Origin of the sequence: Tunturiibacter lichenicola, assembly GCF_051013355.1 — a bacterium.
GTDB classification, from domain to species: Bacteria; Acidobacteriota; Terriglobia; order Terriglobales; family Acidobacteriaceae; genus Edaphobacter; species Edaphobacter lichenicola_F.
This window is the reverse complement of sequence record NZ_CP132945.1, coordinates 576,715-756,284: the sequence shown is the minus strand read 5'-3', so window position 1 is coordinate 756,284 and position 179,570 is coordinate 576,715. Positions and strand designations below refer to the sequence as shown.

The following is a 179,570-nucleotide window of genomic DNA, read 5'->3' as shown; positions in this document are numbered from 1 at the left end:
AAGAGGTTGCGCTTGGAAGACTTAATAGCACTTGACCACTTCTACAAGGATCATCGGTGACCGCAATCACATACGACCGTCTGCAGGTGCCTCATCCTTATTACTGAGGTTCTCGATGACACCCGTAGGAATTGCGATGGGAACGGGAACAGATGTGGCGATGGAAACCGGCGGAATCACACTGGTCAAGGGCGACCTGCGCGGAATCGTCAAAGCACGTCGGTTGAGCCCGCGCACCATGAGCAACATTCGCCAGAATCTGTTTTTTGCCTGCATCTACAACGCACTTGGTGTGCCGCTAGCTGCCGGGGTCTTATATCCGGTATTCCACTTACTGCTGAACCCTATGATCGCGGCAGCGGCAATGAGCTTCAGCTCAGTTTCCGTCATTGCTAATGCTCTTAGACTACGAAGCATCAAACTGTGATCAACCCGAAGCGACTTACTCACTCCTTCATTCTTGAAGTGTGGATCGACCCCGATGGGTTCGACAGATTTGTTGATAACAGGTTTTTTGTAGCGTATGCACGATTTTTGAGCTCGCCAATACAAAAGCCAGCGGTCGCGTGGACCGCTGGCTTCCGTATTTTACGGCTCAAGCTTGAATTGCGGAGTGATCCCGAAACAAGTGAGTCAAATTGCTACTATTGTGTTTCGCTTCCCGCGTCCATTTCCTGTCCCTCATCGATCGGCCCCAGAGTTCCATTCACCATTTTGGGGCTTGAATCCTTGGTTCTTAGATCGACGTCGTTAGGATGGTCAGCGAAAGCCAGACCGACAGGCTGAGTAGTCCGAATAAAAGAATCATGGTCGCAGTCATGGCCGTATTGATGGTTGGTGGAGAGCACTCCACCGAAGATGATTCGACACAGGATCCGCTCGGGCTCCGGTCTCTAAACCCTGTCTCCGAGTGTTGCTTAAGCAACGGGCAGGATAATTTTGTCCTTGACACCATCCTCGCCCTTATTGACGAATACATTTGCGCAGACTTGTCTTCTCGACCAAACTTCCCCCTTGCAGTCGCGCGGCGGACCATACGTTGTAGGAAGTAATGCCCTCCGCGAAACCTATGAAACAACTCTGAAACTGTCGATGAGTGCATTGCGATTTGTCGCTCATTGAGACTGCGAACCGTAGGCTTCTGTATAAGAGAGGACAAGCACGTATTTCGTCCTGATCTAAAGGCATAGCTTCTGGATGGCTCGTGGTACGATCGGAATCCAGACGCGTTTAGAGCTCTTACTGCCTAAATCCAGTGCTGCTCGAAACCCAGCAGCTTCAGTCGCAGAAGCCATAGCTTAGACTCGACCTACATGCTCAACCGGGGATATGCCTACACGACAATCATTTGCAGCAGAGATCATGGACGAACCCTGCTCTCCTATCTGGCGAGTCTCTACCCACACTCAACCCCACAAGGCTGGCAACAAAACCTGGACGACCGCCAAGTCACCATCGACGACGTCACCGCCATCGGAATCGAATCGCTCATTTCAGGCCAAACTCTTGTCTGGAACCGGCCGCCGTGGATCGAGCCATACTCTCCTCAGCACTTCGAAGTCCTGTTTGATGACGCCCATCTGTTGGCCGTCAACAAACCTTGCGGTTTGCCCACCCTCCCCGGCGGCGGCTTCATGGAAAACACCCTCCTGCGCATGGTGCAAAAGCAAGACCCCAACGCAAACCCTGTCCACCGGCTGGGCCGAGCCACTACCGGCATCGTCCTCTTCGCCAAAACACCGCAGGCGGCCTCTAAACTATCCGCAGACTGGAACACACCACGAGTTCAAAAGATCTACCGCGCGCTGGCTCAAGGCATTGCACAGTGCAACGCCTACGAAATTCTCACACCCATCGGCCTTGTGCCGCACCCGCTCATCGGTTCCGTGTGGGCCGCCAGCCCAGGTGGCAAACCGTCAAAGTCCTTGGCGAAGGTGATCTCACGCACGACAAGCACCACAACATTCGAGGTAAGCCTACGTTCGGGTCGCCCTCATCAAATCAGAATCCATCTGGCATCCATCGGCTATCCCCTGGTAGGCGATCCGCTGTACGGCCCAACCGGCAAGCCTCTTGAAAGTCTCCCCGGCCTCCCGGGCGATGGAGGATATCTCCTGCACGCCCAGTTTTTGAAGTTCCACCACCCCATCACCGGAGAACAAATCAATCTTGAAGCAGCTGTGCCGTCCGGATTTTCATCGCATTTGTAAATTCACGACGGGAATCAAATCAGGGTGGCCGTTAAAACCTGCGCGCGAGCGGCGTTCGCTACCTCTTGCACTCAGGGCCGGTCGGGCCACTGGTGCCGGGGATAGCGCCGCATCAATTCCTTGCGTACCTGCGGATAAAGGCGCTCCCAGAAACCTGCGAGGTCGGTCGTGGTCTGGACCGCACGGTGATTCGGCGCGAGCAGGTGAGCGACCAGAGACGTTTTGTTCGGGCCGATCTTCGGGCTCTCTGTCATTCCGAAGAAATCCTGCAGGCGCGATGAGATCCACGGTGGCCTCTCCTGTTCGTAGTGAATCTTCGTCTGGCGGCCGCTCGCAAGGCGCACGCTGAGTGGGGCGAGATCGTTCAGCAGTTTCCCATTCACCTGCTGTTCGAGCAGAGCGATGAAGCCTTCCGCAGCGTTTTTCAGTTCGCCGAAGCTATGCAGCCCAAGGCACAACTCGCGCAGTGTCTGCGGAATATCGGGGGCGTCGAAGCCTGCGAACGCCAGTCGAGCCAGGTGTTGGTCGAGGAGTTCCTTCTCCACAAACTGATCGATGCCCACCTCGAGCGCTCTGCAGGCAAGCAGGTCTGCCGCAGACCCATCCGGTGCGGGGCCGCGCGACTCGTCGATCACGAGCTTGTCGTAGAGAAGCGCATTCACCTGCTCTACGCGCTCGTTGGTGCGGTTCCATACTACGGTCGAGCTCTCCTTCACGCGCTCGGGGAAGAGATCGAGCAGCCACGCCGGCTCGATGCGCGCGGTCATGCGGACCAGCGGCATCGGCTTCTCCTTGCGGTCCTCCACGTCGATGGCCATCATGAACTCGTAGCCGTGCGCCGCACCGGCAACCTCTGCAGTGACGCCGTTCGACAGCATGATCTGACTGCCGGATCTTCTGCACGCGACGCGGTCCGGAAAGCCCGCAAGAACGGAGAGCAATAGAGCGTCGTCATCATGGCGAGGCTTTCCCGATAGGCGCGCCGCTCGCAGCAGTTGCTCTGCGTGCTGTCGCTCGCGAGGACTTGGCGCGCGATCCAGCGCTTCGAGCAGGTCACTCTTCTCGTTTCGCTCGCCAAGGCTGAGTATCGCGGCGACGCGGCATCCATCTTCGCCGACTCCTCGATCGATTGCCGCAACGAGGATGCGTGAGAGTCGCGGTGAAAGAGGGTAGCGGCTCATGCGCTCGGCCATCTCGCCCTTCGCTCCAATCTGATCGAGCAGCGACTCCGCGAGCTCGACAGCCTCGGCAGGCGGAGCGTCGAGCCAGGCAACTTCATTGAAGTGCCCGGCCTTCATCACCCGCAACGTCAACAGAAGCTGTGAAAGATCGCTGCGCGCAATCTCCGGACTGTCCTGCTGTGGCCGCAGCAGGTAGTCCTCTTCCGGATAAAGCCGAAGCACCTCGCCAAGAGCAGTACGTCCCGCACGGCCCGCACGCTGCGTGGCGGAGGCCTTGCTGACCCGGCCTACCTGCAATGTCGGAAGACCTGTCCACGGAGAGTACGTTGCGATTCGCGCAAGGCCGCTGTCGATGACGGCGGTCACGCCTTCGACCGTGACCGAACTCTCAGCCACGTTCGTCGCCAGGATCAGCTTTCGTGTCAGACTCGACATCACTGCCTGGTCCTGTTCGGCGGGCGTGAGATCGCCGTGGAGCGGCAGCAGAAGCAGCCCTGCACTTCGCGCGGCGGACTCGCACTCACGCATGGTCTGCCGTATCTCCGCGATGCCAGGCAGAAACGCGAGCATATGGCCAGAGTGCTTCTCTCTCAACAGAAGTTCGACTGCCTTCCGCACCTGCACCTGCAGCGATTCCGGAGAGTAAGGCATGTGGCGGATCGACAGCGGAAACATGCGGCCTTCAGAACGGAGCACCGGACAATCGCCAAGGAAGCGGGCGATCGGCGCAGCGTCGAGCGTCGCCGACATCACGATGATGCTTAGCGCGGGCCGCGTCTGTTGAAGTCGTTTCAGCAGGGCGAGCGCAAGATCGCTGTCGAGATGGCGCTCGTGAAACTCGTCGAGGATGACCGCGTCCACGCCCTTCAGCGTTGGGTCGCTCATAAGCCGCCGCGTCAGGATGCCTTCGGTGACGAAGCGCAGTCGTGTGCGCGGCCCGGTCTTCTCCTCGAAGCGAACCTGGTAGCCGACAGTCTCACCGGCCTCTTCGCCAAGCTCCCACGCGACCCGGCGCGCGGAGAGGCGCGCTGCGATGCGACGCGGCTCTAAGACGATGACGTTGCCCTGCACCACATCGAGCACCGCAGGCGGAACGCGCGTCGTCTTGCCCGCGCCGGGCGGAGCTTCGATGACGAGATTCGGCGTCTGCCGCAGAGATTCGATCATCTCCGGCAGAATCGCATCCACCGGAAGTGCGGATTTGCGGCTCACTGTCTTGATCGAATCACGCTGGCTTCGGTGCCGTCAATCTGTACAAGCCGATGCGGCTCCCGTGTAGGCTATGGCTAACCATCCCTCAAGGAGTCACCACGCTTGCGTACAAGTCTGCAATCTGCACTTCTTCTCGCGCTCTTCGCAACTACTGTCTGCGGCTGCGGACAAACGGCGAAGTTGCCTGTCTCCGCCGATACCGATCTCCTCGAAGCCACCATCCCGCAGATCGAGGCGTTCTATCAGTCGCATCGCTACACCGTCACGCAGGTCACGCGCTGGTATCTTGCGCGCATTCATCGCTACAACGGTATCTATCGCGATATCGAAACCCTCGATGAACAGGGGGCACTTGCTGCGGCGGCACGGCTTGATCGCGAAGGGCCTGGCGCGCATCCCACGCCACTGTGGGGCATTCCGATGGTCATCAAAGCAAACACATCTATCGAAGGCCTCGTGACGACCGATGGATGGAAGGGTTACACCATCCCCGGCCATGAACTGATCGCTCCAAAGGATGCTCCCATCGTCGCCAGACTTCGCGCAGCGGGCGCGGTGCTCCTCGGCCATACCAACATGCCGGACTTCGCCGCCTCCGACACCAATCGCAGCTCTTCTTTCGGTCGAACGGGCAACGCTTACGATGTGCGCTTCTCGCCGGGAGGCTCATCGGGCGGAACGGTCACGGCCGTTACTTCGAACGAAGCTGTCCTCGGCAATGGAACCGATACGGGGAACTCGATCCGCATGCCCGCCGCGACCAGCTCTGTGGTGGGCGTCTTCCCAACGCGCGGCCTTGTCCCCATTGCGGGCATCGCTCCGCTCGATTGGCTGCTCGACAACACTGGGCCCATCGCCCGCAATGTGACCGACGCGGCAATCGCTCTCGGTGTGATGGCTGGGCCTGATCCCGCCGACCCGCGAACGACAGAGGCAGCCACCAAGGCCATGCCTGGGCCCTACACGCAATACCTGAAGAAGGACGCTCTGAAAGGCAAGCGCTTCGGCGTGCCGGCGTTCATCCTTGCGGGGGCGGGAATCCCGTTTCAGGGCGTCTGCCCCGAGTCCCCCGAGAAGTTTGCTGAAGACCGCCAGAATGCCGTTGTCCCTCTCGAGCCCGAGACCCGAGCCGCATTCCTCAAGTCGCTTGATGGTCTGCGCGCCGCCGGGGCCGAGATCGTCTTCTCTGACGACATCCTGCCGGACTCGTTCGCCGAGATCGCCGCACACACCTGCACTCTGCCCTACATCCAGCAAGGGACAGAGACGTTCCTAGCCAGCTACGGCCCCGCCGAGTATCACTCCTCCGAACAGTACGCCAAGGCCGTTGGTTCGTCACTGCCGGGCACGATCATCAACGGCATGAACGATGGCTCACGCAAAGACCGTACTCCCATCATCGAGACCACCCTCGAGACCGATCCCAACGCCGAGGCCACCTACTTCAGGCCACGCCGCGATGCCCTCTTTGCCTATAACGACGCCCTAACCCGATTTCATCTGGACGGCTTTGTTTATCCCGCGACCCAGATGCCTCCTCCGGATGAGACCATGCCGCAAAAGGGCGAGGCCGGCAATATCAGCGGAGGCCCGCACTCCGACACGTCGTGGGTCAACATCCTCGGCGTTCCCGCCATCGTAGTGCCTGGCGGCTTTTATCCCAGCGGCCTGCCTTTTGGATTGGAGATCTCCGCGCAGTCCTGGCATGACGGCGACCTGCTTGGCTACGCCTATGCGTACGAACAGCAGATCCACCATCGCAGGCCTCCGGTTCTGGTCGAGAAGGGACTTCTGACGGCGAGATGAAGAGCTTTCTGATTAGCCTTGCGCTTTCTTTGTGAGCGGCGGGTACTCAACTGTCGCCAACAGGGCAATGCGGTCACTGACAGGGTTCTGGGTGGTTGGTCGGCAAACAGCACACTACTCTCCAGCGCCTGACTCCGACCACGTCCTGTGGACTCGGAAACGCCTCACTCAGAGCGGGCGTCCCAATTGGACGTACTGATTCAGTAACCAGAAAATCAATGGCTAAGCCTTTCTGCGTCTCGACTGGTAAAAGCCCCAACCGATCATGCCAATGCAGAACAAAAGTCAGGCGTTCTCTAGCTACTCACATTTCACGCGATTATCGTGCGAGGCGATGATCTGCCATGTACCGCCGCGCTTCAGCCACGTGTCAGTCCAAATTTGGCACACCTTTATGTTTGGCTGGGACTTGTCTTTGCCGACAGCATGTTCGCTGCCGTATACAACGGCAAGACTGTCTCCGAAGAAACGCACTTTAGCCTCATCAAGGCCGCACTCACGAGCGGTGCGTGGACCTTTCTCGTCCTTCAGTTCATCTGCTTTTTTGAAGCGCGCACCTTTCGTTGAAGTGCCTTGGAAGTCGTCGGCAAGCAGACCAGCGACGACACCGTTATCAACACATACACCCTCAGCCCACTTGCGCTCCATCTCGATGATGTATTTCGCGGTTTTATCATCCGCCGAAGACCAGTGACTCTGCTGTGCGTACGCCGGAACAAGCAACAACGTCGCCGCGATTGCCACCGCGAAGACTCGTAAATGCATTTCTAGCATGGCGGAATCCTACACTACGCTCCGATGGTGACGCGCTATAACTGCGCGTTCGGTTATTTCGGTTGGTTTGTTTGAATGATAAGTCATCGAGGAGCACGTGGTGTTGCATCGGCTGAACTCAGCGGTGAAGCTGATTCAGAGAACGACCACGGAGACTCCTCGATGACGACTATGAACTATATCGGATTGGACGTTCACAAGAAGACGATCAGCTACTGCGTGAAGGACGTGAGTGGCCGGATACGGCAGGAAGGCAAGGTCGGGTCAACCCGACGCGAGCTGGATTGTTGGATGAAGACTGTGCCCAGCCGTGGACCGTTGCGATGGAGGCGACGATCTTTAGTGGCTGGATCTACGATCACCTGCTGCCGCATGCCACCCAGATCAAGGTGGCACATCCATTGATGCTGCGCGCGATCGCTGCAGCCAAGAAGAAGAACGACCAGATGGCAAAGACCAGCCACAATCTCAATTCAAGCCCTCAACTCCGCAAGGGATCTGTAACGGATGTCCCCGGTCCAATTTGTAACGGACGTCCCGGTACACGCAGGATCGACAGGGCAGGGAACAAAGTGAAGATGCGCTAGATAGCAATCGGCAATCTTCTTCAGCTAAACAAAAAGCATCAATCTTGAATAAATCCCGTGCTATATTGGTGCCCTCCCCAGACAGTTCAGTCCATCGAATGCGCGTTCCGCATTCTAGAGGTGTCTATTGCTATGTTGAAACTTTCCAGGTTCGCCGCCTTACTCGCTCTCCTCGCCTTCACCCTCACAACTGTCGTCTTTGGCTACCGCACCGTAGCCCAGACAACAAGTGCTCGCCCTCACCAGAGATCTGGTCAAAAGAGTGCCTCTATTTCACCTCACCTCACCGGAACCGACGGCTCCCAAACCGGTGTCGCGAAGTTTCAAGGCAACTCCACCGTCATCACCGCTCCCTCCGGCCAGGTGCTCGCGCTCCTGCGACAGACAAACTGCTCCCTCCTCTTTCTCACCGGCACCTATAACAACGGATCGAGCTTCACTTACACCTCAACCGGGATGACGCCAAACTATGAGCGCACCCTCCACACCGAAGCGGGCCTTACCACCACCGCCGACTCTGTCCCCGCAGGCTGTGTCGACCCAACCCGCGGCATTGGCTCCCGTCCGGCCGTCTACGTCGGCAAAACATCATCTGGGGTCAACGTCTACGCCGGCGTCTTCTACAACGTCATAACGCAGGCTGAATCCCTCTACGTTCTCACCGGCACTACCAGCTTCAACGTCAGCGTCCTCAGCTTCTCCCGCGCCGGCCTCCTCGCCACCGCAGATCTCAACGGCGACGGCAACGGCGACCTCATCGTCGTCAACGGCAACAATATCGCCGGCACTGCCCAGGTCTACGTCATGCTCGGCAACGCAGACGGCACCTTCGGCACCGCGACCCCATACACCGTCCCCGGCGGCAACTCTCTCACCGCTGTGGTCGACGACTTTAACGGCGACGGCAAGCTCGACATCGTCACTACCTCCGACAACGGCCAGGTCTCTCTCCTCACCGGCAATGGCGACGGCACCTTCAATACCGCCCAGTCCTTCACCGCGCCAACCCCCGTCTATCCTGGATCCACCGCAACCCCCAGCGCTACCATCTTGAATCTCGTCAGTGCCGATCTCCGCGGCACCGGTCATAAAGACCTCCTCGCATCAAACGGCCTCGTCCTCCTCAACGACGGCGCCGGTAACTTTACCGCTGCCTCCAGCGCCGCATTTCCTCCTGTCACCTCGCCTCCCCAGGGCGGCCCGTACCTCGCTACCGGCGACATCAACCGCGACGGCAAACTCGACCTCGTCGTCAGCACTGGCAGCGGCCTCCTCACCTACACCGGCAAAGGCGATGGCACCTTCTCCCCCGGCCTAGGCTACGTCACCATCAACTCCGATGGCTTCATCACCGTCACCGATCTCGACGGCGACGGCAATCCCGACATCTACGTCGGCGACGCCAACGGTGGCCTCTTCCGAGGCGACAGCGCCGACACCAACATCGCCTACGCCCTTATGGGCAACGGCGACGGCACCTTCTCAGGCGCGCCCGAAATCGCCGGCAACTACACCGGCAACAATCTCGGCGACGTCAACAACGACGGCCAGCAGGACATCATCGTCCCCGTCGGCAGCAGTTACATCGTGCAGCTTGGCACACCCAAAGGCACCTTCAACACCGCCTCCATCATCCCCCCGCCACCTGCGACCATCACAGCACCCAATCCCGTCGGCGGCTCCCCCGTCACTATCGTCACCAGCCCCGCAACTACCGGTAGCACCTTCGCTGTCGGCGACCTCAATGGCGATGGCAAAGCCGATCTCGTCTATCTCGTTTACAACCTCAACGAGATCAATCCCATCACCAACAATCAGCAGGGCTACACCGGCATCTTCTATTTTGTCTCACTCAGCAATGGCGACGGCACCTTCCAGGCCCCAGTCCCGTACGTCCTCCCCCAGATCGCAGCAACGAACGGCTACGACATCACCCTCACCGCAGACAGCATCCACATCGGTGACTTCAACCACGACGGCAAAGCCGATCTCATCTTCAACTTCACCGATCTCACAGGCCCCAACAGTACTTACCTTCAGGGATTCATCGTCCTGCCCGGAAACGGCGACGGCACCTTCGGGGCTCCCATCATCACCTACACCTACAACAGCACAGCCGCTCCCTCTGCCGCTACCGGCAGCATCCCCAACATCGCCAATGTCGTAGATCTCAACGGCGACGGCAACCTCGACCTCATCGCCTTTAATGGCAGCTTCGCCGTCACCAATGGCGTTGGCGTTACCACCGCAAATCTCCAGATCTATCTCGGCAAAGGCGACGGCACCTTCGCCACCACTCCCATTACACCAATCACCTCCGCCAAACTCGCCTCTGCGACGACCGCCGACTTCAACGGGGATGGCAAACTCGATCTCGCCTGTCTCGGCGAGGACGCCAATACGCAAGGTCAACTCTTCATCGCGCTGGGCAAAGGCGACGGCACCTTCGCTGCACCCACGACCCTTCTTCTCAACGGCGGCGACGTCGTACCCGAATCCGGGCTCGCCGCAGCAGACTTTGATGGCGACGGAAAAATCGACCTCGCCTATCTCGACTCCGAATCCTTCTCCGGCATCTTCTACGGCAAAGGCGACGGCACCTTCACCTCCGTTCCCATCGACAACGGCCAAGTCTCACCGAAAGATCTCGTCAACCTCTTCATCGGAAGCTCCGTTGGAACTATCGCCCTTGACCTCAACAAGGATGGCCATCCCGACATCATCAACGGCAACGCAATCTTGCTCAGCCTCTACGGCAGCGCCACCACAACTCCGCCGCCGTCCACGCTCACTGCCACCACCACCGCACTCACCTCATCCGCCAGCTCCATCGTCGCCGGCGGCAGCCTTACATTAACCGCGACCATTACCGGCGCTTCAGGCAGCACAGGAACACCAACCGGCACCGTCAACTTCGTCGACGGCACCACCTCACTCGGCAGTCCAACTCTCACCGCCGGCACCGCCTCCGTCACCACTACCGCGCTAGCCGCCGGTAGCCACAGCATCACCGCCGTCTACTCCGGAGACTCCGCCTTCGGTACCTCAACCTCCAGCGGTCTAACTATCTCCGTCACCGCACCGCCTGTAACTCCTGCCTTCTCCATCACTCTAACGAATGCCACCGCGACCGTAGCTCGCGGCTCCAACGTCACTGACACCGTCACCATCACCCCAACCGGAGGCTTCAATCAGGCAGTCACTCTCACCTGCACCGGCGCGCCCACTAACTCCACCTGCACACTTTCGCCAACATCGGTTACACCCAACGGCACCGCCGCCATTACTTCCACCCTTACCCTCACCGCCGACACACCAATCGCCTCACTCTCCCCCACGCGTCACGACTTCGAAGTAGCCGTCATACTTCCGTTGGGACTTCTCAGCACTGCCGCTATCTTCACCCTCGGACGTCGCCGCAAGATCAGCTGGCCCTTACAACTCCTCGCCCTTGCCACCCTCTCCACGCTGTTAGCCGCGGCCGGATGCGGAGGCCACCACACCACAACAACCACAACGCCCCCCGCAACGACCAACACCCCAACCCCCGGCACCTATCCCTTAACCGTCACCGCCACCAGTGGAACCACAAACCACTCCGCTACCTACACCGTCACGATCCAATAACCGCCGCGTCCTTACTGCCGTTGCAAACCTGCAACGGCAATGGCAACACGCCAATATCGCACAAATTTTATTCAGACTCCGGGTGCTGAGACCGCGAAAGCGCATTTCCGTCCGAACTGCGAGATCCAGAGACCAGACAGGTCAGTGGGCCTTTACACGCTCCGCATTGTTCGATTACCTCAGCGCCAAGGTTTCGACCGTGACCGCCCCTGAAGATGTCTCACTAATGTTACGTCGAAATAAACGAAGGGCTTCGATTGAATCGAACCAATGTATATTGGGCAGGTTCCCTCTTGGAGCGTGGTCTTCACAAGCAGCAGTAAGACGCCCCTGATTGCCACCGGGGGGCGCTCGGCTCGTCGTTGCATCGACCGGTTGAGCCTGCCTGACTTTGCGGGAACTACAGGGTTACTTCCGGTTTGCCCGTAATCCGCCCAGAACTCAGAAATCTGCAAGTCTTGTGTCCGCACGGTTCGGTGAGTGAGTTGGCGATTATGCGCTCACGGAGAACTCCGGCGATTCGGCAGTTTGAAAATGGCTGGCGCAATCGGGATTATTGGTACCGATCGGCTTGGTGAGGTTTTCAGATTGCTCTTCTTGTTCGTCCCGTGCGAGGGCGGCTAATGCTTCAAGCTCCGTGAATTTGACCGCGGTCGCCACTATTGAACGAATAAGCACTCCTCGACAACGAAAGCCTTAGGCGTTTTCATTCCGTCATACATGCAAAGCTGGTGGCATCGTCCGTACTGCCCGTCCCTTTGTACTTTGCGATCAGCGGATAAGCGCATAGTGGACGAGTCCTGTCCGGTCCATGTGGTCCGGACGGCCCATCCGGCCAATGAGCAGCAATGGTCAATTCTGGTGGCTTACCATACTCCACCCAATCCGACAGCGCAGTTGTCAAATCAAAGTGGGATGGTCCCGCGCCCCCGGCGCAGTGATCCATGCCTGGTGCCATGAACAGGCGAACCGAACTCTTCGCTCCCGGTCCGTTCGAACGAATCACACTCTTGTAGTATTCGATCGTATTGCGAGGAGCAATCAGTGGATCGGTCCATCCGTGATACAGAATCAGCTTTCCACCGTGAGAAAAAAAATCCTTAAGATTTGGATCGGTTGCTGTGAGCAGACCATCATCCAGCTTGTCAGCCAGAGTGATGTCACTATCGAAGTTCAGCTTGCCTGCGCTCCATGATGCATCTTTGAAGACAAGGTACCGGAAGTGCGACGCCACGATCGGCGGGTCCTCTCCACTGCCGTACATCCACCACCCCAGTTCGCTCCCCGGCTCGAGCCCGGGAAATATCTGCTCTCCGGTCCGAGGGTTCTTCGGTCCTGCATAGATCTTTTTCGCAGTCTCTATCTCCGGCCCAGTCAGACAACTCGAGGTTGCTACGCCTTTACACCGCAAAGTATCCGGGTCGAACCGGCACTTCTGCGGATTCTCAATCACTCCATCGCTCACTCCATCTCGCGAATCGCACACATCGAGTGCAGCCTTATGCAAGACCTGCATCTTCTCCTTGGAGAGCACCTGGGTGTCTCCGTTGTGGTTGGCCTGCCATATCCACATTCCGCTCGCCACCAGGTGCACCCAGGAACTCGCCGGAGCCCCAGCGATGATACCGTCATAGTCGCTGGGAAACCGTTGCGCCTCTTTCAACCCTTGCTTGCCGCCGGAAGAACATCCCTGCCAGTACGAAAACTTCGGTGCGTCTCCGTAGAAGGCAGCTGTGATAGCCTTCGCCTTCACGGTCATCTCATGAACTGCGCGATATGCGAAGTCCACCACCTTTTCCGGATGTCCCAAGGCAAAGCTGGCATCTTTGAAAGAGCCTTCGTGCCCCGTATCTGTAGATGCAGTCGCGTAATTGTCTCGCAGTGCTGCTCCCATAAAGGGATACCAGATCTCCCCCGACCAGCCCCCATTGCCCACGCCCATAAACTTGCCGTTCCATCCGCTCGCAGGCATCCAGACTTCGAATCTGATTCGCGAATCCGGTGTCGGTCTTATCTCCGCGGCCACACGACAGAAAGGTGGCAGATTTGTCAACGGAGGGCCTGGTGCCTCGATCACTCCGGGCTTGTACGTCTCTGCCGTTTCGGATTTGGCAAGGGTAATCGTGGTGTCTGGAAGAACAAGATGGCTGAGACTCTCGCACGTCGCTGCGTGGGCCACGGGCGCCGCTAAGATGATCGAGGACAACACAACAGCAAGGAATCGTAGCGATATCCTTCGAACGAGAAGCACGGAACCGGGCAGGTTTAACTGCATGGTCTTCACCTCCGAGGTTTCAGATTAGTCAAAACATTTGAATTAAGTGGCCAGGGGGAGGAGGGGGAGGAGCGGCGGCCCCAGCATCTCCATCCCATACTTGGTCATGATCTGTTCCATCTGTGCGAGGCTGACTTTGTCCATCATGCCCTTCACAAATGCGTCGAAGAAGTTTTCAAAGCCACCTGGCTGACACATAAGAATTACCCTGCCCTCGGTTGTACTCGTGTTCGCCCAGACGTGCGGAATATCCCGTGGTGCCCAAATACTCCCCCCAACGGGCAACGCATATTTCACATCGCCCACTTCAAACAGGAACTCACCTGCCAGAACGTAATACCATTCGTCCTCACGGTGGTGGATATGTCTCGGAGGTCCCGTCTGAGGGCGGGCAACCAACTCAAACAAAGAACACGTACCGGCGCTGTCCTCGTTGGTAACCTTGCAGGCCGCGCCGCTTCGTAATTCGGGAACAGTATAGGCGAAACGGTTCTCGCCCGGCTTTGTGACAACAACTTTGCGGTGTGTCACCGGCTGTGCCGGCAGAAAGGTTGTGATCGAAGCGATACCAAAGGCCTGGAGCGCAGTACGACGGTTCAGAATCGGCATTTTAGTCACCTTCAAGAAGTGCTCTGAAGTACATTCACGGAGGGACTCTTTGCGAATCAGTCTATGATTCGTCGCTGCGGCCCTGGGGCTAACATGGTTACCTCGGTCCGCGCGCGCCTTTATGAGTTCCTCTTTTCTCTCGTTTCTGTACCCAATATCGACCCAACCGAAAGAACTCGCCTAGTACAAACGCGACACGCTGCATAATGGAGTCGAGACAGAATTTGCGAATTGGACTCCCAAGACCACGACTTGACGACTCATGGCAGGAAAAAGGATGGGTGGAGCATGCGCACGATTCAGACGGCAACGCCCCGGCCTGAACTCAAAGAGTTCGTGCTCTCCTACGCTCAACGGGAGATAGAGTGTGACGGCGCTGGCTTCGAGCAACCCAATATAGCGTCGCTCGAGCATATCCTATCATTTGATTTTTGCGATCAAACGCTCATGAACTTTTCAAATGGTCAAAGTGTTTTTCTGCCTCGAATCAACGTCGTCGGGTTGCAGACTTTACCATCTGGCTGTGCCCGTTTCAGCGGTCGGTTCTTTGCTTTCGGAATCTTCCTCAAACCTCTCGCTTCATGGCAACTCTTCCGCATTCCACCCGGGCATCTCGCGAATAAAAACATTGATGGCGCGGATTTCCTCGGAAAAGGAATGCAATCTCTATGGTTGGCGCTCGCAGAGAGTAAAGCTTTCGCAGAACGGGTGCGGGTGGCCGAAGAGTATCTTCTGCCTTTCGCAATCAACTCAATCGCTCGTACTTCGATCATGAAGAGCGCTCAGCACCTGTTACATCTCAAAGGCACGATCAGTATCGACGAACTGGCAAATCACACAGCCCTGAGCGTCCGACAGTATGAACGTCGATTCATAGACGAAATGGGCCTGTCTCCCAAACTCTTCGCTCGAATCACGCGATTTCAAATGGCGCTTGATGCAAAGCGCATTTCACCGGGCCGCACGTGGTTGAGTGTCGCCCATGAATTTGGTTACTTCGACCAGATGCACATGATCCGAGACTTCAAGAATCTCGGCGGCGGCGCTCCAAGTCAGTTATCCGAGCAGATCGGGGATCTCAGGCCGTGGTCCCTTGCATCGCCCATGGCTCTCTGCGATCTCTCGGAGCTTCCCCAATGGGTGCGTGTTCGCAAATGACCTTCGATGATTAAAACTAGATAGTCCCAATAGCAGAGACAAGCTGCTCGTACTCCGTCATTCGTACTGATAGATCGGCTAACTGCCGCCGATGTCTTCTCCGCAGAACCAGACTGATGTCAATTGTTGAGAACAAGGCGATGCGCTCATTGAGCCGGAATCTTGGGGGTTCTCTCTGTCCTGGGTGGTTGGTCGGCAACCATTCCGTTACGCGCCCGAACGGACAACGACGGGGTAAGGTGCGGGTTGCCCGTCAACCGTCCAGAACGCCGGGTTCTTCAGAGACTCAATGAGTGCATTGGCGACTTTCCAATCACCGAGACGCACTATTGACCTCCGAGTTGCCGACAGACCGCATGGAACCGACCGTTTCGCTCCTCGAGAGCGCCACCAACCGCACACCAACCGCACAAGCAATTCCGTACAGCCGACGAGGGGCAGATTCCAGAGTGAGCAGGTTCCCTACGTCTCCACTAATTCAAAGTTGTCGACGAGCATCATCTCTGCCGCGCGCCCTGTAGATATTAGTCCCTTGGGGAGCGCTTCGAAGCAGAGCTCGACGTAGTACGTCGTACTAGGATATCCGCATGTTTGCATAAACCAAGAGCTGCGACATTCTCTATAAGTGCGGCGTCCTCACCGGACATTGAACCGGAGTATCTGCCCGACCGGCGCATCTGCCGCACCCCAGTTCGAAATATAAAGTGCTCCGTCTGGACTAAAGGTCATTCCGGTCGGCACGGACAGGCCCGTGATCACATCCTCGGCCATGCCGTGGCCACGCACGCGCACGACCTTGCCGGCACCCGGCGTGGGAAGTCCCGGCGCCGCCGATAGCTCGAGCACATACAAGGCGCCATCCGGCCCCCAGGCCATGCTTACAACAGTGGTGAGTCCGGGCGACGATGTGCCTGTAACATTCATCGGCTCCGGTAGCCACGGATCGATCGACCCCAATAGCCAATCAATGAACCTGGGCTTCAGGGTCATGAGGATGGACGAGTCGGGCGTGATCGGAAAGTTCCCGAGGTTCCCCACAATAAAGCCGTCCTCGCTCTCGACCGCCGCGGTAGGAACGATATGCCCTTCGGCTTTCGAGATATCAGTGACCATTTCCACCTGGCCGGTCGGTGTCACGGACCAGATCTGTCCGTGGTTTGACTCCACCGTATAAAGCTTTCCATGGTCGGCGAGCATGCTGTAAAAGACACCATCCGCCTCAAAGTCCGGAGCCATAACCGCGGAGGGATGTGCCGCGACCGCCTCGCTCAAGTTCGCAAGCATCGTCCAGTGGCCCGTCTTCGCGTCCACTTTCGCCACCATGTTAGGCAGCGTCGATCCGTGCGAACACCCTCCGCCCGCCGTGACGGCATATAGCTCGCCGTCCAGAAAGGCTATGTCCGCTAGGCCGTTCACATCGGGCCTCTTGCTCAGCCCCGAGGGAAATCCCGTCGCCACAGTTGTCATATTTCCGCGCTTGTCCACCTTCACGATGCTCGCCGTGTTGCCATTCGTATACGGTCCTCCAACGGCTACCGCAACCTGCAGTTGTGGGCATATCTCTACCGTGCTGTTCGTTCCGCCCGGCCCCGAGAGAGCAACATACAGGTCTCCGTCCGGCCCGAACTTTATTCCCCGCGGTCCGAACAACCCCTGCGCAACTGCTGTCGCACCTGCCGGCACCGGCGGGAGTTGCGCATTCACGTCACAAACACCGCCTACGCACATACCGAACACTGCGCAGAACATTCCAAAGATTCGATTCCTGCTCATCGTCTTTCCTCCCGTTTTGCTACATTCTGTTAGTGCTCCGCCGTCGTAACGGAACCCTTACGAAACTGCGTTTTCAATCACTGATGAATCTCCAGCAAACCAGTGGACCCGTAGCCAAATGAGCAGACCTTAGTGGGCCCGTTAGCGCAAGGAAGCCGAGGTAAAGACGAGGTGAATTTTTTCTGAACCGCTAACTTCCGTAACTTGAATGCTATTGCTCCAATAGTTGCCTTCGGCGGTATACTTCGCAGCGAAGAGGTCTCCGCTAATATGGCTGCCGGTACCTTCGAGTTCGGCGAGTTCGAGCTGAACTGCGAGCGCTACGAGCTGCGCCGCAAAGGCATTCCTTTGCGACTCGAGCGCCAACCCATGGAGCTTCTCATCCTCCTCGCATCATCCGACGGCCACCTTGTCACCCGCGACGAGATCGCCCAACTCCTCTGGCCTTCCGAAGTCTTCGTTGACACCGGACATGGCATCAACACTGCCATCCGCAAGATTCGCCACGCTCTCCGCGAAGACCCCGAGAGCCCGCGCTTCCTCCAGACCATCACAGGCAAGGGCTACCGTTTCATTGGCGTCACGCCCAAACCCGAACCAATACCCTTGCCCGGAGAAACCGCCCAGCCTGAGCCTCTCATTCCCCAACCGGTCGTACCCACTCACGCCCCGGCATGGCTACACCGTCTCTGGGTTTGGGTCTCTGTTTCGGCCGTTATCCTCATCCTCATCAGGATTGCCACCTTCGGAGCCCGTAGCGTTCGTGGACACACCAAGCCGCAGCCCATCACCTCCATTGCCGTTCTCCCCCTCGCCAATCTCTCCGGCGATCCTAATGAGGAGTACTTCGCCGACGGCATGACCGACGAACTGACGACTATGCTCGCCAAGGATTCCACCCTCCGGATCGTTTCCCGCACCTCCGCCATGCAATTCAAAGATGCGCACCGTTCGCTGCCGGAAATCGCCCGTGCCCTCGACGTTGATGCGATCCTGGAAGGCTCAATCTCGCGCTCCAGCGGAAAGGTGCATATGACCCTGCAACTTGTCAGCGGTGAAACGGATAATCATCTATGGGCCGAAAGCTACGACCGCGACACTAACGATGTCGCTGTGCTGCCCGACAATGCTGCAAGAGCCATCGCCGTTCGCTTGAACAGTTCAACGCCGCCGCACGCCAACGCAAACTACATCAACCCGGAAGCTCACGAAGCCTACTTGCGTGGCCACTATTCTTGGGTCGTCGGACGAAATGAAGATGCCGGCAGGTATTACCGGCAGGCAGTCCAGATTCAGCCCGACTACGCCCTTGGTTGGACCGGGCTTGCCGATTATTACGCAATGAAGGCTATCAGCGGTGAAGTAGAGCCCCTCCAGGCATTGCAGCAGGCGGAAGCCGCGGCTCGGAAAGCAGTCGAACTCGATGACAGTGTCGCACGAGCCCATACAGCGCTTGGGGGCATGATCTTTTTCAACCATGGTGATGACGTACAGGCACTCAATGAGCTTACCCGGGCCACAGAATTGGATTCTCATGATGGCGAGGCATTCCACCTGCACGCGAGGATTCTCTGCGCACTGGGCCGCTACGACGAAGCTATCGCCGTGCAGAAACAGTCCACAGCGATCAATCCCTTCGAGCATCCCGGGGCGATGGCGGAGATATACGCGTGCACCCGCCAGTTTGATGCTGCGATCAGCGATGGCGAGATGCGCCTGAAAGATTTTCCTGCGGCTCCCGATATCCTCCTCTTCCTCGCCGACAGTTATCACTGGAAAGGTAGGGACAAAGAGGCCGTTGAAATGCTCGCCCGCCAGATTTCAGCTGAAGGAGATGTCCCCCAGTCGGCCGCTGTTCGTCGTGCATTCGAGACCGGCGGATACCCTGCTGTGGTTCGCTGCCAGTTGGCTGCAGTTGAAAAGAGGGCGCGAACCGGGAGAGTTTCTACTTTCGCGCTTGCAGACCTGCACGGGAAGCTCGGCGAGCACGATGAGACGCTTGCCTTGCTTCAGCAAGGTGTAAATGAACGCGATCCACGACTGCTGCTCCTGACTCAATCGGATCCCGCCTTCGACTTTCTTCATGCCGACCTGCGCTATCGCTCCCTAATCCAGAAGATAGGCTTGCCACCGATGTACTTAGACAGCAATTAACTTGGACGCGCTGTCCTTGCCAGCCTCATCTCGAGCAAGTAGCTTACGTAGCTGCCGTAAAACGGTGCCAGCTCAACCGGTCGATGCAACACCGGCCTGGAGTTTACTTGCAGGAGTTTCAAAGCCCAATGTTTTCGCGGGCGTTGATTAAGCGCAGCACTACTTGTCGAGATCGGATTGAGAATAGCCGGACAAGTCGGTTTTTTAGGCAGGTACCGTCGCAGCAGCGCGTTCGTGTTTTAGTTGGTCGCCGCGCTGCCAAGGGCTCTGCGGATCACCGCAGTAGACTTTCACATTCGTGACCAACGTGAAGCTCTTGTGTTTGGCCGTCTCCAGCCCTCGGTCCCGCGTCAACGAGCGCCGCAGGGACACGGGAGCTTACGACGTGCCGGCTCAGCGCTATGCGATTGGAAATATTTTTCTTGACGTTAGGGCGGCTTGCCCTTATGATCCGGCAGTCATCGAAACATAACTTTGTTGCCTTACAGAGTGCGTGCCCTGGCAGTCTGATTTGTAGTCAGCATTTCTCCTCGTGTGCGATGCGCTGAGCATATTTCTTGCAGTGTTAAGGGTAAGCATGTTTTGGTCTTGTTCGCGGCCCGCAAAGGACTGGGGAATCAAGAAAAGCATGTGACTCGAGGTAGCCTGCTCGGTGGGTCCAACCGTCCTCTTTGTGTGCCAAAAGAAAAAGCTAATCAGGAGGCATCATGAAATTTCAGGGATTCCTGAGTCGCACGTCTCGCTTTGTCCTGTGCCTAACCGCATCGTATGCTCTCCCCCTCTACGCAGCTCACCACGGCGACACCGCTTCGGTAACGCGCGCGGCCCTGAACCCGTCGCTGGTCAACGACCGTGGGGCGAACACTAACTTTGTTGAGCAGGAGGCTGAGAATGCCGTGACCAACGGCACGATCATTGGCCCCGACCGAACCGCATACACGCTTCCCGCCGAAGCGTCGGGTCGCGCGGCGGTCAAGCTGCTCCCCGGACAATATGTCGAGTTCACCCTGCCCGAAGCGGCCAATGCCATTACGGTGCGTTATAGCATCCCGGATTCGCCAACCGGTGGAGGTATTACGGCACCGCTCGCGGTCTCAGTGAACGGCCGTTTCCTTGACACCATGACGCTGACCTCTCAGTACTCATGGCTCTATAACCAGTATCCGTTCTCCAATGATCCGAACGCCGGCCTGTTGTTTCCCGATCAATACATTACTGAGTGTGCCTGCGTACCGTCGCAGACCACGCCGCCGCCGGTCATCCCCATACCGTTCCGACCGAACCACTTCTACGACGAACAGCGTTTGTTGCTGGGTCACAGATATCAAGCGGGCGAGAAGATCCGCCTCACCGCTCCGGCCGGGAGCAATGCCGCCTGGACAGTCATTGACTTGCTTGACTCCGAGCTGGTTGGCCCCCCGCAGCACCGCGACGAGCCTGCCGTGAACGTCGAACGTTTCGGTGCCGATCCGACCGGGCGGCGCGATTCGGCGGACGCGTTTGACGCAGCGATCGCATTCGCGAAGGCGTGGCACCTCGGGGTCTACTTGCCGCCCGGAACCTTCCAGGTGAACCGCCATATTCTCGTTGACAACGTCACGATCGAAGGTGCCGGCAGCTGGTACACGATCGTCAAGGGACACCAGGTGACCCTGAGTAGTCCTTTGCCTGATGGTTCGGTGCATACAGGCGTCGGTTTTTACGGCAAGTACGTTGCTGACGGTGGCAGCTCGAACGTCCATCTCTCGGGCTTTGCCATCGAGGGTGATGTCCGCGAGCGCATTGATAGCGACCAGGTAAATGGCATAGGCGGAGCGTTGAGCCATTCGACGATCGAAGGGCTTTACATCCATCACACGAAGGTGGGCATGTGGCTCGATGGCCCAATGTCGAACCTAAAAATCCGCAACAATATCATCGCGGACCAGATCGCCGATGGGATCAACTTCCACACTGGCGTCACCAACTCGGTGGTGGCGAATAACTTTATTCGCAACACCGGGGACGACGCCCTGGCGATGTGGTCGGATAAGGTTGCGGATGCCAACAACACCTTCGATCACAATACGGTGCAGACACCGGTGTTGGCCAACGGCATCGCCCTGTACGGTGGCACGGACAACACCATTTCGAATAACCTGGTGGCCGATCCGATCCGTGAAGGCAGCGGATTACAGGTTGGTTCCCGGTTTGGGGCTCAGCCGTTCACCGGAAGCTTATGGATCACGAACAACACTACGGTTCGGTCTGGCCCGTATGAACTGAACTGGAACATCGGGTTGGGTGCCATCTGGATCTACGCGTTAGAGGGAAGTATTAACGCGGACATTGAGGTGGTTGGCAACAGCTTTCTGGACAACACCTACAACGCGATCATGCTGGTCAGCGATTTCTCTGTAAAAGACCTGTACACGATCACGAACGTGCATTTTAAGGATGACCGGGTTGACGGGACAGGCACGTCGGTGGTGAGCGCGCGGGTGGCCGGTTCGGCGTCCTTCGAGAACGTGGATGCCCGCAATGTTGGCGCCGTTGGCGTCAATAACTGCGGTTCGTTCCACTTCACTCCGGCCGGGTCGGAGTTCACGCTGATCGATCTCGGCAGCAACGATGGCGGCGGTACTACCGGACCCTGGCTGGCCCCGTGGGAACTGCCCAATACGATTACTTGCGACGACCGTCCACCGGTTGTTCCACCACCTCCACCTTCTCCCTGGGTTACGCCCATGTAGTAGGGGGTCCGAGTAGCAATTGGACGGAAAACCGGGGTAAGCCACGGCGATAATTACGACAATCCACGGATTCAGTCTCATTGTAGTGAGGATCGAGCGACCCATAGCCGAATCAGGAAAAGTGATCCTACAGAGAGCCACAAGGTCGGGCTACTCCGGCGAATCGGTGTGAAGAATGCCGAGCTTCTGTGCCTCATTCTGGCTAATTTCTAGGGACGACGCATGGCCGTTATGGACTTCGTCCAAAGCTTCTCTCGACCGGTCAATTTTTACGCCGGCAGCCTCGAAAGCGGTTGCCATTGCTCCTTCGCTGGCAAAGCTACGTGTCAGTCCGCTAAAGCCCTCCAGGTTGGCTTGAACGGGGCATGAAGCGATCCATGGACCGTCTGGAGATTCGTGACGCAAATGGAGAGAGAATGTATGCATAAATCCTCCTGATTACTGTCATTATGATGCGTCGGAACCGAGAGGAGAATACGCAACGATCAGTAATCTCAAATTGGTGTAGGCGTGGCTGCGATGCGACCCTTTGGCTACCAATGCTTAGTCTTTTTGGTGAACCCAAAGCTGTGTCGATCAAGGAGAGCCGTCCGCCGACTGTATCGGAATCCGCTTCGTCGGGACACGCAGCAACGCCGAAAAGCCTCCGCATCTCATCTGGGCCTGACGATATAATCCACGTCCACAGATTATGGCCTTGACCTCGGGCACCAAACTCGGCCCGTACGAAATCCTCGCACCGGTCGGTGCTGGTGGAATGGGAGAGGTCTATCGCGCTCGGGACACGCGCCTTGGACGGGACGTCGCCGTCAAAATTCTTTCAACTCACCTCTCTTCCGATCCTGATCTGAAACAACGCTTTGAGCGCGAAGCGCGAGCCGTCTCTTTGCTCACACATCCCAATATTTGTTGCCTGTACGACATCGGCTCTCAGGACGGGACCGATTTCATCGTCATGGAGTATTTGGAGGGTGAAACCCTCGCTGTTCGATTGAGTGCTGGCCCTCTCCCCTTGCCGCTGTCCCTGAAGATAGGCGCGGAGATCGCCGATGCTCTCGACAAAGCTCACCGCGAGGGCATCATCCATCGTGATTTGAAGCCTGGCAACATCATGCTCACCAAATCTGGCGCAAAGCTGATGGACTTCGGTCTGGCCAAGACTTTCACCTCAACGTTACGTGGCGTCACTCCAGCCCCGATCGCCTCACAGGATACCCCGACGATGAGCGCGGCCACTCTAACCTTGCCCTACGCCCCCTCCACTGAGCACGGCGCAATCGTGGGAACGCTCCTTTATATGGCTCCGGAGTCGCTTCAAGGCCGACCAGCAGACTTCCGAAGTGACATCTTCAGCTTTGGCTGCGTACTGTACGAGATGATATCGGGCAGGCGAGCATTTACGGGCGAATCAAGACTCAGTATCGTGGCTGCCATTCTGGAAAAAGACCCGCAGCCCATGGCCAGTTTGCAGCCTCTCACTCCGCCAGCGCTCGAACATGTGGTGCTTCGTTGTCTGATGAAAGACCCTGAGGAGCGCTGGCAGAGCGCGCGAGATTTATCGAGAGAGCTGAAGTGGATCTCCGCAGGAGTGGGCCTCACAAGAGCGCCTGAATCCACGCCGCGTCATCGGGGAAGATTGGGGGAGCGACTTGCGTGGGCGGTGGCGGCTCTGTGTATCGCCCTGTTGACCTGGTTAGGCTTCATGCATTGGCGCGGCACACAATCGGCGGAGAGTCGGCATCTTCACCTTTCCTTACTTCCGCCGCCCTCCACTTCGTTCGTTCCCTACAACTTCGCTATCTCGCCTGACGGCCGGCGACTTGCTTTCGTGGCTGCGGCACAGGATGGCGGCACCGCTTTGTGGATCCGCTCTCTGGCCGCTGGAGCTGCGCAGCAATTGACCGGCACGGAAGGCGCCTTGTTTCCTTTCTGGTCACCGGATAGTCGTCAAGTGGGCTTCTTCCAGGGTCCAAACTGAAGAGTGTTGATCCGAGCGCTGGCGCCGTCCAGATCCTATGCGACGCACCCGGTGGGGCCGGCGGGGCATGGAACAATCGGGGCACGATCATCTTCGCTGGATTTCAGGGGGGCAACACGCCGAGTTCCTCCACCGTCGGCCTTTTTAAGGTATCGGCCTTGGGTGGCGAACCGCAGCGAGTCACCATGGGTAACGCGCCGAGCGCTGCGATATTTTGGCCCTCCGTTCTTCCGGACGGAGACCACTTTATCTATTTCATTTTCGGGAGCTCTAACTCCCCACAGAAGCAGGGAATCTACGTCGGTTCTCTAAGTACGCAGGAAGCAAACTGATCTCTTCCGAGATGGTCGGCAATACTCAGTTCGCATCTTCGCGCCTCTTCTACGTCCGTGACCGCAGCCTCATGGCGCAGCCGTTCGATCTCAAACGGCTGCAGACAACGGGTCCGCCGGAAGCTGTCTCGCGACAGGAACTGCAACAGTCACCGGCCTTTTCCCGCGCGGGATTCTCCATTTCGGACGACGGAGTGGTGGTCTTCCAATCAGCGACCGAAAGCGATTCCAGTCTGTCCTGGTTTGACCGTTCCGGTAAAGAGCTGGAAGAACTATCCAGAACCGGCTATCGCGATCCTGCTCTCTCCCGCGATGGCGCTCTGCTCGCAGTCTCCTCCGACGAGGATCACAACGGCAAGCACTACATCCATATTTACGATTTCGCCAGGGGCACGAGCACCCGCGTCTCAGATGGAGGGACAGAAGTATTTCCGGTTCTCTCGCCTGACGGCAAAAGGGTGGCATATGTAGGAAATAATGCCAAGACTTCTCAATACATCGACGTTGCGGCTACCGATGGTTCGGGCAAACCGGAGCGACTCGTGGCGTCCGATTATCTGATTCCCAACGACTGGTCAGCGGACGGGCGTTTTCTCGTCTACATGAATTTTCGGGGTAGTGCGCCGGAACTGGACGTTCTTGACCTCCTTAACCATTCGCAGACAGCCTACGCACCGGGTTCGGAAGCCCAATTTTCTCCCAATGGGAAATGGATTGCCTTCACCGGATTTGGGTCGTCCGCCGGAGAGGATCCTGATGTGTATGTAGGCCGTTTCCCTGGCCCAGGTAGACGCATCCAGATATCCAATCATGGCGGCGCACAACCGCGCTGGCGTGCGGATGGAAAAGAACTTTTCTATATTGCCATAGACAAAAAGCTTATGGCGGTATCGATCGACACCTCGCATGACGAGCCGGTGGCAGGCGTTCCCCACGTCCTTTTCCAGACGCGAATCATCGCACCGCGTATCGTACTGTTCCAATATGCCGTCTCCCCCGATGGCAAGCGCTTCCTGATCAACTCGATGCCATCGGTCGGAGCCGCTCCCTTGACGGTACTGGTGAAGTGACTTCGAATCCCTGTCCATCGCTTTCGCTTTTGAACGGCCACGGTTGGCGATTTCGCGAGCTTCGAATCTGGCCTTGTACAGCCTCGGCTCCCTGTTCTCGCCAATTGACACAGTTTCCGGATTGCCCGTGATTCGCCAGGAACCATGTGTTGGACCCAAAAAACCTTCCTACATGCCGACTTGCGAGGACGCCGCGTGCCCTAAAACTTCCCCTCGCTAACCTGCGTAAACACCTTCGACGCCCTGACGTGCTGAATGCTCCGGTTCTACGAATCTTTCTTTCCCGTGGTCTGAAGGTACCTTTCTGGCGAGAGCTCCAAAGGCTGTTCTCGCAGCCTACTTGTCGCCTGAAGGACTTGTTGCTTTCTTGGCTTGTCTACCTTCGACAAGTAACTGGATGCAGACGACCACGCTTGACGGTAGAGTATCGGGGATTTTGTGCTCTAACTCAGAGCAGGTCGATTCGCCGGAGGAGCTCTTGAAAACGATGGTCGGAGCGATAGCGATCAAAGATCGGATCGACTGCGAGGTATTCCATCCAGACAGCGTGATCGCGATACGCGGCTTGCAGCCATTTGAATGTGTCTTCATCGCTTTTCAACGCTGCGTAGATCTGAGCCAACCCGTAGGGCGAAACGTAACGCTTCTTCGAGATTGTCTCCAGTTCGTGTGCGATTCCCAGTGCTTCACGCCTCCGTCCTGCCGCTGCAAGGGCAACCGCGACCTGGGCCGTGTAAAGTGGGCTACTCCCTGACAGACTCGCAGCCCGCTCCAGCTCACTAATTCCCTCGCTGCTCAAGCCTCCCTGAACATAGCTCTCGCCCAGCAGAAGGTGTGCAGCTGCGAAGTTCGAATCCTGCTCAACAGAGTTTCTACCTTGTGCGGTTGCACGGGAATAGTCACGCGCCTGATAGTACCGCAGTGCCACCCATGTGCTGATCATGAGATTAAGTGGATCGAGTTCCAGTGCACGGCTGGCTTCGGCAAGCGCCTCGTCATGGCGGCTCTTAATGGAAAGATAGTCTCCGTACCAGTGGTGCGCATTTGCATATTGAGGATCCAACTGCAGAGCATGCCTGAACTCGGCCTCGGCTTCGGCCCAATTCCAACCATGGCTGAACACAAGGCCCAGGGAGGCGTGGGCCTCAGCCGATTGTGGGTCGATCTCCACCGCCTTGCGAGCGGCCGCGTAAGCTTTCGGAAGCGCGTCGGCCGGGGATTTGAACCCGTGCCACGCAAGTCCGCTGTTGCAGTCGGCCAGCCCGGAATATGCCGCGGCGTAGGTTGGATCGCTGTCAATGGCCTGCTGAAAATAATGCTCCGCCTTTTTCATGCCGTCGGCTGTTCGCTTGTTCCAGTGGTAGCGACCTTTCAAATACGCCTCGTATGCTTCAGGTCTTGTTTGCCGCGAATTTGCTAAACCTGTTTTCTGTTCTTCCGTGAGAGCGATGTGTATTTGGCTCGCGATGCTTTGCACGACGGAGTCCTGCACAGCTAGCAGATCTTTGAGTTCGCGGTCGTAACTCTCGGTCCAGAGGTCTGTCTGATTTTGAGCCTCGACGAGTTGGACGGTGATGCGTACACGGTCCGACGAGCGGCGAACGGTGCCCTGGAGAAGATAGTCCGCGTTCAGTTCTCTACCGATCTCTTTCGCGGCCAGATTGGTGCCTTTGTACTTTGCAACCGAACTGCGTGCTACCACGGTGAGTCGATCCCGATTCAGCTTTCCGGTCTGAGCGATCATTTCTTCAGTCAGACCATCATTGAAGAACTCCTGATCTGGATCGCGACTCAAGTTTTCGAATGGCAGAACAGCAAGGACTATCCTGCCCTGGGAATGTGTAGGCGCGTTCGATGCTCGTCGCCAGCCCCGAACTACCAGGAATGACAGAAGGCACGCGACTGAGAGCAAAGCGGCTGCTCCAACGAAAAGCCACTTGTAGGACTTGCGATTCGCCTGTCCGGTCCCGGCATCCGTCGTCTTCTCCGCCGTGCGATCCTGATCTGGCTCGACTAAACGCAGTCTTCGGGCTTGTAACCAGCTATCGAGTTCCGACACGAAATCCCGGTCGCTCGTGGGAACACCCGCTGCCTCTGGTTCGGAAGCCGCGCTTGGTTCTTTGGGAGTAATAACCAGCGCGACGAAGCGATACCCCTGCCCGGTCACGGTCTGTATGAACCGTGGAGTCTCGGCGTCATCGTTCAGCGCCTGCCGAAGCTTCCGGATCGCGCCCCTGATGCTGTTGTCGGTATCCAGGAAGACACCTTGGCCCCAAACCCTGGAAACGATTTGCTCCCGGGTAACGATCTCGTCCCGGTGTTCAAGCAGCAGGAGAAGGATCTCGAACGGGATACGCTCAAGCTTCAGTACATGACTGCCACGGCGGAGCCTCCGAGGACGCAGATCAACCTCGTAGCCCTCGCCGAACCGGATTGGTTGCTCCACTCCAGCTAGCTCGGAAGCCATGGCACACCCCATGGAAGCTGAGCGATTTTACACCCCATCGGTAGAGGCTGACGCAAGTGCAACCCACTCTTGTCTTTAGAGCGACACAAAGCATAACGCCGCGACACACGTTCCGATATGGACAACAGCCTCCGTTGCCGCGAATATGCCGATCACCACTACCGAAAAGCCAGTGAAGAATCAGGAGAAAGCACAATGAAAATGATGCATGTTGGCGCAACGAAGAGAACTTTTGGCGTATGCATATTGATGGCGACTTTACTGTTCGGGCCCGTGGTCGCCAAGGCCGATGCGGTTCTGGACTGGAACCTGATTGCGGTAAACACAAGCATCGCGAATGGCCAGAACCCGTTCGCCCAGGCCCGAAACGCAGCGATTGTCCAACTCGCTGTGTTTGAAGCGGTCAACGCCATCACCGGGGACTATCGACCATATCTTGGGAGCATCGTCGCCCCCCATGGCGCTTCAGCCGACGCAGCAGCCATCGAGGCTGCCTATCGGGTGCTCAGTACTTATTTCCCGGCCAGCGCGTCCACCCTCGGGACCGCTCGCGCAAACTCGCTGGCTATGATACCCGACGGTCAAGCCAAGAATGACGGCATAGCGACGGGCGACGCCGCAGCTTTGGCCATGATCGCTCTTCGGGCTAACGACGGCTCGTCGCCGGCGCAATTCAAGATACCCGGGCCGGCCGTTCCTGGCGACTATCAGGCTACGCCAAGTTGTCCAATCGTGAATGGAATCGCGGTCGGAACCCTCTTTCAATGGCAGAGCGTAACCCCGTTCGGCATCCTGGGTGTCAGTGAGTTTCTCCTCGATCCGCCGCCGGCGCTTTGGAGCCACGAATACGCGAAAGCGTACAACGAGGTGAAGACTGTAGGGAGCGCAAGCGCCAATAGCATAGAACGGCCACAAGATCGGGCTAATGTCGTGCTCTACTACGCGGCCTCCACGCCAACCCAGGTGTTCAATCAAGCCGCAAGGGAGGTCGTCGCGCAAGAAGGGCGGCGTTCGCTGTCCGAGAACGCACGGGCTTTTGCCCTGATCAACATGGCGCTCAGCGACGGCGCGGTCACTACATTCTTCAACAAGTACCGCTACAACTTTTGGCGTCCCGAAACCGCGATCCACGGAGGTGACACGGACGACAACCGAAAAACCGACGCCGATCCGAACTGGGTTCCATTCATTCCGGCCCCATGTTTCCCGAGCTATCCTTCAGCCCACGGCACCTTATCCGGTGCGGGAGCCGAGGTCATGAGACGTCTTTACGGCGAAGCTGGACATGCGATCACTTTGTCAAACCCGGCAGTACCCACCATCGTCTTGCACTACGGATCATTCAAGCAGATTACCGACGACATCTCCGACGCTCGCGTCTACGGCGGAATACATTTTCGAACCGACCAGGACTCAGGAGCTCGTCTGGGCCGGGCTGTCGGGACACAAGTCTACAAAAACAACCTGCGTGCCAAGCACGGTATTGACCGCGATGATGACTGAATGATCAGGTCGAGAACGATTCGCTAATCGTGTCACGTGGGTCCGGCGATTGTGCGGTCAAGTCTTGCCCAAAGGCGAGACCGCACAAGTCTCTCCGGTAGGTGTGACCTCCTGAATGGCGTTAAGCCCTAATCCACGGCCTTGACAGGGGCCAAGCTTCCAGATACTAGGTGAGCGACAAGTTGTCTCGAAGTTTGCTCTCGGGTGCCGATAATAAGGGTTAGCACTCATTGAAGCCCGATATTGGTTGCTTCTTCTGGGTTCGGGGTGTGTGGTCGGCAAACAAGAAGTTATCCAGCGCGAACCTCTACATGCCCGATTGCCGTCACTCGGGAGTGACCGTAACAATTCATTTAGGTCGGGTTATAGCTTTTGAAGCCTGCATTGGTCATTCCGCGTTGCGCCTCGGGGTTCTTCATGAAGGTCTCCCAGACGAATGCAGTCCGCGCATTTTCGGCCATGAGCATGGTGATGCCGGTATCGATGCCGACGATGTCAGTGTCATACCATTTCTTCAATGGATTGAAGGCATCGACGAAGCCGTAGCGGCTCCACGCCTGAGGGTAATGGGCTCGGATGTTTTTGAGGACACGTAGGGTGGCCTCGGGCAGAAACGGAAGCGAGCCTCCGGGGGCCGCGGGAACCACAGTTCCATCGATTGGGCCCATGGCCGGTGGGCCTCCCCAGATGACATAGCCTTTGTCGGAGTCGGAGGCGCTGATGCCCCAGAGGTCGTCGCTGTAGTCGGGAAAGCTTTTGCTTAATTCGACGCAGAAGCGTCGGTGAACTTCGGTGGCGGTGGTCGAGTTCTGAAAATAATCTGCGTACTTGTCACGCTTACCCCGGAAGTCGAACCAGGCCTGCGAGTACTGATGCACGAAGAGCGGGGCGAAGGAGCCGATGTAGCGCAGGCCGTCATATTCGAAGGCGGTTCGTTTCCAAGCCAACCACGCCTCGGGCCGCAATGGGTGAGAGGAAGAGCCCATTCCGAGCAGATAGATCATCATTAGTTCGCTGTAGTAGTCCCACTTGTACGGGATGAAGCCGAGTTCTGGCGTCCAGCCGTGGGGCAGAAGCGTGGTGTCTTCTGAGAGCCAGGTCCAGTCCACGCGGTCGAAGATTGCGTGTGCCAGGTCGACGATGTCGCGATCCTGAAAGTGCTGGCGGCAGGTAAGGATGCCGCAGAGTAATAATGCCGTGTCGACCGACGAGACTTCGGAGTCCCAAATTCTTTCGCCGGTATTGATGTTGGCGAAGTGATAGAAGAATCCGCGATGCGTCGGCAGCTTCCTCCAAAGAAATACGAGTGTCGCGATGACGCGAAGGCGCGCGTCCTGGTGTGAGATGTAGCCGCGTTTCTCTGCAATGCAGATTGCGCTTAGGCCGAAACCCGTAGATGCGATGCTTGCAACGATGCCGGTGTCGTTTATGTGGACGTTGCAGCGGTCCTTGATCAATCCGGTCTGTGGATTGGCTTGCTCCCAGAAGAAGAGAAAGCTGCTGCGTTCAAGATCGTCCAGAAACTTATCATCCTCAGGCGAAAGGGCGGTTGGGGGAGGGAGAGATGCTGGTTCCTTACCCCGTCTGTCAGCTCGTTGCGCGGTTGCTTGTGCCCAAACAGGAAGCGTCTTCCATTGAGCGAACGGCAGAGCGAGTGAGATACCAGCCATCTGGCGCAGCAGGCGGCGCCGGGAAGTGAGACTCTCGATGTCATCTGAACTTTTATCCGCGCTCATTCAAGCCATCCGTATTCGTTCAGGAAACTGATTCAGACGACACATGTATTGAATAATAGATGCACTAATGCTCTGTAAGAGCAGTTCCCCCGGGCAGCATGTGCTCCGGGTTACGCGTCCAAGTATTATCGGTGCTGAATGACGGCAAAGAGAGTGGTGTGGACGATCATCGCAGTAGCGGCGGCCGTGGTGCTTGGGTTGTTCCTGCGCTCGAACCGGCTGAGATTGATCAAAGTGCGGCAATCGATGCCGATTGAAGGAGCAGTGATCCAGCGCGATGCCGACACGAAGAAGCAGGTGCCGATCGCGGATGTTGTGATCACAGCATCGGATGGTGTGACGAGCGCCACGACCCGGTCCGAAGCCTCGGGATATTTCAAGCTGGTCCTGCAAAAAGGAGTGTTGTCCGGGAGGCCTATTACCGTCAGCTTCCGGCATCCGTCTTATGAGCCACTTGATTTGGAGGTGCAAACAGGAAGATTAGAGACTCGGAACGCGCTCTATGTCGCGGCAATGATTCCGATCCCTCCGAAGGGCGTAGTTGGACCCAGCCATCCAGAGGTGGTGGTGACCAATATCCGGGTCAGATATACGCTCAATTCCCGGACTGAAACCAATGTGGGTAGTGCAGTCAAGATCTTTCAGGTAGTGAATACCGGAAACGTGCCCTGCAATCATGAGGCTCCGTGTTCACCAGATGGGAAGTGGAAGGCTGCTTCTGCTTCTGAATCGCTGGATGCTGGAGCGGACAACGCGTTCAGCAATGTAAGAGCCTCCTGCATCGCGGGGCCTTGTCCGTTTACACGGATCGATTCAAGCGGGTTTATTCATGGCGGACGCAACATCACTGTTTCGGTTCTGGACTGGTCCGATCCGACTACCTTCCTGATGGAGGCTGAGGTCTATCACTCGGCAATCAACTCCAATGTCCGGCAGTTGTACCCGGTGATTTTTGGCCGAACGCTGAACTTTACGCTGCCCCCCACTCAGGAGGGCGTCAGTCTTGAGGCCGAGATCGACGGCTCTCCCATGGTATTCCCGCTGGGCCCCGCCCTCAATTTGAGCTGGGCCATCTGTACTGTCCGAACTGATACGGAAAAAGAGAAGACAACAGTCTATGGCTGTGAACTTAAGCCGGGATATCGGTTCTGATGCACGACAGGCGTGAGTGCCACTCGAAATCGTGGATCTGCGAGCTGGATTTTTGAGGAGCATGGTTGCCATACACAGACGACCACGACCTAGTATGAACTAGAACAGCGTGCATCGATCCACCTGAAGGTAGATTCTATTCTGATCAACAATTCACTCAGTGTCGGTGGATTGCAGGCGTCCGGAATGATGGTGCGATCCAGCTAAGCGCGCATGTGTTGGTGGCATCCCCGATGCAATATTATCCTGCCACGGTCGATGAAATCCTGCCGCCCGTTGCAATCCGATCCTGCCATTTAATTCGAAGCGGTCTCGATTGCCAAATCCAGCTGTCCGAGACAGCATGGCGACTCCGGTCAGAGCAACAGGCAGTAAGGTGCGGATTGCCCGTCATCCGGGAGGAACAACGCGAAGTTGGGTTGTCGGTCCTGTTGAGGAGGACACGACGCTTATTGGTTGTTTAATGCGTTCTTCGCAGCGTCGTGGATCACCGCTGTGACCTTTGCTGGCTCTTCGAGGATGGACATGTGGCATGTTGAGAGAATCGTCGTTACCGCGCCCATTTTCTTCGCGGCCGATTCTTCCATTGCTGGAGGGAGCATTTGATCCTTCGTGGAAATGACAGCCCACGTGGGCTTGGACTTCCAGGCGGCAACCGTCAGCTTTTCGTCGAACATCGGACCGTAGCTCTGGCCCTGCACCGCAAGCGCAAGTTCCCGCTCTTTAATGGGGAGTCCTTCTGCAATGTATTCCAGCATGCCTTCGGCAGTAACTGTTGCGAACTTTTCTCCGTCTACACGAATCTGCTTCTGTCCTTCTGTCCATCCGAACGGGCTGCTTGCATCGTTTGCGGATTGCCCCACTTCAGGCGCATAGGCCGTTACATACACAAGAGCTGCGACCTTGGAGTCGTCGCCCGCCTGGGTAATCACAGCACCGCCCCAGGAGTGGCCTACGAGAATCACAGGACCATCCTGTAGCGCGATGATTCTTTTCGTGAAAGCCACTTCGTCAGCCATCGAAGTCATTGGGTTCTGTACTGCGACTGCTTTGTAGCCCAGTTCTTGCAACAACGGAATGACCTTCGACCAACTAGAGCCATCCGCGAACGCGCCGTGAACAAGAACGATGTTTTTTACGACCGAAGACATAGCAATCTCCCTGTGGTTCCGATTTGCTTGACCTGACAAGAAACGCTACACGTCTTGGTAGCGCTTCAATAGCTTCTGTGCGATTATCATCGACCAGCCCAAGACCTTCGCTAGTCCTTGCAGATGCAGGGCGCAACTGACCAATACCGGGCCGTTGGTCTTGCTGTTATGCCGACAAGGTCTAATGTCGGCTAGGTACTCGGCGAACCAAAGGAATAGATGCCTCTGACTCGCCGAGCAACTTGCGCTTATGACTTTATGAATTCGAGAAGATCAGCATTGATCTGGTCTGCATGCGTGGTCGGCATCCCATGCGGCAGGCCCTGGTAGACCTTCAGTGTGCCGTTCTTCAAGAGCTTGGCAGCCAGCGGACCTGCGTCGGCGAACGGCACGATCTGGTCGTCCTCGCTATGCATCACCAGCACCGGAACGGTGATCTTTTTGAGGTCTTCGGTGAGGTCGGTTTCCGACAGGGCCTTGATGCAGTCATATTGAGCCTTGGTCCCACCCATCATTCCCTGGCGCCACCAGTTATCGATCACTCCTTGCGAAACCTTCGCGCCGGGACGGTTGAAGCCGTAGAAGGGGCCTTCGGGGACATCGCGGTAGAACTGCGCGCGGTTGGCCATGCCAGCGCGAAAGCCGTCGAAGAACTCGATTGGCAGGCCGCCCGGATTCGATTCCGACTTGATCATCACCGGAGTGATGGAGCTGATGAGCACCGCCTTGGCGACGCGGCCGTTGCCTCCGTACTGGGCGACATAGCGGGCCACTTCGCCGCCGCCGGTCGAATGGCCGATGTGAATGGCGTTTTTGAGGTCGAGATGCTCCACCAGTGCGGCGCTATCGGCTGCATAGGTGTCCATGTCGTTGCCGAGATCGGTCTGGGTCGACCGTCCATGGCCGCGGCGGTCATGCGCGATAACTCGGTATCCGCGCAGCAGGAAGAACAGCATCTGGTTGTCCCAATCGTCTGCGCTCAGCGGCCAGCCGTGGTGGAACACGATCGGCTGACCTGTTCCCCAATCCTTGTAGTAGATCTCTGTACCGTCCTTCACTGTGATGCTGCTCATGAGTCGTTCTCCTGTCGGGTTGTGTGCTCTTGTCAGTTAACAGCCGGATCGATGACTCTTTACCGCCGCTATGGTGAACGCCGGGTGAGTTGACGATAACAGGGGTTCATGAAACCTGGGTTAGGATCCAATCTTCGGTTCAGTCCTCGGAAACGCGCTTCTCGTCACTTGACTCCAGGATTGTTTGGATGGATAAGTCAGCGGTAGGAGGAGCACTTGGTGTACAAGTGCTGAACTCGGCGGTTACCCGCTGATTCAGAGACATCCAAGGAGGCTCCTCATGACCAGTATGAACTTCATCGGTTTAGACATCCACAAGAAGACGATCAGTTATTGCGTGAAGGACGCTGCCGGTGCGGTGCTGGCAGAGGGTACGATTCCATCCACCCGGCAGAGCCTGGATGACTGGATACGAACGCTGCATCAACCGTGGACGGTGGCCATGGAAGCAACCATGTTCACGGGCTGGATCTATGATCATTTGCTCCCTCATGCAGCCGCGGTGAAGGTTGCACACCCGCTCATGCTGCGAGCGATCGCCGCATCTAAGAAGAAGACCGATCGCATCGATGCGAGCAAGATTGCCGATTGCCTGCGGTGCAACTTCCTCCCGGAGTGTTACATGGCTTCGACGGAGATTCGCGAACGACGCAGGACGCTTCGCTACCGCAAGCTTCTGGTACGGCAGAACGTGCAGTTGCGGAACAAGATCTCGCATATGCTGATGGAGTCCGGCGTGGTCTACAACAAGCAGAAGCTCCACAAGGTGGGCTACTTCAAGGAGTTGATGACGACGAACCCGGACATCCGTGAGGGCCTGCGACCGCTGCTGACGATCTGCCGTGAGACCATCGTGCGGCTCGGCAAGACCGAAGGCGCACTGGTACGCTCACTGGCCCGCGATCCGCTGCTGTCCGACCGCGTCGAACGTCTCATGACGATCCCTGCCGTCGGCCCCATCACGGCGCTGACCTGGGTTCTCGAGATCGATGATGTGGCTCGCTTCGGTTCGGTGAAGCAGGCCATCAGCTACTGCGGTCTTTGCGCCGCGGAACGAAGTTCAGCCGAGGTGGTCAAGCGCATGCCGATCTCTAAGCAGAGGAACAAGCACCTGCAATCGGTGCTCGTCGAAGCGGCCAAGCTTGGACCGCGGCTGAGCCCCGACCTGGCTCTGGTCTATGAGGCGGAAAAGCAGAAGGGCCATGCCAACCGTGCCACCCTCGCGGTGGCACGGAAGCTTGTAGCCTATCTGCTTGCGGTCGACCGCAGCGGTCGAGAGTTCGTAGTGGCAGGAGAACCAAGAGCAGCGGCCTAACGCCGCTACGAAGCAGCAGATCATCACGCGCGACCTGCCAGGTCCCGCAGTTGCCGACTGGGCGACGGAGTTCAACCTCCCGAGGCCTCACACGGATTGTTTCGGGACTGGCAGGAAACACTTACTCAATCTTCTGTGAAGGTCCAAGGACCCGATACAGTGAATGGATGTCTGGTTCTGCGCCACGCAGGAACCCCGCCGAGAGGCCCAATCGCGAGCTGATGATGCTGCAAGATAAAAGCACGCGCTCCCCAAAGCGCGAACGGACATCTTTGCCCCACTTGACAAAGACTTATCATGGAGGTCGGCAACCCTTCCGTTACGCGCCCGAACGGCCAACGACGGGTAAGGTGCGGGTTGCCCGTTAACCGCCCAGAACTCCGAAATCCTGGAATTTCTTGGCTCGCAGTGTTCTCTGAATGCGTTGGAGATTTTGCGCCACGTGATTCGAAAATAGGATGAGGGCACGGGACGAATTCCCTGGTAGCCCATCAAAGTCAAGAGCAGCCGAAGGATACGGAGAACGCTTGGCCTTCGCACGTTTCCGCGTCTTAGGACGAATATCGCGATATGTTGCTGACTTGCCTCGCGTGAAGACGCCTGGCAGCTCTCCTGTTCGCCATCACAGCTGTTTGCCTCTTGGAGCAAAAGAAAAACGAATTACCGACGGAAGGTCGTTCCCGACTGCTCTAAGTCTCCTGCCGTTACAAATCGTTGTGATCGCAGGAAGTGCCGGTGCGAGGTAATCCAGCTTGAGCAACCGCTTTTGGTTTCGCTAGGAGATAGGTGTCCATTATCCAACCATTATTCTGTCTCTGTTCATTCCGAACTTCTACAATCCTGCTTGCCACTTCAGCGATTTTTCCCGACAGGAGAACCTCTTGCTCCATTCCCAGATAGGCACCCCAGAAAATATCAAGCTCTTCGTCGAGCAAAGTGTTGAAGGAGCATTGCCCATCCAGCATCACGATTGTTCTCTCCGCAGTGCCACCCAGGCCGGCAGCGAGTTGGCGGCCTGTCGTAATGACGATTGATTCACCTATCCCATTTAGAGAGATCTTGTGGCGGGCGGCCAACGCCTGAAGACTGGTGATGCCTGGGATGATTTCGAACTCAAAACAAAGTCTTCCGCGGGCCATGATGTGTTCGATCACTCTAAGGGTGCTGTCGTAGAGTGATGGGTCACCCCAGACGAGGAAAGCGCCGCACTGATCCTCTTCCAGTTGCCGTGCGATCATCTCTTCATAGATCAAGGCTCTTTGTCGATGCCAGAGTTCAACGCGAGTCGTGTAATCCGATATGGTCGGGTCACGAACAGGATCATCTGCTTCGACCACACGATATGACCTGTTCTCGATATATCGTTCACATATCTGTTTTCTGAGGTTGACGAGGTCCTGCTTCGTTTCGCCCTTGTCCATGAAAAAGAATACGTCTACGAGGTTTAGTGCTTTGATCGCCTGCACCGTGATGTATTCGTGATTGCCGGCACCAATGCCGATTAGATAGAGCTTTCTCATAGTAACCATTACTCCGCGGGAGACAACATCGCAGTCGGGACATTCACAGTAGTTGTGCAAGTTTTTGAAGCACGTCATCCGATTGCGGTACAGTCGGGACGTTGTGTTTCCGTGGGCGATCGATCATGACGACTGGAATCTGGAGGGCTCTCGCCGCCTCGATCTTTGAATAGGTTGCTGTGCCACCGCTATTTTTGGACACGATAAGGCTGATGAACTCAGAGCGAAGCATCTGCAGTTCATCGTTGAGATGAAACGGGCCACGCTTCAGAATCAGTTTTGAGTTGGCGGGCAACGTTTCGCTGGGGGCATCGATGGCGCGCACCAGAAACCATGCGTCTTCGCAGTTGGAAAATGCGCCAAGCTCCTGCCGTCCAATGGAGAGAAATACACGGTTGCGCTGATGATTGACCATTGACGCAGCGGCTTGTGCATCGGGTACCGTGCACCAGCAATCGTGCTCGTTTGGCTCCCACGGTGGGCGTTCCAACGCGATAAGCGGAAGGCTTAAGGTATTGCAGGCCAACTCGGCGTTGCCACTTATCTTCGAGGCGAAGGGATGGGTCGCATCGATGACCACTCCGATATTTTCACCGACCAAATAAGACATCAATCCGGCAACCCCGCCGAAGCCTCCAACTCTAACAATCCCGGCGGGTAGCTTGGGCTGGCTCACTCGGCCGGCGAGGGATGAGATCACGGTCACATCGGATCTGGCAGCCAAGTGCGTGGCAAGCTCCGATGCCTCGCTTGTTCCACCCAGAATGAGAACTCGTGGCACGTGAGTTCGAGTTGGGGTTGTAACGGATTGCATCTCGATGACCTTGTCTGCGTCCATAGCGCTATTGCTCGGAAGTATCCGTGCGATCCCTTGCCGTGGAGTAGAGGTAGCTTTCGCCGAAGGGCGACTGGTCGAGAGACCGCCCAACCAGAATGAGGGCATTGCGATTGATACCGGATGCCTTGACAATCCCTTGAATGGTCGACAGAGTGCCGCGCAAGATGCGCTGGTCGGGCCAACTGGCCCTGAAGACGACGATGACGGGACAGTCTTCGCCGTAGAGGGGTAACAACTGGGACGATACCTGGTCGAGGTTCATGATGGAGAGGTGAATGGCGAGCGTCGCACCGGTGTGGCCCAGGGTTGCGAGGTCTTCTCCTGCTGGCATCGGTGTGGATCTTGTCGAGGTGCGAGTGAGGATTAGGGTCTGAGCTACGTTCGGCAGCGTGAGCTCCTGGTTGAGAGCGGCGGCGGCGGCGGAAAATGCAGGAACACCCGGAGTGACATCGTAAGGAATACCAAGCACGTTTAGGCGACGAATCTGTTCTGCCATGGTGCTCCAGATCGAGAGATCGCCGGAGTGGATGCGAGCAACGTCGAGGCTTTTGGCGTGCGCATCGGCAATCTCCGCAATGATCTCATCAAGATTCATCTCGGCCGTATTGACGATGCGAGCGCCGAGTGGTGCATGGGCAAGTATTTCCTTGGGCACAAGCGATCCGGCATAGAGGCAAACCGGTGAGTTGTGGATGTGATCCCGGCCCCGCAGAGTAAGGAGATCGGCGGCGCCTGGACCGGCGCCAATGAAGTGGACGATCATGGACGCACCGTTATGGGAAGCGCCGCGATGGCACAGGTGCAAAAGCGCCCTTTCGTTTGCGGTACTATGAGGCGCGCAGAAGGGCCAAGCGAGGCCAGCGCGGATGCTTCCGCAACATTGGCGGTTCGTGTTTTAGAGAGAGCCAATGGCGAGTGTGTGGTGACTTCCGCGACGCTTGCAAGGATGCTTGCCGGGATGAGCACAAGACGAAGCCCCAGTAGCGAGGCTACGATCTCGCCTATTGAAGCGCGACGGTCGAGCGTCGCGAGCATGGTGCCGGAAGGTATCTGATCGACGGATACTTCGATCAATCGGATGACATCGTCGCTGCAGGCGCGGGAGGAGCTGCCGAATCCGATGGACAGACGCTCATGCTGGATCATATCGGTCACGGCTTGATCACCGTCCACTGAGTAATCGGCATCATCTGTCGCCATCCATATAAGCTGCCGATCAGGTCGGCTCGGGAAACCGTCATCCGCATCAGATCGCCTCCATACAGTGTATGTCGTGCGACAAGGCTCGCTTCGCTCTGCAGCGTGACTGCGTTTGCAACTAGACGACCAGCGGGTGAAAGCTTTGCCCAGCAAGCGTCGAAGAGGTCGTCGTTGGCGACGCCTCCTCCGATGAAGATCGCATCCGGCGGCCGCAGGCCTGCAAAGGCGTCGGGCGCAGTCCCTTGAATGACCCTCAACGTTGGTACCCCGAGCCGCGCGGCATTCTCCCGGATTCGAACTGCCCGCTCCTCTCGCGCTTCGAAAGCGATGCAGGAGCACGAGGGATGAACACGCATCCACTCGATACCGATCGATCCGGTGCCGGCTCCGACATCCCAGAGGGTTTGGTTTGGTAGCGGGGCGAGCCGAGACAGCGTCACCGCACGAACCTCACGCTTGGTCAACTGCCCATCTGTATCAAAGGTATCGTCCGGTAAACCCGGAGCCAGAGACAACGGCCTGGCCGCCGTGTCGGGAACGCATAGGACCGCCATTAGATTCAGCTTGCCGCACTGCTTGTTCAGCCAGCATGCCGCTAGATCCCTGATGTTGCGCTCTGAGGAACCACCCAGATTTTCGAAGACATCAATCTTGCTTGATCCGTATCCAGACTCCGTCAGGAGCCGCGCAACGGTCGCCGGCGTGCTGCCGTCTTCGGAGAAGATGACAAGCCGTTGATCAGGACAGAGATGACGGAGCAACTGCTCTATCGGTCGGTTGACCAGCGTAATCAGGGGCGTCTCTGCCATCGGCCAGCCAAGCCGCGCACAGGCAAGAGAGAAAGCGGAGACCTGCGGAATAACGCGAAACTCGGTTGCAACAAGGTCGCGGGTAAGAGGTACTCCCACACCGTGGAGCATCGGATCGCCACTGGCGAGCACGGTCACTCTCTTCTTTCCGCGATACTCCGTGAGGATTTGCTGCACGGCCGGGGTCATCGGAGAAGGCCAAGGGATACGGGTTGCAGACGAACCGGCAGTTGGTAGGAGGGCAAGGTGGCGGGCTCCTCCGTAGACCAACTCAGCGAACTCGACTGCTCGTTTGGCCTCACTGTTCAGTCCATCCCAACCATCTTCGCCGATGCCTACGATCGACAACCAACGTTCAGCGGCACTCATGCGCCAGAACTCCTGTCACCGTAGATCCGAGAAGTGTAGATGAGCTTCCTGGCGTTCGACAATGCAATCGCCCGGGTTGTTGAGGAACCAATGAGAACGATTGTTTGCATATCGGCGAGCGAAGGATCGAAGTGTTCGAGATCGGTGATAGTAATTCGTTCGTCTGACCTGCCGACGCTGCGTGCAAGGACAACAGGTGTCTCAGGGCCTCTGTGTTTGGCGATGATCGTCCGCGCCTCGGCGAGTTGCCATAGCCGTTGCGATGAGATCGGGTTGTAGATTGCGATCGCGAAGTCGGCGGCACCTGCCGCTTCCAGCCTCTTCGCCACGATCTCCCAGGGTTTGAGTCGGTCGGAGAGCGAGATGACACAGAAGTCGTGCCCTAGAGGAGCGCCCACTCTTGAAGCTGCTGCCTGCATCGCCGACAATCCGGGAAGGATGCGAATATCAAGCGAGCGCCAGACTGGCGGCCCCTGGTCCACGCATTCCAGAACAGCGGAAGCCATGGCAAAGATGCCCGGATCGCCCGAGGAGACGACGCAAACGCGACGGCCTGTTTCAGCAAGCGAAAGAGCGTGCCGTGCGCGGTCCGCCTCAACCTTGTTGTCGGAGCCGAAGCGGCGCTGACCGGATCTCACAGGGACTCGATCGAGATACGTGTGATAACCGACGAGGTCTGTCGCCTCCGTAAGCGCCTGCTGAGCTTCGGGCGTGATCCAGCCAACAGCACCCGGGCCTAGGCCAACGACGGAGATCCAACCGGCACTCCGAATGGTTTCGTCCCGCTTGGCCTGACTTGCATCGGGAATCAGGATGAGCGAGAAGTAGGGGACATGGAGCGGATCGACCTCGCGGAGCGGGATGATGCGTTCGGCAGCCATCGTCGCTCGTTCGATGAAGAGTGCTTTGTCCGCGAGGCCGGCGGTATCGATGGCCCGCTTTACCTTGGCGAAGTTTCGGCCGAGCTTCATGATGGCAAAGGCATTCTGCTGGCTTAGCTTTGCGATCAATATGTCTTCCGAGAGAGTTCCGGGCAGCACCGTGAACTCGGCGTCCCTGCGGACGAGCGGCGTCCCAAGCTGTGCAGCTGCGCCCATAATCGAGGCAACTCCAGGAATTACCTGCGTCGAAAAGCGATGAGCGAGACGGTCATGAAGGTACATATACGACCCATAAAAGAACGGGTCGCCCTCGCACAGGATGGCCACATCTCGCCCGTTTGCAAGGTGGCCCGCGATCTGTTCGGCCATCTCGTCATAGAACTGCGACAGCGCCACCTCGTATCCTCCGGGATGGTCAGTCTGCTCTGTCGTAACTGGGTACATCATCGGAAGCTCGGTCTGGCCATGAATCAGTTCTGAGCAAACGATCGAACGAGCGTTGCTCTGTCCATGTCTGGCGCACGGATAGGCAATGACCTGCGCCTGCCTGAGCACACGCTGCGCTTTGACCGTAATCAATTCCGGATCGCCGGGACCGACACCGACTCCGAAGAGACGTCCGCTTCGTGCGTCTGCGCTCATTCCTTCTCACTCGCGAGCGCATTGACGGCTGCCGCCGCAATGGCGCTGCCGCCGCGCCGTCCTCGAACGGTGAGGAAGGGAATTCCAAACGGATTGGCGGCAAGTGCTGCTTTGGATTCGGCCGCTCCTACGAATCCGACAGGTATGCCAACGATCAGTGCTGGCCGCGGCGCTCCATCGTCGAGTATGTCGAGTAGATGGAAGAGCGCGGTGGGAGCGTTGCCGATGACAACGACGGAGCCGGCGAGTTTCTCTCGCCATAATTCGACAGCGGCGGCACTTCGGGTGGTTTGTAGGTTCGCCGCAAGTTCAGTAGTTCGCGCATCGCTCAACGTGCAGATGACCTCGTTATTCCGTGGGAGCCTGGAACGCGTAATTCCATTTGCCACCATCGTCGCATCGCAAAACAGTGGCGCACCCGCGAGTAACGCATTGACGCCCGTCGAGGCTGCATCCGGTGACGCCTGGACATCCTGCGGCAGGTCCGTCATGCCGCACGCATGGATCATGCGGACGACGACGCGAGCGAGATCGGTCTGAAAAGCAGATAGATCGGCCTCTCTTCTGATGATGGAAAAAGACTCGTGATAAATAGCCGCGCCATCCTTGACGTAGTTCATCGGGCAGCAACCTCGGACAACAAATTTTCGTGCAGTGCGGCGACCGCATCGAGCGCGAATTCACGCGAACAGTCGGACGCCACACGACGTCCCTTGACACTGAGGGTGTAGCCCAACGGGCCGGCGACAAGTTCGGCGGTCGCGCCGTGCCGACGTGCGCATTGCTTGTCGCATCCGGATAGGTTCACCGTCCATCCGGAAGGCACACCGTGGCCTAAAAGGCGCTGCGCGAGCGAAGCTGCGTCGTCCCGCACATCGGCCAGCGACGCATCGCACCCAGTGATTCCGGCGCAAGCTGCAATTCCTTGAAATCCGTCTCGTCCTTCACAGGACAATCCTATGGCGCGAAGCTGGGCAACGATATTGTCTGCCGCGCTCTTCGGAATAGAACCAAGGACAACACCGCGCCACGGAGCAAGTCGAAGATCACCCGCCCACTCGTTCGACGCGTCGGCAAAATAGCGTGCCTGTTCCGGGTTGAGCCGACCGAGTGGGACGGATGGGATGATGCTCACTCGGCCATCTTGAGTCGTGGTATAGATGCCCATAAGGGGTTCGTTGACTGTGCTAGCGGGCAGTGAAAGAGGCGACGGCTGCAACATGTGCGAGAGGACATCGAGGACACGGTCCATCGCTCCGGGGATCGACATGACCGCTTTCACGCGAACGGGCAGGCTCGACTCCTTCGCCAGTTCGATACACATCCTTGTTGTTGACAACATGCAGTCGACGGCGTCACCTGGCTTCACTACGAAGCTCGGAGAGACTCCACCGAGGGAAATGCGAAGATAGGGTGCGGCACCAAGATTCACTGCATCGAGAGAGACATCGTCGATATCGCGGCTGAACCGTTTGGGTCCGCCGTGAATCGCGAAGCTGAACTTGGGGTGGAGGTTTACAAAGGCTGTGTCGGCCTGCAAACGCTGATCGAACTGACGGATGAGCGGTCGCGGATCGATGAGTTCCCCGGGGTCGATCCCGGCGATGGGACTGGTGACGATATTGCGGACGCGATCATGATGCTGAGAGGGCAGGAGCCCGGCAGAAGAAATGCCGTCAACGATCTGGCCGAGGTCTTCGGTCCGAATTCCGCGCAGCTGAAGGTTTGCCCGCGAGGTAATTTCAATGGTGCCGTCGGCAAAGCCACTGGACAGATCAGCGATTGTCCTCAGTTGATTTGCTTCGATCAAACCTCCCGGCACCCTGATTCGAATGAGCAGACCGTCCTTTGCCTGGACTGCATGAAGGACGCCTGGACAGAAGTGTGGTCCTACTCTCATGGAGCGCCTGCTCTTCGAGCGATAGCGGGGGAGATCGACATCGGGCTGAACAAGTGCACCTCACCAACAGCGGGAAAAGAGGCGCAAAGCTCAAAGACCTTTGAGCGATTGCTTCCCGTTTCCACGCGGAGAAGAATCAAGCTATATCTGAGGTAGGTCTCCTGATTGACAGGCTGAGCGCTTATTCTCAACGCTCTAGAATCTTCGCCTTCCTCGGTATGATCGAGTGGCTTACGAAGAGTCCGTCTCCTGAACACAGTGGCGGGACCATGCCGGATTCACACCGGCTTCCCTGTTACGCCCTTGCGGGCACCCCAGAATCTTTAACTAATCTACCAGACTCGTTTCGTCAGGCTCTAGCTACATGCCCGAAAAGCGGGAAGCCGCTATTCAGCAAGCTCCAGAATCTGCCGTTCCATCGAAGATCCGTGATCGACATTGAGGCCATCGAAAAAATGATCGCCTCGGAGCCGCTACAGACCAACTTTTGGCGCTCCGCACCGTACAGGAGCTATACCGGCGCCTGGCCGACGATTTCCGAGTCGCCATCTCCCTCTTCGAGTAGCACTAAGGTCAATTTCTGGGGACGGACCGTGCTTCAGGGAGTGCGAAATCGCTTTTTGCACCGACTGAGCGCCCTAGAAGTCCTCGTTTGGGAAATGTCTCAGAAAAGCTCTCATGGCGCTTGTTTAGGCTCGGTGACCGAGATAGAACCGGAAGCGAATAATTGGAATGCCTCGACGACTAGCTTGGGCACCTCCTCGTGATTCCGCTTCGTCACGAGTTCGTGCCCTGCGCCAGGAACTGGAAGCAGTACGGTCCTTGCCCGAATGAGCTTCAGCACCGCCACCACCTCATCGATAGAGCCGAACCCATCCCGCGTGCCGTGGACGAACATCGCCGGAGTTCGGAGGCGTGGGAAGTGCTCCGTTCGTAACTCATTCGGTCGTTGTGGTGGGTGAAGCGGATATGAGAGCAATAGAAGTCCGTCGACGAGACCGGGTTCGGTCGCGCAGAGCATCGACGCTTGCCTCCCTCCGTACGAATGACCGCCGAGGAACATTCGGCCCGAAGTTTCTCGGCGCAGGGATCCAACTGCCGCTCGAAGTCCTTGTTGATCGCGCTCAGCACTGCCGCGCGGTGGCGGCCCATGTGGTCGCATCTGGCGGAAGGGAAGATCGCAACGAAGGACTGTTAGCCCCGAGTTGCAAAACGCAACCGCCAGTGCTACGAGAAGCTGAAATCCGCAGTTCGCTCCCGCACCGTGCGTTAGTACAAGGCAGTCGCCGCCCGAACCGGTCGGCCGGTGCACGAACCCTCGAACGGGCGCTTCATTCGGTGTAGCGTCCAAGAATTCCCGGCTGTTGTTCATGGCGTCCTGGAGTGGAGAAACGATCGCAGCATCGGCTGAAACAGACCTTGGTTACAGTATCTCGTGAAAGCACAAGGTCAGTTTGCGAAAACTCCGGTTATTCCCAGATGAAAGCGGAGATTGTTGCTGCGTCATATGTAACGCGATATGCTGATGCCACGTTGCGGCAAATTAGATTCGCTGACGGCTGAGGTTGCCCCGTTATTCAGCAACTTGGCGACAGGGGTCATCAATTTCGAGGCTCCGCTAGGCTGCCTGCATAATCGCCCGGGAAAAGCGCCGGCGCGAAAGTCATTCCTTCAACAAAACAAAGGTAGTCTGCCGATTAGACCGCTTGTCCCCGCGGCTACGTGCCGTTATTGTTCTACTTCTTCGAGACCCTGTGAATCACACTCGTCGCCGGCCGGGGCCGTAGCGACGCTGGAGATACTTTCTCAGTCCGGAGCAATAAAGATATCAAAGGACGGTCCATTGGGCACCGATATCGTGCCGGTACAGTTCGAGTTCACAACGCAGCTGGCGAGGAGTAATCGCTGGTTGTAGAGAACGGGATCGAACGATCCCGTTCTAAGTTTTGAACGCTTTCGACATCGCCAGCTCCCATTTACGAGTCACTTCGGCCAACGGACATTCAGCGCATAGACTTCCTGGGTCCCGATGTTCCGGGTGAATATCGGCGATCCATCCGGTGCAATGTCGATGCTGCCGACCCATCCCAGATCTCGCGCCCGGCTGGGCTCCTTCAGGCTGGTGATCATCTCGATCTGGCGATCGGCGAGCCGTAGCCTCCAGGCCTTTGGATCTTCGCCTCCGGTCTCGTAGTAGACATACTTGCCGTCCGGCGAGACCTCCCAGATACCGTTCGTGGCCACTGTGGCTAGATCCGCCCATTTCAGTGTCCTGAGGTCAAAGGTCAGAAACTTCGCATTATCTTCTTCCCGGAGGCCCAGGATACTGTTCTGGTCGATCCAATAGCCGAGTGTATCTTTGGACGCGGGAACAACTGACGCCTTTCCCGTCCGCATGTTGTAAATCGCTAACTCCCCCTTGATATAGATCAGCAAAAGATTTCCATCCGGGGACCAGTTTCTCGCTTGCGCCCAATTATCGTCATCCCCTTTCGCGACCGTTTTAGGCGGAAGCAGCCCATTCATGTCGACCACCATGAGCTCGTTTGGGGCTGCAGACGTGAACGCTACTTTGGTTCCATCCGGAGAGATGATCGGGTTATCGACTACCATCGGAGGGTAGGTCAGCCGCATCTTTTCGCTCCCGTCGCTGCGGCTGCGCCACAGACTTCTGTCGGGGTAGGAATCGTAAGCCACCCATCGCCCATCCCGGGAGAAGGTCGGGAATATCGCAGAAATCCCGTAGAGAAATGGCAGGAACTGATGAGATTTCATTTCGTAGCAAACCAACTCGCCGCGATCCATCGTTCCGATCGCGAAGATCTGCTTCCCATCCCGACTCACAGACACCCCTGAATAGGAGAGCGGCCCCGCCGTGAGCTGGATTGGCCTGATTGATCGGCGAAAGAGGGTCTTTTCCATCGGGATCGCCCAAATATCGCGTCTGTGGTCGCCGCTGACATCCTGATTGAGGAGGTACTTGCCGTCGGCGGACCAAACCCCGCGACCCGCAACAGGAGTATTGTCGACAATGCGCATCCTCTTGCCATCTGACCCAACTTCGACCAGGGAACGACTAGCGGACAAGTATTCCGTGAAGACTATTCGCCGCCCGTCGGGTGAAACACTTGGGGAAAAAGCAGCATTTCCCACGGAAGCAAGCTTGCGCGGATTCGCGCCATCTGCGTCGGCGACAAATAAATCCCAATTCTGACCGAAAACCAGTTGGCCGTCAGGAAAATATCCCACGCCTCCAGTCTCCTCAAGAGCCCCCAGCCGGCGCGGCTCTCCCGCCGGAAGCGGAATCAACCATGGGAGGCCAGTTGGGGGAATATAAGGCCGAAACCTGCCGGTCGCGACGAGGGCTGCTGAACCATTGGGCGACACACCGAGGATAGCGACATCGTGGAGCGAGCTGTCAATCGAGGCGGTCGGACCTCCGGTGACCGAAACCTGTACTATCTTCCAACTACCCTCCAAACCCTCATTAAAATAAACCCGCGACCCATCCGTGAAAGTTGCTCCCGTACCCGGCTTCGGTTGACCATCATCGGTGAGCGGCGTGACCGACTCCACCACCGGAACCGCAGGCGGTGTTCGCCACCAAATGACGACCTGTCCGGCAAGCGCAACCACCGCGCCGGATGCGACAGCCGACCATGCCCAGGTCCGTCTGGAGCGCCGGCCTCGTCCTATCGCAGGAACCTTTGCGCCGCTCGATTCCGACAACGCCTCCAGTGCAAAGGCCAAATCAGAAGCCGACTGAAAACGCTGCTCCGGGTCCTTCTCGAGGCAACGTTGGATCACCCGGGCTAGAGCCGGAGGTGCGCTTGGCGCAAGCTCAGAGATAGGAGGAGGTTCTTCGTTCAGGATGGCGGCCATCGTCTCCGCCGCGGTCGGCCTTTCAAAAGCCCGCTGTCCCGCAAGCATCTCGTGCAGGATCGCGCCAAAAGCGAAGATGTCCGTCCGTCCATCGACGGCCCGCCCGCGCACCTGCTCCGGGGACATATAGCCGACCGTGCCCATCACCATCCCGGGCTCCGTCCCGTCGGCCATTCCCGTCTCGTCAGAACCCGGCTCGCGCCCCGTAAGCTTCGCCAGCCCGAAGTCCAGCACCTTGATCCGGCGCGGTTTTATCACGAAGATATTCGCCGGCTTGATGTCGCGATGCACGATGCCCTTGGAGTGCGCCGCATTGATCGCCCCTGCGATCTGCGCTCCTAAGTCGATCACCGTCTCAAGCGGCAGCGGCTTGCTCGCGATCCTCTTCTTGAGCGTCTGGCCTTCGAGCAGTTCCATCGCAATGAAGACTTTGCCATCAACCTCATCGACCTCATAGATCGTGCAGATATTCGGATGGTTTAGCGCCGAAGCCGCTTGCGCCTCCATTCGAAAACGCTGAAGCGCCTTCGGATGCCCGGCGACTTCCTCGGGAAGAAATTTTAGCGCCACCTGCCGACGCAGGTTTAAGTCTTCGGCTCTATAGACCACTCCCATACCACCGCTACCGATCTTCTCCAGAATGCGATAGTGGCCAATAACACCCTCGGCCACTCCGCAGACGGGACTCGGTGCAGACGAAGGGGCAGATCGCCGCGCGGTACCGCCTGTAGCGGCAAATGCAGGCGTCTCGATAAAATCAGCCGCCTTGTCGTGCTCGGCGAGCAGGGACTCGACTTCCAGTCGTAATGCTTTATCGCCGGCGCAGGCCAAGGCCAGTACCTCATCGCGCTTGCCGTTGCCGGCCTCTCGCGCCACGTGAAAAACGCTCTCGACTTTGCGCCAGCGATCAGGATTCATTGGTCTTGCCACCCATCTCGCGCAGCAACCAGGCTTTCGCGAACAGCCAGTCGCGGGCGACTGTCTTCGTCGAGACCTGCAAGACCTCTGCAGATTCTTCCAGGCTCAAGCCGCCAAAGAAACGCAGCTCGACCGTCCGGCTCTTGCGTTCATCGATCAGCGCGAGCGCCTTGAGCGCGTCGTCGACGGCGAGCACGTCTGCATGCGATGAGGAAGAGATCTCCGGGACCTCATCGAGCGTGAGGACATAACCGCCGCCTCCGCGCTTCTCCGCCCGCCGACTGCGTGCAAGGTCGGTAAGAATCCGCCGCATCTGCCGGGCGCACAGCGCGAAAAAGTGGGCTCGACTCTGCCAATCCACCTCTTTCAGGTCGGAGAGCCGTAGGTAGAGTTCATTGATCAACGCGGTGGCCTGCAGGGAATGGCCGTCGCGCTCACGGCACATGCAACGCCGGGCAGCCTGGTGCAGTTCGCGGTAGATCTGTGGCGTCAACTTTTCCAACGCCTGCTCGTCGCCGCCGCGCCACGCCTGCAGAAGCTCGGTGATTTCGTGTCCGGTGCCTTCGGTCATCGGCGACCTCTGCGGAATGGGCAGTCTGCTCTTAGCCTGAAATGCTACCACCGCGCGGCCACTTCTCCCGTTCTTCGAGGCTGCGACGAATATTTTTCGCTTGAGTGTCCATTTTTGTTCGTGCGTCTCGCTAAAGGGAGTGAAAGACAAGCAGCCGTGTGGAAAGGACATGTGAAATCGCATGAACGCACAAACCTCAATCTCCCAAGGAAATAGAGAAAGAATGGGGGCTCACAGCTCTATTTCAGTCGACCCTATCTATCGAAAAGCAGGATGGGCAGCGATCGCTAGCGGGATTATCGGTGTCACTGCGTTCGGCCTGCTTACTGCCGCCGTGACAACACGTACGTCGTGGGTTCCATCCGACCGGATTTATATGCTGTTTGATGCTCACGACATCGGAGTTGCTTTTCAATTTCTCTTGTTGATCCCGGCTGTATTTGGCCTGCGGGCGCTCTGCCATCAAACTCCGCCAGGGCTTGGCAACGCCGCATTCGCGACAGGCAAGTGGGCCGTTATCTTTGTCGTTCTCCTGATAGTGCTCGGCGTCGGTGGCAAGATTGTGTCAAACGGCCATTACATGCTTCCGCAAGGGATATTTGGAATATGGCTCATCGTAGTCAATTGGCGCTTGTCCCGATCACTTCCAGTGTGGCTCAGATGGTTTGGCATGGTTGTTGGGTTGGGTCTAGCGCTTGTTGGGGCTTGCTTTGTTGGAGTCTGTTTTGTCTATCCGAGCATGCTTTATGTACCCCAACCGCCCATGGAGAGTATCAAGGAGGTAAACTCCGTTGCCAACACCTTTATCCATCAGCTTCTCCCTTACGCTTCCTATATGGGTGTCGCCACACTACCCATCTGGACCATCCTGACTGGTTTCCAACTATTGAAGAAAAGGCCCGTTGCCATTGCGTAGTTCTCTTTCCACGCTGCCTCCTTTTACGCTTCAGAGATAAATCCGGATGCAAGTCACTTGGCCGTGCGACGAATATTTCTGCTGCGTGTCCATTTTCGTCCGTGCGTTTCGCTAAAGGAAGCGAACGACAAACAGTCGCGTGGAAAAGGATGAGTGAGATCGCATGTGGGTGTTGAAAAACTCGAAATCTCAGAAAACCAGTACAAATTTGGGGATAGAAAATGTCTAGGCAACCTCAACAAATCGTTTGTAGGGCATCCTAACGCGATCTTTTTTCTGAGGATTTTTGCAAAGTGAGTTTTCAACACCTACAGTCCAATGCACTCACCGAGCGCTGGTGTGTCAAAGCGCGGATTATTAGTCCTCACAAACGCCCATGTCGTCACTTGGACGAAGTGTTTGGATGGATAAGTCGCGGAGTTGAGGAGCACTTGGTGTACAAGGGCTGAACTCAGCGATTACTTGCTGATTCAGAGACATCCAAGGAGGCTCCTCGTGACCAGTATGCACTTCATCGGGTTAGACATCCACAAGAAGACGATCAGCTATTGCGTGAAGGACGTGAGCGGTACGGTCCTTTCTGAAGGCACCATTGCTGCGACCAGAGCACAGCTCAGCGAGTGGATGAAGAGCTGGTAGTTGGCCCCCACTACCGAGGGATCAGAGCCGTACTGTTCCTTCCAGATGCGGTAGCTCATAACAGCCACCCGTGCTGCGCCCTCCTGATCATCAGCTTCGGTCAGAAGCCGGCCCACCCAAGGTTGTACACCGAAGGTTCAAAAGAAGTTTCCGGAGACGTATTCTCCGTTTCGTGTATCCGCCTGCGCCTCTGACCCCGCTCTGCGAACGCCAAGCGGTGCGTTGCCAGCTTGCAGTGCGCCCAGGTCCGTGAACTCGTCAGTGTGTCGCGAAACATCTTGTACGCTTCCCATGGTTCCCGGAAACAAATTTGCGCTCATTAAGCTGGAAACTGAGGAGTTTTCTGTGTTTCGGGAGGTTTGTCGGCTAAACGCGCTTTCCTGAGCTTGAACTATTTCTTCTTGCCAAAAAGTTTAGAGATTTTTTTCTTTATTGTTGCGGCGTTGCCTTTCATCACGCCGTTCACATCAGCGGTGATGACGGGCTCTTCTGCTGTGCCTGTAATGGTGATGGGGACGCCACTGGCATTCGAAGGCTTGGCTGCGTCAGATGTGCTGTTCAGCTTTGTGAGGAGATTTACTCCAACCTTATTTAGACCTTTCGTGCTCGTGACTTTAGAGATCAAGTGGAAATTGAGCTGTCCGGAGGGTGACACCGTGCCGCTGCCGGTAGAGACACCAAGTGCAGGCAGGACTGAATAGATCTTCGTGCTTTCACTGCCTGCTTTGGTGATGCGCACGTCGGCCCGGGAGACATCTATGACGGCCGTATCACCAGTTTTGATGCCACCCATAGCGGCGATACCAGCGATCTTGGAGGCGATGTCGTAGCCTACCAACGTTGTATTTTTGATTTCGTAGGAGCCGACGATGACGTTGTCTATCGGCGAGCCCTTGATGGTAAAGTTAGCCGACAACGTTCCGCCTTTGAGTGTCGCACCGTTCGGGAGCTTTACGCCGACGGCTGACATAAGCGCCTGCAGGTCGTTGAGGGGGACACTTTGGGCCAGTAGCTTGAGGTCGAAGATTGGAGCGTTTGCAGCGAATTGATAGTTGCCCTTGATGTGAATCGCGATAGCGCCGGTCTGAAAGGCGAGATCGGAGACTTGGCCACTGTTGCTGTTGAGTGAGTGGACAACCTGGTAGCTGACATCAAGAGGGTACGGGGCGGCCTTGCCTCCTTTGAGGAGGATGAGTTGCTCGGCGTGTACTTTGCCGTCGCCGGTTACATTCATGCCGTCTGAGACAATGTGCGCATCGAGGTCGGCGATCATGGAGATTCCGGCCGCTGGGTCAACATATCCGGCGACGACAGGGTTGAGGTGCTGAATTTTGACCTGTGTGTTGAAGGTGGTTAAGGCGGCATCTTGCGGATTGATAGGCCCGACGGTCCCGGAGACTTCGACCTTGCCATCGCCGGGCAGCGAGGCACTCACCGTAAAAGGAAAAGCCTGGGCTAAGGAAAAGTGCTCCAACCTGACGTTGAGATGGTCATAGACCTGGGGATTTTTCGGCAAGGGCAATGTTTCTATCTTAGCGTTGCCATCTTTGATGATGATCCGGTCGACCGGGAGATCAGGTAACGAGGTCGGTCGCTTGGTGTTCAGAGAGTCTGTGCCGTGACCCACGGTGGAGAAGTTCCAGGTTCCATCCTCGGCGCGGACCAGATGGATTTGGGGAGCATCGACCTCGAAGCTTCGAATGAGGAGTTCGCGGTGGAAGATCAGAGGCTTCATCTGAACGCCGATGTGTAGGCGTTTCGCGGTAAAGAAGGGCATTTGGCCGAACTTAGGATCTTCGGCTATGGCGAGATCGTTCGCCTCCAGTCTTCCTTTCGTGAGGGAGAGGCTTAGATCTCCGAGGGTGACCTTGCGGGAGAGGGCTGTGCTGAGTCGACTCTCGATCGTAGGACGAAACGTGTTGGCGTTTACGAAGAAGGGAATGGCTGCCGCTACGACTATTGGTAGTACTACGACTGCACTCAGACCGACCTTAACCGACTTCTTCATGAATCCTCCGTTGTGGCAAAGCCGCACCCCATCGTGACCGACTTTCCTTATCTGAAGGCTTCAATGGGCAGAAAGGATAAAGACTGTCCCGCGCTTGTCAGAAAGTCGCTCGATCTAAATCGCTGCGGCACCATGATGTTTCTCGTCAATGCCTTGTGAGACCAAAGGTTGAGTGCCGTACCTTGCCATAATTGTGGACGGTCGCACGTGATAACGGAAGAAATGCTCAAAGGATTACGTCCTGCTTCGACGCTAAATAGTCGACGATCTTTTGAGTTAGATAGATGCAATCGCTGGCTTGAAAGAAGGATCAAGAGGGAGAAGATCCGAAGACGCCCATAGGATTCTCCTTAGTAAATTACCGACACCGATCCAAAGCAGATTATTCCGGATCACGGGCGGTCCTGAAATAAACCCCGAGGTTCCTTCAAAGCCGGGATTTCCGAAGGTTCGATTCGGGTCAAGCCAATTTCCGAAATCCCGTATTGTGGGAACTGACCATCAGCACGGCTGTCGATCACTTCCGCTTAGTCGACTTCTCAATGATCAGTTGTCGGTGAAAGAGCATCAAGAGCCAGACGCGCATCTTTTCAAAAGCGCAGACCATAATTTCACCTCGCGTCTTTCAGACTTCTTCAATGGCCAGATTTACTGCTCGGGGTTGGATGCTCCCCAGTCACCGAAAGCTGGACCGAGATCAACAGGATGGTCGCTAGAGGGTTCGATAGCCGGGTCTGGGCTTGCGCCCCACGATTCTTTTCTGGTCTTCCGCGATATCAGCACCCAGGAAATCTATACACTTGAAACGAAATGGCCATCGGATACTTAAGTGAAACAGAAGCAGTATCAGATGGTACGAGGCAAACGAAGCCCGCAGGGTCTCACAGAGTCCCTCCGGGCTTGCAGTTGGAATTGTGAGCAAGCATTTTAGTTCTCCGAAGCGATCAGCACGACTTCGTCTTTCGATCGGTTCTTTGCCAACTCCTTTTGCCGCGGGTTGATTTTGATCTGGCTGCCTGAAAAGCTGTTCCGGTTCCACACTTCGGCAAGGAAATACTCGTGGCCGTAGTGATAGAAAACCAGCTTGGCGTGGGCCGTAGGTTTCTGCGACCTGCATGAACTCGAAAGAACGACTGATCCGGCGTTCGAATTCAGGTTGTGGACTGAAAGTGCCGGTCCCCCCCAGGGTCCCATAGCTTCAACTTCATACTTGCCGGCCGGAAGTTGGACATTTCCGGCGGCGAATTCGAAGGGCACGGTTACTTTAATGTGGGTGGTTTGCGCTTGGGCGGCCGCGCTCATCAGCAGCGCGAGGGACATCGCGAGTGACAACAGATTCTTTTTCACGGTAGGTCTCCTTTTCTTGTGATGGCCGAGCCCTTTCGAACTTGGTCTCACTATGGAAAGCGGGAAAACCGCCGACTCCCCGCCACATCTTTCAAAGAAATATTCCCTGACTAAAGGGGACGAACCGTTACACGGCCCGCAACTCGATGGAACTTGTGCCTATAATTGCGCATCTGGAAGAGGGCACGACATGGGACCCGATCCGGGCGAGATCACGCAGCTGCTGCAGCAATGGCGAAGCGGCGACCGGCAGGTGGAGGACAGGTTGTTCGAACTCCTGACACCGGAGATGCACCAGATTGCCGAACGTTGTTTCCGCCGCGAGCGGCCCGGCAATTCCCTCCAGCCAACCGCGCTGGTGAACGAAGCCTTCCTTCGCCTGGCGAAGTCAAAGGACCTGGATTGGCACGATCGAGGTCATTTCCTCGCGATATCGGCCAGAGTGATGCGCCGTTATCTGATCGACCACGCGCGGGCGCGGCCCGACATTCTGTTTCTGCCCATCGAAGGACTTCCGGATCGCTTCCTCGGCACCCGCACCCCGTCGGAACTGGTGATTGAGGTTGACGAGTTGCTCGACGATCTGGGGCGAGAATCGCCCTCGAGACGGGCCCTGGTCGAACTCAAGTTCTTTCTCGGGTCAACCGATCAGGAGACCGCCGATGCGCTGGATATCACCCTGCACACCATGCAGCGGGAGTGGTACCGGGCTCGCCGCTGGCTTTTCGAACGACTGACTGGGAAGACATAACTAGGAGTCCTACAAGGAACCATGACTGACAGCCGAGAAGAAGACGAACGGGTCATGAAGATACTGGCGGCTGTCCGCCGGAAGCCGGCGGAGGAACGCGAAGCCTATCTGCGGTCCGCCTGCGGAGGCGACGAAGACCTACGCCGCGAAGTAGCGGACGCCCTTTCTTGGGAAGACCGCATGGGCGGATTCCTGCTGCAGCCGGTGGCCGTGATCGCAGGCGAAAATCCTCAGCCCGACTTTGAAGTAACGGCGGTGCAATTTCCTGCCGGGCTGGTGATCGGACAATACCGCATCGAATCGAAGCTGGGGGAGGGCGGGATGAGCACCGTTTGGCTTGCCCTCGATACCAAACTTGGGCGCCATGTTGCGATCAAGTTTCTCTCCGACGATCTCGCCAATGCGGAGGCGCGCCGCCGCTTTCAGCGCGAGGCGCAGATGGCGTCTTCGCTGAACCATCCGCACATCGTGACCGTGTATGACATTGGTGAATTCGAGGGGCGGCAGTACTTGGTCACCGAATATGTCGACGGCGGGACGCTGAAAGACTGGATCAAGGACAAGCCGAGGACGCCGAAGGAGGTCGTCGAGTTGTTGACCGGCGTGGCCGATGGCCTGGCTGCCGCGCATCAAGCGGGAATCCTGCACCGGGATATTAAGCCGCTCAACATTCTGGTGGCCAGAAACGGCTACGCCAAGCTTGCCGACTTCGGCGTGGCGAAGCTTGCCGAAAGCTCTACCATCGAACTCGCGGCAAACTCGCAGGAAGGGCCAACGCGTCTAGGCCTGATCCTCGGCACGATCGCCTATATGTCACCTGAGCAGGCCTCAGGCCAGCCTCTCGATTCGCGCAGCGATATTTTTTCCTTCGGCGTGATGCTCTACGAGATGCTCTCCGGAAAGCGCCCCTTTGGCGGCCGGACGGATTTGGAGGTCCTGAAGACCGTCATCCACGGCGAATTGCCGCCGCTGAGCGAAGAGGTTCCCGAGGCCTACCGAAACGTCGTCGAAAAGGCACTCGAGAAGAGTCCGGCGGAGAGATACCAGTCCATGCGGGAGATGGTTGTCGACCTAAGGCGAGGCCAGCGCTCGCAGCGTTCGCGCGCTCCCGGTGTGGAAGAAGCGATTGCGCCTATCGGACTGAGACGCGGGCCAACCTCTCCTAAAGTCTGGTTGAAGATTGGAGTCGGAATACTCGCTATTGCGGCCGTCGTCCTCGGAGCCATTGGTATCTTTCGCCGGCTTTGGCCCCGAGTCCAGCCTACGCAGGAGCAGGCTAACCTGACTTCTGTTCCCTTGACGGCCTTGGCGGGACAGGCGACGTCTCCGGCTTTCTCCCCAGATGGATCCAGAATCGCTTTCGCGTGGAACGGTGATCCAAAAGACGGTACCAAGGACTTCGATCTGTACGTGAAGGCCGTCGGAAGCGAAACTCTTCTTCGCCTAACGCAGCAAGGCTCGGCATCGATCAGTCCGGCGTGGTCTCCCGACGGCACGCAGATCGCTTTTTACCGCATGGCCGGCTCTGACACTGGAATCTATGTTGTGCCCGCGCTTGGCGGCTCTGAGAGAAAATTACGCTCCACCCGAATGCCTTCGACTAACTACTCTTTCATAGGCGGGGCGAATGTCGCTCTCGTCAACTGGTCGCCAGACGGCAAGTGGATCGCCTTCGCGGATGTGCCGCCAGGAGAGGAACATTCGAGAGTATATCTCCTCTCGATGGAAACACTGGAGGCCACGCAAATTCCAATCAGTCCGATGTGTGTTGGAGAAGGCCTGCCAGCGTTCTCCCACAAGGGTGACTATCTCGCATATTGGTGCTTTCTTAGCGGGCCGGCGTGGGCCGTTCTATATTCCTTGCCACTTCCAGGTGGCCAGCCGAAGATGATTGCGACTGTTGAAGCTTATCCAAATGGGTTAGCGTGGTCGGCTAACGACGAGAAACTAGTCTATTCTTCGTATTCCGTTGGAAACGAGAGCTCACTATCTGAACTCGGTGAAGTTACTGTGGCCAACGGGGCAACAAAGAAACTCGACTTCGCCGGAAGCGCAATGACGCCGACACTCTCCGCGAGGGGCGACAAACTTGCCTATGCCTCTGTCTTCACCAAGTTAAACATTCGACGTCGAGACCTTCTTCACACGGAATCTCCTGGCGTAGATCTCATCCCTTCCTCGCGGATGCAGTTCTATGCTCGATACTCTCCGGACGGGAAGCGCATTGTCTTTAACTCCTTTCGGTCTGGCGTGCAGGGAGTCTGGATCAGCGATGACGATGGCAGTAACCTGGTGCAAATCTCAAACCCCCATGATGCGAGTGGCAGTCCGCAATGGTCGCCGGACGGAAACAAAATAGTGTTTGACTCGCATCCTCGAGAGCGCTGGGAAATATATGTGGCCGACGTAGCCGAAAGGAAGCCTAGAAAACTGGTCACAAACATCTCCGACCTGATTCGGCCTTACTGGTCCCGCGATGGAAAGTGGATCTATTTCAGGTCAGAACAATCGGGTAAGGCAGGAGTCTATCGTTGTCTCGCCTCGGGTGGAGACGCTGTTTTGCTCTCCAAAGACATCGACGGATACGACCCGCAGGAGTCATTCGATGGGAAGACGGTATACTTTGCAAGCCGCCCGGACAAATCGATTCTGAAGAGAGTCCCTCTGCCGGAGCAGCCCGATACGCAGTTGAAATTTGACGGATTCCCCCGCCTGAGAAACTACACCCTCTGGACCCTCTCTCGCACCGGTATCTATTTTGTTTCCGATGAGGCGCCTCGGTCTCTCCGCTATTTTGACTTCGCCACCAAAAACATACGGACAATCTTTGAAGTGGACACGGACTTCGGTCCCGGCCTATCGGTATCTCCGGATGGCCGCTGGATACTTTACACACAAGCTAGCGACGCAACCGGCGACATCATGCTTGTCGATCACTTTCACTAACAACGCGGGGACTATCGGCGATGGTACGAATGGTGGCGGAGAATCCGTCGAGGTTCTAATCAAAAAGCAGGGGATTGCTAACCTTCGCTCTTGGCACCGAGCGCAGCTTTCAGATCATCGACTTCTCCGGCATCTCGCTTACAATATTCACTCGCACACCGGAGCTTAAGTGAAGGCTTTTGATCATGCGCTCAAGTGGGCAATTCCGTGGCATAGCATTTCGGGACGAGTCTCAAACTCGTTTTTCGTCACTCTAAGCTCTTGTGTAGTCGGCAATCCAGACTTTAGTAATCTCAATTGGTGACAAATCGCCGAGTCACGCAATATAAAAGGCGCCCACTTTGCTGTAGGTTGTGGTTATTCGTATCACCACCTACCGAAAGGAGCGCCGTTATGAGCCAAGAGAAATATATCGGCATGGACGTCCACCAAGCAACGATCTCGGTTGCAGTCACGGATTCCCGGGGCAAGTTGATCATGGAAAGTATTCTGGAGACGAAAGCGGCCACGATCCTTGAGTTCCTCCAGGGGCTGCACGGAAGTTTATCGGTGACCTTCGAAGAAGGGACCTCTGCGGCCTGGTTACATGACCTGCTGAAACCTCACGTCACCCGTCTCGTGGTCTGCGATCCGCGCAAGAACGCCCTGTTGAAAGACGGCAGCAAGAGTGACCGAATCGATGCGCGAAAGCTGGCAGAGCTGCTGCGTGGCAACCAACTCACGCCGGTTTACCACGGCGAGCACGGGATGCGCACCTTAAAGGAACTAGGTCGCAGCTACGTGACCATTACGCAGGATCTTGTCCGGGTCATGAGTCGAATCAAAGCACTCTACCGAAGCTGGGCCATTGCCTGCAGCGGTACCAGCGTCTATGCACCGCGGCATCGCGCAGAATGGTTAGGCAAGATCCCGGAACCCGGAGTTCGTCTCCGGGCCGAACGGCTCTATCAGCAACTGGATCTGCTGCAGCCGGTGCGTCAGCAAGCGCGACGCGACTTGCTGACCGAGAGCCGCAAGCATCATGCCGTGAAATTGCTTCGCCAGATTCCTTCGATCGGTCCGATTCGTGCAGCCTTGCTGGTTGCGCAGCTGCAGACGCCACACCGTTTCCGTACCAAGCGTCAGCTGTGGGCTTACAGTGGTTTCGCGCTGAAAACCCACGACAGCGGTGAGTACCGCTATGTCAGAGGGAAACTGCAACGAAACCAGGAGCGCATGACCGTGCGCGGCCTAAATAACAACCACAATCCCGAGGTGAAGAATCTCTTCAAAGGGGCTGCGATCTCCGCTAGCACTCACCCTGGCCCTCTGTACGATTTCTATATTGCTCTTCTTGAGAAAGGGATACGACCGACGATGGCGCGTCTCACCCTGGCACGAAAGATTGCCAGCATCACTCTGACGATTTGGAAGAAAGGAGCCGATTTCGACGCCACACAATTGCATCGGCAAGAAGCTTGAGCGTCTCTGATGAAGAGGCCTTTCCATCTCCGGCGATTCTCTCTGGTGGTGGTCAGTCGGGTTCTCGAGACGCTCGGTTCGAGGTGAGTATCAGTCAATGAGTTTGGCCCTGTGTGCTTCGGCACCGAGTCACTGAGTCACGCTATGCCTCCTCGGATAACCAGAAATAGCGATAGGCCACGAGCCTCTAATAGAACCATGGTTGACACCCAAATACCAAGGCCCGCTTGCGAAGTCTAAGACTCGATCGGCGTCGTCACCACTGGAAGATGAAAGCCACGGATATGCAAACAAGCCACAAAGGAACCTCTCGAGCGAATCGAGGGGCACACTCACAGGCAGTGGGCTGGATCTCGAGACAAAAATCTTCTCGCTGTCCGGTCGAGGGGAAAACTTTTTTCTTGACATCCCTTTTTATAGAACTCATTGAGCATGAACCTGAAAGGGAGATCAGCATAGCCTCTTCAATGGCCTGGCCCAGGTGATTCAGCAGAGTGGATTGGACGGACAAGGAAAATTAACTTTGCGTGCAATCAGCGAAGGGCTCACGGCGGGCGAAGTATTGATGTAACTCCCGCCATAGCACGCCCGGCTGTGCCTGAGATTTTAAATCCGCCTTTGGTCATCCAGGAAGAGATCGCCGGCGATCGAAAAGCGCTCCCGCAGCCCGATCAGCAAGCTCTCGAGACGGACATGAATAGTTGGAGCGATGTTCATCTTGGCAGGTGGTTGGTCCCGTTCCGTGACGGACGTTTTGCAGTTTATCGTGCACGCTTCACACCCGGGCAGGGGCTCAAACATCTGGTGGTCAGATCCTGCTGCGAGTTGTTGCCGGTAAGGCTGAGCTGTGGATCGATGGGAAACTCGTCGGAGAAAGGACGAGCGTCGAGAGAAAAGACATGACGGTCACTTGCCCGCTGGTGAAGGCGAAAGAACCGTTAGCGTGCTAATCAAGGCTGCAGGGCCAGACGCACCAGCGGGACTCGGCGGAATCGTAACGGTGGAATAGACTGGTCGCGGAATGCCGCTCAGTGAAATAGGCCATGCAGTTCGATTCTGATTTAGAAATGGAAGCCTATGATTCGCAGAACTCGTTATTTTGCGCCACCTGTTTTACCGCTTGTCCATGCCGCCGCTTCTTGTACGCTTGTGTTGTTAGGGAGCTTTGCCGGTGGCTTGCTTGCCGCAAGTGCTGAGTCTCCGAAGTCGAAAGGTGGCAATCAACCTCTGTTTCGTCTTGAGGTGCAAGATGGGCACGGAGTTGTTGTCGCAGATTCGGGTAAGGATCTCCGACACTCTGATGGAGCGTCAGCTGTGCTGGCCTTCGATCACGAGTACGCAGCGGGGGACCGCATTGTCGTAACTGGTCCTTCACGAATTGCGGTACGGGTAGACGACTGGATGCCTGAATGCTTGGTTTATCTTGCAAACTCTCCACAAACAACTTTCTCTTTCGACATTCCCTACGGACAGGGAGAGCCACAGACGCGAAGCCCGTTTTCACGGGATAGTTTCACCGGTAAGTGGCATCGGGTGACAGCACGCTCATTGACGACTCAAGAGCTTTCCGGCTATCGCAATCTGGCGATGAATGCGTGCGATCAGGAGGTTCACCCGCCAGGGGTAGAAGGGACTGCGACTCAACAGCAGGCATCTGTCTTCCCACATGCCTCCACGAACAGCGTGTCCAGGAGCCTGCCTGACTTTCGGGCGCGAAATGCAATTGACGGTATGACGCAAAACGGCCATCACGGCATATGGCCCTACCAGTCGTGGGGGCCGGAGCTTCGCAATGACCTCTGGTGGAAGATCGATTTTGGCAGGCCTGTTGAAGTGGATAAGATCCGCCTAATGGTTCGCGCGGATTTTCCTCATGACAGCTACTGGCAAAGCGCCGTCATCGAGTTTTCCGATGGTGAACAGTTGCCTATCCAGATCAGCCAATCTGCCGAGTTTCAAGAGTTTACTTTTCCCAAGCGAAGCGTCTCATGGGTGCGGCTGAACAAACTAGTGCCTGCCGATCCCGCGAGGTGGTGCAGCTTTATCGAAGTAGAGGCGTGGGGACGGGACCAGAAATAGCTCTTCCGGCAGCTTACTTGCTCAGTCTTGAACTTGAACCGGTTGGCAGGAATACTAAATCGCGACAGCATTATCGAAATGGCGGATCATATGAAGCACATCCTGGTAACCGGAGCGACCGGCAAAGTGGGCTCTCATTTTGTCCGGCACCTTTTACAATCCGAGAATCACCGTAACGTAACAATTCGTGCGCTCTGTCACACCCGCCTGCCTGAACCGCACGAAAGGCTAGAGGTTGTGAAGGGAAGTATCTCTGATCGGGATGTAGTACACACCGCGATGAAGGGGATTACTCATGTCGTCCATTGCGCGACCTGCAAGGAAACTCCCGATAGCGTAATGGACGTTGCTGTCAAAGGATTGTTCTGGCTTCTGGAGGATTGCCGTCTCAGCGAATCGTTCAAGCAGATCGTTCTGATTGGAGGCGATGCTGCCTTGGGACATTTCTTTTATCCGCATGCGCTGCCCGTGACGGAACAAAAGAGGCACAGTGCTTACCCTGGATGCTATGCACTTTCTAAGGTTCTGGAAGAGGTGATGCTCGAGCAGTATTTCGTTCAATACAACCTCTCTGGGTGCTGTCTAAGGGCGCCTTGGATTATGGAGAAGGACGATTTTAAGTATTCACTCTCTTTTGGCGAAGATGTATTCGGTGGCCCAAGGTGGCGAGACATCGTCGGGACGCAACGCGCCGAAGAATATATAAAGACTAACTCCGTTCCCCTTATGCTCGATCAGGAGGGCAATGCGATTAAACGCAATTTTGTCCACGTCAATGATTTGGTGGAGAGCATGGTTCTGGCTCTGGATCACCCGAAGGCGCGACAGCAGACGTTCAACATTTGTATGGATGAGCCGATTGATTACCAGCATGTCGCAGATTATTTGCACCTGACACGAGCAATGCCTTCAATCGAGATCAAGACTCCGTTTTGGTCGACTTGGCTAGACAATAGTAAGGCAAAATTTTTGCTCGGATGGAGACCGCGCTACGACCTCAAACGGCTGATAGAAGAAGCTTGGTCTTACCAGCGAAGCGAAGCCGATCCGCGGCATGTGTGGTATCCGGGCTGAGCATCTTTCTTAACATTTTTATCGGTGATCTGCTTGGCTGGCTGGAACCAATCCGATGACTCTCAGTCGAAAAGAACAGGGTAAAGCACTCAGTGACCGTGATCGGCCTGAAATGGCGGTTCTGCGTGGATGGCGAATCTTCCGTTATGGAATGGTAATGTCTGAATGGGCGGTGCCTCCGCGCGGTAGGGTCCGTGTGTAGCACGACACCCCATTTGACCGTGTTAGTTTCTGGAGTACGCGAACTCAGGAGGAAACTGGAGCGATGGCTGGGTTTCGGGGTGTGGGAATTCACGTTGTGGCGATTGCCGCTACCGGCTCCGGCATGCTGCAGCAGCCATGCTTGCCGGAACGCAGGAGACGGCGGAGAAGCCGGCGTGGTGCAAGCAGCGTCAAGTAAAGGTGAAAAGAAAAAGCGCTCAAGCAGGATCAGAAGGCCCACGCGGCACAAGCGAAGGCAGATAAGCTTCAAAGGCATGCCCTGGACAATGGCAAAACAAAAAAGGCTGAGAAGGCACAAGATAATGCGGATCGCGAGGCAGAGAAGCTTGCGTCCACCAGAGATGATCAAACTTAGGGTGTCGCAGTCCACTGAACTGCGACGATGGTATTCACCCCACACTTGAGCTCTTCGGTGGCCATTTCATTTCAACCCGGTGCGGATGCGAAGAACTTTCGCTTATAGGACTTCCTACTCGGCACCTTAAGTTTCCGTCTGCTTCTAAGCTCGACGGATCAAGACAAGCCGCAGCAGAACGCGGGCATCAGAAGTTTCAACCGCCGACCCCTTCTTCAACCGGTTTTTTGCATCATACGAGTCGAAGGGCGCTCTAAAGGGGGCATATGGCGGCAGAGGAACGGCTCGAAGCTCACAGTACGTTGAGTATGGTAATTTCGTACGCCACCGTGACTTCCGGCTTTGTAGCGGCCTACCTGATGTACCGGCGTCGCGAATCCATGTTCTACATAGCAAGGAAGACTGTCACTAACCCAGTTGGGTCGCTGGTTTCGGAAGTCAAGCACGTTGTTTAGTCTTGACCGATGGGAGGAACAGGATGATAAATCGTCAAGAGAAGCTCCTTAACTACGGCCTAGTCGGGAAGGTATTGATCCTCCTTGCCGCATGTTTTGCAACCGTAGGAGTATCTGGATGCTTGGTGGCGGGGTACTCAAGCGGCGGTGGCTGGTTCGTTTGGCCTGGAAGTTTAGGGCTCATCGTGATCGTCCTCCTAGTAGTTTTCTTAGTACGGCGTCGGTAGCGGTCCGGAGCGCATTTCGAACCATTCAAGAAGCTAATCCAAATTTAGTAGTCGGGCATAGTTGCGAATGACTCGAATTGTCTGGCAATTGTGCGCGCTTTCGTTGCGGGCAGTCAGCGCAGCGGCACAAGACATGAACCTCAACCCTACGAGGCCCACGATCGCCAACAGTGCCGCCATTCAAAGCAGGGGAGTCCTTCAAGTAGAGACGGGCTATGACGCCTATCCTCGGAATCCACCCGGCAATCAGCAGACGTTGGATACATTGTTTACTTACACTCCCCTGGCTCGACTCAGACTGGATTTCGATTGGTCGGCGTTCAATCATCAGCAGAACGAAGGGGTCCTGACAGATGGCGTCGGTACAATTCAAATCGGCGGAAAGGTCAAGGCAAAGAAGGAACAGTACCATCGGTTCGCACCGGGAGTTGCAAGCCGGAAGTAATTCTCAGTTGGCGAGAACAAGGGCTTCTCACTCATTGTGCGGAGTCGGTACTAAGCCAACCGATTGGGTAGCGGACAAAGGGAGGTTCCGTTTGCAATCTGCCCATCTTCAATCGGTTTTGAATGGCGATATGCCTTTCTGCGATTTGACAGCCGGGGCTCTGCGGGTTTGCTGCCTCTTTCGATCTGGCCAGAATGTAGAGCCGAGGGCCGATTGGTGGAGGGTGTCATATTTATTAGGGAGGGAACTGTACCTGCGATGAATAACGGCGTGCATGAATCTCCCGTTTATGTCCGTTGTTTTCAAGAGACTCACCTATCCAATCGCGGATCCGAGTTGGATCTTTTCAGACACCTCGCACGGTATGGAAATCGTTCAGCGTACTCGGATCACGTTAGAAGCGACACGATGAAGTGCCAAGCTTATTAGGACGTCACGATTTATGACGTCACGATGATTATTTTGTGCTTCATCGTTCTGGCCGATAAGACACATGATCACATTGGGGTATGCTAGTGGCCTGTCTCAATGAAAGCGGTAATATCGATCGAAGATGTATCTCGCGCTCTCGATCAGAATGCAAGGCACCATCACGGTATTGCTGGCCTACGTTGGTAACGAACTCTCTGCGACAGGCCGCTAGTGAAGCGGCGAGGGTGGCACTGCCTCCCGGCCAAACTCGACATAGAGATACTCGTCCTTCTCCTGCGGCGGCGTACTGCTGTCATTCACCACTGCATATCCGAAGGCGCTGAAGAAGCGAGTATCGGGATGCGCCAGCCGCACATGCAGATAGTCTCCGAATCGAGTGGGACTGAGACGCGCGCTGGTGCGGGCGCTGGCTTCGCCGAACCAGACCACAAAGTCACCGAGAATGCCCACCGCGTGGCTGCCGTAACTCTTGCCCCCACCCCATGCCAGCGAGATGCCGACCTCGAAATTTGAATTGGTCGTCAGGCTCGGATAAGCGAACGCAATATCGGGGTTCCACACCTGGCTCTGCTCAATAAACTTGTAGTCCTGCGAGACGTCGAACTTGGCGATCTGGATGTGGGCCTGCGGAAAGTTGAAACCGCCCGCGCCTCCATTGCCAGGGGCCGCGGTCCAAGCGAACCAAAGAACATTGCCGACTTTGGTGGCGCCGATAATGCGATGGTCTTCACTGACCCAGTCGCCCGAGTCGGGCGCAGCGCTGATGATGTCGCGATTTTTTTTCGCGTCGAGCGGTGCCAGCGGCCAATTGGCCTGCAGGTTTCTTTCTCGCCAGTAGTAATTCGCATCGCTGCCCTTTGATGAGTAGATTCGAATTGCCGAGTTGTTGATGTGTGCGGCCCAATAATTTTCATCACCAATGTTTTGTGTTGGTGAACCATAGGTTAGCGACTCGGTGCACGCGCCGTAATAGAAGCTGAAGCCCGATCCTGCCTGCATTTCTTTCAGTGGCAACTCGAAGAACAGCTTGCCTTGGAAAGCGTCAGACGAGTTGCCCTTCGAATCGTAAGTGCGGGTGAAGGTGTTCGTGTTGATGTATAGGAATGCATCCCCGTAGCTGATGTCGGGAAAATCGAGCCAGGCGTTCATTCCAAAGGTGTCGGAGGTGAAATCCCATTGACGCAACCACGCCGCCTTTCCTCCTTTGAACTTCTTGAGGTCTGCCGGGCTTGCCAGCGCCACCTTGACAACGCTCTTGCTGGCATTCGCGGAGCCCTGAGCGCCCAATTTGGACTGTACGTAGAGCACGAAGCAGTCGATCTGCGGCGCATAGTGGATGACCTGATCGCCGGACCAACCACCGTAGGTATTGTCGGCGGCGAATATCTTAGTGAAATCCAGGTCAGTAAAAGTTTTTCCTCCGTCGACAGAAACCTTGAGCCAGAGATTGCCTGACATTAGGACTACGTCATCCCCTTTAGCCCCGCTCATGTCGGGCGGCCAGACACCGGTGGTGACACCACTCTCCGTGAATGTGCGGAAGGTAACCGGCGCCTGCCCGCCAGGTGTCGGGCCGCCTCCACTACGAAAGTCAAGCACGTGCGGAGTGGACGCCACCGGCAGCATTTGACCTACGATGGGGCCTTGCTCCACCTGCGGCAAGTCTTCATTGTCGTTCAGCGTGCCGGCGGGTAGAGTCCAGGGGTCGTGCGGGTGCTCGCTCACCTGCACGGGATTGACGAAACCTCGGGATTTCGCGGAGTAGCCGTCGCCGCGACGAATCCCATCGTGGGGTTGACATGGTACGTAGTCACAGATGTCGTCCGGCTTCTGCTCGGGTGGGCAGCACTTGTTCATCTCCGCACGAAGCCGCTCGAATTTCTCGACCTGTAACGCAGCTTCGGGGTGAACAGCCTTGTACATCTCCAGCAGGGAAGTGATTGCTTCGCCGATCGCCGTGATCTGTCGCGCCTGTTTGTGGGTCTCATTCGCAATCAGGCACAGTATGCGCGCGATCTTATCGAGCAAGCAGGAGTCAAGCGTGGCGCCTGCCTCCATGCCGGACAGGTATTTCGTCTGCCTATCCAGCAGTTCGAATAACTCCTGACGAAAGTGGTAATCGGATAGTTCTTGGTGATTGTCGCGATCGTGGCTGTCCATCGAATAAGCCCTCCCTGCATGAATCGAAAGATGTTCGGGATTACGCCAAACGGTTGAGTAATTGAATCAACGAGAAATAATCTGCAAGGCCTAAGGTGGCGGGAGTGCCACGATCATTGCGAACTCGGTAACACCTGAATTGTTGCCGAGGATACTTTCAAGAAGGGTCGTTGCATCCACCCCGTGGGAAACTATACAATGCCACCTTCGATAGGTACAACGCTTATGTAACAGGGATGGGTATCGCGTCAGGTTGTGTGGCCGGTTGCCGCCGCGACTACTCGTCAACAGAGTCCAAACAGGGTGCCAGTGTTTCATGCATGAAAGGCAGGGGAATCTTGTGGGACCTTTCAGTTCGTAGAGTGTCTATGGACGAGCATCCGATCAACCGTGCGCTTCCGATACGATAGCTTGCAGTCCGGCGATAGACTTGCGGTGTCATCCGCTCTGATAGACATTTGGGCTCTCGGGTGAATGCTGCCGGATGCAGCATGTAGACGATCGCGAGTTTACCGAGCGGCAGTGATTCGGATCCCAAGTGGTCGTAAACCGGGTGATCACATGGAAGGGCATCCGTGGTGACAAGGTTCGCGATGACGCCGAAGCGTGGTGGAGTCTCCCGACATGAGTCCGTTTCACGAGACGCCCACAACACCGGCCACGCTGGGGAGTAGCAACCGGGTGCAGCCCTCAGATAGATGCTACGGGCGGAATCGGCTTCGTCATCCTTGTAGCAACGTCCGCGGATGCCTGGCCTCCGCACTGGGTTCAGAAAGAAACCCTCACTCCAAGCTGAGCGGCGAAGGGAATACCCACAGTCGTCCCCGGTCCGAAGAAGTCTCCCAACCCTCCGGCGGGGACACCTAGCTGTTTCAGGCTATGGACTGGCTGGGTTGCCGTGCAGTCGGAGTCTGTACATACCTCGGTGATATTGCCGGCCTGCGCCTGGTCCTGAGGAACCGGCAGCGAGGCAACGTTGGTCACGTAATTGGCACCTGGATTGTTGCGATTGAAGAGATTGAAGAACTCCACGAACGGCATAATCGTCCAGTTGTCGCCGACCTTGATTGGACGGCTGACGCGTAGATCGGTCTGCACGTATGGCGTGGCGCGAAATTCATCCAGCGAAGTGGGCACTCCGTTGACCGCAATACGAGCACTATTGTCGGCGGTGGTGATGGTGAAGGGGCGAGCGCTCTCCGCCTGAGCCAAGCCGCTCACTTGAAAGCCGGCCGGTGCCTGCCAAGCGCCCGCGATGACTAAGCGTTGGCGAACATCCTCGCCCGACGGGCCGTAGTCGCCTGGGCTGAAGGCATTGAGGGGGTCGCAGACGCCGTTCACGTAATCGAAGAGCTCCCCAAGGACACAGCCCCAGGTCTCGGCTTTCGAATAGGTGTAGTTCGCGATCAGATTGACACGTCGGGTGACGTTGCCTTGCAAATGCACCAGCAGTCCGTTGTAACTCGACCGGTTGTCGGAATGAAAGGCATTGACGTCGGGGACATAAGTCGCCTGATCCGGATCGTCGGCCGGCAACTGTGGGGTTAACAGATTTGTGCCGCCGGTGTAACTATAGGCGCGGTAACCATGGTTGCCCTGCTCGTGGATATAGTCGGCGCTCAGAGACCAATTTGCGCTAAAAGCATGTTGCACACCGCCGGAGATGTGAATCGCATACGGCGTCTTGTAGTCCGGCGCGATAATGTTGATTGTTCCTCCCTCGGCACTGCCGGGAACGCAACCAGCGTTTTCGGGCCCGTCCGGATTTTGGATCGGGTCGATACAGGGGCCACGCGCGGCGTTCACGGCCTGCAGTGCCGTTGCCCAACCGGTCTGCGCCAGGTCATTAAAGTACAATCCGAATCCTCCACGAATGACCGTCTTCCCGTTTGCACCAAGCGAATAGGCGAAGCCCAACCGCGGTGCGAACTGCTTTCGGTCGTCATGCGGAGCGGAGAGGATAAGTGGAATATCCAACGCCGCAAGGGTGATATACCCCGGATTTTCGACCTGGCTTCGCCCCGACCCTTTGAACAATCCAAAGGTCGTCGAATAGCGCAGGCCGTAATTAAAAGTCAGATTAGGCGAGACACGCCACGAATCTTGTGCATAGAACGCCAACCGCTGCACATTCTGCGAAAACCCTCCGCCAAGATTCGAGGTCGATGCCCCATTAACGAAGTCCGAAGAAAATTGCGCAGAATTGTTCAGATAGTAAACGGGATTCTCTGGAAGTTGATAGAGCGTCTCCGTATTAGCTGGGAAATCGCCGCCGAGCACCGGCTCATGAATGAAGTCAACTCCGAACTTCACGTTGTGGTGACCATGCGCCCAGCTTAAGTCGTACCGGAATTGATATTTCTCCTGGTTGCGCTCTGAAGGGAAGAACGTAATGGGCGTCGCGAACTGATTGTCTCCAAAAGTCTCAAATCCGGAGATAGTAAGTGCGGTCGAGCTGAAGGGAAAAGCGAGAGCAAACCCGAGATTCGAGTTTCGCGATTGAGTAAGGTGCAAGCCGCTAACATTGAATACGAATTTGCCCAGCAGATTCCGAGCGAAAGTATATTGGTTGCCAAGCACCAAGCTGAAGTAGTTGTTATGCGTCAGCAGCCCAGTCGAGGGAAGTGTACCTTGCTGTACCAGGTTATTGTGAGTGGTGTAGCTATCGGTCGAGGACCGCAGGAACCACCGCGATTTTTCCGACCGTGCAAAGTCAAACCTTACCGAGCCAAAATAGTCGCGAAACGGAATCGGGACATTCGACGGTACGTCGATAGAAGTGACTCCGGGAACCAGCCCTTCGGCGGCAAGGATGGCGAGCGCGTCGAGCTGTGTCGCGCTGGGGGGGCTGTAAGCAATACTCGCGTTCTCTTGCACGCTCTCAAATGCCGCAAAAAACCAGAGCTTGTCTTTGTGTACCGGGCCGCCAAGCGTCCCGACATAGTTCTGCCGTGAGAAAGGCTGTTTGGGGTTCGGCGCCGGATTTTCAATCGGGTACCGGGCATTCAGCGCTGCCGCCCTCTCGTAGAAGGCCGCGTCGCCATGCCAGTTGTTGCTGCCGCTTTTTGTAGTGATCACGATCGAGCCTGCGGTCGTTCCACCGGTGTCGGCGTCCTCCTGTGCCGTGCGGATGGCAAACTCCTGGATTGAGTCCGGCGAAAAGTTTTGCAAAAACCCGCCGATGAAGTCGTCGGAGTTATCCCCGCCATCAACGGATAGCTCATTGTTCAGCCCCGAGCTGCCACCAGTAGAAACGGCGGTGATACGCGCTTTCGTCGGGTCGGATGGTTCGACCGGTTCAGTGCCCGGAGCAAGATAGGCAATATTGGCGAAGCTCCTCGCGGGAAGCGGCAATCCCTCAAGGTCCTGGCTCGTCGCGATCGCTTGATGCACGTTGCTGGATAAGTCGATCGGCTGCGCGGTGATCGAGGAGCCAACCGCGATGACACCTGTCGTCTGCTTCACTTCGGCTGGGATCATTGTCACCACGACGTCGCGGATCGTGCTCACTGTTATTGACACGTCCGCCCCGGCAGTCGCAAAGCCGGTGGCATCGACGGTTACATGCCAGGATCCGGGGGTAAGGTCTGCGAGACTGAACTCACCACGCGAATCGGAACTAACGCGCCGCACCTGGGCCGTTCCGATGAAGTGTGCCTCGACTGTCGCTGCGACAATTCTCGCTCTGGAAGCATCTTGCACCTCTCCACGCAGACTCCCGCTGGTGTCCTGGCCAAATAACGCGACGGTAAAAGATAGAAATAGCAGCGTGTCGAAGATACAAGTTCGCAGAATGCACCCCCTGGTGTATCAATGGGATTCCTCGATTTCGGGGCATGGTCAATAGCGGCTCTGGGAGTTCCTCTACTTCCGCAATCATTTCGATCCGCGTCGTTCTCTTGGCCGCTCGAATCCGGCTCAACACGTTTCGAGCTCGTCATTGTCGTCGCAGCATGGGTATCCCTGCGAGCAGCGCTCGGGATGCTCCTTCTGTCAGCTTCGATTGCGGCAGGCGTCGCAGCACTTTCGCAGCCGCATTCGTTCAGACCGTGTAGGCACCTGGTAACTAGGCGGAGCCAAGAAGCCGAATATGGTTCCTCCACGTTCTCCCGGCAAGTCCAAACATCACGACAGAAATTGCGGCAAACGATAGGGCAAGCTGCCACTCTGCAGATCCGTCTCCGGCATCAGGCGCTGACCCGAACAGGAGCTCAATCCAGTGAGGCATTAGAAGGGTGAGCGCGAGCAACGCGGCGCTTATCAGGCCCAAAGCAGTTTCCACCCAAATCCTTCTTGCCAATCGTTTCTGCATGGACGTTCCTGATTGATGAGATGTTAGTGTCTGCCGCGATACTTTCATGATGACTCCTTTTATCTCGACATTCGATGCAAGTAGCATCCCTAGGCCAACAAAGGGACGCGCAAATCATACACCCACCGAACTCTGTCTAGATGGTGTTGCGACGAACCGTTCGTAGGTTTCGGCATGTCTGACATCCTGGAGCAAGTTCAGACCGATATTGTGCCGTCGCTGCGGAATCGGTAGAGCATAATCGGAAAGCCAGATTTCTTCGTAAGCGTTGGGGCCTGTCAGTTGATGTATGGCGGTGGCTGTCTGACAGGCACGCATCCGAATTGTGACTCCCGGGCGAACAAATCCAGATTTGGCATTGCTCTTCGGATTAGTTTCGGGCGTGGGCGAATGTGCCGGTTGCTCTAAAGTGAGATTGATTGAGCTAGATATCCGATGCATTTTTGAAAATGGCAGTCACCTTTTCGTGTAAGTTCGCAATCAATAATCGAGCGCGGCGAACTCCATCAGATCGAAGACCGGCGGCGGCTGGAACGGAGGCAGCTCCGGTAGCCCCCCGATGCGCAGCACACTGCGCCCCTCGCACTCAACATATACTGCCCGGTCCGTCAGGTCCGAAATCGGATCAAAGAATCCCGATTCCGGCCGGCCCGGCAGCGCAATCGAATTTAGAACCGGAAACCATGAGATCCCGAAGTCCATGGTGCATGAGACACCAGCCGTTCCGAAGACGAACCGCGTCTGACGCTCTCCCCTCGAGAACTGCATATCCTGTAGAAGCGACGCCGAAATCGTCAGCATTCCGCCCGCCGTGAGTATGTTCGTCAACAATGCGTCGACGACCCAGCTCGAACCTCCATCCACCGATACCTTCACCCCATTCGAATCGAGCACATAAATCCCATTCGGATCATACGGATCCACAAACCATCTCAAGGCAGAGCCGACTGGTGTCAGGGCAGTAAGATTGGGAACGATCTGCTGCCATGTGTTGGAACTGGAATCCAGCTTCCACACACTGCCCGTACCATCTCCGATTTTGCCGGTACCGTCTCCGACATAAAACACCGTCGCAAAATGTCCGCCGCTCGTCTGCACAAGATCCACGCCCATCGGCAACGCCGGACCCACCGCCGCAGCCTTCGTCGTGTCGAACCAATCGCTCATCTGCTTAATGGAACGGATCGAATTCGTCCGCATCAGCGTCAGTACCCGTGTATTCAAATCCTGGTTGATGAATACATAGTCTCCGTCCGTCAGCGCCGCCTCCGTCGCCAGCGTCTTCACAACCGGCCGATAGCCCCGCAGCACCCGCCCTGAAGACGCATACGGCACTAACTTCGGCGGCGGACCCACCGCAACGAGCTGCGTCGATGGAGGAAACGTCTTGCTACCGGTATCGCTCGCATCGGGATACTGCGACGAATCCCCGCTCACAATAACCCCGATGCATCCCACCACGCTCGGATCATCCGGCTGGCGCTTCGGCAAAAACTGAATCACTCGATCCGCCGTCGCCGTGTCGCTGAACCACGTATCGCAATCTCCACACCCTGACCCCGGATCGCCCCAATTCACCCCGCCATTGCGACTGAAAAAATCTTCATTGTCGCCACAGCCAAAATAAAGCGCTGGAGTATTCCCAATGCCGAACAACCCCGCAATATTCACCGGATCGAGCGTCTCTAAACCCAGCGGCCAATTCCAGCTGTTCGCATTCTTTCCCCCGTCCGCGCACCAGTGCACCCCTCCGTCATTGGCCATCCATATCGTCCCGCCGATGTATTGGTCGAGAACGCTGCACTGGTTGTACGGAAAATCCACCCCCGTCGCCGGCGTAATGGTGATCTCAAAGTCAGACGTGAAAGCGATTCCGTGTGGGTCCGGATGCACGAACACAACGTTGCCGTGATGGGGATTCGCCTGTCTTGCTACCGAAGCATCTTCGCCGTCCAGCCGATGCCACGAAGTCACCGTCGTCGGAGTTCCCGCCGACGCATGCACATGGCTGCAATCCGAAAAGAACAATAGAAACCCGCTGCTGGTCTCCTTGGTCCGAACGATAGCTACGCCGCTCGGAGAAGTCGTCCCGGAATACACTGGTGGTCCCTGAAGCTGAACCCACTGCGCCATCGGATTCGTTGCGCTGAACTGGCTGAAGTCTCCAACCCACAGGCTTGCCTCTCCCGCCAGTCGTTCGCAGACCGTGTTGCAAATCGTTCCATCGGCTACCTTCGCATAAAAGCTCGGACCATTGGCCGCTCCCTCCGCCGCCATATACACTCTGGTCGGATTCCCCGGTTCAATCGCCAGAACCCTCCCACCCGCTCCGGCCGCAAACGAGATATCCGTCGAGCCGCCGAATCCTCCAAGCCCCCCGTCAGTCGGATCGCAGAACTTGCGAAAAGTACTCAAGGCATTCCGCACAAGATTGATTGTCGAAACTCCCGCATCTTGCGTCCACGTCGTTCCACCATCAGTGGAATACGAGATGATGTTGTCTCCAACCGTGTAGATACGTCTCGTCCCATTCGCCTCCAGCGGCGCAATCGCGACATGCCACGCGTGCACGGCCTTTACTGACCACGAAGTCCCCCCGGTGGAACTCAAACCGATCCCATCGAACCCCATTGCGGCATAAGCGAGCGACCCGTCATCGGGAGCAAACGCGACATTGGAAGGGAAGGAAGTCTTGTGAACAAGCGTCCACGTCACCCCTCCATCTGTGCTCAGGTAGATCCCATCTCTCCCATCCGCGAACTGACTGTCCAGCGCAGACACCAGCACCACGTTCGGGTCCGCAGGTGATATCGCCAGGTCGAATACATGCGGAGCAAACAAAGCCCCCGGGATCTCGCCCTGCACCGTCCCGAACGGCGGCTGTGGCCACGTCATCTGAGACCAGTTCTGTCCGCCGTCGTCCGACCGCCACACCCCGGCAAAACTTCCCGCATACAAGCGGCTGCCATCTGCAGACGCGTCGAGACACGTCATCCGGCCACTCGCAGAGTGGCCCGTCGAGTATCCAAACGTATTGCGCGTCGGTCCTACGTCTCTGATCGTGATCATGGATTTGCCGTCCTCATCGCCGCATAACTACGGCAGATCCACCTGTATTCCATCCACCAGGCCGGAGTCGCTCTCGGCAAAGACGTGCACCGTCAACTTCCGAAACGCCGCCTCCCTGGCCAGTGCCAGACGTTGACTCTGAGTCACGCGATGCACTGGAGTGTCGTCGTCACGCGCATTCCACAGGTAGAACAACCAGCTGTGGTTCGTGGTCGTTTCAAGCACAGTCAGCTTGCAGACGTCAAAAGCATTAACCGCGCCGGGCAAATAACTGTGCACATGGATATTGGTGATCGTTCCAATCGTCTCTGCCATCTCTGGACTCCTTGTCAGCAAGGCGATACATACGTGGCCCTGGGGTCGGTCAGATGTTTTGTGATGTTTTTCGCCATCTCAAAATCGCCACCCACTCTCAGTTTTCCAGCGAAGAGAGCATCGTAAGGCGCAAGTAGCCCTTGTGCGATTTGGGTCCACGTCTCCGGGCGCATCACAAGAATCACGTCGGGTTTCTTTGATTCCTTCCGCTGCACCTTTGCATCCTTGGAACCGGCTTTTATCTCCCAGTGCTCCACACGTTCTCCTTCGTTGCCCGTAACCAGACGGACGTGTAGCAGCATCGGCTTTCCAAAACCTGTGAGTGCTTGTGCCAGCTTGTTTAAACCCTTCTCAGGGTCATCCTGATCTGCAGCCAGCGGTTTCAATCGTGCGAAGGGCGATATGGGCCCGACTTCTCGCCCCCTCTTTCCACCTTGCCATGTCATAGTGGGCGCTCCGCGTTTTGAATTGCTTCAAACTCTATACCGGTCTCTGGGTGGGGTCAAAAGCGGCGAATCCCTCAGTTGCTCTTTTCCGCCCACTCTTCTAGGAAATCATCTCGTGACTTCGAATCTGCGGGCTACTGCTTGTCGTAAACCAGCTTCAATGTCATGGGGTTTCCATTGGCGTCAACGCCGGACGCTGTGGCGGTCATGGTTTTGCCACCGCCGGAAATCACTATGCGCCCGCTGGCGCGATATTTGGTTTTTGAGTTCTTGGCTTCGTAAGTGAAGGTGCTGTCATCTACCTGCTTGACCGAAATGCTGTCATAGGGCGACCCTTCGCCTGTCACCTCAGACGAAGAGCCATCGTACTTGGCGGTATAGCTTGCATTGATCGCCGAGCCATCCGTACGCATGCCTTTGTTGGTCACGTTGACACCGCCGGGTGCCGCTTCCCGCGTGACCGTGAGGTTTTTCACCGGCCATGGCGCCGGCGTGTACTTGCACTTCGCAACGTCAGCCTTCCAAGTCCCGAGAGAGTTGTCTGCGCCCCTTGCGGACACAGTGGTAGTGACTGCCAAAACAAACAACGCCAGGCTGAATATCTTTCGCATATCTATTCTCCTTGTCACATTGAAGACTAGGTTCTGTACATGCTGTCTTTGGTCACGAACTCGGGATTGTCAGGTTAAGAGGCCCTGGAAATGCACCATAGCTGTGAGGGGCGTCAACCAGCCGTGGGAAATGAGCTTATCACACGGCGAAAAGGTCAAGTCTGTTGGCGATGTTGCAGCGTTCTCCCCACTCAAGTGGCGAGAGCAGGCACCGGACTCTACTCATGCCTCTGTAGCGGTGATGGCGGACTGCGACGGTATCAATAGTACTCAAAAGAACGGAGTTCACCCCGCACTTTAAACTGCTCTTCGGCGGTGTCGACACTGCTACCTAGCTCTTCGGGCTAGCTTCAACCTCGGGCGGGGGAGAAGGTCGCTTGATGGAGAAGTACGGAGTCGGATGCGACAACCTGCTATCGGCGCAAGTGGTGACCGCGGACGGGAGACAGGTCGAAGGCAGCCCGAAGTCCGATCCAGATCTCTTTTAGACCATTCGTGGGTAAGGCGGCAACTTGGTGTGGTCACGGCGCTGGAGTACCAACTCCATTCGGTCGACCAGGTTCTGTCGGGAGCCCTCACCTATCCGTTCGGACGAGTTCCAGATCTACTGCAGGCTTTAGTAAAGTTCCTTGCTGGGTTCCCGGATGAAATGGACGCGCGTTTGCCCAGCTGTTGCCATCCGAACACGGCCGAAGACTCAAAGTCGATGTGTGCTATTGCGGCGACCCGCGAATGGGAAATGACTTGCTCCGACCGTTACGCGCTTGCAAGCGCAGGATGACGGCGTCAAGATCATGTCCTACTTGGAAGCTCAGGGGGCCGGAGGATTCTTCCAGCGTCGGTTGCGCACTTCCAAACGAATCTTCTTCTTCGAGAACTCAGTGAATCTGCCATTGCGGCAATTACAACGGCGATCGACGATGCGCCAGCCGCATGCAAACTGTGGCGTTGAGTGGGCTGTTAGCCGTGTAAGTACGACCGATACCGCATTTGCTCTCCGGGAGCCGGGTTATGAAATAGACATGGCAAGCGTTTCGATCACTCCCGCAGTGAAGGCGGAAGTGGTGCGATGGGTCCAGGCTACGCGCGATAATTTACAACCCTTTGCGCATGGAGTGTGCGTGAACCAGTTGGGCGATACGAGTGACCAACTGGTCGGCCCATAGGGAACGGCTCGGCAGCATACGCGAAGTTTCTATCCTGACGACACCGCTTCACAGCTTTGAAGCCTAATCGCTAGGCAGCACCAAAGAGAATTCCTACTCGAACTTCAAGTTGGAGTATGCCCGCGCTCAATTTGAATTCGCTGGGTTGTGAATTTGTGGAAGGAGTCTCCCAAAGCATAGAATGCTTCAAAATTTGCGCAAGGAGACCTCTATGGCTGCTCTTTCAGGACAAGCTGATGCACGCAATTCGTTTGGGGTGGTGGGAACGGCAACTACCGACCTGCCCCAGAACAGCGCCGGCATTACCGGAATAGCCGGGGACCCCGATTCCGTACAGTCATGGAGTGATCGCGTCGACGCGTTTGGACAACTCGTTGGGGGAGTGGCGGTATCGGGCATCGTGCCCCTGTTGCAGGGAAGCACGATTTTTCATACCAGCTTTGGATTTCTCGCCGGAAGCGATCCAGTATTCAACCAGCATGCGGGAGTGTACGGCGAGAGCGATCAACTGGGAGTCATTGGAATGGCGACGGCTGCCGGAACGACCGGAGTCTTCGGCGGCAACAAGACGGGCAGCGGCTTTGGTGTACGTGGCGAAACCACCTCGGGCGTGGGAGTCCAGGGCCAAAGTTTTGGATCAGGTGCCGCCGCACGATTCATCGGCAATGTCGATTGTGAAGGCAACCTGGCGGTGAACAATCAGGCGCCCATCGGTATGAACGTGAACGTGACCGGTTCGGGCTTAGTGGGCATTCAGGGGATGGGACCGCAGACTGGGGTTCGTGCTCAAGCTACCGGAGCCAGTGGCATTGGACTGGAAGGCGCAGGAATCAGCGCAGGCGTGAAAGGCCAGGCAGCTGGAGAAGGTCCGGGGCATGTTGGAGTGCTCGGCCGAGCAATCATTGTTCCCAATCCCGCTGACCCAGTCGTGACGGGTGCCCTGACCAGTGAAGTCAATGCTTTGGCGAGCGGCGGCAGGGGCGTACTTGGAGTCGGCTCCAATGTGGGCGTACAGGGCATCGCTACAACTGGGAATGGGCTCGATGGATTGAGCATGACGGGTGTTGGTGTGAGCGGAGGCACCAGCGGAACAGGACCGAACGCCGCCGGCATCGTGGGTGTGTCGAGGGCAGGAGGAGGGTCCTTTGCCGGCAAGTTCACCGGAAATGTCGACGTCGCGGGCAACCTCTCGAAGAGCGGTGGCGGTTTCAAGATCGATCATCCTCTGTCGCCCGCCGAAATGTATTTGAACCACTCGTTTGTGGAATCGCCCGACCGGAAGAACGTCTACGACGGAGTTGCCGTCCTGAACCCACACGGCGAGGCTACAGTTGAATTGCCGGAATGGTTCGAAGCGCTGAACACGAGCTTTCGGTATCAACTCACCTGTATAGGTGAATTCGCTCCGGTTCACATCGGGCGGAAGCTACGCGGGAACCGTTTCATCATCGCCGGCGGCCGCGATGGAATGGAGGTAAGTTGGCAAGTCACAGGAGTTCGTTCCGACGCATGGGCCAAAGCGAACCCACTTGCGGTTGAGGAGATCAAGCACGAAACCGAACGCGGAACCTATCGCCATCCAGAGTCATGTGAGCATGGGCGCGCAACCATCGAGGAAACGGATCTAGCAGTTGCATGATCGCGGCACCATTCCAGATCAAACACTTCTGACCTCGGCAAACCGTCTTTTGGGTCGGACCACGATTCATGAGGGGTTGGTGTTGGAAAGGCTGTTCACTCCCGAAATGGTGCCGGACGAAGTCATACGTGCGGCGCTCGCGGCGTTGGTGATGGACCCTACAAAGAACCAGTACGGCCGCCTGATGTCTCAGGGGGTAATTTCGCGAGGTCGTGGCCGATTGGTTGCAATGGGTCGGTTTCCATCCCTTCACGTTGAACCCGCCGGTGATTCAGCTGGCATATGTCTGACTTCCACGCCGATCTCCTTGCTTACCGTCGCCTCTCCTTTCGAGAAATCATGGATAGAATTCAGATGTGACGCTGATCCGCATTGAGCTGCTGGGCAAATTCCGGTTTACCTTCGGGCAGCAACTGATCACTTCGGTAAATACAAACCGGATGCGATCTCTGCTTGCGTTTCTCGTGCTTCATGGGGAAGCGACGCAGTCCCGCGAACAACTGGCGTTTCTGCTGTGGCCTGAGTCGGGCGAAGCACAGGCGCGAACCAACCTTCGCCAGTTGCTGCATAACCTGCGGCGGGCTCTTCCAGTGGAGTGCTCGCTGCTGGTGAGCGACAACCAGACGGTTCGCTGGCTTCCGGATTGTTCCTGCACGATCGACGTGGTTGAATTCGAGGCGGCGATTCGCGCCGTGGAGACGGTCCGCGACACCAATGCCAGCGGCACGCGCGAAATGCTGGAAAAAGCGGCGCAATTGTATCAAGATGACCTGTTGCCCGATTTATACGACGATTGGCTGCAAATCAGGCGCGAGCAATTGCGCAATTTGTTCGCGGAGGTTTTGAGCCGCCTGTCGGCGCTGCTTGAGGCAGCGGGGGACATTGTGGGTGCGATCCGCCATGTGGAGCGGCTGGTCGCTTTGGATCCGCTTCGCGAAGCGTATTATCAGTCCCTGATCCGCCTGCACGTACTTAACGAGGACAGGTCAAGCGCGTTGCGGGTCTATCACCAATGCAAGCGCAACCTGCAGCGGGAATTGGGAGTAAGTCCAAGCAAGGGGACGCAGGATGTTTTCATGCAGGCGCTGAAATCGGAGGGTCCATCAAGCGCCCAGGCAGAGTTGCCGCGAATCGCGGCACCGAGGCCGCAACCCATGGTGGGCCGCAAGTTGGAGTGGGAGCGGCTGCTGAGGTGCTGGCGACGTGCGACCGAGAGTGGGCCGTACGAGCCGCATTTGGCACTCATCATTGGAGAGCCTGGTGTGGGCAAATCCCGGCTGGCCGAAGAGATGTTTGAAACATGCTCGCGCAATCCGAATTGGGCGGCGGCTCGGGCGCGGTGCTACTTCGCGCAAGGGCAACTGGCCTATGGTCCGGTGGCGGAGTGGATGCGGGAGGAGCCGCTGCGGCGTGCGCGCGTGAAGTTACCGAAGCCGCAGCTGGCGGAGCTCGCGCGGGTGCTGCCGGAGTTGCTGGTGGACAATCCGGAGTTGGTGCCGCCTCAACCGCTGACGGAAAGCTGGCAACGGCTGCATCTCTATGAGGCATTGAATGCCGCATTCCGCAATGCGCCAAAGCCCTTGTTGCTGCTGATCGACGACTTGCAGTGGTGCGACCAGGATTCATTTGAATGGCTGCATTCGCTGTTTCGATCGGGGGCGGCGGACCGATTCCTGGTGCTCGGCACGGTGCGCATAGAAGAGACAGGGCGCGATCACTTGCTGGCCAACCTGATGCGTGAGCTGGGCAAGTCGGGTCAATTGTCGGAGATCCCGCTGGGGCCGTTCAGCGTGGAGGAGACTGCCGCACTTGCTGCCCAAGTGGCCGCGCGCAGTTGCGACCCGGCATTCGTGAGTGGACTCTATCAAACCACCAAGGGCAACGCCTTGTTCGTGGTTGAGAGCGTGCGTGCGGCACTTGAAGATAACGGCTCAAAGGATGCGGTGCCGCCGCGGGTGCAGGCCGTCATCTCGTCCCGGCTTGCGCAGCTTTCGCCTGCCGCGTATGAATTGGCCGGACTCGCGGCTGCCATCGGGAGGCCGTTCTCCTTTGAACTGCTAGTGAAGGGAACGGACTGGGATGAAGACAGCATCTCCCGCGGCTTGGAAGAGTTGTGGCAGAGGCGCATTATTGATGGAGAGGGCGGAGACGCTTACCACTTTACTCACGACCTGTTGCGCGACGTGGCTTATGCCGAACTAAGCCCTATTCGCAGGAGGTTGCTGCACCGCCGCATTGCGCGCTCGCTGGAGGAACTGAATGCGAATGATCCGGAGGGGGTAAGCGGGTGGCTGGCGGCGCACTACGACTCGGCGGGGATGGCGGAGGAGGCGATCCGCAACTGCAAATTTGCCGCCTCGGTTGCGAAGCGGCGGTTTGCAGACGCCGAAGCCGCAGACCTGATCCGGCGCGCGCTTCGACTTTGCCGCGATCTCCCAGAGAGCGCGAAGCGCGACCAACAGGAACTCGACCTCCTGGTTACACTAGGGGCGTTGGTAACAACGCATGGCTACACCATGCCGGAGGTGGGCGATACGTATGCGCGCGGATTGGAGCTTTCGAAACGGGCCGGCGATCGGAAACATCTGTTCCCACTGTTGAGCGGTGCATGGCTCTTCCATATCGTGCGCGGTGAGCTGGAAGAGTCAAGGCGGGTGGCACAGGATTCGGTGGATGCCGCCCAGCTTGAGAACGCGTTCGCACAGCAAATGGCCAGTCAGTTCCTGCTGGGGACAAGCCTGTTTCACCTAGGGCAATTTGAGGCCTCGTGGCAGCAAATTGAGCAGGCGTCGCCGGCTGCCGATGGCCCTATGCATCCAGCTTTAGCCTTGTTCGCTGGACCCGATGTGGGCGTATTTCGGCGGGCCTATCTTTCCCACATACGTTGCCTGTTTGGCCAGGCGGCGGAGGCTGAGGAGATGAGTGTTGAATCCATTGTGAAGGCTCGCGCAGTGTCGCATCCCTTCACGCTCGGGATCGCGCTGGATTATGCCGCTATGCTCCACGTTTACCGGGGTGACGGGAAACGCGCGCTGGCTCTAGCCGAAGAAGCATCCGACGTCTGCGGGAAACATGAGTTTGTCTATTACCAGGGGCTGGCCGATATTTTTGCGGGCTGGGCCACCGGCGTGGAAGGCAACACGGCGGGGGGATTGGCCAGACTGCGCAAGGGACTTGATACGGTGAAGGGCTTGCGAGCCGAGCTTCGCATGCCTTTCTACCACGGGTTGCTGGCGGAGGTTTGCGGTTTGGCGGGCCAAGCAGGCGAAGCACTGGCAAACATTGCCACCGGGCTTGCATTCCTCAACAAGAACGGCGAAACGTGGTCGGCGCCTGAATTGCACCGGATTCATGGGGACCTGCTGCTGCACAGCGGAGACAGAGCCCAGGCCCAGGCCAGCTACCGGCACGCGATCGATTTGGCGCGGCGGGCCGGCGCCCGCCTGTTTGAACAGCGAGCCGAGGCTGGCCTAAGCGGGCTGTTGGCGCTGCGAAACGGCCAGGCAAAAGCTGCCGAACGCTGATGGAACTCCCATAGAACGCTTTCCGAACGCTTCGCCCTGCAGAGTTGTACATGAATCCGTGAACTTCCCGGACAAGGAGGAAACCATGCAGCAGGAAGACGTGAATCAATTCAGAACTCAGTTACGTGGCCAACTGATTGAACCCACCGACCCAGGCTACGAAGAGGCGCGCAAAGTGTATAACGCGATGATCAGCAAGAAGCCACGCTTGATTGCTTTTTGTGCTGATGTGGCCGACGTAATGGCAGCGGTTCAGTTCGGCAAGCAACAGGATCTGAAGGTGTCGATTCGAAGCGGAGGCCACAATGCGGGAGGGTTGGGAATCTGCGACGACGGACTGGTCATCGATCTATCGCGAATCAAGTTCGTTCATGTGGACCCAGCGGCAAGAACCGTGCGTGTGGGCGGAGGCTGCACATGGGGCGATATCGACCACGCCACGCATGCTTTCGGGCTGGCCGTTCCTTCAGGGATCATATCGACGACCGGCGTGGGAGGGCTGACCCTGGGCGGCGGCATCGGACACCTGACGCGGCAGTACGGTCTGACGATTGACAACCTTCTGGCGGCCGACGTGGTGCTGGCTGATGGGAAATTTGTTGTTGCCAGCGCGGACGATAACAGCGATCTGTTCTGGGCCATTCGCGGAGGCGGCGGAAACTTCGGCGTGGTGACTTCGTTCCTTTTTCAGGCGCACCCCGTTTCCATTGTCTGCGCCGGCCCGATGTTGTGGGAGATGGATCAAGCGGCAGACATCATGAAGTGGTATCGAGAATTTATCGCGCAGGCGCCGGAAGAGATCAACGGCTTCTTTGCCTTTATCACTGTGCCGCCCGGGCCGCCTTTCCCGGAGCATTTGCACTTTAAGAAGATGTGCGGGATTGTGTGGTGCTACGACGGACCGATGGAGCAGGCGAACGAGATTCTGGGGCCACTGCGGAACTTCCGGCATCCAGCCTTCGAGTTCTTTGTGCCGATGCCGTTTCCCATGCTGCAGGGCATGTTTGACGGGCTGTATGCGCCGGGGTTGCAGTGGTATTGGAAGGCGGACTTTGTCAATGAGCTGGGGGACGAAGCCGTCGCGCTCCACATCAAGCACGGATCGGAGTTGCCTACGCTTCACTCCACGATGCACCTTTACCCGATCAACGGGGCGGCTCACAGGGCAGGCAACAAAGATACGCCGTGGAGTTATCGCGGGGCTATGTGGAGCGAGGTGATTGTCGGCGTGGACCCAGATCCGGCCAATAAGGATCGCATTATTGAATGGGCGCGAAGCTACTGGGAGGCGCTGCATCCCTACGGAGCCGGCGGCGCGTATGTGAACTTCATGATGGAGAACGAGGGGCAAGACCGCATACGCGCGTCCTACCAAAACAACTACAACAAGCTTGTGGAACTGAAGACGAAGTACGATCCAAATAACTTCTTCCGGGTGAATCAGAACATCGTCCCGGTCGCCAAAGGTGCTGCGTGATTAACGTCCTTCGCAGCCCTAATGCGAGTCGGGAACTGATGCGCGAGGTTCCGAGTGACGCTGGATCCCACGAGAATCGAGTGACATTATGAATGTCCAGAGACCCAGCAACGTCATGCACTCACACTTGCTTAAGATGACGATGCTGTCGCAGAGAGCCGTCGACTACTCCATCAAGTCCTATGAATGGAAGAGCCTAGAATTCTGCAAAGCCGTCCTCGATGCCGAGGCGGAATGGGGGGAGGTTCAACGCGGCGTAGGCGATCTAGGCCGCACGTTTCGCGCCGTGGGAAGGCCTATTGACTTTGACTCGCCTTTTGCATGTTGTGCATTGCGAATCTTCGGCGCACTTCGCGTCACATACGCCGCAGCTACAAAAATCGTGAATGATACTATGCTGATGCTCGAAGGCGGGCGCCTCGCGTCATCTTCGGAGATAAGAGAAATGGGAGATCACGTCAACAGCCTGGTGCGCCTGTACACCGTAGCCTTGTTCAAGAAGGACGTAGAACACGCTGCAACGATTCTTCAGAACGCCAAAGTTCGAGACTACTTCTATCCGCGCATCTATCCTGCACAAAACGACGTTTGCCATGGGAACGTCGCAGCTGGTCAATTTGAATTTGAGATTGCCAGGAGTCTGGTTGAAATCGCAGAACAAGCATTTGAAATAGGCGACGCAATCGTGGGGTGGCTCGAGGCCAAGGACTGCCGCCGCGTAAACGCTCCGGACAACTCAAGCGCATCCATGTGCACGACTTGACGCCAGTGGGACACAAGCGGGAGGAAGAATGCCAAGGGCACATGAAGCCTGAATGCATATCGCTCGGCCCATCGCAATCCCAGAAGGTGAACTGTCCGGTCAGTTCCCGGTGGAGCGACCTGAACGCGTCGGTGTAGCAGAGCTTCAGCAGTCGATGTCCTCTGGAATCACGTTGAAGTCGCCGCCGATAAGAGTTGGTATCTCTTTGCTGCGCCAGAGGCTCATTTGTTTGTAGAGCCGATTCATCCACGCAAGTTTATAAGCGAAGTTCTCGCCATCCACTGGATTGCCGTTCGGCAGATAGATGTTGACGATGCGGATTCCCTGGGTCATTACCTCGAGATACCATGAGTGACTGTCCGCCTCGTCGCCTGTAAGAGTTTTGCTGACTGTCTCAATCGGTGCATACTGGTCACGAGGAGCCTCCTTGGATGTCTCTGAATCAGCAAATAATCGCTGAGTTCAGCCCTTGTACACCAAAGTGCTCCTCAACTCCGCGACGTATCCATCCAAACATTACGGACAAGTGATAGTGAGAGTCTGATCGATCGTACAAGTCTTGATTCCTGTCTTACCTATTTCAGTCGGAGTGGACTGTGCCTTGAAGGCTGTACGTGATGAAGAAAGGATCGAGAAATTGTGCCCGTCCGCCTGACCGCTTGCGATACTTGCAGGTAAGCCTGACAGAGTACTTAAAGAATCGGTGTATGTGCCACTCGTAGCGTGATACGTAATTTCTGCTTTGCCGATCAGAGTGAGGTCGGCCGCCGCTGCAGCATCTCGCGCCGCCTCCCGCGCTTTTTGGACTGCCGGAAGCAAAAGCGCAATCAGCACAGCGATGATCGCGATCACTACAAGCAGTTCAATCAAAGTAAATCCCGAGCTCATGTTTCGACGAGTGATTCTTGCGGTATCCATTCTGCTCTCCTTTCGCGTGAAACGGTCGATCGGTAGCGCATCCGGGGCCATCTTCATAGTTGCATTGGTAATTCACTACATTACTTCATTCGATAATAGCCAAGTGGACGTAAAACCGGCTTGTCGTATCGGCTCCGATGAAAAGCAGCAGAGCGCCAATCAGGGGAAGAAGCGCTTTTATCCATCTGCTGATTGCGCCCACAAACTCAATGCTTTTCGTGAACGGCCAGGGATGGCTAGTACTGGCATAGGCCTTGAACTCAGCTTCCCATCGGTCAACTCTTGCTCCTCCCATCTCGCCATCAGCTATCATCCAGACAACATCCGGAGAAAGAACGTGCGCAAACTAGTCTCTACCCTCGTCCTCTGCCTAAGCCTCGCAATTACCGCCCTCGCCGCCCCCAACGCCAAAGTCTACAACTACACCCTCAAATCCATCGACGGCAACCCCACTAGCCTCTCCCAGTTCCACGGTAAGGTCCTCTTCTTGGTCAATGTCGCCAGTAGCTGCGGGTACACCCCGCAATACAAGGCCCTCGAAGCCGTCTACGAAAAATATAAGGACCGCGGCCTGGTCATCGTCGGCATCCCCGCCAACAACTTCGCCAACCAGGAGTCCGGCACCGACGCCGAGATCAAGACCTTCTGCTCGAAGAAGTACAACGTCACCTTCCCGATGATGTCCAAAGTCTCCGTCAAGGGCGCCGACCAGACTCCGCTCTATAAGTACCTCACCGACAAGACCGTCAACCCAACCATCGGCGGCGACATCAAGTGGAACTTTACCAAATTCATCTTCGACCGCAACGGCAAGCCCGTAGCCCGCTTCGAACCCGCCACCACCCCCGACTCACCCGAAGTCATCGAAGCCATAGAATCTGCCCTCAAGCAGTAAAGACAACGACCGTCGTCGGAGGGCTTCCTACTTCCTGCTGGGATGACAAATTGGAGTAGCAGAAAGGAGCAATCCGCATGAGAATCGCGCTAGAGTGCCCCTGGCTCTCCGCGCTTCTGATATGTCTTGCTTCAGGCTCAGCGTGCTCCGCTCAAATCTGGTGACGGTCGGTTATATCGTCGAACAGCCAGTGCAAATAGGCACGTCTCTTCCTTGGTCAATGAGTGCATCGGCGACTTATCACGTGACCGACAGCCCTCAAGCTGGGAGGAGATGCTTCTCGGTCGTCGTGCACGGGGAATGCAAAACCGCAAGGGCCTCACCAACGATGGAAAGATCGCCATCAACGAGATGATGAAACGCGGCATGCTGATCGATATCGATCACATGTCCGATGCCTCAAAGATGGATACATTCGGCCTCAATGTGTCAGGTGGATATCCGCTCAACAGCGGCCACAGCGGGCTGCGCGGTTTCTTCCCCGCCGGATACCCCCGAGACGAGGCCGCCGTCAACGAACGCCTGACGACCGCAGGCCAATATGCCACCATCTCGAAGCTGCACGGCATGGCCGGCGTTGGGGGCGTCTTCGATGCCTTTCAGTGGTCCGAGGCGAATCAGCAGGTGATAACAGCGATGACCACGGCATCGACCCCAAGCCCCGCTGCCGGCTTCGGAACGGATACCGACGGCATGCCGCCGCGCTGCACCCCGCGCATCGACCCCGCCAATCCGGTGCCGATCTGCGATCCGTCAGTGCCGGTGCCTCCGAGCAATCAGCCTGGGATGCCCTCATCGCCCACGTTCCAATACGACCCCGATAGTTGCACCGGTCCCAACTGTTTCAAGATCAGCCGCCTCGGCACGCGAAGTTGAGATTATAGAACATTCGGAGTTGCTCACTACGGGATGCTCGCCGACTTCCTGAAAGACGTTGTGGCAGAACCAGTGGCGGGCTCGAATACGTTCAAAACCGTCCAAAACGGAGCAGAGTACTTTCACCAGACATGGCTCCTCTGCGAACAACGCAAATCATCCGTTCCCCCCAACTTCCCGTGGGAAAAATACTCTTTCTCGGGCCAATTCGGTGCCTCTGCTGTCGCAGCACGAGCAAGACCAAAACATGCCACTTCGATGAGAAATCCCGTAGGTGCTCTTCCATTAACTGCCGCCGGGAGCCAGACAGGAGACTTCCGGTTAGCTCGCTCCACTGCTAGCGCGCCTCACGCAACTTGGCGAACTCTCCGATTGATCGTGATTCTGTACCGTCTCGCTCACTCGCTTTCCATGGGGAGCATAGCTTCGCAAGTTGCATTTTGGTTTGTGTCTGTGCGCAATGTCCGGATAGATCATCAGTAAATAGATCAGTTCTGGAATGCGATTTGGCGCATTCAGTTAGATGTGGCAACCCACTTGTCTGTATAGGCGGCATCTCGGACACTTGGCATGATCCCAAAGCCTTCTCAAAAATGAGAAGCTCTGGTTACGCAGTATTAAGAGAGCCAATTGACCTTTTCCTTGGGCATCGCTATTCGTTTTTGTGGGGTGAGGAATAAGCCGAGCGCAATCGAGCAAATGATCGCGATGATTGCCCAGGTGTCGCTGATCTTATTGAAGTAGGTTGCCAAAGCGAGCAAGAAGTAGAAAACAATCCACCACATAGGCCACCTCGCCGATTCAGCGTATCGTACGATGCGGTTCTTTGCCATCACCCGAAGGGGGCACGGGCAGCGAGCCAAAGTCGAAATCTAAAATCGCTGGCTAGGGTTAGATCAGCCGGAACCTTATCCTCGCTAGGTTTGGCCACATTAGCCAAATACATCGATTCTTCAGGGTAAGCATTTGTGGATCAGCTGATTAGATAGTGTTGCATCGACCGTTCAGCTGGCAGGACTTTCAGGCAGTTGCGAACTGCGATGTTCGAACTGATTCTTTCAAATCAATCAAACAGCGTGAACAAAGACTGCTAAAAGGCGATGTGGAATTATTCAGGTTGCCGAGACTGCACGATAAGAGCGTCGGAAAGGCGAACAGACCCTCGCTTGCCGGAGGAGATCGTGACCGAGACGCCCTTGGGGAGATATTGCGCGAGTACTTCAGGTCTTCCCCATTCCAGCTCCCACCCGTTTTCGATGGCCACGGCTGTGTATTTGCCGGGAATCACCTTGGGCAGGAGAAAGCTTCCATCAAGATCGCTCTGGTCCCTTCGGAATAACTCGACGTTGTCATTCACATCGGATGGAATCAGCACGATCATGACTCCTGCCGCTGGCTTTCCGTCCTTTATCGCGAATCCCTCTACAGCGACCGAGCCCGCCACAATCGTGACAGTGACCGACACGGCTGTCCCTGGAGCCACTCGTACAGCGTTGCCTGAAGTTTTTCCCCCCACAAACGTAATTCTTGCCACGTGGTATTGCCGATCAGCGCCGGACAGGAAGAACTGGTAGTCTCCTGGCTTCAATCCTGCGAACTCTGCAACCCCTTTTTCGTTTGTGGGTTGACTAGCCACTATCCCTGCCTCCTTGCTTCGCAGGCCAACCAGCATCGCGGGCGGCAAATTTACGCCGTTCTCACCTTCCAGTTTCATCTTGATGCCTCCCGAGTCTTCACCCGATGTCGCATCTGCATCGACGGTTCTTCTGGTCAGGTCGATCATCGTGGACTTGGCGATTTCCCCATTGCTCTGATTCACCTGACTGAGTACATAATGTCCAGGCGGAACTCCCACTATGGAGACGTCAGAATCAACGAACTGCACCTGCCCGTAGACCGTTTCGGACTGATCGAATACCGATTCCTGCAACTGCGGAACACGCACACCTTGCTGTCCCGGCGCAGCATGGAGTGTAAGTGTCACCGCAGGCAATGGACGCAGATGCAGATCAATGTTGACTTGTTCGCCGCCCCGCACGGGAATCGATGTTGCTTCGTCTGCACCTAGCGCATCGGCATAAAACGTTGTCGGGTAAGCCACGTCGAGAGAGGGATCAACCGAGCTAATCAGTTCGACTGGACTTGCCGGGTTTCTCGGCTGCGGATGCATAGCGTACCACGGGATTCCCTTCGCAGAGAGGAAGTAGGTTCCGGGCGGCAAAGAGGCGATCTCATACTCTCCAAGATCGTCTGTTGGCGCGTTCCGGAATTGCGTGATGCGACTCCTGCCTTCATCGCGGTTCTCACGATAGAGCGTTACGGTTGCACCCCGTACCGGATCTCCTGCCTCATCAATGACCCGTCCACGAAGGATGGCGGCAGGAGCCATTCGCAGCACGAGAGAATCTGTATTCAGGCCGGCGCCCGTCACAATCGCAGTTGAGAAGATCTCGTGCTGATCGTAAGCGGATGGCAGATAGCCTGTCTTCACTGCTTGGAGCGCATACTTGTCCGCCCGGAGATCCGTAAACGCAAAGCCACCGTCTTCGCCGGCCAACGTCGAAGCGACCTGTTGCTGCGTTTTCGTATTCACGATCAGAACCGTGGCTCCCTGGAGCGGATGTCCATCTGCAGCACTCACAGTCCGCCCGGCGATGCGGTAGGAAGCCGCTGTGGAGGCAACCTCGAGAGGTGTGGTTTGCGCCCGTGTTGCGTTTTGTCCGAAAGACAGCCACGTGCCCAAGGAGAACACAATTATCGGGGTTGTCTTACGCGCTCTTGCTCTCATCTTTAAAGGAGGCATTAGCAAATTATTCCTCGTCCTCCGTAAGCACAGCCACCTTGACCTCCGCTTTTTGCCCAGGTTGAAGCGTCACGATGGTGCCTTTCGACTCGTACTGCCGCAAGACTTCCTCATTGCGGTACTCCAGATTCTGGTACGGACTGGGGAACGCTAGCACCAGGTATCGTCCTGGGGGTATATTCTGCATGGAAAACTTCCCATCAGCGCCGGCAAACCCTTGCAGCAGCCGACCAACCTCGCTCTCGATTGGATAACAAAACACGAACACTCCTGCCCCAGACGGATTCCGCTCACCCCCGGTTGTTGGGATTGGAGAAACCGTACCATCGAGCGTGGCGGTATCATCTCGCAATGTAATCTCGATTGGGGCACTGGCGCCGCCCGCTCCAACGACCAACGCCTTATGAAGCAGGTCTACCCCGCCCGAGGTCGCCGATGCGACATAACCACGGTTCGGCATCACCCATACGCGATATTTGCCCTCCCGCACATTCTCCACAACGAGATCCTCGTTCCCCTTCCCAGTGGGGTTCCGCAGGCCTGCAGTTGGCCCGTTCGTTCCGTCCCGTCGCAGCATGAGCTGCAATGATCGTTGGCGCCCATTTCCGATGCGTGAGAACACCGGTCCCTCACGCGTTCCAGTACCGGAATCAGCCGTGTACTCTTCCCGCACGACTACGGGAATCACACCACTGGACACCAACGAGATTGGTGCTCCTTGGAATGGACCTCCCGCAATTTCAATCTTGCTTGCACCTGCGCTTTGTACCTCTCCAAAAGACATAGCCCGCACGTCGTATGTCCCATTCGGCAGCATCCCTTCGATCTTCTGAGTTTGCGGATTGAACCCCAGTGAGAATCCCGACGACCCATCCTCTTCCCCCACAGTCACATTCAAACCAGTTCCATGGGGAACGTTCATCACAGGAATGTTTACCTGGTAGTAAGGCTGGGCACGTAGATTGAGGTCTACCTGTGCCGTCTCCCCGGCGGCGATGTGGATCGGCGCTGCGGTTGCAAGATCGAGTTCATTTGGGTAATAGACGGGCGGATATCCTGTCATTAGTCCGGGCGAAGCGGGTACGATCGATTCGTTCTCTACCCACTCACGGGTCATCACCTTATAATCACCAGCGGGCAGGTCGGCAAAGCGGTATTCGCCCCGGCTGTTCGTTTGCGCTGCGCCAACTAGTCCCCAGTCCGCCAGCCCCTCCTGCACTTGTTTGCGAAAAATCTGAACCTGGACGCCGATTGGGGGGTTCACCGCTGCGGACGTCGCGAGGCGACCTCTCAAAATGGTTTCGGGCATTATCTTGATCGTCAGCTCGGGCACATCAGGACTCTTGTCGTGCAGCAGCAGCATGGTCGGTCGCTGCATGGTCAGATATCCCGGACGTCGCGCTATCAACGCCATCGGAAATCCGCCTCCTCCACCGGGCACGCCTAACCTCGACCGGAGGGCAGCTCCATCAGCTGAGTTGCCCATTGACAACCGTACATCGAACGCAAATCGTCCGTCGCTGTCGGTCAATGCGGCTATTTCCATCAACGTAACAAGCGCCCGGCCCACGGGTTTGTTGGTCAGCGCATTCAAAACAACACCATGAATGTGAAACACGCTTCCGCTGGAAGAACCAACATCCTGTCCAAGCAATTTAGCTGGGGGTGCCGAACACAGCAGCAGGATTGCCGAAAGAAGTCCAACGCGACGAGCGAAGCTGTCACAACGCGAACGAAAGATTCCCCTCTGCATTACAACCCCTCTACTGGCAAATGGGATACATAGGACTTCGCCTTGCCTTGCTTCCAGGAACCGCGGATGCAGTGTTGGCGATGCAATGGAACACTCTAATCGATTATTTGACGAGTGGGGTTACAATTTGTCCTCGCTCCCAAACTGAACCGATTATCACCAACCTGCGAGATGAATTTCATCTAAACAGACACCACAGCGGACCGATTAGTTCCGATCGGATCGAAGTTTTCGGAAACTACGATTTGAACTTGCCGCAAACGCAGGGCGGTCTCAACGGGTCGATGCAACACTATCTGATTTGGAGGTGGTGTTGATGAGACAAGGGAGACGGTATGGTCTTTCTGCGGAGCAGAAGGCCAACATCTGGCAGCGTTGGAAGGTGGGCGAGTCGTTGCATGAGATTGGACGGGCCTTCGGCAAGGATCACGGCTCGATTCAGTTCCTGTTAGCGCATCACGGCGGGATCGCTCCGGCAGTCCGTTGCCGTTCCCAGCGAACGCTCACATTAGCTGAACGGGAAGAGATCTCACGAGGGATAGTTTCCGGTTCGTCGATTCGGGAGATCGCCGGAGGGCTCGGTCGAGCTGCGTCGACGGTAAGTCGAGAGGTCGCACGTCACGGCGGCCGGCCAGTGTATCGAGCCAGTGAAGCCGATCAGCGGGCATGGAAGTTGGCTCTGCGACCTAAGGCCTGCCGGCTTGCAAGGCACAGGAAGCTGCGTTTGATCGTGGCCAGTAAACTGATCCAGAACTGGTCGCCGCAACAGATTTCCGGTTGGCTGAAGCGACGCTATCCCAGCAACGAGAGCATGCGCGTGTCCCACGAGACCCTCTACCGCAGTTTATTCATCCAGGCTCGCGGAGTGCTGAAAAAGGAGCTGATTCAGCATCTTCGGTCGAAGCGATTCATCCGTCGCTCGGTACATGCTCGAGCTACAGGGCACTCCCAGGGTCAGATCGTCGATGCCATCTCTATCCGCGAGCGGCCGGCGGAGATTGAGGACCGCGCCATCCCCGGTCACTGGGAGGGCGATCTGCTCGCAGGCAGCAAGAACAGTCACATCGCAACCCTGGTGGAACGACATTCGCGTTTCGTCATCCTCGTCAAGGTGCCAAGCAAGGACACGGCGACCGTCGTCGCCGCGCTGAGCCGGCAAGTACGTAAACTCCCCGCATCGCTGCGGCGGTCGTTAACCTGGGATCGAGGACTAGAGTTGGCCAGTCACAAGAACTTCACGGTCGCCACCAAGGTCGACGTCTACTTCTGCGATCCGCAGAGCCCCTGGCAGCGCGGCTCGAACGAAAATACCAACGGTTTGCTGCGACAGTACTTCCCGAAGAAAACCGACTTATCCGGCTACTCTCAAGCCGACCTCGACAAGGTGGCTCGGCAACTCAACCAACGCCCCAGGAAAACTTTGGACTTTGATACGCCCGCTAGTAAACTCCATGCCAGTGTTGCATCGACCGGTTGAGACCGCCCAGACTTTGTGGGCACCATGGGATCATCGGAACAAAGTGCGACTTGAAATGATGAAGGCCCAGCGAATGCTCAACGTGTCGGAAGCTTCAAGGAGTCGCAGGCATCGGCGTGGGTGGGGGTTGTACTTTGTAAGCCTTGCTGAAGCGAACGCGGAAGAGCCAATAGATCATCAAGGGGAAGGGAAGGACAGCGAGGACGGTCAGGAAGATAGAGCCGCGCAGGAAAGCGGGAAAGACCTGTTGCTGGCCGAGGAAGAAAGAGCCTGTGGCGATAAAAAGTCCAAAGCACATGCGCCAGAGGTGACGCGTGATGCGCTGTCGGCCGGCGATTCCGCCTCGAGTGAGCATACGGATGTCTCCCGAGGCGGCAAGCAGGAGGACTACGCCGAAGAAGAAGCACATGCCAGCAGGTGCGTTTTTGTCAGGATGGTGGAGCGTCTGGACACCAAGGGTGATCACGGCGGCTGCTCCACCGAGGCCCACGAGTAGCGCCGCCCAATCATACCGGTCTAACTTCCTTCGTCGGCCCGCGAGCCATGCAGTCGTGATCATGTAAAAGGTGACGATGCTGCCGATGATGTTTCCGTGCTGAGACTTGAGGATCGCGAGACACAGACCACTGGAGGCTAACGTCAGCATCGCAATCGTGAAGACGTTTCCCGAGGCGCGATGCAGGCGGCCGCCTTTGCGAACCGCAATGGCGAAGGTGCCTCCCAGCAGTGCAATTGTGCCACCGAGGATGTGCAGAACCAAGAGCGGGAATCGCATACTTCCACCGCGTTTCAGCACGTGCGATCGCGAAATCGCCTGTCAAGAGAGTCTACGCGCTTTTTGTGGGAGAGACGTTCGTAGTTTGTGAAGAGCCTAAGTACAAAAGCGCCAAGTTCATCATGCGTCAGTCCTAAAGATGCTGGGTAACCAGATCTGCGCGATGGTTACGGAACTTACTCCGTTCAAGCTTTTCTTTGCCGACACGCAGAACAACTTGAACGGGCTGCACGACAACATCATGTCTGAGCTTACAAAAGCGGTGGGGTTCATCGCTGTGATACACCCCCGAGGGAAGGTTTTCGTTCTTGGCCAGTCGTAACCGTTGATAACGAGGGCGTCGGTCTGGATAGAGCAAGAGATCGCCATAACAGCCCACATTGATCGCCTTCGACCTCAGAGGCTTCTCACCGCCGTCTACCAGCACAGATCTGTAGGGCGCGAAGGGATGAGAGAGCTTCTACATTTGAACCCGATGGGCTTCGATTCCCGTGAGAGCTTATTGCGAGACCTACGATCCCGCATAGCTGACTGGCGGCTTAGTCTTGGGTCGGTCCTTGTTGCCTGTTGCTCTATTCGTAGACGTTTTCCACATGATCGCCGCACTCCGTTGCGGTGGATCATGAGGTTAATGTCTTAGGCTGTGCCCAATCAAATGGCCGTCAAGCCGGTTAGTCAGCAACTTGGCGCCGGTAGATCAAACCAGCAGCTCAAAGTGAATTGTCCGCCCTAGAGTTAAGTGTGGGAAGACTCATCGCAACTCGACGTCCTATTGAAAGAGTCGAAATGCGCGATCATGGATGACACCTACACGGAGGCGGGGCTGACCGCATACTTGAAGATCCTACGCCGCCGCAACATGAGCATTGCTAAGCGAAACGTAGAGGCCTATTATCGGCTAACCGTGGGTAGGATAAATCTTTCAGGGACTCGCAGCCCAATCACCAGTGATCTAATCGGTCTGCCGGGCTGATAACCAGACCCACAGAACAGGAGACACACCTGTTTGCCGCGAGCACCCACTTGCGCAATTTATTTCTTCCTATCTTTGGTGCTGTCCGTTTCATCACATGGGTTGATCCTTCAACATCTGGCCCTTGAACCGACAGTTCTGCTAACGGGTGAAGTTACAGATGTTTCTGGTGCATCAATCACGTCCGCCGCTATCGAATTAGATGACACCCACTCCCAGGCAATCGTCCGTACGATCACAGATTCCAGGGGCCGCTATCAACTGATTGTCCACATTGCAGGAGTCTATCGACTGACAGTCTCACGCCCTGGATTCAGGACGGCGATCGTCGAAAACACGGCGCTTTCGGCGAGCACGAATGTAAGAGACATAACCCTTCAGGTCGGCTTGGCCAAGGATTCAATTTACGTAAGCGATCGAGCTGAACTTGCGGGCGATCAAATTGCTACAGAAGGGCCGGTTGGCATTCTCGGCGATCTTCCGATTCAAGAGACACCGTTCAGCGTTAAATCTTACACAAGCACATTTCTTGAGAACCGTCAGGCGCTGACGTTGACAGACGCGCTCGACAGTGACGCTTCGATCCTTTCAGTATCGGCCTCCAGTCGTGGGTCACCTAATGGTGACGTGTTCCTGAGCCGTGGTTTCAGGGGTGTGGCCGTCGCGGTGAATGGCCTTTTTGGTCTTTCCGACGATTTGACGAACATGTATTTTGTCGATCGGGTGGATGTCTTCAGCGGCCCCAGTGCATTTGTGATGGGTGCGCCCGAGTCAGTTGGAGGCGTTTTCAACCTCCAGCTCAAACGCGCGGCTGATCGCCCTTACCTTCTATTGGCACCCGACTTCGTCAGCAAAAGTGTCTATGGGGGACGAGTCGATGCTTCACGCAGATTTGGACCGCATAATGCCTTTGGAGCGCGCGCAAACGGCTTGTACCGAGAAGGGGAAGGGGAGATCAGGGATTCGCGATTGCTGATCGAAGGAGCGTCGCTGGGCCTCGACTTGCGCTCGAGGGTCGTGTTGCTATCGCTGGATGCCGACTATCTTCGCAACAACAATAAGGCATTTCAATATGTGCTTATTCCTGTTGCAGATGTAGTCAGCTTACCGCCTCCCATGCCAACAAACCTGTCTACGCAGCCGGTGTGGATGGATGCCTCCACCTCGGAGAAAGCAATCCTGGGACGAGCAGACGTCAACATATCGCCAAAATGGGTAATAACCGCGGGTTCCGGCTTTTCTCCTTCATCCACTAGCATCCCAGGATATTGCCCAGTGCTGTTGCTCGACTACTCTGGAACGGTTGTTTGCGAACAACGCAATCAGCTTACGGATCAGAATAACTACAGCACTGACTTTGGCGTTCGCGGCAAGATCCATATCGGCGCCGTTGCGCACTCAATCACAACGGGATGGAATCGGGTGCATGATAAAGAGAGTTTTGGCGACTTTAATGACTATGGGCCTTCGCAACCCTACAATTTGTACGCTTCCTACCGTCCAACGTCACCGAACTATTCTTTTCCTGCTGTATCTGCAGACTATGTTATCGACGATGAGATCACAAAAGGCTGGTATCTGGGCGATACGGCCGGTCTGTTGCACGGCAGACTGCTCCTGACTGGGGGATTTCGGAGAACAACCATGAGCGGCAAGGAGACGTACCGTGGCACCTCGCCTAGCCGATATCACCAGAGTGCGTACACGCCATCAGCCGCGGCGCTTTTTAAGGCGACCTCCCATCTCTCGCTCTATGGCAACTTCATTCAGGCCCTAGAGCCGGGTTTAGTTGCTCCGCCGGACACAAGGAACGCAGGAGAGATCTTTCCTCCCATCGTCAGCAACCAAGTTGAGGTTGGGGCCAAACTGGAGGGTCGTGCCTGGATTTCGACAATCGCTCTCTACAGGATCAGCGAGGCAAATGGAGTCGTGAGCACTGCCACGAACCCACCAACTTTCTCTCAAGATGGCCGCCAGGTGAACACCGGGCTTGAAATCAATTTCGCGGGGGACTTGATTCATGGCCTGCATGCGATTCTCTCGGCCAGTTTCATCGAATCCCGGCAGCGATCCACGGGCGATCCGACCACCGAAGGGAAACGCACGGCAAATGTCCCCGCAGCAACGGAACGTGTGAATTTGAATTGGGATATTCCCCGGACGAAAGTTCTTGCGCTCGATTGCAACCTGATGTTCACGGGAGCAGCGGCGTTCGACGCGACCAATAGCTATGACGTTCCTGCTTGGATAAGCGCGGATTTAGGCGTTCGATACTCCTTCCCTAAGGAGAGGCCGTTCACAATCAGAGCGCAAGTAGCAAACGTGGCCAATACGCCTTACTGGGTTTCCGTGTTTTCCGGAGGGCTGGTTCCTTCTGGTCCGCGTGTCGTGACTGTCTCGATTTCCAAGTCGTTTTGAAGGCACGTTCTCCAGGAGGCAGCTACCAACTGTCCACGGTCGCGTACTGGCCCTTAGCACTGATAAACACTCTTTGAAAGGCCATCGTTGGAAGGACGCCATCTTCCCGGGGTGTCGGACCTTTCCCGAATGAGTTCAGCGGGACTGCGAAGGAGACCTTGGCAATGACGTGCGGGCTGATGCGAAGATCTATCGCCGGGAGTATCTGGAATCCCTGTTTACCTCCGAATGTTACTCGAGTGAGAACCGGATCAGCGCGCTCGAGTCGCTCGCTGAAGGGGAGTGCAGCCGCTGCGGTGTAGAGCACAGGCGCGTTACTCCCCGAGTCGAGCCTCAGGAGCATTGGAGGACTCTTCGAGCCGGGTGCTGGAACGGCAATGATTAAGGGCCGCGTGAACGGCAAGTCGCCCACTCCACCACGAGGAACGGCAAGACCGATGTGGGTACTTTTGATCGACGCCGCCAGTGAATCACTATCATCGAGGCATAGTAGCTTGCGGCGGTTGTCGATCAGGAAATCAAAGTGTTCGAGGAAGTCGTCGCCTAGAATGCCCCGAATTCGCGGATCTGCGGCGCGCAGGTCGGAGATGTCACCGATGACCGCCAGAGAGTCAGTAACCGAACGACCTCCAGCCTGAAGAAGTCCGAGGTGAACAAATTCGCTTCTGGAAAATGTCTCGACGCCTGCGGAGCCGGTCGTTCCTTCTACCTTCAGATGCAGTTCTGCCGCAAGGGAAGTTTCTACGGTGCTGATTTGTCCGCCGGTGTCGACAACGAAGTCATACGGCCCAGAGGAGTTAATCTGAACCGACACGACTATCAGAGAGCTTTGAATAAGTCGAAGCGGTAGACTGGTCACGTTCGCTGGGCACCGCGGCTCCGCTCCGATCGCTGAAAGAACCGAGACAGCTAAGACGACTGAGCCGAAGCACCTGGAGAATGACATCTGCGCACCTCACGGCCGAATTGGCCAGGTGCGAATGTCGCTTGTTTTTTCGACATAGTCGTGACGGGGTTCTCACCATATTCTGAAAGTGAGTGACGGATTTGTGACGGCACATAAGTCTCCTGTTTTCAGATTCGAAGACATTGAAGTTCGCCACGGCGAATTCCTTTTGATCAAGGGAACTGAAGCTGTGCCGGTCGAACCCAAGGCATTTCACGTACTGATATACCTCCTGCAAAATCCTGGGAGGGTTGTCACCAAGGAAGAGATCCTGGAATCGGTCTGGAACGATTGCGCAGTTTCGGATAATTCGCTTACCAGAAGCATTGCGACTCTGAGACGGTTGCTGCGCGACGACACGCACGAGCCGCGTTACATCGCCACGGTACCCACGGTGGGCTACCGGTTCCTGTGCGCCGTGAAGGTGACCGACGAGGCGAGTGTTCAGGAAATGGTCGATAAATTTTCCGATATTGCCGACTGTGTCAATCGGAAAACCAGTGCGCTCGAGCCGCCTGGACAACTTGAGGCGGCTCGAGCTGAGACCGTGGAGATTACAAACCAGAATCGTTCGAAACGAAGAGTATCCATGCGTGCGACCGGCGTCGCCGCGGTGATTGCCGTGGCGCTGGCAGCCTTTGTCTTCGTCCTGGTTGTGCATCGACAGAGAAGCCCGCTCCCAACATATGGCCCGGAGTCGCGATTGACGGCAAGTTCTAAGGAGGCTCCGGTTACCAGCTCTTCCATCTCGCCGGATGCCAAGTATCTCGCCTATACAGACAGAACGGGTCTCTTCGTACGTCAATTGGAAGGCGGGGAGACTAGTCATCTCTCCCTATCGCAATCTATGGGCGCGGTTCGGGTAGAAAGCTGGTTTCCTGACAGCGGACACCTGCTGGTCTCGTCCTGGGATGGAGGACCACACGATCCGCAAAGCCTCTGGAAGGTATCACTCACCGGTGCAACAGCTGCGCGGAAACTGGTAGAGGACGGCGAAAACGCGAGGGTATCGCCGGACGGTGCCTTCATCGCGTTTTCGAGGCTTGTAGACGGCCGCACTGAAGTATGGACGATCCGCCTGGACACCGCCGAAGCACATGAAGTTCTAGCGAGCTCTGCGACCGAAGAAGAATACCTGAGCGCGGCGGCGTGGGCGCCGGATAGTCAACGTTTTGCCTATGTCAGGGCGACCGTTCACCAAGACGGAAGTGGGGAGCGGAAGATCGAGACGATTGACATCGCCAGCCGTAAGGTCGAGCTTGTCCTCTCTGACCCGAACGTTAGACAGTGGTTGGTCTGAACTGAGACGAATTCGCTCGTCTATTCACGTTTTGACGATGCCGCAAACCAGAAGGACATGAACCTGTGGCAGGCACAACTAGACCCTCAGAAGAATAAGAAACGGGCAGAGATCCAAATCACCAGTGGTCACGGGTTCCTCGTCGACTTGAGCGCCTCGAACGGAGGGAAAATTCTGGCCTTTAGAAGGGTCGAACCTCAGGGTGATGTCTATATAGCGGACTTGCGGAGTGGCAAGCTCCAAACCACGCCGACGCGGCTCACCAGAGAAAATTGGGAGGACCACGCGCCCTCATGGACTCGAGGCGGCGAAGCCGTTTTGTTTACCTCCGATCGCGACGGGCGCCAGCACATTTACAGGCAGGCTATCGATCAGTTGGAACCCGTCCTTTTGGTGGGCGGACAGCATGACCTGGGACTTCCGCGGCTCAGCCCACAAGGAAGCGACATGCTCTATCTCCAGTATCCCGGGCAGGCTCAATCATCTCGAGACGTGCAGATCAGAACAATACCATTGTTAGGCGGCACATCACGGCTACTTCTCCAGGCGCCGGGAATTTGGAATCACGAGTGTGCCCGACTCCCTTCGTCGGTATGTATCTATAGTTCCGGTTCTCAGAAAGACCTCCGCTTGTACTCCTTTGATTCGAAGACAGGCGCCAGTACAGAGCTTTCTTCGAGCAAATTTAAGAATACTTCGTGGGATAACTGGGGCTTATCTCCCGATGGGAAGTATCTCGCTGGATTCAAGCCGGTCCCGCGACAAGATGTTGTGATTCGTATCATTTCACTCCAGGACGAGTCTGAGAAAAGCATATCCCTACCGGGATGGATTGGGCTGAACGGTATGGATTGGGCCGCTGACGGCATGAGCTTTTGGGTGAGCGCATGTACTCAACACAGCTCGCTTTGGGGAGAACCTAATACATGCACGCTAGTGAACGCGGGCCTCAACGGGAGAATCACACCGCTGATCGACGGTAGGGATATCCACTTCTTCGCAGCCATACCGTCTCCCAATGGAGACCGGTTAGCACTTGACGGCGAGACCGCCGACAATTCGAATGTCTGGATTGTGAGAGCGGGTCGATAAGCAATTTGGAGCGGCGCAGACTCGAAACGGGCCTTTCGGCTATCCATACGAACAAAATCGAGTTTGTTGATCTGCCCGATGTTTCTGATAAGGGGCCCGGCAAGTGGACGAATAGTCGGCTGACCGAACTCATCTATTTGGACGTAGTGTTTGGATGCGTTGATTGTCTTGAATCGATACTGCTGCGCCAGTTTAAGCACGAACTTTCCCACGCTGGATGCAGCCGCCGTCTGCAGAAGCCAGTCGCCCTCCTTAAGGTTGTGAGTTGATATGGTCAATGCCCATGCCGTCAAAGGATTGATGTAGGAAGCGGCGGCGGCCGAATCGTCCACGCCGTCAGGAACGGGCACGAGTTTGTCCGCTGGGCACACGATCTGCTCGCGCCATGTGTTCCACGCGTCAATGAAAACTACCCGAGTTCCAACGGTCGGAGCTTCGACGCCCGAACCTAGGGCCTCCACAATCCCCACGCCTTCAATGCCCGGGCTGGCCGGCAACTCAGGCTGACGGCCATAGCGGCCGCGCACCATGTGCAGATCGGATGCGTTGATCGGGCTGAGGAGCAGGCGGACGAGCGCTTCTCCGGGAGCCAAAGGTGGAGTAGGGATTTCTTCGAGTTTCAATACGCTCTTCGGTTCACCGGTCCCGCGAAAGATCAATGCTTTCATCTAGGACCTCCTCGGTCTGCAGGTGATGGCTGATTCCGGGCCGGATGATCGATTCGTCATGAAGTCCAGGTGTCCCGCTCACGCCGCGCTCGGTAGCGCCAATACGCCATTCCTCGCTTCAATCGCCTTTATGCTGTTTGCGAATGCCTTCACCAGAACGCTCCTGCCAATGGTTTCGAGGATGAGACCGAGCAGGTGTCCTTTGAGGTTTTTACCCTCGCGTGTGACAACAACGTCAATGTCGGTAGTACCGTTGGAATGGCGGATAAAAGTGTAGTCGTGGCCAGAGGCGCCGCCCCATATGTTGGAGTCTGTGGTGGTGAGGACGACATGGTTCGGATTAGACCAGTCGTAATGCAGACGCTCCCACACGCCTCCGGAGCCTTCGGTGACGTCCGCGTCGGCACGGCCAAGCAGATGCACTTTGAGATATTCGTCGGCGCTGTTTCCGAACACTGCCGATCGGCCGGAGCCAAAATCGGTAAGGCCGGCGATGTACTGCGCGGGGGTAAGAGATGTGGTCTGGTGAAGATGGATGGTAGCCATGTTTTCCTCCCTGTTCCCATCTATGATGGGCGTCATACATTTTGATATGATGGCGATCATAGATAGGGGATTCAGAAAAGATGCGTTACCCAGCCAAGGAAACCGCCGCCAAGCATGAACTCATTGTGAAAGAGGCCTCGCGCTTGTTCCGCGAACGGGGATTCGAAAACGTCACTGTGGGCGAGGTGATGAAGGCCGCAGGTCTAACGCATGGCGCGTTTTACGCGCACTTCGCCTCCAAGCAAGAGCTTCAGGAGGCTGCAGTTGCGCACGGCCAGGGGGTCTCGAGAGACCTCGCTCAGAGCTACGGCGCAACAAAAAAGGGTAGGCGTGCATACGCTGAACGTTACCTGACACTCCGACATCGTGATAATCCCGGTAGTGGCTGCGCGATGGCTGCACTGGGGCCTGAAGTAGCTCGCTCCACGCCTGAACTCAGGGCAGCGTTCGAAAGGGGACTCGAGGAGATTCTCTCCGCAAAAGCCGGAGATCGTGAAGAAGCTATCTTTCAGACAGCCGCGTTATTAGGCGGGGTCGTGCTTGCACGCGCGGTAAAAGATCCGCGACTCTCGGATGAGATTCTGGAGAGCGTTCGGCAGAAGCTCAAATGACGATAAGTTCCCGTTGAATCGCGAAACGAGAAAGCGTTCTTCCGTTTATTAAAATTGTTCGAAACAAATTAGGTGGGTATCAACATGTCAATTCAGCATTCCGTGAGGCTCTTTCAGTGGCCCCTGCAAAGGATAATGCTGCGGGGCTATTCGGTTCGTCTCGTTCCCGTCGACTACTCCCATCTCGATCAGCTTTCTCGTTGGTCAGTGGAGGAGGATATCTGGCGGTATATGACTTTTGCATACCTCGCATCGAGGGACGAATTACAGACTTGGATTGGCAGTGCCATGAACGCCAATGAACGCGGCACGGAGTTGAACTTTGCCATCATCGACGAAGCTAGTCAATTAGCGGTGGGTACAACAAGTTTTTACCGGGTCGTGCCTGAACACAAGAGGCTCGAATTGGGAAAGACCTGGCTCGGAGCACCCTATCGGAGGACACGGATCAATACTGCAGCAAAGTATTTGATGTTCAATCACGCTTTCGAAATGATCTTAGCTAACAGAGTTGAGTTGAATACTGATGCAAGGAATGTCCGTTCGCAACGCGCCATAGAGCGACTCGGCGCTGTGCGCGACGGAGTTTTACGCTGTCACACAATCATGCGGGATGGTTTTGTTCGCGACACTGTGAATTACTCCTTCACGATAAAGGACTGGCCCGCCACAAAAATCTTGCTCGAAAGGCTCCTGGAAGAACATACTTCGGGCGTTTCTCAAAAAGCGCCTCCTAGACTTGCGGATGACCATGATAGATGAGTGCTCAGGGAATTCAGTCGGGTGGCGCGGCGATAGAAGTCCAGATTCGCCACCGGATCGCTGAACGCTCTTGTCGCTACTAACGCCTTTTTAGGTTCAGTCATTGCTAAATCGCCAAGTCACTCTCGTTTACGGCGCACATTTCACATGTACGTGTAGTCGGCTTCTCGGACAAGTGCCCGCGTTGCAAAGCCTCCTGTCTACGTCGGTCAGAGCTCACTCGGCTCACTGTAAGCACCCCGGCGATTTGCAGCACTCGAGGCCGAGAGTCGCAAACTCAGAGTGCTGAAGGCGCCGGGAGAGATAACCGGCTTCAAGTATCTGATGATCTGGCATCCGTGAGTCAATACCGATGCTGCACATGCATGGCTCCGGGTCGAGATCAGGAGAATTGGAAAGAAACTAAGTTCGTGATCTTCGGGCGGATGTATCGGATGTGCGATTTGGCGCATCACTAGCTGCGAGCCAGTAGTAATCCCGGTCGCGGCAACGCAATCAGTCTGGAATTGTTTTGCGAGAGTGCGAGGCATGAACCGTCGTAGATAGGAACTCAAGAAACGCTCGGGTCTTCGGTGCGAGGTATTGGCGCGAGGGATAGTAGGCATACAGGGGGAAACGTTCCTCCTCCCAATCCGGAAAGAGGTTCACTAGTCGTCCACTCGAGAGATGGGCGTCCACGCCGAGTTCGAGAACTTGAGCGATCCCATATCCTGCCAAGCACACAGCATGCATGGTTGCGACGTCACTCAACATGAGTTGGTTTTGCGTCGCAACTTTGATCTCCTTTCGACCTTTACGGAATGCCCACTCGAAGGGACGGCCCGTCTCCGGGTCGCGAAAATCAATCAAGAAATGTCGGTCTGCGACCAGTTGCTGCGGGTCGGCAGGGTGGCCGTGTTTCTTCAAGTAGCCGGGCGAGGCTACGGTAAAAACTCTCGTGTCCAGCAATCTTCGGCCGACAAGAGTGGATGGGCGCGGCTCGCCGAAGCGAATTCCGAGATCGTATCCATCCGAGATCAGATCTCCGAGGCCCTCCCGCGTGACCAGGTCCACCTTAAGCTCCGGATATGCTTTGAGAAATCCACTGAGTTGCGGTCCGAGAATGAGCTGCGAGAAGTAAGCGTCCATGTTGACGCGGAGTCTCCCTCGGACGGTCACTTTACCTTCGGCCAGAGCGGAGGTGGCGTCTTCGAGAGCCGACACAATGGGGCCAATGGTCTCGTAAAATCGCCTGCCTTCGTCCGTGAGGGAGACGGAGCGTGTCGTCCGCTCCAGGAGTCGGATTCCAACCTGCGCCTCGAGCCGGGCAACTGCACGGCTAACGCCTGGTTGGGAGACGTTCAAGGATCTCGCCGCAGCCGCGAAGCCGCCAGATCTCACCACGGCTGCAAGGGCGCTCACGCCATTCAGTAGACGGTCGTCAAAACTCATGCACTTATGCTAATTGGTTATAGGTGAAATGCGGCGAAGCTTAGTTCTGAATCAATCCCCGTGAGTCAGATAGTTGGAAGCATTGAAAGGGATCGGTGAAGAAGATGGCGATTCGTGGAACATGGGCGGTGCTACTCGCTGCAGCAATATTCAGCATGAACAGTGATGCGCAGGTGCCGGCCCCGGGATTTACCTTCAACGGCGACGGCGCGTTGCGTAACCACCAGATTCATTGGCCCAAGGGGTTCGAGCCTGAGCAAGCGGATCTCTTTGCACACAATGAGATCGAGATCCAGGCCGGATGCGAGACCGCCTTCTCGAATCTTATCGATGCAGAGGCTTGGCCCTCCTGGTACTCGAACTCGAAGGACGTCAAAGTTCTGAATACTCCGGATCATCGGCTCCGGAAGAGCGCACGCATCTCGTGGGAGACCTTCGGATTCCACATCGAAAGCCGCGTGTGGGAGTTTAAATCGAATAGCCGCCTCGGATGGTTCGGAGATGGTGAGGACGTCCATGCTTATCACACGTTCCTTCTTACCAAGACCCCTGAGGGGTGCCACGTTGTCACAGAAGAGGTTGTGAAGGGCCCTGGCGCCATTCAGTTCCGTGAGCAGCAACCGAACGCCATGCACGAGGGGCATCAGCTTTGGCTGACGACCTTGAAGGACCGTTCGGAGAAGCACTGACACTCGCAACAAATCATTTCCAGATAAGGAAGGAGCAAGACTATGGCACGCATATTTATCAGCGGATCCGCTGATGGCCTCGGCAGGATGGCAGCGGAGCTGCTCATTGAGCAGGGTCACAGGGTCGTCCTGCATGCCCGAAGCCGGGCCCGCGCCGACGAGACAAAGAGAACGGTTCCACAAGCGGAGGCAGTCGTAGTCGGCGACCTCAGCACAATTGCCCAGACTCGAAATGTCGCAGAGAAGGTCAATGCGCTCGGCGCGTTCGACGCCGTCATCCACAATACTGCTGTCGGCTACAAGGAGCCGAAGCGAATCGAGACGGAAGATGGTCTCTCGCATGTCTTTGCGGTCAACACCATTGCTCCCTATATCCTGACAGCTCTGATCGCGAAGCCTAAGCGACTCGTCTATCTCAGCTCCATGCTTCACCAGAACGGCGATCCGACCCTTGAGGACCTGACATGGAAGGCTCGCGCATGGGATGGAGAACAAGCCTACTCTGACACGAAGCTGCATGACGTGCTTCTCGCCTTTGGTATCGCACGACGTTGGCCTGGAGTCCTCTCGAATGCACTGGAGCCCGGCTGGGTTCCGACGAAGATGGGTGGCGCCGAGGCAACAGATGATCTGGACAAGGCACATCGCACCCAGGTTTGGCTTGCGGCAAGCGATCAACCTGAGGCACGCGTCACTGGAGAGTACTTCTATCATCTAAGGAAGAAAGAGACCCTTCCAGCTGCCCGCGACGTTGCCAAGCAGGATCGGCTCCTCGCGATCTGCGAGCGCTTCAGCGGTATCGCTCTGCCCGAGTAGCAAGCTTGATTCGAATCTTTTGGTGACAGACGCCGCTTCGGTTGGCCGATGTCACTTGTAACAACGATAAAAACAGGAGGTATCAATATGTACGCAGTCATGGGAATTACAGGGAAGGTAGGTGGTGCCGTCGCGCGCACGCTTCTTGCAAAGGGCGAAAAGGTTCGAGGGATCGTAAGGGATCCCGAGAAAGCGGCGGACTGGCGGAAACAAGGTGTGGAGCTCTTCAAAGCCGACTACGACGACGTGGATGCGCTTACGGCAGCGTTCACCGGTGTCGCTGGCGTGTTCGTAATGGTTCCTCCAAACTTCGCGCCGGCGCCGGGCTTTGCCGAGACCAAGGCAACTTTGAAGGTCCTGCATGAGGCACTATCAAGAGCTCTGCCGGCGAAGGCGGTTTATCTGTCATCCATAGGAGCGGAACAGGACAGCGGATTGGGTTTGATCACAAGCTCACATCTCCTCGAAGAGACATTGGGCGATCTTCCGTTCTCTCATGCATTTCTGCGCGCCGCATGGTTCATTGAGAACTCAGCCGGCGACGTAGCGAGCGCGCGGAATGAAGGCAAGATCTGGTTTCAGCTCCATCCGCTTGACCGGAAGTTTCCTCTCGTCGCGACCGTGGACATCGGCAAGGTGGGTGCAGAGACGCTCACCCAGAGTTGGACCGGGATCCGCCATATCGAAGTTGCGGGCCCGGAGGGCTACAGTCCACTCGACATAGCAGATGCTTTCGCGGATGCTGTTGGGCGCCCCGTCGAGGCGATCGCCGTTCCCAGGGCGGAATGGGAGACGCTATGGGTCTCACAGGGGATGCCGGAGGGGCGGACAGCGCCCCGGGCGGAGATGGTCGATGGATTCAACTCCGGTTGGATTCACTTTGGCGTATCCGGAACTGAGCATGTGGAGGGGGGGACGACGCTTCGCGAGGTGATAACTCAGCTCGTGACTCGCGGATGACCCTATAAAGACCTGAGTTAAGTGGCGGCCCTTTCGATGGGCCGCCAGGGCTGGCCTACTTGATGGCTGTGTTGAATTGGTAAGCGCGTCCAGACGCTGTTCCGGTCTCGCCCTCGCTGCGGGCATCTTGGGAACGCAAATCAATACAGTAGGCACATCCATTGATCTGCGAGGCGCGCACCTTCACGAGTTCGAGAAGCGCAACAGCGACGACCGAAGCTGACCGGTATTTGGCAATCGCCTTATTCCAGTTTAATCATCCTGGGCGAGTGATAGCCAGGCCATTCTCATCAGAACTTAAGCGGCGGCGAGTCGCAACACGTGTCTGAACAGATCCATTGTGACGACAGACGCGGTAACGCCGGGAACGTTTTCTTCAACGAGGTCTGTCAAAGTGTGGCCTGGCGGCATTTCAAGGAAGAGGTTGCAGCCCAATTCCTCCGCGACGATCGTCGCATCATGCCAGCGAACTCCGTGGGCGATGTTGTCCGCCAGATCCCTTGCTACTGCCGACGCGGAGCGCACTGCTCGTCCGTTCACATTTGCAATGTAGGGAAATTGTGGCGCCTTTAGCTGCATAGAATTTAGCTGGAGACGAAGCGAGTCAGCAATGGATGAAAGTAGGGGACAATGTGACGGCACCGAAACCTGTAGAAGCTCAGCCTTCCTGGCACCGTGCCGGCGTGCCTCCTCTAGAACCTTCTGCATCCCTTCTATGGAGCCTGCAATTACGATTTGCCTCGGTGCGTTGATATTTCCTACGAACACCGGAGTCGCGGCTGTATGTACTGAATCGACGGCAGCCGTAACCTGTCGTTCGTTAAGACCGACGATGGCAGCCAATCCGTATCCGACTGGATATAGCTGTTCCATCTGCTCTGCGCGGGAACGAACCAGAATCACCGAGTCTTTCAAAGTGATCGCCTCGGCAACTACAGCTGCTGCAAAGGCGCCCACAGATAAACCTGCAACTGCACAACACGTGACGCCTTGTCTCTGCAAAGCTCTGGCCGTAGCGACTCCAGAAGCTAGAAGAGCCAATTGAACCGATACTGTGGAATTTAATGCTTCAGGCGAGTCCAACAGACGAACATCGGATCTCAATACGTCGCTGATCTCATCGAGTGTCAGTTGGACAGCAGGATCATCAATGAGTTCATGAAGCATTCCAGGTCTCTGGGCTCCTTGTCCTGGAAACAGAAATGCGGTATTCACGTTAGCTATCCTCACCATTCGACAGATTCCAAGGATTGGAGCCGAGAATGCGGCCGTCACTCGTGCGAAGCAGAATCTTACGAGGCGATGTTGTCACGAATTCTTGTAAAGAAAAACCGCAAAACGGCGTCTCTACCAATGCATCGACCTTTCCCGGAGCACTGCTGATCATGCGCCACAAGTCCTGCGCTTCTTTAATATCGAGTTTTCTGGGCGCGAAGAGGATGAAGTCTAAATCACTTTCAGCTCGGACAGTCGGTATACCCGAGGCCAGTTCATAACCCACACTCCCGCCCGGACCCCAGGTCATATCCAGCCCTACGAGATGGCATTCGAGATAGGACAAGGTCCGGAACGCCTGTAGTCCTCCGCGTGAATCTTCGGCGAGTCGCAGTCGCAACTGACTCGGACGGCGAGTCTCCACCACTTCACTCAATCTTGTGAATCCTGCGCAGCGTTCGTGCCTCTGCGCTCCGCGGACTCCCACGGGGATCAATCCACCTGAGATAAGGCCTCGCCGCACAACCACCCAAGGACGCTGCTTCGGATTGAGATATGGGCATGCTTGTTCCCCTTCAGCGGAGGTGATCGTCGACTCTGTTCCCAGGAGAATGAGATCGTGGACATGCAGCGCGCAGGCCATGGATCGCCTCATAGATACTTCGTTAGTACGAACATCCAGCCAGCCAAAGAAAATGCTCCCACGCAATACGAAGCGATCAGCGCTGAGCTAGCGGTTTCGGGAGTTGCATTGAAGCTCTTTCCGAAGACGAGACCGAAGAACCCGCCGGGTATCGCGCTGATAAGCGTTATGTCACGGATTTCAGCATGACTCATATGAAAGAGCTCAGTAATGCCAAGAGCAAACAAGGGCTGAATCAGGACGATCGCGGCGGTTGTCAACGCGACTTTCTTGTCAAAGCGAAACGTCTGGGACGAGACCACGAGCCCTGTGAGAATCAACGCCGATCCTGATGCTGCGCTCCCAAGAATCGTTAAGGACTTATCAACATAGGATGGTAAATGTAAACCGGAGTAAACACTCACCAAAGCCAACGTAGGGGCCCACACCACAGGACGAGTGAATGCCCAAAGAAATTTGGGCACAACCGCTTGAATAGAGGCGCCCTTTCCATTGGACAGTTTGTCGGACTCAAGCAACGCAACGGTTAAAGGGGAGATCGTGATAGCTCCGACGGCGATTGAGAGGGCCGCTGTGACCCTTGAACCAGGACCGTACGCAGTTGTCAGCAACGGCAAAGCTACGGCCGCAGCATTTGGAAAGCCCACGGTCAGTGCAAGTACAGAAGCATCGGAGATGGACATTTTGAGACTTTTTCTTGCCCAGATGTAGCTGGCAGCATACAAAGCCACAAATACCACAGCGATCATCACTGCGGATTCCGATTGTTCTCGGAGTACAGGCCAGGATGTGCTGCTGATCGTGGAAAACAGCGCACATGGGATGGCGAAGTCCATCACGAGCACGATTAGATTTCGAACATTCAGGTTGTCCATGACTCCGCGCCGGCCTGCTATATATCCCAAAAGCAGGCCGACGAAGATCGGAAGCAGCGCATCTAAAAGAATCAGAGTCATTTCGGACCTCTTACTCGTTGAACCACTGCGCTTCAAGAGCAGCTCGCACCGCAAGGGTGCCTTTCCGCATTGTTTTTGCGGCGTCTGACTCCCACCTGTTACTCAGATCGAGCTTGCCTCTACGTGCATCGGCAATCGCTTCTGTGATTGCCTTCCTCACTTCGGCAACCTCATTCGAAGTCGGGTGTTGTGGGTCGTCGGCGTGCAACAGCTTGAACAGGAGACCGAGTTTGGCATAGTCCCGGACGTCATACGACATGGGAGCGATTTCGTGTCCCAGTTTTTCGAGTTCCGCAACGGACCTTCTCGTAATTCTGGCTGCCGCCTCCTTATGCATTGCGTGGATCACAATCCCAGAATCGTCAAATGCCAAAATACGATTGGCCTGGTAGCCGTGAGTGAGAAATCCGCCGCTAAATGCGTGGCCGGCTATCAACGAAATAACGGGATGTCCCGCCATCCTTGCCGATGCGTATGCATCTGCGGACGTGGCCGCCGCGAAGAAGATCCCGGCTGTCTCTTCACGGCGTCCGTAAGCCTGGCTCTTGACGTCAACGATTGCAATGATGGGACGCTTCGCTTCACGAGGTTTATCGCGATCTTCGGCGATAACTGCTCGAACGTGTGTTGCGAGAGCGAATGCTTCTTCGAGTCCAACCTGTCCGTCGCGGACACAAGGAAAACGGCTGTCCTTGTCAGGTACAACGCAGAGGAACAGGGCTGACTCATCTCCAACGGCCGCAGTTGTGGCCAGCACGGAGTTTGGATCACCACTATTCGGAGTGGCGCTTCCGGTCAGGGATTTAAACCATGCCTTACCGCGTAATCCAGCTTGTTCATTCATCGCACTCCTCCTTCGAGACTAGCCCACTGCTGCCGCAATGTTGCCGGATCTATCTGGCTGGACGTATCAAGCTCCGCTATACGAGCGCGATAGAGTTCCACCTGCTCGGTCCGGTGCTTTTCCGGTATGCCTTTGTGGACACAATCACGCACCGCCGCGGCTATCTTGTCGGCATCATCTTTGACGAGCAAATCAGCGAGTCCCATGCCGACGCGCTGTTCTCCTCCATGAATTGCCCAGATGAGCGCTCGATCGGAGGCGTCAAATTCATCGATGCCGGATTCCTGCTCAATCACCTCAGGGCCGTTCAATCCAAGCCGGGCTTCGCGGGTCATGATTGTGTAGCTGGACAAGCCAGCGACAAGAGACATGCCTCCAAAACAGCCGACAGTGCCTGCGACGATTGTGATCACCGGGGCATGCTGCCGAAGCGCCAGAGCCGAAGAAATGATCTCGGCAACAGCTGCCAAACCAAGGTTCGCTTCCTGAAGGCGCACGCCGCCTGTTTCGAGCAAAAGAACTGCGGCTGTCGGTTTTCCTGCCTCGGAATCCCGCGTGGCGAGATCCAGTGCGGCGGTCATCTTGGCGCCGGATACTTCGCCGACGCTGCCACCCTGGAAGGCTCCTTCAAACGCAATGGCGACTGCTGGAGCTCCGCCGATTTTCCCCTTGATCACGATGCAGCCATCATCGGATTGTGGAGCGATGCCTTGCTTAGCAAGCCATGGAGACTCGATGCGATCGAAGGGACCGACGATCTCCTTCCAAGTACCTTCATCGAAGAGGCTCTGAGCACGGGCACGAGCGTCCAGCTCGATAAAGCTCTTACGGTTGACGAAATTGGGAATGAGAGTTGGCGCGTTCATTGCTTAATCACCTCCACTGCCTGTTCGAGACGAAGCAACACACTGCCGGGTGTTGCGCCGGCATCGTTAATGTGGATACGAACCGCCCCATCGAACTTCGAGAAGAAACGATCGAAGACCGCCTTCCACGCATCGCCGAAGCCGTTTACGCTGGTCGTAATGAAGACACGGGCTCCCTCCTCACTATTCGGTTCGAGAAGGACCTCCATGTCGCCTGAGCCCACTACACCGACGTGCGCTCTCTTGGTAATGAGGCGTTTCGCCTCCGGATAGTTGAACTCAATTTTCTCCATCGTTTTCCTCCACTAGACTGTTGTCCTTTTCCACTCGTTCAAGGCCGCGTTCGAGAGCGTCCAGAAAGAGTGTGGCCGCGAGAAGATCCGCGCTGCCGCCGGGAGAGATGCGCAGACTGACAAGCTCTTGCCCGAGTACGATCAATGCTGCATTTCCTTTTGCGCTTCCCGGGCCGCCAACCTTGATGACACGAGTGGCACCCTCATGCACAATCCTTTGGGCCTCACGCCCTCCTCGATAGAGAACACAGGTGTCATCGAGATGCGACATGATCGCAAGCAGAGCGGCTAGCCGACTGTCCCGCTCTGTTCGGCCGCTTTTGCGAGCTGCATCTAGTGCCGGAAGCCCGATTTTGACGACGTGCGGAAAATTCACATAGGCTTCGCCGCGAGCGCCGGTAGCCCCATATCGTTCAAGGACGACATCGCCGTGGGATACCGCCTGCGGTCTTGCACGATCGGGCAAACGAGCGAGATATCCTGCAGATTCGGCTACAAATTCCGGAAGGGAACCCTGGCTCAGACTTGCAGCACAAACCAATAGTCCCAAAACCCAGATTGCACCCTTGTGCGCATTGCTGCCTGAAGTCGCGCGAAGCATCGCCGCTTCGGCTTCTCTACCAATGCTGGCAACCATTGCGCGCAGGCTGGTATCCATCTGAGCGTCGGCGGATGCCAGAGCCATTCGGGTAAAGTATGGTGCAATTGCATCCGCAGATCTCCTCATCAGGTGAAGGGACAGATCCGAATGAGATCCTGACCCTCGACCGTCAACAAGGCCCGGTTTAGGTGTGAGCTCTGCTTCAACAACCAACGATTGCCAGGCGAGGTCTGCAAGCCACTCAGACCGGGCTAGAGCGTTCAATTGCTGAGACGATTTCGTGATTGGTCTTAGCTTTGCCATTACCAACTCCTGAACTTGGCCGGCGGCTGATAGAGGCCACCAGACCATGCGACCAGGTCTTCCATGCTCCTGGCAGCGAGTAAGGACCTGTTGGCCTGAAGGCGATGGACTCCAATATCCTCGGGAAAGGCGACGATGCCACGATGACGAAGATCGGCTGTCTCATTGGCCTTTGCCTTAAGGCCGACAGGACTGATACCTGCTACTGCAGCTAAAGCCCGGCGGCGCTCTTCAACACCTTCGGCTTTGTACAGATAAGCAATCCCTTCTTCCGTCACAACATGGCTAACGTCCTGACCATAGATCATGATAGGTGCGATCGGCATGCCGGCCTTCTTGCCAACTTCAACTGCATCCAGAGTTTCGACGAAGGCCGGCTCGCCACCTTTGGCAAAGGTTTCAAGCGTCTGAACCACCAGCTTGCGGCCCGGGAACGTCGGGTCAGCATTGGTCTTAAGGTCGAGCCAAGCTGGTGACGAATGGCGGCGTCCATGCGGGTCATGTCCCATATTTGGCGCGCCTCCGAAGCCTGCAAGGCGTCCGGTCGTTACCGTGGATGAATTGGCATCCCCGTCCATCTGAAGCGTTGCTCCAACGAAGGCATCCACGGCGTACTGACCAGCAAGCTGACAAAGAACACGATTAGACCGCAGGCTGCCATCGCGGCCAGTGAAGAAGATGTCGGGGCGAGCACGAATGTATTCATCCATCCCGACTTCGCTTCCGAACGAGTGAATGCTCTGAACCCATCCGCTCTCGATAGCCGGAATCAGTGTGGGATGCGGATTCAGCGCAAAGTGTTTGCAGATTTTTCCGCGAAGCCCGAGAGACTCTCCATAGGTCGGGAGAAGAAGTTCGATGGCAGCCGTGTCGAAACCAATTCCGTGATTGAGTGATTGGACCTGATGTCTCTCATAGATGCCACGTATGACCATCATCCCGGTCAGAATCTGCAGATCGCCGATGTGGCGGGGATCGCGGGTAAAGAGAGGTTCGACCGCGTATGGCTTGTCGGCCTCGACAATGATATCGATCCAGGAACCGGGGATGTCGACCCTTGGCAATGTGTCGACGATCTTGTTGACTTGCACGATCACAATCGCGTCGTGGAAAGCGGCGGCCTCAACAATCACCGGGGTATCCTCAGTGTTGGGCCCTGTAAACAGATTGCCTTCCTGGTCCGCTTGCTCTGCGCAAACCAGTACCACGTTCGGTGTAAGGTCTACGAGTAAACGGGCATACAGTTCGACGTATGTATGAATGGCGCCGATTTCAAGAACACCATCTTCGAGAAGTTGCGCGACCCGCAGGCTCTGGGGACCGGCAAATGCGAAATCTACCTTTTTCGCGATGCCCAACTCAAAGAGCGTTAAATGTTCCGGGCGACTGATACTTGAGATGATGAGGTGAAGATCGTGAATCTTCTTCGGATCTATCTTAGCGAGAGAACGCGAAAGAAAATCCGCCTGTTTTTGATTGTCGCCTTCCATGACAATCCGGTCGCCGCTCTGAATCACGGTTTCGAGAGTTTCGATTATTCTGTTTTGCGCCAAAACCGGACCTTTCATCCATGGCTTTACGCTCTCTAGCCGACGTTGCTTTTCGTCCCGTCTGGTCGTCCATGAAGTCCTCGGCTGTGTCAATGTTCGGTCACTCATTCAAGTTCTCCTTCCCGCACGCAACTATTGGAGTCCTGTACTCGTGATTATGATTGTTGTACGTTTGTATCAGCGTGATAAATATTACCAATCAGGCAGGCTATAGAAATACGACAATCAATCCCTTCACCGCTGCGTGGACTTGTCCCCGAGTTCAGACAGCGAATGAGAAACACAATTCCAGCGAATAGAGACTTGTGTGATGGGACAGGTGGGACGGAACCTAATCACAAGAACAAGACTCAAACGAATGTGTGTGCTGGAAAGGATCCGTTGTATGTTGTTATCACGTGCTTAGCGAGCAAAATCAGGCGCTATGGAGCCTGCGAAACGGTGCGAATGATTTGATACTGACGCATCATTTGCAACGATGAAGTCTTTTTATAATCGTGATAGCTTCAGCCAATGAGGAAGCCGCATGGAATTCCGTCAGATCCGTTCATTTTTGTCCGTCGCCGAAACCCTTCATTTCGGTCGGAGCGCTCGGCTCCTCAACCTGAGCCAGCCGGCACTTAGCCTTCAAGTCAAAGCCCTTGAAGACGAATTGGGTGTCCAACTGCTAAGGCGAAACCGACAGGGCACGGTGCTTACGGAGGCTGGGCAGGCGTTTCGGGAAGACGCGGCGGGTGCACTGGAAAAGCTCGAATTCGCAAAGCGGAAAGCTCAGTGGGCGTCTACAGGCAAGCTTGGCCATATTCGTATCGGCTTTATATCAACTGCCGGTTTTGAGATCGTCCCGAACTTGATGCGGCGCTTTCGGAAGAGCTACCCAGATGTCGAGTTTTCGATAAGAAACATTTTGACAGGCACCCAACTGGAAATGATCGGCGATGGTTTGTTAGACGTAGGCTTTCTTCGCCTGCCCATTGAAAATCGCAAAGGGATCGAGGTGACAACGATTCATCGGGAACCATTCGTCGCGATCTTGCCTTCATGGCATTCGCTTTCCGCAAAGAAAGAGATTCGTCTGCGCGAACTCAAAGGGAATCCATTTGTCATGTACGCACGAGAGTACGCTCCCGGTTTCCATGATCTTTTGACTGGAATTCTGAGCGACGCTGGAGTCGTCCCTAAGGTGGTCCAAACAGCAGGTGAGATGCCTACCCTCATCTCTCTCGTCGATGCCGGCGTGGGAGTCTCAATCGTCCCAGCATCTGTTGCAAAAAGAGTCGTCTCCAAGGTGGTCGTGTGCTCGATTGCGGATCGACTGCCGGAATCCGAGATTGGCTTGGCCATCGCACGTCATAACAGTGCAGCAGCTGTACGCCGATTTTTTGAATTCGCTCGGACGTCGCTGGAGCATTAGTGTTGGATCAACGGGTGGCGACGGCAATCAAGTGTTTTCGCTGTTTCACTCTTCCGTTAGATGCTCGCGATTGACATAGTTCGAACGTAATTCCGTTCTCTTCAAGATCGGGGTGTCTTGCGCATTTCTCAAGGCACCCCATTGTCTTCGATGTCCGCAGGCCGCCACTACCTTGATTAGCGGCACATATCACGGTCATAAGAATAAATCAGCATCGCGAATCGCGCCCGAGAGTCCAACATTGCGTGAGGACAGAAATACGTCCTCTGGATGACAGCTCTCACCAGAGCGGTGCGGTTCTTGGTGTTTGAAACGACCGCAGAACCTGCAATAGCCCGATGCCACAAAACAAAGGGAAGGACTAAAGAACGTGAAATTTAATTTGTTACATAAGCAAACCTCACGCCGTGAGATGTTGCGAGGTTCTGCCACACTGGCAGGCAGCGCCTTTCTGGCGCACCTCTTCCCCGCGACGTCACTCCACGCTTCCGCTGCGGGTTACCCGCAACAAGCGCCTTTGCCGGCCGACCTGCTCGCGAGGATGCGCGCCAAGTTCAACGCCTCTCCCGTTCAAACGCAAAAGCTTGCTGACAATGTCACTATGCTATCCGGCCCCGGCGGGAGCGTGGTAGTCCTCAACGGCCCCGACGGCAAATTCGTCGTGGACACTTTCGTTGCGCCTGCGTGGCCCAGACTCAAAAAGGCCCTCGATGACCTGGGCAACACGCCAGTAAAATACGTTATTGACACGCACTGGCACTTCGACCACACCGACAACAACGCGCCTTTTCGAGCCGCTGGCGCCACGATCGTTGCGCACGAAAACACAAAAAAGCGCATGGCGGAGCCGCACGATCTGCCGGTCTTGTATCAAGGACCAGACGGCGCGCTTGCCAGCTTGCATTTCGACCCCTCACCCGCGGAGGCCTTGCCGCAGTACACCTTCCGCTCCACTTACAAATTGCAAGCCAATGGCGAAAGCCTCACGCTCCAACATGTTCCTCCCGCGCATACAGACACGGACATCTACGTCCATTTTGAAAAGGCCAATGTGATTCAGATGGCCGACCTATTTTTCAACGGAATGTATCCCTACATCGACCCCGGTACGGGCGGCAAAATCATCGGCACGATTGCCGCATGCGACAAAATTCTATCGCTGGCGGACAACGACACCAAGATTGTTGCGGGGCACGGTCCGCTCGGTAACAAAGCGGACCTCACGAAATTTCGGGACATGCTGGTTACTTCGCGCGATCGAGTTGAGAGATTGAAGTCCGCGGGAAAATCTTCCCAGGAAGCCGTCGCGGAAAAGCCGTTCGCCGATCTCGACCTCGGATGGGGCAATGGCATCATCAACAGCGAGCAGTGGGTCCAAATCGTCTATCTGACGCTCTGAGCTCTCCGTGAACGATCCCGAACAACCAGACCAGAGCGTTACAAAACAAGAGGAGCAACAAATGAGTAATTCGATGAAGCCTATGCGAGCAGTACGAGGAATCTCTCAGTCGCTCTGCATCGTTTTCTTGCTGTGTACGTGTGGCGTGCTGTCAGCGCAGAACAAAGAGAGTCGCGTTCGGAATATCGTTCTGGCTCACGGTGCCTGGGCAGATGGTTCCGGCTGGAAAGGCGTTTACGACATTCTTGTCAAGGATGGGTACAACGTCAGCATCGTCCAGGAGCCGGAGACGTCGTTCCACGACGATGTGACCGCCGTGAAGCGTATTCTTGCACTGCAAGACGGACCGAGCATCCTTGTCGCGCACAGCTATGGGGGCGCCGTAATTACGGAAGCGGGAAACGATCCGTCAGTTGTTGGCTTGGTGTATATCGCGGCCCACATGCCGGATTCAGGCGAGAAAGAGTCAGACGACGGGAAGCGCTTTCCGAGCGACCTCGCCAAATCAGGCGCCATAAAAAAGACACCAGACGGTTTCACATATATTGACCCGGCACAGTTTCATGAATTGTTCGCAGCTGACCTTCCCGGCGACAAAGCCGCTTTTATGGCGCATTCGCAGGTGCTCAACCTTGCGGACAATTTCTCAGCGACGATCACCGCGGCTGCCTGGAGAACCAAACCGAGTTGGATGCTGGTAGCGGGAAGTGATCGAACGATCAGCCCGGACTTGGAACGCTGGTATGCCAAGCGAGCTGATAGCCACACCGTCGAGGTCGCAGGCGCCAGCCACTCAGTCTACGTCTCGCATCCCAAGGAAGTCGCAGATGTAATTGAGAGTGCAGCACGTGCAGTCTCGAAGTAGCTTGGCTCGGTAAGGAGTCCCCACACCTCGGAGGAATCAAGTCAATGTCCGAGGCAAAAATGCCCACCAATCAGGAGGTTCTATGCCTTTGTTTACTGTAACGATGAAGTCCAACGGATCAACTAACGAGAAGGACCGCCTTTCCAGAGCCATCCACGCTGCAAGCATTGAAGCAGGATATCCAGAGGAGGATCTTTTCCAACGTTTCTTCTCATTGGGACCAAGTGACCTCAGGATCGATCTGTACTATCCCGCACTGCCCAAGCCGCGCACAGATCAGATTTTGATGATTGAAGTGCTGGTATCTTCAGGGACTGACTCCAATAGGAAAAGAGGTCTTGTTGCTGCTCTCGTCGAAAAACTTGGTGAAGCAGGCATCGCCCCAAACGACATAATGGTGTTCTTTTTGGAGACCGATCGTGCGAGCGGATCATTCGGTGGCGGCCACTTCGCGCCGCCTGTTGCCTTCGGCTGACGAATGAACACCAAAGAAGCCGCGAATGTAATTGAGAGTGCAACACGTGCGGTCTCGAAGTAGCTCGGGCTCCGTAAGGAGTCCCCACCCCCCGGAGGACGAAGTGAAACTTCTCGAAATTCAGTCATCACCAAGAGGCGAATCTTCCGACTCGATCTCCCTCACCAAATCATTCATTGAAGCGTGCAAATCCGAAAATACCTCAATAGTTGTGGATACGTTGAACGTCTGGCATGAACGGTTACCGGAGTTCGACTACGAGGCAATTGGAGCGAAGTACAAAGCAGTGAAGCACGAAACGATGACTCAGACGGAGTCCAACGTATGGGAGCGTATTCAATTGTTGATCCAACGATTTCAGAACGCCGATCGAATCGTTTTAGGAACTCCAATGTGGAACTTTGGCCTGCCTTATAAGCTCAAACACTTGATTGATCTCGTAGCGCAGCGAAACTATCTGTTTACCTACGACGGCAAACAGTACGGCCCTCTGTTGAACGTGGAGAAGGCAATCGTCGTCTACACACGCGGTTCACGTTTCCTGGAGGGTACTCCTATACCGCCCTCGCGATTCGATCATCAAGCAACCTATTTGGACTTTTGGTTACAGCTTGTAGGTGTTCGAGATCTTCGGAGCGTGATTGTTGACAACGCGTGGAATCGAGATCGTCAGGAATCAGAAGCGAGCCTTGCGAAGGGCAAAGCGGCTCTGGAAGACCTGGTTGAGTGGTTTCTTATCTAGTAGCAGAGCTGCAGACACATGCTTTGACCGTGATTTGAGGATCGGAGGAGGAAGTAATTTCAACTGATGATTCCAGTCCAAAGCGCACTTCCACATCCCGAGCCCTCGAATCACGCATTCGCGATTTTTGCACTCGCCGAGAAACATGATCAGCCGTGGGGGGAGTCTACCGCATCGATCATGTTCCAGGTCTTCTAGTAGGTATCCTCTTCGCGCTGGACCGTGAGGATCACCTCTATCGCCCCAAGCACTTGTTTGGTTTTCCCGCACGTGCCTCAGTTTCAGGAGCCGCTGGCATGGTTATCTATCGTCTACTGATTGAGACGAGAGCCGAGAATTAGCCTGTAAAGTCGTGCCAGCTCAACCGGTCGATGCAACACTGGCTTGCAGTTTACTCGCCGGCGTTTGAAAGCCCAAGGTCTCTCGCGGGCGTTGGTTGAGACGCAGCGCGATCTTGTTGAGATGGGCTTGAGTGTGGACGGACAAGTCGGTCTTCTTAGGGAAGTACTGTCTTAGCAGGCCGTTTGTATTTTCATTGGTGCCGCGCTGCCACGGACTCTGTGGATCGCAGAAGTAGACTTTCACGTTCGTGTCCACCGTGAAGCTCTTGTGTTGTGCCATCTCCAACCCTCGGTCCCAGGTCAACGAGCGCCGCAGGGTCGCGGGGAGTTTGAGCACGTGCTTGCTCAGCGCGGCGACGACCGTCGTTGTGTCTTTGCTGGGCACCTTGATGAGCATGACAAAACGCGAGTGCCGTTCCACCAGGGTTGCGATATGAGTATTCTTGCTGCCTGCAAGTAGGTCGCCCTCCCAATGACCGGGAACGGCGCGGTCTTCAACCTCCGCTGGTCTCTCGCTGATAGAGATCGCATCAACGATCTGTCCGCGGGACTGTCCCGCTGCCCGCGCGTGCCGTGAACGACGGATCAGCCGCTTGGACCTGAGATGCTGAACCAGCTCTTTTTTCAGCACTCCGCGGGCCTGGATGAATAAGCTGCGGTAGATGGTTTCGTGGGACACGCGCATGCTCTCGTTGTTGGGATAGCTTACCTTCAACCATTTCGAAATCTGTTCCGGCGACCAGTCCAGGATCAGTTTACTGGCCACGATCGTCCGCAGTTCTTCGTGGTTCGCAAGAAGACACACCTTGGGTCGCAGAGCCGACTCCCAGGCCTGACGATCGGCTTCACTGGCTCGATAGAGTGGACGGCCACCGTGACGCGCCACCTCCCGGCTCACTGTCGACACAGGCCGTTGCAACCCGCTGGCTATCTCACGGATCGACAAACCGGAAGCAATTCCTCGTGAGATGTCTTCCCGCTCGGCCAAGGTCAGCGTTCGCGGTGAGCGCCGACGAGCGGGAGGAACTATCCCGCCGCGCTGCGTCAACAGGAACCGAATAGAACCATGCCCCTTACCGAAGGAACGCCCAATGTCATGCAACGACTCGCCCGCCTTCCAGCGCCGCCACATCTCGATCCTCTGCCCAGTGGAAAGCCTGTTCCGTTTTCCTTGTGCCATAACCACCACCTTTTGAAATTGAATTCATATCAGATGGTGTTGCATCGACCGGTTGAGACCGCCACTTTAATTGCGAAGTTGCTACTGAATCGACCGGCTGAAGCGAGCAGAAATGGCCCTAGAAGGAACTGTTTTCACTCTGCTCTTTTAGAAGCTACGTTGATGGAAGGTCGCTCCATCGGTTCGGACGCATTGGCCTTCAGGAAGCAAAGTGTAACCGAGCAATTGTTCTGGTTCGCACCCTAAAAGCCACTCGCGCTGTGCCGTATTCCGTTGTCCGGCCTTCCTGCAAGACTATGAGGCAAACTCGCGACGATACTGACCAGGTGTAAGCCCTCGACGAGTTTTGAAGATTTGGGTGAAGTGAGCTTGGCTTGCAAACCCACACTCGCTCGCGATATCGATCAGACGGGGGGCCTTATCGCGTAGCAGACCTTCCGCCTTCGCCACTCGCAGTTCGAGCAGGTACTGATGCGGGGTCATGCCAGTGGACGCACGGAAGGAGCGCAAAAGATGTGTCGAGCTGTAGTTTGCTTCGCGTGCCATGGCTGTCAGCGAAATGTCCCGATGCAAGTTGGATTCCATCCAATCACGAAGTCGCCTCAGCAGCCGGGGATGCATCACGCGAGGCGCGGGCGCCTGCGGGGAGAAGTCGCTGGATGCAAGGGCGAGATAACGGCTGACAAGGGCTTGTACAAGGGATTCCGCATACATCCGCCCCGCAGGGCCACCAGCTTCCATTTCCTCCGAGAGCAGGTTGACGATGTGTCCGGTAGCGCGGTCACGAATGCCGGTTTTGAAGAGCAACTCCAGCGGCTGTCCCTCGCGCTCTTCCATCGCGATCGCCTGTACGACGGCGTCTTCGACCGCGCAGCTGATGAGCTCGGAAGATGAGCATAACCGTACTGCCGGAATCATACCGATAGGTACTAGCGTGAGCGCACCGGGGGGCTTTATGAACGACAGCACGCTGCCATGGGCGGTCTTGCCTTCAAAGAAGGCAGGACGCTTTCCTAACGCGGAGATTAGATGCCAGCGGCTGATGCCGAGCACTCGTTCTCCCGGCGTCATGGCATGCTTCTCGATGAAGAAGCCCTTCCAGGGCAGTGATTCGCTGGTCCCCAGCATCTGTGCGCCGGATGGGAGCAGGCCGTCAAGCTGCGAAGAAGTACGCTCTGCCACGTCCATACAGCTTAGATGCGTTCGCATGTTCTTCGACTCAAGGGCGAGATCCTGTGCCGAGATTCTGTAAAGATCGCAGTTTTGCAAAATATTATTCCGAAATTCTTGGCTACCTTCAAATAGAGAAAAAACATGACTGCCATCACGAGAACATTCTGAGCTCCCAAGCACTCAGGTTTCTAAATTCACTCTGCTCATAATTAGCAGGCACATAACCAGGAAAGATACTCATGAAAATTGGTTTTATAGCTTATCCCGCCTCAGGCCATCTCTATCCGATGACGGCCCTTGCCCGCAAACTACAATCGCGTGGACACGAAGTGATATGCATCGGTGTTCCGGATACCGAACCTATCGTTCGGGCTGCAGGTTTGACCTTTGTCCCGTATTGCGAGGAAGAATTTCCTTCGGGATCGCTGACCGACGCCTATGCGCCTGTGGCGAAGATGCAAGGTATGGAGGTAGTGACCTATACATCCGAAAAAATATTCGCGCCTCTCACTCGGGCAGCCTTGAAGCATCTTCCGCAAACATTGGAACAAACAGGCGTTGAGGCCCTGGTGATCGATACCATTCACTTTTTCCTTGAATTAGTTCCTATCAATATGGGCATTCCTTACGCCCAGGTTTGCTGTGCTCTGCCCCTTGACTTATCGGGAACGACGCCGCCATTTATCTTCAACTGGCCACATGAGACAACCTCGGAGGCGTTGACCAGGAACATCGAGGGAGTGCACCAGGCCGTACAGACACTGTTGCCGGTACTAGCCGAGGCGACGCACTACGCCGACAGCACCGATCTCAGAAGCAATTGGCAGGAGCCCGGATCAACTCTGTCCAAGCTGGCTGTCATTACCCAGACGCCAAAGGAATTCGATTTCCCCGGCATTCCGTGGCCTGCCCAATTTCACTATGCTGGTCCGCTTCACGATGGCGAAGGTCGCGAGCCGGTAGCTTTTCCGTGGCAAGAGTTGAACGGCAAGCCTCTGATCTACGCTTCATTGGGAACCTTGGTCAACGGCTTGAACCACGCCTACAAGGCAATACTTGAGGCTACGGAAGAACTCCCGGAGGTTCAGCTTGTCCTTTCAGTGGGACATTCCATCAATCCCGATGATCTGCGTCCAATTCCACCGCACGCAATCATCGTTCGCACAGCCCCCCAACTCCAACTCTTGAAGCGTGCCGCACTTTGCATAACCCATGCAGGACTGAATACGACCCTTGAAGCGTTGGCCCAGGGAGTGCCGATGGTCGCTCTTCCAATCGGTTATGACCAGCCTGGCGTGGCTGCCAGAATCGAATATCACAGAGTAGGGAAATCTCTGGAGGTTGCGGCGCTCACCGGAAAACGGACGCTAAAGGCGATCCGGGAAGTGCTTGAGAAACCGAGTTACCGCGCAAGGGCCCGTTACTTCCAAAAGGTCATAAAACGAACCTGCGGATTGGAAGTCGCCGCCGACCGCATTGAAGATGCATTCCAAAACGAAACCATCGCCACCAATCGGAGTAAAAAGTTTGACTTTGTTGGATGAGACGCCACCCTAGGCTAAATTCATTGACCAGCTTAGTTAACAATGATGGAGATTAAAGGATGCCCGTAACCCTGGTTCTAGTCCACGCCGCATGGCACACCGGAGAAGATTTCGAAACGATAGCAAGTATTTTTCGCGAGGCCGGGCATACCGTCTACTGCCCAACGTTGCGAGGAAACCGAAACGAAGACGACAGAAGCAAGATAGGCTTGGAAGATGCTATCTCGTCTGTCGTAGAGTTCTTTGAAGAAAATGATCTGACTGACATACGCCTCGTTGGTCATAGTTATGCAGGCATGGTGATATCCGGAGTCGCGGATCGCCTCGAAACACGCCTGCGGCGCATCGTATACCTCAACGCATTTGTCCCGCTTAACGGGGAGAGCCTGACCGATATGTTACCGCCCCACCATGCTAGGGCCTTCGCTGCGATCGCCGCGGCGAACAATGAGGCATTGATGCTTCCATTCGAGATATGGCGGGAGACCTTTATCAACGACGCCGATATCGAACTCGCACGATCTACCTATGATCGCCTCAATCCGCAACCATACCGAACCATGGCCGACAAAATTTCACTCCAACGCCCCCTCTCAGAGATGTCGATAGGCAGGTCCTACATCAACTGCCAGCAGGACATCTCGTTGCCCCACAGCTATCCGTGGCATCCGCGACTGTCTGAGCGTTTAGGTCTATTCAGACTTGTGGAGCTCCCCGGAAGTCACGAGACCATCTTTTCCAATCCAGTTCGGCTCGCTCAAGCCATCTGGGAAGCGACAAGAGACTAAATTCCCGAGGCTCTCAACACTAGTTGACAATGTCAATTGTTTTAGTTGACACTGACATGTATATTAAGGGAGACAATATGCTCCAATCGCCCAACACCGCCGATCCTTACACAATCGTCGAATCTCAGATCGCAGCCGTTCGCGCCTTCAATCGCTTTTACACCCGCATCATTGGAACGCTCCGCGAGGGACTCCTCAACAGCGAATACTCGCTAAGCGAAGCCCGCGTTCTCTATGAACTCGCCAACAGTCCCGAGAGCACAGCCAGGGAAATCGCTGGGGATCTGGAACTCGATGCTGGGTATCTAAGCCGCATCCTGCGCAAGTTTGAGAGTGGGGGGCTGCTAAGTCGCAAAGCATCCGTTGAAGATGGCCGTCAGTCCATTCTCAAGCTCACAAGACAAGGCAAGGCAGTCTTCTCCGAACTCGACCGGCGATCGAATGACGAAGCCGAACAACTTCTTGGGAGGCTCTCCGCTAAGCAACGTATTGAATTTCTCCACGGTATGCGCTCCATTGAGAATGCATTGGAGGCTAAGCCGTCACGCGCCCCATACATCCTCCGCCAGCATCGTCCCGGAGACATGGGCTGGGTGGTGCACCGCCACGGCATCATCTACACCCAGGAGTTGGGATGGACCCCGGACTTTGAGGCAGTAGTGGCACGCATCGTGGCAGACTTCATTGACAACTTCGATCCCAAACGCGAACGCTGCTGGATAGCCGAGCGCGACGGAGAGATCGCAGGCAGCGTCTTCCTGGTACAGCATACTGAAGAAAAGGACACAGCCAAGCTGCGCCTGCTGCTCGTAGAGGCGAGCGCCAGAGGTCTCGGCCTCGGCAAGGCCTTGGTAGACGAGTGCACGTACTTCGCGCGAGCGGCAGGCTATAAGAAAATTACACTTTGGACACATGACGTACTCGCCGCTGCGAGACACATCTATAGCGAGGCGGGCTACAAACTCGTTGAGGAGGAACCCCGCCACAGCTTCGGTGTCGACGTCATCAGCGAAACCTGGGATCTAACGCTCTAAAGGAAGAGCGGGAGTCGCTCTTAAACCTTGGCATTATCACATCGCTCGGAGCCTCTGGATCAGCAATCTTTCGGCGCGTCAGTCGGGCAGGCACGGTGTGGGGTCCGAGGATTAGCGAGAAGCTAGTCTGGGGATCGTGAGGGAGAGGGCAAGGGTCGCCGGGATCGAACGGCTCGCCCCGCATGACCTGCGCCGGACGTGTGCTCGACTCTGTCACGCAGCCGGAGGCGAGCTGGAACAGATCCAATTTCTCCTCGGGCACAGGTCCGCCGAGACCACCGAACACTACTTGGGTCTTCGGCAGCGGATCGTCGCCGCAGTGAACGATAAGATCGGTCTTGAGCCTGCCACTGGAGGGCGGTAGACGAGATTGCCGCAAACCCGACTTTGCAGGCGCTACGGGATTACTTCCGGTTTGCCCGTCATCCGCCCAGAACTCCGAGATCCTGAATTCTCTTTGCCCGCAGTGTTCCCCTGAGTGCGTTGGCGATGATGCGTCATCGAGACTGCCTCCGACGTATGGCGGAACATCAGCTTATTCAGCTCGTAATGCCTGCATCGGATCGATCCGCGATGCCCTCCACGCCGGAACCAAGCAGGCCAGCGCCGCCACTACCAGCATCGTCGCAGCCACAGCCGCAAAGATCACCGGATCGAGGGGCTGAGTTCCATAGAGCATCGACTGGATCAGGCGTACCGCTCCGGTGCTGGCTGCAAGACCAAGCACCAGCCCATAGAGCGCTGGACGCAGACCATCGCCCAGCATCAGACGCACAACCTGCTCGCGTTGCGCTCCAAGCGCCATGCGAACGCCGATCTCAACGGTGCGCTGTGTCATCAGGTAGGAGAGGACGCCATACAAGCCTACGGAGGCCAGAAGCAGCGACAACACCGCGAAGGTCAGTACCAGGCTGGCGCTGAAGCGGGCATTGCCCAGCGAATCGCCAATTGCCTGCTGCATCGTCTGCACGTTGGAGACGGGCAGTTCGGGATCGAGGCTGGCAATCTGCTTTTGCACCGGGACGGAGATTGCCAGCGGATCGGAGTCAGTGCGAATGGCGAGCGATCCACCGTGGTCAAGGCCTCCTTCGAGCATTGGAAAATACATGGTTGGCATGACCGGCCTACCGACCTGCCAAAGCGTGTCGCCGACGACACCGACGATTTCGTAGTCTGCGTCTTTGCGCGCGGGTACATGAATGTACCTGCCAACCGGATCTTCGCCCGGGAAATATTGCCGGGTAAGGCTGTTGCTGATTACAACCTTTTTGGCGCGGTCCAGCCGGTCATCGCTCGTGAAAAAACGCCCCTTCAGCAAGGGAATCTGCAACGCGCTGAAATAGCCAGGATCGGCCCCGCGAATGAGGGCGTCGGGCAGTACTTCACCGGGTTTCAGCGGAGGATGTTCCTTAATCGTGAATACATCATCGCCGCCATATCCTTCTCCAGGCAGAGATGAACCGAGGGCAACGGCACGGACGCCGGGCAGGGCGCGCAGCTTTTCAAGAAGGGCTTCGTTAAAGGCGTTCACCTTATCCGGGCTGGCGTATTTTTGCGCCGGAAGACTGTAGTCCAGAGTCAGTACATTACCGGTCACGCATCCGACGTCGGAACTACGCAGGCGAACAAAGCTCCTGAGCAATAACCCCGCGCCGATCAACAACACCACAGTGATCGCGATCTCTATAGTCAGCAATGTCTTGCGCATTGTGGCGCGGGAGAGGTTCCCGCTGGCGGTGCGCGATGAAGCCTGAAGCGCCGCAAAGGCCGCTTTGCCGGTGGAGGAAATGGCCGGCAGCAGACCTGCGAGCAATGCCGCCGAAAAAGCCACCGCGCAGGCGAATCCCAGCACAACGCCGTCGACGTGGACGCCCGCAGCGCTGGGTAGATCCTTCCACGCGCTGGATAACCATCGAGTGGCCCCCAGCGACAACAACACCCCGCCCGCGCCGCCGGCGAGACAAATGAACAAGCTCTCCGTCAACTGCGCGCGGATGAGCGTCAACCGCTGTGCGCCCAGCGCGCCCCGGATCGCTATCTCCTTTTGCCGTGCTGCTCCGCGGGCCACCAGCAGGTTGGCGACATTCAAGCAGCCGATCAGTAACATGCATGCAACAGCACACATCAAGATCAGCAGAGGTTTCTTCACATCCCGTGCCAGGTCGTCGTTGATGGTACGGGACGCCACATCTTCAGCCACCGGCGCGTTAAGGTATTGCGAATGCAGCCGGTACTGCACCGCCTCCACCTGGCTCAGGGCGCTGGCCAAACTCACATCCGGTCTCAAGCGGGCCACCACTGTGCTGAAGTGATAGTCATGATGGGGCACGATATCCGGCGGCAACCCCGACAAATACGGGACCCAAACCTGTACCTTCGCATCGGGATAAGTGAACCACTGTGGAAGCACGCCGACCACTGTATAAGGCTTCCCGTCGAGGTGGATTTGGCTGCCGACAATCGAAGCGTCCCCCCCGAACCGCCTCTCGAAGAGATTCCACGTGAGCATGACGGCAGTTCCGTCCAAACGATCTTCGCTCTCAGTAAACGTACGCCCGATGGCCGCGGGCACCCCCAGCAGCGGAAAGAGGTTCCAGCTCCCGCCGCGCGCGCTCACATTTTCCGGCAACTCTCCGCGCTCCCCGGTCAGGTTGAATTGCCAATAGCGCATCGCGGCCATGTCTTCAAAGCCGTGGGTCTGTGTACGCCAGTCGAAGAAGTCGGCCGGCGCTACGGGGTTGTAGTTGAACCCTTCCCGGTTGCTGCGGGCATCACGGAAATGTTCACAGAGCATAACCAGCCGACCTGGATCGCGAAAGGGAAGAGGCTTCAGCAGTACCGAGCGCACCACCGTGAACAGCGATGTCGCAGCGCCGATGCACAACGCCATCACGAGGACGGCAATCAATGAAAAGCCAGGCGACCGGAATAGAGTGCGGATGCTGATCCTTAGATCTTGAAGAAGATTCTCCAGCCCGTTCCAACTCCAGATGGCGCGAGTCTGCTCGCGGATGAGAGTCGGATTGCCGAAAGCGCGCCGTGCTGCGTAGCGTGCTTCTTCTGGTTCCAGACCACTTTCGCGTTGCTCTTCTTCTTCCAATTCCAGATCAGAACGCAGCTCTCGTTCCAGGTCCGCATCCCTTTTCTTTATCTGCGACCATTTCATTTCAGCTCTCCTCGGCGGCGGGCCACATCACTCGCGCCACGGCGTCGGACATCTGCTTCCACTGGGATTCTTCGACCACGAGCTGCTTCCTGCCTTTACCCGTCAACCGGTAATATTTGAATTCCCGGTTTCGGTCCGGAGCTGCCTCCCATTTGGCGCTCACCCATCCTCTCTTCTCCAGACGATGCAATGCGGGATAGAGCGAACCGTGCTGCATCTGCAGAAATTCGTTCGTAGTCCTCTGAATGTGCTTGCCGATCTGGTGACCATGAGCAGGCCCATAAAGAAGCGTCCGCAAGATGAGCATGTCCAAGGTTCCTTGGAGAAGTCCGACCCGCTGCTGTGCCTGTTTTGCCATAGAAGACATCCTACCCGCAATGGCAAGGATGGTAGACACTCGACTATCAAGTGTCAAGGGATGTAAGCAGAGCGTGCATTCTTAAATGGCGACTTCAGACAATGCGCTCATCGAGCCGTAATATGAAACCTTTGCTGCGATCCGAGTGGTTTTTCGGCAACCCTTCCGTTACGCGCCCGAACGACCAACGGCGGGTAAGGTGCGGATAGCCCGTCATCCGGGAGCTGTGGACCAACTATAGGACGGAACCATTGATCAGCCGATGATCCATGTGAAAGCCTATGAACCAACTTACGAAAGACGCAGTCCAAACAATCGAGCGACTCCACTCAGCCTGGATCGACCTTGAAGTGGCTGGGAAAGCACAAGGCTTGCTGGCTTGCTGCGCTGAGGATATCGAATTACGTCCTCCGGACGGCCCGTTGGTGTATGGCAGCGAGGCGGTTCTCGCGCACTTTAGTAGAGGGAACTGCTCAGATTCACTCGATCGAGATGTCCGACCGCCACGTTTGCGGATCAAACGAAAGGGTGTCTCTCACTGCGAACTATAGAACCACGTTTTCCCTGGCGGGGGACCCGCTCCCAGTCAGGCTGCGGGAAGCCACAGATGGGAGTTGCGAAAGCAAACTGGTCGACGGCTAGTCTTTCTCGTGAGTTGGTCGTCGTCGGCCACGAGCGATCAACCTGAGCGCAAGACACCCTCTCCACATGGTCCAGCCTCAACCGAGTGACATCGTCACATTGGAGGCCGCTCGTTATGAGCTAGAAAGCCAAGAATACGTTTCGCCGGGACACGCAGCAACACCAAAAGGCCTTCGCATCTCATCTGGACCTGAGAATATAATCCACATTCGCAGATTATGGCCTTGACCTCCGGCACCAGACTCGGTCCGTATGAAATCCTCGCACCGGTCGGTGCTGGTGGAATGGGGGAGGTCTATCGCGCACGGGACACGCGCCTTGGACGGGACGTCGCCGTCAAAGTTCTTTCAACTCTCCTTTCTTCCGATCCTGATCTGAAACTACGCTTCGAGCGCGAAGCGCGAGCCGTCTCTTTGCTCACACATCCCAATATTTGCTGTCTGTACGACATCGGCTCTCAGGACGGGATCGATTTCATCGTCATGGAATATTTGGAGGGTGAAACCCTCGCTGATCGATTGAGTTCTGGCCCTCTCCCCTTGCCGCTGTCCCTGAAGATAGGTGTGGAGATCGTCGATGCTCTCGACAAAGCTCACCGCGAGGGCATCGTCCATCGTGATTTGAAGCCTGGCAACATCATGCTCACCAAATCTGGCGCAAAGCTGATGGACTTCGGTCTGGCCAAGACTTTCACCTCAACGTTACGTGGCGTCACTCCAGCCCCGATCCCCTCACAGGGTCCCCCGACGATGAGCGCGTCCACTCTAACCTTGCCCTACGCCCCCTCCACTGAGCACGGCACAATCGTGGGAACGCTCCTCTATATGGCTCCGGAGTCGATTCAAGGCCGACCAGCAGATTTCCGAAGTGACATCTTCAGCTTTGGCTGCGTACTGTACGAGATGATATCGGGCAGGCGAGCTTTTACCGGCGAATCAAGACTCAGTATCGTGGCTGCCATTCTGGAAAAAGACCCGCAGCCCATAACCAGTTTGCAGCCTCTCACCCCGGTTGCGCTCGAACATGTGGTGCTTCGTTGTCTAATGAAAGACCCTGAGGAGCGCTGGCAGAGCTCGCGAGATTTGTCGAGAGAGCTGAAGTGGATCTCCGGAGGAGTGGGCCTCACCAAAGCGTCTGAACCCGCGCCGCGTCGCCGTGAACGACTTGCGTGGGGAGTGGCAGCTCTGTGTATCGCCCTGTTGGCCTGGCTCGAAGTCGCCTATTGGCGCAGCATACAGTCGGCGGAGACTCGGCATCTTCACCTTTCATTACTACCGCCGCTCTCTACTTCGTTCGTTCCCTACAATTTCGCTATCTCGCCTGACGGCCGGCGACTAGCCTTCGTGGCTGCCGCACAGGATGGTGGAACCGCTTTGTGGATCCGTTCCCTAGCTGCTGGGGCTGCGCAGCAATTGACCGGAACGGAAGGTGCGTTGTACCCCTTCTGGTCACCGGATAGTCGTCAGGTCGGCTTCTTCCAGGCGTCCAAACTAAAGAGCGTTGATCCGAGCAGCGGCGCCGTCCAGATCCTATGCGACGCACCCGGTGGGGCTGGCGGGGCATGGAACAATCGGGGCACGATTATCTTCGCTGCATCTACGTCCAGCGGCTCTATCTCCGGAATTTCGAAGGTATCAGCCTCGGGTGGTGAACCGCAGCTGGTCATCAAGGGTAACGAGTCGAACGCCTCGATATTTTGGCCGTCCGCTCTTCCTGATGGAGACCACTTTCTATATTTCATTCTCGGGAGCTCTAACTCCCGACGGAAGCAGGGAATCTATGTCGGTTCTCTAAGTTCGCAGGAACCCAAATTGATCTCTTCCGAGATCGTCGGTAACACTCAGTTCGCGTCCTCCCGTCTCTACTACGTCCGTGACCGCAGCCTCATGGCGCAGCAGTTCGATCTCAAACGGCTGCAGACTACGGGTCTGCCGGAAGCTGTTTCGCGACAGGAACTGGAAGTTGCACCGGCCTTTGCCCACACGGGATTCTCCATCTCGGACGACGGTGTGGTGGTCTTCCAGTCGGCAACCGAAAGCGTTTCCAGGCTCTCCTGGTTTGACCGTTCCGGAAAAGAACTGGAAGAACTACCCAGAACCGGCTATCGCGATCCTGCTCTCTCCCGCAATGATTCTCTGCTTGCAATCTCCTCTGACGATGATCACAATGGCAAGCACTACATCCATATTTACGATATCGCCAGGGTACAAGCACCCGCGTCTCAGATGGAGGGACAGAAGTATTTCCGGTTCTCTCGCCTGACGGCAAAAGGGTGGCATATGCAGGAAATGATGGAAGGACTTCTCAGTACATCGATGTTGCGGCTACCGATGGTTCGGGCAAACTGGAGCGACTCGCAGCGTCCGATTTTCTGATTCCCAACGACTGGTCGGCGGATGGGCGTTTTCTCGTCTTCATGAATATTCAGAACGGTGCGTCGGAGCTGGACATTCTTGACCTCAGTAACCATTCGCAGACAGCCTACGCAACGGGTACGGAAGCACAGTTTTCTCCCGATGGGAAATGGATCGCCTTCTCCGGACAAAAGGCGATCTCGGGAGAGGATGCTGAAGTGTATGTAGGCCGTTTCCCTGGCCCAGGCAGGCGCATCCAAATATCCAATCATGGCGGCGCACAACCGCGCTGGAGTGCGGATGGAAAAGAACTTTTTTATATGACCAACGACAAAAAGCTGATGGCAGTAGCGATGGACATGTCGCATGGCGAGCCGGTGGCGGGCGTGCCCCACGTCCTTTTCCAGACGCGAATTATCGCAGCACGTACCGTAGTATTCCAATATGCCGTCTCCCGCGACGGCAAGCGCTTCCTGATCAACTCGACGCCGTCCACCGGAGCCGCTCCCCTGACTGTGCTCATGAAGTGAGCTCGAATCCCCGTCCTTCGATTCGCTCTTGAACAGCCACAGTTGGCGATTTCGCGAGCTTCGAATCTGGCCTCAAACCAGCCTCGTCGTCTCTGTTTCAAGGTTAGGTGACGTGGCACCGACCAGTCTTATCTGTGCCAACTGAGTTTGTCACCGAATCGGTGTCAGCGTATCGATGATTATGGACGGTTGGTCGGCCACTCGGACATTACCCCTCGCTGTTGGGTAATTTCCGGATAGCCCGTCATCGGGGGCGATCCAAAACGAATCTCTGAACGCCCACGGATCACCTCCGCTATGCCCTGGGGAAGTATGATTCTGGAATGAACCCTACCGTCAAGGCGACGACCCGCATAGCTGTCTGGCTGCTGTGCATGGTGATGGCGTGGCTGTCGGTAAGTTCTCCCCATTGCGATCTGTGTGATGGGCCGCATGCGACGATTCTTTCTTCGGTGCATCCGGTCATCAATTATCCGGCACCAAGTGAGCCGGATGCCTGTAACGGTGTCTGTTCGTGCTGCGGATTTCACTGGCTCCCGAATCCTGATCCAGTTCTGAGTTTCATTCATACCGTAAGCACCGCTTATCTGGTTGAAATGTCCTCGCCTCGTCGAATGCCTCACCCCTCTCTCTTCAGACCTCCCCACGTTGCTGTTTCCTCATAGCTCTTCGTCTCCGCGCCCCGGCGCCTACTAATCCAGCTAACCTTGGAGACTTCAATGCATATTTGCGTCTTCACGCTCGCAGTAGCGTGTGTCTTTCTGTCTTTGACCTTACCTGCTGATGGACAAGCCTCATCAGATCGATCTCCCGGTCATCCGCCGGACGTCTCTGAAGAGAAAGATCCCGCCGCCATTCTTGAGATTGGCGCGTCGACGAGTTGGACTGTGACCGGAGGTGCAGCGACCTTTGCGCCAAACTTTGCAGTCGAAACCACACCGATCGAGAACTGGCTGGAGATTGAAGCGGGCGTGTCGCCCTTTTATACCCGCTATGCAACGGAGTGGGATACGGACCTGCTGTTCAAGAAACCCTGGACCATCTCGCCCAAGGCAGAGTTCATGCTGGGCATTGGTCCGCAGTGGGCCTATCTCAGGCAGAACGGGAAGGCCACTAACTCAATCGCCGGTGAGGTGGCTGGTGACTTCATGTTCTGGCCAGCGCACAAGCACCGTTTTGGGTGGTTTCTCGAACCCGCCTATGACTACAGCTTTGCACGGGGCCATCAACAATCCGTCGGCGTGAGTGGCGGTTTGCTTATCGCGATTCATTGATGCCAGATGGCTACAGGCAACCCACGTTTGGAGCAGGTTAAGGCGATATTGTCAGGAACCGCAGTTAAGAGATCTCCTGGTCGTCCTAAACGGACGCAGTCTGTTATCAAGACGGTTGCGGCCGAACCAACCAAGCGTGGAATGAGTGCAGAAGGTAGAGCGAAGGTTGCAGCTGCGCAGAAACTGCGACCCCCCCTGCAATTGAGGAAATATTTACCTTTTCCGTATCTTTCGCATAAGAGATTGGGTAAGGTAGGGGCGTTCGCAGCACTAATAATACGAATCGGTGTGGAGGTTTCATGGGCAATCCCAGGATCATCTCAAGGAAATCAACCATAACCCTAATATTCATAGGTTTGGCGCTGATAGGTTTAGGGTCCGTGTTTTATTTCAATCGGCCCGTGGTACGCGTCACCTTGCCTCCGGGAACGGAGTTTCCTGCGTGCCTTTTAGAGGACGCTCCGACATGTCAAAAGAGCACCAAGTGCATTGCCGCCGCCCCCGGAGGATTGACCTACGGTAAGTCTCATGGGGCAATCGGCGGGTTCGGCAAAGATTGGTGCTGTCCAGATGGGACCACCGCCGGGGTGGATCATGGAAACCCTCCCACTTATGTGATTTGCAAAGTGGATAAGAAACCGTAGTTCTTGAAAGTCAAGTGGCAATTGCCGAGAGGTCTTCACTTGGCAGCGTGGATGGGCGGACGCGCATGACCCTTCCCGAGACCATCCTGGCCGCCGAGTTGCTGGTTGCAATGGAATACTGCCACTGAGTGCGCAACTGTCACCGGCGGCACTCCTGACGCACTATTGTCCTGCCGCCGATTGCCAAATCCAGCTGTCCGAGGCGGCATAGTGACTCCGGTCGGGCCAACAGGCAGTAAGGTGCGGTTTGCCCGTTATTTGACAGCAACCCCGATATAGACCTGGAGTTTGACACCCGAGGTCTCTATCACTATCACTTCGGTTTTTGTCCGGGCTGATTTTCGCTGGTCGGCGGCACAATTCCTTTGAGCCGCATATAGGTCACCATGTTCCCGTAGTGCTCGTCCGTGTGCGCCGTATTGAGGGAGAACAGAGTGAGCCTCGCCAAATCGAAGGTGAAGAATTTCGTCATCTGGCTGCCCTTGACGTCGGTCATGCTGTCGAACGCCTTATTGCAGTACGCAACCGCGTCCTTTACCGCTGCCACGAGATCAGCCTTTGAGGTCTTCGTTTTTTCGATGTCCTTCGTTGGATTTGGTTCACCCGAGGCTAGCGAGCAGAACATGTAAGAAGCGTCCGCCACATGACCCACCAGTTGGCCAAAGCTGCGAACGTCCGGTGTTGGTTTGAAGGAGTAATTTTCTTCCGGCATCTTCTGAGCCGCGCCGATCACCGCGCTGCTCACAAACGAATAGACGCCTTTTTCGCTTGCGGTAATCGGATTCGCTGGTGGGGCGGCCGGAGCTTGGGATTTCTCCTGTCCAAGTAGGGCAACCGGAACAGCCGTCATTACAGTAAACAAGAAACAAAGCCTTTTGTTCACAAGACACCTCCGGTGAAATCATGCCACATCGGGGAAGCTCCCGGTTGGATTATTCGAATCACTGGTAAGTTCCGTGTTGCCCGTCATCCGACCGCAACTCGGAAATTTGGAGGCCTTAACGAGACCTGATGAGTGCATTGGCGATCTATCACTCGTTGAGACTCAGACGAACTGCCAAATCTCGGATGGTCGACAAGACTAGCATTGATGAACAATGTCGGCCCCCTCTGTCAGCGTGCACAATCTCGATACCGGTGTGATGAACATGAAGACCAAAATAGTTCACTGTGGACCGCGAGAGGAAACAGCGCCAGTAGTAGTAACATGCCTCCACATCGCTGAGCCATTCCACTGCCTATCCTGCCATCACACTTGATATCGGATCGCCTCGCCTCCTGTATGAGGTCGTCGAGGCATTGCTCCGCATCGTGGTAGAAGCTATCAAGCCCAAGCAACATTCCTCCTGATTCGGGAGGGTTGGCGTTCGCATATTCGAAGACGTTGAGGATGTAAAGGTCCGCCTGAAAAGAGCGACACAGCACACGCGCGGCTTGAAATGCTGCCCGCGAAGCCGCAGAGAAGTCTGTTGCAAGAAGCACCCGTCTCGGTGGGAAATTAGCCACAGTAAACACATTTCTGAACGTTGGACATAAATTGCCTCTCGAAGCAGGCACTCCAGATTGCGAATGCCTGAGACTTATTTCTTCCTAATTAGACCTTTCAACTCTCGAACGGTCTGTGACGGCGGTCACTGTCGAACGCCTAACGACAGAGGCTGCTTGGTGGACTTAGATAGGGGCACTTCCACAAATCTTCGGTGATCGCTATCACATACGACGGGATACAAAAGGCTCATCCTTTCTACTGAGGCTCTCGATGACACCTATATCCAAGCTTTTGACGTCCCCGACGGGACCATCTCGAACACAGTGCTCATGCCTTGGCCCTTGCACTGGCTATGACAGCAGCAGCAGCTGTCCGCCCCTCATTGTCTTAGCCGTTCTCGCAAACTGTGATACTTCAGTTCTGGTCATCGATGCACCGGAGAGCCGCAATGAACGCTAGATTGCTCTTCGCAGTGTTGGCGGTGATGGCTCTCTTGCTACGCGGCACCCCCCTGTCTGGGCAACCTTCTTTACGCAACCTGACTGGAACAGTGCAAGATCGACACCATGAACCCTTGAACGGTGCGGTAGTGGAGATCGAAAATGAAAATACGAAAGGCGTCACCTCTTACATCACCGATCGAAGCGGGCGATACAGCTTCAAGCGGATCCAAGGCGAAGTTGATTACCGCGTCTGGTTCACCTACCGCGGGCAAAGATCAGGGGTTAGGGAGTTGAGTCAATTCGACGATCATCAGAACGCAACAATTAATCTTGTGGTCAAGAGTCATTAGATTCCTGGCGTTATCGCGATCCTCGTTACAGCTCCGGCGTAGACAGCTACTTCAAAGAGGCAAATGTGCCATTTCGCGTGCAATCTCAGGTCCTATTCCGCCAAATTCTGCCTGAATTTGATTAGCGCGAGACAGCGCCCCTTGAACGTGTGGTAGCACGTTCAAGGGGCCCACCTGTTTGAGGAAGTCTGAATTAGACAGCAGTCGTGATGGCTGATTCCTGGCCCCGCAGAGCAGAAGCGTCTTATCTGCCTTCCTTAGCCGGTGCGAAAACTGTTCCAAGGCATGAATGCCAGTCGCATCGAGTGCGGTCATGTTCCGTAGCCGCAGAATTACAACACTTCCAAATTCATCAAGATTCTTCGTAGCTTCAGCGAGCTTTTCCGTCGTGCCGAAAAGAAAAGGCCCATGTATACGCAAGATGGTGACCGTTGAAGGGATGGTCTTCCCCTGAAGAATGTGTGCCTCCCCGTCCTCCAGATACTGTGGAGTGACCGATTCTACCGTTGTTGTCTCAGCGACGCGGTGTATGTAGAGGAGAGCCGCGAGCGCCATGCCGACTCCCACGGCCACAGTCAAGTCAGCAAACACAGTCAGAGTAAACGTCGTAAACCAGACCGCAATGTCTGCCATCGAAAGCCGAAGAATTGTGGCGATCTCACGCCACTCACCCATGTTGTAGGCCACAACAAAGAGGACTGACGCGAGCGCCGCGAGGGGAATGAAACGTGCCAGGGGAGCCGCGACTAGCAGAATGGTAAGCAGGGTTAATGCATGGATTATCCCGGCAATCGGAGTCAGAGCTCCCGAGCGAATATTAGTTGCCGTACGCGCAATCGCTCCGGTAGCGGGTATGCCACCGAAAAGGGGAGACGCTATATTTGCGATTCCCTGAGCTACAAGCTCCATGTTGGAGTTGTGCCGATCGCCGCTCATTCCATCAGCGACGACGGCCGATAGCAAACTCTCCACCGCCGCGAGAAGAGCAACAGTAAAAGCCGAAGGAAGCAGAGCAAGAATGTGTGCTGACTGAAAGCTGGGTATCGCGAAGCGAGGAAAGCCTTGAGGGATTCCCCCGAATTTGCTGCCAATCGTCTCGATAGGTAAGTGAAAATAGGCTGCAGCTATTGTTGCAAGAAAGAGCGCAACGATAGAACCGGGGACGCGCTTGGTGATGCGTGGCCAGAATACGATCACCACTAGTGAAGTTGCGGCAGTAGCAACCGTCTGCCACTGCGTGCTCCCGACATAGTGGACCAACATCTCCATTCGAGACAGGAGGTCAGACGGTACTGGAGGTGTTCTTAAGCCTAAAAAATCTTTGATCTGTGTGGATGCGATGAGAAGTGCAATCCCATTGGTGAAGCCGATGATAACCGGGCGTGGGATGTACTTAACCGCAGTCCCTAAACCGGTCAATCCCATGATCAGAAGCAAAATACCTGCCATGATCCCTACAAGCGCCAACCCGGATAGGCCGAACTTCACCACAATTCCCGCGACAATCACAACGAACGCGCCGGTAGGGCCGCCTATCTGCGTCCTCGAACCGCCTAATGCCGAGATTAAAAACCCGGCGACTACTGCCGTGTAGATGCCCGCCTGAGGTGGGACGCCGGAGGCGATGGCAAAAGCCATGGCTAACGGCAGAGCTACAAGTCCTACCGTTATTCCTGCGACGAGATCCTGAGCGAATTGTTTCGCAGTGTAGTCATGTAGACATTCAATCGATCGCGGAATCCATTGATTTAAGAGCTCCATTGAACCCTTCTAGGCGGCACCATCCAAGTTATGTAATGAACAAGCAAGTTGAGAGATACATCGCGCAGCGCCTGGAAGTCAGTCTACGCTTTCCTAGTCGCCAACTTGATAAGCTATGCCACGAAACGGGTGCTTCTTCGCGCAAGGAGAAACTTCAGTTGTGACAGTACAACTTCCTAAGACGTGGCAATTCATTAAGCTTGCAGCCGTGTGACGGCTGTCACTGACATGTGCGCTTAGAGATCCTAAGCTCAGTCTCAGACAGTCAGCAACGAGCTTGGTTGGGCAGCTTTCTAGTCCATCAGCAAGCTCACAACAACCGCTCAAAGCTAATACTCTCAAGGAGCTTTATGAAAACTGATTCCATGTTGCAGCAGGATGTCATAGATGAGTTGCTTTACGAACCTGGGCTTGACGCATCGAACGTTGGCGTTGTGGCGAATGGCGGTGTCATCACTCTTACAGGCACGGTGCCAAGCTATCCAGGCCGTTATGCAGCCGAACATGCAGCAGAGCGTGTCGCAGGGGTGAGGGCGGTAGCAGACGAGACCAAGGTCGACCTTCCTTCGCTCCATAAGAGGAGCGACCAGGACATCGCGGCCGCGGCTCTGAACGCAATGAGCTGGCAGGTGAGAGTGCCCTCAGGTGCGATTCAGGTCAGAGTCGATAACGGTTGGGTCACACTCGACGGTTCAGTCGATTACAACTTCGAGCGGCAGGCAGCTGAGAACGCGGTTCGGCACCTGACGGGTGTCATCGCGGTCAATAACCTCATCATCCTCAAAGCTGCGGTCTCAGCTTCAGGCCTGAAGAAGGATATTGAGAGTGCCTTTGGGCGAGCGGCCCAGGTCGACGCCTCGCATATTGGCCTAAAGGTGATGGGGAACAAAGTTGTGATGAGTGGAAATGTGAGCTCATGGGCAGAACGACGCGAGGCAGAGCATGCCGCGTGGTCAGCGCCTGGAGTCTGGCAGGTAGAGAACAACCTGCAAGTTGCGATCTAGGATCCGCAGTTGTAAAACTCGCACCGATGCGGAGGGAGAAACTTCCACCCGCATCTGTGATTATCTGGCTCGGTTCTGCTCGAGGAATTGATTTAGAAGGATGGGATGCTCATCATGCTAAAACCAATCGACTATCAAGAAATGTATGTGATTTCTCAAGACCTCCCAGCGATTCAGCTACCCACCGGACGCAGCCTGCAACGTCAAAGCACGCTTCATATCGGGGCGCTCCAGAGTACTCGCCCGGCCACTGCCTACGATGCGCGGGCATTTACATCCGCCGAAGGCGTAGGGCTGGTAAGAATCAATTCCCGTTGGCTCAATCGCATGCGCTGATTTCCTCATAGCTTCCCGGATGTTCCTGAATGCACTGTCCTTAATGACGTACACGAAGAGGATCGATCATGTTACACGATGACAAAATGCAGCTTCACCCTAAGAAGATTCTCCTCCCGGTCGACTTCAGTCCTTCATCCGATGCCGCGCTTAAGACCGGGACGGAGTTCGCGCAGCACTTTCAATCGCAGCTCGTTTTACTAAACATCGTGCCCGTGATCCCGATTGTCTCTGCCGACGAGTTTTCCAGCTGCTACTTTCCTCAGCAGGAGTTCTTGGAGGAGGCGAAAAAAAAGGCATCAGAGCGTTTGGCTACGTGCACTCACCATCTTGCCGGAATGGGTGTGCAGGCCTCCTCCCTGGTCGAAGTCGGAAACGATATTGTGGGAAATATCTTGATGGTGATCGATCGGGAGCACATCGACATGGTTGTTATTTCCACTCATGGTACTTCTGGATGGAGACCCACTGTCTTCGGATCGATCGCCGAAAAAGTCGTAAGACTTGCGGAGTGTCCGATTCTTCTACTACGAAGTGCCAAAGCCGGATGAACTTCGAGACTGCTTGTATCAGTCTTGGCCAACCTCTTCGCTCGTGCGAAATCACTCACTGACGCGGATTTACGACGGACACCGGTAACCTTCGCGTGTAGGGCAAAGCGATCTGATGGACCAACATAAAATCAACCTCGGTTCAGGATTCAGCCTGCCGCCACTAGAGAGCTTTTGTTGTGCGATTTGTCACCGTTAAAAGGTTCTCGCAAAAGCACTCTTGGGTTTATAGGGTCATTGATGATTCCCGCTGATCGCAATCCATTTCGATACTCGGCCAAGACCTCACCCAGGTACCTCAAAGTGCCATCGAGCATCACGTCCGTAGATCCCGCGATATGTGGCGTGACAAAGATACGTGGCTCACTGAGAAGTGGGTTCTCTTCGCTGACAGGCTCATCTTTCACCACATCCAAACCGGCCCCAAAGAGGTGGCCGCTCTTCACTGCCGCCAGCAGAGCCGGTTCATCCACCAAGGTCCCTCGACCTACATTGACCAACACCGCATTCTTCTTCATTGCCGCCAGTACCGTCCCATCGATCATGTCTTCATTTTCCGTCGTTCCCGGAATGGCCAGAACCACATAGTCAGCCGCCGCCGCTGCGATCTTCAACTCGTGGCGTCGATATGCTCGAACTCCATTCGGCGCGTGCTCCGGGTGATCATCGACGCCCGTCAAGATCATCCCGAATCCTCGGAGCCTTTCGATCAACAGATCTCCGATTCCTCCTAGCCCTACAATGCAAGCGGTCTTGCCGAAAAGCGCCATATTCTCTTGCAGCTTCTCGGACCGGTCCTGCGGGGTGCCATGTGTAAAGGAAAGTTCTTCATTCAGCCTGCGAGAGGCTGCGAGCATCAACAGCACAGCAACTTCAGCCACCGATTCACCATTGCCGGTCTTCGTCGTAGGCGCCGAGCCCACCCAGACACCAGCCTTCGTTGCCGCATCGACATCCACTCCCTCGTACCCAGCAGAGGCCATCTGGATCAGACCAAGCTTCGCCTGTGCTTCTATTTCCGTAGACACGACTCTATCGAAAGCAATGATCACCTCCAATTCCGTCGATGGAGCCTCCTCACCCGGCTGCCATTTAGAAAACTCGTCTCGTGAGTAGTCCAACTGAAGTCGCCTAAACATCTCCAGCGCAAATGCATTGTGCTTTCCGAAAAAACCGATCTTCATGACCAACCTCAATTCTGTACAGACGCCGACAGCGCAGTCTGACGGACCAACATAAAACCAACCTCAGTTCAGGAGGCTGCTTCAGCTTCTGGAGCGTTGTCCGCTCAGGAGACGGACCGATCCTTGAAGCTACCTCTGCGCGACTCGATTTAGCTCATCTGCTCGAATGGCAACCTTCGGTAGCAGCCAATGAAGGCGAATCCGCTCGAGCTGTTACCGTCCTGCCCCGGAAACTTCTACATGATTTCCGGGGCTCGCCCATCAAGACTAAGCAGCTTTGGGAACGAGGCGAGGTGCACTCTCAGCCAAACGGAGCAAGGCAAGTGTATTGGTTGAGAAAATTCTCTTACGATCTTCAGCAGCAGGGATCGTTTCGTTTACAAGGTCGATGTGCAACTTTGGACTCATTGGAACCGGCCCGAAGTCGGTTCCAAACAGTATGCGGTCAATGCCGCACATCTCGATCATGGCCTTGAGGCCGATCGCGCTGGGGCCCATCGTATCCACATAGATATTCGATCTGAAGTACTCCGAAGGCTTACGAAGGTTCTTATCCACCTTGTGAATCGGAGGGTTCTGGATGCCTTTGTAGTTCAACTCCCAGTTCCAATCGAGCCTGCAAATCACGGGGGCGAGGGCACCACCCATGTGAACGAAAAGGACCTTCAGCTTTGGGTATCTATCGAAGACGCCGCTGTAGATCATACGAGCTGCCGACAGCGCCGTATCGAATGGCCGGCCTACGGCTTCGATGAGCCTGTACTGCTGCATTGCAGCAGCGCCTATCGATACCAGCGGTGGATGAATATGGACGAGCACATCCTTGTCCTGCGCGTACTCCCATAGCCACTCGGCCTTGGGCGAATCGAGAAAGACCTGATCTGCACCGCTTCCGTAGCTGGTTGAAATGCTGATGGCGCATGCTGCTTTGTTGGAAATTAGCGGATCAATGACATCACGCGCACTCTCTTCCAGAGCATGAGCATTGGCCATACAGGCAACTTCATCGGGGAACCTGTCTCGAAGTTCGAAGGACTCGTCGTTCAGGAATCTGAGTGTGTCGATCGTGTTTGCTTTGATGATGTGCTGGGCGAACGTCTCCACTTCGCCGCCATAGCTGTTCACGCAGGAAGACACCCCACTCTGCCGCTGAATCTCCATCGAATAATCAACATCAACCGACTCGCGATAGAAAAACATCTCGCCAGCATTGGCCTGCGGCAATGGCTTTGAGTCGTCAAAACCTATATTCTCGACAAATTTCTGACGCAGTTTGGGCCCGAAAATGTGCCGGTGGGTGTCGATAATGCTTGTAGCTACTCGAGATTGAGTCATTTGGATCTCCTTTATATATTTCTGTTCTGTTGTGCGAATCTGTTGCCACGCTCGCTCCGGTCTGATCAACTAAGCTTGCGGTATCGACGATCATCTGACAGCGAGTAAATGCCGTCCGCAAATCTCCATACAAATCACCGTGACGCTCTCCCGCAATGAACTACAGGACCAGTCTAAGAGGGCTCACGAGCATTTGCAGTGACCGCCATCACGCGATGCCGATCGCATCTTCGGCAAGTAATGCGACAAAAATCGAATCGCTCCTAGTGCCGAGGCGGACGTTGAATTTATACCCCTGCTATGCATCTCCGCGAGCCAAACTTCACTATTCAGGTTGGGCGACATAGAACCATCAGCGAGCACGTTTACTCGAAGCCAATGCAAAAGCCAGCAGTCGCGTGGACCGCTGGCTCCTACTTTTTTACGGCTCAATGGTTGAGTTGCCGGGTGCTCCGAAACAAGCAGTTTGGATTGCCCTTATTGTGTTTGGCTTCCCGCATTCGCTTCCTGCCGCTCATCGATTGGTCTTGGATTCATACTCCCGCTCTCTGGGCGTGAGTCGTTGACTTTCAGATCGACGTCGCGGGGATGTTCTGACGGTGATGTGACCAGGTGTGCTTTGTGAGCACTCGAAAGGTGATTCCTTACATCCGAACCTTTATTCAACATAGCTGCTCCAGTATTCCCGTTGCGTACTTGGAGGGCGCTCGTCTAGGGCGAAATAAATGACTGCTGAAGGCGAGATGCGAAAAGACTCGCTAATAGTTACAGGATACGCTTCGATCCGCCACTACGCCGCCACTGGCCACTTATAACGTCCATCTGCTCTTAGGCGGCCAGCGCTCGTAGGAGGTTAGGGATGGAACTTCTTCCATTTATCTCTACACTTCCTTCCAAGAGGCAGGTTTTATCTGGACAGTAATACTTATGTAAGGTTGCCGACAGAGGCGCACGGAGCGCATCTCATTTAATACCGGCAAACCTCGAATTTGCCTTCTCTTATCAGAGACGTGATCGCTTCCGTGCCCGCAGACGGTCGACCTTGCGAACTGATGCTGGGGGCGCACTTATGTCTTTTTGCCACAATAATCTTTTCCTACCTAAATTGCTCGACGAGAGCCGCAATCTGCTCGTTCCGCGCGGCACTACAGTTTCATTACCCAGGCGAACCGTTCTCTATGAAGCCAACCAGCTTCCTCCGTTCGCTTATTTCCTGACGTCTGGAATCGCATCCGTAGTCATATCGATGGTGTTGGAATGATTGGCTGTGAAGGCATAGTGGGAGCCATTCATTTGCTCGCAGACTCTCCAGTACCGACTAACTGCTTTATTCAGATTGAGGCTACCGCTGTCAGAATTTCGATGTCGGACGTGCAGAACGCCTTCAGTTTGTCCTCGGAGATAAGACAGCGCGTCCTCGAGTGTGTTCAGCAGCAGTCTAATAGTGCGAGTCGGGTAGCAGGTTGTAATCGCCTCCACGAGGCTGGCGCTCGGCTTGCTCGATGGCTCCTCACTGCTCAGGATATTACCCATGCGGATGTCCTCGATTTCACCCAGGAGTATTTAGCGGAGATGATCGGGGCGCAGCGGACCACGGTCACGGGTATAGCTGGAATACTGCAGAAGCACGGGCTCATCAGTTATAGCCGCGGTCGTGTTCACATACTTAGTCGCCAAGGTCTGATAGGCGTAGCGTGTAAATGCTACCCGGTCACGAGAGGTATAGCGATGAAGACACTCGACACAGATGCAGTTCTAAGTACATTTGCCAGTGCAATACCAACTTAGATCGCAGGAGACTCGAGAAGATGCGGAATGCCACAATTTTCCCTTTTCAATGCTTCGATTTTGGATACTTGGTCCTGCCTGCAGTCGTCTCTTTGCGCCGAGGAGACAGACCGAGCTATTCAAGCGTTCCGTCAATTAGTTCATTCGTTTTCCGTAAGTAGATTCTAGTCGTCGAGATGAGGACAACGTGAGTTGCTTAAGAATAGGTCTGCTATCACTTTTCATGACACCTGCGATTCTCCATTCGCAGGTCTTGCCCTCCAATAATTCACCTAGAAATGGCAGGGAGTCGAGTGAGTGCATTGTCAAGACTCCGGGCAATACCGTCACCATGGAGATCACAATCCACTTCAACACCAAACAGTCGACGGATGGACTCAATGTGATAATCGTCTTTGTCGATCCACATGGGATTGTCCTTCCACTCACAAACATTCATGCGACTTATATAGCAGAAGAGAGATATAACCTGACCGCCCGTGTCGGGGAACAAGCCGTGATCGGCGAATATCATCTCACTGAAATGCGGGTAGCATCTCAGCTCGCCTGTACAAAAGCGTTTCATGCCGATTACAAAAACTCGAAGCAGAATTGCATTGCCATCGAGCAAGGAATCCAGATACCTTCGTCATCAATCTCCGAAGGGGAGATCATTCATATAGGGCCGCCGCGGTAGAAGGCCAGTTTCGCCCGGTAGCGAGCGCAAACGCAGCCATCCAGAAGGTCCACGAAGCTTGCTGCGCAGATGGGCGCCGTCATCAAGATGAAAACTTCCTTTCGACGAGGCGACTTCTTGGAACGACCCCGAATATTACTACTCAAACGTCGTCTTGTGAGTGAGAAGTACAGTTGAGGGATGAAGAACAGTGAGGCAACAGCCCTCATCCGTACTCCCATCATTGGGCGGGCGCAACCTCAATCCTGGTGCGATCTCGGTTGTGGCAGCGGGACGTTCACAACGGCGCTTGCGCAGTTGCTGGCTTCCGGTAGCACCATTCATGCTGTTGATCTAGACAAGGGAGCGCTGGAAAGAATTCCTGATCAGTATCACGGTGTCACAATTCGTAAGGTTCTGGGGGATCTGCGCAGCTCTAGCCTTCGGCTCCCCTCGGCGGATGGGATTCTAATGGCAAACTCTCTGCACTTCATTGAGGACCAACATCTGCTCCTAAAAAAACTTTTGTCTGTGACGGGTCGTTTCCTGATTGTGGAATATGAGCGATCCGGGCCAACTCCTTGGGGACCATATCCGGTTGGCTTCGAGAGACTCCGAAAACTCTCCAGCGATGCAGGATTGAAGTGCGTAGAAAAACTGGCAACACGGGCATCGCGGTTTGGTGGCACTATTTACTCAGCCTTAGCCGAGCGGTCCTAATAAGGTGAATGATCGACCGCACAAAACAAGAGCGCGGTTGTAACTGTTCTGCACTTTCTTCAACCATGAACAAATGCGGCAGTGCTCCCGATGGCTTATCTTCTCGGTTTTCCCAACGCAGGCACACAGTCATTTTCCGGTTGAGAGCTATAGTTGCGTTCTTATCTTTACTGGTCTGTGTACGGCATGAAAGTGTCGCCCTTGAGCTTCGAGTCTCCTGATCTAAGCTGGTACTGCGCCGCCAAAGCGTCGAATACTCCGGTTGAGAGCTCTTCATGACTGCTAAATAACGACCGAAGATTCTACGCGACACATCCTGTCACGAAGGCTGCTACTTTGTGGCCACAGGTCTCGCTCCATTATGCAGCAAGCTTTTATTCGAGCAGGAAAACCACGATAAAGCTGTCCAATATTGCTCATTGGCGGCCAAATTGGGGACGATCCGATGATTCTGGCCGGATGGTCGGCAACTCTTCCAGAACCACTTGGCAACTTAGCGACTTGGTTCGATTCCGATGCGATCGTTGACCGCTGACCGAATCCGCTGCTTGCAGCCAAGGTATCGCTCGGTCGTTTGAACCGAGACATGTCCCAGCAGGAACTGGATCTGCTCCAGTTCGCCGCCGGAAGCATGGCACAGGCGAGCGCACGTCCGCCGCAGGTCATGAGGGGCCAGTTTAGGCATACCGATCCCTTTCGCGCAATCCTTCACAATATGCCAGATCGACTTTTCCGTCATGCAGTCTCCCCATGTCCGTCCCATTCTGGTGACCCTGCGAAAGATCCTGCCCCGGGCAATTCCGGCCGCCTCCAGCCACTCGTCCAACTGCCCTTTCACCCAGTCGGGGATCGGAACCGTTCGGACGTGTCCTGCCTTGCCCACCAAATCGACAATCGCCCAGTGTTCTTCGCGTTGCTGTAAGTCATCAATCCTCAGGCCAACGGCTTCGTGCCGTCTCAGCCCACACGCCAGCAGCAACGCAAGAAGTGCTCGGTCCCGCTTCCCTTTGAGACCCTTGTTATCTGGCGATTGCCAAAGAGAGTGAGCCTGCTCGACAGTCAACCAGTTTCCAAGGCGAACACCGAGTTTCTTCACACCTTTGACACGGCGAATGCCAGCTGCGAGATCCGAACTGAGCAGGCCGCAATCGGCCGCTTCGTACGCGAGACGCCGCACAGCGCCCAGGCGCAGGTTGACAGTTCCTGGGGCCAGTTGCCGGGACTCCAGATAACTCCTGTACCGTAAGACCACAATCCGATTTAATGCTAGACGGGGTTCTGAGCAATACCAGTCAACAAACTCATCGATGGCATGACGATACCCGCGCTGGGCGTCGACACTCGTCAAGCCGTTCAGGACTGCGGCCTTGGCATGTTCAAGATCGGGAAGGCGCAAGACGGTCTTGGCTTTCTTGCGATTGACTCGGGAGCGCGGCTTCTGCTTCATGGTCTGTGGCCTCCGTGCCACCAAACCATGATCCGACCCATCCTTGAAGTATGTCCGGATTGCCCGTCATACGACCAGAATCCGGATCAGACCTTGTTGCAAGAGGTTCTGTACGAAATCGCTTGGTTTCGTTGTGTGGGGTAACATTTCGACAGTCTTTGGCGTCTCTCCGGTAGACCCTTTTACCAGGCCCCTTACAACAAGGGAGGGAACATGAGTATCACGAAGAACCCAGGCAGACTCGCAGGTCTGCTGTATGTACTCTTCTCAATACCGGGCGTCTTCGCCATGGTCTATGTTCCCAACAAGCTAATCGTGCACGGAAACGCAGCAGCGACGGCCAACAACATTGCGGCCTCCGCGACGCTTTTTCGCCTCGGCATCGCGGCCCAACTCATCAGCCAGGCCGGTTTTATCTTCGTGGCTCTGGCTCTATACGACCTGCTCAAGGGGGTCAACCGGCGATACGCCGCGCTCATGGTGACATTGGTCGTTGCTTCTATCCCGATAGCGTTTCTGAATGAGCTGAACTCAATCGCTGCGCTCGTTCTCGTGCGCGGGGCTGACTTCCTATCCATATTAGAAAAGCCTCAGCGGGATGCTCTGGCTATGCTGTTCCTCAATCTTCATTTTCAGGGGCTTGTTGTTGACGAGATATTTTTTGGTCTGTGGCTCTTACCGCTCGCGCTGCTCGTGTACGAGTCGCGATTGCTGCCGCGATTGCTGGGCGTCTGGCTCGCCATCGATGGCTTGGCGTGGGTGATCCTGAGCCTTACGGGCATACTGTTGCCGCAGTATTACGACAAGGTGTTTACCTACGCTCAGCCCGCCTCCTTCGGGGAGGTGGCGTTTATGCTGTGGCTTGTCATCAAGGGCGCCAGGTTGCCCGCGCTGGACGCCACAGCCTTATCGTCGGCGGTTAGTTAGGATGCACTTCACGGTTGTCGGCAAAACAGGAAGTTAGGATAGCTTCCGGTTTGTCCGTGACCCGGAAATAATCGCTAAGGCGTCAGGGTTGCGCGAGTCCTCGAATGAAGACTTAGCCACGGAACTTAGCCTGAGAGGTATAATCCGCCTCACCATGCCGTTAGCTGCAGGAACGAAGCTGGATAGCTATGAAATTCTCGGCCTGCTGGGTGCGGGCGGGATGGGCGAGGTATACCGCGCTCGTGATGTTGTTTTAAAACGCGACGTGGCAATCAAGATTCTGCCTTCCTTCGTTTCCCGGGATTCTGACCGCCTTCATCGTTTTGAACAGGAAGCACAGGCGACCGCGGCTCTCAACCATCCCAACATCCTTGCGGTGCATCGGTTTGGCGTCTTTGAAGGTGTTCCCTATCTGGTTTCCGAGTTGCTGGAGGGCGGCACGCTCCGCCAGGTGTTACAATCCGGCCTGCTGCCGGTTCGCAAAACGATCGACTACGCGGTCCAGATCGCGCATGGATTGGCAACCGCCCACGAACAAGGAATTGTTCACCGCGACCTAAAACCGGAGAACCTCTTCATCACCAAGGACGGCCGCATCAAGATTCTGGATTTCGGGCTTGCAAAGCTAATGCAGCCCCAGCCAGAGCCGGACGGCAACGCGCCGACGATGCGCCCCGGAACAGATCCCGGCATGGTCATGGGCACCGCCGGATACATGTCTCCCGAGCAGGTTCGCGGGAAAGCGGTCGATCATCGGACCGACATCTTCGCTTTCGGCGCGATTCTCTATGAGATGCTGACCGGCACACGAGCATTCCATCGGTCCACATCAGCGGAGACGATGACCGCCATCCTCAACGACGATCCGCCCTCGATTTCGCAGCTTGCGCCGAGCATCCCCCCGGGGCTGCAGCGCGTGGTGCATCGCTGCCTGGAAAAGAATCCCGAACAGCGTTTTCACTCTGCATCGGATCTGGCATTTGCACTTGAAGCCTTGTCGGAATCGGGTATCGTCCCGGCGGTCGCCACCAAGGGATTTCCCAGTCAACGCCGAAGGAGCAGAGCACTAATTTGGTCGGGCGGCGTGATCGCGCTTCTTACGCTTGCGGACGCGGCGTATTTCGTGGTCGCAAGCCGGAATAGTGTTCCCCCGCTGCGAGTCTCGGCGTACAGCCAGATCACTCACGATGGCCATGCAAAGCAGCTTAGGGGAACTGACGGAAGCAGGCTCTACTTTGATCAGGGTCAACTACTACTTATCGGCCAGGTTGCGATTTCAGGCGGAGAGATCGCCCCGGTCCCGGTGACGGTGTCCGGCCCGCAACTGGTGGATGTTTCCCCGGATGGGTCCACTTTTCTCGTCGCGTCATTTACGGGAGGCCTGCAAAAAGCTTACCCCCTGTGGAGTGTTCGGATCCTGGGTGGTTCGGTCCGCCATCTGGCGGAAGCCGTGGATGCGGCCTGGAGTCCCGACGGAAGCACGGTTGCCTACTCAACCGGGGAAGGCGATATCCACCTTATTCAGAGCGATGGCGCGGAAGATCGAAGGTTGGCCTCGGTTGGAAGCCTGGTTACTTCGATCTGTTGGTCGCCCGACGGCAAGACCATCCGATTTACGAAGGACCAGGCCCTCTGGGAAATGTCTTCCAGCGGGTCTGATCTGCATCGGGTGCTCCCCGCCTGGTCGGCTGGCCAGGACTATGGACAGTGGGCTCAGGACGGGAGATTCTTCTTCGTGTCCAGAGGCCAGATATGGATGATTGATGAGCGGCACTTGCTCTTCCGGCGATCATCCGATCAGCCCGTTCAAATGACTTCAGGGCCTATCCGTTGGGACTCGCCCATTCCTGGGAAGGATGGGAAGACTATCTTTGCTTCCGGTGTCACCCCCCGTGGAGAACTGATCCGCTTCGACGCCCAGTCCCGGCAATTCCAGTCCTTCCTCGCGGGAATTTCCGCCGAATTTGTGTCCTTCTCACGGGACGGTAAGTCTGTGGCCTACGTTTCCTATCCCGACGGGATCTTGTGGAGGGCCAACGAAGATGGAAGCTCACCCATACAGCTCACCAACGGTACGATTTACCCGAGATTGCCCAATTGGTCGCCTGACGGCACACAAATCGTATTCGTGGCGACGCCCCCGCACGGTGGCAACACCAGGGCGTATATAGTGTCATCTCAGGGCGGCACTCCGCGGCTGCTTCTCCCAGAAGAAGCTGGACCGGAGACTGATGCGAACTGGTCGCCCGACGGACCGATTGCCTTTTCGACGAGCGGAGAGGGAGGCAACGATCCAAAGAGCGTCATCTGCATTCTCGAACTTGGCAGCAACCACGTCACCACCCTCCCCGGATCTGTCGGTATGTTCGCGCCACGCTGGTCTCCGGATGGCCGTTCCATCGTTACCCTGAAGCCAAAATCACTCGGTCTGACTATCTTCGACATCAGGACGCAGCGGTGGTCGACGCCATACAAGGGATTCGCGGGCTTTCCAACGTGGTCGAGAGATAGCCACTCGATTTACGTTTTGAGGTTTCAAGATAATCCGGGCTTGCTTCGAATTCCAGCCAGTGGTGGAAATGCAGAGCGCATCGCCGATCTGAAGGGTGTTCACACTACGGGATTCTACTCGGTATGGCTTGGGCTGGACCCCACCGACGCACCGCTGTTGCTGCGCGACGTAGGAACCAGCGATGTCTACGCCCTTGCGCTGGAACAGAAATAAAACGTTTGGCAATTCCTAACCCAATGGTGCCATCCGGCAGGGATGTGGCGAGATTGTCGTGATGTTTCGAGTCGCTCCGGCCAACTCCCAGTTTGTCGGCAAACCGCACCTTACTCTCCAGCGCCCGACTCCGACCACGTCCACTGAATCCGAAACGCTTGAACCATCGAACTTGCCGCAAACCTGACTTTGCGGGCGCTACGGGATTTACTTCCGGTTTGCCCGTGATACGCCCGGAACCCAGGAGTGAGGCTGCAATAGGTGCAGATGGGGCGAACGTTCGATAGGGGCTGTCCATGCACTCAATCGTGGCCGTCGGCACCGGCTTCGTCTTCGGTTCCCTCGCGTCTTCACCCCGTGCTGGCGGGCCCCTATCCGCGGTCCACTCAAACGGTTTCAACAGAGCCTGCCAGCCGAGCATGCGGCAACGAGTTCTCATACGCGTGATACGGCCAGCCACCAGTCTTCACGTGAACTCTGTACAGGCGTTCGAGCCATCTTTGTCTATTTTTGCAGTTCAACAAAGATGGCCTGCGACACTCAGTCTACGTGGTGATCGTTCGTTCTTGACCCTATCGTCGTGAAGTGAATCGTGAGCACCTCGGCAGAGTTGTTATCCATCAGGTCCATTTGCTTTCCGCCGTCAATAATTACGAACGAGTGGAGACCAGCCCCAACAACGTCCGCAATGCCGGTGCAATCGCGATTCACCGTCCAGGTTCCGGTTAGCGGCCATGGAAAAACATTGCTGTTGAGATTGACCGTCTGGTCCGCGACGAAGTGACCTTTACCGTCGAACGTTGACACCCCGGCCGCTACGATAGGTCCCTGACCGAAGACCTCTCCTTTGAGCACCGACCCATAAGCTCCGTTCAGGGAAGCTACTGAGCATCCTCTGTCTCCCTATTGCCGGTCTTCTTGGTGGTCCCACTCTTTGGCTACTCCGGAGACCGTTCCCGTGAACTCCCCCGTAGTGGTGAAGAAGACAGGGTTGCCAAGGGCGTCGGCCAACAGCGGCACCACTGTCTCGGTCAAGGTAAGAGTGCCAGACGCATCCTTGAAACGCCCGGTTCCACCAGTGATTTGGAAGGTCAAAGTGCAGTGCGCCTGCTGAGCCGCGAGATCGATGCAATCTTCTCCCTGCGTGAGAGTCACCTTCAATAGGCCCCCATCCTGGAAGCGAAGTACGCCCGCGCCGGCCCTACTTGAAAAAGCAATCTTATTTGAGCCCGAGCAGGTGCTGGACGATTGCGGAAAAGCTGTGATAGCCCTGACACCGACAAAGGTGAATGCGCCTAGCGTACCGTTCCCGGCGACATCCAAGTCGCTGTTCGTCGTGCTGGGTTGCTGTAGATTAATCGTGCTGGGCCCGGTAGTTCCCGAAAACCCCATCTTTACGGGATACCGTTGTGCGTAAACGGTTGCGACGCCGAGGTTGAGCATCAGTGTGAGGGCGAGAGCTAACGGGAAGAGCAGCTTTTTTTGCGCGCGTAATTTCATAAAAAAATCTCCCTAATTGAATTCGCCGCAGGGTGGCGTCGTTGCTGTTGTCGTTACTGTTTTTGAGAGTTGAGGGCGATCTGAGCCAGACCGGCTGTGGACCGCTTAGACGCAATAACCATCTGGTGTTCGGCCCGTTTCTCGGCAGGCGTGCGGGAGCATTCCAGTCCGATGTTGGTGTCGCCCGACCAAACCTGACCCAGGAAGTAGGTTTCGCCATAGCGGTGAAAGAGGAGGTATCCGGTCCGGGGCGTTTGTGAGGAGATCGCCTGGTGCACAATGATCATGTGCCTCTGTCCGTTGGGTCCGTTCAATTCAAGCATCCTGTTTGACCTGAGCAGTATCCGGTAGGTGCCGGCGGGCAGTTCGTGGTTGTCCATCCAGAAAGAGAATGGAACGTTGACGGTGCTGATCGTCTCGGCCGATGCAGCGAAGGCGGATGGGGCGGATGCGATGACGCCGATGGCAAGGGCAGCTGCGATGAGGGTGGAATGAACAATAGAGGGAGCTGAGTTTTTCATGGCGTTTCTCCTTTGAGAATTGACATTGAAGACAAGGACCGATCAACCGGTTTCAGCAGGGATCAGAACCCAAGCGGCGCTCAAGGTAAAAAGGGCGATCGACCGGGTTCAGTACTTACGGGCCAGCTTGTTGCGAGCGAAGGCGACGAGCCCGAGCAATCCGGTGCCAAACAGGGCCAGCGAGGATGGCTCTGGCGTGGGAACCGGGACTGCTCCTTGAATCACTCCGGCAGCCGGATCAAAATTGCTTATAAAGTTGGTGCTGCCGTTCGCCAGGTTAAGACCTTCTATTTGACCTGTCATGTCATTGAATGCGTAATAGGTGCCGTCCACACCGGCAACTGCGCCGATGCCTAGATCGGTGGTTCCGACCAGGGTTCCAAGCCCCGATGAAGGATCGATCTGGTAAAGTGCGGGCGCAACTATGGTCTTCACGACCGTGAATGAATTCAGATCAAATACGAAAGCATCGAATGTTTCGTACAGGTTTCCCGCTGCCCCAAAGATGGCTTGGTCATAAAAATTGATAGTTCCGTCAGCGTTGAAACTGCCTGGGACGTAGGGGATTCCCGGGATGCCGGTGGGGCCAATCAACGTGGCAACGCCGGTCACTGCATTCACGTTATAAAGGCTGTTCTGGAAATCCGTTGCATAAATCTTCCCCGCCGAGTTGCCAAGAGTACTGGCCGAGGTCGATCCACACGGCGAGGTCGACGTTGCGCAATTGTCCAGTCCCGTTGGGCCAACGAGCGTCGGAGCCCCGGTTGCAGGGTTTATTGAGTACAGATTGCTGGAGTAGGCAAACGTAACCAGCGATCCGTTCGGCGCTGTAGCCAGGCCGAAAGATCCAGCTTCGGGTTGGGTCGAACCGATCTGCTGAAATACTCCTGTGGCCAAATTAAGGGTGCCGAACTGTTGAGAACCGTTAACGATGTAGACCAGAGAGTCGGCGTACGCAGAGGTCGTTACAAGAACCAGCGCAAAAATAGTCGTCAGAGTGGAATGGACTCGCATTTTAGGATCTCCTGTGAAGTACCGGTTTAGCCAAGCGGTGACCAAACCGGGTTCAGCACGCACATCAAAACCCAAGCGGCCCTCAAGGTCAAAGCAACTTGTCGTGAAGGCTTTGTTAACTGCTAAGCTGATGCGATTCAAGCGAATAGGAAAGGCCTGTTAACCGGCGTGACGCGGTGGTAGACTCAACTCCTCATCGATCCTCTTCGGCTAGGGTGCCCAAATGTGCAGACACATCCGGGAATTGCCTATCAATTCGGCCCGTTCGAGGTAAATGTCGCCTCGGCGGAGCTACTGAAGAATGGAAGACGCATAAGGCTGCAGGAGCAACCTTATCGGCTCCTCGTCGCGCTGCTGGAAAGTCCTGGAGAAGTCATCAGCCGGGAGGAACTTCGAAGCCGCCTCTGGCCCGACGATACGTTCGTTGATTTCGACGGCAGCCTCCGCGTGGCGGTGGGCAAGCTGAGGGAGGCGTTGGACGATAGCGCGGACGATCCCCGCTACATTGAGACAATTCCCAAGCGAGGATATCGATTCCTTGTTACTGAAGTCCGCAGGGTAGAGGCTGCTCCTGAAGTTGCGGAGCCGGCTGCCGCGAAACCGGAAGCCGCGAAACTGGGCGAGGATGCACGGCGCGACTATCTGGGGCCTTTGAAGACGGGCGCGCGAGCCACTCGATGGTGGTTGGTCGCTGGTGCCGCGATACTGATGATCGGAATCGGACTGGCTGTTGGCACCCGGATGTTTTTTCCTCACAAGGTACACGCGTTGACGGACAAAGACACCATCGTCCTTGCGGACTTTGCCAACACCACCGGCGACCCGGTATTTGACGGCACGCTGCGGCAGGGACTCTCCGTCCAATTAGAACAGTCACCCTTCCTCAGCATTATCCCTGACGAGAAGATCCAGCAGACCCTCGGTCTGATGGGCCAGCACGTCGATGCAAAGCTGATACCGGCAATTGCACGAGAGGTTTGCCAGCGAACGACGAGCGCCGCGGTGCTCGATGGTTCGATTGCGAAGATTGGCACTCAGTATCTTCTGACGCTCAAGGCGGTCAACTGCAAAAGCGGAGAAACGCTGGCGAGCACAGAGGCGGAGGCGAGCGACGAGAACCATGTGCTTAATGCGCTTGGAAAGGTGTCCGTCGAGATACGGAATAAGCTGGGCGAGTCTCTCAACACGATCCAGAAGTTTGATACCCCTTTGGAGGAGGCGACGACACCCTCGCTTGAGGCTCTGAAAGCTTTCAGCTCTGGCATGCAAGCTGTCAGGACAAAAGGGCCGGAGGCGGCGGCGCCGTTTTTCAAGCATGCCGTCGAACTGGACCCGAACTTTGCGGTGGCGTACGCCTACCTGGGGGTCCAGGCAACCACTAGTCTTGAACCCGGCCTCTCTGTGAACTACCGCACAAAGGCCTACGAACTGCGCGACCGGGCCAGTGAGGCCGAGAAGTATTGGATTACCGCCACCTACCATAAAGGAGTTACCGGCAATATCCCGAAGGCTATAGAAGCCTGCGATCTTTGGATCCAGGATTATCCGCGCTCAGAGCTGCCGCACGTCTACCTGGGGGCAGCAATTCTACCGGTGGTTGGCCAATATGAGAGAGCATTCGAAGAATCCTCCGAGGGAGTTCGTCTGCGTCCTGACTTTGCCCTCGCCTACGCTTTCCGCATTCGTGCGTACACCGCTCTTAATCGCTTCGATGAGGCTAAGGCTACCTACGCGCAGGCCCTTGAACGCAAATTACATACTCCCTACATCGATCTCGAAATGTATAACCTTGCCTTCGCGCAGAACGATGCGGCGGGGATGGCCCAACACGCTACAAAGCTGGCGGCCCTGACGAGGTTGGGTCACACAATGTTGAGTACGGAAGGCGATACTGCCGCCTATTCCGGGCACCTTAAAGACGCCCGCGAGCTGACCCGCCGCGCGATGGATAGCGCCCAACGCGGCGGAGAGAAGGACGCGCCTGCCCTCTACTCTGGCACCTCCGCACTGAGAGAAGCCTGGTTCGGCAACACGGAGGAAGCGCGGCGACGCGCCACTTTGGCAATGAAGCTCTCGAGCGGCCGCGATCTGCAGTATTTTGCGGCGCTCGCGTTTGCCTATACCAAGGATAATGCGCGAGCGAAAGCGCTGGCCGATGATCTGAACAAGAAATTTCCGGAAGACACAATTGTGCAGTTCAACTATCTGCCGAGCGTCCGCGGAAAGCTTGCGCTCAACAAAGGAGATGCCTCTGGCGCCACTGCGAGTCTTGCGGCCGCCGCACCCTCTGAGCTAGGGGCGACGAGAGCCAGTGATTTGGATTGGACCGCGATGTTTCCAGTCTTTGTACGTGGCGAAGCTTATCTGGCTGCGCGCCGGGGTAGCGAGGCTGCAGCCGAGTTCCAGAAGATCCTCGACCATCGCGGCCTCGTCCTGAACCAACCCATCGGTGCGCTTGCCCATCTTGGCCTCGGTCGCGCTTATGTGTTGCAGGGCGACACCGTCAAGGCTAAGGCGGCTTATCAGGATTTCCTTACTCTATGGAAGGACGCTGACCAGGATATTCCTGTACTGCAGCAGGCCAAAGCTGAGTACCGAAAATTGCAGTAACAAAGGATTTCGCATCAAACGTTAGGCTTTATCGCTTGTCGCGCCTGAAAGTCGCACTGTCGATAACCTCTGACTTAGGTTCTCCCTCCATATCAGGGCTTAGCACTCATTGAGCAGAGTCTACTGCCATACATTTCGCGTTCTGTCCGGTTGGTCGGCCACTCTTCCAGAACCCCCGCGACTCAGGGATTTGGTTCAATTCCGATGCGATCATTGACCGCCGATCGAATCCGCTGCTTGCAGCCAAGGTATCGCTCGGTCGTTTGAACCGAGACATGTCCCAGCAGGAACTGGATCTGTTCCAATTCGCCGCCTGCAGCGTGGCACAGACGAGCGCACGTCCGACGCAGATCATGAGGGGCCAGTTTTGGCATACCGATCTCTTTCGCGCAATCCTTCACAATGTGCCAGATCGACTTTTCCGTCATGCAGTCTCCCCATGTCCGCCCCATCCTGGTGACCCTACGAAAGATTCTGCCTCGGGCAATTCCCGCCGCCCTCAGCCACTCGTCCAACTGCCCTTTCACCCAGTCGGGAATCGGAACCGTTCGGACGTGTCCTGCCTTGCCCACCAAATCGACAATCGCCCAGTGTTCTTCGCGTTGCTGCAGGTCATCAATCCTCAGGCCAACGGCTTCGTGCCGCCTCAGCCCACATGCCAGCAGCAACGCAAGAAGTGCTCGGTCCCGCTTCCCTTTGAGCCCCTGGCTATCGGGCGCTTGCCAAAGAGAGTGAGCCTGCTCGACCGTCAACCAGTTTCCCAAACGAACACCCAGTTTCTTCACACCTTTGACGCGGCGAATGCCAGCCGCGAGATCCGAACTGAGCAGGCCGCAATCGGCCGCTTCGTACGCGAGCCGCCGCACAGCGCCCAGGCGAAGGTTGACAGTTCCTGGAGCCAGTTGCCGGGATTCCAGATAGCTCCTGTACCTTAAGACCACGATCCGATTGAATGACAGACGGGCTCAGAGCAATACCAGTCAACGAACTCGTCGATGGCATGACGATACCCGCGCTGGGCGTCGGCACTGGTCAGGCTGTTCAGGACTGCTGCCTTGGCATGTTCAAGATCGGGAAGGCGCAAGACAGTCTTAGCTTTCTTGCGATTGACTCGGGAGCGCGGCTTCTGCTTCATGGTCTGTGGCCTCCGTGCCACCAAATCATGATCCGACCCATCCTTGGAGTATGTCCGGATTGCCCGTCAACCAGACAGAGCCCCCAAAATCCTCTCCGCGCACCAAAAAGTCGATGAGTGCATTGGCGATTTAGCGTCAATCTACGTCCAATTCGCTCCTTTGGGTTCCGTGATACATGATCGCGGTACAACGGGGATAAGCTATGCGTAAGAATCGATGCTGAGGAAATATTTGTACGCGGCGATGGAGGCACAACCGGGAGGCGACTGAGATGAGAATTGCAGAGCCGCAGGGATTTGCTGCCGATTCTGTGAAGAGCGCGGTTTGGCTGGCGGCGGGGTTTGGTTTGCTCAAGTACGCGCTGGCAACGCTGACCCAGATCGCGATGCAACACGCCGGCTATGACGTCTTCCGCGATGAGCTGTACTTTATTGTCTGCGGGCGCCATCTGGCGTGGGGGTATGTGGATCAGCCGCCCGTCATTCCTTTGGTCGCGCGCATTTCGGAGTTGCTGTTTGGGTTGCATTCGCTTGCGCTGTTCCGGACCTTTGCCTCGTTGGCGGGCGCCGCGGAAGTAGCGATAACGGGGTTGCTGGCATGGCGGATGGGCGGTTCGCGCTGGGCGCAGGCTTTGGCAATGACGGGGATTCTGCTGGCGCCCATGGCGATTGGCGCCAGTGCGACCTTTTCGACTAGCACCTTTGAGCCGCTCTTCTGGATGACGGTGGCTTTCGCACTGATGGAGCTGGCGCGGTTGTCCGATCGCGGCATTCGCAGTGGCCGTACAGTGGCGTTGTGGTGGGTGCTGCTGGGCGTGGCGGCGGGCCTGGGCCTCGAAAACAAGTGGAACGAGGTTTTCTTCCTCACCTGTCTGCTGGCAGCGCTGCTGATGACCAGCCAGAGAAAGTTACTCGTTTCAAAATGGTTCCCAATCGGCCTTGCACTCCTGGTCCTGCTGATTTTGCCGAATCTGCTTTGGGAGATGCAGCACCACTGGGCAACACTCGAGCTGCTGCACAACGATCAGATTAACGGCAAGAACGTGCACATAGGGCCGCTGCAGTTTCTGTTGACCCAGATCCTGGTCTTCGGACCGCTGATGGCTCCGTTGTGGATTGGCGGCATTCTGTGGCTGCTCTTCGGCCGGTCGGCAAAGATGCTCCGTTTTCTGGGCGTGACCTATGTGCTGTATCTGCCCCTGATGATGATTCTGCACGCCAAGGACTATTATCTGGCGGCTATTTATCCGCTCTATTTTGCCGCGGGCGCGGTGGCCCGGGATCTGGCGTTTCGCAGACCCTGGCTGCGGCGCGGGCTCACGCCGGCGTACGTAGCGATGAACGCGGCGTTCATCGCGGTTTTGCTGCCAATCATACTTCCAGTGTTGCCGCCCGCGCAGATCATTGCCTACCAGGCGCGGATCCACGTGCAGCCGCCGAAGACGGAGACGGCAACCACGGCAGCGCTGCCACAGTACTTCGCGGATATGCTGGATTGGCGGCAGAAGGCGGGCATGCTGGCCGCTGCCTGGTACTCGCTGCCGCAGACAGAGCGCCCACAGGCCGTGATCTACACGGAGAACTATGGCGACGCGAGCGCGCTGAACGTGTACCGGCCGGATGTGCCGCAGGCCATCAGCGGACACCAGAACTACTTCTTCTGGGGACCCCGCAGCTATACGGGCAACGTCATGATCGTTTTTGGAGAAAGCCGCAGTACGCTCGAAAGCGAGTTTGACTCGGTAGAGGAATTTACCCAGGATGCAAACCCGTATGTGGAGCCGTATGAGCGTGGACCGGTTTTCATCTGCAGAGGTCTGCATGAAAACCTCCAAGCACTGTGGCCCAAGGTGAAGAACTGGGAGTGAGGCAACGGTGAGGGTCCGTCCCTTCTCAACTCACGACTTCAGGCCGAGTCACGCAATATAAAAGGCGCCCACTTTGCTGTAGGTTGTGGTTATTCGTATCACCACCTACCGAAAGGAGCGCCGTTATGAGCCAAGAGAAATATGTCGGCATGGACGTCCACCAAGCAACGATCTCGGTTGCAGTCTTGGATTTTCGGGGCAAGTTGATCATGGAAAGTATTCTGGAGACGAAAGCGGCCACGATCCTTGAGTTCCTCCAGGGGCTGCACGGAAGTTTATTGGTGACCTTCGAAGAAGGGACCTCTGCGGCCTGGTTACATGACCTGCTGAAACCTCACGTCACCCGTCTCGTGGTCTGCGATCCGCGCAAGAACGCCCTGTTGAAAGACGGCAGCAAGAGTGACCGAATCGATGCGCGAAAGCTGGCAGAGCTGCTGCGTGGCAACCAACTCACGCCGGTTTACCACGGCGAGCACGGGATGCGCACCTTAAAGGAACTAGGTCGCAGCTACGTGACCATTACGCAGGATCTTGTCCGGGTCATGAGTCGAATCAAAGCACTCTACCGAAGCTGGGCCATTGCCTGCAGCGGTACCAGCGTCTATGCACCGCGGCATCGCGCAGAATGGTTAGGCAAGATCCCGGAACCCGGAGTTCGTCTCCGGGCCGAACGGCTCTATCAGCAACTGGATCTGCTGCAGCCGGTGCGTCAGCAAGCGCGACGCGACTTGCTGACCGAGAGCCGCAAGCATCATGCCGTGAAATTGCTTCGCCAGATTCCTTCGATCGGTCCGATTCGTGCAGCCTTGCTGGTTGCGCAGCTGCAGACGCCACACCGTTTCCGTACCAAGCGTCAGCTGTGGGCTTACAGTGGTTTCGCGCTGAAAACCCACGACAGCGGCGAGTACCGCTATGTCAGAGGAAAACTGCAACGAAACCGGGAGCGCATGACCGTGCGTGGCCTGAGTAACAACCATAATCCCGAGGTGAAGAATCTCTTCAAAGGGGCTGCAATCTCCGCTAGCACTCACCCTGGCCCGCTGTACGATTTCTATGTTGCTCTTCTTGAGAAAGGGATGCGACCGACGATGGCGCGTCTCACCCTGGCACGAAAGATTGCCAGCATCACTCTAACGATTTGGAAGAAAGGAGCGGATTTCGACGCCACACAATTGCATCGGCAAGAAGCTTGAGCGTCTCTGATGAAGAGGCCTTTCCATCTCCGGCGATTCTCTCTGGTGGTGGTCAGTCGGGTTCTCGAGACGCTCGGTTCGAGGTGAGTATCAGTCAATGAGTTTGGCCCTGTGTGCTTCGGCACCGAGTCACTGAGTCACGCTATGCCTCCTCGGATAACCAGAAATAGCGATAGGCCACGAGCCTCTAATAGAACCATGGTTGACACCCAAATACCAAGGCCCGCTTGCGAAGTCTAAGACTCGATCGGCGTCGTCACCAACTGGAAGATGAAAGCCACGGATATCCAAACAAGCCACAAAGGAACCTCTCGAGCGAATCGAGGGGCACACTCACAGGCAGTGGGCTGGATCTCGAGACAAAAATCTTCTCGCTGTCCGGTCGAGGGGGAAACTTTTTTCTTGACATCCCTTTTTATAGAACTCATTGAGCCCTGAACAGAGAGGCTCGGGGCGTTCCGAGTGGATTGTCGGCCATCCGGAAGTAACGCGGTAATTTCTGGTTTGCCCGTCATCCGGCAACAATCCGCAAGACTTGAGTCTTTCACAACGCTCAATGAGTGCATTGCCCTGTTACCGCCAACTGAGATTCAACTTCCGGTTTGCTGCTGAATTGCTGTAATGACAAAGTTGGATTCATCTCTTGTGTGGGTCGATGGGTCGTGGTCGATCGATTTTGCGCCAGCGACTGCAGGAGCCGCCCCAAGCTTGTTTCGACAAATGGCTTTCATCGCAAGCAATCGTCAGAAAGAATGACTCATAGGTATCTCTAAAAGGAGACACCGGCGCATGTGTCCGCCTCGCGTCCTGGGACTGCTCTCCACTGGCTCGGAGTTACCCCCGCCCATCGTACAAACCCACGCGTGAGTACGCTCGGATCGGCGTAGCCAACGATGGTAGCGATAATAGCGATTTGCAGCCGGGTGCAGTCAAGTAATTGCTTAGCATATTCACACCGTGTCTCATCCAACACCTCCTGAAAATTCACCCCTGAAACAGTTAATCGGCGATCGAGCGTGCGACGGCTCATGCCCAGCTGTTGCGCAATCGTAGTAGCAGAAATGCGACCCCTTATGAGCGCAACTCGTAGTTCGCGCCGAAGCTGGGTGACTACATCAATCTCTCCAGCATGCCATAGGGCCTGAACCTGCTTCTCGACGGCGATTCGCCGCCGAACGTCGGCGCCCGCGATAGGCTGATCAAGCATTCTTCGTGGAAAAACCACAGCGGTTTGATCCGCATTGAAGGCAAGCTTGACCCCAAACGAATGGCGATAGTGGGATACATTTCTGGGCTCGGATCGAGCCAGTAGAACTTCCAGAGCGGATGTATGGCCTGTACCGGCAAGCTCGCAAAAGATGGTGAATGCTCCCATGGCAGCGCCGTCGCAGATTAGATACTGACCGGGCACGTTTGGCTGGTAAACAGCGTACCCGAAAAACGCTTGCATCTTATCTTCCAGCAGATAGGTGACGCCTCCGTGAGCGTTTCGATGCTGATTGATTGCAAAATCTTGCAATGCAACGCGGAGCGTCGGCGAATTTCGCATTAGCTCGCCGAGAAGTCCAAGAGTTTCGGTCCGGATTTGACGACCGATTTCCAAACCAAAATGTGAACAGCGAGTCTTCTCGCAGGCCAGCTGCGAGAGCAGTCCCATTGCTCGGTAAGGAATTGTTCCATCCGGATTCTCTAGCGCGTATGCGCTCAGACCAGCACCAGTCAACACTTCTAACGGGTCTACGCCGAAGCGCCTCAGAAGCTCAGGCAGGCAAGAGAGAAAACCCACTCTTTGAAGGTTCTCGGGTAAATGCGCTGGATGCATCTCGTTAGTTCTTCTTTCGAAACGGAGCTGCCTGACCCGACAAATATTTGGATATTTTGTCCATTATAGTCAAGTGCTCCTACGCGAGGCAGACTATAGTCGATTCGAACTCATAACTAGCCCGCTCACCTTATGAAGCATGCCCAAAGAGTCTGACGCCCGCGCGTGTTCGGCGCGGGCGCGAGGCTGCGATTGTGCCATGTGTTCAGAGTTGGTCTGGATAGCAAACTGCATTGATATATGCGACTACACCTCCGCGGAACCGTTGTGCCCGTCTCCTCGGAAGTGTGACTAAGGTCAACAGCAGAGTCACCGCTTCGCTTGATCACAAGCAGCCCGACGAACTGGAACTAGTCAGGCCTAGGCCCAGCCCCGCGTGCGAATGTTCTGTGGTTCGCACGAACACGCTCCTGCTTCAAGCATCAGGTTTGGTTACAGCAGCAGGTCCCCAGAAGGACCGGCTACATTTACAGGGAGAAACTCATGCACAGAAACAACCGTTGTAGAAGCGTCGCGAAGATTATGTGTCTTGCGATAGGTCTGGTTTTCGGTCAAGCAGCAAGGGCTCAATCGCGAATTCCCGACGCAATTCAGAATGCGGAGCGCGTCGCAATCAAAGGCAGCAGTCCTGCCCGTCTCATCTCGGTGAGCCGAGACATTGGCCGCCTCTCTTCCAGCCAGAGTCTTGGTCGAATGGTGCTTTTGCTGGCGCCCACGGCAGCACAGGATCAGGCCGCAGCCGATCTTATCGCCTCTCAGCACGACGCTTCTTCTCCCTTGTTTCATAAGTGGCTGACCCCAGCCGAATTTGGCCAACAGTTCGGAATCGCCGATGCCGATTCTTCTCAGGTCAGCGCGTGGCTTCAAAGTCAGGGTTTGAGCGTGCACCATATTTCACAAAGCCGCCGCTTCATCGTCTTCAGCGGCAATGTCGCACAGGTCGAGAACGCATTCTCGACGCAGATGCACTCTTATTCCTACAAAAATAAAACGTTCATTTCGAACTCCAGCGATATTCAGCTTCCTGCCGCCCTACGCAATGTAGTCAAGGGTGTCGTTCGTCTGCACAGCAATCCGTCTTCGCCCGCTGTTTTGAGCGGAGCGAAGGTACATTTCAAAAAGGCTGGCGGCCAATTTACCTTTGACGACAGTTCGCATGGAATCGCTCCTGCCGACTTCGCAAAGATCTATAACGTGCAGCCTCTCTACAATGCTGGAATCAACGGTACGGGCCAAACGATCGCCATTGTGGGTCGCAGCAATATAACCATCCAAGACATACGTGATTTCCGCAACCTACTCGGACTTCCCGCGAATGATCCTCAAATCATCATCAACGGAGACGATCCCGGGATCACGACAGATGTTGACGAGGCCACACTCGATGTCACATGGTCGGGCGCAGTCGCTCCGATGGCAAAGATCGATTTTGTTGTCTCCGAAAGCAACTTCGCAGATGGAGTAGATGTCTCTGCAGAGTACATTGTCGACAATAATCTCGCTCCGGTCATGAGCACCAGCTATGGATCATGCGAAACCGACCTGGGCCCAGTCGAAAATGCCTTCTACAATTCACTCTGGCAGCAGGCAGCTGCACAGGGAATCACCTCATTTGTATCTGCTGGAGACAACGGCGGTGCAGGCTGTGACTTACCTGCTGGCGGAGTCTATTCTTCCGGCATCCTCGCCGTTAACGGAATTGCATCAACACCTTACAACGTCGCTGTTGGTGGTACCCAGTTCGACGATACAACTAGCCCCAGCAAGTATTGGAGTGCGACCAACGATCCAACGACCGGTGAGTCTGCGCTCAGCTACATTCCGGAGACGGCATGGAATGAAAGCAGTAACGATCCGAATGATGTTTTGCTCTACGCCGGCAGTGGTGGCGTAAGCAGTCTCTACGCTAAGCCTAGCTGGCAGACTGGAGTGGGTGTTCCGAATGACGGAGCACGCGACCTGCCTGATATCTCCCTCACTGCTTCACTTCACGACGGGTATCTCGTATGCCTGAATGGAAATTGCGGTTACGGCGACTACTTCTTCACCTTTGGAGGCACCTCTGCCTCCAGCCCAGCCGCTGCTGGCATCATGGCGCTGGTGAATCAGAAGATGGGCGGTCAGCCGCAAGGGATGGCCAACTACGTCTTTTACCGACTAGCAACGACCCCTGGAATCTTCCACGACACGAGCAAGGGCAACAACAAAGTGCCTGATCAAAACGGTCAATTTACCGTTGGCTACAATGCGGCCTCCGGCTACGATCTTGTAACAGGACTCGGCTCGATGGACGTCAACGCCCTGGTCAACCACTGGAAGGCAGCCGCATCCAGCGGAGCCGGTACTACGATTGCTCTCGCACTTGGCAACGGACAAAAAGCGACCGCAGTCCACGGAAGACCGATTAGCTTCGAGGCAACCGTCGGCTGTTCTGCCACTGGAAGCTGTGTCGCTCCCACCGGAGCTGTAGCTCTTTCGGCTACGTCCTCAACAGCAGCAACCATCGCGGTAGGTTCAGGCGATCTGACACCACTATCGACCACCAGCGTAGCGAATATCATGACCTCCGTCGTCCCTGGCGGCAGCTACAAGGTAAGCGCTCGTTATAGCGGCGACGCTAAAAATGGACCAAGCACTTCCAACGAAGTTCCCGTGACTGTATCTCCCGAGAAGAGCCAAACGTTCGTCGGGTCGGTTGGTGGTGGTACTTTCGCAACTGGTCCCATTTCGGTGGGATACGGCCTATCTTGGCCTGTTGGAGTCATCGTGGCCGGAAATTCCGGATACGGCTTTCCTTCTGGCTCTATGACCATGACAGCAGATGGCGTACCGATCACAACCGGAGGAGTCTACGACTACGCAGCCGGAACTTTTTCGCCTAGCACGATGACTTTGAACTATGGCGAGAAAACCCTCACGAAAACCGGACTTCCAACCAGCCAGTCGAGCACTATATCTTATGTCCTACCCACGCAGGCACTAAGTGTAGGGTCTCACCAGCTTGTTGCAAGCTACCCTGGCGATCCAAGCTTCGGGCCGAGTCAGGGAAGCTATACCTACAACGTCACACAGGCGCAGGGACTCATCGAGGATTTCTTTCCTGTCGGAGACACCGTCGCGAACACGCCTGTTCAGCTCGTCGCGCAGATCGGATTTACTAACGGCGGCTTCGCACCGTATGGAGGAGTAATTACCGTCTCCGACATCACCAGTGGCAAAGCCGTTGTGTTGGGCAAAAGCAAGGTCGACAGTACCCAGTACAACGGCTACTGGACGACTAACGTCACCGTTACTACCCCGGGCACGCGAACCATAAGGTTGGACTATACCGGCGACAGCAATGTCAAAGGCACATCCTCGACGTACTACGTACCATTCACAGCCACGGATCCTTCCTATGTAAACTTCAGCACTGACATCACGTCCTCATTCGGTGGGCAACCCGTCACCCTAACCGCCTCAATCGGTTCAAGTGTCCCGCTACACGTCGCTACTGGAACAGTCACCTTCTACAACGGCACAACCGTTATTGGATCGGCTAAGGTTCCCAAGAGCGGAACCGTGGTCCTTGTCACCCGCAAGCTGCCTGCCGGCAACAATAGTTTGACGGCCAGCTATTCGGGCGATGCCATTCTCACCTCTTCTGTGTCGTCTCCTATTCCGGTGGCGGTCGCGGACTACATCCTCCAGGTCTTACCTTCGTCAATCAAACTTAAGGAAGGCAGCTCCGAAAGCGTTACTCTTGATCTCATCCCACAGGGTGGCTTCACGAGTCCGGTTCAACTAGCCTGCTCGAATTTGCCAGAAGATGTCACCTGTAAGTTCAGCAAGCCGACTGTCGCTCTCGATGGCGTCAATCCCGCCACAGTCTCCCTGACCTTAAAGGCTGCCAAATCCGCGGAGGTTATCCATAAGGCCGTATCAGTCATCATTACAGCGACTAGCGTGGCTGGAACCACTCCAAAACAATCCACACTTGATATAACCATCAAGAAATAGCAAAGAACAATTCGAAGTTCATAGACGAGGCGTCATTAGATGTGGCGCCTCGCTAAGCTTTGACGAGGCGAGTCAGTGAGCTGTCCGACTGCAGTTTCGGTTCCGGGTGTGTGCCACCAAACCCTAAAGTTAGCGGTTTTATTTCTCAGTTGATGACAAATCTCTAGTGCCGTATCGGCAGTGCTCCGCGCGAGAATTTCTCGCGGTGCGAGGCTGCTGATGCGGAGCGGTGCGGATACGGCGATTTGCAGTAAGCCGCTAGCGCGGTAAGAGTATGGGGATTGAAAGCTGTTTACGGTGAGTTAACGCGGCTGACTGAGCACGAAATGGGATGCCGGTGACCTGAGCGGGGCCGTTCAGGGGTGCCCCTGCGGTGTGCATGGCAAGGCCGTGGCAGGCATCGAGGTCATGCGGAGCCGATTCGAGCCATGGGGTAGCGTTGGCGGGAGGAACGCCTGGCGATGCGAGGGATCGTGTTGGTATGCGCGTGGGCAAAGTCTTCCTCAGGATGAGTCGAAGTGCGCGCAGGCGAGCGGTGCATGGGAGTTGATCGACCCATCGGCTGGTTGGCGAGCGACTACGTGCAGGGTGCCGCGCTTGCACTGAGGACAGGACCGGTTGAGTGCGGACTTCTGTGGCGCGGTCAGCAGTGCGCTGTTGTCCGGGGCGGTGGCGTGGAGATGGCTCCTGCACAGGTCGAGGGCCTGACGGCGGTTGCGGTTGGCGAGCAATCCGAAGTGTCGGATCTTGATGAAGCCTGCGGGCAGTGCGTGGACCAGGAAGCGGCGGATGAACTCGACCGCGTCGAGCCTCATGACGCCGCTGCGGTTGTTGTGCTTGGAGTCTCGCCATCGGAAGCGGACCTGTCCGTTGTCGAGGCTGAGCAGTCTTCCGTTGGATATGGCGACACGGTGGGTGTAGCGGGCCAGGTACTTCAGCACGTTTTCCGGACCGCCGAAGGGAGGCTTGGAGTAGACCACCCACTCCTTGTTGTGCAAGCTAGAGAGTAGAGAGTGAAATGCATGCGGCTGGGAGAGCGCAGCAAGCATGCCGGAGAAGCATAGTTCGTTGCGGCGATAGCTCTGCTTGAGGAAGGCGAGCAGCTTGCCGCGGAACATACGGCTGAGCACGCGCACCGGCAGGAAGAAGTTATGTTTTGATCGAACCCAGTGGGAGTGATCGAGCGCCAGTCCGCCGGCAGGAACGAGGCAGTGCAGGTGGGGATGATGTCCCAGGTTCTGCGACCAGGTGTGCAGCACCGCGAGCACGCCTAGGCGTGCGCCCAGATGGCGCGGATCGGCGGCGATCTCCAGCAGGGTCTCGGAAGCGGCTCGAAATAAGAGGTTGTAAAACAGCCGCTGGTTGCGGAGTGCGAGCGGCGCCAGCTGCTTGGGCATAGTGAAGACTACATGGGCATAGGGCACCGGCAGCAGGCTTGAGGCCTGCTTTAGAAGCCAGCGGTCGCGGGCTGAGGACTGACACTTGGGACAGTGCCGGTTGCGGCACGAGTCGTAAGCGACAGTCTCATAGTCGCAGCGATCGCATCGTTCGAGATGAGTGCCGAGCGCCGCCGTTCGGCATCGGCCGATATCGCGCAGTACCTTGCGCTGCTGGTCGGAGACCACATGGCCCCAGCGCTGAAGGAACTGGTTCTGGTGAGCGTGAAAGACATCGGCCACTTCGAGCCGATGTCCTGTCATGCCGTTCGATTACCTCCCTGGGCAGTTCGAACAATGCGAATGGGCAGGTCGTCGAGCGGACTCGCCGTGGCGTGTAGTCTGGCTTCGGAGACATGCAGGTAGCGGGCCGTGGTCTCAAGATCGCGGTGGCCGAGTAGCAACTGGATGCTGCGCAGATCGGTTCCTGCATCAAGCAGATGTGTCGCGAAGGAATGTCGCAGCACATGCGGGCTCAGCGGCTTAGTGATGCCGAGCTTCTGGCGCAGCTTCTGACAGGCGACCCGCACAGCGTTCTGAAACAAGGGTTGGTCCGGCCGCTCTCCGGGAAAGAGCCAGTCCTTGGGCTTGCGCCACTTCCAATAGACACGCAACAGCTCGAGCAGCTTGGGTGACAACATCACCTGGCGCGGGAACTTGCCCTTGCCCTCGCGGACGTGGATGACCATCCGCTTGCTGTCGATGTCGTTGACCTTCAGGTCGAGAGCCTCCTGACAGCGAAGGCCAGCGCTGTAGTAGACGGCGAGCAGTGCGCGGTGCTTGGTGTTCGTCGTCGCATCGAGCAGAGCGCAAACTTCTTCACGGCTCCAGACGGTGGGCAGCTTACGGCGCACCTTGGGCTTGATGATCTCCTGATCAAACCATGTCTGCTTCAGAGTCCGCGTGTACAGGAACTTCAGCGCCGACCGGGCGCACTGGAGCGTTCCCCAGGCAAGCTTCCGCTCATCGAGCAGGTACAGCAGCCAGGCGCGGATATGTTCCGGGCCGAGTTGATCGGGTGACTTGCGGAAGTAGCTGGCGAACTCAGCCACGATCCGGATGTAGGAGTGAATCGTGCGGGGCGAGTAGTTGCGCAGCCGGAGATCTTCCTGCATGCGCTGACGTAGGTGAGTCATGGACACCTCCTTGCGTGTCCAAAACTCTATCCAAACCCCACAGAATCATAACCCTGCCGCGCTAGCGGCTTAGTGCAAATCGCCAATGCACTCAGCGAGACTGAATCGCGAACGGTAGCTAGATTCCGTATACTTGGTGTCTCGAAAGCTAGCCAATGCAGGCAATCATCTATCGCCGCTACGGTCCACCCGACGTTCTTGAATACAAGGAATTAGACAGACCTGTTCCTGCCCCAGGAGAGGTCCTGATTCAGGTTCGCGCCGCATCGGTCAACCCATACGACTGGCATTTTTTGCGCGGGACGCCGTCTTTCATCCGTCTGTTTACCGGACTGCAACGGCCAAAATCGCCGTACCTGGGAGCGGATGTGGCAGGTGTGGCTGTAGCAGTTGGCCCAGGAGTTACACGTTTCAAGCCTGGCGATGAGGTGTTCGGCGTTTGCAAGGGAGCATTTGCTGAGTTCGCTTGCGGCAAGGAAACCGAGTTGGCTCCCAAGCCTGAGCGATTGAGCTTTGAACAGGCGGCTTCGGTTCCAATAGCCGGTATCACGGCTCTGCAGGGGCTTCGGAACTGTGGCCGTGTGCAGCCCGGACAACGTGTGCTCATCGTCGGGGCAGCGGGTGGCGTCGGCACGTTTGCCGTACAGATTGGTAAATGGCTCGGCGCCCATCTCACTGGCGTCTGTAGCACGCGAAACGTGGCATTTGTGCGATCCATCGGCGCGGATTGCGCCATCGATTACACCCTTCAGGACTTCACGCGCAGCGACGACCAGTACGACATCATCTTCGATCTCGTTGGCAATCATCCGCTGAAAGCAATACGGCGTGTTCTGAGTTCGAAAGGAACATTTGTGGGATGCGGAGGAGGCGGACCCGACAAGCGTACGAGTGAGCTTCTGTCCACGATGGTGGGGCGTCTCGTAACGGCGCCATTTACGAGCCAGAAGCTTACTGGAGTGTTCGCGAAAGTCAACGCGGCTGACCTGAATGTTCTCGGCGACCTTTTGCAATCCGGAAAGATCGAACCGGCGCTCGATCGGAAATACTCGCTCAGCGGCGTCGCGGAGGCCCTCCGCTATGTGGAATCCTGCCACGCGCGAGGCAAGGTCACAATCACGGTCTCGTAGAGTCACCTGTTTTTTTTATCGGCCAGAAGGCCGCTAACGATCGCTTCAATGAAGCGCTTTGCCCTGTTATCGCTTATCGAGATTCTGTCTGTACAAATGGACGTGGCTTCGTTTGGGACCTCGGATCACGATCCGGCCATGTCTAGAATTTTCCTGGTACTCTTCGGCGGACTGGGCGCGTTAGCGTGAAACCGCCGTGAAGGACCCTCAGGGGAACGAGATTCGATACAAATTTCGGTGCACTGTGGTATTCACGTATGCGAAATGCGAGAGGTCCGAGCCAGGCACAAGCCCGGCGCGGTTGACTGATCGCGAGCCTGGCACGACGCTCGGGTCTGCGAACGGCCTGATTCCTCTCGGCGGAAATTTCGGCAAGCTTTCTCCCGGTCCAACCGGGATCGCCAGACTTCGTCCGGTGCTCGTGCGCGACGGCGCTTCGACGGAAATGAAAAGGAACTTTCCGTTCGAAGACCATGTTGGAGTGCAAGGGCCATCGCACATGATCCGCGGAGGTCCACCGTCGATTGGAATCGCCATAGGTCTTACGCTTTTGCCATCTGGAAGGGGAGCAACTGCCATAACCCATCGCCGGCCGGGCGAGATACCTTGGACAACACTAATCGGGTATGGGACGGCTCTTGAACGCCCAGAGCCGTCCTGGTTCATCTGCTCCAAGTAGTTTACGTTCCCCTCCGTGAATTGAAACAAGATTTGCCCCCTCGGGCCAAAATGCGGCGACGTGTCGCCCGAATGACCGATTCGTTTGGCCGGGGAGCTTCTGTCGATAGGGGCTAGCCACAATTAGGATTTTCCGGCGGACGCCGCGGTGGCATAGACTGCTTGTTTACCATCCGGCGATACATCATAGGCAAGCATAGAAACGCCGGGGAACACCGCTTCACTTTTGCCAGACTCAACTATGAGGCGCCAAAGCTCCGGGCCCGAGCCCGCCGGTTGATGCCGCCGCAGAAGGTAGTAAAGGGTCTTGCCGTCCACGCTAAAGGAGGGAGGTGAAAGGCCACCGGTAGGCGTCGGCAAGGTACTAATGTCCTCGACTATTTCTCCTTCCGAAGACAAAGATCGATCTCCATCGGTGTCATGAATTCAGATAGCGCTTTCATGAATTCCCATTGAGGTGATGACAGACCGGCCATCCTGCTCCACAGCCACTCCTTCCTCCTCGGTGGGGCCAAAAGTGACTTGCTCCGGCTGCCCGTTCAGAAAACGGTGGCGCCACAGATGACTCTGCCCTTCAACCGCCGCGGTGAAATACATCCATGAACCATCGGAAGACCAGCCTGCGGATTTGCACGCGCCCGTCGGCCCGATGGATCGAGTTTCAGAGCGGCCGTCGAGAGAGATGAGTCGACAAGAGACCCACGCCCCTGTTTCGTCCATCTCGGCCACCAAAGCCGATCTGCGATCGGGAGAAGCGAAGGAATAATGCGCCATCGCCCGTTCCGGTAACGGAAAATATAGTTCGCGGAAGTTCCCGCGCGTAATCGTTCCGGTAACGATCCCCATATGCAGACCCGAGCGGATTTCGGAGAAGAGCAATTGGCGTTCGTCCAGCCAGGTAAGCCCAGCCGCGTTGCGCAGAAAAAGATGGGAGTCGCCTCCCAGTACCGAGACAGTGTAGGTTGCAAAAGTGGGAACTTCCAGCACGGTGTAGGCGATCTGGGACCCATCCGGGGAGAAGGCCAAATTGTATTTCGGCCGCGGGTCGTCAGTCAGGCGCTTGGCTTCGCCGTTGGGGAGCACTTTCACGTAGATTTGATCGGCTGTAAGGAAACCGCTGCTTCCGCGAATGAACGCAAGCATGCGACCGTCCCTCGACAAGGCGGGAGCCGTCGCGGAATCCGTGAAATCGGTGAGCTGCGTGACCTTTAGCCCAGCCTGATGGGCTCTTCTGCTTCCGGAGTAGAAAAAGTAGGCCCCGGCGGCGACGGTGGCAACCAAGACGACTGCGGCAATTAGCAACGGATACTTCCAGATTGATTTGCGCGGCGGATCAGATAGGAGTGTATCCAGCGACGCGTCCGGAAATTCGTCTGGGGCGCCGTTTGGCACTAAGTCCGTCTGCTCAACCACGATCTGAGTGAGGAAGCGGGTGTCTATGATCAGGTCCTCGCCGTCCAGCACAACTTCGCGCACTTGCGCAGTGAAACGATACCCGCGTCCAGGAAGCGTCACGATGTACCGCTCGTCTCCGGGGGCGACACCTAGCGCCTTGCGAATCCTGAAGATGTTCTGGCTCGGGTTCGCTTCCTCGACGAAGGAATCCGGCCATACCGCCTTCATCAGTTCGTCCTTGGAGACGACCTCCCGGCTGTGGCGAACAAGGATGAGCAGCGTTTCGAAGGCCTTAGGGGTGATCGCGACGGGTTGATTTTGGCGCAGTAGGACCTGTCTATCGGGGTCGACCTGAAAGGGGCCGAATTCGTAGAGTACTTTGAGTCCGGTTGCCATCCCTTGACCGACCTTGAACGCCGTTTCGGACTGGATGTGGGCATCGGCGTTCTCAACCTATATTTACCGAGTGCATCTTCGATTTGGCAGCGATTTTACCACTCATGGGTGAGAACTGAATGGGCCACGCGCTGGCTGGAGGTCTCGTAAACCCTTCGCTTTCACTCAGAACAAAGGATGAAAGATTTTGTAAGAAGTATTACGGCGCTCTCTAAAGACTTGTAATCCGGATTGCGCGCAGGATACGGCCAGTCGTAACTCAAAAACGATCGACGCATGGGAGTGCCGTTGCTGTGAAGACAACTAGAATCACTGTCGAGACTGAGACCCTCATGATCATTCGACGGGCAAAGGTAGCTTTGGCCTTATGTCCAGATTGCCGTACCGAAGTTGAGGTCATCACGCTCGACAGCGACAGCCTGGCCGACCCGTTTACGGCGGAACAGATCCGGGAATGGATTAAGACAGGGAGGCTTCACTTTTGGCAGACGGTCGATGGACCAGCCCAGATTTGCGTCGCATCGCTTTTGCATTGCCTTGAGTTGGAAGACGTTCGGATTGGTTGTCCTTCCAATGAGAGCCCACTGGATGCCTCAAGGAGGCCGTTATGAAACGCAGCATTGCACCGACGACTCTCTTCAATGCTTTCGCCATCGTGTTCGCTCTGGGCATCGCGCCCAGGGCTCAGGCTGGTGAGAATAAAGTTTGCTCAAACGCTACCCTGCGCGGCAGCTTTGGATACACCGCCACAGGCACTCTTCTCCCTACCGCTGTCCCGGCCACACTCGCCGGTCCTTTTGGTGAGATCGGTAGGCAAACCTTCGACGGGAATGGGCATACAACCGCAACCGCGACAATAAACGCAAGCGGAAACATCGTAAATGTAACCATTGAAGGCACGTATACGGTGAATCCGGACTGTACAGGCTCCATGACACGCAAAGTGTCTCCCTTGGGTGTTACAGCACACGATGACCTTGTGATTGACGACGACGGGTTCGAGCTTCGGACCATCGCCACAGACCCAGGGGAGATTGAGACCTATGTTTACAGGAAGCAATTCCTGGAAGGTCGCTGGTAACACTAAAAGACCTGACCGATGTGGGAAACCCTGAGTGTCCTTCTCGATGAGTGGTAAATCGCCAATGCGCTCATTCAGCCCTGAACAGGGTACCTTGTGGAGTTCCGGATGGTTTTGTCGGCAACCCTTCCGTTACGCGCCCGAACGGCCAACGACGGGTAAGGTGCGGGTTGCCCGTCACTCGACAGGCCGTCTTCGAGCTAGCTCGATCTCTGCAAAACGCCAACGGGATCCCGGATTCTTAAACTCAAAACCAAGCTGCCTGCCACCACGTAGACAAGTGCGATGAACGCGAAGCTGGCTGCAAGCGAGTGCGTTCTGTCGTTGAGATAACCAATCGCGAAGTTGCCGGCTAGTCCACCAAGTTGCCCGATTGAATTGATCAGTCCGAATGTAGCGGCGGCAGCAGCTTTGCTTAGCATCATCGTTGGTATCGCCCAGAAAGCGGGGTAGTACGCGTACAGGAAACCGCTGCCCAGAAGCAGACACGCAATCGCCACCGGGATTTCGTGGCGGAAGACCGTCAAGAGCCCGAACATTAATCCGGCAGAGAGCAACGGAATAGCACTGTGCCAGCGCCGCTCCGCCGTCCTATCGGAGTGCCAACCATTGATGAGCATACCTGCGATTCCCATTAGAGCTGGAATCAGTAGCAGCGAAGTCACCGTCCAGTTAGAAGATCCCGAAAGACGCTTCACGAAGGTCGGAATCCAGTAGATGGTTCCCAGAGCTCCTGTGAGGGCCAGGAAATATGCAAGGATCAATCTTAGAATTCGTGCGTCTCCAAAAGCTTCCAAAATCGTAGGGTTTCGAATCTTGTTTTTCACCTGTAGCTCCCCTTCCAATTCATTGACGAGCCAGTCCCGTTCGTCATCAGGAAGCCAACGCGCTTGCAAAGGCCAGTCCGTCATATAGAAGTAAGTGACGGCACCCACGAAGACGGCAGGAATTCCCTCCAGGATAAAGAGCCAGCGCCAGCCAGCGAGCGATTGCCAATGTACACCGAGGAGCCAACCTGCCAAGGGGGAACCGATCAAAGCAGCGGCGGGATTAGCTGCATATAAGCAAGCAATGGCTCGGCTGCGGTCGCGTGCGCAAAACCAGTGTGTCAAATAAACGATCATGCCAGGGAAAAAGCTGGATTCAGCGGCACCCAAGAAGAAGCGGGCGGCATAAAACTGGGTCGCAGTGTGCACGAAGCCGGTCAGAATCGTCACTATTCCCCACGAGATCATGATTCGTGCAATCCATTTCCTCGCACTCCAGCGTTCGACGATGACGGCCCCGGGTATCTCGAACAAGACGTAGGTTATGTAGAACATCCCTACTCCTAAACCGTAGACGCGGTCGCTTAGTCCCAAATCTGCACTCATTCTGAGGTTGGCAAACGACACGTTGACCCGGTCGATGTAGTTGACGATGTAAAGGAGAAACACAAAAGGGAGCAATCGGTAAGCGACTCGCCGTCTCGCTCGCTGGCCAGCATCACTCAACCTGGCCCTCCCCAGAGCTGCACTTCCATGCGAGTTCATGGCCATCCCTCCCGGTTCTTAGGCCGAGTTTGAAACTCAGCTCAAGCTCTCCGCAACATAAACGAAGCGAGAAAGGCGGCCTTCTCGGGCAGTACATGCAGCAACAGCGAGAAACTCCTGCTGGCCGTCATATGCCTGATCGCCTTCGATTTCACGAAGGACAGCACTTTTCGATGCGCGGGCAGCGAGTCTCGCCTCGGCGACTTTAGCCATGTTCGCAGTCACGTCTTCACTCACCAGCAATCGCAGTCCGCACTGAGCAATGACGCTTTCGTCATAGCCATAGGGAACGAAGAGATAAACACCAGCCGAACTCCGTATCGCCACCTCTGCATTCGTCAGCGGCCCGGTTAGGGTGATGGGATCGGTGAACAGCAATCGTCCGCCTACCTTCAACAGCCGAGTCCACTCCGCAACGACACGTGGACGGTCAGAAAAGTGGTTTATCGCGTCAATACATATGATGACGTCAAAGCTGGCATCAGAAAATGGCAACCGCCCTGCAGCATCTGTAGACCGAAATTTGGCGCGCTCGACCAAACCGCGCTGGGCTGCAAGTGAAGTTGCCGTTGTAACTGCTTGTTCGTGAATGTCGATGCCGACAATAGAGCAACCGGTGATCGCCGAAAGTCGCAACGCGGGCCCTCCTGCTCCACAAGCGACATCAAGCAGGGTCTTAGAAGGTGAAAGATCGAGCCATTCCAAAAACTTGTCCTGCTCATCTGAGGTGAGCCAACTATTTTGTCCGATATCCTCGCCAAAAGCTTCGCAACGGATCTGTGCGTACAGTTCTGTTTGAAAATTACCATAGTTGGCGTTGTAGTGACCGGAGGGTGGCAGCGAGTTGAATTTGTCCATCTGGACCTCCGCTCAAACCGGGCCCCGAGACTCTATTCATCGTGATTTCGAAAGCGCAGAGATTGTGCCCTTTGCGCGTCCCTTGATCATCGTACCCATCCATCAATGGTCTAAAGAAGCCTATTTTATGGCACAGACGGACCGAAAATCGGGCAGTAAAATTTTTCGTTGGCCATCGATCGACGCGTCGTCGCCAATTTGACAATTCAGGAAGAGTAGGCGGCAACTCGGAAGTAATCATTTTCTCTTGTAGTGCGCACAAAACGGATTTTTCACCAAGTTCGACGCACCGAACCTTTTGCCCAGGTGAACTTGCCCAAAACCTGACTTTGCGGGAGCTTCAATATTCCTCTCAGGGATCGACACCCGGGGAACGGTCCGAAATCATCGCATCCGCGGATCAAGACTTCTTTATGGGCCTTGAGTCAGAGGTATAATTCGCCACACCATGCGCTTAGCTCTTGGCTCGAAACTTGATGGCTATGAGATTCTGGGCCTGTTGGGTGCTGGCGGGATGGGCGAAGTGTATCGTGCCCGCGACCCCGTTTTGAAACGTGAAGTTGCGATCAAGGTCCTGCCGCCCTTTGTTTCGCAAGATTCCGATCGGCTGCGGCGTTTTGAGCAGGAGGCGCAAGCAGCCGCCGCTCTGAATCATCCGAATATCCTCGCCGTTCACCGTTTTGGCGTCTTCGAGGGCGCGCCATATTTGGTGTCGGAAATGCTGGTAGGCGGTACTCTGCGGCAGCAACTGGAGCAAGGCCCACTGGCAGTCCGCAAGGCGATCGACTACGGTGTTCAGATCGCACATGGATTAGCGGCAGCGCATGACAAAGGCATCGTTCATCGGGACCTTAAGCCAGAGAACCTGTTTGTCACCAAAGACGGCCGAATTAAAATTCTGGACTTCGGTCTTGCGAAATTGATGCAATCCAAGACACCCCTGGACGGCAACGAGCCGACTCGAGCCCACGCAACCGATCCCGGTACATTGATGGGGACCGTAGGCTACATGTCCCCGGAGCAGGTGCGCGGCAAATCGGTAGACCATCGTGTCGACATTTTCGCCTTCGGAGCGATTCTGTATGAGATGCTAGCCGGTAAGCGTGCGTTCCAACGACAGACTTCCGCAGATACGATGTCGGCCATCCTGAACGAAGATCCACCCGGCATTTCACAGATTGTGAGGACCACTCCACCGGGGCTGGGGCTGAAGCGCGTCGTGCATCGCTGCCTGGAGAAGAACCCTGAGCAGCGCTTCCAGTCGGCATCGGATCTTGCATTCGCACTGGACGCCTTGTCGGAATCAGGTATCTCCTCAGCTGTCGTTGTCGAAGCGTCAGTTCAACGTGGGGAAACTGAGGTGCTGCTTTGGTCAGTAGGCCTGATTGCTGTTATCTGCCTAGCAGCCGTCGCATACTACGTCGTTGTGCGACGCGAGAGGGTGCCGTTTGAGCATTATTCCATCCAGAAGGTGATAGACAGCAAACACGTAAATATGGTCGCTATCTCGCCCGATGGGGCCTATCTTGCTTCCGTGACCCAAGATTCGAACGATAACCAGGATCTGAGGATTCATCACATCACGACCGGAAGCGAGCGCTCCATTCTTCACGAACCGGATTATAAGTACAGGGACCTCGTCTTCTCACCCGACGGCGGTTATATCTACTTCCGGATGGATCCTTTGCACGCGTCCAAACCCGATTGGGGAGACGAGTACCGGATACCCATTCTCGGAGGCCAACCGACCCGCGTTCTAGAGAGGGTAGATAGCCATATCACCTTCATCGATGCCGGCCATCGGTTGTGCTTCTTTCGTTTCGATAACACGGCGGGAACCTTTAGCATCCTTAGCGCGAATGCTGATGGCGGCGATGAGAAGGTTTTGGCAAACTACCGAAAGCCTCTTCCGTGGGCGGCTGCGTGCGCTTCAAACGGCCGATTCGCGGCTTCGTTCGATTACCTCAACGGGGCCGAGAGTCTGGACCTTGCCTCCGGATCCAAGCGGACCTTGGCTTCCTATGCCGCGCTCGGCTACGTCTGGTTGGACGACCTACTTTGGGCGTCAAGCGGTAAGGGTATATTCGCAATCAGTAAAAGGAATAACATGAGCGCCAAACAGCTTAGCTTCCTCTCCAATCCGGGTGGAAAGCTTCGACAGCTCACAAACGATATTAGCGATTATTACGGATTAAGCGTGACTGCCGATACCCAAACTATCGCAACAACGATCTACAACCGTAATACAACGTTTGCTGAGCTATCTCTAGCGAAACCTACCAATCTTGAAGAGCGCCAATCAGGCGACCTGCATTGGTTTACCTGGATGGATAACAAACGGATCGTGGAGTCTGACCTAAGAACCAACCTGAAAGTGTTCGACCTGGACAAAAACGAGACGACTAATGTCAGCACTCCGAAGAGTGACCAATACTTTCACCCCTCCCGCTGTGGTCCGGACGCGCTCGTCGTAACCGGAGGGCCTCTTGACATAGATATTACGCACATATATATGGTGTCTTTGGATGGCAGCAGGCCAACACAGTTGACAAAAGGGACGAGCGACTTATTCCCTGAGTGCTCGGCTGACGGTAAATGGCTCTTTTATGTCGATAATCTCGAACTCACTCATCCGGTTCTCGTGCGTCAGTCCTTACAGGACGGAGTTGCGCAAAGAGTGAAAGTATCTAACCCTTGGTACGACATCTCTGCCGACGGTAAATTACTGGCCGCCGTGGATGATGATGTTTCACCTCCCCGGCTTCGAATCCTTTCCACCGATTCGCTGCGAGAGATCCGGGGCTTTCCGATGTCTCGTGATGCCCGCGAGTCGGAAATCGCATTTTCAGTTGACTGCAAGAGCGTTTTCTACACTGTCCGGACCGGGGCGAACACAACTATTTGGCGGCAGCCGATCGATGCAGCCACTCCTGAGGAGACGGCGAGAATTCCAGGAAAATTTGTGTTTTGGATCAGGCCATCACCGGATGGCAAGAGGCTCGGTCTCACTATCGGGACGCCCACATCAGAGGCCATCCTTCTCCACGAAACGCGCTGATCGTTCAAATCAATACAGTACCCCTTTTCATCTCCGTTCTCTCCGAAAGCGAATCTGCGCCCGATGAGAGTGGATCAGTTACCGCAGAGGTAGCTCCCGCAAAACGGGGTTTTGGGAAACTACGGCTTTCCGGCTGGCGAAGCTGCCGATAAGGTGACTTTCGGCCGGTTCGGTGAAGAATATCGTCCTCGTAAGGCTCCGTCCATCCTCTATTCAGGAATGATCGACCTCTTGACGGCTACAATAAAGCGTCATGGTGATACCGAAGAAACAACCCAGCGCCCCACAGGACAGTAAGCGCCAGCCTCGCGAAGAGACTCATCTTGAAGGGCTGGCTTCCATCACA

137 protein-coding genes, 3 pseudogenes and 1 riboswitch (1 of these 141 running past the window's edge) are annotated in these 179,570 nt (G+C 56.0%); of the genes and pseudogenes, 66 read left to right on the top strand and 74 right to left on the bottom strand.

Annotated features, from left to right (window positions below):
* Positions 1–124 precede the first annotated feature (124 nt).
* Positions 125–427, top strand: a pseudogene (locus RBB82_RS25855) (copper-transporting ATPase); the annotation flags it as partial.
* A gap of 886 nt (positions 428–1,313) precedes the next feature.
* Positions 1,314–2,210 (top strand): RluA family pseudouridine synthase, encoded by an 897-nt coding sequence (locus tag RBB82_RS25850; RefSeq protein ID WP_433976000.1) that lies wholly within the window; start codon positions 1,314–1,316, stop codon positions 2,208–2,210.
* 71 nt (positions 2,211–2,281) lie between these two features.
* Here the strand turns inward: RBB82_RS25850 and hrpB are convergent, their stop codons facing one another.
* Entirely contained in the window at positions 2,282–4,603 is a 2,322-nt protein-coding gene (gene hrpB / locus RBB82_RS25845) for an ATP-dependent helicase HrpB (protein WP_433975999.1), read from the bottom strand.
* A 102-nt stretch (positions 4,604–4,705) separates the two neighbouring features.
* On the opposite strand from hrpB, the gene RBB82_RS25840 reads away from it, so the two are divergent.
* Complete coding sequence (locus tag RBB82_RS25840) at positions 4,706–6,409, top strand: amidase (RefSeq protein ID WP_433975998.1); 1,704 nt, start codon at positions 4,706–4,708, stop codon at positions 6,407–6,409.
* A gap of 300 nt (positions 6,410–6,709) precedes the next feature.
* Here RBB82_RS25840 and RBB82_RS25835 read toward each other — a convergent pair whose 3' ends face one another.
* Entirely contained in the window at positions 6,710–7,183 is a 474-nt protein-coding gene (locus RBB82_RS25835; protein WP_433975997.1) for a nuclear transport factor 2 family protein, read from the bottom strand.
* A 287-nt stretch (positions 7,184–7,470) separates the two neighbouring features.
* Here RBB82_RS25835 and RBB82_RS25830 point away from each other — a divergent pair, with 287 nt between their 5' ends.
* Both RBB82_RS25830 and RBB82_RS25825 read left to right on the top strand, forming a co-directional pair.
* Positions 7,471–7,770: a hypothetical protein gene (locus RBB82_RS25830; RefSeq protein ID WP_433975996.1), complete on the top strand. Its 300-nt coding sequence runs from the start codon at positions 7,471–7,473 to the stop codon at positions 7,768–7,770.
* A gap of 132 nt (positions 7,771–7,902) precedes the next feature.
* Positions 7,903–11,397: an FG-GAP-like repeat-containing protein gene (locus RBB82_RS25825; RefSeq protein ID WP_433975995.1), complete on the top strand. Its 3,495-nt coding sequence runs from the start codon at positions 7,903–7,905 to the stop codon at positions 11,395–11,397.
* A gap of 492 nt (positions 11,398–11,889) precedes the next feature.
* On the opposite strand, the gene RBB82_RS25820 is transcribed toward RBB82_RS25825, so the two are convergent.
* The 3 genes from RBB82_RS25820 to RBB82_RS25810 are packed head-to-tail and all read right to left on the bottom strand — an operon-like array spanning position 11,890 to position 14,281.
* Entirely contained in the window at positions 11,890–12,075 is a 186-nt protein-coding gene (locus RBB82_RS25820) for a hypothetical protein (RefSeq protein WP_433975994.1), read from the bottom strand.
* A gap of 28 nt (positions 12,076–12,103) precedes the next feature.
* Complete coding sequence (locus RBB82_RS25815; RefSeq protein ID WP_433975993.1) at positions 12,104–13,672, bottom strand: tannase/feruloyl esterase family alpha/beta hydrolase; 1,569 nt, start codon at positions 13,670–13,672, stop codon at positions 12,104–12,106.
* Between the two features lie 42 nt (positions 13,673–13,714).
* Entirely contained in the window at positions 13,715–14,281 is a 567-nt protein-coding gene (locus RBB82_RS25810; protein ID WP_433975992.1) for a cupin domain-containing protein, read from the bottom strand.
* 288 nt (positions 14,282–14,569) lie between these two features.
* Between RBB82_RS25810 and RBB82_RS25805 the strand changes: the two genes are divergently transcribed.
* Positions 14,570–15,439 (top strand): helix-turn-helix domain-containing protein, encoded by an 870-nt coding sequence (locus RBB82_RS25805; RefSeq protein WP_433975991.1) that lies wholly within the window; start codon positions 14,570–14,572, stop codon positions 15,437–15,439.
* Between the two features lie 636 nt (positions 15,440–16,075).
* Here RBB82_RS25805 and RBB82_RS25800 read toward each other — a convergent pair.
* Positions 16,076–17,212 carry a ScyD/ScyE family protein gene (locus tag RBB82_RS25800; protein ID WP_433975990.1) on the bottom strand — a complete coding sequence of 379 codons (1,137 nt, stop codon included), beginning with the start codon at positions 17,210–17,212 and terminating at the stop codon, positions 16,076–16,078.
* 270 nt (positions 17,213–17,482) lie between these two features.
* Between RBB82_RS25800 and RBB82_RS25795 the strand changes: the two genes are divergently transcribed.
* Positions 17,483–19,366: a winged helix-turn-helix domain-containing protein gene (locus RBB82_RS25795; RefSeq protein ID WP_433975989.1), complete on the top strand. Its 1,884-nt coding sequence runs from the start codon at positions 17,483–17,485 to the stop codon at positions 19,364–19,366.
* Positions 19,367–19,438: 72 nt separating this feature from the next.
* Here the strand turns inward: RBB82_RS25795 and RBB82_RS25790 are convergent.
* Positions 19,439–19,741, bottom strand: a pseudogene (locus RBB82_RS25790) (IS30 family transposase); the annotation flags it as partial.
* Positions 19,742–20,073: 332 nt separating this feature from the next.
* Here RBB82_RS25790 and RBB82_RS25785 point away from each other — a divergent pair.
* Positions 20,074–22,098, top strand: a complete 2,025-nt coding sequence (locus RBB82_RS25785; protein ID WP_433975988.1) for a glycosyl hydrolase family 28-related protein — start codon at positions 20,074–20,076, stop codon at positions 22,096–22,098.
* Positions 22,099–22,248: 150 nt separating this feature from the next.
* Here the strand turns inward: RBB82_RS25785 and RBB82_RS25780 are convergent, their stop codons facing one another.
* Entirely contained in the window at positions 22,249–22,524 is a 276-nt protein-coding gene (locus RBB82_RS25780) for a hypothetical protein (protein ID WP_433975987.1), read from the bottom strand.
* A gap of 265 nt (positions 22,525–22,789) precedes the next feature.
* Here RBB82_RS25780 and RBB82_RS25775 point away from each other — a divergent pair, with 265 nt between their 5' ends.
* On the top strand, positions 22,790–24,076 hold the full coding sequence (locus RBB82_RS25775; RefSeq protein WP_433975986.1) for a protein kinase domain-containing protein: 1,287 nt from the start codon (positions 22,790–22,792) through the stop codon (positions 24,074–24,076).
* Positions 24,077–24,479: 403 nt separating this feature from the next.
* Positions 24,480–25,478 (top strand): hypothetical protein, encoded by a 999-nt coding sequence (locus tag RBB82_RS25770; RefSeq protein WP_433975985.1) that lies wholly within the window; start codon positions 24,480–24,482, stop codon positions 25,476–25,478.
* Positions 25,479–25,926: 448 nt separating this feature from the next.
* Here the strand turns inward: RBB82_RS25770 and RBB82_RS25765 are convergent, their stop codons facing one another.
* Complete coding sequence (locus RBB82_RS25765; RefSeq protein WP_433975984.1) at positions 25,927–27,945, bottom strand: winged helix-turn-helix domain-containing tetratricopeptide repeat protein; 2,019 nt, start codon at positions 27,943–27,945, stop codon at positions 25,927–25,929.
* A 249-nt stretch (positions 27,946–28,194) separates the two neighbouring features.
* On the opposite strand from RBB82_RS25765, the gene RBB82_RS25760 reads away from it, so the two are divergent.
* Positions 28,195–29,448: a vanadium-dependent haloperoxidase gene (locus RBB82_RS25760; protein ID WP_433975983.1), complete on the top strand. Its 1,254-nt coding sequence runs from the start codon at positions 28,195–28,197 to the stop codon at positions 29,446–29,448.
* A gap of 353 nt (positions 29,449–29,801) precedes the next feature.
* On the opposite strand, the gene RBB82_RS25755 is transcribed toward RBB82_RS25760, so the two are convergent.
* Positions 29,802–31,184 (bottom strand): glucoamylase family protein, encoded by a 1,383-nt coding sequence (locus RBB82_RS25755; protein ID WP_433975982.1) that lies wholly within the window; start codon positions 31,182–31,184, stop codon positions 29,802–29,804.
* A gap of 138 nt (positions 31,185–31,322) precedes the next feature.
* Here RBB82_RS25755 and RBB82_RS25750 point away from each other — a divergent pair, with 138 nt between their 5' ends.
* Positions 31,323–32,336 carry a hypothetical protein gene (locus RBB82_RS25750; RefSeq protein WP_433975981.1) on the top strand — a complete coding sequence of 338 codons (1,014 nt, stop codon included), beginning with the start codon at positions 31,323–31,325 and terminating at the stop codon, positions 32,334–32,336.
* A gap of 449 nt (positions 32,337–32,785) precedes the next feature.
* Here the strand turns inward: RBB82_RS25750 and RBB82_RS25745 are convergent, their stop codons facing one another.
* Together RBB82_RS25745 and RBB82_RS25740 are read right to left on the bottom strand one after the other, a co-directional pair.
* Positions 32,786–33,487, bottom strand: coding sequence for an alpha/beta fold hydrolase (locus RBB82_RS25745; protein ID WP_433975980.1), 702 nt, complete (start codon positions 33,485–33,487; stop codon positions 32,786–32,788).
* Between the two features lie 248 nt (positions 33,488–33,735).
* Positions 33,736–34,560 carry an alpha/beta fold hydrolase gene (locus RBB82_RS25740; protein ID WP_433975979.1) on the bottom strand — a complete coding sequence of 275 codons (825 nt, stop codon included), beginning with the start codon at positions 34,558–34,560 and terminating at the stop codon, positions 33,736–33,738.
* A 280-nt stretch (positions 34,561–34,840) separates the two neighbouring features.
* On the opposite strand from RBB82_RS25740, the gene RBB82_RS25735 reads away from it, so the two are divergent.
* Positions 34,841–35,875, top strand: a complete 1,035-nt coding sequence (locus RBB82_RS25735) for an IS110 family transposase (protein ID WP_433975978.1) — start codon at positions 34,841–34,843, stop codon at positions 35,873–35,875.
* A 704-nt stretch (positions 35,876–36,579) separates the two neighbouring features.
* On the opposite strand, the gene cobF is transcribed toward RBB82_RS25735, so the two are convergent.
* The 11 genes from cobF to RBB82_RS25680 all read right to left on the bottom strand — a co-directional run bounded on the left by cobF (position 36,580) and on the right by RBB82_RS25680 (position 49,405).
* A complete protein-coding gene (cobF, locus tag RBB82_RS25730; protein ID WP_433975977.1) occupies positions 36,580–37,395 on the bottom strand; it encodes a precorrin-6A synthase (deacetylating) in 816 nt (271 codons plus the stop codon).
* A 43-nt stretch (positions 37,396–37,438) separates the two neighbouring features.
* On the bottom strand, positions 37,439–38,233 hold the full coding sequence (locus RBB82_RS25725) for a cobalt-precorrin-6A reductase (RefSeq protein WP_433975976.1): 795 nt from the start codon (positions 38,231–38,233) through the stop codon (positions 37,439–37,441).
* A 4-nt stretch (positions 38,234–38,237) separates the two neighbouring features.
* A complete protein-coding gene (gene cobM, locus RBB82_RS25720; protein WP_433975975.1) occupies positions 38,238–38,996 on the bottom strand; it encodes a precorrin-4 C(11)-methyltransferase in 759 nt (252 codons plus the stop codon).
* A complete protein-coding gene (locus tag RBB82_RS25715; protein WP_433976021.1) occupies positions 38,993–39,379 on the bottom strand; it encodes a cobalamin biosynthesis protein in 387 nt (128 codons plus the stop codon). Before RBB82_RS25715 ends, cobM begins: the two co-directional genes overlap by 4 nt.
* Positions 39,380–39,384: 5 nt before the next feature.
* Positions 39,385–40,611 (bottom strand): precorrin-6y C5,15-methyltransferase (decarboxylating) subunit CbiE, encoded by a 1,227-nt coding sequence (gene cbiE / locus RBB82_RS25710; RefSeq protein WP_433975974.1) that lies wholly within the window; start codon positions 40,609–40,611, stop codon positions 39,385–39,387.
* Entirely contained in the window at positions 40,608–42,134 is a 1,527-nt protein-coding gene (locus tag RBB82_RS25705) for a precorrin-2 C(20)-methyltransferase (protein ID WP_433975973.1), read from the bottom strand. The genes cbiE and RBB82_RS25705 overlap by 4 nt, the downstream gene beginning before the upstream one ends.
* Positions 42,131–42,754 (bottom strand): precorrin-8X methylmutase, encoded by a 624-nt coding sequence (locus RBB82_RS25700; protein ID WP_433975972.1) that lies wholly within the window; start codon positions 42,752–42,754, stop codon positions 42,131–42,133. Before RBB82_RS25700 ends, RBB82_RS25705 begins: the two co-directional genes overlap by 4 nt.
* Positions 42,751–44,034 (bottom strand): precorrin-3B synthase, encoded by a 1,284-nt coding sequence (cobG, locus tag RBB82_RS25695; RefSeq protein ID WP_433975971.1) that lies wholly within the window; start codon positions 44,032–44,034, stop codon positions 42,751–42,753. The genes RBB82_RS25700 and cobG overlap by 4 nt, the downstream gene beginning before the upstream one ends.
* Before the next feature lie 134 nt (positions 44,035–44,168).
* A riboswitch (cobalamin riboswitch) is annotated at positions 44,169–44,366 on the bottom strand.
* 344 nt (positions 44,367–44,710) lie between these two features.
* Positions 44,711–45,406: an alpha/beta hydrolase family protein gene (locus RBB82_RS25690; RefSeq protein ID WP_433975970.1), complete on the bottom strand. Its 696-nt coding sequence runs from the start codon at positions 45,404–45,406 to the stop codon at positions 44,711–44,713.
* Between the two features lie 611 nt (positions 45,407–46,017).
* On the bottom strand, positions 46,018–48,834 hold the full coding sequence (locus tag RBB82_RS25685) for a protein kinase domain-containing protein (RefSeq protein WP_433975969.1): 2,817 nt from the start codon (positions 48,832–48,834) through the stop codon (positions 46,018–46,020).
* On the bottom strand, positions 48,824–49,405 hold the full coding sequence (locus RBB82_RS25680) for a sigma-70 family RNA polymerase sigma factor (RefSeq protein ID WP_433975968.1): 582 nt from the start codon (positions 49,403–49,405) through the stop codon (positions 48,824–48,826). Before RBB82_RS25680 ends, RBB82_RS25685 begins: the two co-directional genes overlap by 11 nt.
* A 223-nt stretch (positions 49,406–49,628) precedes the next feature.
* Between RBB82_RS25680 and RBB82_RS25675 the strand changes: the two genes are divergently transcribed.
* Together RBB82_RS25675 and RBB82_RS25670 are read left to right on the top strand one after the other, a co-directional pair.
* Positions 49,629–50,321 (top strand): hypothetical protein, encoded by a 693-nt coding sequence (locus RBB82_RS25675; protein ID WP_433975967.1) that lies wholly within the window; start codon positions 49,629–49,631, stop codon positions 50,319–50,321.
* A 495-nt stretch (positions 50,322–50,816) separates the two neighbouring features.
* The gene (locus RBB82_RS25670; RefSeq protein WP_433976028.1) at positions 50,817–50,960 is read left to right on the top strand and encodes a hypothetical protein; all 144 of its coding nucleotides are present in this window, start codon (positions 50,817–50,819) and stop codon (positions 50,958–50,960) included.
* Positions 50,961–51,351: 391 nt separating this feature from the next.
* On the opposite strand, the gene RBB82_RS25665 is transcribed toward RBB82_RS25670, so the two are convergent.
* Together RBB82_RS25665 and RBB82_RS25660 are read right to left on the bottom strand one after the other, a co-directional pair.
* Entirely contained in the window at positions 51,352–52,968 is a 1,617-nt protein-coding gene (locus RBB82_RS25665) for an AsmA family protein (protein WP_433975966.1), read from the bottom strand.
* A gap of 927 nt (positions 52,969–53,895) precedes the next feature.
* Positions 53,896–54,315: a hypothetical protein gene (locus RBB82_RS25660; RefSeq protein WP_433975965.1), complete on the bottom strand. Its 420-nt coding sequence runs from the start codon at positions 54,313–54,315 to the stop codon at positions 53,896–53,898.
* A 190-nt stretch (positions 54,316–54,505) separates the two neighbouring features.
* On the opposite strand from RBB82_RS25660, the gene RBB82_RS25655 reads away from it, so the two are divergent.
* From RBB82_RS25655 to RBB82_RS25625, 7 genes are all read left to right on the top strand, one after another.
* Positions 54,506–55,066, top strand: coding sequence for a sigma-70 family RNA polymerase sigma factor (locus tag RBB82_RS25655; RefSeq protein WP_433975964.1), 561 nt, complete (start codon positions 54,506–54,508; stop codon positions 55,064–55,066).
* Positions 55,067–55,087: 21 nt separating this feature from the next.
* A complete protein-coding gene (locus RBB82_RS25650; RefSeq protein WP_433975963.1) occupies positions 55,088–58,012 on the top strand; it encodes a protein kinase domain-containing protein in 2,925 nt (974 codons plus the stop codon).
* 393 nt (positions 58,013–58,405) lie between these two features.
* Positions 58,406–59,473, top strand: a complete 1,068-nt coding sequence (locus RBB82_RS25645) for an IS110 family transposase (RefSeq protein ID WP_433970952.1) — start codon at positions 58,406–58,408, stop codon at positions 59,471–59,473.
* Between the two features lie 1,077 nt (positions 59,474–60,550).
* Positions 60,551–61,552 (top strand): discoidin domain-containing protein, encoded by a 1,002-nt coding sequence (locus tag RBB82_RS25640; protein WP_433975962.1) that lies wholly within the window; start codon positions 60,551–60,553, stop codon positions 61,550–61,552.
* Positions 61,553–61,642: 90 nt separating this feature from the next.
* Complete coding sequence (locus RBB82_RS25635) at positions 61,643–62,626, top strand: NAD-dependent epimerase/dehydratase family protein (protein ID WP_433975961.1); 984 nt, start codon at positions 61,643–61,645, stop codon at positions 62,624–62,626.
* A 265-nt stretch (positions 62,627–62,891) separates the two neighbouring features.
* Entirely contained in the window at positions 62,892–63,026 is a 135-nt protein-coding gene (locus RBB82_RS25630) for a hypothetical protein (protein WP_433975960.1), read from the top strand.
* A gap of 926 nt (positions 63,027–63,952) precedes the next feature.
* A complete protein-coding gene (locus tag RBB82_RS25625; RefSeq protein WP_433975959.1) occupies positions 63,953–64,330 on the top strand; it encodes a hypothetical protein in 378 nt (125 codons plus the stop codon).
* 639 nt (positions 64,331–64,969) lie between these two features.
* Here RBB82_RS25625 and RBB82_RS25620 read toward each other — a convergent pair.
* From RBB82_RS25620 to RBB82_RS25595, 6 genes are all read right to left on the bottom strand, one after another.
* On the bottom strand, positions 64,970–66,922 hold the full coding sequence (locus tag RBB82_RS25620; protein ID WP_433975958.1) for a hypothetical protein: 1,953 nt from the start codon (positions 66,920–66,922) through the stop codon (positions 64,970–64,972).
* Positions 66,923–67,690: 768 nt separating this feature from the next.
* Positions 67,691–70,690 carry a carboxypeptidase regulatory-like domain-containing protein gene (locus RBB82_RS25615; RefSeq protein ID WP_433976020.1) on the bottom strand — a complete coding sequence of 1,000 codons (3,000 nt, stop codon included), beginning with the start codon at positions 70,688–70,690 and terminating at the stop codon, positions 67,691–67,693.
* A 1,024-nt stretch (positions 70,691–71,714) separates the two neighbouring features.
* Positions 71,715–74,303 carry a WD40/YVTN/BNR-like repeat-containing protein gene (locus tag RBB82_RS25610; RefSeq protein ID WP_433975957.1) on the bottom strand — a complete coding sequence of 863 codons (2,589 nt, stop codon included), beginning with the start codon at positions 74,301–74,303 and terminating at the stop codon, positions 71,715–71,717.
* Positions 74,304–74,330: 27 nt separating this feature from the next.
* Complete coding sequence (locus RBB82_RS25605; protein ID WP_433975956.1) at positions 74,331–74,618, bottom strand: hypothetical protein; 288 nt, start codon at positions 74,616–74,618, stop codon at positions 74,331–74,333.
* A gap of 14 nt (positions 74,619–74,632) precedes the next feature.
* Complete coding sequence (locus RBB82_RS25600) at positions 74,633–75,064, bottom strand: SCP2 sterol-binding domain-containing protein (RefSeq protein WP_433975955.1); 432 nt, start codon at positions 75,062–75,064, stop codon at positions 74,633–74,635.
* Between the two features lie 134 nt (positions 75,065–75,198).
* Positions 75,199–75,675 (bottom strand): hypothetical protein, encoded by a 477-nt coding sequence (locus RBB82_RS25595; RefSeq protein ID WP_433975954.1) that lies wholly within the window; start codon positions 75,673–75,675, stop codon positions 75,199–75,201.
* Between the two features lie 794 nt (positions 75,676–76,469).
* On the opposite strand from RBB82_RS25595, the gene RBB82_RS25590 reads away from it, so the two are divergent.
* From RBB82_RS25590 to RBB82_RS25570, 5 genes are all read left to right on the top strand, one after another.
* A complete protein-coding gene (locus RBB82_RS25590; RefSeq protein ID WP_433975953.1) occupies positions 76,470–76,841 on the top strand; it encodes a hypothetical protein in 372 nt (123 codons plus the stop codon).
* A gap of 211 nt (positions 76,842–77,052) precedes the next feature.
* Complete coding sequence (locus RBB82_RS25585; RefSeq protein ID WP_433975952.1) at positions 77,053–78,480, top strand: hypothetical protein; 1,428 nt, start codon at positions 77,053–77,055, stop codon at positions 78,478–78,480.
* Positions 78,481–78,836: 356 nt separating this feature from the next.
* Positions 78,837–82,004, top strand: a complete 3,168-nt coding sequence (locus RBB82_RS25580; RefSeq protein WP_433975951.1) for an ATP-binding protein — start codon at positions 78,837–78,839, stop codon at positions 82,002–82,004.
* 85 nt (positions 82,005–82,089) lie between these two features.
* Complete coding sequence (locus RBB82_RS25575) at positions 82,090–83,481, top strand: FAD-binding oxidoreductase (protein ID WP_433975950.1); 1,392 nt, start codon at positions 82,090–82,092, stop codon at positions 83,479–83,481.
* Positions 83,482–83,596: 115 nt separating this feature from the next.
* Positions 83,597–84,244, top strand: coding sequence for a hypothetical protein (locus RBB82_RS25570; RefSeq protein WP_433975949.1), 648 nt, complete (start codon positions 83,597–83,599; stop codon positions 84,242–84,244).
* A gap of 144 nt (positions 84,245–84,388) precedes the next feature.
* Here the strand turns inward: RBB82_RS25570 and RBB82_RS25565 are convergent, their stop codons facing one another.
* The 3 genes from RBB82_RS25565 to RBB82_RS25555 form a co-directional block, all read right to left on the bottom strand.
* Complete coding sequence (locus RBB82_RS25565; protein ID WP_433975948.1) at positions 84,389–84,577, bottom strand: hypothetical protein; 189 nt, start codon at positions 84,575–84,577, stop codon at positions 84,389–84,391.
* Positions 84,578–84,760: 183 nt separating this feature from the next.
* Positions 84,761–85,162: a type II secretion system protein gene (locus RBB82_RS25560; RefSeq protein ID WP_433975947.1), complete on the bottom strand. Its 402-nt coding sequence runs from the start codon at positions 85,160–85,162 to the stop codon at positions 84,761–84,763.
* Positions 85,163–85,247: 85 nt separating this feature from the next.
* Positions 85,248–85,475, bottom strand: a complete 228-nt coding sequence (locus RBB82_RS25555) for a hypothetical protein (RefSeq protein ID WP_433975946.1) — start codon at positions 85,473–85,475, stop codon at positions 85,248–85,250.
* Positions 85,476–85,499: 24 nt separating this feature from the next.
* Here RBB82_RS25555 and RBB82_RS25550 point away from each other — a divergent pair, with 24 nt between their 5' ends.
* Together RBB82_RS25550 and RBB82_RS25545 are read left to right on the top strand one after the other, a co-directional pair.
* Positions 85,500–86,057, top strand: a complete 558-nt coding sequence (locus RBB82_RS25550) for a glutathione peroxidase (protein WP_433975945.1) — start codon at positions 85,500–85,502, stop codon at positions 86,055–86,057.
* Positions 86,058–86,357: 300 nt separating this feature from the next.
* Entirely contained in the window at positions 86,358–86,933 is a 576-nt protein-coding gene (locus tag RBB82_RS25545) for a hypothetical protein (RefSeq protein ID WP_433975944.1), read from the top strand.
* A 1,108-nt stretch (positions 86,934–88,041) separates the two neighbouring features.
* Here the strand turns inward: RBB82_RS25545 and RBB82_RS25540 are convergent.
* On the bottom strand, positions 88,042–89,676 hold the full coding sequence (locus tag RBB82_RS25540) for an MSCRAMM family protein (RefSeq protein ID WP_433975943.1): 1,635 nt from the start codon (positions 89,674–89,676) through the stop codon (positions 88,042–88,044).
* 67 nt (positions 89,677–89,743) lie between these two features.
* A complete protein-coding gene (locus tag RBB82_RS25535) occupies positions 89,744–91,489 on the bottom strand; it encodes a carboxypeptidase-like regulatory domain-containing protein (protein ID WP_433975942.1) in 1,746 nt (581 codons plus the stop codon).
* A gap of 316 nt (positions 91,490–91,805) precedes the next feature.
* Between RBB82_RS25535 and RBB82_RS25530 the strand changes: the two genes are divergently transcribed.
* Positions 91,806–92,966, top strand: coding sequence for an IS30 family transposase (locus RBB82_RS25530; protein ID WP_433975941.1), 1,161 nt, complete (start codon positions 91,806–91,808; stop codon positions 92,964–92,966).
* Between the two features lie 94 nt (positions 92,967–93,060).
* On the opposite strand, the gene RBB82_RS25525 is transcribed toward RBB82_RS25530, so the two are convergent.
* Positions 93,061–93,741, bottom strand: a complete 681-nt coding sequence (locus tag RBB82_RS25525; protein WP_433975940.1) for a DUF2306 domain-containing protein — start codon at positions 93,739–93,741, stop codon at positions 93,061–93,063.
* 1,051 nt (positions 93,742–94,792) lie between these two features.
* On the opposite strand from RBB82_RS25525, the pseudogene RBB82_RS25520 reads away from it, so the two are divergent.
* A pseudogene (locus tag RBB82_RS25520) lies at positions 94,793–95,083 on the top strand (carboxypeptidase-like regulatory domain-containing protein); the annotation flags it as partial.
* An 18-nt stretch (positions 95,084–95,101) separates the two neighbouring features.
* Positions 95,102–97,132, top strand: coding sequence for a TonB-dependent receptor (locus tag RBB82_RS25515; protein WP_433976019.1), 2,031 nt, complete (start codon positions 95,102–95,104; stop codon positions 97,130–97,132).
* Between the two features lie 22 nt (positions 97,133–97,154).
* On the opposite strand, the gene RBB82_RS25510 is transcribed toward RBB82_RS25515, so the two are convergent.
* Positions 97,155–97,946, bottom strand: a complete 792-nt coding sequence (locus RBB82_RS25510; RefSeq protein WP_433975939.1) for a retropepsin-like aspartic protease — start codon at positions 97,944–97,946, stop codon at positions 97,155–97,157.
* Between the two features lie 301 nt (positions 97,947–98,247).
* Between RBB82_RS25510 and RBB82_RS25505 the strand changes: the two genes are divergently transcribed.
* Positions 98,248–99,378 carry a winged helix-turn-helix domain-containing protein gene (locus RBB82_RS25505; protein ID WP_433975938.1) on the top strand — a complete coding sequence of 377 codons (1,131 nt, stop codon included), beginning with the start codon at positions 98,248–98,250 and terminating at the stop codon, positions 99,376–99,378.
* Positions 99,379–100,271: 893 nt separating this feature from the next.
* On the opposite strand, the gene RBB82_RS25500 is transcribed toward RBB82_RS25505, so the two are convergent.
* Both RBB82_RS25500 and RBB82_RS25495 read right to left on the bottom strand, forming a co-directional pair.
* Positions 100,272–101,138: an alcohol dehydrogenase catalytic domain-containing protein gene (locus RBB82_RS25500; protein WP_433975937.1), complete on the bottom strand. Its 867-nt coding sequence runs from the start codon at positions 101,136–101,138 to the stop codon at positions 100,272–100,274.
* 78 nt (positions 101,139–101,216) lie between these two features.
* Positions 101,217–101,684, bottom strand: coding sequence for a hypothetical protein (locus tag RBB82_RS25495; protein WP_433975936.1), 468 nt, complete (start codon positions 101,682–101,684; stop codon positions 101,217–101,219).
* Positions 101,685–101,764: 80 nt separating this feature from the next.
* Between RBB82_RS25495 and RBB82_RS25490 the strand changes: the two genes are divergently transcribed.
* Together RBB82_RS25490 and RBB82_RS25485 are read left to right on the top strand one after the other, a co-directional pair.
* Positions 101,765–102,295 carry a TetR/AcrR family transcriptional regulator gene (locus tag RBB82_RS25490; protein ID WP_433975935.1) on the top strand — a complete coding sequence of 177 codons (531 nt, stop codon included), beginning with the start codon at positions 101,765–101,767 and terminating at the stop codon, positions 102,293–102,295.
* Positions 102,296–102,379: 84 nt separating this feature from the next.
* Positions 102,380–103,057, top strand: a complete 678-nt coding sequence (locus RBB82_RS25485; protein WP_433975934.1) for a GNAT family N-acetyltransferase — start codon at positions 102,380–102,382, stop codon at positions 103,055–103,057.
* A 495-nt stretch (positions 103,058–103,552) separates the two neighbouring features.
* On the opposite strand, the gene RBB82_RS25480 is transcribed toward RBB82_RS25485, so the two are convergent.
* Positions 103,553–104,488 carry a LysR family transcriptional regulator gene (locus RBB82_RS25480; RefSeq protein ID WP_433975933.1) on the bottom strand — a complete coding sequence of 312 codons (936 nt, stop codon included), beginning with the start codon at positions 104,486–104,488 and terminating at the stop codon, positions 103,553–103,555.
* Between the two features lie 104 nt (positions 104,489–104,592).
* Between RBB82_RS25480 and RBB82_RS25475 the strand changes: the two genes are divergently transcribed.
* The 3 genes from RBB82_RS25475 to RBB82_RS25465 all read left to right on the top strand — a co-directional run bounded on the left by RBB82_RS25475 (position 104,593) and on the right by RBB82_RS25465 (position 106,953).
* Positions 104,593–105,177, top strand: coding sequence for a hypothetical protein (locus tag RBB82_RS25475; RefSeq protein ID WP_433975932.1), 585 nt, complete (start codon positions 104,593–104,595; stop codon positions 105,175–105,177).
* 42 nt (positions 105,178–105,219) lie between these two features.
* Positions 105,220–105,993, top strand: coding sequence for an SDR family NAD(P)-dependent oxidoreductase (locus RBB82_RS25470; protein WP_433975931.1), 774 nt, complete (start codon positions 105,220–105,222; stop codon positions 105,991–105,993).
* 87 nt (positions 105,994–106,080) lie between these two features.
* On the top strand, positions 106,081–106,953 hold the full coding sequence (locus tag RBB82_RS25465; protein WP_433975930.1) for an NmrA family NAD(P)-binding protein: 873 nt from the start codon (positions 106,081–106,083) through the stop codon (positions 106,951–106,953).
* A gap of 55 nt (positions 106,954–107,008) precedes the next feature.
* Here RBB82_RS25465 and RBB82_RS25460 read toward each other — a convergent pair whose 3' ends face one another.
* From RBB82_RS25460 to mdcA, 9 genes are all read right to left on the bottom strand, one after another.
* Positions 107,009–107,134 carry a carboxymuconolactone decarboxylase family protein gene (locus RBB82_RS25460; RefSeq protein ID WP_433976018.1) on the bottom strand — a complete coding sequence of 42 codons (126 nt, stop codon included), beginning with the start codon at positions 107,132–107,134 and terminating at the stop codon, positions 107,009–107,011.
* 116 nt (positions 107,135–107,250) lie between these two features.
* Positions 107,251–108,186 carry a malonate decarboxylase subunit epsilon gene (gene mdcH / locus RBB82_RS25455; RefSeq protein WP_433975929.1) on the bottom strand — a complete coding sequence of 312 codons (936 nt, stop codon included), beginning with the start codon at positions 108,184–108,186 and terminating at the stop codon, positions 107,251–107,253.
* Positions 108,170–108,811, bottom strand: a complete 642-nt coding sequence (locus RBB82_RS25450; RefSeq protein ID WP_433975928.1) for a malonate decarboxylase holo-ACP synthase — start codon at positions 108,809–108,811, stop codon at positions 108,170–108,172. The genes mdcH and RBB82_RS25450 overlap by 17 nt, the downstream gene beginning before the upstream one ends.
* An 8-nt stretch (positions 108,812–108,819) precedes the next feature.
* Positions 108,820–109,767, bottom strand: a complete 948-nt coding sequence (locus RBB82_RS25445; RefSeq protein ID WP_433975927.1) for an AEC family transporter — start codon at positions 109,765–109,767, stop codon at positions 108,820–108,822.
* 10 nt (positions 109,768–109,777) lie between these two features.
* Complete coding sequence (gene mdcE, locus RBB82_RS25440; RefSeq protein ID WP_433975926.1) at positions 109,778–110,611, bottom strand: biotin-independent malonate decarboxylase subunit gamma; 834 nt, start codon at positions 110,609–110,611, stop codon at positions 109,778–109,780.
* Entirely contained in the window at positions 110,608–111,477 is an 870-nt protein-coding gene (locus tag RBB82_RS25435) for a biotin-independent malonate decarboxylase subunit beta (RefSeq protein WP_433975925.1), read from the bottom strand. The genes mdcE and RBB82_RS25435 overlap by 4 nt, the downstream gene beginning before the upstream one ends.
* Positions 111,474–111,770, bottom strand: a complete 297-nt coding sequence (locus tag RBB82_RS25430) for a malonate decarboxylase subunit delta (protein WP_433975924.1) — start codon at positions 111,768–111,770, stop codon at positions 111,474–111,476. Before RBB82_RS25430 ends, RBB82_RS25435 begins: the two co-directional genes overlap by 4 nt.
* Positions 111,757–112,674 carry a triphosphoribosyl-dephospho-CoA synthase gene (locus RBB82_RS25425; protein ID WP_433975923.1) on the bottom strand — a complete coding sequence of 306 codons (918 nt, stop codon included), beginning with the start codon at positions 112,672–112,674 and terminating at the stop codon, positions 111,757–111,759. The genes RBB82_RS25430 and RBB82_RS25425 overlap by 14 nt, the downstream gene beginning before the upstream one ends.
* Positions 112,674–114,332 carry a malonate decarboxylase subunit alpha gene (mdcA, locus tag RBB82_RS25420; protein ID WP_433975922.1) on the bottom strand — a complete coding sequence of 553 codons (1,659 nt, stop codon included), beginning with the start codon at positions 114,330–114,332 and terminating at the stop codon, positions 112,674–112,676. The genes RBB82_RS25425 and mdcA overlap by 1 nt, the downstream gene beginning before the upstream one ends.
* A gap of 418 nt (positions 114,333–114,750) precedes the next feature.
* On the opposite strand from mdcA, the gene RBB82_RS25415 reads away from it, so the two are divergent.
* The 5 genes from RBB82_RS25415 (at position 114,751) to RBB82_RS25395 (ending at position 119,119) form a co-directional block, all read left to right on the top strand.
* Positions 114,751–115,638 carry a LysR family transcriptional regulator gene (locus RBB82_RS25415; RefSeq protein WP_433975921.1) on the top strand — a complete coding sequence of 296 codons (888 nt, stop codon included), beginning with the start codon at positions 114,751–114,753 and terminating at the stop codon, positions 115,636–115,638.
* A gap of 412 nt (positions 115,639–116,050) precedes the next feature.
* The gene (locus RBB82_RS25410) at positions 116,051–117,037 is read left to right on the top strand and encodes an MBL fold metallo-hydrolase (RefSeq protein ID WP_433975920.1); all 987 of its coding nucleotides are present in this window, start codon (positions 116,051–116,053) and stop codon (positions 117,035–117,037) included.
* Positions 117,038–117,110: 73 nt separating this feature from the next.
* Entirely contained in the window at positions 117,111–117,902 is a 792-nt protein-coding gene (locus tag RBB82_RS25405; RefSeq protein WP_433976017.1) for an alpha/beta hydrolase, read from the top strand.
* A gap of 82 nt (positions 117,903–117,984) precedes the next feature.
* Positions 117,985–118,377: a tautomerase family protein gene (locus RBB82_RS25400; protein ID WP_433975919.1), complete on the top strand. Its 393-nt coding sequence runs from the start codon at positions 117,985–117,987 to the stop codon at positions 118,375–118,377.
* 103 nt (positions 118,378–118,480) lie between these two features.
* Positions 118,481–119,119: an FMN-dependent NADH-azoreductase gene (locus RBB82_RS25395; RefSeq protein ID WP_433975918.1), complete on the top strand. Its 639-nt coding sequence runs from the start codon at positions 118,481–118,483 to the stop codon at positions 119,117–119,119.
* Positions 119,120–119,479: 360 nt separating this feature from the next.
* Here the strand turns inward: RBB82_RS25395 and RBB82_RS25390 are convergent, their stop codons facing one another.
* Positions 119,480–120,640: an IS30 family transposase gene (locus RBB82_RS25390; RefSeq protein ID WP_433975917.1), complete on the bottom strand. Its 1,161-nt coding sequence runs from the start codon at positions 120,638–120,640 to the stop codon at positions 119,480–119,482.
* A gap of 294 nt (positions 120,641–120,934) precedes the next feature.
* Positions 120,935–121,849: a helix-turn-helix domain-containing protein gene (locus tag RBB82_RS25385; protein ID WP_433975916.1), complete on the bottom strand. Its 915-nt coding sequence runs from the start codon at positions 121,847–121,849 to the stop codon at positions 120,935–120,937.
* A 203-nt stretch (positions 121,850–122,052) separates the two neighbouring features.
* On the opposite strand from RBB82_RS25385, the gene RBB82_RS25380 reads away from it, so the two are divergent.
* The 4 genes from RBB82_RS25380 to RBB82_RS25365 all read left to right on the top strand — a co-directional run bounded on the left by RBB82_RS25380 (position 122,053) and on the right by RBB82_RS25365 (position 125,543).
* Positions 122,053–123,357, top strand: a complete 1,305-nt coding sequence (locus RBB82_RS25380; protein ID WP_433975915.1) for a glycosyltransferase — start codon at positions 122,053–122,055, stop codon at positions 123,355–123,357.
* Positions 123,358–123,416: 59 nt separating this feature from the next.
* On the top strand, positions 123,417–124,145 hold the full coding sequence (locus tag RBB82_RS25375) for an alpha/beta fold hydrolase (RefSeq protein ID WP_433975914.1): 729 nt from the start codon (positions 123,417–123,419) through the stop codon (positions 124,143–124,145).
* A 77-nt stretch (positions 124,146–124,222) separates the two neighbouring features.
* On the top strand, positions 124,223–125,179 hold the full coding sequence (locus RBB82_RS25370; protein WP_433975913.1) for a bifunctional helix-turn-helix transcriptional regulator/GNAT family N-acetyltransferase: 957 nt from the start codon (positions 124,223–124,225) through the stop codon (positions 125,177–125,179).
* 136 nt (positions 125,180–125,315) lie between these two features.
* Positions 125,316–125,543: a tyrosine-type recombinase/integrase gene (locus tag RBB82_RS25365; protein WP_433975912.1), complete on the top strand. Its 228-nt coding sequence runs from the start codon at positions 125,316–125,318 to the stop codon at positions 125,541–125,543.
* Positions 125,544–125,714: 171 nt separating this feature from the next.
* On the opposite strand, the gene RBB82_RS25360 is transcribed toward RBB82_RS25365, so the two are convergent.
* Positions 125,715–128,345, bottom strand: coding sequence for an ADOP family duplicated permease (locus RBB82_RS25360; protein WP_433975911.1), 2,631 nt, complete (start codon positions 128,343–128,345; stop codon positions 125,715–125,717).
* Between the two features lies 1 nt (position 128,346).
* Positions 128,347–128,703 carry a PadR family transcriptional regulator gene (locus tag RBB82_RS25355; RefSeq protein WP_433975910.1) on the bottom strand — a complete coding sequence of 119 codons (357 nt, stop codon included), beginning with the start codon at positions 128,701–128,703 and terminating at the stop codon, positions 128,347–128,349.
* Between the two features lie 860 nt (positions 128,704–129,563).
* Here RBB82_RS25355 and RBB82_RS25350 point away from each other — a divergent pair.
* The 3 genes from RBB82_RS25350 to RBB82_RS25340 all read left to right on the top strand — a co-directional run bounded on the left by RBB82_RS25350 (position 129,564) and on the right by RBB82_RS25340 (position 133,503).
* Positions 129,564–131,720 (top strand): protein kinase domain-containing protein, encoded by a 2,157-nt coding sequence (locus RBB82_RS25350; protein ID WP_433975909.1) that lies wholly within the window; start codon positions 129,564–129,566, stop codon positions 131,718–131,720.
* Positions 131,618–132,229, top strand: coding sequence for a TolB family protein (locus RBB82_RS25345; protein ID WP_433976027.1), 612 nt, complete (start codon positions 131,618–131,620; stop codon positions 132,227–132,229). The genes RBB82_RS25350 and RBB82_RS25345 overlap by 103 nt, the downstream gene beginning before the upstream one ends.
* A gap of 719 nt (positions 132,230–132,948) precedes the next feature.
* Positions 132,949–133,503, top strand: coding sequence for a hypothetical protein (locus tag RBB82_RS25340; RefSeq protein ID WP_433975908.1), 555 nt, complete (start codon positions 132,949–132,951; stop codon positions 133,501–133,503).
* A 679-nt stretch (positions 133,504–134,182) separates the two neighbouring features.
* On the opposite strand, the gene RBB82_RS25335 is transcribed toward RBB82_RS25340, so the two are convergent.
* A complete protein-coding gene (locus RBB82_RS25335; protein ID WP_433975907.1) occupies positions 134,183–134,356 on the bottom strand; it encodes a hypothetical protein in 174 nt (57 codons plus the stop codon).
* A gap of 104 nt (positions 134,357–134,460) precedes the next feature.
* Positions 134,461–135,030, bottom strand: coding sequence for a DinB family protein (locus tag RBB82_RS25330; RefSeq protein WP_433975906.1), 570 nt, complete (start codon positions 135,028–135,030; stop codon positions 134,461–134,463).
* 1,054 nt (positions 135,031–136,084) lie between these two features.
* Between RBB82_RS25330 and RBB82_RS25325 the strand changes: the two genes are divergently transcribed.
* Positions 136,085–136,429: a carboxypeptidase-like regulatory domain-containing protein gene (locus RBB82_RS25325; protein ID WP_433975905.1), complete on the top strand. Its 345-nt coding sequence runs from the start codon at positions 136,085–136,087 to the stop codon at positions 136,427–136,429.
* A gap of 51 nt (positions 136,430–136,480) precedes the next feature.
* On the opposite strand, the gene RBB82_RS25320 is transcribed toward RBB82_RS25325, so the two are convergent.
* Positions 136,481–138,190: a SulP family inorganic anion transporter gene (locus RBB82_RS25320; protein WP_433975904.1), complete on the bottom strand. Its 1,710-nt coding sequence runs from the start codon at positions 138,188–138,190 to the stop codon at positions 136,481–136,483.
* A gap of 350 nt (positions 138,191–138,540) precedes the next feature.
* Here RBB82_RS25320 and RBB82_RS25315 point away from each other — a divergent pair, with 350 nt between their 5' ends.
* On the top strand, positions 138,541–139,194 hold the full coding sequence (locus RBB82_RS25315; protein ID WP_353064503.1) for a BON domain-containing protein: 654 nt from the start codon (positions 138,541–138,543) through the stop codon (positions 139,192–139,194).
* A 177-nt stretch (positions 139,195–139,371) separates the two neighbouring features.
* On the opposite strand, the gene RBB82_RS25310 is transcribed toward RBB82_RS25315, so the two are convergent.
* Positions 139,372–139,539, bottom strand: a complete 168-nt coding sequence (locus RBB82_RS25310) for a hypothetical protein (protein WP_433975903.1) — start codon at positions 139,537–139,539, stop codon at positions 139,372–139,374.
* A 77-nt stretch (positions 139,540–139,616) separates the two neighbouring features.
* On the opposite strand from RBB82_RS25310, the gene RBB82_RS25305 reads away from it, so the two are divergent.
* Positions 139,617–140,081, top strand: a complete 465-nt coding sequence (locus RBB82_RS25305) for a universal stress protein (RefSeq protein WP_433975902.1) — start codon at positions 139,617–139,619, stop codon at positions 140,079–140,081.
* A gap of 149 nt (positions 140,082–140,230) precedes the next feature.
* Here the strand turns inward: RBB82_RS25305 and RBB82_RS25300 are convergent, their stop codons facing one another.
* Complete coding sequence (locus tag RBB82_RS25300) at positions 140,231–141,265, bottom strand: NAD(P)-dependent oxidoreductase (protein ID WP_433975901.1); 1,035 nt, start codon at positions 141,263–141,265, stop codon at positions 140,231–140,233.
* 267 nt (positions 141,266–141,532) lie between these two features.
* Positions 141,533–142,600, bottom strand: a complete 1,068-nt coding sequence (locus RBB82_RS25295) for an amidohydrolase family protein (RefSeq protein WP_433975900.1) — start codon at positions 142,598–142,600, stop codon at positions 141,533–141,535.
* A 1,257-nt stretch (positions 142,601–143,857) separates the two neighbouring features.
* On the opposite strand from RBB82_RS25295, the gene RBB82_RS25290 reads away from it, so the two are divergent.
* The 3 genes from RBB82_RS25290 (at position 143,858) to RBB82_RS25280 (ending at position 145,763) form a co-directional block, all read left to right on the top strand.
* Positions 143,858–144,388 carry a Crp/Fnr family transcriptional regulator gene (locus RBB82_RS25290; protein WP_433975899.1) on the top strand — a complete coding sequence of 177 codons (531 nt, stop codon included), beginning with the start codon at positions 143,858–143,860 and terminating at the stop codon, positions 144,386–144,388.
* 331 nt (positions 144,389–144,719) lie between these two features.
* The gene (locus RBB82_RS25285; RefSeq protein ID WP_433975898.1) at positions 144,720–145,064 is read left to right on the top strand and encodes a hypothetical protein; all 345 of its coding nucleotides are present in this window, start codon (positions 144,720–144,722) and stop codon (positions 145,062–145,064) included.
* A gap of 180 nt (positions 145,065–145,244) precedes the next feature.
* Entirely contained in the window at positions 145,245–145,763 is a 519-nt protein-coding gene (locus RBB82_RS25280) for a class I SAM-dependent methyltransferase (protein WP_433975897.1), read from the top strand.
* A 493-nt stretch (positions 145,764–146,256) separates the two neighbouring features.
* On the opposite strand, the gene RBB82_RS25275 is transcribed toward RBB82_RS25280, so the two are convergent.
* The gene (locus tag RBB82_RS25275) at positions 146,257–147,210 is read right to left on the bottom strand and encodes a tyrosine-type recombinase/integrase (RefSeq protein ID WP_433975896.1); all 954 of its coding nucleotides are present in this window, start codon (positions 147,208–147,210) and stop codon (positions 146,257–146,259) included.
* A gap of 213 nt (positions 147,211–147,423) precedes the next feature.
* Between RBB82_RS25275 and RBB82_RS25270 the strand changes: the two genes are divergently transcribed.
* Complete coding sequence (locus tag RBB82_RS25270; protein WP_433975895.1) at positions 147,424–148,137, top strand: DUF4386 domain-containing protein; 714 nt, start codon at positions 147,424–147,426, stop codon at positions 148,135–148,137.
* 154 nt (positions 148,138–148,291) lie between these two features.
* Entirely contained in the window at positions 148,292–150,862 is a 2,571-nt protein-coding gene (locus RBB82_RS25265) for a protein kinase domain-containing protein (protein WP_433975894.1), read from the top strand.
* 540 nt (positions 150,863–151,402) lie between these two features.
* Here RBB82_RS25265 and RBB82_RS25260 read toward each other — a convergent pair.
* The 4 genes from RBB82_RS25260 to RBB82_RS25245 all read right to left on the bottom strand — a co-directional run bounded on the left by RBB82_RS25260 (position 151,403) and on the right by RBB82_RS25245 (position 153,897).
* A complete protein-coding gene (locus RBB82_RS25260) occupies positions 151,403–151,717 on the bottom strand; it encodes a hypothetical protein (protein ID WP_433975893.1) in 315 nt (104 codons plus the stop codon).
* A 48-nt stretch (positions 151,718–151,765) separates the two neighbouring features.
* Positions 151,766–152,362 (bottom strand): hypothetical protein, encoded by a 597-nt coding sequence (locus RBB82_RS25255; protein ID WP_433975892.1) that lies wholly within the window; start codon positions 152,360–152,362, stop codon positions 151,766–151,768.
* Positions 152,363–152,415: 53 nt separating this feature from the next.
* Entirely contained in the window at positions 152,416–152,883 is a 468-nt protein-coding gene (locus RBB82_RS25250; RefSeq protein WP_433975891.1) for a hypothetical protein, read from the bottom strand.
* A 108-nt stretch (positions 152,884–152,991) separates the two neighbouring features.
* Positions 152,992–153,897 (bottom strand): PEP-CTERM sorting domain-containing protein, encoded by a 906-nt coding sequence (locus RBB82_RS25245; protein WP_433975890.1) that lies wholly within the window; start codon positions 153,895–153,897, stop codon positions 152,992–152,994.
* 225 nt (positions 153,898–154,122) lie between these two features.
* Between RBB82_RS25245 and RBB82_RS25240 the strand changes: the two genes are divergently transcribed.
* Positions 154,123–156,507, top strand: a complete 2,385-nt coding sequence (locus RBB82_RS25240; RefSeq protein ID WP_433975889.1) for a winged helix-turn-helix domain-containing protein — start codon at positions 154,123–154,125, stop codon at positions 156,505–156,507.
* Positions 156,508–156,689: 182 nt separating this feature from the next.
* Here the strand turns inward: RBB82_RS25240 and RBB82_RS25235 are convergent, their stop codons facing one another.
* Together RBB82_RS25235 and RBB82_RS25230 are read right to left on the bottom strand one after the other, a co-directional pair.
* Positions 156,690–157,373 (bottom strand): tyrosine-type recombinase/integrase, encoded by a 684-nt coding sequence (locus tag RBB82_RS25235; RefSeq protein ID WP_433975888.1) that lies wholly within the window; start codon positions 157,371–157,373, stop codon positions 156,690–156,692.
* A gap of 65 nt (positions 157,374–157,438) precedes the next feature.
* Positions 157,439–157,642, bottom strand: a complete 204-nt coding sequence (locus tag RBB82_RS25230; protein ID WP_433975887.1) for a hypothetical protein — start codon at positions 157,640–157,642, stop codon at positions 157,439–157,441.
* 272 nt (positions 157,643–157,914) lie between these two features.
* On the opposite strand from RBB82_RS25230, the gene RBB82_RS25225 reads away from it, so the two are divergent.
* A complete protein-coding gene (locus RBB82_RS25225; protein WP_433975886.1) occupies positions 157,915–159,510 on the top strand; it encodes an ArnT family glycosyltransferase in 1,596 nt (531 codons plus the stop codon).
* A gap of 125 nt (positions 159,511–159,635) precedes the next feature.
* A complete protein-coding gene (locus RBB82_RS25220) occupies positions 159,636–160,703 on the top strand; it encodes an IS110 family transposase (RefSeq protein WP_433975885.1) in 1,068 nt (355 codons plus the stop codon).
* A gap of 769 nt (positions 160,704–161,472) precedes the next feature.
* Here the strand turns inward: RBB82_RS25220 and RBB82_RS25215 are convergent.
* A complete protein-coding gene (locus RBB82_RS25215) occupies positions 161,473–162,525 on the bottom strand; it encodes an AraC family transcriptional regulator (RefSeq protein WP_433975884.1) in 1,053 nt (350 codons plus the stop codon).
* Positions 162,526–163,008: 483 nt separating this feature from the next.
* Here RBB82_RS25215 and RBB82_RS25210 point away from each other — a divergent pair, with 483 nt between their 5' ends.
* Positions 163,009–166,524 (top strand): Ig-like domain repeat protein, encoded by a 3,516-nt coding sequence (locus RBB82_RS25210; RefSeq protein ID WP_433975883.1) that lies wholly within the window; start codon positions 163,009–163,011, stop codon positions 166,522–166,524.
* 258 nt (positions 166,525–166,782) lie between these two features.
* On the opposite strand, the gene RBB82_RS25205 is transcribed toward RBB82_RS25210, so the two are convergent.
* Genes RBB82_RS25205 through RBB82_RS25195 form a run of 3 tightly spaced genes read right to left on the bottom strand, consistent with a single transcriptional unit; the run spans position 166,783 to position 169,096 of the window.
* Positions 166,783–167,019 (bottom strand): hypothetical protein, encoded by a 237-nt coding sequence (locus RBB82_RS25205; RefSeq protein ID WP_433975882.1) that lies wholly within the window; start codon positions 167,017–167,019, stop codon positions 166,783–166,785.
* An 8-nt stretch (positions 167,020–167,027) separates the two neighbouring features.
* Entirely contained in the window at positions 167,028–168,224 is a 1,197-nt protein-coding gene (locus tag RBB82_RS25200) for an IS91 family transposase (RefSeq protein WP_433975881.1), read from the bottom strand.
* Positions 168,221–169,096 (bottom strand): tyrosine-type recombinase/integrase, encoded by an 876-nt coding sequence (locus RBB82_RS25195; protein WP_433975880.1) that lies wholly within the window; start codon positions 169,094–169,096, stop codon positions 168,221–168,223. The genes RBB82_RS25200 and RBB82_RS25195 overlap by 4 nt, the downstream gene beginning before the upstream one ends.
* Positions 169,097–169,251: 155 nt before the next feature.
* Here RBB82_RS25195 and RBB82_RS25190 point away from each other — a divergent pair, with 155 nt between their 5' ends.
* On the top strand, positions 169,252–170,226 hold the full coding sequence (locus RBB82_RS25190; RefSeq protein ID WP_433975879.1) for an NAD(P)-dependent alcohol dehydrogenase: 975 nt from the start codon (positions 169,252–169,254) through the stop codon (positions 170,224–170,226).
* A 1,104-nt stretch (positions 170,227–171,330) separates the two neighbouring features.
* Here RBB82_RS25190 and RBB82_RS25185 read toward each other — a convergent pair.
* A complete protein-coding gene (locus RBB82_RS25185) occupies positions 171,331–172,695 on the bottom strand; it encodes a winged helix-turn-helix domain-containing protein (protein ID WP_433975878.1) in 1,365 nt (454 codons plus the stop codon).
* Positions 172,696–173,302: 607 nt separating this feature from the next.
* Here RBB82_RS25185 and RBB82_RS25180 point away from each other — a divergent pair.
* Positions 173,303–173,776 (top strand): hypothetical protein, encoded by a 474-nt coding sequence (locus RBB82_RS25180; RefSeq protein ID WP_433975877.1) that lies wholly within the window; start codon positions 173,303–173,305, stop codon positions 173,774–173,776.
* A 200-nt stretch (positions 173,777–173,976) separates the two neighbouring features.
* Here the strand turns inward: RBB82_RS25180 and RBB82_RS25175 are convergent, their stop codons facing one another.
* Both RBB82_RS25175 and RBB82_RS25170 read right to left on the bottom strand, forming a co-directional pair.
* Positions 173,977–175,212, bottom strand: coding sequence for an MFS transporter (locus RBB82_RS25175; protein WP_433975876.1), 1,236 nt, complete (start codon positions 175,210–175,212; stop codon positions 173,977–173,979).
* 132 nt (positions 175,213–175,344) lie between these two features.
* Positions 175,345–176,166 carry a class I SAM-dependent methyltransferase gene (locus RBB82_RS25170; RefSeq protein ID WP_433975875.1) on the bottom strand — a complete coding sequence of 274 codons (822 nt, stop codon included), beginning with the start codon at positions 176,164–176,166 and terminating at the stop codon, positions 175,345–175,347.
* Positions 176,167–176,614: 448 nt separating this feature from the next.
* Between RBB82_RS25170 and RBB82_RS25165 the strand changes: the two genes are divergently transcribed.
* Entirely contained in the window at positions 176,615–179,224 is a 2,610-nt protein-coding gene (locus RBB82_RS25165) for a protein kinase domain-containing protein (protein WP_433975874.1), read from the top strand.
* Between the two features lie 253 nt (positions 179,225–179,477).
* Positions 179,478–179,570, top strand: the beginning of a protein-coding gene (lepB, locus tag RBB82_RS25160; protein WP_433975873.1) for a signal peptidase I. Its footprint extends 705 nt past the window's final position; the window shows 93 of its 798 coding nt (coding positions 1–93); its start codon is at positions 179,478–179,480; the stop codon falls past the right edge of the window.

Excerpts from the sequence above, each read along its gene's own strand:
- RBB82_RS25850 (WP_433976000.1), top strand. The coding sequence starts at position 1,314 with ATGCTCAACCGGGGATATGCCTACACGACAATCATTTGCAGCAGAGAT.
- RBB82_RS25835 (WP_433975997.1), bottom strand. The coding sequence starts at position 7,183 with ATGCTAGAAATGCATTTACGAGTCTTCGCGGTGGCAATCGCGGCGACG.
- RBB82_RS25825 (WP_433975995.1), top strand. The coding sequence starts at position 7,903 with ATGTTGAAACTTTCCAGGTTCGCCGCCTTACTCGCTCTCCTCGCCTTC.
- RBB82_RS25815 (WP_433975993.1), bottom strand. The coding sequence starts at position 13,672 with ATGCAGTTAAACCTGCCCGGTTCCGTGCTTCTCGTTCGAAGGATATCG.
- RBB82_RS25810 (WP_433975992.1), bottom strand. The coding sequence starts at position 14,281 with ATGCCGATTCTGAACCGTCGTACTGCGCTCCAGGCCTTTGGTATCGCT.
- RBB82_RS25805 (WP_433975991.1), top strand. The coding sequence starts at position 14,570 with ATGCGCACGATTCAGACGGCAACGCCCCGGCCTGAACTCAAAGAGTTC.
- RBB82_RS25800 (WP_433975990.1), bottom strand. The coding sequence starts at position 17,212 with ATGAGCAGGAATCGAATCTTTGGAATGTTCTGCGCAGTGTTCGGTATG.
- RBB82_RS25795 (WP_433975989.1), top strand. The coding sequence starts at position 17,483 with ATGGCTGCCGGTACCTTCGAGTTCGGCGAGTTCGAGCTGAACTGCGAG.
- RBB82_RS25785 (WP_433975988.1), top strand. The coding sequence starts at position 20,074 with ATGAAATTTCAGGGATTCCTGAGTCGCACGTCTCGCTTTGTCCTGTGC.
- RBB82_RS25780 (WP_433975987.1), bottom strand. The coding sequence starts at position 22,524 with ATGCATACATTCTCTCTCCATTTGCGTCACGAATCTCCAGACGGTCCA.
- RBB82_RS25775 (WP_433975986.1), top strand. The coding sequence starts at position 22,790 with ATGGCCTTGACCTCGGGCACCAAACTCGGCCCGTACGAAATCCTCGCA.
- RBB82_RS25770 (WP_433975985.1), top strand. The coding sequence starts at position 24,480 with ATGGCGCAGCCGTTCGATCTCAAACGGCTGCAGACAACGGGTCCGCCG.
- RBB82_RS25765 (WP_433975984.1), bottom strand. The coding sequence starts at position 27,945 with ATGGCTTCCGAGCTAGCTGGAGTGGAGCAACCAATCCGGTTCGGCGAG.
- RBB82_RS25760 (WP_433975983.1), top strand. The coding sequence starts at position 28,195 with ATGGCGACTTTACTGTTCGGGCCCGTGGTCGCCAAGGCCGATGCGGTT.
- RBB82_RS25755 (WP_433975982.1), bottom strand. The coding sequence starts at position 31,184 with ATGAGCGCGGATAAAAGTTCAGATGACATCGAGAGTCTCACTTCCCGG.
- RBB82_RS25750 (WP_433975981.1), top strand. The coding sequence starts at position 31,323 with ATGACGGCAAAGAGAGTGGTGTGGACGATCATCGCAGTAGCGGCGGCC.
- RBB82_RS25745 (WP_433975980.1), bottom strand. The coding sequence starts at position 33,487 with ATGTCTTCGGTCGTAAAAAACATCGTTCTTGTTCACGGCGCGTTCGCG.
- RBB82_RS25740 (WP_433975979.1), bottom strand. The coding sequence starts at position 34,560 with ATGAGCAGCATCACAGTGAAGGACGGTACAGAGATCTACTACAAGGAT.
- RBB82_RS25735 (WP_433975978.1), top strand. The coding sequence starts at position 34,841 with ATGACCAGTATGAACTTCATCGGTTTAGACATCCACAAGAAGACGATC.
- cobF (WP_433975977.1), bottom strand. The coding sequence starts at position 37,395 with ATGAGAAAGCTCTATCTAATCGGCATTGGTGCCGGCAATCACGAATAC.
- RBB82_RS25725 (WP_433975976.1), bottom strand. The coding sequence starts at position 38,233 with ATGGACGCAGACAAGGTCATCGAGATGCAATCCGTTACAACCCCAACT.
- cobM (WP_433975975.1), bottom strand. The coding sequence starts at position 38,996 with ATGATCGTCCACTTCATTGGCGCCGGTCCAGGCGCCGCCGATCTCCTT.
- RBB82_RS25715 (WP_433976021.1), bottom strand. The coding sequence starts at position 39,379 with ATGATCCAGCATGAGCGTCTGTCCATCGGATTCGGCAGCTCCTCCCGC.
- cbiE (WP_433975974.1), bottom strand. The coding sequence starts at position 40,611 with ATGAGTGCCGCTGAACGTTGGTTGTCGATCGTAGGCATCGGCGAAGAT.
- RBB82_RS25705 (WP_433975973.1), bottom strand. The coding sequence starts at position 42,134 with ATGAGCGCAGACGCACGAAGCGGACGTCTCTTCGGAGTCGGTGTCGGT.
- RBB82_RS25700 (WP_433975972.1), bottom strand. The coding sequence starts at position 42,754 with ATGAACTACGTCAAGGATGGCGCGGCTATTTATCACGAGTCTTTTTCC.
- cobG (WP_433975971.1), bottom strand. The coding sequence starts at position 44,034 with ATGAGAGTAGGACCACACTTCTGTCCAGGCGTCCTTCATGCAGTCCAG.
- RBB82_RS25690 (WP_433975970.1), bottom strand. The coding sequence starts at position 45,406 with ATGAACAACAGCCGGGAATTCTTGGACGCTACACCGAATGAAGCGCCC.
- RBB82_RS25685 (WP_433975969.1), bottom strand. The coding sequence starts at position 48,834 with ATGAATCCTGATCGCTGGCGCAAAGTCGAGAGCGTTTTTCACGTGGCG.
- RBB82_RS25680 (WP_433975968.1), bottom strand. The coding sequence starts at position 49,405 with ATGACCGAAGGCACCGGACACGAAATCACCGAGCTTCTGCAGGCGTGG.
- RBB82_RS25675 (WP_433975967.1), top strand. The coding sequence starts at position 49,629 with ATGGGGGCTCACAGCTCTATTTCAGTCGACCCTATCTATCGAAAAGCA.
- RBB82_RS25665 (WP_433975966.1), bottom strand. The coding sequence starts at position 52,968 with ATGAAGAAGTCGGTTAAGGTCGGTCTGAGTGCAGTCGTAGTACTACCA.
- RBB82_RS25655 (WP_433975964.1), top strand. The coding sequence starts at position 54,506 with ATGGGACCCGATCCGGGCGAGATCACGCAGCTGCTGCAGCAATGGCGA.
- RBB82_RS25650 (WP_433975963.1), top strand. The coding sequence starts at position 55,088 with ATGACTGACAGCCGAGAAGAAGACGAACGGGTCATGAAGATACTGGCG.
- RBB82_RS25645 (WP_433970952.1), top strand. The coding sequence starts at position 58,406 with ATGAGCCAAGAGAAATATATCGGCATGGACGTCCACCAAGCAACGATC.
- RBB82_RS25640 (WP_433975962.1), top strand. The coding sequence starts at position 60,551 with ATGATTCGCAGAACTCGTTATTTTGCGCCACCTGTTTTACCGCTTGTC.
- RBB82_RS25635 (WP_433975961.1), top strand. The coding sequence starts at position 61,643 with ATGAAGCACATCCTGGTAACCGGAGCGACCGGCAAAGTGGGCTCTCAT.
- RBB82_RS25630 (WP_433975960.1), top strand. The coding sequence starts at position 62,892 with ATGGCTGGGTTTCGGGGTGTGGGAATTCACGTTGTGGCGATTGCCGCT.
- RBB82_RS25625 (WP_433975959.1), top strand. The coding sequence starts at position 63,953 with ATGACTCGAATTGTCTGGCAATTGTGCGCGCTTTCGTTGCGGGCAGTC.
- RBB82_RS25620 (WP_433975958.1), bottom strand. The coding sequence starts at position 66,922 with ATGGACAGCCACGATCGCGACAATCACCAAGAACTATCCGATTACCAC.
- RBB82_RS25610 (WP_433975957.1), bottom strand. The coding sequence starts at position 74,303 with ATGATCACGATCAGAGACGTAGGACCGACGCGCAATACGTTTGGATAC.
- RBB82_RS25605 (WP_433975956.1), bottom strand. The coding sequence starts at position 74,618 with ATGGCAGAGACGATTGGAACGATCACCAATATCCATGTGCACAGTTAT.
- RBB82_RS25600 (WP_433975955.1), bottom strand. The coding sequence starts at position 75,064 with ATGACATGGCAAGGTGGAAAGAGGGGGCGAGAAGTCGGGCCCATATCG.
- RBB82_RS25595 (WP_433975954.1), bottom strand. The coding sequence starts at position 75,675 with ATGCGAAAGATATTCAGCCTGGCGTTGTTTGTTTTGGCAGTCACTACC.
- RBB82_RS25590 (WP_433975953.1), top strand. The coding sequence starts at position 76,470 with ATGTCCTACTTGGAAGCTCAGGGGGCCGGAGGATTCTTCCAGCGTCGG.
- RBB82_RS25585 (WP_433975952.1), top strand. The coding sequence starts at position 77,053 with ATGGCTGCTCTTTCAGGACAAGCTGATGCACGCAATTCGTTTGGGGTG.
- RBB82_RS25575 (WP_433975950.1), top strand. The coding sequence starts at position 82,090 with ATGCAGCAGGAAGACGTGAATCAATTCAGAACTCAGTTACGTGGCCAA.
- RBB82_RS25570 (WP_433975949.1), top strand. The coding sequence starts at position 83,597 with ATGCACTCACACTTGCTTAAGATGACGATGCTGTCGCAGAGAGCCGTC.
- RBB82_RS25565 (WP_433975948.1), bottom strand. The coding sequence starts at position 84,577 with ATGACCCAGGGAATCCGCATCGTCAACATCTATCTGCCGAACGGCAAT.
- RBB82_RS25560 (WP_433975947.1), bottom strand. The coding sequence starts at position 85,162 with ATGGATACCGCAAGAATCACTCGTCGAAACATGAGCTCGGGATTTACT.
- RBB82_RS25555 (WP_433975946.1), bottom strand. The coding sequence starts at position 85,475 with ATGATAGCTGATGGCGAGATGGGAGGAGCAAGAGTTGACCGATGGGAA.
- RBB82_RS25545 (WP_433975944.1), top strand. The coding sequence starts at position 86,358 with ATGCAAAACCGCAAGGGCCTCACCAACGATGGAAAGATCGCCATCAAC.
- RBB82_RS25535 (WP_433975942.1), bottom strand. The coding sequence starts at position 91,489 with ATGCAGAGGGGAATCTTTCGTTCGCGTTGTGACAGCTTCGCTCGTCGC.
- RBB82_RS25530 (WP_433975941.1), top strand. The coding sequence starts at position 91,806 with ATGAGACAAGGGAGACGGTATGGTCTTTCTGCGGAGCAGAAGGCCAAC.
- RBB82_RS25525 (WP_433975940.1), bottom strand. The coding sequence starts at position 93,741 with ATGCGATTCCCGCTCTTGGTTCTGCACATCCTCGGTGGCACAATTGCA.
- RBB82_RS25500 (WP_433975937.1), bottom strand. The coding sequence starts at position 101,138 with ATGAAAGCATTGATCTTTCGCGGGACCGGTGAACCGAAGAGCGTATTG.
- RBB82_RS25495 (WP_433975936.1), bottom strand. The coding sequence starts at position 101,684 with ATGGCTACCATCCATCTTCACCAGACCACATCTCTTACCCCCGCGCAG.
- RBB82_RS25490 (WP_433975935.1), top strand. The coding sequence starts at position 101,765 with ATGCGTTACCCAGCCAAGGAAACCGCCGCCAAGCATGAACTCATTGTG.
- RBB82_RS25485 (WP_433975934.1), top strand. The coding sequence starts at position 102,380 with ATGTCAATTCAGCATTCCGTGAGGCTCTTTCAGTGGCCCCTGCAAAGG.
- RBB82_RS25480 (WP_433975933.1), bottom strand. The coding sequence starts at position 104,488 with ATGAGTTTTGACGACCGTCTACTGAATGGCGTGAGCGCCCTTGCAGCC.
- RBB82_RS25475 (WP_433975932.1), top strand. The coding sequence starts at position 104,593 with ATGGCGATTCGTGGAACATGGGCGGTGCTACTCGCTGCAGCAATATTC.
- RBB82_RS25470 (WP_433975931.1), top strand. The coding sequence starts at position 105,220 with ATGGCACGCATATTTATCAGCGGATCCGCTGATGGCCTCGGCAGGATG.
- RBB82_RS25465 (WP_433975930.1), top strand. The coding sequence starts at position 106,081 with ATGTACGCAGTCATGGGAATTACAGGGAAGGTAGGTGGTGCCGTCGCG.
- mdcH (WP_433975929.1), bottom strand. The coding sequence starts at position 108,186 with ATGGTGAGGATAGCTAACGTGAATACCGCATTTCTGTTTCCAGGACAA.
- RBB82_RS25450 (WP_433975928.1), bottom strand. The coding sequence starts at position 108,811 with ATGGCCTGCGCGCTGCATGTCCACGATCTCATTCTCCTGGGAACAGAG.
- RBB82_RS25445 (WP_433975927.1), bottom strand. The coding sequence starts at position 109,767 with ATGACTCTGATTCTTTTAGATGCGCTGCTTCCGATCTTCGTCGGCCTG.
- mdcE (WP_433975926.1), bottom strand. The coding sequence starts at position 110,611 with ATGAATGAACAAGCTGGATTACGCGGTAAGGCATGGTTTAAATCCCTG.
- RBB82_RS25435 (WP_433975925.1), bottom strand. The coding sequence starts at position 111,477 with ATGAACGCGCCAACTCTCATTCCCAATTTCGTCAACCGTAAGAGCTTT.
- RBB82_RS25430 (WP_433975924.1), bottom strand. The coding sequence starts at position 111,770 with ATGGAGAAAATTGAGTTCAACTATCCGGAGGCGAAACGCCTCATTACC.
- RBB82_RS25425 (WP_433975923.1), bottom strand. The coding sequence starts at position 112,674 with ATGGCAAAGCTAAGACCAATCACGAAATCGTCTCAGCAATTGAACGCT.
- mdcA (WP_433975922.1), bottom strand. The coding sequence starts at position 114,332 with ATGAGTGACCGAACATTGACACAGCCGAGGACTTCATGGACGACCAGA.
- RBB82_RS25415 (WP_433975921.1), top strand. The coding sequence starts at position 114,751 with ATGGAATTCCGTCAGATCCGTTCATTTTTGTCCGTCGCCGAAACCCTT.
- RBB82_RS25410 (WP_433975920.1), top strand. The coding sequence starts at position 116,051 with ATGTTGCGAGGTTCTGCCACACTGGCAGGCAGCGCCTTTCTGGCGCAC.
- RBB82_RS25405 (WP_433976017.1), top strand. The coding sequence starts at position 117,111 with ATGAAGCCTATGCGAGCAGTACGAGGAATCTCTCAGTCGCTCTGCATC.
- RBB82_RS25400 (WP_433975919.1), top strand. The coding sequence starts at position 117,985 with ATGCCTTTGTTTACTGTAACGATGAAGTCCAACGGATCAACTAACGAG.
- RBB82_RS25390 (WP_433975917.1), bottom strand. The coding sequence starts at position 120,640 with ATGGCACAAGGAAAACGGAACAGGCTTTCCACTGGGCAGAGGATCGAG.
- RBB82_RS25385 (WP_433975916.1), bottom strand. The coding sequence starts at position 121,849 with ATGCGAACGCATCTAAGCTGTATGGACGTGGCAGAGCGTACTTCTTCG.
- RBB82_RS25380 (WP_433975915.1), top strand. The coding sequence starts at position 122,053 with ATGAAAATTGGTTTTATAGCTTATCCCGCCTCAGGCCATCTCTATCCG.
- RBB82_RS25375 (WP_433975914.1), top strand. The coding sequence starts at position 123,417 with ATGCCCGTAACCCTGGTTCTAGTCCACGCCGCATGGCACACCGGAGAA.
- RBB82_RS25370 (WP_433975913.1), top strand. The coding sequence starts at position 124,223 with ATGCTCCAATCGCCCAACACCGCCGATCCTTACACAATCGTCGAATCT.
- RBB82_RS25360 (WP_433975911.1), bottom strand. The coding sequence starts at position 128,345 with ATGAAATGGTCGCAGATAAAGAAAAGGGATGCGGACCTGGAACGAGAG.
- RBB82_RS25355 (WP_433975910.1), bottom strand. The coding sequence starts at position 128,703 with ATGGCAAAACAGGCACAGCAGCGGGTCGGACTTCTCCAAGGAACCTTG.
- RBB82_RS25350 (WP_433975909.1), top strand. The coding sequence starts at position 129,564 with ATGGCCTTGACCTCCGGCACCAGACTCGGTCCGTATGAAATCCTCGCA.
- RBB82_RS25340 (WP_433975908.1), top strand. The coding sequence starts at position 132,949 with ATGCATATTTGCGTCTTCACGCTCGCAGTAGCGTGTGTCTTTCTGTCT.
- RBB82_RS25335 (WP_433975907.1), bottom strand. The coding sequence starts at position 134,356 with ATGCCGCCTCGGACAGCTGGATTTGGCAATCGGCGGCAGGACAATAGT.
- RBB82_RS25325 (WP_433975905.1), top strand. The coding sequence starts at position 136,085 with ATGAACGCTAGATTGCTCTTCGCAGTGTTGGCGGTGATGGCTCTCTTG.
- RBB82_RS25320 (WP_433975904.1), bottom strand. The coding sequence starts at position 138,190 with ATGGAGCTCTTAAATCAATGGATTCCGCGATCGATTGAATGTCTACAT.
- RBB82_RS25315 (WP_353064503.1), top strand. The coding sequence starts at position 138,541 with ATGAAAACTGATTCCATGTTGCAGCAGGATGTCATAGATGAGTTGCTT.
- RBB82_RS25310 (WP_433975903.1), bottom strand. The coding sequence starts at position 139,539 with ATGAGGAAATCAGCGCATGCGATTGAGCCAACGGGAATTGATTCTTAC.
- RBB82_RS25305 (WP_433975902.1), top strand. The coding sequence starts at position 139,617 with ATGCAGCTTCACCCTAAGAAGATTCTCCTCCCGGTCGACTTCAGTCCT.
- RBB82_RS25300 (WP_433975901.1), bottom strand. The coding sequence starts at position 141,265 with ATGAAGATCGGTTTTTTCGGAAAGCACAATGCATTTGCGCTGGAGATG.
- RBB82_RS25295 (WP_433975900.1), bottom strand. The coding sequence starts at position 142,600 with ATGACTCAATCTCGAGTAGCTACAAGCATTATCGACACCCACCGGCAC.
- RBB82_RS25290 (WP_433975899.1), top strand. The coding sequence starts at position 143,858 with ATGATTGGCTGTGAAGGCATAGTGGGAGCCATTCATTTGCTCGCAGAC.
- RBB82_RS25285 (WP_433975898.1), top strand. The coding sequence starts at position 144,720 with ATGGAGATCACAATCCACTTCAACACCAAACAGTCGACGGATGGACTC.
- RBB82_RS25280 (WP_433975897.1), top strand. The coding sequence starts at position 145,245 with ATGAAGAACAGTGAGGCAACAGCCCTCATCCGTACTCCCATCATTGGG.
- RBB82_RS25275 (WP_433975896.1), bottom strand. The coding sequence starts at position 147,210 with ATGAAGCAGAAGCCGCGCTCCCGAGTCAATCGCAAGAAAGCCAAGACC.
- RBB82_RS25270 (WP_433975895.1), top strand. The coding sequence starts at position 147,424 with ATGAGTATCACGAAGAACCCAGGCAGACTCGCAGGTCTGCTGTATGTA.
- RBB82_RS25265 (WP_433975894.1), top strand. The coding sequence starts at position 148,292 with ATGCCGTTAGCTGCAGGAACGAAGCTGGATAGCTATGAAATTCTCGGC.
- RBB82_RS25255 (WP_433975892.1), bottom strand. The coding sequence starts at position 152,362 with ATGAAATTACGCGCGCAAAAAAAGCTGCTCTTCCCGTTAGCTCTCGCC.
- RBB82_RS25250 (WP_433975891.1), bottom strand. The coding sequence starts at position 152,883 with ATGAAAAACTCAGCTCCCTCTATTGTTCATTCCACCCTCATCGCAGCT.
- RBB82_RS25245 (WP_433975890.1), bottom strand. The coding sequence starts at position 153,897 with ATGCGAGTCCATTCCACTCTGACGACTATTTTTGCGCTGGTTCTTGTA.
- RBB82_RS25230 (WP_433975887.1), bottom strand. The coding sequence starts at position 157,642 with ATGAAGCAGAAGCCGCGCTCCCGAGTCAATCGCAAGAAAGCTAAGACT.
- RBB82_RS25225 (WP_433975886.1), top strand. The coding sequence starts at position 157,915 with ATGAGAATTGCAGAGCCGCAGGGATTTGCTGCCGATTCTGTGAAGAGC.
- RBB82_RS25220 (WP_433975885.1), top strand. The coding sequence starts at position 159,636 with ATGAGCCAAGAGAAATATGTCGGCATGGACGTCCACCAAGCAACGATC.
- RBB82_RS25215 (WP_433975884.1), bottom strand. The coding sequence starts at position 162,525 with ATGCATCCAGCGCATTTACCCGAGAACCTTCAAAGAGTGGGTTTTCTC.
- RBB82_RS25210 (WP_433975883.1), top strand. The coding sequence starts at position 163,009 with ATGCACAGAAACAACCGTTGTAGAAGCGTCGCGAAGATTATGTGTCTT.
- RBB82_RS25200 (WP_433975881.1), bottom strand. The coding sequence starts at position 168,224 with ATGACAGGACATCGGCTCGAAGTGGCCGATGTCTTTCACGCTCACCAG.
- RBB82_RS25195 (WP_433975880.1), bottom strand. The coding sequence starts at position 169,096 with ATGACTCACCTACGTCAGCGCATGCAGGAAGATCTCCGGCTGCGCAAC.
- RBB82_RS25190 (WP_433975879.1), top strand. The coding sequence starts at position 169,252 with ATGCAGGCAATCATCTATCGCCGCTACGGTCCACCCGACGTTCTTGAA.
- RBB82_RS25185 (WP_433975878.1), bottom strand. The coding sequence starts at position 172,695 with ATGGCAACCGGACTCAAAGTACTCTACGAATTCGGCCCCTTTCAGGTC.
- RBB82_RS25180 (WP_433975877.1), top strand. The coding sequence starts at position 173,303 with ATGAAACGCAGCATTGCACCGACGACTCTCTTCAATGCTTTCGCCATC.
- RBB82_RS25170 (WP_433975875.1), bottom strand. The coding sequence starts at position 176,166 with ATGGACAAATTCAACTCGCTGCCACCCTCCGGTCACTACAACGCCAAC.
- RBB82_RS25165 (WP_433975874.1), top strand. The coding sequence starts at position 176,615 with ATGCGCTTAGCTCTTGGCTCGAAACTTGATGGCTATGAGATTCTGGGC.